The organism is Clostridium frigoris (genome assembly GCF_018861865.1).
GTDB classification, from domain to species: Bacteria; Bacillota; Clostridia; order Clostridiales; family Clostridiaceae; genus Clostridium_AD; species Clostridium_AD frigoris.
Map to the genome: position 1 here is coordinate 57,672 of NZ_JAHLDV010000002.1, position 164,988 is coordinate 222,659.

General features: G+C 30.7%; 139 protein-coding genes, 1 pseudogene and 2 riboswitches (1 of these 142 cut by a window edge). Of the genes and pseudogenes, 112 read left to right on the forward strand and 28 right to left on the reverse strand.

Going from position 1 to position 164,988, the window contains the following annotated elements; genetic code table 11:
* The 4 genes from KPL37_RS01270 to KPL37_RS01285 form a co-directional block, all read left to right on the forward strand.
* A protein-coding gene (locus tag KPL37_RS01270; protein WP_216145424.1) for a VgrG-related protein crosses the window boundary here: on the forward strand, positions 1–605 show its 3' portion. It extends 313 nt beyond the left edge of the window; only the last 605 of its 918 coding nucleotides appear in the window; its start codon lies beyond the left edge, outside the window; its stop codon occupies positions 603–605.
* Between the two features lie 273 nt (positions 606–878).
* Complete coding sequence (locus KPL37_RS01275) at positions 879–3,977, forward strand: insulinase family protein (RefSeq protein WP_216145427.1); 3,099 nt, start codon at positions 879–881, stop codon at positions 3,975–3,977.
* 92 nt (positions 3,978–4,069) lie between these two features.
* A complete protein-coding gene (locus KPL37_RS01280; RefSeq protein ID WP_216145429.1) occupies positions 4,070–7,321 on the forward strand; it encodes a DEAD/DEAH box helicase in 3,252 nt (1,083 codons plus the stop codon).
* A gap of 58 nt (positions 7,322–7,379) precedes the next feature.
* Entirely contained in the window at positions 7,380–7,826 is a 447-nt protein-coding gene (locus KPL37_RS01285) for a DUF2383 domain-containing protein (protein ID WP_216145430.1), read from the forward strand.
* A 143-nt stretch (positions 7,827–7,969) separates the two neighbouring features.
* On the opposite strand, the gene KPL37_RS01290 is transcribed toward KPL37_RS01285, so the two are convergent.
* The gene (locus KPL37_RS01290) at positions 7,970–8,701 is read right to left on the reverse strand and encodes a tetratricopeptide repeat protein (protein WP_216145432.1); all 732 of its coding nucleotides are present in this window, start codon (positions 8,699–8,701) and stop codon (positions 7,970–7,972) included.
* Positions 8,702–9,000: 299 nt separating this feature from the next.
* On the opposite strand from KPL37_RS01290, the gene KPL37_RS01295 reads away from it, so the two are divergent.
* The 3 genes from KPL37_RS01295 (at position 9,001) to KPL37_RS01305 (ending at position 12,433) form a co-directional block, all read left to right on the forward strand.
* On the forward strand, positions 9,001–10,167 hold the full coding sequence (locus tag KPL37_RS01295) for an ABC transporter permease (RefSeq protein WP_216145434.1): 1,167 nt from the start codon (positions 9,001–9,003) through the stop codon (positions 10,165–10,167).
* Positions 10,160–10,858, forward strand: coding sequence for an ABC transporter ATP-binding protein (locus tag KPL37_RS01300; RefSeq protein ID WP_216145436.1), 699 nt, complete (start codon positions 10,160–10,162; stop codon positions 10,856–10,858). The genes KPL37_RS01295 and KPL37_RS01300 overlap by 8 nt, the downstream gene beginning before the upstream one ends.
* 468 nt (positions 10,859–11,326) lie before the next feature.
* Positions 11,327–12,433 (forward strand): DEAD/DEAH box helicase, encoded by a 1,107-nt coding sequence (locus tag KPL37_RS01305; RefSeq protein WP_216145437.1) that lies wholly within the window; start codon positions 11,327–11,329, stop codon positions 12,431–12,433.
* Positions 12,434–12,506: 73 nt separating this feature from the next.
* On the opposite strand, the gene KPL37_RS01310 is transcribed toward KPL37_RS01305, so the two are convergent.
* Positions 12,507–13,751 carry an HlyC/CorC family transporter gene (locus KPL37_RS01310; protein WP_216145438.1) on the reverse strand — a complete coding sequence of 415 codons (1,245 nt, stop codon included), beginning with the start codon at positions 13,749–13,751 and terminating at the stop codon, positions 12,507–12,509.
* Positions 13,752–14,078: 327 nt separating this feature from the next.
* On the opposite strand from KPL37_RS01310, the gene KPL37_RS01315 reads away from it, so the two are divergent.
* From KPL37_RS01315 to KPL37_RS01325, 3 genes are all read left to right on the forward strand, one after another.
* The gene (locus tag KPL37_RS01315) at positions 14,079–14,987 is read left to right on the forward strand and encodes a DUF2156 domain-containing protein (RefSeq protein WP_216145607.1); all 909 of its coding nucleotides are present in this window, start codon (positions 14,079–14,081) and stop codon (positions 14,985–14,987) included.
* Between the two features lie 96 nt (positions 14,988–15,083).
* Positions 15,084–15,653: a GNAT family N-acetyltransferase gene (locus KPL37_RS01320; RefSeq protein ID WP_216145439.1), complete on the forward strand. Its 570-nt coding sequence runs from the start codon at positions 15,084–15,086 to the stop codon at positions 15,651–15,653.
* Positions 15,654–16,032: 379 nt separating this feature from the next.
* On the forward strand, positions 16,033–17,376 hold the full coding sequence (locus KPL37_RS01325) for a GH1 family beta-glucosidase (RefSeq protein ID WP_216145440.1): 1,344 nt from the start codon (positions 16,033–16,035) through the stop codon (positions 17,374–17,376).
* Positions 17,377–17,418: 42 nt separating this feature from the next.
* Here KPL37_RS01325 and KPL37_RS01330 read toward each other — a convergent pair whose 3' ends face one another.
* Positions 17,419–17,586, reverse strand: a complete 168-nt coding sequence (locus tag KPL37_RS01330) for a hypothetical protein (protein ID WP_216145442.1) — start codon at positions 17,584–17,586, stop codon at positions 17,419–17,421.
* 177 nt (positions 17,587–17,763) lie between these two features.
* Between KPL37_RS01330 and KPL37_RS01335 the strand changes: the two genes are divergently transcribed.
* Both KPL37_RS01335 and KPL37_RS01340 read left to right on the forward strand, forming a co-directional pair.
* Positions 17,764–18,168, forward strand: coding sequence for a mannose/fructose/sorbose PTS transporter subunit IIA (locus KPL37_RS01335; protein WP_216145443.1), 405 nt, complete (start codon positions 17,764–17,766; stop codon positions 18,166–18,168).
* Between the two features lie 113 nt (positions 18,169–18,281).
* Positions 18,282–19,724, forward strand: a complete 1,443-nt coding sequence (locus KPL37_RS01340) for an MDR family MFS transporter (RefSeq protein ID WP_216145444.1) — start codon at positions 18,282–18,284, stop codon at positions 19,722–19,724.
* Between the two features lie 47 nt (positions 19,725–19,771).
* On the opposite strand, the gene KPL37_RS01345 is transcribed toward KPL37_RS01340, so the two are convergent.
* The gene (locus KPL37_RS01345; protein ID WP_216145445.1) at positions 19,772–20,872 is read right to left on the reverse strand and encodes an AI-2E family transporter; all 1,101 of its coding nucleotides are present in this window, start codon (positions 20,870–20,872) and stop codon (positions 19,772–19,774) included.
* A gap of 547 nt (positions 20,873–21,419) precedes the next feature.
* Here KPL37_RS01345 and KPL37_RS01350 point away from each other — a divergent pair.
* Positions 21,420–22,034: a 50S ribosomal protein L25 gene (locus tag KPL37_RS01350; protein WP_216145446.1), complete on the forward strand. Its 615-nt coding sequence runs from the start codon at positions 21,420–21,422 to the stop codon at positions 22,032–22,034.
* A 126-nt stretch (positions 22,035–22,160) separates the two neighbouring features.
* Positions 22,161–22,454, forward strand: coding sequence for a hypothetical protein (locus KPL37_RS01355; RefSeq protein WP_216145447.1), 294 nt, complete (start codon positions 22,161–22,163; stop codon positions 22,452–22,454).
* Between the two features lie 108 nt (positions 22,455–22,562).
* On the opposite strand, the gene KPL37_RS01360 is transcribed toward KPL37_RS01355, so the two are convergent.
* Positions 22,563–22,979 (reverse strand): hypothetical protein, encoded by a 417-nt coding sequence (locus KPL37_RS01360; RefSeq protein ID WP_246578084.1) that lies wholly within the window; start codon positions 22,977–22,979, stop codon positions 22,563–22,565.
* A gap of 452 nt (positions 22,980–23,431) precedes the next feature.
* Between KPL37_RS01360 and glpK the strand changes: the two genes are divergently transcribed.
* The 8 genes from glpK to KPL37_RS01400 all read left to right on the forward strand — a co-directional run bounded on the left by glpK (position 23,432) and on the right by KPL37_RS01400 (position 32,060).
* The gene (gene glpK, locus KPL37_RS01365; RefSeq protein WP_216145448.1) at positions 23,432–24,922 is read left to right on the forward strand and encodes a glycerol kinase GlpK; all 1,491 of its coding nucleotides are present in this window, start codon (positions 23,432–23,434) and stop codon (positions 24,920–24,922) included.
* Positions 24,923–25,112: 190 nt separating this feature from the next.
* A riboswitch (TPP riboswitch) is annotated at positions 25,113–25,223 on the forward strand.
* Positions 25,224–25,364: 141 nt separating this feature from the next.
* Entirely contained in the window at positions 25,365–25,868 is a 504-nt protein-coding gene (gene thiW / locus KPL37_RS01370; protein ID WP_216145449.1) for an energy coupling factor transporter S component ThiW, read from the forward strand.
* Positions 25,869–25,885: 17 nt separating this feature from the next.
* A complete protein-coding gene (gene thiD / locus KPL37_RS01375; protein ID WP_216145450.1) occupies positions 25,886–26,710 on the forward strand; it encodes a bifunctional hydroxymethylpyrimidine kinase/phosphomethylpyrimidine kinase in 825 nt (274 codons plus the stop codon).
* Complete coding sequence (cytX, locus tag KPL37_RS01380; protein ID WP_216145451.1) at positions 26,703–27,917, forward strand: putative hydroxymethylpyrimidine transporter CytX; 1,215 nt, start codon at positions 26,703–26,705, stop codon at positions 27,915–27,917. Before thiD ends, cytX begins: the two co-directional genes overlap by 8 nt.
* The gene (gene thiM, locus KPL37_RS01385) at positions 27,896–28,732 is read left to right on the forward strand and encodes a hydroxyethylthiazole kinase (RefSeq protein WP_216145452.1); all 837 of its coding nucleotides are present in this window, start codon (positions 27,896–27,898) and stop codon (positions 28,730–28,732) included. Before cytX ends, thiM begins: the two co-directional genes overlap by 22 nt.
* A complete protein-coding gene (thiE, locus tag KPL37_RS01390) occupies positions 28,722–29,345 on the forward strand; it encodes a thiamine phosphate synthase (RefSeq protein WP_216145453.1) in 624 nt (207 codons plus the stop codon). Before thiM ends, thiE begins: the two co-directional genes overlap by 11 nt.
* A gap of 164 nt (positions 29,346–29,509) precedes the next feature.
* A complete protein-coding gene (locus tag KPL37_RS01395) occupies positions 29,510–30,733 on the forward strand; it encodes a 6-phosphofructokinase (protein ID WP_216145454.1) in 1,224 nt (407 codons plus the stop codon).
* A complete protein-coding gene (locus KPL37_RS01400; RefSeq protein ID WP_216145455.1) occupies positions 30,726–32,060 on the forward strand; it encodes an SH3 domain-containing protein in 1,335 nt (444 codons plus the stop codon). Before KPL37_RS01395 ends, KPL37_RS01400 begins: the two co-directional genes overlap by 8 nt.
* Before the next feature lie 34 nt (positions 32,061–32,094).
* Here KPL37_RS01400 and KPL37_RS01405 read toward each other — a convergent pair whose 3' ends face one another.
* Positions 32,095–33,312, reverse strand: a complete 1,218-nt coding sequence (locus tag KPL37_RS01405) for an alanyl-tRNA editing protein (RefSeq protein ID WP_216145456.1) — start codon at positions 33,310–33,312, stop codon at positions 32,095–32,097.
* Between the two features lie 290 nt (positions 33,313–33,602).
* Here KPL37_RS01405 and KPL37_RS01410 point away from each other — a divergent pair, with 290 nt between their 5' ends.
* From KPL37_RS01410 to KPL37_RS01430, 5 genes are all read left to right on the forward strand, one after another.
* Positions 33,603–34,820 carry an NAD(P)/FAD-dependent oxidoreductase gene (locus KPL37_RS01410; RefSeq protein ID WP_216145457.1) on the forward strand — a complete coding sequence of 406 codons (1,218 nt, stop codon included), beginning with the start codon at positions 33,603–33,605 and terminating at the stop codon, positions 34,818–34,820.
* A gap of 222 nt (positions 34,821–35,042) precedes the next feature.
* Positions 35,043–35,471 carry a bis(5'-nucleosyl)-tetraphosphatase gene (locus KPL37_RS01415; protein WP_216145458.1) on the forward strand — a complete coding sequence of 143 codons (429 nt, stop codon included), beginning with the start codon at positions 35,043–35,045 and terminating at the stop codon, positions 35,469–35,471.
* Between the two features lie 174 nt (positions 35,472–35,645).
* Positions 35,646–37,568 (forward strand): PrkA family serine protein kinase, encoded by a 1,923-nt coding sequence (locus KPL37_RS01420; protein WP_216145459.1) that lies wholly within the window; start codon positions 35,646–35,648, stop codon positions 37,566–37,568.
* Positions 37,569–37,572: 4 nt separating this feature from the next.
* Positions 37,573–38,745 (forward strand): sporulation protein YhbH, encoded by a 1,173-nt coding sequence (gene yhbH, locus KPL37_RS01425; RefSeq protein WP_216145460.1) that lies wholly within the window; start codon positions 37,573–37,575, stop codon positions 38,743–38,745.
* Between the two features lies 1 nt (position 38,746).
* Complete coding sequence (locus KPL37_RS01430) at positions 38,747–40,120, forward strand: SpoVR family protein (RefSeq protein ID WP_216145461.1); 1,374 nt, start codon at positions 38,747–38,749, stop codon at positions 40,118–40,120.
* Positions 40,121–40,171: 51 nt separating this feature from the next.
* Here the strand turns inward: KPL37_RS01430 and KPL37_RS01435 are convergent, their stop codons facing one another.
* The 3 genes from KPL37_RS01435 to KPL37_RS01445 form a co-directional block, all read right to left on the reverse strand.
* Positions 40,172–41,065 carry a glycine betaine ABC transporter substrate-binding protein gene (locus KPL37_RS01435; RefSeq protein ID WP_216145462.1) on the reverse strand — a complete coding sequence of 298 codons (894 nt, stop codon included), beginning with the start codon at positions 41,063–41,065 and terminating at the stop codon, positions 40,172–40,174.
* A gap of 65 nt (positions 41,066–41,130) precedes the next feature.
* Positions 41,131–41,973: an ABC transporter permease gene (locus KPL37_RS01440; protein ID WP_216145463.1), complete on the reverse strand. Its 843-nt coding sequence runs from the start codon at positions 41,971–41,973 to the stop codon at positions 41,131–41,133.
* A complete protein-coding gene (locus tag KPL37_RS01445; RefSeq protein ID WP_216145464.1) occupies positions 41,942–43,159 on the reverse strand; it encodes a quaternary amine ABC transporter ATP-binding protein in 1,218 nt (405 codons plus the stop codon). Before KPL37_RS01445 ends, KPL37_RS01440 begins: the two co-directional genes overlap by 32 nt.
* A gap of 472 nt (positions 43,160–43,631) precedes the next feature.
* On the opposite strand from KPL37_RS01445, the gene KPL37_RS01450 reads away from it, so the two are divergent.
* From KPL37_RS01450 to KPL37_RS01585, 28 genes are all read left to right on the forward strand, one after another.
* Positions 43,632–44,642, forward strand: a complete 1,011-nt coding sequence (locus tag KPL37_RS01450; RefSeq protein ID WP_216145465.1) for a CPBP family intramembrane glutamic endopeptidase — start codon at positions 43,632–43,634, stop codon at positions 44,640–44,642.
* A gap of 24 nt (positions 44,643–44,666) precedes the next feature.
* The gene (add, locus tag KPL37_RS01455; protein WP_216145466.1) at positions 44,667–45,659 is read left to right on the forward strand and encodes an adenosine deaminase; all 993 of its coding nucleotides are present in this window, start codon (positions 44,667–44,669) and stop codon (positions 45,657–45,659) included.
* Between the two features lie 155 nt (positions 45,660–45,814).
* Positions 45,815–46,387, forward strand: coding sequence for a rhomboid family intramembrane serine protease (locus tag KPL37_RS01460; RefSeq protein ID WP_216145467.1), 573 nt, complete (start codon positions 45,815–45,817; stop codon positions 46,385–46,387).
* A gap of 308 nt (positions 46,388–46,695) precedes the next feature.
* Positions 46,696–47,688, forward strand: a complete 993-nt coding sequence (locus KPL37_RS01465; protein ID WP_216145468.1) for an NADH:flavin oxidoreductase — start codon at positions 46,696–46,698, stop codon at positions 47,686–47,688.
* A 253-nt stretch (positions 47,689–47,941) separates the two neighbouring features.
* The gene (locus tag KPL37_RS01470) at positions 47,942–48,244 is read left to right on the forward strand and encodes a hypothetical protein (RefSeq protein ID WP_071612078.1); all 303 of its coding nucleotides are present in this window, start codon (positions 47,942–47,944) and stop codon (positions 48,242–48,244) included.
* 200 nt (positions 48,245–48,444) lie between these two features.
* A complete protein-coding gene (gene clpB / locus KPL37_RS01475) occupies positions 48,445–51,057 on the forward strand; it encodes an ATP-dependent chaperone ClpB (RefSeq protein ID WP_216145470.1) in 2,613 nt (870 codons plus the stop codon).
* Positions 51,058–51,318: 261 nt separating this feature from the next.
* Positions 51,319–51,873 carry a biotin transporter BioY gene (locus KPL37_RS01480; protein ID WP_216145472.1) on the forward strand — a complete coding sequence of 185 codons (555 nt, stop codon included), beginning with the start codon at positions 51,319–51,321 and terminating at the stop codon, positions 51,871–51,873.
* 25 nt (positions 51,874–51,898) lie between these two features.
* Positions 51,899–52,882: a biotin synthase BioB gene (bioB, locus tag KPL37_RS01485; RefSeq protein WP_216145473.1), complete on the forward strand. Its 984-nt coding sequence runs from the start codon at positions 51,899–51,901 to the stop codon at positions 52,880–52,882.
* Positions 52,875–53,600: a dethiobiotin synthase gene (bioD, locus tag KPL37_RS01490; RefSeq protein ID WP_216145474.1), complete on the forward strand. Its 726-nt coding sequence runs from the start codon at positions 52,875–52,877 to the stop codon at positions 53,598–53,600. Before bioB ends, bioD begins: the two co-directional genes overlap by 8 nt.
* A gap of 21 nt (positions 53,601–53,621) precedes the next feature.
* Complete coding sequence (bioA, locus tag KPL37_RS01495) at positions 53,622–54,983, forward strand: adenosylmethionine--8-amino-7-oxononanoate transaminase (protein ID WP_216145475.1); 1,362 nt, start codon at positions 53,622–53,624, stop codon at positions 54,981–54,983.
* A 184-nt stretch (positions 54,984–55,167) separates the two neighbouring features.
* Positions 55,168–55,995, forward strand: coding sequence for a Cof-type HAD-IIB family hydrolase (locus KPL37_RS01500; protein WP_216145476.1), 828 nt, complete (start codon positions 55,168–55,170; stop codon positions 55,993–55,995).
* Between the two features lie 171 nt (positions 55,996–56,166).
* A complete protein-coding gene (locus tag KPL37_RS01505) occupies positions 56,167–57,015 on the forward strand; it encodes a MurR/RpiR family transcriptional regulator (protein ID WP_216145477.1) in 849 nt (282 codons plus the stop codon).
* Positions 57,016–57,199: 184 nt separating this feature from the next.
* A complete protein-coding gene (gntK, locus tag KPL37_RS01510) occupies positions 57,200–58,723 on the forward strand; it encodes a gluconokinase (protein ID WP_216145478.1) in 1,524 nt (507 codons plus the stop codon).
* Positions 58,724–58,738: 15 nt separating this feature from the next.
* Positions 58,739–60,058, forward strand: coding sequence for a gluconate transporter (gene gntT / locus KPL37_RS01515; protein ID WP_216145480.1), 1,320 nt, complete (start codon positions 58,739–58,741; stop codon positions 60,056–60,058).
* Positions 60,059–60,122: 64 nt separating this feature from the next.
* The gene (gndA, locus tag KPL37_RS01520) at positions 60,123–61,544 is read left to right on the forward strand and encodes an NADP-dependent phosphogluconate dehydrogenase (protein WP_216145482.1); all 1,422 of its coding nucleotides are present in this window, start codon (positions 60,123–60,125) and stop codon (positions 61,542–61,544) included.
* Positions 61,545–61,682: 138 nt separating this feature from the next.
* A complete protein-coding gene (gene gndA, locus KPL37_RS01525; protein ID WP_216145483.1) occupies positions 61,683–63,098 on the forward strand; it encodes an NADP-dependent phosphogluconate dehydrogenase in 1,416 nt (471 codons plus the stop codon).
* Positions 63,099–63,310: 212 nt separating this feature from the next.
* Entirely contained in the window at positions 63,311–64,651 is a 1,341-nt protein-coding gene (locus KPL37_RS01530; RefSeq protein ID WP_216145484.1) for an ABC transporter substrate-binding protein, read from the forward strand.
* A 100-nt stretch (positions 64,652–64,751) separates the two neighbouring features.
* On the forward strand, positions 64,752–65,663 hold the full coding sequence (locus KPL37_RS01535; protein WP_216145485.1) for a carbohydrate ABC transporter permease: 912 nt from the start codon (positions 64,752–64,754) through the stop codon (positions 65,661–65,663).
* Positions 65,660–66,478 carry a carbohydrate ABC transporter permease gene (locus tag KPL37_RS01540; RefSeq protein ID WP_216145486.1) on the forward strand — a complete coding sequence of 273 codons (819 nt, stop codon included), beginning with the start codon at positions 65,660–65,662 and terminating at the stop codon, positions 66,476–66,478. The genes KPL37_RS01535 and KPL37_RS01540 overlap by 4 nt, the downstream gene beginning before the upstream one ends.
* A gap of 69 nt (positions 66,479–66,547) precedes the next feature.
* Positions 66,548–69,730, forward strand: coding sequence for a cellobiose phosphorylase (locus KPL37_RS01545; RefSeq protein ID WP_216145487.1), 3,183 nt, complete (start codon positions 66,548–66,550; stop codon positions 69,728–69,730).
* Positions 69,731–69,789: 59 nt separating this feature from the next.
* Positions 69,790–72,531, forward strand: a complete 2,742-nt coding sequence (locus KPL37_RS01550) for a GH36-type glycosyl hydrolase domain-containing protein (protein WP_216145488.1) — start codon at positions 69,790–69,792, stop codon at positions 72,529–72,531.
* 20 nt (positions 72,532–72,551) lie between these two features.
* On the forward strand, positions 72,552–72,965 hold the full coding sequence (locus KPL37_RS01555) for a cupin domain-containing protein (protein WP_246578085.1): 414 nt from the start codon (positions 72,552–72,554) through the stop codon (positions 72,963–72,965).
* A gap of 197 nt (positions 72,966–73,162) precedes the next feature.
* A complete protein-coding gene (locus tag KPL37_RS01560; protein WP_216145489.1) occupies positions 73,163–77,920 on the forward strand; it encodes an Ig-like domain-containing protein in 4,758 nt (1,585 codons plus the stop codon).
* A 380-nt stretch (positions 77,921–78,300) separates the two neighbouring features.
* Positions 78,301–79,896 (forward strand): extracellular solute-binding protein, encoded by a 1,596-nt coding sequence (locus KPL37_RS01565; RefSeq protein ID WP_216145491.1) that lies wholly within the window; start codon positions 78,301–78,303, stop codon positions 79,894–79,896.
* 24 nt (positions 79,897–79,920) lie between these two features.
* Positions 79,921–81,558, forward strand: a complete 1,638-nt coding sequence (locus KPL37_RS01570; RefSeq protein WP_216145493.1) for a sensor histidine kinase — start codon at positions 79,921–79,923, stop codon at positions 81,556–81,558.
* Positions 81,559–81,777, forward strand: a complete 219-nt coding sequence (locus KPL37_RS01575) for a sensor histidine kinase (RefSeq protein ID WP_216145495.1) — start codon at positions 81,559–81,561, stop codon at positions 81,775–81,777.
* Positions 81,778–81,792: 15 nt separating this feature from the next.
* A complete protein-coding gene (locus KPL37_RS01580) occupies positions 81,793–83,232 on the forward strand; it encodes a response regulator transcription factor (protein WP_216145497.1) in 1,440 nt (479 codons plus the stop codon).
* Positions 83,233–83,293: 61 nt separating this feature from the next.
* Complete coding sequence (locus tag KPL37_RS01585) at positions 83,294–84,637, forward strand: glycoside hydrolase family 30 protein (protein ID WP_216145499.1); 1,344 nt, start codon at positions 83,294–83,296, stop codon at positions 84,635–84,637.
* A 3-nt stretch (positions 84,638–84,640) separates the two neighbouring features.
* Here the strand turns inward: KPL37_RS01585 and KPL37_RS01590 are convergent, their stop codons facing one another.
* Complete coding sequence (locus KPL37_RS01590) at positions 84,641–85,411, reverse strand: ABC transporter permease (RefSeq protein WP_216145500.1); 771 nt, start codon at positions 85,409–85,411, stop codon at positions 84,641–84,643.
* A 2-nt stretch (positions 85,412–85,413) separates the two neighbouring features.
* The gene (locus KPL37_RS01595) at positions 85,414–86,043 is read right to left on the reverse strand and encodes an ABC transporter ATP-binding protein (protein WP_216145501.1); all 630 of its coding nucleotides are present in this window, start codon (positions 86,041–86,043) and stop codon (positions 85,414–85,416) included.
* 301 nt (positions 86,044–86,344) lie between these two features.
* Here KPL37_RS01595 and KPL37_RS01600 point away from each other — a divergent pair, with 301 nt between their 5' ends.
* The 21 genes from KPL37_RS01600 to KPL37_RS01690 all read left to right on the forward strand — a co-directional run bounded on the left by KPL37_RS01600 (position 86,345) and on the right by KPL37_RS01690 (position 106,484).
* Positions 86,345–87,451: an alanine racemase gene (locus KPL37_RS01600; protein ID WP_216145502.1), complete on the forward strand. Its 1,107-nt coding sequence runs from the start codon at positions 86,345–86,347 to the stop codon at positions 87,449–87,451.
* A gap of 113 nt (positions 87,452–87,564) precedes the next feature.
* On the forward strand, positions 87,565–87,690 hold the full coding sequence (locus KPL37_RS20020; RefSeq protein WP_281418610.1) for a hypothetical protein: 126 nt from the start codon (positions 87,565–87,567) through the stop codon (positions 87,688–87,690).
* A 59-nt stretch (positions 87,691–87,749) separates the two neighbouring features.
* The gene (locus KPL37_RS01605) at positions 87,750–88,118 is read left to right on the forward strand and encodes a zinc ribbon domain-containing protein (RefSeq protein ID WP_216145503.1); all 369 of its coding nucleotides are present in this window, start codon (positions 87,750–87,752) and stop codon (positions 88,116–88,118) included.
* 4 nt (positions 88,119–88,122) lie between these two features.
* Positions 88,123–88,842, forward strand: a complete 720-nt coding sequence (locus tag KPL37_RS01610) for a protein kinase family protein (RefSeq protein WP_216145504.1) — start codon at positions 88,123–88,125, stop codon at positions 88,840–88,842.
* 96 nt (positions 88,843–88,938) lie between these two features.
* Complete coding sequence (locus KPL37_RS01615; RefSeq protein WP_246578086.1) at positions 88,939–89,349, forward strand: hypothetical protein; 411 nt, start codon at positions 88,939–88,941, stop codon at positions 89,347–89,349.
* A 53-nt stretch (positions 89,350–89,402) separates the two neighbouring features.
* Positions 89,403–90,569 carry an AI-2E family transporter gene (locus KPL37_RS01620; protein ID WP_216145505.1) on the forward strand — a complete coding sequence of 389 codons (1,167 nt, stop codon included), beginning with the start codon at positions 89,403–89,405 and terminating at the stop codon, positions 90,567–90,569.
* Between the two features lie 149 nt (positions 90,570–90,718).
* Positions 90,719–91,471 carry an NYN domain-containing protein gene (locus tag KPL37_RS01625; RefSeq protein WP_216145507.1) on the forward strand — a complete coding sequence of 251 codons (753 nt, stop codon included), beginning with the start codon at positions 90,719–90,721 and terminating at the stop codon, positions 91,469–91,471.
* 405 nt (positions 91,472–91,876) lie between these two features.
* Positions 91,877–92,005 (forward strand): hypothetical protein, encoded by a 129-nt coding sequence (locus KPL37_RS20025; RefSeq protein ID WP_281418611.1) that lies wholly within the window; start codon positions 91,877–91,879, stop codon positions 92,003–92,005.
* Positions 92,006–92,036: 31 nt separating this feature from the next.
* The gene (gene ygiD / locus KPL37_RS01630; RefSeq protein WP_216145509.1) at positions 92,037–92,813 is read left to right on the forward strand and encodes a 4,5-DOPA-extradiol-dioxygenase; all 777 of its coding nucleotides are present in this window, start codon (positions 92,037–92,039) and stop codon (positions 92,811–92,813) included.
* A 238-nt stretch (positions 92,814–93,051) separates the two neighbouring features.
* Entirely contained in the window at positions 93,052–93,939 is an 888-nt protein-coding gene (locus tag KPL37_RS01635; RefSeq protein WP_216145511.1) for a cation diffusion facilitator family transporter, read from the forward strand.
* A gap of 26 nt (positions 93,940–93,965) precedes the next feature.
* A complete protein-coding gene (locus KPL37_RS01640; RefSeq protein WP_216145513.1) occupies positions 93,966–94,253 on the forward strand; it encodes a DUF3793 family protein in 288 nt (95 codons plus the stop codon).
* Positions 94,254–94,408: 155 nt separating this feature from the next.
* A complete protein-coding gene (locus tag KPL37_RS01645; protein ID WP_246578087.1) occupies positions 94,409–95,731 on the forward strand; it encodes an aspartate kinase in 1,323 nt (440 codons plus the stop codon).
* 31 nt (positions 95,732–95,762) lie between these two features.
* A complete protein-coding gene (locus KPL37_RS01650) occupies positions 95,763–97,052 on the forward strand; it encodes a homoserine dehydrogenase (protein WP_216145515.1) in 1,290 nt (429 codons plus the stop codon).
* A 67-nt stretch (positions 97,053–97,119) separates the two neighbouring features.
* Positions 97,120–98,286 (forward strand): M20 family metallopeptidase, encoded by a 1,167-nt coding sequence (locus tag KPL37_RS01655; protein ID WP_216145517.1) that lies wholly within the window; start codon positions 97,120–97,122, stop codon positions 98,284–98,286.
* Positions 98,287–98,443: 157 nt separating this feature from the next.
* A complete protein-coding gene (locus KPL37_RS01660) occupies positions 98,444–101,239 on the forward strand; it encodes a sigma-54-dependent transcriptional regulator (protein ID WP_216145519.1) in 2,796 nt (931 codons plus the stop codon).
* A 375-nt stretch (positions 101,240–101,614) separates the two neighbouring features.
* Positions 101,615–102,088, forward strand: coding sequence for a mannose/fructose/sorbose PTS transporter subunit IIB (locus tag KPL37_RS01665; RefSeq protein ID WP_216145521.1), 474 nt, complete (start codon positions 101,615–101,617; stop codon positions 102,086–102,088).
* Positions 102,089–102,242: 154 nt separating this feature from the next.
* Positions 102,243–103,220 (forward strand): mannose/fructose/sorbose PTS transporter subunit IIA, encoded by a 978-nt coding sequence (locus KPL37_RS01670; protein WP_216145523.1) that lies wholly within the window; start codon positions 102,243–102,245, stop codon positions 103,218–103,220.
* 36 nt (positions 103,221–103,256) lie between these two features.
* Positions 103,257–104,063 (forward strand): PTS mannose/fructose/sorbose transporter subunit IIC, encoded by an 807-nt coding sequence (locus KPL37_RS01675; protein ID WP_216145524.1) that lies wholly within the window; start codon positions 103,257–103,259, stop codon positions 104,061–104,063.
* A 19-nt stretch (positions 104,064–104,082) separates the two neighbouring features.
* Entirely contained in the window at positions 104,083–104,994 is a 912-nt protein-coding gene (locus KPL37_RS01680) for a PTS system mannose/fructose/sorbose family transporter subunit IID (protein ID WP_216145525.1), read from the forward strand.
* 342 nt (positions 104,995–105,336) lie between these two features.
* Positions 105,337–105,711: a DUF956 family protein gene (locus KPL37_RS01685; RefSeq protein WP_216145526.1), complete on the forward strand. Its 375-nt coding sequence runs from the start codon at positions 105,337–105,339 to the stop codon at positions 105,709–105,711.
* Positions 105,712–105,986: 275 nt separating this feature from the next.
* Positions 105,987–106,484 carry a hypothetical protein gene (locus tag KPL37_RS01690; protein WP_216145527.1) on the forward strand — a complete coding sequence of 166 codons (498 nt, stop codon included), beginning with the start codon at positions 105,987–105,989 and terminating at the stop codon, positions 106,482–106,484.
* A gap of 56 nt (positions 106,485–106,540) precedes the next feature.
* Here KPL37_RS01690 and KPL37_RS01695 read toward each other — a convergent pair whose 3' ends face one another.
* Positions 106,541–108,898 (reverse strand): homocysteine S-methyltransferase family protein, encoded by a 2,358-nt coding sequence (locus KPL37_RS01695; protein WP_425514017.1) that lies wholly within the window; start codon positions 108,896–108,898, stop codon positions 106,541–106,543.
* Positions 108,899–108,902: 4 nt separating this feature from the next.
* Entirely contained in the window at positions 108,903–109,565 is a 663-nt protein-coding gene (locus tag KPL37_RS01700; protein WP_216145528.1) for a vitamin B12 dependent-methionine synthase activation domain-containing protein, read from the reverse strand.
* A 147-nt stretch (positions 109,566–109,712) separates the two neighbouring features.
* A riboswitch (SAM riboswitch) is annotated at positions 109,713–109,821 on the forward strand.
* A 144-nt stretch (positions 109,822–109,965) separates the two neighbouring features.
* Between KPL37_RS01700 and KPL37_RS01705 the strand changes: the two genes are divergently transcribed.
* The 3 genes from KPL37_RS01705 (at position 109,966) to KPL37_RS01715 (ending at position 114,115) form a co-directional block, all read left to right on the forward strand.
* Positions 109,966–111,183, forward strand: a complete 1,218-nt coding sequence (locus KPL37_RS01705; RefSeq protein WP_216145529.1) for a cofactor-independent phosphoglycerate mutase — start codon at positions 109,966–109,968, stop codon at positions 111,181–111,183.
* Between the two features lie 62 nt (positions 111,184–111,245).
* A complete protein-coding gene (gene thrC, locus KPL37_RS01710) occupies positions 111,246–112,736 on the forward strand; it encodes a threonine synthase (protein WP_216145530.1) in 1,491 nt (496 codons plus the stop codon).
* 89 nt (positions 112,737–112,825) lie between these two features.
* Positions 112,826–114,115, forward strand: coding sequence for a homoserine dehydrogenase (locus KPL37_RS01715; protein ID WP_216145532.1), 1,290 nt, complete (start codon positions 112,826–112,828; stop codon positions 114,113–114,115).
* A gap of 80 nt (positions 114,116–114,195) precedes the next feature.
* On the opposite strand, the gene KPL37_RS01720 is transcribed toward KPL37_RS01715, so the two are convergent.
* From KPL37_RS01720 to KPL37_RS01735, 4 genes are all read right to left on the reverse strand, one after another.
* Positions 114,196–115,224, reverse strand: coding sequence for a glycosyltransferase family 2 protein (locus KPL37_RS01720; RefSeq protein WP_216145534.1), 1,029 nt, complete (start codon positions 115,222–115,224; stop codon positions 114,196–114,198).
* 232 nt (positions 115,225–115,456) lie between these two features.
* A complete protein-coding gene (locus tag KPL37_RS01725) occupies positions 115,457–116,644 on the reverse strand; it encodes a collagen-like domain-containing protein (protein WP_216145535.1) in 1,188 nt (395 codons plus the stop codon).
* Positions 116,645–116,870: 226 nt separating this feature from the next.
* The gene (locus KPL37_RS01730; RefSeq protein ID WP_216145536.1) at positions 116,871–117,956 is read right to left on the reverse strand and encodes a tetratricopeptide repeat-containing glycosyltransferase; all 1,086 of its coding nucleotides are present in this window, start codon (positions 117,954–117,956) and stop codon (positions 116,871–116,873) included.
* 293 nt (positions 117,957–118,249) lie between these two features.
* Positions 118,250–118,489 (reverse strand): FlxA-like family protein, encoded by a 240-nt coding sequence (locus KPL37_RS01735; RefSeq protein WP_216145537.1) that lies wholly within the window; start codon positions 118,487–118,489, stop codon positions 118,250–118,252.
* A 176-nt stretch (positions 118,490–118,665) separates the two neighbouring features.
* Here KPL37_RS01735 and KPL37_RS01740 point away from each other — a divergent pair, with 176 nt between their 5' ends.
* Positions 118,666–119,400, forward strand: a complete 735-nt coding sequence (locus KPL37_RS01740; protein ID WP_216145538.1) for a response regulator transcription factor — start codon at positions 118,666–118,668, stop codon at positions 119,398–119,400.
* Positions 119,366–120,802 carry a sensor histidine kinase gene (locus KPL37_RS01745; RefSeq protein WP_216145539.1) on the forward strand — a complete coding sequence of 479 codons (1,437 nt, stop codon included), beginning with the start codon at positions 119,366–119,368 and terminating at the stop codon, positions 120,800–120,802. Before KPL37_RS01740 ends, KPL37_RS01745 begins: the two co-directional genes overlap by 35 nt.
* Before the next feature lie 106 nt (positions 120,803–120,908).
* Here KPL37_RS01745 and KPL37_RS01750 read toward each other — a convergent pair whose 3' ends face one another.
* The 5 genes and pseudogenes from KPL37_RS01750 to KPL37_RS01770 form a co-directional block, all read right to left on the reverse strand.
* The gene (locus KPL37_RS01750; protein ID WP_216145541.1) at positions 120,909–122,054 is read right to left on the reverse strand and encodes a hypothetical protein; all 1,146 of its coding nucleotides are present in this window, start codon (positions 122,052–122,054) and stop codon (positions 120,909–120,911) included.
* On the reverse strand, positions 122,030–122,338 hold the full coding sequence (locus KPL37_RS01755) for a hypothetical protein (protein WP_216145543.1): 309 nt from the start codon (positions 122,336–122,338) through the stop codon (positions 122,030–122,032). The genes KPL37_RS01750 and KPL37_RS01755 overlap by 25 nt, the downstream gene beginning before the upstream one ends.
* 107 nt (positions 122,339–122,445) lie before the next feature.
* Positions 122,446–124,556 (reverse strand): annotated as a pseudogene (locus KPL37_RS01760) (glycosyltransferase family 39 protein).
* 251 nt (positions 124,557–124,807) lie between these two features.
* The gene (locus KPL37_RS01765; protein ID WP_216145545.1) at positions 124,808–126,199 is read right to left on the reverse strand and encodes a sensor histidine kinase; all 1,392 of its coding nucleotides are present in this window, start codon (positions 126,197–126,199) and stop codon (positions 124,808–124,810) included.
* Positions 126,196–126,882 (reverse strand): response regulator transcription factor, encoded by a 687-nt coding sequence (locus tag KPL37_RS01770; protein WP_216145547.1) that lies wholly within the window; start codon positions 126,880–126,882, stop codon positions 126,196–126,198. The genes KPL37_RS01765 and KPL37_RS01770 overlap by 4 nt, the downstream gene beginning before the upstream one ends.
* A 325-nt stretch (positions 126,883–127,207) precedes the next feature.
* Here KPL37_RS01770 and KPL37_RS01775 point away from each other — a divergent pair, with 325 nt between their 5' ends.
* The 11 genes from KPL37_RS01775 (at position 127,208) to KPL37_RS01825 (ending at position 135,556) form a co-directional block, all read left to right on the forward strand.
* Positions 127,208–127,645 carry an SseB family protein gene (locus KPL37_RS01775; protein ID WP_216145549.1) on the forward strand — a complete coding sequence of 146 codons (438 nt, stop codon included), beginning with the start codon at positions 127,208–127,210 and terminating at the stop codon, positions 127,643–127,645.
* 27 nt (positions 127,646–127,672) lie between these two features.
* On the forward strand, positions 127,673–128,356 hold the full coding sequence (pnuC, locus tag KPL37_RS01780; protein WP_216145551.1) for a nicotinamide riboside transporter PnuC: 684 nt from the start codon (positions 127,673–127,675) through the stop codon (positions 128,354–128,356).
* Positions 128,353–129,363: an AAA family ATPase gene (locus KPL37_RS01785; protein ID WP_216145553.1), complete on the forward strand. Its 1,011-nt coding sequence runs from the start codon at positions 128,353–128,355 to the stop codon at positions 129,361–129,363. Before pnuC ends, KPL37_RS01785 begins: the two co-directional genes overlap by 4 nt.
* 211 nt (positions 129,364–129,574) lie before the next feature.
* Positions 129,575–130,180, forward strand: coding sequence for a DedA family protein (locus KPL37_RS01790; RefSeq protein WP_216145555.1), 606 nt, complete (start codon positions 129,575–129,577; stop codon positions 130,178–130,180).
* Between the two features lie 47 nt (positions 130,181–130,227).
* The gene (locus KPL37_RS01795; RefSeq protein WP_216145557.1) at positions 130,228–131,499 is read left to right on the forward strand and encodes a dicarboxylate/amino acid:cation symporter; all 1,272 of its coding nucleotides are present in this window, start codon (positions 130,228–130,230) and stop codon (positions 131,497–131,499) included.
* A 134-nt stretch (positions 131,500–131,633) separates the two neighbouring features.
* Positions 131,634–132,281 carry a DNA-3-methyladenine glycosylase gene (locus KPL37_RS01800; RefSeq protein ID WP_216145620.1) on the forward strand — a complete coding sequence of 216 codons (648 nt, stop codon included), beginning with the start codon at positions 131,634–131,636 and terminating at the stop codon, positions 132,279–132,281.
* Between the two features lie 5 nt (positions 132,282–132,286).
* Complete coding sequence (locus tag KPL37_RS01805; protein ID WP_216145559.1) at positions 132,287–132,598, forward strand: hypothetical protein; 312 nt, start codon at positions 132,287–132,289, stop codon at positions 132,596–132,598.
* Between the two features lie 78 nt (positions 132,599–132,676).
* On the forward strand, positions 132,677–133,549 hold the full coding sequence (locus KPL37_RS01810; RefSeq protein ID WP_343216207.1) for a LysR substrate-binding domain-containing protein: 873 nt from the start codon (positions 132,677–132,679) through the stop codon (positions 133,547–133,549).
* 190 nt (positions 133,550–133,739) lie between these two features.
* Positions 133,740–134,561 carry a DAPG hydrolase family protein gene (locus tag KPL37_RS01815; RefSeq protein WP_216145563.1) on the forward strand — a complete coding sequence of 274 codons (822 nt, stop codon included), beginning with the start codon at positions 133,740–133,742 and terminating at the stop codon, positions 134,559–134,561.
* 57 nt (positions 134,562–134,618) lie between these two features.
* On the forward strand, positions 134,619–135,290 hold the full coding sequence (locus KPL37_RS01820) for an oxidoreductase (protein WP_216145565.1): 672 nt from the start codon (positions 134,619–134,621) through the stop codon (positions 135,288–135,290).
* Entirely contained in the window at positions 135,287–135,556 is a 270-nt protein-coding gene (locus tag KPL37_RS01825) for a hypothetical protein (RefSeq protein ID WP_216145567.1), read from the forward strand. Before KPL37_RS01820 ends, KPL37_RS01825 begins: the two co-directional genes overlap by 4 nt.
* Before the next feature lie 100 nt (positions 135,557–135,656).
* Here the strand turns inward: KPL37_RS01825 and rbr are convergent, their stop codons facing one another.
* A complete protein-coding gene (rbr, locus tag KPL37_RS01830) occupies positions 135,657–136,244 on the reverse strand; it encodes a rubrerythrin (protein WP_216145569.1) in 588 nt (195 codons plus the stop codon).
* A gap of 375 nt (positions 136,245–136,619) precedes the next feature.
* Between rbr and KPL37_RS01835 the strand changes: the two genes are divergently transcribed.
* From KPL37_RS01835 to KPL37_RS01845, 3 genes are all read left to right on the forward strand, one after another.
* Positions 136,620–137,078 (forward strand): PH domain-containing protein, encoded by a 459-nt coding sequence (locus KPL37_RS01835; protein ID WP_216145571.1) that lies wholly within the window; start codon positions 136,620–136,622, stop codon positions 137,076–137,078.
* Entirely contained in the window at positions 137,075–138,511 is a 1,437-nt protein-coding gene (locus KPL37_RS01840; protein ID WP_216145573.1) for a PH domain-containing protein, read from the forward strand. Before KPL37_RS01835 ends, KPL37_RS01840 begins: the two co-directional genes overlap by 4 nt.
* Positions 138,512–138,660: 149 nt before the next feature.
* On the forward strand, positions 138,661–140,043 hold the full coding sequence (locus KPL37_RS01845) for a L,D-transpeptidase family protein (RefSeq protein ID WP_216145575.1): 1,383 nt from the start codon (positions 138,661–138,663) through the stop codon (positions 140,041–140,043).
* Between the two features lie 89 nt (positions 140,044–140,132).
* On the opposite strand, the gene KPL37_RS01850 is transcribed toward KPL37_RS01845, so the two are convergent.
* On the reverse strand, positions 140,133–140,645 hold the full coding sequence (locus tag KPL37_RS01850) for a hypothetical protein (RefSeq protein ID WP_216145576.1): 513 nt from the start codon (positions 140,643–140,645) through the stop codon (positions 140,133–140,135).
* A gap of 318 nt (positions 140,646–140,963) precedes the next feature.
* On the opposite strand from KPL37_RS01850, the gene KPL37_RS01855 reads away from it, so the two are divergent.
* The 9 genes from KPL37_RS01855 to glpQ all read left to right on the forward strand — a co-directional run bounded on the left by KPL37_RS01855 (position 140,964) and on the right by glpQ (position 152,765).
* On the forward strand, positions 140,964–141,743 hold the full coding sequence (locus KPL37_RS01855) for a CsxC family protein (RefSeq protein ID WP_216145577.1): 780 nt from the start codon (positions 140,964–140,966) through the stop codon (positions 141,741–141,743).
* Positions 141,744–141,913: 170 nt separating this feature from the next.
* Positions 141,914–143,143, forward strand: a complete 1,230-nt coding sequence (locus KPL37_RS01860; protein WP_216145578.1) for a DUF7852 domain-containing protein — start codon at positions 141,914–141,916, stop codon at positions 143,141–143,143.
* 420 nt (positions 143,144–143,563) lie between these two features.
* Entirely contained in the window at positions 143,564–146,026 is a 2,463-nt protein-coding gene (locus tag KPL37_RS01865; protein ID WP_216145579.1) for a sodium-translocating pyrophosphatase, read from the forward strand.
* Positions 146,027–146,119: 93 nt separating this feature from the next.
* Positions 146,120–146,800 carry a response regulator transcription factor gene (locus KPL37_RS01870; protein ID WP_216145580.1) on the forward strand — a complete coding sequence of 227 codons (681 nt, stop codon included), beginning with the start codon at positions 146,120–146,122 and terminating at the stop codon, positions 146,798–146,800.
* 1 nt (position 146,801) lies between these two features.
* Positions 146,802–148,214 carry a sensor histidine kinase gene (locus KPL37_RS01875; RefSeq protein ID WP_216145581.1) on the forward strand — a complete coding sequence of 471 codons (1,413 nt, stop codon included), beginning with the start codon at positions 146,802–146,804 and terminating at the stop codon, positions 148,212–148,214.
* 81 nt (positions 148,215–148,295) lie between these two features.
* The gene (locus KPL37_RS01880; RefSeq protein ID WP_216145582.1) at positions 148,296–149,111 is read left to right on the forward strand and encodes a DUF3919 family protein; all 816 of its coding nucleotides are present in this window, start codon (positions 148,296–148,298) and stop codon (positions 149,109–149,111) included.
* 26 nt (positions 149,112–149,137) lie between these two features.
* Positions 149,138–150,172, forward strand: coding sequence for an ABC transporter substrate-binding protein (locus KPL37_RS01885; RefSeq protein WP_216145584.1), 1,035 nt, complete (start codon positions 149,138–149,140; stop codon positions 150,170–150,172).
* Positions 150,173–150,241: 69 nt separating this feature from the next.
* Positions 150,242–151,591 (forward strand): MFS transporter, encoded by a 1,350-nt coding sequence (gene pgtP, locus KPL37_RS01890; protein ID WP_216145587.1) that lies wholly within the window; start codon positions 150,242–150,244, stop codon positions 151,589–151,591.
* A gap of 97 nt (positions 151,592–151,688) precedes the next feature.
* On the forward strand, positions 151,689–152,765 hold the full coding sequence (gene glpQ, locus KPL37_RS01895) for a glycerophosphodiester phosphodiesterase (protein ID WP_216145589.1): 1,077 nt from the start codon (positions 151,689–151,691) through the stop codon (positions 152,763–152,765).
* An 87-nt stretch (positions 152,766–152,852) separates the two neighbouring features.
* On the opposite strand, the gene KPL37_RS01900 is transcribed toward glpQ, so the two are convergent.
* Positions 152,853–153,428, reverse strand: a complete 576-nt coding sequence (locus tag KPL37_RS01900) for a C40 family peptidase (protein ID WP_216145591.1) — start codon at positions 153,426–153,428, stop codon at positions 152,853–152,855.
* Positions 153,429–153,622: 194 nt separating this feature from the next.
* Complete coding sequence (locus tag KPL37_RS01905; protein ID WP_216145592.1) at positions 153,623–156,352, reverse strand: peptidoglycan D,D-transpeptidase FtsI family protein; 2,730 nt, start codon at positions 156,350–156,352, stop codon at positions 153,623–153,625.
* Between the two features lie 437 nt (positions 156,353–156,789).
* On the opposite strand from KPL37_RS01905, the gene pknB reads away from it, so the two are divergent.
* From pknB to KPL37_RS01920, 3 genes are all read left to right on the forward strand, one after another.
* Positions 156,790–158,274, forward strand: a complete 1,485-nt coding sequence (gene pknB, locus KPL37_RS01910; RefSeq protein ID WP_216145593.1) for a Stk1 family PASTA domain-containing Ser/Thr kinase — start codon at positions 156,790–156,792, stop codon at positions 158,272–158,274.
* 252 nt (positions 158,275–158,526) lie between these two features.
* Positions 158,527–159,219, forward strand: a complete 693-nt coding sequence (locus KPL37_RS01915; protein ID WP_216145594.1) for a YjbE family putative metal transport protein — start codon at positions 158,527–158,529, stop codon at positions 159,217–159,219.
* 120 nt (positions 159,220–159,339) lie between these two features.
* Positions 159,340–159,717, forward strand: a complete 378-nt coding sequence (locus KPL37_RS01920) for an HIT family protein (protein WP_216145595.1) — start codon at positions 159,340–159,342, stop codon at positions 159,715–159,717.
* A gap of 20 nt (positions 159,718–159,737) precedes the next feature.
* Here KPL37_RS01920 and KPL37_RS01925 read toward each other — a convergent pair whose 3' ends face one another.
* Positions 159,738–160,286, reverse strand: coding sequence for a TetR/AcrR family transcriptional regulator (locus KPL37_RS01925; protein ID WP_216145596.1), 549 nt, complete (start codon positions 160,284–160,286; stop codon positions 159,738–159,740).
* Positions 160,287–160,297: 11 nt separating this feature from the next.
* Positions 160,298–161,419 carry an MFS transporter gene (locus tag KPL37_RS01930; protein WP_216145597.1) on the reverse strand — a complete coding sequence of 374 codons (1,122 nt, stop codon included), beginning with the start codon at positions 161,417–161,419 and terminating at the stop codon, positions 160,298–160,300.
* A 371-nt stretch (positions 161,420–161,790) separates the two neighbouring features.
* Here KPL37_RS01930 and KPL37_RS01935 point away from each other — a divergent pair, with 371 nt between their 5' ends.
* From KPL37_RS01935 to KPL37_RS01955, 5 genes are all read left to right on the forward strand, one after another.
* Entirely contained in the window at positions 161,791–162,303 is a 513-nt protein-coding gene (locus KPL37_RS01935) for a ferritin family protein (RefSeq protein WP_216145599.1), read from the forward strand.
* Between the two features lie 188 nt (positions 162,304–162,491).
* A complete protein-coding gene (locus tag KPL37_RS01940; protein WP_216145601.1) occupies positions 162,492–162,668 on the forward strand; it encodes a hypothetical protein in 177 nt (58 codons plus the stop codon).
* Between the two features lie 196 nt (positions 162,669–162,864).
* Positions 162,865–163,179 carry a hypothetical protein gene (locus tag KPL37_RS01945; RefSeq protein ID WP_216145603.1) on the forward strand — a complete coding sequence of 105 codons (315 nt, stop codon included), beginning with the start codon at positions 162,865–162,867 and terminating at the stop codon, positions 163,177–163,179.
* Between the two features lie 197 nt (positions 163,180–163,376).
* The gene (locus KPL37_RS19635) at positions 163,377–164,006 is read left to right on the forward strand and encodes a hypothetical protein (RefSeq protein WP_246578089.1); all 630 of its coding nucleotides are present in this window, start codon (positions 163,377–163,379) and stop codon (positions 164,004–164,006) included.
* A gap of 117 nt (positions 164,007–164,123) precedes the next feature.
* The gene (locus KPL37_RS01955; RefSeq protein WP_216145605.1) at positions 164,124–164,765 is read left to right on the forward strand and encodes an HAD family hydrolase; all 642 of its coding nucleotides are present in this window, start codon (positions 164,124–164,126) and stop codon (positions 164,763–164,765) included.
* Positions 164,766–164,988: the final 223 nt, after the last annotated feature.

Sequence of the window (164,988 nt, forward strand, 5' to 3'; positions counted from 1 at the left end):
ATGAATTAGGGCTTACCGCGGCTAAATATGAATCTAATCTTAACCCAGCAGCAATAAGTAATACATTGGGAGATTATGGTGGAAAATCTTATGGAGCATGGCAATTTTCATCCAAGACTGGTTCTCTAGATTCATTTATAAATTCAATTCAAACAAAAGATAAACAAATTTATAAAAGGTTAACAGAGGCTAAAGCTAAAGATGGTAATAAATTTGGAGAAAATTTTGATGCAGCGTGGACAAGTATTGCGTTATTTAATAAAGATAAATTTTTAAAATTACAGCAAAATAGCATAAAAGGGAATTATTACGATGTAGTAGCAACAGATTTAAGGCAAAAGTATGGATTTGATATAAACAATAAAAGTGACGCTTTAAAAGAAAGCTTATTATCTACAGTAGTTCAACATGGTGTTTCTGGTGCGTTATCAGTGTTCTCAAAACTTAATTTGAAGAATAATGATAAGCATATTATAAATGATTTATATAATGAACGTCAAAAGGTTGATGTTTATTTTAGAGATAGTTCACAAGCTGTAAAACAAAGTGTATATAATAGGTTTACAAAAGAAAAGCAGGATATGATAAGTATGTTAAATGTTTAATTCACAAAATCATATATGTAAGCTTTGAGAAAGTAAAATATAAGGAAATCTAGTAGATGTAAGATCTACTGGATTTTTTTTATTTTATAAAAAATAGTAAATAAAAGAAATATAAAAATTATAGAAAAGTAAATTTAAGAAAAAATCTTTAAATATCAATAATATAGTATATATACTAATTATTGTATTGAATATAAAAATACAAATAAAACATACTATTTATAACATTAAAAAATAATAATTTTCTTAATTTTATATTTGAGGGGGAAACAAATGAAAAAATTTACCAAAAAAATATTTATATTGCTTGCAACAGCATTATTTATTAATATATTCGGTTATTTTATACCATATGTAAAAAACGCATATGGAGCACAAATTATACAAGATACTAAATCATTGCAGTTAAAGCATAGCAATAATAAGCTTATGATTAGTGATAAGAGAGAAATCAAAGTTGGTGATAATATATCAGGGTTTATTCTTGAATCTAAACAATGGCTTTCTGATATACAGTCTACATCTATGATATTTAAGCATAATAAAAGTGGAGCAAAATTAATTTATTTACAAAATGATGATGAAAATAAGGTATTCTCGATAAGCTTTAGAACACCAGTTAATGATAATTCTGGTGTTAATCATATTATTGAACATTCAGTTTTATGTGGATCAAAAGATTATCCTGTTAAAGATCCATTTTTAATTATGACTAAGCAATCACTAAATACATTTTTAAATGCTTTTACAGGTCCTGATTTTACAATGTATCCGGTAGCTAGTAAGAATGAAAAAGATTTTAACAATTTAATGAGTGTATATCTAGATGCAGTATTTTGTCCTAATATATCTAAGGATCCTAAAATACTTAAACAAGAAGGTTGGCATTATGAGGTTAATAGTAAAACTGGAGAACTGAATTATAATGGAGTTGTATATAACGAGATGAAAGGTAGCTATTCTTCACCACAAGTAATACTTTCAAATACTATTAATCAATCACTTTTTAGTGATAACTCGTATAAATTCGAATCCGGTGGTAATCCAGATAACATACCTGAGTTAACTTATGAAAAATTTATAAATACTTATAAAAAATATTATGTTCCATCAAACAGTTCTATATATTTATATGGGAAATTGGATATTTATCATTCACTAAAATTTATGAATGATAAATATCTTAGTAAATCAAATAGAGTAAATGTAGATAGTAAAATAAAGTTACAAACTAAATATGAAAAAAAGGTTGAAAAAACTGCAGTATATCCAGTAGCTAAGACTGCAAGTACATTAAATATGACTTATTTATCATCTAATTATATGATTGATAAAGTTCCGACTGCTGAAGATATTTTAGGGTTTCAAATACTACAAGAAATACTTTTAAATACTAAATCATCACCTCTTAGGAAAACCTTGCACAATAGTGGTATTGGAGCAAATGTATATGCAAGTTTCAATCCATCAACAATGCAACCAACTTTCAGTGTAATTGCCACTAATGCAAATGAGACGCAAAAACAACAATTTAAAAAGCTTGTGGATGATGCATTAAAGCAAGTAGTGAAAGATGGGTTTGATAAAGAAACTGTAAATTCTGTATTAACTGCTTTAGAATTAAGTTTGCGCACTCAAAATTCAGATGCAAATAGAGGAATGAATTACATGTTGGTAGCGCTTAATTCTTGGAATTATGATATTAATCCAACAGAATATTTGGAAATTACACCTTCCCTAAAAAAAATAAAATCTAAATTATCTGATAAGTATTTTGAAAAACTAGTACAAAAATACTTATTAGATAATGAACATAATTCCTTGGTTGTCTTAAAGCCATCAAATGGATTAAATGAAGTCAAAGAAGAATTGTTAAAGAAAAAGTTAGCAGCATACAGAAAATCATTATCACAAACCCAATTGACTACAATTAAAAAAGATACAGAGGGATTAAAAAAGTGGCAGGGGTCAGTGGATACAAAAGAAAATTTATTAAAAGTACCAACTCTTACCCGTAATGATATAAAACTAAAAGAAGAAGAAATTCCAACAATAGAAAAAATGGAACAAGGCACAAAAGTATTAATGCACCCAATGTTTACAAATGGTATAACTTATTATAATTTATATTTTGATAGCTCAAACGTGCCTCAAAGTAAGGTGTTATATTTAAAATTACTTGCTAGTATTTTAGGAAATGTTAATACGCAAAAATATAATCCAATGCAAATATCGAATAGAATGATGAAGTATACCGGTGGAATGGTTTTTAATTCAACCGCAGTTAAGAGTAATACTACTAGTGATGGATATGCTCCCAAAATGAGTATTTGCGCAAACTCTCTTAATAGTACAGTTCCAGAAGCGTTGGATCTAATAGGCGAGATAATGAATCATAGTGTATTTAATGATAAGCTCCGCATGAAAGCTTTAATAAAAACATTAAGAGTAAATTATGAATCCATGTTTGTTAATCAAGGAAACACTCTGGCAATAAATCGTACATTATCTTATTTATCCAGTAGTGGTAAGTATAAAGATTTGAATATTATTCCGTATTACGATTTTATTTGTGATTTAGATGATAACTATGAATCACGGTTTGATGAAATGACAACAAATTTAAGTGATGTTAGTAATATTGTATTTAATAAGAAAGGGTTAGTCGTAAGTTACACAGGAGACGAAGTAAATTATGAAAAATTTATTTATGATTTTAATAAATTTAAAGAAACAATTAACGATAAAAAATTTACTAAGAAAATTTATGAATTTGATTTTTCAAGTAAAAATGAGGCCTTTATAATTCCATCTCAAGTTCAATATGTGGTAAAGGCTGGAAATTTTAAAAAATCAGGTTACAATTATAATGGACATATGAAAGTTCTTGAAAAGATTTTGAATAGTGATTATTTATGGAAGGAACTTAGAGTAAAAGGTGGTGCTTATGGTGGTTCCATGAGTTTTACGAAAGATGAGGTATTGTTTTATTCTTATCGTGACCCCAATTTAAAGGAAACATTAGATACCTTTGATGGGGTAGTAAAGTTCTTAAAAAATTTTAGTGCAGATGATAAGGAAATGACTAATTATATAATAGGAACTATAGGAAGTATGGATTATTTGAAAGGACCTTATGTTAAGGGCATATTAGGTGATAATATGTATTTCTCAGGCACTACGCAAAAGGATATTCAAAAGATACGTGATGAGGTTTTAGAAACGTCGGCCAGTGACATAAGAGAATTAGCTGGTCTTCTAGATGCAGTAATAAAACAAAATTTGCATTGCGTTGTAGGAAGTGAAACTAAAATAAATAATAACAAAAACTTATTTGATAAAATTATAGTGCCTATTAAAAAATCTAAGTAGTCCTTTAGAAAAGAACATATAATGAAGGTTTTATGTTCTTTTCGAATTTATGGTATAATTAGAGGATTATAAAATTTATTTAGGGAGAAAATATGTTGAATGAGGATATGATATTACAAATATTTAATGAAGGAATAAGTGGTAATAATGGATCAAAAGGTCAAAGGGTCCTTAATAATGATTTAGTTTCTTCTTTTGATATTACAAACGAAGATAAACTAATAAGTGTAGATGGCAATGTAATTTCAGAGAAGCTTTTTAATGAATATCATACAAAAATTGAAATTGATGCAGACAGAAGAGGTGTTTTTTCTACCTTTTGTAGCTGTGCTGATTTTGAAAATAATGAGTTTAAAAAAGAAAATTATTGTTGTAAACATTTAGTTGCAACATTTTATAAAGCATTGGAAGATTTGGCGAGCCACCCTCTTTTAAAAGAAGATGATGTAGTAAAACCAATTACATTTAAAAATAAAAGCAATATATTATCTATGCTTTTAGGTGATGAAAAACAAAAGGATGAGACTAAAATAGAAGTTTATATAAATAAAAATCAGTGGACCAGCGACCTTACAGCTGAATTTAAGATTGGTTTAAGTTCTATGACTTCAAGTAATCTTTATGTTTTAAAGGATATTAATCACTTTATATTAGCATGTTACAATAATATTCCTATTAGTTATAGTAAAAATTTTACCTTTAATGTGAAAAATCAAAAATTGAGTACAAAAGATAAAAGGCTTATTGATTTTATTGAAATGTTAAAAACAATAGAGAGAGAACAAAGAAATAGTCAAAGAAGTGAAGATCGATATGTAGATGGCAAAATTATAAAAATACCTCAATATTTAGCAAGAGAGTTTTTTGAAATTATAACTAAGCATAGGGTTTATTTAAATGATGGTTTTTTTTATAGACCTGTGGATACAGAAATTTTATATGAATCTCCACCACTTGATTTTGACTTGAAATTGATTAAAGATACTTATGTCCTAAAGTCGTCAAGTGGAATGCCAATGTCTTTAGGATCTAAAAATGATGTTTTCTTGTATGGAAGTAATATATATCTTCCAGATTATGAATTCTGTTATAAAATAAATCCATACCTACAAATATTTAATGAGGCAAAGGTTGTAACTATGGAAAGCCTTGAGGAGGAAACTATATTAAGACGGTTAATTCCAAATCTAAATTTTTTATCACCGAGTGTTGTTTTGTCAAAAGCTATTAAGGATAAAATAATAATGGCCAAATGTGAAATTAGTTTTTATTTTGATCAAGTAGGGAAAGATATTACTCTAACTCTAAGGGTTAAGTATGGAACATTTGAGTTTAATATTTTTGAGGATTGTGATGAAAAAATTATATATAGAGACTCTAAAAAAGAGGCTCAGGTGATAGGAGTTTTAAAGACTTTAGGTTTTGCAGAGATAAAGAATATATTTTATTTTTTAAGAGGAGAAGATTACATATTTAAATTTTTTAAAAGTGATATAGGGGGACTTCAAGAAATAGGAGAAGTATATTATTCTCAAAATTTTAAAGGTATAAAATCCTTAGGGACCAAAGGAATTAGTGGGAATATTAAAAGTGGAAAATATAATTATTTTGAAATGGATTTTAAAATAGGGGACATTGAGCCAAAAGAAACTACTCACATTTTGCGCGCATTTAGAAATAATATCAAATATTATAAACTCAAAAGTGGTGAGTACCTTGATTTAGAGGAATTAGAGCTTAATAAATTTCTAAAGCTTTTAGATGTAATAACTCCACCTAATAGCTTGGATAATCATATTGAAATATCAAAAGGTAAGGGCGTTTTTCTAGATAGTTATTTAGAAGATAATAATATTAGATATATAAAAGGTAAAAAAGAACTAGAGGAAGTACACAACAAACTTAAGAATATTAAAAAATTGAATTTCAAAGAGCCGGAAGATCTAAAAGGTACATTAAGAAAATATCAAAAAATTGGATACAATTGGTTTAAAACATTAGATTATTTAGGTTTTGGTGGAATACTCGGAGATGAAATGGGGCTTGGTAAGACTATTCAAGCAATTACTTTTATATTATCAAACAAGGAAAGTAAGAGCTTAATTGTAGCACCTACCTCCCTTATATACAATTGGATTAGTGAGTTTGAAAAGTTTGCACCTACATTAAAGGTGGCAGCAATTAGTGGGCCTAAGGATGAACGAGTAGAGGTAATAAAAAACATAGAAAAATTTGATGTACTTATAACTACATATAATTTATTGAAAAGGGATTTAAAAAACTACGAGCTATTACAGTTCGATTATTGCATAATAGATGAAGCCCAAAATATTAAGAATCCACATTCTCAAAATGCAATAGCAATTAAGGAGATAGTAGCAAAGACAAAATTTGCATTATCAGGTACACCAATAGAAAATTCAGTTATGGATTTATGGTCTATATTTGATTTTATAATGCCAGGATACTTATACGATGAAAAAATGTTTAGTGTAAGATACCATAAGAAACTTAAGGCAAACCCAGAGGTGCTAGAGGACTTAAATAGGCTTATAAAACCGTTTATTTTAAGAAGACGAAAAAAAGACGTTTTGAAGGAATTACCTGATAAAATAGAAAAGACATTAATGGTTAATTTGGAAGATCAGCAGAAAAAAGTTTATAAGACCTATGCAAATTATGCAATGGAACTTATTAAAAACAAGGTAAAAAATGACGAGTTTAAGAATAGTAAAATAGAGATACTCTCGTATATTACAAAGTTAAGACAATTATGTTTAGATCCTGCTGTATTATTAAATGATTATACAGGTGGTAGCGCAAAGATAGAAGCTCTTGTTGAACATCTTCACAAATGCGAGGATGAGCAGCATAAAGTACTCGTTTTTTCGCAATTCACATCTGTACTTAAAAATATACAAAAGAGGCTTAAAGCAGAGGAGATTACCTTTTGCTATTTGGATGGTTCTGTGCCGTCTAAGAAGAGAATGGATTTGGTAGAAACATTTAATGAGGGAGAAGATTCTGTATTCTTAATAAGTTTAAAAGCTGGAGGAACTGGCCTAAATTTAACTTCAGCAGATGTAGTAATCCATTTCGATCCTTGGTGGAACCCAGCTGTGGAAGAACAAGCTACTGATAGGGCACATAGAATAGGGCAGAAAAATGTGGTGAGTGTTATAAAGATTATAGCCAAAGGGACAATTGAGGAAAAGATTCTACTACTTCAAGAAGAAAAGAAAAAACTCATATCAGAGCTTATGGGAGATGAAATGGCTAGTGGCAAAGGATTTAAAACGCTAAGTGATGATGAAATATATGGCTTATTTGAGATGAAGGAATGATTACAAATATATTGTATAATGAAATAAACTAATGCTCACAATAAACTGAGGTGAGATTATGGTTATAAATAATGATACAAAAGAAATGAATAAGTTTTTAAAGGGAATTCATATGGGTGGTGCTACTTTTAAAGATTATCTGGATAAAGCTAAGGATCCAGAGCTTAAAAAGGAGTTAGTTCAAATTATAGAATCATTTAAAAGACATGAAGAGGCAATTACTAATAGAATAGAAAAGATGGGTGGTAATGCAACAGATACTCTCGGAATAATTGGTACTATGGCAGAGTTTGTTGAAAAAATTAAGCTCGCACCAGTAAATAGTGATGTAGAAGTTTGTAAACACGTAGAGGCTGCAATGAAAATGGGAATTAAGCAGGGTAATAAGTTTATAGAGCAGAATAAGGATTTAGATATTAGCTTAATGAGCGAGGTAAAAGCTATTGTATCCGATTATGATATCCATTTAAGAAAAGTACAAGATTCAATGAGCATATGTAAATAGCAAATTTCTCCTACTTATTAAGTAGGAGAAATTTGTTATTTAACGACATTTCAGAAGGCAAGTCACCCATTTCTATAAGCGAGAGTTACATACCCTAATAAATAAAAAACTTCAGTGGGTGTATAAATCCCCTTCTGAAGTCGTTAATGTTGCAGCTCCGAAGGAGATGATTTAATTCCCAAATACATATTTTTCAATACATTGTAATGACATTTATACCATTCATTTTTAGGTTCTAATTCGTAGGCTTTTTCTGCAAAGAATAAAGCACTAACGCTATTTTTCATAACCACGCATACTTCAGAAGCTCCGAAATAGGCAACGCTTTTAGTGTTATCAAGTTCTATAGCGCAAATATACAGTTCAAGAGCCTCTTTTTTATTGGATAGAGAAAGCAGCACACTAGCTTTACCACATAATGCATTGTAAAAATTAGGGCATAGCTTAAGACAAAAATTAAAGCAGTCTAATGCCTTTTCAAAATCATTGAGAATAGCTAAGAACTCTCCTTTTTTTAAATAGATGAGAGCATTTTGATTATCGTCTTCAAGAAGTTTTTCACAATAGTAAACGCATTTATCAAAGTTTCCTGTTAAATCGTTTATATCAATTAACTTCCAGTAAGCGTTTGGGTCACTCGGAAATAATCTAAGATATTCTTTTATACATTTTTCAGCCTCATCAACCTCGTATATTTCTATAAGAGCCTGGGTTTTTACAAAATAAGAATCTGGAAATTCATTATCTAATAAAATTGCTTTATTAAAATTTTTAAAGGCCTTTTTAATCTCTCCATCATTAAAAAGACATTTGCCTTTTTCTATATATTGTTTAACTAAAGTTTCATCACTTATTAATTTAATAATATTTTTCATTAACATGCTCCTCTCGAGTGTAATATCACATTATAATTATTGACACAAAAAAAAATGGTATACATATGACTGCTATTTTATAATGAAGTTTATTTACAAAATAGAAAATAGAAAATATATAGTATTATGTAATTATGATTATCATATAACTGAAAATATTATGTGGTTAAATATATTATAAAATTTTATTAATTAACATGTTAAATTTAAAAAAAACAATATAAAATGTAGTTTTATAATTATATTGATAATAAAGTATAAAATTTATAATTTGAAAATTCAAAAGAGGAGAAAAGAAAATGAACTTATCATTTAAAATTGCTGTACGATTTTTAAAGTCTAGTAAAGGACAAACATTTCTAATAATTATAGGTATAGCTATTGGTGTTTCAGTGCAAATTTTTATAGGTTCACTTATACAAGGACTTCAAAAAAGTCTAATAGATAAAACTATAGGAAATTCTTCTCAAATAACTATATCATCTAATAAAGATGACAAAACAATAGAAAATTGGGAACAAAAAATAACGAAAGTAAAAGAGACGGATAGTAGGATAGAAAGGGTATCACCTGCTGCTGATTCACCTGCATTTATCAAATATAGTGATAAAACTGATCCAATAATTATAAGAGGTTTGAATCTAGCGAATAATAAGGAATTGTATAATATAAAATCTAAAATATATAAGGGTAATATTCCAAAGAATCCATATGAAGTAATAATAGGAAAGAACTTACAAGAGAATTTAAATTTAAAACTAAAAGACAAAATTTATTTAGTTACTCCAAATGGAAAAAGTAAGGAGGCTATAGTAACTGGGTTTTATGATTTGAAAGTAGCAAATATAAATAAATCATGGGTTATAACAAGCTTTAAAACTTCACAGGATATATTTGGTTTTGAAAATAAGATAACTTCTATAGAAATGCAGTTGAATTCAAAAGATGTTTTTAAGGCAGATGAAATTGCAACAAAAATAGAAGCAAAATTGTCTGATAAAAATATAAAAGTTGAAAATTGGAAAGACCAAAATGAAGAATTACTTGGCGGACTTAATGGGCAAAGTGTCTCTAGTTTAATGATACAGGTATTTGTACTTATTTCTGTAACTCTTGGAATAGCAAGTGTGCTTGCAGTAACGGTTGTTCAGAAATCTAAACAAATTGGAATTCTTAAAGCTATAGGCATAAAAGATAGAGATGCTAGTAAAATTTTCTTGTATGAAGGTATTTTACTAGGAGTAGCTGGGGCGATACTCGGAATAACACTTGGAATAACGCTTATGGTAGGTTTTACGAGGTTTGCATTGAATCCTGATGGAACACCAATAATAGCACTTTATTTAGACTATAAATTTATTGCAATATCAGGGGTGATAGCAGTGCTTTCGGCATCTATAGCTGCGTTTATACCAGCAAGAAACTCATCAAAATTAGAACCAATTGAGGTGATTAAGAATGGCTAATATTATTACATTAAAAAATGTAAACAAAATTTATGGAGCTGCTGTTAAGACTCAAGTTTTGTTTGATGCAAACTTAAGTTTTGAAGAAGGGTCTTTTAATTCAATTATAGGACAATCAGGAAGTGGCAAAACTACTTTATTAAATATTATAGGAACATTAGATAAACCGACTAGCGGAGAGGTTTATATAAATAACCAAAGAACTGATAGCATGAATAAAAATGCTTTAGCTGCGCTCCGAAATAAAACTATGGGATTTATATTTCAATTTCATTATTTGTTACCAGAATTTACTGCCATAGAGAATGTGCTTATCCCATATATGATGAATAATCCAAAGCCACCAAAAGAAATTATAGAAAGAGCTAAGGAACTTATGAATATGGTAGGAATTTATAAAGTGAAGGATAATTTGGCATCTAATATGTCTGGAGGACAACAGCAAAGAACTGCTATTGCTAGAGCTTTAATTAATAACCCTAAGATAATACTTGCAGATGAACCTACTGGGAACTTAGATTCGGAGGGAACAGAGAATGTTTACAATATACTAAGGGATATTAACAAGAAACTTAATACTACATTTGTAATTATTACACATGACCAAAGGATAGCTGAAAAAACTGATAGAATAATTGAAATCAAAGATGGAAAAATTAATACGGATACCAATATTGAAAATAAATTTTAAAACTTATTTTATTATATAAAATGATAGTTAAAAATTCGTAGTATATTCAAAAAAATTAGCGATTTGTCTTAAATTCAGTTTTTCATCTTAAAATCCATTTTTATTTACTTTATTGCTTCGTTCATATTGGACAGGCCAATTAATAGCATCTCCTAATTGATTAACGGCTGAAAATGTCCAATAAGGATTTCTTGAAAGTTATCTTCCTAAATATACCAAGTCGTACCTTTTATTGTTTAATATTTCTTCTGCCATTAAAGGTGAAGTGATAAGCCCGCCGTCTATAGATTATTTGTACATAAGTATAGCATTATGTATAAAATAGTAAAGTATGCATTTTACTATTAAAACATTGTAAATATAAAATGTTTTTTTATAATCCTTTTTATTATAATTAATGTCTGTTATAATTAATTGGTTTATATAAAAAAACAATAAAATAATTTTGAAATAGAAAGGTAAATAAAAATGATAAAGTTTAAAAAATTAGGGCTTAATGATGATATTTTAAGTATGATTAAAATTCAAGGAATAACTGAGCCAACACCAGTTCAAGAAAAAAGTATACCATTAATAAAGGCTGGCAGGGATGTTATAGCAGAGGCACAAACAGGTACTGGAAAGACACTTGCATTTTTACTACCAATGTTTGATAATATGTCAGAAGATATTGATACAATTCAAGGATTGATAGTGACACCTACAAGGGAACTTGCTATTCAGATTACTGAGGAAGCAAAGAAGATCGACGGAATTAAAAAGTTAAATATTTTAGCTGCTTATGGTGGTAAGGATATTGGTGCACAACTGAAAAAACTAAAAGGAAATATTCATCTTGTAATTGCAACGCCAGGAAGACTACTAGACCATCTTAGGCGTGGTACGATAAAACTTGATAAACTTAAGACTGTAGTACTAGATGAGGCAGACCAAATGCTTCTTATGGGATTTAAAAATGACATTGAGAATATTTTAATGGCGACGCCTAAAAATAGGCAGACTTTATGTTTCTCAGCAACTATGAGCTCAGCTGTGAAAAAAATGGCGTATAAGTATATGAATGACCCTATAGAAGTAATTATTAAAAAAGAAGAAGCGACGCTTAAGAATATTAAGCAATTTTTAATAGAGACTACAGATAGAAAAAAACAAGAAGATTTATGTAAGGTAATAGATGAGGACAATCCATTTATGGCTATTATATTTTGTAGAACGAAAAGAAGAGTTGATGATCTAGAAGTAGCTCTTTATAAAAAAGGGTATAATTGCAAAAAACTACATTCTGATATAACACAAGCAAAGAGAGAAAAAATAATGAGAGACTTTAAAAAATGTGATATTCAGTATTTGATTGCGACAGATGTTGCTGCTAGGGGCCTTGATATAAATGGAGTAGATCATGTGTATAATTATGATATGCCAGAAACTGCTGAGAGTTATATACATCGTATTGGAAGAACTGGGCGAGCTGGTGAGGATGGATATACATATTTATTTTCAGCACCAAAGGACAAATTCCTTTTAGATGCAATAGAAAAGAAATTGAAAAGTCCAATTCCAAGAAAAATATTGTAGTGAATGATTAAATAGTAGATAGTATAGTAGAACACCTAAAGTTAAAGTGAATAATTAACTTTAGGTGTTCTATTTAAGTTATAACTTTTAATTTTATTATACGATTTTTATTTATATCTTGCACAATAAATTTTGTATCATTATAATTTATTGTTTCACCTGTTTTTGGAAGCCGACCAAGTAAACCTGTAACAAAGCCTCCAATGGAGTCAAAATCATCTGATTCAATGTTTAATCCTATCATCTCATTAACCATACTTATTTTAGTATCACCAGCTACAATAAATTCATCTTCTTTGATAACTTGTATTTGGTCTATATCATCGTCGTATTCATCGTCTATATCTCCAACAATTTCTTCTACTAAATCTTCAAATGTAACAATTCCAGCAGTACCGCCATATTCGTCGAGGATAATTGATATAGGAACTCGTTTTAAACGCATATCTGCAAATAAATCGGCGGTACTTTTAAATTCGTATGTAAAGTAGGGACTTCGCATATGTTTTTCTATTTTAAATTCATCCTTTCCATTTTCAAAGAAAATCAAATCTTTAATATATAAAACTCCAATAATATTATCAACAGTATCTTCATATATTGGAAGTCTTGAAAACTGTTCTTGCCGAAAAATATTTATAAGTTCCGCGTAAGTCGAATTTGAGTTAGCTACAATCATATCGGTTCTTGGAGTCATAACATCCTTTGCTTGTGAATCTCTAAAATCAAATACATTATAAATCATTTGTTTTTCTTCGCCTTCAAGAACTCCTTCTTCATGACTTACACTAACCATAGTTTTTAATTCTTCTTCAGTAATAAAAGGTCTTCTTTTATTAACTTCACCACCAAGGACTTTTATTATTGAATCTGTAATATAAATTAGTACTGTGACAAGTGGATTTAAAATGAAAGTAATTACGCTTAATGGGTTAGCAATTTTTAAAGCAATTTTTTCAGAGTTTTGTGCGGCTAATGATTTTGGTGTTATTTCTGCAAAAATTAATACAAGAATTGTCATTGTAATAGTTGCAATAGCAACTCCCGAGTCTTTAAAATATGTAATTGCGAGAGAGGTTGCTAGCGCAGAAGCTCCAATATTAGCTATGTTATTTCCTACTAAAATACCACCTAAAAGTTTACTCGGATTTTCAAGTAGTTTATTAATTATGTTAGCACCTTTTATTTTTGATTCTACCATATTCCTCAATCTTATTTTACTTAAGGTCATTAATGCAGTTTCAGAAGCAGAGAAAAAGGCTGAACATAATAATAAAATTACTAAACATATAATTTGGAATGTACCATCGGGGACCATAATATAGTTCACGCTCCTTAAGAATTAACATAAGAAAATTATATCATAAAATTAAAGAAAATAAAAATTTTTATGTTTTATATGTATCAATATGGTATCATATCGTTATACTATATAATAACGTAATAATTGTAAGAAAAATAAGTAATCATATTTTAAAATATGGTTAATATAAATATATATAGGTAATTAAAACAGAAGGTATCCTTTTGGGAACTAAAGTTCTTAAAAGTATCTACTTGCAAAAAATGAGTTTACAGTCTAAAATAATATAAGAATAGACAAAGATGATGACATTTATGGTTTACACTAAGTGGAAAGGTTGAGATTATGATTTTTAAAAGACTTACGATTGAAGATAAGGAAATATTTGAAAAGTATATTTATCCATATAAATTTTTGAGTTGTGAATATTCTTTTACAACTTTATATATATGGAGAGAGGCTTGTGATATTTGTTTTACTATTTATAAAGATTCTTTAATAATAAAGAAAATGGATTTTGAGGGAAGATACTATTTTATGCAACCTTTGGGATATAACAAGGAAAAGCTTAAAGAGTTAATAGATGCATTAATTGATTATAAAAAAGAAAATAATATGGAATTTGTATTTAAAGATATTGATGAAGAGTTTATGGAAGAGATAAAAAATATATATGGTGATGCCAAGGGTATCTGTATTAAAGAGGATAGAGATAACTTTGATTATTTATATGAAGCTGAAAAACTTATAAAACTTTCTGGTAAGAAACTTCATGGTAAAAAGAACCATTATAATTCATTTATAAAGAATTATAATTATGAAGTTAAAGACATTAAGGATGCACAGGTAATAAAAGATGTCGTGGTTGCTGCAGAAAAATGGTATGAGCTAAATAATAAGGATCGTATGCTTAATTTTGAACTTCAGGGAATAAAAGATATCCTTGCGAATATGGAAATTGTAAACACTAAGGGTATAGCTGTTTATGTAGATGATAAAATAGTAGCTTTTAGTTTAGGGGAAAAATTGAATGATGATTTAGCAGTAATTCATATAGAAAAAGCAGATACTACTTATAGTGGTGTGTATAGCTTTATTAACAAGGCATTTGTTGATAGAAGTTTTAATGATGTTAAAATAATTAATAGAGAACAAGACCTTGGAATAGAAGGTCTTAGAAAATCTAAATTATCATATCATCCATTTAAATTAGAGAAAAAATATATTCTTAGTTATAGTAATGTATTATAGTTAAAATAGAGTACTTTAATAAGTGATTAAAAAACTAGACTAGCGATCAGCTAGTCTAGTTTTTTGAAAAGTCATGTGGTTATATATAAAATAAAAATGAGGAAAGGTGAAATAATGAAGAATCTTTTGATTGGGGAAAAAGTAAATCTTACGTCTATAAATGAAGGAGACATGCCGGAAATTCAAAAATGGCACAATGATGTATCATTCATGCGTAATTATGATATAGTAAGTGCAACTCCTAAAAATATTGAAGATATACTCGAGACAATTAATGATATAAGTAAGTGCAATACAGCTTATATTTTTGCTGTTAAAATACTTGAGTCGCAAAAAATAATTGGAGTAACGGGATTTGAAAATATTTCTTGGAACAATGGTACTTCTTTAATATACATAGGACTTGGTGAGAGTGAAAATAGGGGACAGGGGTATGGAAAGGAAGCTCTTAAATTAACTATAGAATTTGGGTTTGAGGAGCTGAATTTTCATCGAATATATCTTACTGTGCTTGAATATAATGAACCCGCAATAAAACTATATGAGAAATTAGGATTTAAAAGAGAAGGGGTCTATAGAGAATTTATTCATAGAGATGGTAAAAGGTATGATATGTATTTATATGGGTTACTAAGACCTGAATGGGAAGAAATCTCAAATAAATAATAAATATAATATATAAATAGAGAGGATAAATTAAATTATTTTATCTAGTACATTTCCTATAAACTAAAAATCTTATATACAGAAGAATAAAAGAAATATATTTTATAGCTCAAACTAAAAGTTTGGGTTATGTTTTTTTTAACTTTTATCGTAAAGTTATAGAAAAATTGTAAAAAAACTTAATAGGTGCCTAAAACAAATGGAGTTGTAAATTCAGACTTACCAGAGTTCTTTGAGCCACTGGATAAAAACATAGATGCTAAATTAAAAGGTTATAATTATGCTTAATAGTTATAAATTAAAACTAAAGAAACTACAGGTATGGTAATATGATAAAATGATGTTAAAATATATAAATATTAGCATAGGAGGCATTAAAATGAATAAGTTCAAGGATGATTTTATATTTGGAACGGCTACAGCATCATACCAAATAGAAGGAGGAGCGAGTGATGGTGGAAGAATGCCATCGATTTGGGATACTTTTTCAAAAAAAGAAGAGAACGTTTTTATGGGGCATACTGGTGATATAGCTTGTGATCATTATCATAGAAGTAAAGAAGATGTGAAAATTTTAGATGAAATAGGCGTAGATTCCTATAGATTTTCTATTTCTTGGTCTAGAATATTTCCGTATAAGGATAAGTTTAACCCAGAGGGCATAAAATTTTATAAAAATTTAATTAAGGAATTAAAAGATAAAAAAATCACTCCGGCTGTTACCTTATATCATTGGGATTTGCCACAATGGGCTCAGGATTTAGGGGGATGGGAAAATAGGGAGTGCATATATTGGTTTAAGGATTATTGTACAAAGGTGTTTAAAGAATTTGGACAGGATGTGTCTATGTGGATAACACATAATGAACCTTTTTGTGCATCTATACTTGGAAATTATTTAGGAATACATGCACCAGGAAATAAAGACTTAAAAAAGGCATTAATAGTAGCTCACCATTTATTAGTATCTCATGGTATTGTAGTAAGGGAATTTAGAAAGTTTAAATTAGAAAATAGTAGTATAGGAATCACTTTAAATTTATCACCAACGTATGCAGTGTCAAATAAGCAGGAAGATGTAATGGCTGCAAAAATTAGTGATGGATATACTAATAGATGGTTTTTAGATCCATTGCTTAAAGGACATTATCCAAAAGACATGGTTGATCTATATGAAAAAGAGGTAGGAGTACTAGATTTTATTGTTGATGGAGATTTAAATATTATAGCTACTGATATGGACTTTTTAGGAATAAATTATTACACTAGAAGTATAGTACAATATGATGAACATTCGCAGTTGAAATTTGGAGGAGTAGATGGTGAAAAAGAAAAAACTGCAATGGGATGGGAGAATAGCCCAGAGTCAATGCGTGACTTACTTACAAGAATTAAGGAAGAATATACAAAACTTCCATTGTATATTACTGAAAATGGTGCTGCTTATGATGATGTAGTTACAGAAGATAATAAGGTTCATGATATAGATAGAATAAACTTTATTAAAGCACATATTCAAGTTATGCAAGAATTTATTAAGGAAGGTGGAAACCTAAAAGGGTATTATTTATGGTCTTTCATGGATAATTTTGAATGGGCATATGGATATTCAAAACGTTTTGGAATGGTATACGTAAATTATAATACGCAAGAAAGAATAATGAAAGATAGTGCAATTTGGTATAAAAACTTTATCAAGGTTCGTAGTTTAGAAGTTGATTAATAATAATTAAGGCAGATATACCTGCCTTGATTATTATTAAGATTATTTTTTATATTTTGTTTCTTCCTGAGGAATATTGTTATTAATATTGACCATGTTAGGTATAATAGGTATGTTTATCAAACTGCTGTTTATAGGAAAATTCGAAAAATTATTATTATCTAATTTATTGTATAATTTCTCTTTGTTTTTAGAATTTTTTTTATTCATAAGTACCCACCTTTCAAATTAAAAACTATATTTAACATACGTTACACATAGTTTACCCATTTTAGTATAAAATATAAACATATAATTTATTGAAGTGTAAATTAAAATACTATATATATTTTGACATATAAATACATATAAATAAAGTATTGAATACTTGAGTTGGGGGGCTAATTGATGATAGCTACAATACTCGGAACCCATGGTAAGTTTTCCGAAGAAATATTAAAATCAACAGAAATGATTTTAGAAAAGCAAGAAAACGTTGCTACAATAACTTACTTGCCAGGAGAAGGAGCAAATGATTTGATGAAAAAATATGAGGATGCAATAAAGTCTTTGCAGTGCGAAGCAGGTGTTCTTTTTATGGTAGATTTGTTTGGTGGTAGCCCTTTCAATGCAGCTAGTAGGATAGCAGCAAAAGAAGAAAATATGCATATTATAACTGGAATAAATCTTCCTATGTTACTTGCGGTGTTTTCAGCTAGAGAAGATTCAACTGTAGATGAACTTGCTCGAATAGCAATAAGTACTGGTCAGACGGGAATAAAATCGTTAAAAGAAATTTTGAAAAATATATAAGATGTCGTAATTTGTATACAAATGTTTATGTATTGATGGTAAAATGGTATTTGTCCTTTATTTTAGATTAAATATTGAGGATAATTATCATAATAAGGGAAGTGACACAAGTAATGAAATCTAAAAATAGAGGTATAGTAATTGCGCTAATGGTGGCAATGTTTCTTGCAGCTGTGGAGGGTACAGTTGTAACTACAGCAATACCCACTATAGTTAAAGATTTAAATGGATTTGAACTTATAAGTTGGGTTTTTTCAGCATATTTATTGACATCTGCAATTTCTACACCTATATACGGAAAGTTATCTGATTTATATGGAAGAAAAAATATTCTATCAATTGGAATTACAATTTTTATAGTCGGAAGCTGTCTTTGTGGTATATCAGAAAGTATGTATCAACTTATAGCATATCGTGCAGTTCAAGGACTGGGGGCGGGAGCGATATTTACTGTTACTTATACTATAGTGGGTGATATTTTTACTGCTAAAGAAAGCACGAAAGTTCAAGGTTGGATAAGTACAGTATGGGGAATAGCAAGTTTAGCTGGACCTTTTTTAGGAGGATTTCTAATAGAAAATATTTCTTGGAACTGGATTTTTTTTATAAACGTACCTTTTGGGATAATATCTATAGTACTTTTGCAAAAGAACTTAAGTGAAACTGTTGAAAGGAAGAAACATAAAATAGATTATGTAGGTACATTACTATTTTCCTTAGCAATTATAACATTTTTACTGGGTAGTTTAACTGGTAGTAAAATAAATACTTTAATTTCAATAGTTGTTACAATTGTTTTATTAATTTTATTCTATTATGTAGAAAAAAAAGCGCAGGAACCTATTATACCATTTGATATTTTTACAAAAACCAGCAATATAGTAAATGCTATAAGCTTTTTAGCATCAGGTATTTTAATAGGTGCTGATGTTTATATGCCTTTATATATGCAAAACGTTTTGGGGTTTGGACCAACAATTTCTGGAATATCTATGGCACCGATGTCTATTGCATGGCTTTTATCGTCATTTGTTTTGACTAAAGCTATTCCTAAATATGGTAAAAAAATGGTAATTGGAATAGCTAATCTTATTTTACTTATTAGTTGCCTATTTTTATCTACTTTAAGTATTGAATCTCCATTACTATTAGTTGTAATTTATGGATTTATAATGGGATTTGGTTTTGGAGGAGCATTTACAACATTAACAATAGTGGTACAAGAGTCTGTAGGATATAATAAAAGGGGGGCAGCGACAGCAGTAAATGCTCTAGTGCGAACCCTTGGACAAACTATTGCAGTAAGTATTTTTGGAATCATATTAAACGGGTGTATAGTTAAATATTTTAATAATATAGGCATAAGTGGCATACAGCCAAACAATTTATATTCTACTGCAATTTCGAGTAATATTGTAAGTAAGCTTCAAGTAAAGTTATCTTTAAATTCAGGGCTTCATGAGGTATTTATAGCATTTATTATAATTGCAATAGTGTCACTTGTACTTTCTTTTACATTTGATTCAAAATTAAAAAATAATGCATGTAAGCAATAAGTTAACTAATTGATATTTGTGAAGTGTTTTGCTTCACAAGTGTATTATTAAGTTTGCTTGTTTTTAGTTTGTTTATTCATGAAATTCTCTAGTAGAGTCATAATTAATGCCATAGCAGGAACGCCAAGTAACATTCCTATAATTCCAAATAACCCTCCTCCAAGTACTATTCCAAGGATTATAAGTAGAGGACTAAGCCCGACTTTATCACCAATAATTTTTGGAGAAATGAACCAGCCATCGATATTACTAAGAGTAACAATAAATAATACTATTTCTACAGATTTAATTGGATTAAAGAATATTGTTATTATAACAGCAGGAGCCATTCCTATAATATTTCCAAAGTATGGAATCATATTTGTTATTGCAATTACTAAGCTAAAAGGTAAAGCATAAGGTATATCTAATATAATAAATCCGATAAATGTTATAATTCCAAAAACAATAGAGTCAATTATTTTACCAACGAAATACTTTTTAAATATGGTATTAACTATGTTTAAAAAATCAATTATAGTAATGGCAATGTGTTCACTTGAAATAGAATAAATAAATTTTTCAAGATATAAAATAATAGATTCTTTATCTATTAAAAAATAAACGGATATTACTATACCGGACATTAATTTCATAAATAAAGAACTTAAACCCATTAAGTTATCAAGAACAAGCTGTAAACCTGGGGCAAAATATTTGGATATATCATTATTAAAGGTATTAAGGTATTTATTTAAATAGGAGGTAATATCAAATTTGTTTAATAACTCATTTTGAGATATAAAAGTAGCAGATAATTTATATGATTTATCTGCAAATTTAGGGATATTATTAAATAAATCTACAGCACTGTTAATAATATTAGGGGCAAGTAGAGTTGTTATTAAAATTATAATGCCTACAAAAAGTGTATAAATTATACTTATACTATAAATCCTTTTTATTTTCGTTTTTTTCTCAAGGAAAACCATAAGTGGATTAAGTAAATAAGCTATAACGAATCCCCAGATGAAATAACTCATTAATGAAAAAATCTTATGGAGTATAGAACCCACGTTTTCAATATTATTTACTATTCTGTAAATAAGAAAAGTAATTATAATGATGGGAACAAACTCTATATAAGGTATTTTTTTATATTTTATCACTGTAATTCCTCCAATCAACATTTATATGTATAAGTATAACAGTATATAACAATCATATGGATATATTATGTATTTTAGCAACTTAAATTAAGAAATTAACTTATTTAATTATATCATTCTTAAAAAACTTTAATTATATCCATTTTTAATTGATTTAGTAAGAAAATTAGTTTATAATAATACTGAAAAACATAGAAGAGTCAAGGACAACTTCTGTTGCTAATATATGATATAATGTGCTATAATATAATTATGTTTTAATTACTAATGTTACCTTTTGGGTAGTGATGCTGGTTTTTTTTTATTTATTTGTATAAATGATATGTACAATATAAAAATTCAACAAATGTATTTACGAAGGCAGCAGAGTATTTATGTTGTCTTTTAATGTTTACAATTACATATATTAAATTTTTAGGTACTGTTAGTTAAATAAATCACGTCATTTTAAAGTTTAACACAAATATTATTGTAAATTATTATTGGTAACATATGTATATAAAATAATAAACAGAAAGGCTTTATAAGCCAAGAGGAGCGAATTATTATGGAACAGGTTATTTTGAATGCACTTGAAAGAACTGCAAGCAATAAAAGATTTAATGAAGAAGGTTTTATTGCAGGAGTAATGTATGGTGATGGTACTACAGATGCAACTTCTGTAAAATTTGAATTAGTACCATTAAGAAAAATTCTTGGAAAACATGGTTCTAATGCAAAGGTAGTAGTTAAATACGGAGAAGAAGAAAAAACTGGATTTATAAAAGAAATCCAAAGACATCCAGTAACTGCTAAAATCACACACATAGACGTGCAACTTGTATCTAAAGATCATGAAATTAAATTACAATTGCCTATTGCTTATAAGGGTGAAGAGAATTTAAGCTCACAACGTCTTCAATTACAAATTCAAAAACCAGAAATAGATGTTTTTGGTAAGATGGCTATAATGCCAGATGCATTAAGTATTGATGTATCACAAATGGTACTTGGAGAGTCAATTACAATAAAGAATTTTGATTTAAATAAAGAAATAAAAGTTACTGATAAAGAAGATGAAGTTTACGCATCTATAACACAAATGAAGGAAGAGGTTGAAGAAGTTGAGGAAGTAGTTGCAACTCCTGAAGCAGCTGCTGCTGAACCAGAAGTTAAGGCATAATAAAATAGAAATTATTCAATAATAAAAGGATGAACCATAAAAGTTCATCCTTTTATGTTGTTTTGGATAAATTCAGGTCCAAAACAAAAAAAGTTTTAAGCGCAGTTATAGGTAGGAGGCAAAAGAATGGCAAATATATTGAGATATTCAAAAAAACAATTAGATAGAACACTAAAAGAGTTCGGAAAAAAAGAAAATATAGGAACTAATGACACAGCTGAGTGGGTAAGACTAATTAATGATTTTATATATGAATTTGAACTTAAATCTGAAGTTCATGAAGAAGATAAACTTTCTATAACGACAAATAAGGAAGAGCAAATTGTTATAGAAAAAATGATGTATGCACTAGAAGGTACAAAAACTTCTTTGACTTATATTTTCGATGGTAATGTTACTTATATAGAAGAAGAAAATTAGTTAAGATAATATAGTAAGGGAAGCCAAAATTAATTTGACTCCCCCAAAAAAGGTGTTAGTACATATTTATTTTAAACATAGTTAAATAAGTAACAAATAAATATGATATTATTTACTAGTTCCTTTATTTGAAACTGATTGAGCATTTAGTTTTTTTGTTTCTTCTAAAATAGAGTCACTAGTTCTACTAGACATATTAGACATGTCAGCATTTGAATAACCACTAGTACCTTTATTAGAAACTGATTGGGCATTCAGTTTTTTTGTTTCGTCTATAGAAGCTTCGCTGGTACTACTAGACATATTATAAACGTCTGACATATTAGACATACCTGACATATTAGAATTTGATGCATTGCTATTTCCTTTATTTGAAGCTGATTGATTATTTAATTGTATTGTCTCTTGTAAATTGGCATCATTAGTACTGTTAGTCATACCAGCATTTGATGTAGCGTTTGAACCTCCGTTTGTAGCTGATTGATTATTTAATTTTTTTGTTTCTTCTAAACTATACTTATCCATAAAAATCTCCTTTCAAAATAAAAATTACACTGTGCATATTCAGTGCATTATATAGGATACCCACTTTTTTATAAAATATAGATGAAATTATTAATAAACCTTATGTTTTTTTTCTATCTCATAAAATGTTACTAATATATTAAAATAAATTATTAGAAATATTAATTAATATTAAAAAAAATACTGTTATATTTCTAATTATACAATATGTTGCATTAATGGACGTATCATTTATAAAAACAAAGAAAAATTGTGAATTTTTTATCTAATATTGCAAAAACTATAATAATAAGTTATACTTTAATTAATGATATATGATATATGATATATGATATTTGGCAGAGATAATGAGCCGCGTTATTATAAAGTATTATGCTTTATTTTGGCGTTTTTTTTGTGTATTAATTTGTAAACGGTTCAATAAGACTAATTAAAAAGGGAGTTTTGCTAATATGGCTAAATATATAATGGCACTTGATCAAGGAACAACAAGTTCAAGATGTATTCTATTCAATGAAAAGGGGCTTATTGTAACGTCAGCCCAAAAGGAATTTACTCAGATATTTCCAAAAGCAGCGTGGGTAGAACATGATCCAATGGAAATATGGTCAAGTCAGATTAGTGTTGTAACTGAGGCAATGGCTAAGGTTAATGCTAGTCATTTAGACATAGCAGCAATAGGTATTACTAATCAAAGAGAAACTACTGTAGTTTGGGATAAAAGGACAGGCGTTCCAGTATATAATGCAATTGTATGGCAATGTAGAAGGACAGCGGAGTATTGTGATGAATTAACGGAAAAAGGCTTTGATAAAGTAGTTAGAGCTAAAACTGGATTAATTTTAGATGCGTATTTTTCTGGAACAAAAATAAAATGGATATTAGATAATGTAGAAGGTGCTAGAGCTAAAGCCGAGGCAGGAAATTTATTATTTGGGAACATTGATACATGGCTAATTTGGAATTTAACTGGAGGAAAAACATACGTAACAGACTATTCAAATGCATCAAGAACAATGCTCTTTAACATCCATGAACTTAAATGGGATGATGAATTACTTGAAACATTAAATATACCAAAATCAATGCTTCCAGAAGTTAAACCATCAAGTTGTGTTTATGGACATACGGATAGTTCATTGTTTGGTGGAGAAATTCCTATAGCAGGAGCTGCTGGAGACCAACAAGCAGCACTGTTTGGACAAACCTGTTATAATTCGGGAACAGCTAAAAACACATATGGTACTGGATGTTTTATGCTTATGAATACGGGAGAGAAAGCAATTGAATCTAAACAAGGATTACTTACTACTATTGCTTGGGGAATAGATGGAAAAGTAGAGTATGCACTTGAAGGTAGCGTATTTATAGCAGGAGCAGCTATACAATGGTTAAGAGATGAACTTCAAATGATTGATAATGCTGCTGATTGCGAAGAATACGCAATGTCCGTAGATGATACAAATGGAGTATATGTAGTCCCAGCTTTTGTTGGACTTGGGGCACCGTATTGGGATCCTTATGCAAGAGGAACAATTGTAGGACTTACAAGAGGATCAAAAAAGGCACATTTAATAAGAGCAACTCTTGAAGCTCTTGCATACCAAACACATGATGTACTAAAAGCAATGCAACAAGATTCTGGAATTAAACTTACTGAACTTAAGGTAGATGGAGGAGCTTGTAACAACAATTTCTTAATGCAGTTTCAATCAGATATTTTAAATGTTCAAGTAGACAGACCAGAAGTAACTGAAACTACAGCACTTGGCGCTGCTTACCTTGCTGGTCTTGCAGTAGGATATTGGAAGAGTAAAGAAGAGGTAGCAAAGCATTGGGCGATATCAAGAAGTTTTAAACCTAGTATGACAGAGCAGCATAGAAAAGAACTACTTCATGGATGGCATATTGCTGTTAAGAGATCAGGAATAAGACTTGAGTAGAAATAAGATATATAGATAAGATTTTGTATTGAGCTATTTTATAATAGCTCTTTTTTTAGTGTGAAAATATTCTGTTGGTGATTTATGGTTTAATGATAATAAATTGAATATGGCAGGCTAGCAATTTAATAAACGGATTGTTTATAATTACTTGTTATGTTATTATTAGATATATTAAATAAAAAAGAATAACCGAGCACAGGGGAGTTGGATATGCCAACTGAGAACAAGAATCGAAATTCTTTGACCCTATGACCTGAACTGGATAATGCCAGCGTAGGAAGTTGTTTATTGGTGTATTATATATGAATTATTATATATCACGTTAATTTAACACGAATCCTTTGGATTTGTGTTTTTTTGGTTATGCATCACACTATTTACGCTAGTTTATTTAGGGCTTATTCCTTTTTAATTATATAAGAGAAGGAAGTGTCAATGCATGAAGACTAAAAAGTTAACTATTTCATCACTTTTAATAGCTATCGGCGTAATAGCCGGTAATATCATATTTATACCGGTGGGAGTAGCAAAATGCTTTCCGGTGCAGGCTACAATTAATGTTATATCAGCTGTATTATTAGGTCCTGGATATGGCGTAGCAATAGCCTTTTGTATATCTTTACTAAGAAATATTTTAGGAACAGGTTCGCTTTTGGCATTTCCTGGGAGCATGATCGGAGTGCTTTTAGCTGGAATATTATACAAGAAAACTAAAATGAATCTGATCGCAGTAGTCGGAGAGATATTTGGAACAGGAATCATTGGAGGATTATTAGCATTTCCTATTGCGAGTATTATAATGGGAAAAAAAGTGGGTGCATTATTCTTTGTAGCACCATTTTTAATAAGTACTATTGGAGGAAGTCTAATTGCATTTTTTATTCTTAGAGTAATAGATTTAAAAAAGTTTGTTAATTTAAATAAAGAAGTTAAAAAAGGATAAAGTAGGAGGAAAATAACATGAAAAAAGTTTTAACTATAGCAGGCTCTGACAGTTGTGGAGGGGCAGGTATTCAGGCGGATATAAAAAGCTTAAGCGCAAATGGTGTATATGCAATGAGCGTCATTACTGCCATAACGGCGCAGAATACAATGGGCGTTTTTGAAGTTAGGGACCTAGACGCAGAAATTATTAAGGTGCAAATTGATGCTATTTTCACAGATATAATTGTAGATGCAGTTAAAATTGGTATGGTGTCTAAAATTTCTACAATTGATGCAATAAGTGAAAAATTAGAATTATACAAGCCTAAAAACATAGTACTTGATCCTGTAATGATATCAAAAAGTGGTTATTCACTGCTAAAGCCTGAGTCAAAATCGGCTTTGATTAAAAAACTTATACCTCTAGCATCCCTTATTACACCGAATGTACCAGAAGCTGAAGAAATACTTCGAGAGGTGAATTTAGAGTTTCCAGACATAGAAACTATAGAAGATATGGAAACAGCAGTGAAAGAAATGTATAAGCTAGGATGCAAAAATATACTTCTAAAAGGTGGACATATGAAGGGAGAGGCAGTTGATGTATTTTACGATGGAGAGGAAATTACGCACTTTACGTCTGAGAGAATAAATACAAAAAATACTCATGGCACGGGATGCACTTTATCATCTGCTATTGCTGCAAATTTGGCACTTGGTTTTAGCATGAAGGAATCAATAAAAAAATCAAAACAATATATAACAACTGCTATAGAACACTCTTTGGATATTGGACATGGAGTTGGACCTACAAATCATTTCTATGAATTATATAAAAAAGCGGGCATGGCTAATGATTAAGGATAAGGATAAATTAGGATTCTGGACCTTTGTATTTTTGTGGTTTGGGGCTGCGGTATCTATTGCTGAAATAATGACAGGAGGGTTAATTGCACCCTTAGGATTTAAAATAGGACTAATAGTAATACTGCTAGGCCACTTGATTGGAACTGGAATATTAGTACTGGGTGGTATTATCGGAACTAGGGAAAAAGTGCCAGCAATGACTTCAACTAATATTTCTTTTGGAGTATATAGTACTTATTTATTTTCAATTTTAAATATACTTCAGCTAATAGGTTGGACTGCAATCATGATTAAGGTAGCGGCGAGTTCTGTAAATTTAATATCACAAAGCTTATGGAACTTTAATAATGTTTTAGTATATATAGTTCTTATAGGTGTACTTACAATATTGTGGCTCTATTTTGGAAATGCAGGTATGAAAAAATTAAATATTACAGCTGTATCGTTACTTTTTATACTTACATTGGTGCTCGGATCAATAATATTTAAAGATAAAACACTTCTAACAAAAGCTGCTACTGGTGGAATTTCTTTTGGGGGAGCATTAGAACTTAGTATAGTTATGCCCCTTTCATGGTTACCATTAATTGCAGATTATACTAGATTTGCAAAGAGTGAAAAGGGAGGAGCCTGTGGAAGCTTTATAGGGTATTTCCTTGGAAGCTCATGGATGTTTATTATAGGACTTGGAGCGGCTATAGTTTCAAAGAATTCAGATCCATCAGTTATGATGCTTGCAGCTAATTTAGGGATAGCGGCTCTTGGAATAGTAGTGTTATCCACAGTAACTACTACATTCTTAGATGTGTACTCTGCAGGAGTTTCATTTCTAAATATAGTGCCAAAACTTGGTGAAAAAAAGATTGGTATTATTATGACTGTTATTGGAACGCTTATGGCAATTATAATTCCTATGGAAAACTATGAAAATTTTTTATATGCTATAGGGTCAGTATTTGCATCATTATTTGCTATTTTAATAACTGATTATTTTATAATAAAGAAAAATACAAAAGTGCATTCTAATATACTTGTAAACTGGGGAGCAATTTTTGTGTGGATTATAGGAATAATACTTTATTATTGGTTTATAAAACTTGATTTAGTACTAGGAGCTACAATGCCTGATATGGTTATTACAGGATTTATATATTTAATAAGCTGGAGGATGATGTCAAAATGGAAATTAACAACAAAATAATTAAATTATTAGATGATTTAAGAGAAAAGACCCCACTGGTTCACCAGATAACAAATAATGTTACTATAAATGATTGTGCAAATATAACACTCGCTATAGGTGGTTCACCAGTTATGGCAGAGGATATTCATGAAGTTCGCGAGATGGTATCTCTTGCGTCTTCGCTTGTTTTAAATATTGGGATACTAACTACTGGTTCAATAGAGGCTATGATAGCGGCAGGAAAAAAAGCAAATGAATTAAATATACCAGTTATATTAGATCCTGTGGGAGTAGGAGCGACAAGCTATAGAAATGAAAGTTGTAAAAAAATTATGAGTGAAGTAAAACTTGCAGTAATAAGAGGAAATTTATCCGAAATAAAATCAATATATGGTATAGATACTGTAACAAGAGGTGTAGATGCATCAGAGAGTTTTGTGGCTGGAAGTAATGAATTTACAAAGGCAAAAGCAATGGCAAGAAATTTTGCTGATAAATTTAATACAGTTGTAGCTATAACAGGCGAGGTGGACATTATAACAGATGGAAAAACTCTTTATGCTACATCAAATGGTCATAAAATGATGTCCAGAGTTACAGGTACTGGTTGTATGTGCACTGCAGTTATTGGTTGTTATTTAGGAGCAGGAGATAATAATTTAATAGCGGCTCTTGCAGGAGTTGTTTCAATGGGCATAGCTGGAGAAACAGCCTACGAAAGATTAGATAAAAAAATTGAGGGTTCAGGAACATTTAGAGTGAAAATGATAGACGCTATGTATAATTTATGCGATATAGAAATAAATAAAAGGAGTGAAATAAATGAAGAATAAAATTAATTACAGTATTTATCTTCTTACAGATAGAGAGATGCTTGTGGATACTGATATATATACTGCAGTGGAGGAGTCTATAAAAGGTGGAACTACATTGGTTCAACTTAGAGAAAAAGACATAAGCACTTTAGAATTTTATAATATTGCATCCAAGGTTAAAGCAGTTACTGACAAATATAATGTACCACTCATTATAAATGATAGAATAGACATAGCTTTGTCTATAGATGCTGCAGGGGTTCATCTGGGTCAAAGCGATATGCCGGCTAGCATTGCGAGGGGCATAATAGGAAATGATAAGATAGTTGGAATTTCTATATCAACGATTGAGGAAGCGCGAGAGGCAGAAAAAGAAGGTGCAGATTATGTAGGCGTTGGTGCAATGTTTCCTACAACTACTAAAGATGATGCAAGTGCGGTTTCAGTGCCATGCTTAAAAGAAATTAAAGATAATATTTCCATTCCTGTAGTTGCTATTGGTGGAATTACACATAAAAATGTTGATTTATTAAAGGGAGCAAATATTGATGGAATCGCTGTAATTTCAGATATCCTTGCAAAAAAATGTATAAAAGAGGCAACAGAGAAATTAGTAGCAGCAATGAAATAAAAATAGTTAAAATCAAGTAAAAACAAAATATATGAATCCTAATATGATTAATAATCTATTAGGATTTTATATTGTGTCTTTATATATAATTAATGTAATAAAATACAAAGATACTATAATATATATATTATAACAAGTATAAATTATAAGTGGGAGGTAGAAATATGATAATTGAAGGTAAAGTTTTAATTGCACAAGGGGGAGGACCAACTGCTGTTATTAACCAATCTTTAGTTGGTGCGGTACTCGAAGCAAGAAAATTTGCGCAGGTGACAAAAGTCTATGGTGCTATAAATGGAGTAAACGGGATAGTTAATGAAAATTTTCATGATCTTAGCCGTGAGACAACACATAACCTAGAACAGGTAGCTATGACTCCATCATCAGCACTTTTATCTACAAGAGATAAGCCAGATGAAGAATACTGTAAGGAAATATTTAAGGTGCTTAAAGCTCATGAAATAAGATACTTCTTTTATATTGGAGGGAATGATTCATCAGATGCAGTTAGAATAGTAAATCAGCAAGCTATAATTTCAAATTATGAACTTCGAGCAATTCATATACCAAAAACTATAGACAATGATCTCATGATTAATGATCATACTCCTGGTTATGGATCTGCAGCTAAATACATTACCAATGCATTTATTGGAGCTAATCTTGACAATAGAGCGTTACCAGGAATTTATATAGGGGTAGTAATGGGACGACATGCAGGTTTTTTAACGGCCGCTGCAGCCCTTGCTAAAAAGTACGAAGATGACGGACCACATTTAATATATGTACCTGAAAGAGTTTTTAAAATAGAACAATTTCTAATTGATGTTAAAAATGTTTATGATAAATATGGAAGATGTGTAATAGCTGTTTCAGAAGGAATTCAAGATGAAAAAGGAGTACCAATAATTGCAAGTCTTATGGAGAGAGTAGAAAAAGATGCTCATGGAAATATACAACTTTCAGGAACGGGGGCATTAGGTGACCTATTAGGTAAGTACATTAAAAACCATCTAAATATTAAAAGAGTTAGATCCGATACATTTGGATATCCTCAAAGGTGTTTTATGGGATGTGTCTCAGATGTAGATAGAAACGAAGCTCGCGAAGTCGGCGAAAAAGCTGCACAGTATGCACTTTGGGATAATGTTGGTGGTTCAATTACTATTCATAGAACAGGTCATTATTCAGTAGATTATAGACTTACTCCACTGGACCTCGTGGCAGGCAAGACGAAAGTAATGCCGGATAATTTTATTAATAGTGCATGCAATAATGTAACTGAAGCATTTATAAACTATGCTAGGCCATTATTAGGATCAGAAATGCATTATGCACACAGACTTCGTGCATCTAAAGTACCAAAAATTCTAAATAAAAATGAGTAAGGTATATAGTCTATTTTATTCAAGTATTCCAGGTTTAAAGGAAGAAATGCTTTATCCAAAATATTGGATGAAATATGATAATATGGCGTGCGTTATTATGAAAAAACAGGACATCGAAATATATAATAGGAGTAATGTGATAGCAAATGGACCCATAGTGGATTTAGAAAATTACAAAGAATGTTTTAGTAGACAAGAACTAATAGATAAGATAAACATCGTTAGTATTTTACCAAAACATGAAATGTTCAATGAGGATGAGTTGTTATTAGATTCTAAATATTATAAAGAGTTAGTGGATAATTGCAACATTTGTGGAATAAAAAATATTAACAGTATTACATATGGGATTACTGTTAGAAAGACTATGATGAGAACATTTCCGACTTATGATAGGGCATTTAAAAATGGTGATAATTATGAGTTTGACAGATTTCAAGAGACTGCTGTATATCCAGTTGAAGCCCTTGTCATTATTTTTGAAAGTAAGGATTCTGAATGGTATTTAGCTCAGATGTATAATTATTTAGCCTGGATACCTAAAAAAGATATAGCCATAATTAAAAAAGAAGAACTTTTTAATTATCTTAATACAAAAGATTTTATAGTAACTATAGGGAAAAGGGTATTTACAAGTTATAATCCATTAAATAATCAATTATCTGAAGTCAAACTTGATATGGGTATTAGGATACCACTTGCTAATATTGATGAGATAAAAGCAGATGTTTATGGTCAGAATGCTACAGGTAATTACGTGGTTAAATTTCCGACAAGAAGTAATAGTGGTAAAGTGAAATTTAAATTAGCATTAATTGCAAGAAACGAAGAGATATCAGTAGGGTATTTACCATATACTAGAGAAAATATTATAGTTAATGCTTTTAAATTCTTAGGTGAAAGATACGGATGGGGAGGTATGTTTAACTCAAGAGATTGTACAAGTTTTATAATGGATATATATAGAAGTATGAATATAAAACTACCTAGAAATGCAGAGCAGCAAGGTAAACTTTGCGTAGGCAATTTCTATGAAATAAATGAAAGTATGACAGTAGGGGAGAGAAAAAAGATACTTGATAAATTAAAACCTGGGGTGGGGGTATATATGGATGGACATGGAATGATATATCTAGGCAAAGAAAATGGAAAACATTACATTATTCATAATTTCTCAGGTTTTTATAAAGAGGTCAGTGGTGGAAGTCTAAAATATTATAAAGTGCGTGAAGTAATGGTTTCACCACTATGCATTGGATTATCAGCGGATGGTAAAACCTATATTGAAGGATTATATGGAGCTAGAGACTTTGTTATCAAGGACTAGCTCTAAATAATCTACTTGCAATACAAATTAATGTCTAATTTTTTGGTCTAGAGAGTATACTTTCTTTAATTTTACTTAAGGCATAGTCAAGCGCCGAATCTAAATTATTATTATTTTTTCCACCACCTTGCGCAGAAAATTCACTTCCACCACCCTTACCATCGATAAGAGTTATTGCATCCTTTAAAAGAGAATCCATTCTTACAATTTTTAAATCTTTTGAACACATGAACAATAGGTTTGCTTTATCTTGGAATTTTACCCCAAATAAAATTATAACTTTGGGCGAGGATACTAATTTTGTTGCTAACATGGTAGCATATTTAAGGTCCGTTTTATCATAAATGAATTTAAGTATCCTAACATCATCTATTTTTTCAGCTTCTTTTAACATGTTTTGAACTTCATATGTAGCAACCGCTGCCTTTAATGCCCTCTTTTCTGTAAGAGCCTTATTAAGTTCACTAGAAAGCTGTTCTACTTCTGATATAAGTGTATCATTATTGCAGGATAAAAGTTTAGACATTTTTTCAATGGCTTCGAATTTTAAAATATAATTAGAAACTGCTCTTTGCCCACATATAAATTCAATTCTTATGCCAGTTTTATATTTCTCAAATTTTATGACTTTAATTAATTGAACTTCAATAGTGGAATTCGGATATATATCTTGGGATGGAAAAACATCAATATCAGCGATTTTCACAACCCTAACTTTTTCACCAGGCTTTACTGGAATCTTCTTTAGTGATGATTTTTTTAGTTCTGAGTTTGTAAACTGTAGAGTCTCTATTTTAATATTTTCATTAACTATATCGTTAGCCTTTTTTTCGCAATGTCTAATTTCAAGGGCGTCAATAGCTTTATCAAGATCAATAGTTGAAGAAGTTAAACCAAGGTGAAAACCAATAGTAGTTAGGTTAAATAAATCATAAATACATGAGGAAAGTATATGCTGACCTAAATGTTGCTTCATATAATCATATCGTAAATTAAAGTTGATCTTACATTTGACCTTATGAATTTTTAAAGGTCTCACTTCTAATACATGATATATTTTATTGTTTTCTTCGTATACACAGGTGACTAAAGATCCATCTATATGTCCTGTATCGCTCGGCTGCCCGGCACCTTTTGGGTAGAAATATGTTCTATTTAATTCTACGTGATATTTGGTTTCTTTTTCGATTATATCTATTATTTCGGCTGTAAATTCTTTTTTATATTGGTCTTCATAGTATAACTTTTCCAAATTATAACATCTCCTTTTGTCAACTATCTAACATGGCTATGGTAATATAAAATACAAATAAGATTCACCTTGTATTTTATATTTTTCCTCATTTTAATGTATATTGTAACATAAAAAAAATATGGTATGCAAAATAACAAATAGGTTACTTAAATATTAATGTTTATTATATGCATATAGGAATATCAATTAAGAAACACTATGTTTAAAGTTAATAAGTTGATTGTATTATTAGATTAAAGCGAATTTGGATAAAATATAAAAAAATATAATTAGTTAGGTGGTATACGATGAATTTACAATATGTACAAGGGGAACCTATATTCACAAAAACAAACAAAGTACCAAAACAGTATGACTATTTAACAGAAAATATAGAAACTGATGTGATAATAGTAGGAGGTGGAGTTACCGGAAGTATTTTAGGATATTACTTTTCAAAAGCAAATATTAAAAGTGTTATACTCGAGAAAAATAGAATAGGATATTGTAGTACAGGACTGACAACATCATTACTTCAGTATGAATTAGATGATAAGTTGAATGATTTAATGGAAGCTACAACACAAATAGATGTAATAAGGTCTTATGAATTGGGAATAAAAGCTTTAAATGAGATCGATAATATTATGAATGAATATGGGAATAGATGTGATTATAGAAAAAAAGACACATTACTATATACTTCTAAAAAATTAGAAATTAATGAGATTTATGAAGAATATAGAGTTAGAAAAGAAAATGGATTTGATGTAGAATTCATTGATGAGACTAATAATCCCTTTGGCTTTGATTTGAAAGCTGGAGTATATTCTAACAATGGTGGAGCACAATTTGATCCATATAAGTATACTCATGAGCTTATAGATATAAGCATTAAAAAAGGAGTTAGAGTTTATGAGAACACAGAGGTTACATCTGTAAATTACGAAAATAGTGAGGTTCTTATTGATACTACTTATGGTTATAAAGTAAAGGGAAAAATAGTTATAGTAGCTACTGGGTATAATACAGGATTATTTAGCAAAAGAAACTTTGGAACTAAAACTACTACTTTTAATTTGGCAACAAAACCTGTTAGCGACTTTTCAGGTTGGTACAAAAGGGCACTTGTTCGTGATAATAATTTACCCTATAATTATTATAGAACTACTGAGGATAATAGAATAATTATAGGTGGGGAAGATATAAGTTTTGTACCAGATATATTTAATGAAAAGGCTGCAAAAGAAAAATATGATTTATTAGAGCAAAGGTTAAAATTTATGTTTAAGGACATTAAAAATATAGAAGCAGAATATAAATATTGTGGTGCGTTTGCATCCACAAAAGATAATTTGGGTTTTATAGGCAAAGACCCAGATAATAATAAGTTGTGGTATTGCCTGGGGTATGGTGCGAATGGAATATTATTTTCAATGCTTGGCGGAATGATGCTTAGTGATCTATATTTAGGGAAATGCAATGAAGATTTAAGGCTATTTAAAGTTGATAGATTTGATAATTAAAAAATGCAAGCTCATATTTGTAGTGAGCTTGTGTTTTTTTGATTAAGAATTATATAAAAAGATAATTAACAATAAATACATGCAAAGTGGTGGATTTGAGTAATAAATCATACAATATACCGTATAATTTTAGAGAAATATCTTATATTTAAAGGTGTCATCTACTATTATGATAATTATTAAGTATAAGGTTTATTTTAATTAAGGGGTGTGGGTAATAGTATGAAGTTTGAAAAATCATGTGGGGTTGTAATTTATAGAGAGATTGGAAAGAATATAGAGTTTTTAAGCGTTAGCGCTATAAATGACGGACATTGGGGATTTCCAAAAGGGCATGTTGAAAAAGATGAAAGTGAGCAGTTAACAGCAATAAGAGAAGTTAATGAGGAGGTTGGACTTGAGGTTATTTTAATAAATGGGTTTAAAGTGTCCGTGGAATATTTAATAAAAAATGAGAAAATAAAAGAAGATATTATAAAACATGTTGTATTTTTCTTAGCTAAGGTTGAGAATCAGTCTATTAATATTCAACTAGATGAAATAAAAGATTATAAATGGCAAAGTTATCTAAACACATATCAAACATTAACTTATAAAACGAGCAAGGATGTTTTAAAGCGAGCGTTTGAATTTATTAATGTTTCTAAATAATTGGGTAAGGCCTAGTATTATATAAAGATACTACTATAGAGTATACAAATGAAATAAGTATACTTTATAGTGGTATTTTAAAATTTTCATAAGTTTTTATTTTTAATCATTTTAGTGTGATGCTCTTGCATATATTTAATATTATTAAAATAATTTTACCTAAGGAGGTATTAGATGGATTTTAAAAATATAATAGAAAATGATAGAGGGAATAAGGCCAAGAGTAAATTTGAGGGAACTTTTTTAGAATATTTAGATATTATTAAAGCAGATCCTGATAAGGCTAAGTTATCCCATAAGAGGATGTATGACACAATAATAAAAGGTGGATATGAAACCTTAAAACCTGAAGAAAACCCAAGAATAAGAAAAATATATGGTAATGATGTTATAAAAAGGTATGAATTTTTTAAAGATGACTTTTTTGGAATTGATAAAGTATTAATGAAACTCGTTAGTTATTTTTATTCTGCATCCATGAAGGGAGAGGAATCTAGACAAGTATTGTATTTAGCAGGACCGGTAGGAGCTGGGAAGTCATCACTTGTGGAAGCTTTGAAGAACGCTTTTGAAAACACAGAACCTGTATATGTCCTAAAGGGATGCCCTATGAATGAGGAACCACTACATTTAATACCAAAACATCTACGAGGCAAAATTGGAGAAATGCTCGATGTGAAAATTGAAGGGGATCTTTGCCCAGCATGCAAATATAAATTAATCCATGAATACAATGGAGAATATGAAAAATTTCCTGTTACAACTACATCATTTTCAATAAGATCAAGAAAAGGTATAGGTGTTGTACCTCCAGTAGATCCTAATAATCAAGATACTTCAATTTTAACAGGCTCAGTTGATATATCCAAAATGGATTTGTACTCAGAAGATGACCCAAGGGTTTTTTCTCTTAATGGAGCATTTAATGTTGGTAATAGGGGAATGGTTGAATTTATAGAAGTATTTAAAAATGATGTTGAGTATCTTCATACTATAATAACTGCAACTCAAGAAAAATCAATACCATCACCAGGAAAGGGATCTATGATTTACTTTGATGGTATAATAATTGCCCATTCTAATGAAGCGGAGTGGAATAGATTTAAGTCTGATCATACAAATGAAGCTATTTTAGATAGAATTGTAAAGGTGGAGGTTCCTTATTGCCTTGAGCTAAATGAAGAAATTAAAATTTATGAAAAGATACTTAAGAAGAGTAATTTTAAGCCACATATAGCTCCACATACAATTGAAATTGCTGCAATGTTCGCATTGCTCTCAAGGTTTAAGCCATCCAATAAGGTAGATCCTATAACTAAGCTTAAGATATATAATGGTGAAGAAATAGTAGAAAATGGAACTACACAGAAAATAGATATTAGTGAATTAAGAGAAGAAGCAGGACTCGATGAAGGTATGCATGGAATCTCTACAAGATTTATAGTAAAGGCCATTGATAATGCTATTTCGGATTCGGATTCAGATTGCATAAATCCGTTAAGTATTATGGAAAGCATAATTAAGTCTGTAAGGGAAATGGATATTGCTGAAGATGAGAAGAAGAAGTATATGGGCTTCATTCAGGATAGTATTAGAAAAGAATATAATAAGATTTTGGAGAAAGAAGTAACTAAGGCCTTTATTCATAGTTATAAGGAACAAGCCGAAAGCTTGTTTGATAATTATATAGATAATGCAGAAGCGTTTGTGAATAAGTCAAAATTAAAGGATAAAGCTACTGGCGAGGAACTTCAAGCGGATGAGTCATTTATGAGGTCAATAGAAGAACAGATTGGAATATCTGAGAGTTCATCTAAGGGTTTTAGAAGTGATGTAACTTCATATATGTTTTATGTGGTTAGAAATGGTGGAAAAATTAAATATGAGTCATATGAGCCTTTAAAGGAAGCAATAGAGAAGAAACTAACAAGTTCTGTAAAAGAATTATCAAGAATTATAACTAGGTCTAGAGTTCGGGATAAGGATCAAGATGAAAAATATAACGTAATGGTTGAGCAAATGAAGGCTAACGGTTATTGTGACCATTGTTGTGATGTAATACTAAAATACGCAGCTAATAATTTATGGAAGGATTAGAATCATGGCAATATTTAGAGACTATAATGTAACTCCCATAGAGCACGATAGAGCTTCAGAAGACAGAAGAAGGCATCGTCAGCTTGTTGAAAAATCTATTAAAGAGAATCTGGGAGATATATTGTCAGAAGAGAGTATTATTGGGCAAAGTAAGGATAAAAAAATTAAGATTCCAATAAAAGGATTGAAAGAATATGAATTTATTTTTGGTAAAAATAAGGGGGGAGTTGCAAGCGGTGACGGCACGGAAAAAAGAGATCAAGTCATAGGAAAAGAAAAAGCACAAGGGGAAGGAAACGGAGGAGCGAAAGCTGGGGATAAAGAAGGGGAAGATATCTATGAAACTGAGATAACACTTGAAGATGCACTAAATTATCTCTTAGAGGATTTAGAACTTCCTGAGATGGATAAGAAGAAATTTTCTGAAATTCTAACGGAGAATGGTCTAAAAAGAGCAGGGTATCAAAAACATGGTATTAATCCACGACTTGCTAAAAAAAGAACAGTAGCCGAGAAAATTAAAAGGCAGCAGGCGAAGAATAAAGCTTTAATAGAAGAATCTAAGGGTGATGAAATTGAAAGATTGCCCTTCAAGAATGATGATTTAAGATATCATAGAGTTAAGAAAGTTTTAAAGAGAGAATCAAACGCAGTTATTTTATGTGTGATGGATGTATCAGGATCAATGGATACTACAAAAAAATATTTAGCACGCTCATTCTTTTTTATACTATCTCAATTTATTCAATCCAAATACTCAAATGTAGAGGTTAGTTTTATTGCACATACAACGGTTGCCAAGGAGGTAAATGAAGTTGATTTTTTTCATAAAGTTGAATCAGGGGGTACGTATATTTCTAGTGGACTAAATAAAGCTTTAGAAATAATTGATAAAAGATATAATCCTGATAATTGGAATGTGTATGTTTTTTACGTAAGTGATGGAGATAATTGGGAAGAAGACAATGAGAAAGCCATAAAGGCTGCAAAAGAAATTTGTGAGGTAAGTAATTTATTTGGTTATGCAGAGCTTATGAATAGCTATTACTCTGCTTCTATGAAAGATGTTTTTTCAAAGGGTATAACTAATGAAAACTTTCTATCAGTCGAAATAAAGCAAAAACAGGACTTATGGGAAGGGCTTAAATATATGTTAAAAAAAGATGGGGTGAGGTGATATGAGCTTTGATTATACCTTAAAAGATTTAGAAGAGTGGAATGAAAAAATTGAGGGGTTAGTAAAACAAACAAAACTTAATTACTATCCTCAAGAATTCGAAATGATTGGATATAAAGATATGTTAGCTTACGAATCCTATTTTGGGATGCCTTCAAGTTATCCTCATTGGAGCTTTGGTAAATCATATGAAAAAAATAGTACAACATATAAATATAATTTAAGCGGGTTACCATATGAGATGGTTATAAATTCTGATCCTTGTTTAGCATATTTAATGAAGGAAAATACACTTTTATTACAGATATTAACTATAGCTCATGTTTATGGACATAATGATTTCTTTAAAAATAATAGGCTTTTTAAGGAAGGGACCAGAGCTGCATCTACTGTTGAAATGTTTAAGTTTCATGCAGATACGGTAAGAAGTTTTATAAATGATCCAAGTATAGGATATGAAAAGGTAGAGAGAATATTGGATGCAGCTCATGCCATAAAGTTTCAGACAAATAGGGTTATTGGGGCAAAGAGAATAACTGATGAAGTTTTAAAGCAAAGAATTTTGGAGAATTATAAAAGGGACAATAAAGTTCATAACAATTTAGATGCTTATGTAAAATTAGAATTTCCAGAGATAAATAAAATACCATTAGAACCAGAGGATGATCTTTTATATTTTATAATAAAATATGGTGATATAGAGGAATGGGAAAAAAGTTTACTAGAAATTGTACGGAAAGAAACTTCATACTTTATTCCTCAAATAGAAACAAAAATAATGAATGAAGGATGGGCTAGTTTTTGGCATTATAATTTAGTAAAGCAGCTTAAATTACCAGATGGACTTCATTTAGAATTTATTAAACGTCATAACGATGTTATTGCTCCAGGGCAAGGATCTATAAACCCATATTTTATAGGTTTTAAGATATTTGAAGATATTTTAAAAAGATATGGAATGGATAAAATATTTGAAGTTAGGGCGATAGAGAGAGATGAATCTTTTTTAAGAAAATATTTAACAAAGGAATTATGTGAAGAACTTAATTTATTTGAATATGCTGCAACTAATGGGAAGTATGTAGTTAAAGAAGTTGCTGATGATAATGGTTTTAAAAGCATTAGAAATACTCTAGCTAGTTCTTGTGGAGCAGGAAGTATACCAGTTATTAGAGTAGCGGAAATGTCTCAAAAGGACAAAACACTAATACTGGAGCATGTTTATGATGGAAGGGAATTAAATTCAGCCTATGCGGAAGCTACATTAAGGTATATATATGAGTTATGGGGTCACACTGTAACATTAAAAACAAAACGGGTAGGAAATCAGATTAGACTTATATGTGATGCTGGTAACATTATTGTGAAAATGTAATAGAACCCTCTGTAAAGCATAAGCTTTACAGAGGGTTCTACTATTTAAAATTTATTTAGCTAAATCTTCTATAGAATCAATATTCATGTACTTAGGAACAACTAGGCCTACTTTAGCTCCTTGTAGGTTTGGTCCTAAATTTTCTACTTTATCTTTGTAGTCTGATATATATTTAGCGTGTGTTGCTGGTAACCAAGCTGAAACAATAGCGTCTGCGTCTCCACTAGCTACTGCAGCCCACATTGGTCCTGCATCTACTTGTGTAAGTTTAACTTTGTATCCCATATCTTCTAGTACTAATCCAATTACGTTAGTAGAAGCAATTTCACTATCCCAAGCAACATAAGCAAGATTAATTGTTTTACCATCTACTTTTTTTGCGCCTTTTGTCCATTTGCTTACTTTATCTTTATTGTCAGTAATCCATTGTTTTGCAACTTCCTTTACATCTCCACCATCATTAATTTTAAGCATAACAGCTTCCATGTCTGTAGAAGTCCAAGCAAATTGATCTAATATTTTATAAGCATTAGGCTCTTTTTCTTTTACGCCTTTGTGTATAACTGTATCTATATGTTCAGCTCCACCGAAAACTCCCTTAGGGTCTTTTAGGTATTTTAAGTCATACTTACCAAACATCCAGTGAGGAGACCAACCAGTAACTATTATTGGTTCTTTATTTTTATAGGCATCTGCTAGTGCTTGTGTCATAGCAGCACCTGAACTAGCTTGAACAGTATATTTTAATTTATAGTCTTTAACAGCTTGCTCTGCAAGTTTCATTTCGCCAGCACCAGCATCTATGCCTGTAATTTTGTAATTCATTTTCTCACCAATAGATGTATCAGCAGTCTTTGTTTCAGTCTTATTACCACAGCCGACAAATGTTAGGGCTGCAATACTCAAGGCCACCACGCTAAGTTTTTTCCAATTGTTTTTAATCATATTTTTATTTCCCCCTTTTAATTTAGATATATTAATTAAAAATAATTCTAATAGATTTTAAACCTTTATGAATCTTTTCTTGTATTTAGTGATTGAGTAATACGATCGAGTATCATAGCCAATATAACAATAGCAAGACCTGAAGCAAATCCTTGCCCAGCTTCATTTCTTGTGACAGCTCTAAAAACTTCAACACCTAAGCCGTCAGCACCGATCATAGAAGCTATAACAACCATAGATAGTGATAACATAATTGTTTGGTTAACTCCTGCCATAATTGTATTTTTTGCAAGAGGTAATTGAACTTTAAATAATTTTTGGGTAGGTGTCGCACCGAAGGCATTTGCTGCCTCTATTAGTTCTTCTGACACTTCACGAATACCAAGATTAGTTAACCTTACAACTGGAGGCATTGCAAATATAACAGAAGCAATAATTCCAGGTACCATTCCTATTCCAAAGAAAGAAACAGCAGGTATTAAATAGACAAATGCAGGCATAGTCTGCATAAAATCTAATATAGGCGTTATTACATTTTGAGCCGTTTTATTTTTCGACATCCAAATTCCGAGAGGAATACCTATTATAATCGATATTGAACTAGCTGTTAAAATCAATGAAAGCGTAAGCATTGTGTCTTCCCAAAATCCAAGATTTTGTATTAATAATAACCCTAATAAAGCAAATATAGCTAATCCGAATTTTTTTCTAGTTATAAATATAATTAATGCTACGATAATTAAAATAAAAACTAATGGCGGGATAGCTATCAGTCCATCACTTATGCCAGTTACAAGTCCGTTTAATCCATCTTTAATTGGTTCAAAAAACCACTGAGCATTATCTCTAAGCCATTCTACAAGAATATCACACCATTTAATTATTGGTATTTGTGGTATCTGTGTCATCTGAATTCACCTCATTTCCTGCAAGAGCTGCAAGTACTGCACCTCGAACTATAATTCCTTTTAATATTTTATCTTCAACAACCGCTACTGGTACAGGAGAATTGTGAATTACCTCAAACAAATCATTTAATGATAAATCTGGACGAACCACAGGAACATCTGTAATCATAACATCATAAATATCTTTATTCCCATTTTTTACGGCTTCAGATGCAGCATCAGCAGTCACAACGCCAAGGAATTCTTTGTTTTTGTTAATAACATAAATGCTTGAAATTCCAACCTGTCTCATACGTTGAAGTGCTACTCGTGGACCATGTTTTTCTATATCGATAGTCTCTGGGCGTTTCATAACATGCTGCGCAGAAAAAACCTTAGATCTATCTACATCTTCAACGAATTTCCTAACGTATTCATCAGCAGGATTTGTCATAATTTCTTCCGGAGTACCAATCTGCACTATTATTCCATCTTTCATAATTGCAATTTTGTCTCCTATTTTAAGTGCTTCATCTAAGTCATGTGTTATAAATAGAATTGTTTTTTTCATAGATGCCTGTAGATCTATAAGTTGGTCTTGCATTTCTTTACGAATGAGTGGATCCAATGCTGAAAAAGCTTCATCCATAAGTAGAACATCTGGATTATTAGCAAGAGCTCTTGCAAGGCCCACTCTTTGCTTCATCCCTCCTGATAATTGACTAGGATATTGATCCTCATAACCTACTAGTCCTACCAATTCAAGTGATTCAAGCGCTTTTTTCTTGATTTCATCTTTGTTCATTCCTTGTATTTCTAATCCAAATCCAGCATTCTCCCATACAGTTCGATGAGGAAACAAACCAAAGCCTTGGAATACCATGCTTAATTTTTTTCTTCTGGTCTGCCTTAATTTGTTTTTATCCATTTTTGCTAAATCTTCACCATCTATTAATACACTACCGGCATTTGGTTCGATTAGTCGATTAATTAATCTTACAAGAGTAGATTTTCCACTTCCTGATAATCCCATAATTACAAAAATTTCACCAGCATGTACTTCAAAAGATGCTCTATTTACACCTACAGTCATTCCTGTTTCTTTTAAGATATCTGGTTTTATTTTTCCCTCTTCTAAGAGCTTTATTCCTTGTTTAGGGTTTTTACCAAAAATCTTAGTCAATCCCTTAACTTCAATTTTTAACATTTATCCACCTCTTTTAGTATTTAATCTAGGTCTTAATTGTAACAAAATTAATTAAGAAATTCAAATTTACGACAAGTATTGACAGTGAAGGATTTAAACCTTGCGACTATTTACTCCAGATAACCTTATTTAACTAAAGATTTATGTTGTTTATTGCTAGTATCTTATTATTGTTATTAAATCCTATGAATTATTCGAATATAAAAATTTATAATTTAGGTTGTCATATTCTATAATAACCACTTTTCATGATAATTATTATTAAGAAAAGTACAAAATGGTATTTTAAAAATTTAACCATTATATTAGATAGAAATTATATTAAAAGAAACATGAAATATTTGATTATTATAGGTGATTAGCTTATGATATATATTGAATTAATAACATTACATGTAAGTATGTATTTAAAGAAAAATATACCGAAAAAAGAGCTAATATGATGAAAATTTTATATTTTAAGGAGAATATTATGAAAAACAAAAAAATACTATTAGCTAATAGCTTATTATTATTGGCATTATTGTTATTTATCCTAGTTCCATATTGGACGATTAAAATATTTGAATTAGCAAGACCAATAAATGGCAATGTTTCTTTGCTGCTTTCAGGTAGTGCTAGTGTTATAGCACTTGGTGGAATTGCTTTATTATATTGCATTATTACTAAAAGAAAGTTTAAAAATGTAATGGTAATAAAGAAAATATCTACAAAACAAGTTTACCTAACTATATTTGTATCGTTTGGTACTTACATTTTTGCTATGGGGATTAACTCTATAAGTATGAAGTTATTTCCAGTTGCAATAAAAGATAGTACGCAAATATCAAATCTATTAAGTAGTAGTACAACGTTACTTGGATTATTAGTTGTAGTTTTGCTTCCAGCATTTTTTGAAGAAATATTTTTTAGAGGGATTTTTTTAGATGCTTATGAGGGGGTAAATAAAAAAATAAAATATTTTATAATAACAGCAGTATTTGCAGCTTTTCATGGAAATGTAATGCAAATCATTTACGTGATGTTTTTAGGAATTGTTTTATTAATGGTTAGGGAGTATACAGGATCAATCGTTGGAAGTATGACACTTCATGCAGCAAATAATGCAATATCATTTATTTTAAGTAAGGTATTAATGAATTATATGAACACCGGGCTTGAAAGTAGTGTTTCAAAATCAGCACAGCAAGCTAATGTTAGCTACGTAGCAGTGTTACTTCAAGCATCAATATTCTTTCTACTTGGGGGTGCTATACTATACAAAAATTTAAGAAAACTTAAAGAATATAAAGACGCAGATATTAGAGCTAAAGGAATAGAGCTGGGAGAAACTAATGATTCTTTAAAATACGTAGCACGAGATGAAGAATATATGGTAATATGTGGAGAAACAAATAGTGGAAAAGTTGCAGGTTTAACAAAATATATACCATTGGTTATATACTTTGTTTCTATGGCTCAGTTGGTTTTAAGAAAATATTAAGCTGATATGAAAAGGAGATAATATATGAAATATAAAGATTTACCAAAAATTGACTTGCATTGCCATTTAGATGGTAGTGTTAGACCGGAAACGATAATTGATATAGCTTTGATCGAGGGTATAAAAATTCCTTATTATGATGTTTGTAATATAACAAAAGAATTGACGGCCCCTGAGGAATGCAAGTCTCTTGATGAATATTTAAAAATGTTCGTAATTCCAAACTTAGTAATGCAGTCAAAAGAAAGTTTAAGAAGAATTACATTTGAACTTCTTGAAGACTGTGCTAAAGAAAATGTAAAATATATTGAAGTAAGATTTGCACCATTACTTCATGTAAATAATGGCTTAACTGTAAGCGAGGTAATAGAGAGCGTAATCTTTGGAATTAAAGATGCAGAAGAAAGATATGATATAAAAGGAAATGTAATACTTTGTTGCATGCGATTTATGTCAAAAGATAAAGCAGTTGAAGTTGTGGAGGCAGGAGCAAAGTATATATTTAAAGGTGTAGTTGCTATAGACTTATGTGGAGCTGAAGATGAGGGGTTTTGCAAAAAGTTCATAGAACCTATAGCACTTGCTAGAAAATATGGGTATAGAGTAACTATCCATGCAGGTGAAACAGGAATAGGTGAAAATGTAATCGAAGCAGTAGAACTTTTGGGGGCAGAAAGAATTGGCCATGGCGTATTTATTAAAGACTGTATTGAGGCTTACAATATTGTAAAAGATAAAAAAATAACTCTTGAAATGTGTATAACAAGTAATATTCAAACTAAGGCAGTTGATGTGATAAAGAGCCACCCAATTTACAATTTTTATAATGACGGAATAAAAATAACAGTAAATACTGACAATAGAACTGTGTCAAACACAAATATGACAAAGGAATGCAAAATTTTATTTGATGAATTTAACATTACTTTCGATGATTATAAACAAATATACTTTAATAGTGTAAATGCAGCTTTTGTTAATTTAGAAACAAAGAAAGTGTTAAGAAGTTATATTTAACGACATCTCAGAAGGAAAATCTCACATTTATATAAGTGGGAGTTAATTACCTTAGCAGAAGTAAAGTTTAAGTTGGAATATAAATATCCTTCTTAAGTCGTTAATGCATCTCATAAGGGGATGATTTAAGTATGAATTAAAATGGAGGATAAAAAATGTTTGGGAAACTAAAGAAAATACAGTATAATTCACCTGTTATTTTGACTTTTACGGGATTAGCACTTGTAAGCTATCTATTAAGCTATTTAACAAATGGAACGCTTAATAGAGTAATATTTTCAAATTACAGAACTTCTTTTTTGGACCCAATGCAATATATAAGATTATTTTCTTATATATTGGGTCATGCTAATTGGGACCATTTTTCAGGTAATTTTATTATAATCTTGATAATAGGACCAATGCTAGAAGAAAAGTATGGTTCAAAAGTTTTAGTGCAGTTAATACTCGTAACAGCTTTAGTTACAGGTCTAATAAATACAATCTTCTCAAATGATGCACTTTTAGGGGCGAGTGGTATTGTCTATATGTTTATTATTTTAAGTTCATTTACAAATGCGAAAAAAGGGAAAATCCCATTAACTTTAATTATTGTGTTTTTCGTATTCATTGGTAGGGAGATTTTTGTAGGAGCTTTTTCTCAGGATAATATATCTCAATTTGCACATATTATCGGTGGAATATGTGGAGCACTATTTGCGTGGTGGGTAAATACTATCTCCAACTAAAGTCGTTAATATTACAGCTGTATTAACTTTTGTTTCAGCAATATCATTAATGTTTTCTCATATGATTTCATAATTAATCATAAAAAATTGAACTTTATATTATAATTATGATAAACTAATTTATATAATCCCTGTAGTAACTTAAATATAAGTATCTATAGGGAGTATATATTTTTTTGCTGTTATAAGGGACATTCAAGTAAATAACAAGGCAGTATAGAATTTAAGAGTTATAAAGGTTATACTATAGTTAAATACAATTTAATAATAAAAAATAATAAAATAATTAACTATATGGAGGTAATTAAATGTCTTTTTTGCTTAAACCTTTGGAAAATTGTAAATTAACTTTAAATAATAGATTGGTTATGCCACCAATGGCTACGTCAAAATCAGAGCAGAATGGTATGGTAAGCAAAGATATATTAGATTATTATGATGAAAAATCAAAGGGTGGATATATCTCACTTATTATTATAGAACACAGTTTTATTACACTCGCTGGAAAGGCTAGTGAAAGACAACTTTCTATCGCAGAGGATACTACCATTGAAGGGTTAAAAGCATTATCTAGTATTATTCATAAAAACGGATCTAAAACAGTAATGCAAATTAACCATGGTGGAAGTGCAACAAGCAAAGAAATTACAGGGCTTAATCCAGTAGGTCCATCGGCTATTATAAATCCAAATTCAAGTAGTGTACCAGAGGAACTTTCAATAAATGAAATTAAAAACATTATTTTAGAATTTAAAAATGCTGCAAGGCGTGTTAAAGAAGCTGGATTTGATGGTGTAGAGATTCATTCTGCTCATGGTTATCTTCTAAATCAGTTCTTTTCCCCTTTAACTAACAAGAGAAACGACGAATATGGTGGAGATTTACTTTCTAGAATTAAAATACATTTAGATATTATTAAAGCTGTACGCGATGTTGTTGGGGAGGATTTTCCGGTTCTTCTAAGGCTTGGTGCTAGCGATAATATGGAGGGTGGTATTACAATTGAAGATAGTAAAATTGCAGCAGTAGCTTTTGAGAAGGCGGGTGTAGACATTCTTGATATTTCTGGAGGCTTTTGCAGGTTTATTATTCCAGGTAACATTAGCCAAGGTTATTTTTCACCGTTAACCAAGGCCATAAAAGAAGTTGTGTCTATTCCAGTTTTACTTGCTGGTGGAATTACAAAGGTCGCGGCGGCTGAAAGTCTTTTGTCTTCTAGAAAAGCTGACCTTATTGGCGTAGCTAGGGCTATATATAAAGATTCTAAGTGGGCAGAAAAGGCAATAAAAAGTTTCAAATAAGAATATTCAAATAAACTATTATCTAATGGTAAACTATAAATCTTCACATGTTGAAGGAAAGCACAGTTTTTTTATAAATTGTGCTTTTTATTTATTTTTGTAAACAATTTAGTATCTCGTGTATAAATAACAGTTATTTAAGCTAAAATATGGTATAATATAAGGTGAATAGAAATCGTGCATGGTTGGATAAAATAAACGAGGAACTTTTATTTATATGTTTCCTGGATGCTTAAGAAGGAAGGAAAATAAGATGATAATGCTTCAGAAAATATATAAACTTTGTGAATGCTTTGAAAAACAAGATAGAAAAACAGGTATTATGAAATTAATAAATAAGGGCTACAGTGAAAGTACCTCAATTAAATATTATAATATATGGCGAAGGCATTATATGGATTCCAATAGTAAAGATCTTATGGTTTCAGGTATTTATATAGAAACGCGCAGAGAAAGAAAACTTTTAGAAGAGTGTACATTTTTGGAACGTCAAAGGTATCTTGAAGCATTAAGTAAAGAGCAACTTATAAAAATAACACAAGCAGTGCTTAAATAATATAAAAGATTATCTATGAAGTAATAGAAAATTAAAACTATAACAGATTCTTAAAATAGACAAAGATATAGTCACTATAATAACTTGAAGCATCGACACAGGAGATGATTAAGTTATTATAGTGATTAATTATACCTTGAAATATTGCGGAAAAAATCTATAATATGGTAATAGTTTAATAAAAAGGGAGGATTACATACATGGATGTAGAAAAATTAACCGTAAAGGTTCAACAATCATTAAATGAGGCTCAATCATTAGCTGTAAAAAATAATCATCAACAGGTAGATACGGTGCATTTATTTGCAGCACTTATAGCTCAAGAGGATGGACTTATTCCTAATATATTTAGCAAAATGGGAGTGGATATAACTAGTCTAAATATGGATATTAAAAATGAACTCTCAAGGATGCCAAAAGTTACAGGTAGTGGTGCTGATAGTGGCTCTGTATATGCCACAAGAAGACTTGATGAGGTTTTTGTTCGTGCTGAAGATGAAGCTAAAAAATTTAAAGATTCATTTATAAGTGTTGAACATGTGATGCTTGGACTTATGGATGTAAAAACTAAAGAGATAGCAGATATATTAAAAAAATTCAATATAACTAAAGATGCATTTTTAAGTGTGCTCTCTAGCGTCCGTGGAAATCAAAGAGTAGATACTGTGGATCCAGAAGGTACTTATGAGGCATTAGTCAAATATGGATCAAATCTTGTGGAGCAAGCTAAAAAACATAAATTAGATCCAGTAATTGGACGTGATGAGGAAATTAGGAGAGTTATAAGAATACTTTCTAGAAGAACTAAAAATAATCCAGTACTTATAGGAGAACCAGGAGTTGGTAAAACTGCTATAGTTGAGGGTCTTGCACAAAGAATTGTAAAGGGAGATGTACCGGAAGGTCTTAAGAATAAAATAATATTTTCTTTAGACATGGGAGCACTTATTGCTGGTGCTAAATTTAAAGGTGAGTTTGAGGAAAGACTTAAAGCAGTTCTTAAAGAAGTAGAAACTAGTGAAGGTAAAATAATTTTATTTATAGATGAAATTCACAACATTGTTGGAGCAGGTAAATCAGAGGGTTCTATGGATGCTGGAAATATGATTAAACCACTTCTTGCAAGAGGAAGTCTTCATTGCATTGGAGCAACTACTTTTGATGAATATAGAAAGTATTTAGAAAAAGATAAAGCTTTAGAGAGAAGATTTCAACCAGTAACTATTGACGAACCAACAGTTGAAGATTCTGTGTCAATACTTAGAGGCCTTAAAGAAAAATTTGAAATATACCACGGCATAAGGATTCATGATTCTGCGATTGTTGCAGCAGCAAAATTATCAGATAGATATATAACGGCAAGATTTCTACCGGATAAGGCAATAGATCTTATAGATGAAGCTTGTTCAATGATAAGAACTGATATTGATAGTATGCCAACTGAAATGGACATGATTAAACGTAAGGTATTTCAATTAGAAATTGAGAAAAAGGCATTATCTAAAGAAAATGATGATGCTTCAAAGAAAAGGCTTATAGCACTTGAGAAAGAGTTAAGTAATTTAAAAGATAAAGATAATCAAATGACAGCAAAATATGAAAAAGAAAAATCTAAGATAGTTGAAATCAGAAATTTAAAAGCAGAGCTAGATGTTGCAAGAGGCGATATAGAAAAATCTGAAAGAGAGTATGATTTAAATAAAGTAGCAGAACTTAAATACGGAGTAATTCCAAAGTTAGAGGCCAAGATAAAAGAGAAAGAAGCAGACATTCATCAAAATAATGAAACTGCTATGCTTAAAGAAGAGGTAACAGAAAAGGAAATAGCACAGATAGTATCAAAGTGGACGGGTATACCTGTAACAAATCTTGAAGAAGGTGAAAGAGAAAAGCTTTTAAGGCTTGAAGACGATTTAACAAAAAGAGTAATTGGTCAAAATGAAGCTGTAACTGCGGTTTCAAATGCAGTAATAAGGGCAAGAGCAGGCCTCAAAGATCCTAAAAGACCTATTGGTTCATTTATATTTCTTGGACCTACTGGTGTGGGGAAAACTCAGCTTGCTAAAACACTAGCCGAAATTTTATTTGAGAGTAGTGATAATATAATAAGAATAGATATGTCAGAGTATATGGAGAAATACTCGGTGTCAAGACTTATAGGCGCTCCACCAGGCTATGTAGGTTACGAGGAGGGTGGCCAGCTTACAGAAGCTGTTAGACGTAAACCTTATAGTGTAGTATTGTTTGATGAAATAGAAAAAGCTCATGAAGATGTGTTTAATATATTTTTACAGATATTAGATGATGGACGATTAACTGACAATCAGGGCAAGATAGTTAATTTTAAAAACTGTATAATAATAATGACTTCAAATATTGGAAGTAACTATCTCTTAGAAAATAAAGAAAGTGGCGGTATTGAGAAGAGCATTCGGGATAAGGTTATGAGTGAACTTAAGTCTAAATTTAAACCGGAATTTCTAAATAGGTTGGATGATATTATATTATTTAAGCCTTTAGAAACAAAGGAAATAGAAGGAATAGTTGATATATTCCTTGCTGATATTCAAAATAGGCTTAAGGATAAGAATATATTAATGAAAGTTACTACAGCTGCTAAAAAACTTATGGCAGATGAAGGATATGATCCAGTTTATGGAGCACGTCCACTAAAGAGATATATTGAAAATGTTTTGGAAACAGCTATTTCAAAAAAGATTATTAAGGGAGACATAAATGATGGTTCTATCATTGGTGTAGATGTTAAAGATGATCAAATTGTTATAGAAAAAATAAGTAACGCTATAAAATAGTATTTAACTTAATGTAAGCTGAGAAAAGGATGTCTAAAGTGGCATTCTTTTTTTTGTATAAGCAAAATAATTTATAGGGTTGGATATCTAGTATTGTAAAGAAAAAGGTAATGAGGTTTGGTGAATTTTAAAATAAGTTATAAATAAATATTAAATTATCAAATAGCTTTTAATTGTAAACTAAATTATTAAAATAGTTTACAATTAAAAGCTATTGCTTTATTATATAGTATATACCAATTGTATTGAGGAGGAGTATTCATGAAAAACACTAGAAACTTAATTTTAGTAGCTATGTTTGCGGCTTTAACAGCAATTGGAGCGTTTATTAAGGTGCCAATACCATATGTACCTTTTACTCTTCAATATCTGTTTTGTGCTTTGGCTGGCCTAATTTTAGGCTCTAAATTCGGCGCATTATCACAAATAGTTTATGTGGCTATTGGACTTTCTGGTGTACCTGTATTTACTGAAGGAGGAGGTATAAGCTACATTTTTAAACCTACATTTGGATATCTTATTGGTTTCATAGTTGCTGCTTATGTCATAGGTAAAGTAAGAGAGAATGTATTAAAATTAACTTTTATTAAAACTATATTTACTTTGATTTTTGGTTTGTTTTTTATATATTTATTTGGAGTGGTATATCTATATATTAGTTATAATTTATACCTTGGAAAAGATATTTCTTTCTATTTTGCATTTTTTTATGGCTTTGTGGTTTGTATAACTGGAGATTTGGTACTAACAGTATTTGCAGCATATATTTCAATAAAACTATTACCTGTATTAAGAAAAAATGGATACATTAAATAAAAAAGCAAGAAGAGAGGGGTAAGACATGAAAAAATTTATAAAGAGCATAGAGAAAAAGATTTTAGAAGGGAAAGTTATAACCTGTGATGAGGCAATGAAATTAGGTAAAATAAAAGGTGAAGAGGATATATTAGAGTTATGCAAGTGTGCTAATAAAGTGCGTCAGTTTTATTGTGGCGTCGAAGTAGATCTTTGTACCATTATGAATGCAAGATCTGGGAGATGCACTGAGGATTGCAAATTCTGTGCACAATCTGCTCATTATAAAACAAATGTAGAAGAGTATGGTTTAGTTTCAAAAGAGTCTGCTTTAAAGCTTGCAAGAGAAAATGAAAAAGAGGGAGTAAATAGATTTTCTTTAGTGACAAGTGGAAGAGGTGTAAGTGGAAGTGATTTTGAAAATATTTTAAATATATATGAGGATTTAAATAAGGAAATGAACGTTGATCTCTGTGCATCCCTTGGGATACTTGGATATGAACAGTTACTTAGGTTAAGAGAAAAGGGGATAACAATGTATCATCATAACTTAGAAACAAGTAGAGGGTATTACAAAAATATATGTACAACTCACAGCTTTGATGAGCGAATAAATACTATAAATGCAGCAAAAAAGGCTGGAATGGTTATTTGCTCAGGAGGAATTATTGGTCTTGGGGAAAGCATGGAAGACAGAATTAATTTAGCTTTCGAGTTAAGAAATCTAGGTGTAAAATCTATTCCCGTTAATGTATTAAATCCAGTTAAGGGAACGCCACTAGAAAATGCAGAAAGTTTAAGCCAGGAGGAAATACTAAAAACTATTGCAATTATAAGATTTATAAACCCAAAAGCTTTAATAAGACTTGCTGGAGGAAGAAATCGTATTGATGAATTTGGGAAAAATTGTTTTAATGCAGGTGCCAATGCTACGATTACAGGAAATTACCTCACAACATCAGGTAATAAAATAAAAGATGATAAGAAAATGGTAAGTGATTTAAATTTGGAGGTTAGAAAAAATGGCTAAGGGAGTATTTATAGTTGGAACAGATACTGATGTTGGTAAATCTGTTGTAACGGCAGGGCTTATACATGTTCTGCGAAGTAATGGATATAATGCTACCTATTTTAAGGCAGCACTTAGTGGGGCTATTGAAGTAGGGAATGAACTTATTCCTGGTGACACTAAGCTTGCTTTTGAAGTAAGTAATTTGGAAGAAATTTATGAAAATATAACGCCTTATGTTTATAAGAATGCAGTATCCCCTCATCTTGCAGCAAAACTTGAGAATAAGCCTATTCAAATAGACATAATAAAAGAAAAATACGAATATTTAAAGGGTAAATATGATTATATAATTGCCGAAGGTAGTGGAGGAATAGTGTGTCCATTGATAGATGATGAAAGAGGAGTATATACCCTGGAGAATCTTATTAAAGATTTAAATATGAGTGTTATTATTGTGGCAAGAGCTGGGGTAGGAACAATTAACCATACAGTACTTACTGTAAAATATATAGAAGCCCTAGGGATTAATATCAAAGGTATTATAATTAATAATTACATAGAAAATCTCGCATGCAATGACAATATTCAAATGATAGAAAAGCTTACTAAAGTGCCTATTATAGGAAAGTTTAAACATATTGAAAATTTAAAGGACAATATGGTACAAGCTATAAGGTCATATGTGGAAAAGGATTTAAGTGTTCACACTATAGAAGAATGTTTGGATCAATTATAAAAAGAAGGGTGAGGTAAACGTATGAATAGTTATGTAGAAAAGGATTTGAAATATATATGGCATCCTTGTTCACAAATGAAAGATTATGAGGAGCTTAACCCAATAGTTATTGAAAAAGGTGAAGGGGTTTGGCTTTATGATATTGATGGAAATAGATATTTAGATTGTATATCATCTTGGTGGACGAATACTCTAGGACATAGTAATAAGAGGATTAATGAGGCTATAAAAAAACAGATAGACAGCCTTGAACATGTTATATTTGCTAATTTCTCGAATAAACCTGCTATAGAACTGGCGGAAAAGCTTGTAAATATTACACCAGAAAAGCTTACAAAAGTGTTTTTCTCAGATAATGGATCATCAGCTGTAGAAATAGCTTTAAAGATGAGTTTTCATTATAACATGCAAAAGGGAAATACTAAAAAGAAAAGGTTCGTAGCCTTAAGTGATGCTTATCATGGAGAAACTTTAGGTGCTTTATCAGTTTGTGATATAGATGAATTTAACGAAGTATATAAACCTCTCCTTTTAGATACCTTCAGAGTAGAAGGGCCTGATTGTTATAGGTGTAAACATGGTTATAATAGAGAGAGTTGTAATGCAGAGTGCTTTGAGGATATGAAAAAGTGTTTAACCGAAAATCATGAGGATATAAGCGCAGTAATAGTTGAACCAATGGTACAAGGGGCAGCAGGTATGAAGATTTATTCACCGATATATTTAAAGAAACTTCGGGAACTTTGTGATAAATATGAAGTGCACCTTATTGCAGATGAGATTGCAATGGGCTTTGGTAGAACTGGAAAAATGTTTGCTTGCAATCATGCTAAAATAAGTCCAGACTTTATGTGCCTTTCCAAAGGAATCTCTGCTGGCTATATGACTATGTCGGTAGTTATGACTACTGATGAAATATATGATGAATTCTATGGGGACTATAAAGAAAGAAGAGCATTTATACATAGCCATACTTATTCGGGGAATGCTATGGGGTGCGCCATAGCAATAGAAAACCTAAAAATATTTGAAGAAGACAATATCATAAAAAATAATATAGAAAAAGGTGAGCTTATAAGAAAACTCACATTAGAAAAGGCAAAAGGGTTAAAGCATGTAGGTGAAGTGAGAAGTATAGGTATGATTACAGCTATAGAAATAGTAAAAGATAAGGAGACAAAGGAAAGTTATCCATTTGAAATGAGAGTAGGGTATGAAATTTACAAGGGTGCTCTTAAGAAGGGTTTAGTGCTTAGACCTATAGGAAATGTACTCTATTTTATTCCTCCATATATTATTAATGAAGAGGAGATAGAATTCATGGTAAATACTTGCTTTGAAAGTATAGAAGATTATTTCCATAGAGAAGAGAAGATTGTATAAGAGATAGTTACAAAAGTTAAAACTTATTTACACATATTTTAGGTCTCTTTTAGATTTTGTTAAGAAGAAGTTGGAGCATCAAAAATTTAATCTTGAAATAAATGATATAATGGTAGATAATTAGATATAATATGATTTTTTATATCATTTAAATAATAGCAAGTTATTAAAGGAGAAAGAATATATGATTAAACATAAGTGGTGTGTGTGTGATATGGATGGAACATTATTAAATTCAGATAATGCTATTTCAAAGGATAATGAAGTAGCTCTAAAAAAACTTCAGAAAATGGGGGTAGAAGTAATTATTGCATCTGGAAGACTGGATCTTATGGTAAAGACTTATATAAAGCAGCTAAATTTAAAAGGACCTGTTATATCTTGTAATGGAGGTCTCGTTAGAAATATTCAAACAGGTGAAGTTATCTATTCTAAGGTAATGGATAAAACCTCTGTAAAAGAGGTTACAACTTACTGTAATAATAATGAAATAGAGTTTATTATCTACACTGCTGATTTAGTGTATTCTACTAAAAACAATCGGGTAGGAAAAAGATATGCGGACCGTAATAAGTTTTTATTGAAAGATGAACAGATACCTATAAAATATATAGATGATAAAGTAATGGCGAATATTAATGATATAGATGCTTTTAAAGTTTTGTTAGTTTGTGAAAAACATGAGGACATTATAGTACTACAAGAACATTTTTCAAAATATGATAATCTTACAGTAGTAAGTTCTGCAGCAGGCCTTTTAGATATTATGGCATCAGATATTTCTAAAGGTAAAGCTTTAGAAATATTGGCAAAAAAACTAAATGTAGATTTAAATGAAATTATAGTTTTTGGAGATAATTATAATGACATCGAAATGTTTAAATGTGCTGGGATGCCAATAGCTATGGAAAATGCTGTGGAGGATGTAAAACTTCAGGCAAAATATATAACGAAATCTAATAATGAATCTGGAATAGCTTATGCGATAAACAACTACATATTAAAAGAATAAATCAAGATAATAATGATTAATAAAAATACATTGTACTTTTTAAGTACAATGTATTTTTGTTTCTGTAGTTTAATATTATATGGTATATTATAGTATAATAGAAGGTGAAAAGTATTTTGTGAAATTATAGCTTATATAAAATAAAGTAAAAATTTGTTAGGTGGTAATGTAATGAATGATACAGGTGGTATTGAAAGATTAAGAAATATATATTCAGAACTTAAAGGAGCAGAAAAAAGAGTTGGAGAGTACATACTTAAAAATCCTGAGGATATTATCCACTCATCTATAACTGAACTTGCTGAAAATTGTAAATGTGGTGATGCCACAGTATCTAGACTTAGTAAGAAATTGGGGTTTAAAGGATATCAAGATTTAAAAATAAGAATAGCTAGTGAAATTGTAAAACCTATAGTAAATATACATGAAGAAATAAAAGAGAATGATGATAGTTTGGTCCTAATGCAAAAGATATTTAATTCCACAATAAGTTCTCTTAATGAAACATTAAGAATAAATGACAGTAAGGAGCTTGACAAAGCTATAGGGTATATTCATAATTCAAAAAGAATAGCCTTCTTTGGAATGGGTGGATCTGCAGCAATTGCTCTTGATGCATATCATAAATTCATGAGAACCGGTAAATACTGTATATTTCATGATGATTCACATTTTCAAGCCATGGTAAGCTCTATGTATGATGAAAATGATTGCATAATAGCTATCTCCAATACTGGTAGTAATAAGGAATTAGTTGAGAATCTTAAAATAGGGAAGGAAAAAGGAGTGAAAATTATATCTGTAACTTCTAATTATAAATCACCTATATCTAAGGTGTCAGATGTAGTTTTAGTATCTTATGGGAAGGAAAATCTATCAAGAAGTGAGGCAATGGAGTCGAGGATTAGTGCTTTATCACTTATAGATTGCATGTTTGTAGGTACTTGTTTAAAAGACAAAGATAATTATTATAAGGTTTTGGGAGAAATAAGAGATGCAATAGCAATCAAAAGATATTGAAAAAACTTTCATACACTCTATTAGAGTGTATTTTTTTATTGCTACATGAAAATTATTTTCAAAAGAAGCTTGCTTAAAACTTTACAGAGTAATATAATGATAAATAGGAAATAAGTTTCATAAAACATTGATTGTATGAACAATATATATATAAATGAAAATAAATTTATTAAAGGGGAAAATTATGAAATACTTAATTGGACTAGATATCGGAACAAGTAGTACAAAAGCTATTGCATTTGATTTGCTTGGAAATATAATTTCTAAAAGTAATATAGGTTATCCTATTTTAAATCCTAAACCATCATGGAGTGAACAAAATCCCGATGAGATGCTAGTGGCAGTTATTAATTCAATTAGAACTGTAATAGATGAAAACGATAACAAGGGAAATGAACTTCTTGGTGTGAGTTTTAGTGCTGCAATGCATGGTATTATTGCTGTAAATGAAAAAGGTGAGAAATTAACCGATTGTATTATTTGGGCAGATACTAGAAGCACACAGGTTTCAGAGTCTATAAAAAACAGTGAAATTGGTCATGAGATTTATATGAGAACAGGTACACCGATACATCCCATGTCACCATTATGTAAAATTACTTGGATGAGGGATAACATGAAGGAAGTATTTAAAAATACAAGTAAGTTTATTTCAATAAAGGAATATGTTTTCTTTAAGCTATTTGGAAAATATGTTGTGGATTATTCCATTGCATCTGCTACCGGTTTGTTTGATATCTATGACCTTGCGTGGAACAAAAATTCTCTAGAAGTTGCAGGTATAAATAAGGATAAGTTATCATTGCCAGTACCTCCAACGCAAATATTTAAAGGAATGAATAAAAAATATGCAGAGTTAATGGGCATTGATGTAGATACTGCTTTTGTAATTGGAGCAAGTGATGGTTGCCTTGCTAACCTTGGTGCAAATGCTATAAAACCTGGGGATGCTGCAGTTACAATTGGAACTAGTGGCGCTATAAGAATAATAGCTGAAAAACCTAAAAACGATGAAAGTGAAAGAATTTTTAGTTATATTCTTACTGAGGATCATTTTGTTCTTGGAGGGCCAGTTAACAATGGAGGAATTATCTTTAGATGGTTTAGGGATAACTTTTCACAAATAGAACGTGCTACGGCTGAGTCTTTAGGAATAGACACTTATGAACTCTTAACAAAGGAGGCGTCGAAAGTTCCAGCAGGAGCAAATGGCTTGATATTTTTGCCTTACTTGCTTGGCGAAAGAGCACCACACTGGGATGCAAATTCGAAAGGTGTTTTCTTTGGAATAAATATCACACATAAGAGAGAGCACTTCCTAAGAGCACTTTTGGAAGGAGTGATTTTTGGAGTTTATAGTGTTGGAAAAGCTTTAGAGGAGACAACTGGTAATATCGATACAATTTATGCAACTGGAGGGTTTGTTAGATCTGAGCTTTGGGTTCAAATGTTATCAGATGTATTTAATAAAAAGGTTGTAGTTGCAGAAAGTTATGAAAGCTCTTGTTTAGGGGCTGTAGTTATTGGTATGAAGGCGATTGGACTTATAAATAACATTGAAGAAGTAGAAAAGTTAGTTCCTATTGCTCAAACATTTACACCTAATATAAAAAATCATGAAGTTTACATGAAAACTTTTGAAATATACGAAAGATTATATTTGAAATTAAAAGATGAGTTTGTAAGTATTGGTTTATTACAAAAATAAAAGGGGGACTTTATTATGCCATTATTAATTGTTGCTTTGGGAGTTGTGTTATTATTAATTCTAATGATAGCTTTTAAATTAAATGGTTTCTTGTCATTAATTCTTGTAGCACTTGCAGTAGGTATTTTGGAAGGAATGCCACTTCCAAGTGTTGTAACTTCTATTACAAAAGGTGTTGGTGGGACACTCGGGACATTAGCATTAGTTCTTGGTTTTGGTGCTATGCTTGGTAAACTTATGGCGGATAGTGGTGGAGCTCAAAGAATAGCTCTTACTTTAATCAATAAGTTTGGAAAAAAACATATACAATTAGCAGTTATTATAACTGGGTTTATTGTTGGTATTGCTTTATTTTATGAAATAGGTTTTGTACTTTTGCTTCCATTAGTATTTTCTATTGCAGCAGCTGCTGATATTCCACTTTTATATATAGGTGTTCCAATGGCAGCAGCTTTATCTGCAACCCATGGATTTTTACCACCACATCCAGGTCCTACAGCTATAGCTGCTATCTATAAAGCAGATTTAGGCAAAACTTTAATTTATGGTATTGTTTGTGCTATTCCAGCAGTAATTTTTGCGGGTCCTGTACTTACAAAATTCTTAAAGCATATGGAGCATGATATACCAAAGGGCTTATACAATCCTAAAATATTTACTGATAAAGAAATGCCTAGCTTTGGAATAAGTGTGTTTACGGCTTTAGTACCAGTAATACTTATGGCAGCAAGAGCCATTGCTACTATTAATTTACCAAAAACTTCGCCTATTTTAAATTATACTAACTTTTTAGGTGATCCAGTAATAGCATTACTTATAGCTGTACTCTTAGCCATATTTACATTTGGACTCAATCAGGGCAAAAAGATGCCTGAAGTTATGAAAACTGTAACTGAATCTATAGCCGCAATTGCAATGATATTATTAATAATCGGTGGTGGCGGAGCGTTTAAACAGGTTTTAGTGGATAGTGGAGTTGCAGATTATGTTGCTCAAATTATGAAAGGATCAGCCATTTCACCATTAGTACTCGCATGGTCAATAGCAGCAATACTTAGAATAGCATTAGGCTCTGCAACGGTAGCTGGACTTACAGCAGCAGGTATAGTTGGACCATTAGTAATAGCGACAGGTGCTAGTCCAGAACTTATGGTACTTGCAACAGGAGCTGGAAGTTTAATATTTTCACATGTTAATGACCCAGGATTCTGGATGTTTAAAGAATATTTCAATTTATCAATACCAGAAACGTTAAAATCTTGGTCAGTTCTCGAAACAATAATTTCTGTGGTTGGCTTAATCATGGTTTTATTATTAAACACAATAGTACATTAAAATTTTATGCAGGGGGAGGCTTTATTCCTCTGTATAAGTCTTTTTAAAAGGAGGAATTTACATAATGAATAAACAGCAATTTGGAGTTATAGGAATAGGCGTAATGGGTAAAAATCTTGCAATAAATGTTGAAAGCAGAGGATTATCTGTCTCTGTATATGACCTAAGTAAAATAGTTACGGATGAGGTATTAATACAGGTAAAAGGAAAAAACATTTATGGAACATATTCTATAGAGGAATTCGTAAATTCATTAGAAACTCCAAGAAAAATATTGATTATGATTAAAGCGGGAAAACCTATTGATGAAACTATACAAAGATTAATACCATATATTTCAAAAGGAGATATAATAATTGATGGTGGTAATTCTTTTTTTAAGGACACAATACGTAGAAATAAAGAACTTCAAAATTTAGGCTTTAATTTTATAGGAATAGGAGTTTCAGGTGGAGAAGAAGGTGCATTAAAAGGTCCAGCAATTATGCCTGGAGGAGATATCAATGCTTATAAATTAGTACAGCCAATTCTAACAGCTATATCAGCAAAAGTGGATGGTGAACCTTGCTGCACTTATATTGGACCAAATGGTGCAGGACATTATGTAAAAATGGTGCATAATGGAATAGAATATGGTGATATGCAGCTTATTTGTGAAGCTTATGCACTTCTAAAACAAGTTGCAGGTCTTTCTAATGATCAGATTCATGATGTTTTTATGAAATGGAACAAAGGAGAGCTTAATAGCTACCTAATAGAAATAACTAGTGAAATATTTGCACAAAAGGATAATGAGTCTTCAAAATATATGGTTGATATTATTTTGGATAAAGCAAAGCAAAAAGGAACGGGAAAATGGACTAGTCAAAGTGCTCTTGATTTAGCGGTGCCTATACCTACAATAACGGAGTCTGTTTTTGCACGATGCATGTCTGCAATAAAAGATGAACGAATCGTTGCAAGTAATGTGCTTGAAGGACCAAGGGCAGAGTTTAAAGGAGATATAAATGAGTTTATAGAAGCTGTAAGACGTACTCTTTATACAAGTAAAATATGTTCATATGCACAAGGATTTGCTCTTATGAGAGCTGCATCAGTTCAGTATAATTGGAATTTACAATATGGAAAGATTGCTAAAATATTTAGAGGCGGATGTATTATTCGCGCACAATTTCTAAATAAAATAAATGATGCTTATGAAAAGAATGTTGATCTTAAGAATTTAATGCTAGATTCGTATTTTAAAGATATCATACACAGTTATCAAATGGATATGCGCTTCATTATATCCACGGCTGTAAATTTAGGAATTCCGCTTCCATCAATTTCAAGTGCATTAACATACTATGATAGTTATAGAAGTGAAAATTTACCAGCTAATCTGCTTCAAGCTCAGAGAGATTACTTTGGTGCACATACTTTTGAGAGGGTAGATAAGGAAGGAACATTCCATCATGAATGGGTAAAAGAAATTAAGGAAAATTAGTAAATATTAAAACCTGTAGTTCGTATTTCATGGCTGCAGGTTTATTTTATATATTCAACTGAATAACATATGACATATATTAGTATAATATATAATATGATTCGAGAAGAGTAATTTTTTAATAAGGAGGATTTTTAAATGAAAAAACAACAATTTGGAGTTTTAGGTATAGCTGTAATGGGCAAAAACCTGGCATTAAATGTTGAGAGCAGAGGAATTTCTGTCTGCGTATATTCAAGGAATAGAAATACAATAGATGAATTTTTAGTAGAGGCAAAAGGTAAAAATATAAAGGGTGCATATTCTATTGAGGAATTTGTAAATTCTTTAGAAACACCAAGAAAAATATTAATTATGATTAAAGCAGGATTACCTGTTGATGAAACTATAGATAAATTAATACCATATATATCAAAGGGTGATATATTAATTGATGGTGGTAATTCTTTTTTTATGGATACAATACGTAGAAGCAAAAGATTAGAAGAGTTAGGTTTTAAATTTATTGGAACTGGAGTTTCAGGGGGAGAAGAGGGAGCTTTAAAAGGACCAGCAATTATGCCTGGCGGAGAACTTGATGCTTATAAAATAGTAGAACCTATCTTCGAGGCTATATCTGCAAAAGTAGATGGCGAGCCTTGCTGTACTTATATTGGAACCAATGGAGCAGGACATTATGTGAAAATGGTTCATAACGGAATAGAATACGGGGATATGCAACTTATTTGTGAGGCTTACGCACTTTTAAAAGAGGTTGCAGGGTTAACAAACATTGAAATACATGATGTTTTTAAGCAGTGGAATAAAGGGGAGCTTAATAGTTACCTAATAGAAATAACTAGTGACATATTTGCCCAAAAAGATAATGATACAGGGGAGTTTATGGTTGATATTATTTTAGATAAAGCAGGCCAAAAGGGAACGGGAAAATGGACCAGTCAAAGTGCTCTAGATCTTGCAGTTCCTATACCTACAATAACAGAAGCTGTTTTTGCACGATGTATGTCATCATTAAAAGATGAAAGAATCTATGCAAGTAGTGTTTTAAAAGGACCAGATGTTAAATTTAAAGGAGATGTATTAGAGTTTATAGAAGCTATAAGGAGAGCCCTTTATACAAGTAAAATATGTTCATATGCGCAAGGATTTGCACTTATGAGGGCTGCATCAAAAGAGTATGATTGGGATCTTAAATACGGAAAAATAGCTAAAATATTTAGAGGTGGTTGTATAATTCGTGCACAATTCCTTAACAAGATAAATGAAGCATATGAAAATGATGAAAACCTTAAGAATTTAATGTTAGATTCATATTTTAACAATATCATTAATAGTTATCAAAAGGACCTGCGTTATGTAATATCAACAGCAGTAAATTTGGGAGTACCAGTACCATCATTTTCAAGTGCACTAACATACTATGACAGTTATAGAAGTGAAAATTTGCCAGCAAACTTGCTTCAGGCGCAGAGAGATTATTTTGGGGCACATACATTTGAAAGATTAGATAAGGAAGGAATATTTCATCACGAATGGGTAAATGATACAAATTAAATATAATAAATAACAAACCTGTAGTTTATATTTTAAACTGCAGGTTTGTTTTTTAATGTCTATGATTTCCGAAAAAAACACACCTAATCTGAATTTTACTATCTTATGAAAACGGTTTTAATGGTATAAAATAAAAATATAAAGGGGAAACATTATTATATTTAATAATCTTTATTTAACAGAAAATATCAAAAATATCAAGGGGGAAAAAAATGAAAAAAAATAATTTGAAAATGCTTTGTATGTTAACTTTAACAACAGTTTTGGCAACTTCTGTATTAGCTGGTTGTGGATCAAAAGCTTCAACAGCTACAACATCTACAACGGATAATACTAAGCCTGTGACTTTAAAGCTTATTACATGGACAAACCCTGCAACGGTTAATGCAATTAAGGTTTTAAATGATAATTTCACTAAAAAATATCCAAACATTAAAGTTAAGATAGATTCAGTAGACTCAGCAACCTATCCAAATCTTGTGCAAACAAGAATTGCAGCAAGTGATGCTGATATAATTGCGCAACAACAGTTTGTTGCTAATCCAGTTTATACAAAGGGATTAGATAAGCCTCCTTTCCAGCAATATGTGGAAAATGGAGATTTTCTTGATTTAAGTAATGAAGCATTTATTAAAAATTACGATCAAAATGCAATTAAAGATTCTTCATCATTTAATGGTAAGGTTTATGCAATTCCTGTATCGAAAGTTTCATATAATGGTGTATTTTACAATAAAACTATTTTTGAACAAAACAAGCTTAAAGTTCCTCAGACTTGGGATGAATTTATGAGCATATGTAAGACTTTGCAGGATAAAGGCATTGCTCCACTTACAGCGGGTGGAAAAGATGGCTGGCCAATAGGTGCTATTGCAGCTAATGCTGTAGTAAGTACGGCTATTTCAGACCCTACTTCATATATGAAGGGACTTTGGGCTGGAAATAAGAAACTTAATGATGCTGAGTCACTAGTTATTTTTGATAGATTAGCTCAACTTTCTTCATATTATGAAAAAGGTGTTATGGGTGTTGATTATGCCTCAGTTCCAGGAAGATTTGCTGCTGGGAAAGCTGCAATGCTTACAGACGGAGCTTGGCAGGCACCTCAAATTGCTAAGGCTGATCCTAACTTAAAATTTGGTTATTTTCCAATGCCATCAACTAGCAAGGGTAGCGATGTAGCACAGTTAAAAGGGAAGTATGACACATTGTTTGCGGCTAGTGGAAAATCAAAAAATAAAGATGCTGAATTAAAATGGTTAGCATTTATGTCAGAGAAAGAAAATTATACAACATTTATAAATGCAATTGCAATGGAACCTACGATGACAGGAGTTACTTCTAATGATGCATTCCTTAAATCACTTGCACCAATGAGTAAGGACTTTCAATTAGATTTCGAATTAGTTTATAGAGCACCAAAGGGTATGGGTAAATTTGGTGGATTCCAACCAACACAGTTAAAGACTTTAGGTGGAACTGTTAGTTCATCTAAGGCACTTGCAGATTTAGCACAAAAGGATTGGGATACAGCTGTAAAAGTTGCAAAATAGTTAGTATATTTTAAATTAATGTTTATTTCTGTGCCGAATTACTTGGTACAGAAATTTACTCATTACAATACTCTATTAAAGTTAAAAAGGATGGTGGAATATGCATTCGACAAATACTACATTTAAGAAGCGTGCTATATACCTCGGTATATTGCCAGGGATTTTGATATATTTAATTTTGAACGTTGGCCCATCACTAGCATCATTTGGTTTTTCCTTTACAAATATGTCTGGTCTTGTTGGTGCACCTTGGAAATTTGTGGGATTAGCAAATTACAAGGAGTACTTCTTTATTCAAAATTATCGTGACTATATAGATGTAATTAAAAGGACTTTAGTTTATGCAGGAGTAACAACTATTCTCCAAAATGCAATAGCTCTTTTTGTAGCTATAATACTTAATAGTAAATTTATTAAAGGTAGAAGTTTATTTAGAGCAATTATATTTATGCCTGTAGTTTTAGGAGTTATGGTTACATCATTAAGCTGGACATTGGTCTTTAATACAGATGGTCCCGCTACTAAATTTCTTGCTCTTTTGGGAACAAGTTCAAATTTCTTTGGAGATCGTATATCCGCATTTCCTCTAGTTATATTTTGTCAAATATGGATGTTTATGGGGTGGTCTATGGTTATTTTCCTAGCTGGGCTACAAAGTATTCCTGCGGATTTATATGAAGCCGGTGAAATTGATGGAACGTCATCATGGCAAGCATTTAAAAGTATAACACTACCTTTACTTTGGCCTTCAGTTACGGTTAATGTTTTGATGTCAATAATAGGTGCTTTATCGTCCTTCCAGATAATATTACTTACTACTGGTGGGATAAACGATACATCAACTTTGGCAATGAATGTTTATGCTAATGCCTTTGGAATAGGAAAACAAGCTACAATTGTAGGTCTAAGGCAAGGGTATGCATCAGCAATGGGTATGATACTATTTGCTATAATATTAGTATTTATTTTAATTTTCCAATATTTATTGAAGAAGAAGGAGATTGAAATATGAAAAAAAGTTTTGCTGTAAAATTTGGAATATACGTAATTATTGCATTCCTAGTAGTTTTATATTTATTTCCATTGTTCTATGTTTTTAATACATCATTAAAAACAGAACCAGAATTCATTAAGAGCACTATGTCTGTTGCTAATTCACTACATTTTAAAAATTATGTGGATGCATGGAACCAAGCTAACTTTGGGGGCTATGTCCTTAATAGTTTATTTTATATGATTATTTGTACATTATTATCTCTTCTTTTAGCTATTTTCATTGCTTTTCCAATAGCTAGAAATTATTTAAAATATGGAGGCGTAATATATGGTGCTTTCCTAATAGGTATGTTTTTGCCTGATGGAACAATTCCTCAATTTAGAATGCTACTATCCCTTGGATTATATAATACTCGGTTAGGATATATGCTAGGCTTTATAGGTGGCGGCGGAGTAACTTTATTTATGTTTGTATCTTATATAAAGGGTATTCCCAAAGAGTTAGATGAGGCTGCTGCAATTGATGGGTGTGGATATTTTAGATATATATTTACAATCCTTATACCACTTATGAAACCAGCCATATCCTCTATGGCTATTTTGCAAGCATTAAATGTTTGGAATGATATAATCAGAGCTGTAATCTATCTTTCAGATGACACTATCTTACCAATGACTAGAGGACTATATACATTTACCGGATCATTTAATAATACATGGACTTTGCAAATGGCAGCGCTTATTATAGTAGCAGCGCCAATTGTAATATTATATATATTCCTACAGAAATACATTATTGACGGAACACTTTCAGGTGGTGTAAAAGGCTAGTTATTAAAGTATAAAAATCAAATAGTTATTTAATTGCTATATTATTAATTAGAAAGTCAGGTGAAATTAATGAAAGTTAAATACAACTTTAATGATAAAAACGAGTTTGTAATTGAGGGATATGATAAAGCAAAGACGTTTGCAAGCTTTTTACCAGGTATTGCAGGAATTGGGGGTATTCCAATGTGGTCTTATTATGCTAACCGTGGGCAGTGTATGGGAAGCTTTGGAGTTAAAGATAAGAACAATACAATAATGGAATTTTTCCCTGCAAACATGATGTATAAGAACATTGAACTTCAAGGGTTTAGAACTTTCATAAAAATTAATGAAGAAGTACATGAGATCTTCTCTTCAATATCTAGAGATAAAGTTATAAGGCGAATGATAATTGAGAAAAACATATTAAGAATTGAGGAAGTGAATGAAACACTAAAACTAAAAATTACTATTACTTACTTTACAATGCCTAATGAAAGCTTTGCAGCTATTGTAAGAAAAGTTGAAATTGAAAGCCTTGATGGTAATTTAAAGGAGATAGAAATACTTGATGGATTAACTCAAATTATTCCTTATGGAGTTAGTAATAGCAGTTATCAGGAGATGTCTAATCTGTTTAGGGCATGGTTTGATGTATATAACCTTGAAAATAATATTGCGTATTATAAGGTAAGAGCTTCAACTAGTGATTCTTATGAGGTGGAAGAGGTAAATAAGGGTAATTTCTACTTATCTTTTTCGTCAGAAAGTAATGGTCTTATTTCTCCAATAATAGATATGGACACTATATTTGGAAGTAATACAGCGTTTACTTATCCAGAGGAATGGAATTGTTCATCTAAAGAGATGATTTCACGCAAGCAGGTTGCTAAAAATAAGGTTTCAGGAGGCTTTACAGCTATAAGTTCAAAGCTTGAAACTAAAGTTACTATTGTTACATTAATTGGGCACATATCAAGCCCTGAGCTAATAAATGCAAGAATAGAAGATTTTACATTAGAATATATTGAAGATAAAGAAAAAGAAGCTAGAGAACTTATAGATAAATTGCTATCTGATACAAATACAAAAACCTCAAATCATAAGTTCGATAAATATATTGACCAATGTTATCTTGATAATATTCTTAGAGGAGGATACCCACTAATATATAAAGCCGGGAATAAAAATCATGTTTATCATGTTTTTTCAAGAAAGCATGGTGATATGGAAAGGGAATACAACTTCTTTTCCTTGGAACCTGCATACTATTCTCAGGGAAATGGAAACTTCAGAGATGTTAATCAAAATCGTAGAAATGATGTGCTTTTTAACCCAGAAGTAAGAGATTTTAATATAAAACAGTTTATGAGCCTTATCCAGCTGGACGGGTATAATCCACTCTCAGTAAAGGGATCCACCTTCACCTTGAGTAAAGAAGCTCTTAATGAAGTCATGGATTTAGTTAAAACTGAGAAAGAAGGAATTACAAAAATACTTGAAGGTGATTTTACTCCGGGAATGCTTATAAACTATGTTGTTAATAATAAAGTTTCTTTAAAGGTTAATAAAGAAGAGTTGCTCATAAAAGTTCTTGGAAATTCAAAGCAAAATTATGAAGCAGAGCTGGCAGAGGGCTACTGGGTAGATCATTTTACATATAATATTGATTTAGTGGAGAGCTACCTTCAGATATATCCAGATAAACTTGAAAGTTTTGTTTTTTTAGATAATACTTATCGCTTTTTTGATAGTTCAGTAAGAGTTCTTGCAAGAATGGATAAATATGTACTTAATAATGGAAAAGTTCGTCAGTATGGATCAGTTATAGAGGATAAAGAAAAATGTCACAAGTTGAATATAAACGATAAGGACACTAACTGGTTAAAAACAGAAAATGGGTTAGGCAAGATATATGAAACCAATCTGTATGTTAAACTTGTTGCTTTAGCTCTTATAAAGTTTGTATCTTTAGACCCACTCGGCATGGGGATCGAGATGGAGGCAAATAAGCCTGGTTGGAATGATGCTATGAATGGACTTCCTGGCCTTTTTGGCTCAGGTCTTAGTGAAACATCAGAACTTAAGAGAATTGTTGAGTTAATCATAAAAATTTCAAAAGAATTTAGTAAAGAAATAATGCTTCCTGAGGAAATCACTGAACTTCTAAGACGCAGTGAAGAAGTACTTGATAAGTACATTATGGGAGATTTAACTGATTTTAAGTATTGGGACAAGACCTCCACTCTAAGAGAAATATTCCGTGATAAAATCCATTACGGAATAAGTGGTAAAGAAGAAAAGTATTCAACAAAGGCAATTCTAGGGGTTTTTAAAAAATTTAATTTGAAATTAGATAATGGTTTAGACAAAGCTTTAAAGTACGGAGAGGGTATATATCCAACCTACTTTACTTATGAGGCAAAAGAGTATGAAGTAATTGAAGGAAAGAAAAATCCTATAAATGGCTATGAGAATGTAAGAGTAACTGAGTTTAAATGTAATCTACTTCCCCTATTTTTAGAGGGGCCCGCTCGTGCTTTAAAAGTGATTAAGGATGTTAATAAAGCAAAGTCTCTTTATGATGCTATAAAGCAAAGTGAAATATATGACAATAAACTTAAGATGTATAAGACTTCAGTACCACTTAATGATATTACAAATGAGACAGGAAGAGTAAGAGCCTTTACTCCAGGGTGGCTTGAAAGAGAATCGATTTTCATGCATATGGAATACAAGTATCTTTTGGCACTTCTAAGGTCAGGATTATACGATGAGTACTATGAAGATATACAAACAGCATTTCCTCCCTTTATGAACGCTGAGGTGTACGGGAGAAATATTCTTGAAAATTCATCTTTTATAGCAAGCTCTGTGAATCCAGATGAAGAAGTTCATGGTCGTGGGTATGTTGCAAGACTAAGCGGATCAACAGCTGAAATGTTAAGTATGTGGTTTATCATGATGGCTGGTAAACAAGTATTTACTTATGAAAATAATGAATTAAAACTTACATTTAATCCAATATTGCCAGGGTGGCTCTTCAATGAAGAAAGCGTAGTACAATTTAGGTTTCTTTCAAAAGTAGACGTAACCTACCATAATCCTAAAAAAATAAATACTTATGGAGAGAATGGCGCAAAAATTTATAAAATTAGTCTTACCACTATAAAAGAAGAAGTTATTGAAATAAACGGATGTATAATTGATGGGATACATGCAAAAGCGGTAAGAGAAGGAAAAGTTAAATCAGTAGATTTATTTATGAGGTAGATAAGATAAATATAAAATTACGAGTTTATTATATAAATAAGTTAAAGAGAGGTATTTATATGAAAGAAAACAGCAAAACGGTTGCATGGAATTTTAAGGGGGAAAAGGGTGAGTTTTTCTTAAATAATCCGCATAAAACCACTGGATTATATTTTCCACTAGCTAATGAAGGGGGAATGATGAGTTCAATAACACCTTTATTAGGTGGAGACATAAAAACTTCTCAAAATACTTTTTTAATGACACCAGTATCAGTTGGAGACTTACATAATTCAAAGAGCTCCAGAAACTTTTGGTTGAATATTGATAATAGTATTATATGGTCTGCCACAGGGAATTCTTTGAATCAAAATATTTTATGTTTTGAAGAAGAAAGTGAAGAAAGTGTAAAAATGGAAGCTGGTTTTCTTTGGCAGAAAATAATAAGAGAAAATAGTAAGTTTGGAATTAGGTCGGAAATAACAAATTTTGTACCAGTTAATGATGACAAGGTTGAGTTAATGAGAGTAACAATAAAAAATATCAAATCTGAGGAGATGAAAATCACCCCTACTGCAGCAGTTCCTATTTATGGGCGTTCGGCAGATAATATAAGAGATCACAGGCATGTTACATCACTCCTTAATAAAATATCTACAAATAAATTTGGAGTTTTAGTAAAACCAACTTTTTCTTTTGATGAGAGGGGACATAAACTAAATTCAATTTGTTATTCAGTTCAAGCTGTAGAAGACAATGGGAAATATCCTATAGGCTTTTTTCCAATAGAAGAAGATTTTATTGGTGAAGGCGGAAGTTTAGATTGGCCTGAAGCAGTAGTGAAAAATACAACTAATTATTGTAAAGAAAATAAAAATATAGACGGATATGAGGCTATTGGTGCTATAAGATTTGAGGATATTGTTTTAAAACCTGGAGAAAGTAAATCCTATATAGTAATACTTGGAATTAGTGATAATTCATCTTCAGTTGAAGAATATATTCATACCTATGGGAGTATTTTAAAGTTTGAAGAAGAATTTGAAAAAAATAAAAAATATTGGGAGAAAAAATTATCCAGTGTGAGTTTTAAATCTTCAGATAAAAATTTTGATTTATGGATGAAATGGGTTGAATTTCAACCAATGATGAGAAGAATATATGGGTGTTCATTTTTACCACATCATGATTACGGAAGAGGCGGTAGAGGCTGGAGAGACTTGTGGCAGGATTGCCTGGCATTGTTACTACTTAATCCTAAGAAAGTTAGAGAGCTCTTATTAAATAATTATGGCGGAGTAAGGTTTGATGGAAGTAATGCAACAATAATTGGAAATGAGTCTGGTGAATTTATAGCGGATAGAAATAATATTCCTAGAACATGGATGGATCATGGCGCATGGCCCTATTTTACCACAAAGCTATATTTGGACCTAAGTGGAGATTTGGACTTCTTGCTACAAGAGCAAGTATATTTTAAGGATAAACAATGTAGTCGTTCAAGGGAAGTTGATAGTAAGTGGAGCCCGGACGATGGAAGTAATCAAAAGGATGCAGGTGGTAGGATTTATAAAGGAACCATCCTTGAACATATTTTATTAGAACAAGTAACGGCATTTTATAATGTAGGAGAGCACAATAATATGAGACTAGAAGGTGCTGATTGGAATGACGGCTTTGATATGGCAGGAGAGAAAGGTGAGAGTGTAACTTTTACAGCATTTTATGGAAGTAACCTTATGGATCTAAGCAAATTATTATTAAGTATTAAGGAAAAATTAGGAATTGAAGAGTTAGAAATTGCAAAAGAAATAATGGTATTAATAGATTCTATTTCAGGAAAAATAGATTATGATTCTGTGAAGGATAAAAATAGTTTACTAGAAAATTATTTTAAGCTTTGTATTCATGATATATCTGGAAAAAAGGTTAAAATTGATATTGTGGAACTCTCAAAGGATTTAGAAAGAAAAGCAATTTGGATAACAAATCATATTAGAAAAAATGAATGGATAAAAAATTCAGAGGGTTTTGAGTGGTTTAATGGTTACTATGATAATGCTTCAAAAGCTTTAGAAGGAGATTTTCCATCTGGGGTAAGGATGACTTTAACTGGACAAGTATTTCCTATAATGGGTGGGATAGCTGACGACGAGGAAGTTGAAAAAATAATTTTAGCTACCAATAAATACTTAAGGGATGAAAAAGTTGGAGGAGTTAGATTAAATACCAACTTCAATGAAGTTAAATTAAACATGGGTAGATGTTTTGGTTTTGCCTTTGGACATAAAGAAAATGGTGCAATGTTTAGCCACATGACTATAATGTATATCAATGCATTGTATAAAAGAGGATTTGTAAAAGAAGGGTATGAAATATTAGATACTATTTTCAAACATTGTTGTGATTTTGAAAAAAGTAGAATTTTCCCTGGTATTCCCGAGTACATTAATGAAAGAGGGAGGGGCATGTATCAATATCTTACCGGTGCTGCAAGTTGGCTTTTAATTACCATGTTAAATGAAGTGTATGGAGTAAAAGGTTTACTAGGTGACTTAATGATTCAGCCTAAATTAGTTAAAGATCAATTTGATAACAAATCTGCTTGTTCAGCTTTTACAATTTTTAGAGATAAAAAACTAAATGTTGAATATATAAATGAAGATAAATTAGAATACGGTGAATATAAAATTAGCAGTGCTACTTTAGATGGAGAAACTTTAGAATTAAATCTAGTTAATAAATCTCTAGTTATAGACAAAAAAGTTATTGATGAACTCACGATTAATGTTAAACATCAATTAGTTATAAAACTTAAGTAAAAACAAAAGGAGCTATTAATTTGATAATAGATAAAAGGTTAATTGAAATTAAAGAGTACCAAGGGGACGGCTACAAGCCTCTAATTGACTTTGAAACTTGGAGAGTAGCAGTACTTAAGTATTGTGATGAATTATTGCCTGCAAAGATAAGTAAATTACAAAAACATGAAGAGTCTGATGAGGTTTTTGTACTGCTTCAAGGTAGTTGTACACTTTTCATTGCGGATGGGAAAGAGGATTTAGGTACAATTTATCAACAACATATGGAACTTTTAAAGCTATATAATATAAAAAAATCAACATGGCACTCCCATACTTTAAGTAAAGATGCCGTAGTTTTAATTGTGGAAAATGTTAATACATGCTTAATAAATTCTCCTGAAATTGTTTTAAATGAAATTGAAAAAAAGATGATTACCCATGTTAATTATTAAAACATGGGTAATCATCTTTTTTATAATGTATTTCTATGGGTAAAATGATAAGGAGTGCTACACTTCCGAAATAAAACCACCTAATCAGAATTTTATTATCTTATGTAAACGATTTAAATGGTATAAAATGAAAATATAATTAGAAAGAGTTTTAGCGGAGATTTATAAAATTTGAATAAAGAACGAGGGGGAGAAAAATGAAAAAAACTAATACAAAGATTTTTTCAATATGTTTAGCTGCCACCATGGTAGGTACAAGTAATAATTTTGCAACAAGAACTTTAGCAGTTGAAACAACACAACCAACAGTGCAAAGCATTTCGCATAAGGTAACAAAAAAAGTTCCAGGTGTATCAGTAAAAAAAATAAGCTTAGATAAGAAAATAGATTTACAAGTAGGTACAGGGGCAACGAAGACTACTCAACAATTAGTAGCAACAATAACTCCAACAAATGCTACAAATAAAAATGCGACATGGACATCAAGTAATACAAAAGTTGCTAAAGTAAGTGCAACTGGATTAGTAACAGCTGTAAAAGCTGGGAGTGCTAAAATTACAGTAATATCAGCAGATGGACATAAGAAAGCAAAATGTAAGGTTACAGTAAAAACCGTTAATGCTACCATTATACCAGTAATAGGGGTGACCTTAGATAAGACAACTGTTTCACATTTACCAATAGGAACAGGAGCAACGAAGATAACTCAACAATTAGTAGCAACAATAAGCCCAACAAATGCAACTAATAAAAATGTAACATGGACATCAAGTGACACTAGTGTTGCTACAGTGAGTGCAACAGGACTCGTAACAGCTGTAAAAACTGGGAGTGCAACAATTACGGCAACATCAGAAGATGGAGCAAAGCTAGCAACAAGTGGAATTATAGTAACAGCGTTTACTGCTGGTAGTTCGGATCAAATTGATTCACTATGGACTCAAAAGTGGAATGATGAATTTAGTGGCACAAATGGTACAACTATTGATGCAAGTAAGTGGATGTTTGATATTGGTAAAGGTCCTAATGGTGATGGTTGGGGAAATAAAGAACTAGAAACTTATACGAACTCTACAGATAATGTATACCAACAAGATGGTAATCTTGTGATAGCTGCTAATAAAGATGCAACAGGTAATATAACTTCTGGTAGAATTAAAACCAAAGGAAGTTTGGATATGAAATACGGGAGAGTTGACGTAAGAGCTAAGCTTCCAACCGGAACTGGGTATTGGCCTGCTATCTGGATGTTACCTTCTGATAATGTTTATGGTATTTGGGCTTCCTCTGGAGAAATGGACATTATGGAAAACAAAGGAAGTTTACCTAATGAAGTATACGGTACTCTTCACTATGGAGCTGCTTGGCCTAATAACAAATATACAGGTAAAACATATAACTTTCCAAGTGGAACAGATGTAACTAGTTTCCATACTTATTCCATGGAATGGGAGCCAGGGGAAGTAAGATGGTATGTTGATGGACATCTTTATCAGACACAAAACAACTGGAGTACAACTGATACCAATGGTGAAAAAGTTGCCTTCCCTGCGCCTTTTGATCAAAACTTTCATCTTATACTAAACCTTGCTTATGGTGGAAATTTTGATGGTGGTAAAGGAGATAAATCTAATATACCAGGTAAAATGGAAGTAGATTATGTTCGTGCTTATGATCTTACTGGGAGACCATACAAAACGCCGGTTGAACCTAGTGCACCTATTCAAAATGCTGATGCTTCAAAAGAACCACTTTATGATGGAAATCGTATTTATAATGGTATATTTGATAAAGGAAGCATTGATCGTATGGCATATTGGAATTTCAATGTAGCAGGAGCAACAGCAACAGCAAGCGTCTCAGAAGCTACAAGAGAATTGTTTGTTGACGTTAGTAATGGAGGAACAGATAGAGGCGCAATTACTCTAGAGCAAAAGGGAATTCAATTGACGCAAAAAAGTATTTATGAATTAAAATTTAAGGCTAGAGCAAAGGCAGCAAGAACAATTAAAGTAGGTGTGTTAAGTAAAGATGGTACTGTAAGTTATAATGATGAGCAGACAATAAACTTAACAACAGAAATGGAAGAAAAAACATTTAGCTTTACAATGGATGATGCTACGGATCTTGAATCACAGATAGTTTTTGAACTTGGTGGAGACAACAATGGAGTGTACATTGATGATGTATCCTTGATTCCAACATATGAGTTTATAGATTATTCAGTAATTGATTGTTATCCACTTAAAAATGGAGATTTTTCGAAAGGGTTAGATTTATGGACTCCATATCCTAACATAGGAGATGGAGGAGTCTCAACAATTACATCAGCAAATGGTGAAGCTAAAATTTCGGTAACTGCACCTGGACCAAATCCTTATTCTGTAATGTTAAATCAAGAAGGACTTAAATTTACAAAGGGTGTTGAATATTTATTAGCCTTTGATGTAAAATCAAGTGCGGCTAGAAATATTACAGCAACAATTGATAATGCAGATTATGATCAATATTTAAGCAAAACAGTCCAAGCTGGAACGGAATTTACTCATTATGAATATACTTTGAAGCTAAGTAAGGATGATACAGTTAATTTAAAATTCCTTCTAGGTAATGTGGATGCTGAGGTACCAACCTCTGCACATGATATAATCATTGATAACGTAAAGCTTGAAGCAAAAAATGCTCCTTTTAAAAATCCACCTACATTAGCACCAAGTGAAACAAATAATAAGCTTACTCAGCCAATAGATGTTAGCTTTAGTGATGATGCAGCATGGACAGATGCAATAACATCTGTAAAAATTAATGATACAGTTGTAGCAGCGAATAAATATACAGTATCAGCAGGTAAAATTGCTTTTGCAACTGAAAACTTTGCAACTGCTAACGATTATAATATTGTGGTTGTAGCAGATGGGTATGCAAATGCTACTTGTGTGCAAAATATAAAAGCTAATAATGATTTAATAATTAATAATGGTACATTTGATACAAATGTAGCAGGATGGGAGAATTATATAGCAGATGGTTCAGATGCTGTTATAACTTCAGTTGATGAAAAAATGAAAGTTAATTTACCTGGTTATGCCGGTTGGGAAAAATGGTCAACAATGATATTCCAAAACACAATAAAATTAGAAGCAGGAAAGAAATATGTACTAAGTTTTGATGCTAGTTCAACAGTATCAAGAGAAGCCTGGTTGGAAATGACTAATTTGGAAAACAAAACTTTAGCATTAACACCTACAAATAAAACCTTCACATATGAATTTACTGCAGGTGCTACAATTACTGATGGATCATTAAAGTTTCTTTTAGGAACAGAACATCTTGATGGATCATTATTTGCTGAAAATCAAAGTGTTAGCATAGATAATGTTTCAATTATAGAAAAAACAGTGACACCAATAGTAACAACAGCAACAACAGTGGCAGCAGGAATAACAAGTGTAGTTGCACCTTCAGGGACTGCAACAAGCTTAACACTACCAACAGTTCCAGCGGGCTATACAATAGCAATAAAATCATCAAATAATACAGATGTTATAGCAACAAATGCAGCAATAACATCACCAGATGCTGCTACAACAGTAGCATTGGTATTTACAGTAACAAAGACAGCAGATGGTACAACGGCAGATACAACAAGTATAAATGTTGTAGTACCATTACCAGGCGAAACACCAATTAGTGGTGAGGTAGTTGCTGTATCTCAGACTGATACAACGGTATTAAATGCTGAAAGTGCTTTTAATATAGTAAATGGTAGTTTAGTAGATAATGATGCAACTGAAACAGGTAAATCATTACAAACAAATGTAACAGCACCAATGACATTTGATTTTAATGTTAATGTTGCAGCTTCAGGTAAATACGCAGTTACTTTTAGAGAGAATTCTACTCCAGCTGGTTGTAATCTTTTCTTATTTTCAAATGGGATAACTAAGTTTAATGCTGCAGGACCAGGGGCAGTAAACGCTACAGATTACACCGATGTAACTAGAGAAATTGAATTGAAGGCAGGAGAGCAAATAATCTCTATATCTGGTGTGCCAGGTAGTGCAAGTATGCTAAAAATAAAATCAATCACATTAAAACCTATAGAAATTTACACTGCACCTGTTATTGTTGGTGACTTAACAGCTATTTCGTCAAATGCACCAACAAAATTAGAGGCAGAAAATGCAATAAATATAAAGAATGCAACTGTTGCTCTTAATGACACAGTTGAAGGTGGATCATCATTAAAAGCTACAGCAAATATAAGTTTTGATTTTAATGTTGATGTTGCAGTGGCAGGTCAATATCAAATAACTTACAGGACAAATTGTAATCCAGATGGTCTTGACCTTTTCTTGAAGAGTAATGGCTTGTTACTTAGACAAGCAGCAGCACCATCAGGCGGCACATGGGGTAACACTACTATGACGGTTTCATTAGATGCAGGACCACAAGTTTTAAGCATAAATGGGATAACAGGTGCAGGTAGTATTATTCAAATGAACAATATTATATTAACACCAACTGGTGGAGGTTCAACTGGAGCTTCAACTAGTATTTCAAATACTGCACCAACAGTATTAGAAGCAGAAAGTGCTACTAACGTTACAAATGCAACAGTTGTAGCTAATGATACTACCATAGGTGGTTCATCATTAAAAAGTACACTAGCAGGGAATCCAATGACCTTTGATTTTAATGTAAATGTTGCAACCGCAGGTCAATATACAATGACGTATAGAACCGCAACTATTGGACCATCTGGTGTTTATATGGAATTATCAAAGGGTGGGGTATTAATTAAGGGTACAGGAGTTGGACCAAGTGTAGACTTTACTGACACAACAGTAGCGGTTACATTAGAAGCAGGAGCACAAGTCTTAAAAGTATTTGGGGCACCTGGTGAATCTACTATTCTTAAGGTTAATAAAGTTACAATAGCTCCAATTCAATAGCAAGTATAAATTAATAGTTTTTTAGCATAAGTAACATTTATACTAAAAATGAATTAACTTAGTAAAGAAATAGGATAAAGACAGTTATAAAGTGACTGTCTTTATCTTTTTTTAAAATTTAAACAGAATTTTGTTATATTATGTAATCAATAAAAACATATATTGTATAATATAATATAATATAGTATAATATATTATATTAGAAAACGATAACATGAAATATAATTAATTGATTAAAGCATTATTTGATACAACAAATGTTATAGTATTGGTAGTAAATAATTCTTATAAATTAAAAATAATGGTAATAAATACTTTAATAATAAATGAAGTTATAAATAAATAAAAATAAAAAAATAAAGATAGGTGAATCAATAAATATGGGAAAAAGCAGAATACTCAGCATTGCATTAACTTTAGTTATTGGTACATCACTGTTTGCTGGATGTGGTAGCATTAAAACTACTGAAGTTAAAAAAGTTATAGATAAAGCACCGATTACTTTAGATTGGTATATCAACTTTAACTGGTTTGCAGGCAAATGGGGTGAAGATTTAACTTCACAATATGTTACTAAAAAAACAGGAGTAAATTTGAACATCCAAGTTCCATCATGTGATGCAAGCCAAAAGCTTAATACGATGATGGCTTCTGGAAAATTACCAGATATTATTACGTTAAGTTGGGATGAAGATGAAACTAAGAAGCTTATAGAAGGAGGGTTTGTAGAACCCCTTGATAAGCTCGCTAAAGATTATGACCCGTACTTTTTTAAAGTGGCAGATGCAGGAAAAGTTTCTTGGTATACTCAGCCCGATGGACATTTTTATGGATATCCTAACGCATCATCGTCTCCAAAAGATTTTGCTAAATATAAGGATGTAAAACCATCAAATCAAACATTTTTAGTCAGAAAAGATATTTATGAGGCAATAGGGAAACCATCTATGAGAACTCCAGAAGGGTTTTTAAAAGCATTAAAAATGGCTAAAGAAAAATACCCAAGTGTTAATGGACAACCATTAATTCCGCTTGGATTAAATGAATTTACAAATTCAGGGAATGCATCACTTGAAGAATATTTACAAAATTTTTTAGCAATTCCATGTGAAAAGGATGGTAAGCTATACGATAGAACATCAGACCCAGAATATCTGAAATGGTTAAAAACATTCAGAGTTGAAAATTCAGAAGGGTTACTTTCAAAAGATATATTTATAGATAAGAGACCACAAATAGAAGAAGAAATCACTCAAGGAAGATATTTTGCAATGCTTTATCAAAGGAGTGATATGGCAGCTCAAGAAAAAGCATTATACAATAAAGACAAGAATTCTGTATATGTAGCTGTAGATGGACCTGCAAATACTAAGGGAGATGCTCCTAAACTTGCTGGAGATGGTATTTCAGGATGGACAGTTACTATGATATCAAAAACATGTAAAGATAAGGCAAGAGCTATAAAATTCTTAACTTATTTAATTAGCGAAGAAGGACAAAAGGATTTATATCTTGGCCAAAAGGGTGTAACTTATGATTCATTTGATGGTAAAGAAAAGTTTAAACCTGAAGTGTTAACAATGCTAAATGTAGATAGAAGTGCTTTTGATAAGAAATATGGTGCATCAGTTAAATTTTGGATGATGATGGACACTAATATGATGCTTAAATGGGCGCCTAAATCTGTAGAACCAACAAAACAAATGGAAGATTGGACAAAAGGAAAGACATTTAACTATTCACAATTTGACAATATTGATCCTCAAGATGACTCAATTGAAGGTGTTATTTTAACTAAAATTTCATATTTATGGGGAACTACACTTCCTAAACTTTTAATGGCTAAATCTGATTCTGAGTTTGATACTATATTTAGTGATTTTATAACTAAGAGAAGCAATGTAGGGTTCGACCGGTTAGTATTATTCCAACAAAAAAATCTTGATGAAAATGAGAGAAAACTAGACATTAAATAATAGTATAAATAAGAGGTGTTTATTATGATTTATAATAGAATATCTTCAAAATTAAAGTGGGGTATTGGCAAAAAGCTTATAATAGCAAATATAATAATAATTGCTATTCCGTTAATGGTAATTTCATCTTTTGGATTCAAAAGCTTAAGAAATAAATTAGAAAATGGGAAATTACAAGAAAATGGATATATATTGGATGAGGAGAAATTAAATATTGAACATAATATTGAAGCTATGGGTATTACTGCACAACTTGTGGTTTCTAATAAAAATCTAATGAATTTTATTGATACTAATAAACAAGTGTCTAATGAAGTATATATTAAATATAGCTTGGATATATTTAATGATATTAAAAGTTTAAAGTCAAATAATCCCGCAATAAATAGAATAAAATTTTATATTAAACAAAACAAATACATACCTGAGATTTATCCTTACATATATCATGAAGATAATATTAAAAATAAAAAAAATATTAATGGAACAATTAATAATAAAGGAAAAGATTTTTGGGTAGTAAATAATATTGAGGATACAGATAGTAGTTTATTTAAAAACTATTATAATGTAGTTTCTTTATATAGGTCTATAAATATTCCCTCTGACAATCGTTTAGGAATTATAGAAGTAAACATGGAAACTAAGGATTTCTTTAGTAAGGTTTTTAATAATTCAAAAATTGATGAATATCAATTTATAGCAATAGATAAAAATGGAACAGTGATATCTAATGATGGATACCTAAAAAATCATAATATCTCAAATGAATATATTAAGAAAAAATTTAAGGAAAATAAAAACGATAATGGAAAAGGTGGCTTTATAATCAATGATCGGAAAGAAAGCTTAATGGTTTCATATGTATACATTGATTCTATCCATAGTTATGTTTTAAAAGTAGATTCTTTTGAAACTGTATTAAAATATATTTCTATGAATAAAAATATATTTGTATTTGGAACATTAGTATTGCTAACTTTATTGTCCATTGTAATATACTTTATTACTTCATATATTCTAAAGGATTTAAGAAATATAACTAAAGAATTAAAGAAAATGAGAAAAGGAAATTTTAATATTGATTTGCCAATTGTAACAAACGATGAAGTTGGAGAATTAGCTTATCATTTCACTGAATTATCAAATAAGATAAATGAGCTTGTCTCAGATATAATAGAAAAAGAAACAGTGGCAAAGGAAGCAGAATTGAGAGCGCTTCAGAACCAGATAGATTCCCATTTTTTATACAATGTACTTGAAAACATAAAAATGATGGCAGAGATAGAAGAAAAATATGATATATCAGATGCTATTACTGCGCTTGGGAATATGATGCGATATAATATGAAATGGGATAGCCAACTTGTAAATTTTAAAGATGAAATTGATTATATTAAAGATTATATTTCACTTATAAATATTCGTTTTAATAATAGAATTCAGTTAATTTTAGATATAAATGATGAGGTGCTTTCATTTAAAATTCTAAAAATGTCACTTCAACCAATAGTAGAAAATTGTATTAAACATGGACTAAAAAATAAAATATCTGAAGAAAATTCTATTGGGAAAATTTATATAAGCACATATTTAGATGTAGACAAAATTAGATGTGAAATTTTTGATGATGGTGTAGGTATGACAAATGATAAACTTTAAATGCTGAGAAACAACTTTAGAATCCCAGAAATAAATATTGAAGAACATTTAAAAAGTAATAATATTGAAAAATATACTTTGAAAAGAACTCAGGGAATTGGTCTGAAAAATGTTTATGAAAGAATTAGATTATTTTTAGGAAATGAATATAAAATAACTATTTATAGTAAAGAAGGAGAATATACAAAGGTAATATTAAAATTACCCATTATAAGATGATTGGGGGAATGGGTTTTGACGAAAATATTGATTGCAGATGATGAGGAACTTATAAGAAAAGGACTTAAGGCAATGATTAAAAGATATAAAGAAGATTTTTATGATATTTATTTATGTTCAAATGGTAATCAAGCAAATGAAATATTAGATAATGAAAATATAGATATACTAATTACGGATATAAGAATGCCAGAAGTAGATGGAATTGAGCTTATAAATCATCTAAAGAATTTTCATAAAGAAACGGCAATCATTATTTTAAGTGGATATGATGATTTTAGATATGCGAAAGAAGCAATTCGGTGTGGTGCAAAGGAATACCTACTAAAGCCAGTTAATAGAGAAAAACTATATTTATGCATCGAGGATATTGAAAAAGATATTAGTAAAAGGGATGAATATGTGCGGGGTTATTATTCAAATCTTTTTAACTGCCTACTGCAAACTGAAACTTTATCCGTGGAAACACTAAGTATAATAGAAAAGAAAACCAATATGCAAATATTTAATGATTATTATATCGGTATTTACAACATTACCATTTTAGATAAATCATCATTTGTTAAAGAGTTGGATAAGAATAAATATGGTAAAATTGTGTATCTGTTTAATGCACAAGGTTGGCTTGTAGTAATAGCACAAGAAATTGATTTTCTTGTAAATTTTATCGGGAATAATGAAAAATCTAATTATGTAGTAGGCATAAGTAAAAATCAGACATCTATTCAAACAATAAAAGAGGCTTACATTCAAGCAAATAAAGCGTTTGAACATAGAATTTTATCCTCTAAAACAATTATTCGTTATGAACTTGTTGAAAAAAGAAATAAAAAATTTACCATTGATATAAATAAGATTAATTCAATAATAAACATGATAAGTTCAGGAAGAATAGATGATATATCTAAAAGAATAGATGAATTATTTAGTGAAAATTACATTAATCAATTAAATGTGGATTATTTTATGGAATTAAGTAAAATATTAAAAACAAAAATTATTGAAATTGATGATACTTTCAAAATTCACAATATCAACTGGTATTCCAATATATATGAATACATTAGCCATTTAAAGGAATGTATATTTATTGTAGATCATCGGTTAGCAAGTATGGATAATAATTCTACTAATTCAGCCGTAAAAAAAGGTGTAGAATACATAAATGAAAATTATAACAAAGACATTAATCTAACTATTATTTCAAATGAAGTTAATTTGAATTATACATATTTTTGTGAGCTTTTCAAAACATACACAGGTGACACCTTTGTTAATTATTTAAAAAAATTAAGAGTTGAAAAAGCAATAGAATTATTACTTAATAATCCTAATTATAAAATTTATGAAATTGCGAGTATGGTAGGATATAAGGATGCAAAGCAGTTTACAAAGATATTTAGAAAAATAACAGGTATATCACCAATAGAGTATAAAACAAAATATGCTATCTGATGTTTTTAAATCTTTAATGTAAGTAATATCTAACAATAAATATTATAGGGGTGGCTTAATTATGCATTTAGTAAAGGTAATACAAACATCAAAAACAACGGGTGATAGGTTAAAAGAAAAACAACCTTTAGTACTTGGCGTGCAAAGTACAAAGAATGTAAAATTGACAGTAAATGTTGATAAAACCTTCCAAAGTATAATTGGTTTCGGTGGTGCATTTACAGAAGCAGCAGCATATACACTAGCAAGAATGGACCTAGAAAAAAGAAAAGAGATAGTAAAAAAATATTTTGATCCTGTAGAAGGACTAGGATACAACTTGGGAAGAGTTCACATTCATAGCTGTGATTTTGCACTTGGCAATTATACCTATGTTGAAGAAAATGATACAGAGTTAAAAACATTTGATATATCGCATGAAAAAAAATGGTTATTTCCGTTTATAAATGAAGCAATGAAAGCTAGAAATGGTAAAATATCGCTATTAGCGTCGCCATGGAGCCCACCAGCTTGGATGAAAACTAATGGTGAGATGAATAATGGAGGGCAGCTTATTCCTAAATATAGAAAGACTTGGGCACAGTATTATGCTAAATATATTAAAGCCATGAGAAAAGAAGGCTTTGACATATTTGCAATAACAGTACAAAATGAGCCTGCAGCAGTTCAAAAATGGGATTCTTGTATTTATTCATCGGAGGAAGAAGGAAGTTTTGTTCGTGACTATCTAGGCCCAGTATTAAAAAAAGAAGGATTATCAAATGTTAAGATATATATTTGGGATCATAATAGAGACATTATAGTAGAAAGGGTAAAGGGTGTTTTAGAAGATCCAGAAACTGCAAAATATATATATGGAGTAGCAAATCATTGGTATGCATCTGAAAAATTTGAAAATCTATCTAAAGTTCATGAAATGTACCCAGATAAACACATTTTATTTAGTGAAGGTTGCCAGGAAGAGGGATTACATCTAGGTTCTTGGCTTACGGGAGAAAGATATGCTAGAAATATGATTGGCGACTTCAATAATTGGCAGGAAGGATGGCTTGATTGGAATTTAATTTTAGATGAAACTGGTGGACCCAATCATGTAGGAAACTACTGTGATGCGCCTATTGTTGCTGATACAAAAACAGGAGAGATTCACTATAACAGTTCATATTATTATATAGGTCATTTTAGCAAATATGTTAAACCAGGAGCTAAAAGGGTTGAGGTTAGATTGCAGGGTATTACAACAATTGAAAATGTAGCATTTATTAATGAAAATGGCTCCATAGCTTTAATCGTTATGAATGAAACGGATAAGGATGAAAGTTTCCAAATAGAGATAAAGGGTGAGTATGTTAACTATATTCTAAATGCACACTCCATAGCAACTTTTTTGTTTAATGATATATAAGTTTTATAAAAATTGTTTCCTATTATTGTATAAAGATTTATAACCTAAGTTTAATGATAGAAAAACGGTTGTACAAACAGAACAACAAATTGCAATCATAATGGCTATTTGATACATAATTGCTGTAGTAGGCAATGTACCAGAGAGCATTTGTCCAGTCATCATTCCTGGTAAAAAGATTATACCCATTCCAAGCATTGAGTTTATAGTAGGAATTAATGCAGTTTCGAAAGCATTATTGGCAAATGGCTTCAATATATTTTTTGGTTCCACGCCTAAATTTAGCAAAGTATTAATTTTATTTTTTTCTTTGCTTATACTATCCATGAAGGTTTTTATAGCAATATTTACTCCAGTCATAGCGTTACCAATAATCATACCAGCAAGTGGTATAGTGTATTGGGGGTTAAATATGGATTTACCAACAACTACGGTTATAAAGAAGATTAGAACAAAAAGTCCAGAGAACGTTAAAGAAATCCCAATTGCAATTTTAAAATTATTGTTTAAGTCTTTTCTACTTGTAATTACTCGATGTATAGAAAATGTTATCATAATTATTAAAAAAATAACAGTAAATAAGGGATTTGGATTACTAAAGACATATTGAAGTATGTAACCAACAATTATAAGCTGAATCGTCATTCTTAAACTTGCAACTAAAAGAAGTTTTGTTTGAGTAACTTTTGATTTTTTCATAATTAAAAGTACTATAATTAATAGTAGATAAATAAGTAGAAAATGGGAAATACTTAGTTTTACAATGCCTTCCATATTTAAATCTCCTTGATTATTTTAATTTTATTTTCACAGAATTCGTCAACAATATTTTTATTGTGGCTTACAATTACAATTTCAATATTTTTAGTCTTGCAGAAATTTAATATGTTTTTCATTACCCTATGCCCAGTTATTTCATCTAAAGCTGATGTTGGTTCATCTAGTAATATAACTTTTGGACATAATGATAAAAAGATTGATATATAAACTCTTTGACGTTCTCCACCAGAAAGGGTAGACGCAGGTTGGTTAAGAGAAACATTTACGCAGCAAAGTTGAGTTATATAATTTATGTAATCACTGCTTGGCATAGCTTTTTGTCTTAATGAATAAAAAGTTTCGAAGTTTTTAATTACGCTCTCATTAAAAAGAAAAGGTTCTTGAGAAACTAGGCTTACTTCGCGACGTAAATTAATGGGGTCATATGTTTTAATTGAAAGCCCTTTATATAATAACTTACCAGAATCTCCATTAATAGATTGGTTTAGTAATTTTAAAAAGGTACTTTTGCCAGAGCCACTCTCTCCAACAATAAAATTAATTTTACCTTTCTTAATTTTTATATCATTGTAAGTTAGATTGGTATTGTATATAAGGTTACTCGCCTCAAATAATAGTTCATTCATTATAATTCCTTCTTTATTCGTATTTGGCCTTTATTTCTTTTATATTTATTCTCTTCCAGTCTATTATATCATTTTATGTAAAGAGTATAAATTACTATATATTGGTGTTAGTCTTCTAAAGTGTAGATAATGTAATTTAAGCCTTATAGCATGCAATGGATTAAATAAACATATAGTGATATTAGATCATTAGAATACGATAAAAGGTTAATTTTAGAATTTTATTTAAATTATTTTTATTATGGGTTATAATGTGAAAAAAGAAAGCAAAATATATAGATTTTTTTAAGGGAGAACGGTTATGAATCAAAAGACTTATTCAGATATTAAATATCCAATGCTTGAGATAAATCTAAAAAAAGTTTATGAAAATGTAAGGAAAATTGTAGAGATGTGTAATCAAAGGGGTATAAGTATTGCTGGAGTAGTTAAAGGTTTTAATGCAATACCTGAGGTGTCTTTGCAGTTTGTCCATGCAGGGTGCCAATATATAGCAAGTTCAAGAATGGATCAAATAATTAAACTAAAGGAATATGGGTTAAATAAGCCTTTTATGATGCTTAGAATTCCGATGTTTAGTGAAATAAAGGAGATAGTTAAATTTGCTCATATTAGTTTAAATTCTGAAATGGAAACATTGAATATGATCCAAAAGGAATGTGAATCCCAAGGAAAAAATCATAAGGTAATTCTAATGCTTGACCTTGGCGATTTAAGAGAAGGTGTATTTGATAAAGCTGAATTTATTAATTTAGCAATTCATGTAGAAAACCATCTTAGAAATGTTGAATTGTATGGGGTAGGAACAAATCTAGGTTGTTATGGGGCTATAGTTCCAACAATTGAGAATTTACGAAGGCTTTGTAACATTGCTGAAATAATTGAAAGTAAAATAAATAGAAAACTTGATATAATTTCAGGAGGGGCTACAAGTTCGTTACCATTAATAATAGATGGTAAAATGCCAAAGAGAATAAATAACTTAAGAGTAGGTGAAGGGATATTATTAGCAGAGGATTTAGAAAAATTTTGGGGCTATGATATGAAACATATGCATAAGGATACATTTATATTAAAGGCACAGATTGTTGAAATAAAAAATAAACCTACACATCCTATTGGGAAAGTATTTATTGATGCTTTCGGTCGTAAACCAACATATGAGGATAATGGTATAAGGAAAAGAGCACTGCTTGCAGTGGGAAAACAGGATTTTGGATTACATGATAAATTAATTCCACAAAAACAGGGCGTTAAAATTATAGGAAGTAGTTCTGATCACTTAATTGTAGATATTGAAGATTGTGATATAGAACCTAAATTAGGAGATATACTTGGATTTTTAATGTACTATCCACCAATGATGTATTTAACTGAAAATTCTAGTATACCAAAGATTTTCATATAAAGATCTTATGGAAAGTAAATGCTATATATATTGACATGAAACCGTATATATGGGTAGACATATAGGATCAACAACTGAATATAATCCTTCTTGATGATAATTTTTCAACCATTGTGGATACAATAAAAGATGGTAGAAGAATTTATGAAAATATAAGAAAAGCAGTTGGATATGTGTTCACTATTCATAGTCCTATTGCATTTGCAGCACTACTACACAAAATTACCTTGGAAAATTAAATAGGTTACGATTGTTTAATATATTAATTAAAATAAAACCAAAAAAGGGGTATGAAAATATGAGTTCTTCATCAAGTTCATCTAACGGTAATCATTATAGAAGAGGAAATAATGGAAGTAATCACTATCAGAAAAAAGGGTTTTTAGGAAACTTATTTAACATGAGTGGTTCGAGAAGTGGATCTAATCGCAACTATAATAACAATAATAACTATGAAAATAGGGATTTGCCTATTAATAATCAACCTATACAGAATCAAAATATTATAATTTGTAAGAAGTGTAATGCTCAAATACCAACTGGCTCAAAATTTTGTTTAGAATGTGGAGAAAAGGTTAACAATGTATTGTTTTGTAAGGAATGTGGGGAGAAACTACCTGCAAATGCAAAATTTTGTCTTAAATGTGGAAAAGGAATAAACGAGTAGAAGTATGTGGCCATTTAACCGCAAAATATATTTTGGGAAGCAAGTTGGGGAATATATCATTGAAAAACCAATTGGTGAAGGAAGATATGGAGTATGTTTTCTTGCAAAAACAGATACTTACCATAAGGTCGTTATTAAAAAATTTAAAAACAGAATTTTTAAAAGAAAGATAGATAGTAATGTGTATGAAGCGGTTATACTATCAAAACTTAGCGATAATGGAATACCAGAGTTATTAGGAGTTATAAATCAAAAGGGTTGTTATGCATTTGTTTTGGAATTTAAAAATGGATTCACTGTAGAGGATCTTCTTTTTAAATATAAGTACAAATTTACTAATAAAGAATTTTTTAATATAGGGGTTAAGCTGATTAAACTTATAAAATATATTCATGAAAATGGTGTAGTTCATAGGGATATAAGAATACCAAATGTTATGATAGATAAAGGAGAAGTATATCTTATTGACTTTGGTTTGGCGAGATGGGCAGATAACAATAAATATCCTTATGATTTAGATTTTTCTTATTTAGGTGAGTTTTTACTGTATTTACTTTACTCTTCATTTGAAACAAAAGAAAAACATAAAAAATTACCATGGTATAAAGAATTAAATTTAACCGATAAGCAAAACTTGTTTTTAAAGAAATTGTTAGGACTTGAGCAAGTTTATGAAAATGTTGAGGATATTAAAATCGATTTTATAAAAGTATTTGGAGTTTAAACTAGTATTATAATATTTTCAATAAAGTATTTATTGCTTAAGTTATTAATAAAAAAGACGAAATATTAAGAGGTTACAAAGGGGGGGAGTTATATTATGCAAACAAGAGCTTTGTTTGAACTTTTAGGTTGGGTGACAGTTATATGTTTTGGTATAGCAATTTTAAATTATTTCGTTAAGGTTATTAATAAGAGATATATTAGTAAACTTGGAAAAGAAAAAAAGCAAATGATTGATCTATATAGAAAATTAATGAAATTAATTATTAAATATCATAAGTTGGCAGGTACAATAGCAATATTTACTGTATTGACTCATTTTATCATTGCTTTTTCATCAGGTAGAATTAGTATAACTGGAATAGTTGCAGCATCATTTATGGTCATCATATTCTTTTTAGGTGTCTATGGTGCATTTATAAATAAAAATCGTAAAGGAATGTGGCTTAAAGTTCATCGCACTATGGCATTTGTTTTATTATTAGCTGTAGTTATTCATATTATATAAATATTATTCATATATCATAGTATTAAAAAATAATTACTAAGGAGAATATAAATTTGAAAGACAAGTTAGATAAAAGATATCTTAAGTGTGTATTGTATGTTGCCCTAGGTGCAACCCTAATATTTATAAGTTATAATGTAGTCTTTAATTTTAAAACATTACTTACTAATGCCATTGGTATAATAAGGGCTATTGTTTCAATTATATCGCCACTTATTGTTGGTTGTATAATTGCGTATCTACTATTTCCGTTATCAAAGATTATAAATGCTTTTTTAGTTAAGTCTCTAAAACTTAAATATAAGCCATATTTGATAAGCATTTTGCTAACATATCTAGTAGTGATTTTATTAGTTGTTATACTTATTTATAGTATATATGCAATGATTGGTGGACAAATTAGTAGCAATCAAACATTATCGGTTATGTTTGCAACTATTGCTGATTATATAAAACGATATAATGAATTTTTTGATTATATTAATAGAAAAATTACCCAGAGTGGTCTTTCACTTGATATAAAAGGCTATTTATCTCAAGCTATAACGCAAGTATATTCTTATTTATCGGTTTCAATAAATAGCATAATTATGCTATTTGCAGGTATAGGTAATATCCTTGTAAATAGTTTTATTGGTTTATTCATTTCTTTTTATTTATTAAAAGACCATAATTTTTTTAAGAAGCTTTATATAAATTCCATGGGACTTATAATGAGGGAAAGAAAGTTTAATAGTCTTAATAAAACTATATTTGAAATTAATGATATTATATCTAGCTTTATAAGAGGGCAACTGCTTGATGGCTTAATAGTTGGATTAATTAGTAGTATTGGACTGTCCATTATAGGACTTGATTTTGCTTTTCTTATAGGGTTAACTGCAGGTATTGCTAATATTATACCTTATGTAGGTCCACTAATTGGTTGTATTCCAGCCATTATTATTGGTCTTCTTAGTCCAAATCCAATTATGGCTTTATGGGCAGTTCTTCTACTACTTGCAGTTCAGCAACTTGATAGCGCTGTTATATCACCAAAGGTTGTAGGAGACAGTATGGGACTTCATCCAATATTCGTAATTATGGCAATAACCATAGGGGGTTCAATAGCAGGCATAATTGGAATGCTTTTATCTGTGCCTATTGCTGGTATAATAAAATTATTCTTAATAAAGATTATATCAAAACGCACAGGGGATGGTAGCACTCCATATAATTAGAGGCTAAAGCACTAATATCCTATTTTTATAAATAAAGAAGGAATATTTAGAATATTGTAGAATGTTATATTATAATGTGTTATTTTTAATGAGTTGATTAATAGATTTATTTTATAATAAGTAAACGGATTAACGTGAAGGAGAAAAAAATGGAAAAAGACAAGAAAATTGCAGTTTTGATTGATGCTGATAATGTATCTGATAAATATATAAAGTATATAATTGATGAAATTTCAAATCATGGAACGCCTACGTATAAAAGAATATATGGGGATTGGACTAAACCTCAATTAGCTTCATGGAAAAATGTATTACTTAATTATTCTATAAGCCCAATACAACAATATAGTTATACTACAGGTAAAAATTCAACAGATGCAGCACTTATAATAGATGCTATGGATATACTCTATTCAAATAATGTTGATGGATTTTGTATAGTATCTAGTGATAGTGATTTTACTAAACTAGCAGCTAGGCTTCGGGAAGCTGGGATGTATGTTATTGGTATGGGAGAAAAAAAGACCCCAACACCGTTCATATCTGCTTGTGAAAAGTTTAAGTATCTTGAAGTATTAGCATCTATGGCACCAAAACATACTGAGGTTCCTAGTACTAAGGGAACACAAGCTCAAGAAGAATCTAAGGGTGGTATGATAAGCTCAATTAAATTAGTAGAGGCTATTAAAACTATTATAACTGAGATTTCAGATGAAGATGGTTGGGCGTTTTTAGGAGAACTAGGTAGTACACTTAATAAGAGATATCCAGATTTTGATACTAGAAATTATGGTTATACAAAACTTACACCGTTTGTTGCATCTTTAAATATTTTTGAGATTAGGTCAACAAAAACTAGCAATCCAAGTATAAGTCTTAAATATATTAGAAACAAAGAGTAATATAGTATTATGTAACCCTAAAATAGGTTTTTATTGACAAGTACAGATATTTTTAATATAATTAAATTGTTAAAAGGGAGTAGTTATAACAATAAAGTCAACATACTGGTGCATATAACACCTGGCTTTATGACCTTAAAGGTAACGAGACTTTTAGCATAATTCTTTTGAATTATGCTAAGGGTCTCTTTTTTTATTTTACAAATAGCGGGAGGATTTTATGAAAGCATTTAAAGAAGGAGTTAAACAAACACTTGAGAGATTAGGGACAAACCCACAAGAGTGACTAACGCAGGGCCAGGTAAAAATTAATGCAGAAAAATACGGTGTAAATGAATTCTATTACAGATTATTATTACACAATTTGGTGGAGAATTTTTCAAAACAACGCCACTTAATTTTTAAATGTGGATAAAGATAGGCTGTCTTGTATTTTCAGTAATAGTTGCTTCAGAAATATTTAAAGCTATATTAAGAACTTTTACAAAAGAGAAGATTATTAATGTGGCAGATACATATAATAGAGCTAGTTAGAAAGTTGAAATTTAATAGGGGGTAATTGATAATGAATAAAAAAATGCCAGTATTATTTATTGGGCACGGAAGTCCTATGAATGCAGTATTAAATAATGAATATACAGAGGCTATACGTCAATCAACTCAAAATATACCTAGGCCAGAAGCAATTTTAGTAATCTCTGCTCATTGGGAGACGGAAGGTACATTTATTACATCATCAGATTCGCCTGAGCAAATCTATGATTTTTATGGTTTTCCAGATGAACTATATAATCTTAAATATAATCCTACTGGATCAAAAAAATATGCACAGATGGTAGCTAGGGAACTTAAAGATTCGTATGTGATGCTAACAGAGAAGTGGGGATTGGATCATGGTGCTTGGTCAGTACTATCGCATATGTATCCTAAGGCGGGTATACCAGTATTTCAAATGAGTCTGAATAAATTAGGAGATGAACAGTATCATTATGATCTTGGTAGAAAACTTTCTAAACTTCGTGAAAAAGGAATTTTAATAATAGGAAGTGGAGATATTGTGCATAATTTAAGAGTAATGGACTATGATATGAATGCAACTCCATTTGAATGGGCGTCTGAATTTGATAATTATATTTGTGATGCTATTGTAAATAGAAAGCATGATAATATTATAAATTATCAAAAAACGGGAAAAAGTTTCAAACTAGCTGTACCTACAAAGGAACACTATTTACCATTACTCTATATAGCTGGAATACAGGATGAAGAAGATGAAGTTAAGTTTATATATAAGGGTATACAACATAGGTCTATGTCTATGACAAGTATAAAAATAGGATAAAAGCAAGGGGAAAAATACAAATAACTTGTTTGGTAACCATTCTTTTAAATAAGGTGGTTATTTTTTTATATTATTATAGAATAAAGTTTATAATTAGGAAGATTTATGATATAATGTAAGTTGAATTATTTTTAGGTAATTAACCTCTTGTAAATATTTAAAATCGTAAATATACGGCTAAATAGACAACAATAATATCAGATTTTTGTAATAGTATATAAATCTAGGAGTGGAAAATATGGAAGAAAAATATAATAATTTAAAAATTGCAGAACGAGGTGCTCGTATAAGTATTCTTGCTTATATAGCACTCGCCGCACTAAAGCTCGGAATTGGATATTTATCTAATTCAAAGGGTCTAGCAGCAGATGGACTAAACAACACAACGGATATAGTTTCTTCACTAGCTGTATTAATTGGATTGAAAATATCCAGAAAACCTGCTGATGATGATCATCTTTATGGCCATTTTAGAGCGGAAACTATGGCATCACTTATTGCCTCCTTAATTATGATAGCGGTAGGTCTGAATGTTTTATATAATGCGGTCAACTCTATTATCTTTTTTAAAGCCCAGGTACCAGACTTAAAGGCAGCTTTGGTTGGTATTGTTTGTGCTGTAGCAATATATTTTGTCTACCGTTATAATAAAAAAATTGCCATTCAAATAAATAGTTCAGGACTTATGGCTGCAGCTAAAGATAATCTTTCAGATGCCTGGGTTGGTATAGGTACATCTGTAGGCATTATTGCTTCTCAATTTGGATTGCCTTGGGTAGATCCATTGGCTGCAGTTTTAGTTGGCATATTAATTGTAAAGACTGGTTGGGATATTTTTAGGGAGGCAACACTTAACTTAACAGATGGTTTCGATAAGAAACAATTAGATAATATAACTGAATGCATAAATGAGGTTTCAAGAGTTAGAAAGGTTAAGGACGTCAGGGCTCGAGTTAATGGAAATAATATTTTTCTTGATATAATAGTAGTAGTTAGTGCAGAATTAAGTGTAGTTGAAGGTCACAATATCACGGAAGAAATTGAAGGAAAATTGAGAATCGAACTTAATATTACTGAAGCAGTGGTACATGTAGAACCAGAAATTAAATTAGCTAAAATGGTGTAGAATAAAATCTACACCATTTTTATACAATGTTTAAAATTATAGGGAAAAGATTTCATAAAATGTGTCCTCATCATATTGGAATATTTTGGGTATATATGTTGGAGGATGTAGTATCTTTTGTTGACTGTCCAAATGAGAAATGTAAAATCAATGATAAAAGGTATGAAACTAACAGAATTACTAAAAGAAGCTCAATAAATTGGTTAAGTTGGTATCCAGTAAATATATATAATGTTATAATCAAACAAATGAAAACAGAATATTTCGCCAAAAGGTGTAAAAATTATGTGACATTATGCAAAAAACGAGTATAATTAATTCAATACTAATTTACAATGGTAATATAGTTATAAAATAAGTTCAAGTATGGTATAAGCTAATGGACTTTTTTATAAAAGGTAATATAGGGTTGCCTTCTATAAGTTGTAATTCATAACTTTTTAAATTAAGACAGTAGGGGGTAAAAATTATGCAAGTTAAAGTTTCAAAATTTGGTGGGAGTTCACTATGTGATAGCAAACAATTTAAAAAAGTAAAAGACATTGTTTTATCAGATGATATGAGGTGTTATATCGTACCCTCAGCTCCAGGCAAGAGAAGTAAAAGTGATTATAAAATTACAGATCTTTTGTATTTATGTCACCAACATGTGGAAAAATCGCTTCCATTTGATGAATTATTCAAATTAATTGAAGAAAGATATATTAGTTTGTGTAGTGAATTAAAACTTTCAATTAATATGTTAGAATATTTAAGAGTCCTTAAGAAAAAAATAACTGATGGTGCTTCGGAAGATTTTGTTGCAAGCAGGGGAGAATATTTAAATGCTTTAATGCTTGCTGAGTATTTGGGGTATGAATTTGTTGATGCTGCTGAGATTATTGTTTTTACAAAAAGTGGACGATTAGATGAAAAAGCAACATACGCTGCTATAAATATTAGATTATCAAAAGTTAAGAAAGCTGTAATACCAGGATTTTATGGTGCTTCTTATGATGGAAAAATAAGAACCTTTTCAAGAGGAGGTTCTGATATTACCGGGGCAATAATTGCTAAGGGTGTGGGAGCAGCTGTTTATGAAAACTGGACTGATGTGTCAGGGTTCTTAATGGCGGATCCGAGAATTGTTAATAATCCTAAACCTATTAAAGAGGTAACATATAAAGAACTTAGGGAATTATCATATATGGGTGCACATGTTTTTCATGAAGAAGCAGTTTTCCCTGTTAAGAATGAGGGAATTCCGATAAATATAAAAAACACTAATAAGCCAGAAGAAAAGGGAACATTTATTTTAAATGATAAAATAGAAGCGAAATCTGGTAATATTACAGGGATAGCAGGAAAAAAAGATTTTACAGTAATTAATATAGAGAAGACGCTTATGGACAAAGATATAGGATACTGTAGAAGGGTTCTCACGGTTCTTGAAAGTAATGGTGTAGCATTTGAGCATATGCCATCAGGTATAGATTCAATTTCATTAGTAATTGATGATTCTGAACTAGAAAATAAAACTGATAAAATATTAGAAGAAATTGAAAAACAATGTAATCCAGATTCTTTAATAGTACATCCTAATATGGCATTAATAGCTGTTGTTGGAGAAGGAATGATAAAAACCAGGGGGATATCTGCCAGAGTATTTAGTGCATTAGCAAAAGGTAATATAAACATAAGAATGATAAATCAAGGTTCGAGTGAGCTTAGCATAATTGTTGGCGTAGAAAACGAAGATTTTGAAAGTGCAATAAAGTCAGTGTATAAGGCATTCGAAAATAAAAGTATTTAATGGAAAAATTATATTGAAGGAGGAAATTAATATGGAAAAGGTAAAAATAGCAATTTTAGGCTTTGGAAATGTTGGAACAGGAGTATGGAAGATATTACAAGAAAACCGGAAAGAAATAATGAAACGTTCAAACTATGACATCGAGGTAGCTAAAATACTGGTAAATGACATAAGTAAAAAGAGAGAAATCGAACTGCCTAAGGGCGTTTTAACAAATAGTATTGATGATATTATTAATGACGATAGTATAAAAATTGTAGTTGAGCTTATTGGTGGAAGAGATGAAGCCAAGGAATATATGATAAGGGCTATGAAAGCTCAAAAACATATTGTAACCGCAAATAAATTAGTTATTGCAAACTGGGGCGAAGAGTTATTTAAGATAGCGGAAGAAGAAAACATTCTGTTTTATTATGAGGCAAGCGTGGCTGGTGGAATACCAATAATACGAGAGATTAATGAGAGTCTTACAGCTAATAGAATTGAACAGATAATTGGAATTATAAATGGAACAACTAATTATATATTAAGTAAAATGACAATTGATGGTATTAGTTTTGAAGAGGCATTAAAAGAGGCTCAAGAAAAGGGGTATGCAGAGGCAGATCCAACATCTGACGTTGATGGTTTTGATGCTGTATATAAGCTTGCTATAATGGCCTCACTAGCGTTTGGAACTAAGGTTGATCATGATTGTATTTATAGGGAAGGTATAAGAAATATAAGTGCTGTAGATATAGAATATGCGCAAAAGTTTGGTTATACAATAAAACTTTTAGCAATAGCAAAGGAAGATAATAATAAGTTAGAGCTTAGAGTACATCCAACATTAATACCATCTAACCACCCAATGGCAAATGTAAATGATGCATTTAATGCAATTCTAATAAAAGGAAATGCAGTTGGCGAACTAATGTTGTATGGAAAAGGAGCAGGAGATTTGCCAACTGGGAGTGCTGTTGTAGGTGATATAATATCTATACTTCGAAATAATGTTAAGCCTTCTGATTTAAAGGCTATAAGTGGTGAGGAAGATTTTAAAGAAGTAAAAAACTCGGATGAAAATGAATCAGAATTTTATATAAGGCTTAACGTTAAAGATAGGGCAGGAGTTTTAGGGGATACGGCAAAAATATTTGGAAAAAATAATGTTAGCATCACATCCCTTACTCAAGATGTGGTTCATAAAGAATATGTATTATTAGCATTTATTACACATAAAAGTTCAGAAAAAAATATAAGAGAGTCACTTAAGAAAATAGAAGAGCTGGAAAATGTTAATGAAATAGAAAGTATAATAAGAATAGAATCATTTAATTAAATTTCATAAGATGAACAAAAACAACTAACAATTTGTTAGTTGTTTTTGTAAAAAGGAGTATAAATAAATGAAAGACCAAATTATTAAGCAAGTTCAAAATATAAAAGAAAAACTGTGGGAAATAAATGATTACATTTATTATAATCCAGAACTTGGTAATGAAGAATTTAAGGCTATGGAAAAATTAACTTCTCTACTATCTGAATATTCTTTTGAAATTGAAAAGGGAATAGCTAATAGAAAAACAGCATTTAAAGCAGTATATAACAGTAATAGAAAGGGTCCGACTATTGCTTTTTTATGTGAATATGATGCACTGCCAGAAATAGGACATGGGTGTGGGCATGATATGATTGGTACAATTAGTATTGGCGCAGCAATTGGGTTAAGGAAGGTACTAAGAGAAGTAGGCGGCATAATAGAGGTTTATGGAACCCCTGCTGAGGAAACAAATGGTGCGAAAAGTGATATGGTAGAGCAAGGAGTATTTGATAATGTTGATGTTGCTATGATGATGCACCCATATGGAAAAACATGTAGAAGTGGTCCAGCACTCGCAATGGAGGCACTAAAGTTTGAATTTACTGGAAAGTCTAGTCATGCATCAAGTTCGCCTGAAGAAGGAATTAATGCTTTGGATGCCGTTATATTAATGTTTAATGGCGTAAATGCTATAAGGCAACATGTAACGTCTGATGTACGGATACATGGGATTATAAGTGAAGGGGGCATCGCTGCAAACATAGTACCAGGTAGAGCAGTTGCAAAATTTTATGTAAGAGCTCTTAAGAAAAGTTACTTGAGGGAAGTAATTCAAAAGGTAAAAAATATTGCTAGTGGAGCGGCACTTATGACTGGGTCAAGTCTTGAAGTTAGTTTATATGAATCTCCATTTGATGATATGAACACAAATGAAAACCTGTCTGATACATTTAATGATAATTTGAGAAACCTTGGTATAACAGATATTAACCCATCAGAGAATATTGGATCTTTAGATATGGGGAATGTAAGTTATGTTGTTCCTTCAATTCATCCACTACTTGGGATAGGTAACCCAAACTTAAATTTACATACGGAGGAAATGGCTAAAGCGACAATAACTGATAAGGCTCATAATGCCTTAATTATAGGGGCTACTGCACTTGCCCTTACAGGATATGATGTTATTACGAATAGTGAATTACTTTCTAAGATAAAAGAAGAGTTTGTCCAAAGTACAACAGAGCTATAGACAAATTTATACTAATAATTTAAAGTGATACTTTTTAGCATTGAAATTAAAAAATTGATGCTAAGAAGCTTTTTTTTATATTTAAAACTTGAATATTTATTTTAATACAGTATAATAAAGGAAGTGTATAAGTGTATTAATCTTTGGGGGTGGTAATTTGAAGAGAAGCGAAAAAATCTATGAGTATATTTCTGAAAAAACGAAGAAATTTAATTGGGAAAACTTAGAGGAAAAAATCGGTTTTAGCGCATCTGAAATATCTCAGGGTTTAGATATTTTAAGAAATAACGTAAGTATGGAATTAAATGAATTACTTAGGCAAGATAGAATAATAAAAATAAAATCTAGACCTGTGTTATACGTTGATAATGTTTGTTTAGAAAGAATTTTAAATGAAAAGCTTCCAGTTGGACCAATAGAAGTAAAAAATTTAAATGAGTTATTGCTTAAAAAAAATGAAATTAGCCAGGAAGAATGTCCTTTTGATAAATTAATTGGGGCACAAACTAGTCTTAAAAATCAAATCGAACAGGCAAAAGCTGCAATACTTTATCCTCCAAATGGTTTACACACATTAATTGTTGGTCAAACAGGAGTGGGTAAAACCTTGTTTGCAAATATGATGTACAAACAGGCAAAGTATTCAAAAAAATTGGATGAAAAATCACCATTTATAGTATTTAATTGTGCTGATTATTATAACAATCCTCAACTTTTAATCTCACATCTTTTTGGACATATTAAAGGGGCATACACTGGTGCTGATAGCGAAAAAGCCGGAATTGTTGAAAAAGCAGATACCGGTATATTATTTCTAGATGAAATACATAGATTACCACCAGAAGGACAGGAAATGTTGTTTTATTTTATGGATACCGGTATGTTTAATAGATTAGGTGAGACAGAGAGAAACAGAAAATCATGTGTTTTAATAATTGGAGCCACTACGGAGGATCCAAACTCGTCACTACTAAAGACATTTGTAAGAAGAATACCAATAATTATAACTATCCCTAACTTTGATAAAAGGACAGCCAGTGATAAAGTTGATTTTATCAAATTTTTACTAGCCAATGAGGCACATAGAGTAAATAAAGTAATAAAAATTGAAGATGAGGCAGTAAAGGCAATTATTGGAAGTACATCTTATGGGAATATTGGTCAGATGAAATCAAATATTCAACTTATTTGTGCTAAGGGTTTTTTAAATAGTATCAATAATAAGGATTTTATAGAAATAGACTTTAATTCGTTACCTTCAGATATTAAAAGTGGATTATTTTATCTAAGTGGCAAACGTAAAGAAATGGAAGAAATATCTGGCTATTTAGAGTCGCAACTAATAGTTACTCCAGAAGGTCACAGTGTATTAATTGAAAAAGATCCTTATGATCCACCTTTTAATTTATACAAAATAATAGAAGATAAGGCAGCAATTTTAAAAAAAGGAGGTGCAGATGAGGAGTATATAAACAATTTTATTACAACTGATATTAATGTTCATATTAAATCCTTTTATAACAAGGTTAAAAATGATGAGGATGGTAGAAGTAAAATATTAAAAATAGTAGATGAAGATATTCTTGAATTTTCAGAAGAAATAATGGACATGATTGAAAAAAAGCTTGATAAAACACTAACTGATAGATTTTTATATGCGTTAAGTCTACATTTAAGTTCATTTTTAAACAGATTAAGTAATCATCAAAATCTTAAGTATAAAAATATAGAAGGTATAATAGATGATAAACGTACAGAATACAATATTGCAGTAGATGTAAAGGGAATGGTTGAAAAAAAATATAATGTGGTTGTTCCAAAGATTGAAGTTATATATCTTACATTGTTAATCAGTTCTATTACGGAGGAACAAACAAATCAGCATGTAGCAATAATTGTAGCTGCACATGGAAGCAGCACAGCAAGTAGTATGGTTAATGTGGCAAAGCAGCTTCTGGGGGAAGGTGTAATTGAAGCAATAGATATGCCACTCGAAGTTAGTCCTACTAAAACTTTAGATGAAGTTATTGAGAAGGTTAGGGAAATAGATATGGGTAAGGGTGTTCTATTACTTGTGGATATGGGTTCACTTGTTAATTTTGAGTCTATAATAATGGAAAAAACAGATATAAAGGTTAGGACACTAGATATGGTTACCACCTCATTGGTATTAGAAGCCATAAGGAAAGCAACTATTTTAGATATGAGTTTAGATGCCTTATATAATTCTTTAAGGCAATTTAGAGGGTATTCAAAGATTGCGGAAGAAGAGAAAGTTATTAATGAAGATGATGCAAATAAGAAAAAGGCAATAATAACAATATGTTCCACAGGTGAGGGGACTGCAGTAAAGCTAAAAGGACTTGTTCAAAACATTGTTAGAAGCACAGATGAAAAAGAAATTGAAATTTTACCAATAAGCATAAAAGACATAAAAAGGGAAATGATAAAGATAAAAAACAATTATAATATTATAGCTTCTGTTGGTATAATAAACCCTAAAATTGAAGCTCCATTTATCTCCCTTGAAGAGTTAATTAGTGGTAATGGTGAAAATATTTTAATGAGTATAATACAGAAAAAAAGCTTTAAAATTGAAAAAGGCCATGAAAATATAGTAGTTAAGGATCTATGCGAAGACAGTTTAAATCAATTTTTAACTTATTTAAACCCTTCTAAAATAATAAGTGTATTGTATCAATTTGTGAATATTTTAGAAGAAAACACAGAAATAAGCTTTAACAATGCAACAAAAATAAGAATAATGGTGCATGTAGGTTGTGCACTAGAGAGAATGATAATAAAGGATGGGTTAAAGTACAAGAGGGAAAAAGCTAAGCTAAATTCACACTTGGTAGAGATTATTATAGAAGCAAATAAAGTATTTAAAGACGCAATAAATATAAGTTTAACAGAAGATGAAATATTATTTTTAGCAGAAATGATAGAATAGAAGATAATATGCTGATACACTTCTCTTTTAACACACTTTTTTATCAACGGAAAATTAAAGTTAGTATTAAAACTATAGAAGAAGTGTATTAATATAAAGGAATTAAAAAAAATTTAAAAAAAATGGCTATTTTAAAAGATTTAACGACATTTCAGAAGGAAAGTTTCCCACTTCTTCAAGGGCGGAGTTAACTGCCTTATCAAGAACAAAACTTCAGTGGTAGTATAAATCTCCTTCTGAAGTCGTTGATATTGCAGCTCCGCAGGAGATGATTTAACACAAATATAAAAAACAATACACTATTTTGGCACGACAATTGCTATATTTAATAGTATGACAACTTAGGTGAAATTGCTGATGAGGGGATGATTTATAATGAATATAGTGCTTGCAAGAATTGATGACAGATTAATACATGGTCAAGTAGCAACAATTTGGTCAAAAGACACAAAGTGTCAAAGAATTATTGTATGCAATGATGATGTAAAAAAGGACTTAATTAGAAAGACACTTTTGGAGCAAGCTACACCTCCAGGAATTAAATCAAGTGTTGTAGGAATTGATGAGGCAATAAGAGCTTATAATATTCCGAAATACAAAGATGATAGAGTGCTATTTCTATTCACTAATCCAACTGATGTTGTAAGAATGGTTGAAGGTGGAGTAGCCATAAAGAGTGTAAATATTGGTGGTATGTCATTTAAAGTAGGAAAGAAACAAATAACTAGTGTAGTATCAGTTGATGAAACAGATATTGAAGCTTTCAAAAAATTAAATGAAAAAGGAATTGAACTGGAAATAAGAAAAATTTCTTCAGATTCAAAAGTAGATTTAATGTCAAAATTATAGATTTTATGGGTTTTATTTGTAATCGTTACGATTGCTTGTGATGAGCTCCAAATAAAATTGTTAAAATAATCATAATTATTAATTTTGGTTACAGGTTTTTTTAAACTTTTATATAAATTTTACTGTAACAAATAAAAAATAGGAGGTATAAAAGATGGTTGGAATAATTCTTGCTAGTCACGGAGAATTTGCTAAAGGCATCTTGCAATCTGGTGCAATGATTTTCGGAGAACAAGAAAACGTACAAGCTGTTACGTTGATGCCTAGTGAAGGCCCTGATGATCTTAAAGCAAAAATGAAAGACGCAATCGCATCCTTTGATAACCAAGATCAAGTTTTAATACTAGTTGATCTTTGGGGCGGTACACCATTCAACCAAGCGAATAGTCTATTTGAAGAACACAAAGACAAATGGGCGATCGTAGCTGGTATGAATCTACCAATGGTTATTGAAGCTTATGCTTCACGTTCTTCAATGGAATCCGCACAGGAAATTGCGGCTTATATCTTAAAACCAGCTAAAGAAGGAGTTAAAGTTAAGCCTGAAGAATTAGAACCAGAAGAGGTTGGTAAATCTTCGCAAGTGAACGCAGGGATTTCTAATGCAGGTGCACCTGGTTCATTCGAATATGTTTTAGCTCGTATTGATTCTCGTTTACTTCATGGGCAAATAGCGACTGCTTGGTCAAAAGATGTGCTACCTACACGAATTATTGTCGTGTCAGATTCAGTAGCCAAAGATGAGCTTCGTAGCAAATTGATAACACAAGCTGCTCCTCCGGGTGTTAAAGCTCATGTTGTTCCAATTAAACAAATGATTAAGCTTGCAAAAAATGATAAATCTTTTGGCGGACAACGTGCATTGCTTCTTTTTGAAAATCCACAAGATGTACTTCGCGCAGTAGAAGGTGGAGTACCACTTAAGACAATTAATATTGGCTCTATGGCTCACGCTATAGGTAAAGTTCAACCAAACAAAGTGCTTGCTTTCAATCAAAACGATATTGATACCTTCAATAAGCTTAAAAAAGCTGGACTTACTTTTGATGTTCGTAAAGTTCCAAATGATTCAAAAGGAAATATGGACGAAATACTTAAAAAAGCACAAGCGGAATTAAATAAATTAAAATAATCTAACTACTTAAATGAAAAAGGGGGATTAATAATCATGGATATAAATATAATCCAAATGATATTAGTCGTTATCGTGGCATTTCTGGCTGGTATGGAAGGTATCTTGGATCAATTTCAATTCCACCAACCAGTAATTGCTTGTACGTTAATCGGCTTAGTTACAGGTAACTTATTACCATGCCTAATATTAGGTGGTACTCTTCAAATGATTGCTTTAGGTTGGGCAAACATAGGTGCTGCTGTAGCACCCGATGCAGCGCTTGCATCTGTTGCATCTGCAATTATTCTAGTTCTTGGTGGCCAAGGCACAGCAGGAGTTGGTTCAGCTATTGCTATTGCTGTTCCTCTAGCAGTTGCAGGTCTATTATTAACAATTATTTGTCGTACCATTGCTACAGCGTTTGTACATTTCATGGATGCTGCTGCTGAACAAGGAGATTTCAGAAAAGTTGAAATGTGGCATATCATTGCTATTTGTATGCAGGGTATACGTATTGCAATTCCAGCAGCTTTGATTTTAGCAGTTGGCGCTGGTCCAATTCGTTCAATACTTGAAGCTATGCCTACTTGGTTAACAGGTGGACTCGCAATCGGTGGTGGAATGGTCGTAGCTGTTGGTTATGCAATGGTAATCAACATGATGGCTACAAAAGAAGTATGGCCATTCTTTGCAATTGGTTTTGTATTAGCAACTATTTCACAAATTACGCTTATCGGACTAGGTACAATCGGTGTATGTGTGGCTCTTATTTACTTAAAGCTTACTAAACAAGGTGGCTCAGGTAATGGTGGAAACTCAAATACTGGTGATCCATTAGGCGATATTATAGACACTTACTAAGAAGGGAGAGGACACGAAAATGGCAAATAAATTAAAATTAACAAAAAAAGATCGTATTTCTGTTTGGTGGCGTTCAACTTTCCTTCAAGGTTCTTGGAACTACGAAAGAATGCAAAACGGTGGCTGGGCATACGCATTGATTCCCGCAATTAAAAAATTATATAAGACTAAAGAAGATCGTGCAGCTGCACTCAAACGTCACTTGGAGTTCTTTAACACTCACCCGTATGTAGCTTCACCAGTAATTGGTGTAACATTAGCCTTAGAAGAAGATCGTGCAAATGGTCTGCCAATAGATGACATAACTATTCAAGGTGTTAAAGTTGGTATGATGGGACCTTTAGCGGGTGTAGGTGATCCAGTTTTCTGGTTTACTGTTAGGCCAATTTTAGGGGCATTAGCTGGTTCTCTTGCTATGGCTGGTAACATCCTTGGACCAATTATATTTTTCTTAGCTTGGAATTTCATCCGTATGTCATTTACGTGGTATACACAAGAGTTTGGTTACAAAGCAGGTTCTAAAATTACCGATGATGTATCAGGTAATTTACTACAAGATGTTACAAAAGGAGCATCCATCCTTGGTATGTTCATTTTGGGATCTTTAGTTAACAGATGGGTAACCGTTGTATTTACACCTGTAGTATCAACCGTTAAGTTAGCTAAGGGTGCCTTCATTGTTTGGGACAAACTTCCTGCTGGAGCAGAAGGTATTAAACAAGCACTTTTGCAACAAGGAAGTGGTTTGTCATTAACTTCTGATAAAGTTACGACATTACAAAATAACTTGGATTCTTTGATTCCTGGAATTGCAGGATTAGGATTGACATTACTTTGTATGTGGTTGCTTAAGAAGAAAGTATCTCCAATTACAATTATTTTTGGGTTGTTCGCAGTGGGTATTGTTTTCCACTTAATCGGCTTAATGTAATATTTTTACTCAACCTGGGCTTTTGGCCTGGGTTTTTTTATTACTTTCTATGTTAATATTGCAGCGACCCAGGAGATGATTTAATTTTATGTATAGTAAAGCTGTTTTGACGGTTGTGCCTTGTTGCACTTGATTAGTTCATCTTAAGAATGTATATTATATACTAGAGTCAAGTAGTACAATGATTTATTAATTTAGCAGAGGCAGTGCAGTTTATGCCTTGAGGGTATTGTAAATATTTTAGAGGTAATAAAAAATGTTACTAAGTTTTAAAAGATAGCTGTTAATTAATAGAAACAAATAAAAACAAATTTATGTATAAATAGAAAAGAGGTAGATCGTATGGTTCAATCACTCAATACAAAGGTGGATCTAGTAATTGATGCAACAGCTTTAACAGGATTTACAGATTATGGTAAAATTATGATTGGTGACAAAGGTTTTGAGTTTTATAATTCTCGTGATTCTCGAAAATTTGTTCAAATTCCTTGGGAAGAGGTTGACAAGGTCATTGCGTCCGTAATGCTAAAAGGAAAGTGGATTCCGCGATATGCCATCAAAACGAAGCAAAATGTTACCTATATTTTTTCTTCTAAAGATCCCAAAAAAGTGCTTCGTGCTATTCGAAAATATATTGATCCAAGTCATATGGTTAATTCGTTAAGTTTTTTCGATGTTATAAAGCGAGCTATGAAATCGAGATTTAAGAAGAGTTGATCAACTAAAGTCTCCTCATTCTATAAGCAACTGGTTTGTTTTTGAGGTGATTTTGATAAAATAACATACCATTTAACATGTTAATTAATACTATAATTAGCATGTTATTTTTTATTAATTATTGAATAACTATTTCTATATAATATTAAAAATGAATAATCATATATTAATATCAATATATATCAAAGCAATAAATTGTATTTAAAAAATATAGAAATATGTTATAATTTATGTTGTATTTTGAAAAAGAAATAGATTTTTCGGAGGGAATATTAATGGAACCTAGAATAAAAATAATTCTTATTATGAGTATTATTGCTTTTTTAATGATGTCCAGAAAATTATATACAGTAAGCCAACATGGAAAACTTATTATAAACATAAGCAAAAATAGACGTTGGGCCATTCTTAGTGCCATTCTTTGGGCTGTGATGATTATCCCATGGGGTATATTAGGGTATCTTCACTATATGGAAAACACTTATGATAATATTTTATTGGATATATTTTGGATTGAAATCTCAATTTTTAATATAATAAGGGGTTCACATAGTTCAGAAATAAGAGAAAATGGGATATATGGCTCTGGAAAATTTTACAAATGGTCTAAAGTTAAAAGTTATAGTTGGATATTACCAACTGTTATTCAATTTGAAGTCAATACATTTTTCAAAATTGATTACAGTTTTGAATTTACCATAAAAGAAGAATTAAAATCAAAAGTAAATGAAACAGTACAAAAATATTGCAAAATAAAAATAAGCAGAAGATAGTGTTAAACCTTCTGCTTATTTAGAGTCACGCAGGAAAAGCTTCATAGGTACTGCCATCATTCACATTTGAATAATTTTCTGGCAAACTTTACAGTTTGAGTAGCATCTTTTGCATAATAATCTGCACCAATCATTTTTGCATACTCTTCATTTAAAACTGCGCCTCCAACAAGAACAGTACAATCCAAATTATTGTCTCTAATTGCCTTTATCGTTTCACCCATGCTTCTGACAGTGGTGGTCATAAGTGCACTTAAACCAACTAATTTAATATTACCACTACGTACTGCTTCAACAACTACATCCTCGTGTACATCTTTTCCAAGATCTATTACATCAAATCCATAATTTTCGAGTAGAATTTTAACTATATTTTTACCTATATCATGAATGTCACCCCGAACTGTTGCAAGAACGATTGTGCCTTTACTAATTTTTTTATCAGTACTTGCCATCATTCTTTCTTTAATTATCTCGAAAGATTTTTTTACTGTTTCTGCAGACTGTAATAATTGGGGAAGAAATATTTCTCCACTTTCATATTTTTGACCTACAATATCAAGAGAGGGGATTAAGTAGGTATTTACAACTTCCATTTCGGTCATAGTTTTTAAAAGCTCTTTTGTTATTTTTGAAGCTTCTTCCTTCATACCATCAATAATAATGCTCTTTAAATCTTTATTTGTAGTAATTTCTTTATTTGTCTGTTTTCCCTCAAAAGTTGAGTAAACATCTATATATTTTTTTGACGCAATATCATTATTCCATAAAACATTAAAGGCATTAATTGTGGATATCATATCCTCAGATAGAGGATTAAGTATTGGAGCATCAAGTCCAGAAGTTAATGCAGCGGCAAGGAATGTTCTATTTAATATTCTTCTATTAGGCAAACCAAAGGATACATTACTTACCCCAAGAGTAGTTTTAACTCCTAGTGTGCTTTTAACAAGCTGCAGTGCCCGAATAGTTTCTTTAACCTCACTTTGCTGAGCGGAGGCAGTTAAAACAAGACAATCTATTATAATATCTGATTTATCTATTCCGTATTCTGCTGCCCTTTTAACAATTTTTTGAGCTACTTTAAGTCTACCTTCAGCTGTTGAGGGAATGCCAGCCTCATCAATGGTGAGGCCTATTACACAAGCACCATATTTTTTAACTATTGGAAATACTGATTCCATTGTTTCATCTTTACCATTAACAGAATTTATTAGAGGTTTGCCATTATAAATTCGAACTGCTGCTTCAATTACATCAGGCCTAACACTATCAATTTGAAGGGGAAGATTAACAACACTTTGTAGTTCTTTAATGACTTCAACCATAACTGCAAGTTCGTCAATTTCAGGAAGTCCCACATTAACATCTAGTATATCTGCTCCGGCATCTCTTTGATTTATGCCTTCTTTAAGTATATAGTCTAGATTGTTATTTTTTAATGCCTCTTTAAGCTTTTTTTTGCCGGTAGGATTTATTCTCTCACCAATAACTCTTATATCTTCTCCAAGTACTACTGTTAAAGAAGGTGAACTAACTGCTGTAAATTTTTTAATATCACGGTTTACAGGCTTTAATTTTTTTAACATTTCATATATGTCTTTTATGTGCTCACATGTAGTTCCACAGCAACCACCGAATATTGTAACACCCATCTCTGCCATGATTTTTGCGTACTGTGCAAATTCATGTGCATTAACATCATAAAATGCTTCTCCATCTTTAAGTTTAGGAAGACCAGCATTAGGTTGAACTATAACTGGAATGCTTGAGTACTTAAGTATTTCTGTAATTATTGGAAGCATTTCATTTGGTCCTAAAGAACAATTTACCCCAAGAGCATCTACTCCAAGGCTTTGAATTACATTAACCATAGTTAGTGGGTCTGTGCCTGTTAAAGTTCGTCCATTATCCTGATAAGACATTGTACATATAACTGGCAGACTACTATTTTCCTTTGCTGCAAGAATAGCGGCCTTTGCCTCATAAACATCTGACATTGTTTCAATAAGTATTATATCTGCGCCTTCTCTTGTACCAATTATTATTTGCTCTGCAAAAGTGTCATATGCATCATTAAAAGATAAAGTTCCAAGTGGCTCCATTAATTGACCTATGGGTCCAATATCAAGTGCAACAAGTTTAGTTTTTGCAGCACCTCTTGCTATCCTTACAGCACTTCCAACAATATCTTCCACACTATACAATGTAGTTTTTAATTTATATCTATTTGCGCCAAATGTGTTAGTGGTTATGACATCACTGCCTACACCTAAGTATTCTAAATGTATTTTTTCTATGATTTCTGGGTGTAAGATGTTATAACTCTCAGGTAATTCACCCCTTTTAATTCCATATTTTTGGAGCATTGTTCCCATAGCACCATCAAATAATAAAAAATCATTAAAATTTATTTTTTTATTCACAACAACCACCGTCCTTTCTGAATTCACAACCTATATTTTTACAATCAGCACATCCACTATGCTTTTTTACATTTTTAGTCTTACTAAGTCCTATAAGTGCGGTTACAGATTTCCTAGGAAGCATTATACTATTTTCAGTAATAGATAGCCCTATCTTTTTATATGCATCTAATACATTTAGTATCTCGGCTCCATTATCAATTGCGAAGTCTCCATAACCGGGGCTATATCTAGTTGTAATATAGAGATTCTCTTTTAATGCATTTCCCATAATTTCATCTTGAAGTTCATCACATACATTCTCTATAGCGGTGCTTGCACAGGCATCCATAATTACGCCCTTTGTGATATCAAATCTTGAGTAGTAAGCTAGTTTGCTGTCAACAGCAGCTCCCAGAGTTGCCGCCATAACGATGCATTTATCGCAGCTTATTAGAAGATCTTTTATATCTTTATCTTTTAAAACTAAAGTGCTTCCTAATAGAAAAAGTTTATCATTTTTTCTTTCAATATCAAAAATTTCATATACTGAACTAGATTTGCTTATATCAATTATTTCTTGAACGCATTTATCAATTAAATCTGTCATACTTTTATCTATTTTTTGGTTTTTATATCCCAAATATCTTAAAACTTCGTTTTTATCGATTTCCATAGTAGCCTCCACTTAGTTTTATACTAGAATAAGGTATAAATACAATAATTGCAAATATAATATTTATTAATTACATTTAATAGGCCTATGTTTGCATTGACATTTATATCTATATGAGTTACAATAAAAAACAATAATTTAATAAATTTCTTATTTAGAGAGGTGGAGGGACTGGCCCTATGAAACCCGACAACCGACATTTATTTTTGATGTAACGGTGTCAATTCCTGCAGAACATAGTTCTGAATAATAAGAAATCAGTTTTTTACCTATAGTAATATAAAAAACTGCTTTCTTACTTGAAGGCAGTTTTTTTAATAGAAATAAAAATAAAAAAAATTATTAGAAAATTTGAATAATTAAAAAGATTTATACAATAATTAATCAAAGGAGTGTTAATATGAAATATATCGTAGTACTCTGTGATGGAATGGCAGATTACCAAATTAAGGAGTTAGACAACAAAACACCTCTTCAATATGCGAGTACCCCTGCTATGGATTATATGGCAAAGCATGGTTTGCAGGGTTTGGTTAAAACTGTTCCTAAGGGGATGCCCGCAGGAAGCGATACAGCAAATATGACTGTTTTTGGATATGATACAGCTGTGTATTATAGTGGCCGTTCACCTTTCGAGGCAGCAAGTATGGGAGTGGAAATGTTAGATACAGATGTTACCTTTAGATGTAATTTGGTAACAGTGTCAGAAGACGAGCCATACGAGGAAAAGATTATGATTGATCATAGCTCAGATGAAATTACAACGGAGGAGTCAACGGAGTTATTAAAAGCAGTAAGTGAGCATTTAAGCACTGAGGCTATAAAGTTTTATCCAGGGATTAGTTATAGGCACCTAATGATATGGGACAAGGGTCCTTACGAATGGACACTTACACCACCTCATGATATTCTAGGCCAAAAGGTAAAAGGTTATATGCCCAAAGGCATAGGTAGCGATATAATAGAAGCAATGACAAAGAAAAGCAGTAAATTTTTATCAAACCATGAAATAAATAAAAAGAGAATAGCAAGAGGTCTTAAACCAGCTAATTCAATATGGATTTGGGGAGAAGGAAAGAAACCACTCCTATCTAGCTTTTATAAAAAATATAATCTAAAAGGTTCAGTGATTTCTGCAGTTGATTTAGTAAAAGGAATTGGAATGTGTGCAGGAATGGATATTATTGAGGTAGAAGGTGCCACTGGAAATATTCATACTAATTTTAAAGGTAAAGCAAAAGCTGCTGTTGAGGAATTGAAAAAGGGAAATGATTTTGTTTATGTTCATATTGAGGCTCCGGATGAATGTGGTCATAGATGTGAAATAGAAAATAAATATAAAGCTATAGAGCTTATAGATAAACAGATAGTACAGGTTATTAAAGATGAGATGGAGAAGTTAGGCGAAGATTATAGAATGATAATACTTCCAGATCATCCAACCCCTTTATCTCTTAGGACACATACAAGTGATCCTGTACCATTTTTAATATACCAAAGTAATGATGAAAAAGAAGATGGAAATGACACTTATAATGAATTTACGGCGAAAGAAACAGGTTTGTATTTTCCAGAAGGATATAAGTTAATGGATTATTTTATAAAAGGCGAAAAATAAGAGCAACTAATATAAAAATTATAAATGTAATTACTAAAAGATAAAATAGGAGGAATAATATTATGGAGCAAATATATTATAAGAGTACTCGTGGGAATGAAAAATTAGTAAAATCAGCAGAAGCTATAGCAAGAGGACTTGGCGAAGATGGTGGACTTTTTGTACCAACATCAATTCCTAAACTTACTGCATCTCTTGAAGAATTAAAAGGAATGGATTATAAACAATTAGCATTTACTATAATGAGGGAATTTTTAACAGATTATGATGAAAAAGATTTATTAGAGTCAATTGATAAGGCATATGATGAAAAATTCGATACACCAGTTATTGCGCCACTAGCAAAACATGGAGAAAATTATTTTCTAGAATTATATCATGGACCAACTCTAGCATTTAAGGATATGGCTTTATCAATCTTACCTTATTTATTAAAAAATGCAGTAAAGAAATTAAACATAAATAAAGAAATGGTTATTCTTACTGCAACATCTGGTGATACAGGTAAAGCCGCACTTGAGGGCTTTGCAAATGTGGAGGGAACAAAGATAATAGTATTTTTCCCACAAGAGGGTGTTAGCGAGATTCAAAAAAGGCAGATGTTAACGCAAACGGGGGATAATACATTTGTTATAGGAATTGAAGGAAATTTTGACGATGCTCAAAATGGAGTTAAGCAGATGCTTACAGATGATAGTCTTCTTAAAAGATTAGAAGCTAATAATAAGATGTTCTCATCAGCAAATTCAATAAATATCGGAAGGTTAATACCTCAAGTTGTCTATTATTTTTATGCATATACTCAGCTTTGCAACAAGGGAGAGATAAATGTAGGGGAAGAGATAAATTTCTGCGTTCCTACTGGAAACTTTGGAAATATATTAGCAGGATATTATGCAAAAAAGATGGGTCTTCCAATTAAAAAGTTAATTTGTGCTTCAAATGAAAATAAAGTTTTATATGATTTTATAAATACAGGTACATATGATAGGGTACGTGATTTTGTAATTACAATGTCTCCTTCAATGGATATATTAATTTCAAGTAACCTTGAAAGACTTTTATATGCTATTAGTGGGGAAAATACAACGAAGATAAAAGACCTTATGGACAAGCTTAAAAAAGATGGTAAATATGAAATAGACGATAATATGAAAAAAGAGTTAAAGGACTTTTTCGGAGGATATGCAAGCGAAGAGGATACTGCGAATGCAATAACTGCAGTTTATAAAACTACTAATTATGTGATTGACACTCATACTGCAGTTTCTTATGCAGTTTATAAAAAGTATTTAGAAGAAACAAAAGATACAACAAAAACGGTTATTGTGTCTACTGCAAGTCCATATAAATTTACACCAGATGTTATGAAATCAATAGATGCAAAATACACAGGTTTAAATGATTTTAAATTAATAAAGGAACTTAATAAATTAACAAAAGAGGATATTCCAGTGGGTATTAAGGATTTAGAAACAAGACCTATACTTCACAAAATCGTCTGTGAAAAGAATGAAATGCAAATACAAATTGAAAAGATTCTTAATATTTAATGACTTTTTAGAACAAAATTTTTGATATTATAATAAATCAAAAGTTATTAAGTGTGCTTTATACAAGGGTTTAGGAAAGGAGAATTCAAATGGAAAAGGTCAAAATAGCGATTTTAGGTTTTGGTAATGTAGGTACAGGCGTATGGAAAATATTGAATGAGAATAAAAAAGAAATTATGAAACGTTCAAATTATGAAATAGAGGTTGCCAAAATACTTGTAAAAGACATAAATAAAAGCAGAAATATTGAAATAGCTCCTGGAATATTAACAGATAATATTGATGATATTATTAACGATGAGAGTATAAAGATAGTTGTTGAACTTATTGGTGGAAGTAGTGAGGCTAAGGATTATATGATACGTGCAATGAGAGCTAAAAAACATATTGTAACTGCTAATAAATTAGTAATTGCAAACTGGGGTAAGGAATTATTTAAAATAGCTGACGCAGAAAATGTATTATTTTATTATGAGGCAAGTGTAGCTGGTGGAATTCCAATAATACGTGAAATTAATGAGAGTCTTACAGCAAATAGGATTGAGCAAATAATCGGAATTATAAATGGGACAACTAATTATATATTAAGTAAAATGACTATAGATGGAAGTAGTTTTAATGAGGCATTAAAAGAGGCCCAAGAAAAGGGCTATGCTGAAGCTGACCCAACATCTGATGTTGATGGCTATGATGCCGTATATAAACTTGCGATAATGTCTTCATTAGCCTTTGGGACTGAAGTGAATCATGATTGTGTTTATAGAGAAGGAATAAGAAACATAAGTGCAGTTGACATAGAATACGCTAAAAAATTTGGCTATACTATAAAACTTTTAGCAATAGCAAAGGAGAAAGATAACAAGTTAGAGTTAAGAGTACATCCAACACTAGTTCCGTCGTCTCATCCTATGGCAAATGTAAATGATGCTTATAATGCAATTATGATAAAAGGGAATGCAGTTGGAGAGTTAATGCTGTACGGAAAAGGAGCAGGAGATCTTCCAACAGGAAGTGCAGTTGTGGGAGATATAATATCAATACTTAGAAATAATGTAAAACCAGCTGATACAATGGGAGAAGTTGGAGTAGTTGAGTTTAAAGAAGTGAAAAAAGCTCAGGAAAATGAATCTGAATTCTATATAAGACTTGATTTTAAGGATAAAGCAGGGGTTCTAGGAGATACAGCAAATATATTTGGAGAAAACAATGTTAGTATTGTATCAATTACTCAAGATGTAGAGCGTGGTGATCATTCCTCGCTTGCATTTATAACACATATAAGTGCAGAAAAGAACATCAGAAATTCACTTAATAAAATAATACAATTAGATAACGTAAACAATGTGGAAAGTATAATAAGAATAGAATCATTTAATTAGATTTTATTTTGAGTAAAATAAATCCTCCTACAAATGATATATACATCATTTGTAGGAGGATTTTGAAATGGGAGGTCTAATTAATTACTTACTGCCTCGCCTTTTGAAGTGATTTTTAGATCGTATATTTCAGGAGATCTATTTCCTTTAAAAGTTACACTGTTTTTAAGTTCATTATAGCTTACAGTATTTTCGACTATATATAAAGGTCTGTTTTTGCTTTCATCGGAAATTCTTCCAATATATTGACCCATTATAGCCATAAAGCAGAACATTAGTCCAAACATCATTAATGAAATTGAAAGAATTAAGCCTAAGTTTAATATAGCGCCTTTATTAATCATCGAGGTTATTATAGTAATAATTAATAAAACAGTACCTATTAGGCCAGTAAATGCTCCAAAGTAGCCAGCAAATACTAATGGTTTATAAGAAAAAGAAGTTATTCCGTCAAAAGCTAATGTAAACATTTTTTTGAGAGAATATTTTGTTTCGCCAGCAAATCTTTCTTTACGAACAAATTCTACAAATGTTTGTTTAAACCCGAGCCAACTAACTAGGCCTCTTATATATCTGTTCTTTTCTGGCAATGAGTTCAGAGCATCACATACTTTTCTGTCGATAAGTCTAAAATCACCAGTATCAACTGGTATATCTATACTTGTCATGCTTTTTAACAATCTATAGTAGACAGTAGATGTGAATTTTTTGAAAAAAGTTTCGCCAACTCTTTTGACTCTTTTACCATATACGACATCGTAACCTTCCTTCCATTTTGCAATCATGTCTATCATAGCTTCAGGAGGATCTTGAAGATCGGCATCTATTACAATAACAGCATCACCTATTGACTGATTCATTCCAGCAGTTATGGCAGCTTGATGTCCAAAATTTCTTGAAAAATTTATAAGCTTTATATTTTTATCTGCTCTACATATATTTTCTGTTTTATTTCTTGTCGCATCGTGGCTTCCATCATTTACAAATATAATTTCATATTTTTCGTTTGTACTATCCATAACAGATTTTAATCTTTTGTAACTCTCGTCTATAACTAGTTCTTCATTATATAAAGGCACTACTACTGAATAAATAATTCTATTACTCATTACTATCATTCCCTCCGAATTAATTTTTTTAATCAACTTTAAATGTTTCTCTATAATTAAAATTATAAGGGGAAATTGTAGCATCAGTATCAAATCAATATGTGAACTTTATGTGATATTCCTATATAAGCATTGTTTATTATTAAACAAAAAGGCTGCCTATAACAGGCAACCTTTTAAGGTAATGAAATTATTTTATAATTTGTTATTTTTGAAACTAAATTAAACTTTATTAAGCAGTTCTTAGAATAGATACTGTTCCAATAGACCCTACTAAACCTGCAAGTACTATACTAATAGGACCATTTGAATTGTTAACAAATCTCAAATTATCTCCTGCTGTTGCAGCATAAATTACATTAGAACCAGTTACTGTTGGATTTGTTACTGTAATTGATATACCAGCAATAAATGTTGAAGGTAATTTTTCTAGATCGATTTCTATAGCAGTGGTTAAAGGATTTGGAGTAACAGCCATCTTCCAGTCGATTGTATAAATGCCTGTTGTATTAACTGTAAATACACCTGTTGCTGAATTATAACTTAAATCTGGACCTACTATATTTACAGAATCATAAATAATAGTGCTTCCAACTGGAATAGATATTTTATTTGTTGTTATAACACCATTTAAATACGAATTAAAACTTGGACCAGTAGGGCCGGTAGCTCCAGTAGGGCCAGCAGGACCAGCAGGACCAGTAGGACCAGTAGCTCCAGCAGCGCCATTGGCACCAGCGGGACCAGTAGGACCAGTAGCTCCAGCAGCGCCATTAGCACCAGCGGGGCCAGTAGCTCCAGTAGGACCGGTAGCTCCAAAAGCACCATTAGCACCACCAGCGCCAGTCGGACCAGCGGGACCAGTAGCTCCATTTGCACCATTAGTACCAGCAGGACCAGTTGGACCAGTAGGACCAGCAGGTCCGGTAGCACCATTAGCACCATTAGCGCCAGCAGGGCCAGTAGGACCAGCAGGACCAGTAGCTCCATTGGCACCATTAGCACCAGCGGGGCCAGTAGGACCAGCGGGACCAGTAGCTCCATTGGTGCCATTAGCACCAGCAGGGCCAGTAGGACCAGTAGGACCAGCAGGTCCGGTAGCGCCATTAGTACCATTAGTTCCAGCAGGGCCAGTCGGGCCAGTAGGACCAGTTACACCATTTTGACCAGTAGGACCAGTTGGGCCAGTAGGACCAGTTGGGCCAGTAGGACCAGTTTCTCCAGCAGGTCCAGTTGATCCAGTTGGGCCAGTTCGTCCAGTAGGACCAGTAGGACCAGTAGGACCAGTAGGACCAGTAGGTCCTACTATACATTTTGGATGACAAGGATCATGTTTTTTACAAGGATCGTGTTTGTCTTCACAATCGTGATTTTGGGAAGTGAAATAGTCATAAGATTCATCTGATTTATTTTTACTCAATATTAGACACCTTCCTCATTGATAATACTTTATTTATTTAAAATATTTTATTTTCTTTTATTAAAATGCTTGTACTCTTTTATAGGAAGCTTGTACTTTCCATACATAGTATGCTGATACTTTATTTTTGTGTTAAACAGATATAGTAAGAATTTAATCAATTTAAAAAAATATAGATTAAAATACAATCTATATTTCTAAACTATGAAAAATGAAATAAATAAGTTTATAAGCTATCTAAATATATTTTATGATTATTCAATAATCTTTCATCATTAGGTGAAAGATTAATCGCAAGCTGCGAAAATTCTGTTGCTTTATCTAGCATGTTTAAATGGTAACAGCCTAAAGCGGCCAAATCATAAGGTGTATAGTCCCAAGCATTTGCATCGTTAGCAAAGTCAAATGATTTCTCTTTGATTTTTAATGCTTCAGTTGCATAATAATAAACACTAGACCAATCTTCCTCTTTGTATGCTAGTAAAGATAGATCTATATAGGGTTCTCTTGATAAAATAGATTCACTTATCGCTTTATGAAACCATTTTTTAGCATTTAAAATTTCACCCTTTTCAGAATATGATTTTCCAATAAATCTCATGGAAGAGGATCTTTCATCTTCCCAAGTTGAGGTCGGTAGTGATAAATACTCTTTTAAGGTTAAAATGCAATCATCCCAGTTATTAGCAAACATATATTCGCGGCCAAGATAATACAAATTTCTACTACTGTTAGGGTTTTCTTCCACCGCCAATTTTAGTAATGGAAGATTTAAACTTCTATTTTTGCTAATGTCAGGATAATGATTGTAAACTAGTCCCTTAATATATACTTGAGTTTCTTCACCCTCTCCTATATATTCTAAAATTTCATGTGTTGGATATATCCATTTATAACCATGCCTTGAGTGGATTCTTGACCAGGTATATTGAACTGCTGGTGTACCATCAGTATTAATGCTCCAATTATATAGATATGATCCTCTTGTGGTTTCTTTTGTCCATGCATTTTCTAAATGCTCTCTCCAGCCATCCTCAATTACATCATCAAGATCTGAGGAAACACATATATCCATATATTCTGGAATGAATTTTAAACATTCATTTCTTGAGTAATCAAATCGAAATGGAGTAACATTTATAGAATAAACAACAGCACCTCTTTCTTTTAGCTTATTAATTGTATCATCGGTAGAACCTGTATCTACAACTATAACAACATCAGCGTTACTAACATGATCCATAAAGCGGTCAACGAACTGTTCTTCATTTTTACATATTGCATATACGCAAACTTTATATTTACCATTCATGTAAAAGCCTCCTAATAAACAAGTATTTATGACACATTACATTATATGGTCAAAAATAATTATGGGTTACATAGAATAGTTCATAGTAGAATAATCATTATGAATTATGATTATTCTCAAAAAGAAAAAACAAACAATAAATTATTGATTGTTCTTTATTTTTGAGAATATGCTTATTAAGCATAAACATCAAGAATATTATTGCTAGTAGATTTAGTGGATTTTGTTGAAGTGCTTTTCAAAAGGTCTAGACTACTATTGCTAGTTTTCGATGATTGCTCCGTACTTGATGTTTAATCTGTTTTTACAGATTGCTTTTGAGTGATTTGAGCTTGAACTTGTTGTATTTTAGCTTCTATCACGGAAGTTTTAGCTGCTTTTGTTTTTGCATCATCCTTACTTGAACTTTCTGCACTCAATTGTGAATTAAGAGACGTTAGTTGTGATTTGAGTGAACTTACATCACTGCTACTACTGCTTGTAGTACCTGTACTGCTTGTTGTTGCAGTTGATGAAACTAATGAAATACTCATATTTACCCTCCTTTACTGTGCTCTGCATTTATTTACCTATTACTATTATCGTATCATTACATGCTTTAGTATAGTCAAATACTGTGGCAATACTGTGGCAAATATAAATGAAAATTAATTTAAAATAACATTCTTGTATACATATGGTAAAATATAAATTGAGGTGAACTAAATTCATGAATAAAAAGCTGATATATATTGCTGATGATGAAATAAATATTTGTAATATTATAAAATCATTTCTTGTTAAAGCTGGGTTTGAAGTAGAAATATTTAAGGATGGGCGTGCCATTCTTGAAGCCTTCAATGCGAGGCAGGCGGACATGCTTATAATAGATATCATGATGCCTGAAATAGACGGTTATTCTCTTTGCTTGCAAATAAGACCTATTAGCTCTGTACCAATAATAATTGTATCTGCAAAAGATACAGAGCCTGATAAGATAGTAGGACTTACTTTAGGTTGTGATGATTATCTTACTAAACCTTTTAGCCCACTTGAACTTATTGCTAGGGTTAACAGCATTTTTAGAAGAATAAAATTGGATACAAATCATAGTATAGGAAATAAAATTACTAAAATTTATGATGTTACAATAAATCTTGATACTAAACAAGCGGAGGTTAAAGATAAGGCAATAGGTTTTACAGGAATGGAGTTATCTTTGTTTTATTATCTCGTAAATAATAAAAATAGAGCAATTAGTCGTAGTGAATTACTAGATAAAGTTTGGGGTTTTGAAAATGAGGTTGAGACTCGTGCCACTGATGATATGATAAAAAGAATAAGAAAAAAGTTAATAGATGCTGGATCAATTCTTAAAATAGATACAATATGGGGATTTGGGTTTACCATAAAAGATAAGGAAGGTTGTTATGAAGAGGAACACAATAAAATGGAAAATATTTAAATATAATATTATTGTAATTGTTATGTTAATTACATTAACTACTATAATATTTAATGTGGCTGTCCGAGTGTATTTTAAAAAAGATATATTGAGACAGTTAAATAAAATTGCATCAGGTACCGAGAATACTGCACTTGAGCATGGACCAGATTTTTTTCCAGGACCTGAGCGGATGCCCCCTCCAAAGTCACAAAATGATAATGACCTTTTTAAATATTATTCAATGATTGATGATTCGTTAAAGGAACCTATAAGTGTATTGAATGCGAATGTTATTTTGCTTGATAAAAACAAAAATAGAATTACACCATACAAAGAAAAATCATCTGATATTTCGAAGGACCTTATGAGTCGATTTACAAATGAGGTTAATAAATCTAAAACTTTTAGTACTGAAAAATATTTAAATCTTAATTTATCGGGTACTAAGTACATAGCAATAATAAAACCTGTATTTAATAAAAATTCTTTTGGACTTGGTTGGATAATCATATATTCAAGCCTTGAGAAGATAAATCAATTACAACTTGGAATTAACTTAATTCTTTTTATTATTCTTCTCTTTTCAGCACTTCTAATTGGAATACTTTCTTCGCGTTTATCAAAGAAGATATCAGATCCTTTTTCTTTGCTTAATGAGTATATAAGTAATATTGCAGAGAAAAATTTTGGAAGTATTGTTGAAATGCCTATATATGATGAATTAAAAGAATTTGTAGTTAATATAAATATTATGTCAGAAAAACTTGAAGTCTATGATAAAGCTCAAAAAACTTTTTTGCAAAATGCATCACATGAATTTAGAAACCCACTTATGTCAATTCAAAGTTATGCTGAAGGGATAATGTATGATGTTGTGGATAAGAAAATCGCTGCTGATGTTATTATTAATGAAAGTAAACGTATGACACATTTGGTAGAAGATTTATTATATTTATCTCGCCTTGATGCGATAGAAGAACATTACCATAGTGATGAACTAAGCATTAGTAAATTAATAAATAGTTGTATTGAACGAATGGAGGTAATTGCAAATAAAAATAATATAGTGATTGCGAGTAATGGCTTAAAGGAAGGCATCATGGTTATGGGTGATGAGGATAAATTATCTCGTGCAGTTGCTAATATAATTAGCAACTGCATAAGATATGCAAAGAGAACTGTAACTGTCACACTAAAAGTAGTAAATAAGAAGATTGAGATCACAATAGGTGATGATGGCCCTGGAATTGATAATAATGAACTCCCTAATATATTTGAAAGATTTTACAAAGGCAAGAAGGGGAATTTTGGATTAGGATTATCTATTAGTAAAAATATAGTAGAAAGGCACAATGGTAAAATTACTGCTAGGAATTCAGAATTAGGAGCATTGTTCGTAATTGAATTAACAATTTTATAATTTATAATAAATTATAATATTGGAGAAGTTTAGTAAAATATATTTTAATATAAAAATACGCATAATGTAGTATATATATTGATACTACATTATGCGTATTTTATTTTTAATAGCTTTTCTCATTAAGTAAATGAATTCTAAATGAGTAAATTAAGTCGATTATAACTATAAATAATACTATAGAGGAATCTAATATATAACTAGTTGATGTATGGTACAAAAATGGGAAATAACATACTAATGAAACAAAAGGTATTATTATAGCAATATAAAATTTCTTTGGAAAAGAAAAGGCATATAGTAGCGAAATTATGTCTGCCATAAAGAAATATCTCTCATGCATTCTTGGTAACAAAAATGGAATAATTATAGAAAACAATAAGGCTAATTCTATAACATTATCATATTTAATAATTTTTATATATTTAATACTTACATAAAATATGATAAAAACAACCACAAGAGTAAAAGCAATTCCAATATTACCTATGAGAGTTGTATTGCTAAAGAGCTTATTAGTAAACCATTGATATATTGATGGTGCATTAGAAGTTAAAGATGTATACTCGCTGGACTGATTAACATAAATGAGTAAAATATCTTTTAAGGGTCTACCCACAATTAAACTAGGTATGCTTAGAACCAAATAGGATATAGGTAAAAGAAGCAAATGATATATTTTAATCCTATTCTTAATTAATAAGATACCAAACAATGGTAGTAAAAATATTGCTTGTAGTTTAAAGGATAGTGCAACTCCATAAAATATTAATGATGTGATTGGTTTTTCACGTAATATATAATAGATAGAACCAATAACAAAGGAGGTAAATATTATATCACATTGAGCCCATACAGACCCGTTAAATATAACTGTAGGAATGAAGAGTAGAAGTCCAAAAGCCAGATAGTTAGCATTTTCATTTTTATATTTAATATTAACAATTTTAATAACGAAAAAAGCAGCCATTATTTCAAAAACAAAAGTTATCATTTTTACATAGAACAACTTATTTATACCTGTATATGTTCCTAGTGTTAATAAGTAAAAATAGGGCGGGGTGTAATCACCTAATGAATTTTTTAAGGCACTAAAGCCACCACCCGTTTTTATAGTATCAAACCAGCGGCTTACAAAGGAAGTATAGTCTCCACTTGTAAATGGCAAGCCATGAATTCTAACAATTAATGCAAGCCAGACAATACATGTTAATATAATAGACTTTTTTAATAATTCTTTATTCTTATCCATAAATATCCTCCTGAGCTTAGTTTTTTATTTCTTGGAACCTCCACTTGGAGGATTTTCGTTAGGTTTAGTACCACTTTTATTCTTAAAATCACCTTGAGGTCTTGTACCACTTTTTTGTCCAAATTACCTTGTTGCATTTTACCATTTCCACCTTGAGGGAAACTATGGCTAATTGTTGCATGGCTTGTGGTATATTTGTATGCATATACAAAGGTTCCCATCATGCCTGAAAGAATTATTATAAGTGCTAGGACTAAGATTGATAAATTCTTTTTTATTTTCATTGATGTACCCTCATCTTTCTTGCTCCTTTAAATTTTTTAGTAAAAGCAGATTCTATATGTTTTCATACAGAATCTGCTTTTTAAAATAAGGTTAATTATCATTAATATTATTTTGTAGTATCAGCACCTTTTAAATCATATAATGCTTCAGAACTTTGACCACCCATTTGATGCGATTTTGAATTAGTAGTAGCAGTTGCTGTTTTAGTAGTTGTATTATATTTCCATTTACTCTCGGCAACTAGTGTGCCGGCTTTTTTAGCCCATGTCATAATATCGCTAGTTGAGCCACCACCGCCACCTTGGCCTCCAACCATTACATATCTAACTTCTCCACTTTTAACTAGTGCTTTAAACTGAGCGAGTGTTATTGCTTTATCAGTTCCAAAGAAGCCCCAAGTCATTACAGATTCTCCGGTTTTAATGATTATATCTGATGCAATACCGCTTGTTGATGAAGTTACAAGGATATATTTCGCTGTGCCTTGATTAGCTTGTAAGAATGTTATTAACTTTGTATTATCAGAAGTTTCTGAGTCTCCCATCCTGAATCTGACGTTTTAGAAAGTATACTTAGTCCTGCAGATGGCATTGATCCTGATCCGGCTGTAAACAAAACAGTTCCAGACCATACAGTAGGTGTTATTAGAAGTCCTATTAAAGCAGTGGCTACTAACATCTTTGAAAGTTTCAAATTATTATTCTTCTTGATCTTAAGGATAATAAGTATTATTGAAGAAACAAAACATAAAATAGATAGGGATATCATTAAAATCTTAGTAATACTAGAAGTACTGTAGAAGTAAGATAAAACAAATAACTGAGCTACTCCATCTACAATAAGTGTTATTGGTAAGATCCAAGATTTCCATCCGCCTTCAATGTAAAGATCCCACATAGAAACAATTCCGATTCCAGCCAGTGCTGCAATTGGTGCTGCAAGCATAGTTAAGTAATAGGGATGAAATAAACCTGTTGTGAAACTGAAATATATAAATGAAGGTATTAACCACATTGACCATAATAGTAAATCTAATTTTCTTTTATTATTAAAAGCAGGTTTGAATTTTTCTTTTAATGATGCTGCAAGTATCCCGAGAATTGCAATAGGGAATAACCATATTATTTGATCAGACAGACCGGTTGTAACAAACAATCTTGTAACGCTAGAAACCGATTGACCACCATTATTGCTACCGCCGCCTTGTCCGCCACCTTGTTTGCCACCTGTTGGCATTTCACCACCACTTGGCATTCCACTAGGTCTAGTGCTTGATGGTGGAGGACCACTTTGAGCGTTTGCATTAATAGAAGCACTTGAACTGCTAGAGTTAGCTTCAGAAGAACTCGGAGGGGTGCTTGTATTGCTTCCTTTAGTGAGTCCACCTTGAGTTTTAGCGTTGCCACCACCGCTCTTAGTAGTACTGCTTCCAATTCCAAGTCTTTCAAGTCCATTATGCCCAATTATAAGCTCTAGTTCTGAGTTGTTTGTACTACTTCCCACGTAAGGTCTGTTTGCTGCAGGTATTAAATCCACAACTATAGCCCATGAGAACGAAACAACAAGTAGAACAAGAGTTCCACAGATAAGATGAATTATTCTCTTTTTAAGAGAAATGCTACTTGATAAAAGGTAAACTAAGTATATAGCTGGAATAACCATATAAGATTGAAGCATTTTTATGTTAAAACCAATACCTACAATAACTAAACATATTATGAGATATTTGAATTTCCCTTTTTCAGCTGCTATAGAAATAAACCAGCATGCGATTAGAAGGGTTAAAACAAGTAAGTTATCGCAAGTATTATTTCTACTTACTGCAACAAATATTGGGGTTGTTGCAAGAAATAATGCTGAGAGAAGACCGGCTGTACTTCCAAAAGATCTCTTAACAATTTTGTATATTACATAAACTGAGATTACTCCTGCAAGAGCCTGTGGAAGAAGAATACTCCACCCACTATATCCAAAGATTTTAGCAGAAATAGCTTGAAGCCAAAAACCTAAAGGAGGTTTATCAATGGTCACAAAGCTTGCAGGGTCAAAAGATACGAAAAAGAAATTTTTCAAACTCATAGTCATGCTTTTTACACCGGCAGCATAGTACAGATTAGAATATCCCTCTATGCTTAGATTAGCAAAATTTAAGATTGCAGATAATATTAATATTAATGACAATAAAAATTTTTCTTTAGAAAGTTTTAATCTTTTCATTTAATTTGCTCCTTTTTAGAATGGCTTGACCATAAAAATAGGCCTTCCAATAATTAGTCTTAGTATATATTTATTATCCCCCTATTTTATTTTAAATAAGATTGTATATAATTTATAAGTGAATTACTTATTTCTCTATAAATAAGATTATAATCATAAATTGTAGTAGTAGTATCAAATAATTATGTGAGCTTTATGTGATTATAAAGTACATAATAAAAGCAATCAACATTTCTGCTGATTGCTCCTGTTTATAGAGGATATCTAATTGAAAAACTAACACCGACATCTCTGTTTGTAACTTCTATTTCTCCGTTATAGTAATTTACAATCTTTTTGCAAATGGCAAGACCAAGACCAAATTTACCCGTTTTATCTTTATAGAAATTATCAAAAATGTGAGACAGATGTTCCTGAGGTATATGTGGACCATCATTATAGATTTCAACAACTGCAAAATTGCCTTCTTTTTTTAAGGTTACGCTAATTTTCTCCTTAGCATATCGAAGACTATTATCTAATATGTTTTCAATGGATACCTGGACTTTATCTGCATTTCCACTAATAATAGCTTCTCCTATATTTAAATCCCATTGTATATTACTATTAACTATTTCAAATCTATTTGTAATATGGTAAAGTAAGCGATGCATATTAATTTCAATATTTTCAAAGTTATTCTCTAAAACATAATCAAGAGTATTTAAATATAACATTTGTTTAACTTTCTTTTCTAGCCTTAGAGATTCATCCCTTATTATTTCAGCATTTTTCTCCACTGATTCCACATACACACCATCAATTATAGCCTCAGCATGACTCATAATCACCATAATTGGTGTTTTTAAATCGTGGGATATGCTTTGTAGAAACAGTTTCTCTTCTTCATCTCCACGTTTTAATTCTTTTCTCATCATATTCATAGAGATTGCTAGTCTTCCAATTTCATCTTCATTTTTAATTTTAATAGGTTCTTCCCAATCTTTATGGGATATTCTAACAGTATAATTTTCTAGTTCTTTAAGTGGTTTTGAAATGTAGTTTGCAACCAGTTTAGCACAAAGAAAACCAATAGCTATAAATAAGACACCTATTCCAAGCACCATGTAAAGTAGGCTACTATCTTGTTTTTCAGGCACATAGCTTATTAAATATGATGTTCCAGATGTACCATATTTAATTGAACTTATAAAGAAAATAAATTTATTATTATTGTATGATTCTTTAATTAGTTTTTCAGAAAGTTTGCCTGGTGTAATGTAACTTGCCATCCATATCCTAATATTATTTTCATTAGTTCTAAAACCAGAGTTAACATTACCAGGAGAAACAGGGGGCATTCCGTGAGCTTTATTTACATTCATAATTTCAGCTATATTATCTTTACCAACACTTACAATGTAATAATCACTATCTTTAAGATTTTTTATTCCGTCATATCTATTAGGTTGGGTAAAATTATTAGCTTTCAATAAATAGGCATGTGACACTTTTAAATCTTGAGTTATAGCTTTTTCAGTTATACTTCTAAAAGCGACAAGGTAAAAAATTGAAATACTAAAAATTATTATAAGTATTATTGCTGTAAAGGTTGTCCATATTCTCATAGTTAGTGATTTAAATTTATAATTAAATTTTTTCATGATTTGTACACCAATTTATAGCCATAGCCATATACTGTTTCTATTGTGAACTTATCTATTTTTTTTCTAAGGCGCCTTATAACATCATCAACAACTCTATCCGAACCAAAATAATCATCACCCCATACAGTATCCAATATCTGTTCTCTAGATACTAAATTATTTTTATTTTCAATAAAATAATATAGTAGTTCAAATTCTTTTTTAGTTAAAATGACCTCTTCGTTACCTATAAAAACTGTTCTTTGTTTCTTGCTAATACGGTATCCACCCATGTTTAAGTCATCATTAATTATTGTAACATCTGTATTTTTGGCACCAGAAATTCTCTCTAAAAGCTTATTAGTTCTAATAATAAGCTCCCTAGGCAAAAATGGTTTTGACAAATAATCATCGCTACCAAGCTCAAGTCCAACCACACGATCAAGTTCTTCATTTCTTGCAGACATAAAAATAACAGGAGTGTTTTTATTATGAGCTTTAACAGCCTTAATGATTTCATAACCATCAATATCGGGGAGCATTATGTCTAGTATCCAAAGATCAGGCATATCTTCAATTCTTGCAATAGCTGCATTACCAGTGGAAAAAGTAGTTACGTCGTAACCTTCACGTTCTAAGTATTTTTCAAGCAAAAGATTTAAACTTATTTCATCTTCAACAAGATATATTTTTTTTGCCAATTAAATCACCTCACGAATTTTTAATCACTAAGTCATATAATTTATAAAAAAAGTTAAATATGTACCATATAATACCTTATATTTTATATTCTATCATATAATTCTCAAAACATTTCTATTTATTTATGTAAAGATTATGTGTTTTATGAAGAAAGTATCGAATAACTAGCAAACCACTTTATAAATTGAATAAGGCACGTTAAAATTATATGGAATAGAATATGGTAAAAAATAGAAGAAAAAAGCTGTTTCATGATTAGATATGTTAATATATAGGGTTACAGAGTATAATAGAGATTATTCGGTTAATAGGAGGATGAGTTTTATGATAAATGTAAATAAGCCAGTAACTAATCCAGAGTTAGTTGAGAGTATGAATAAATTTATAAATGAGAAAAGTGCAGATAACGAACTTAATCTCATTGAGAAAATAAATCAATCTCATTTAATGACACCTGTAATAATAAGTGGTGATGTAGAAAATGGGTTAATTCCAGAAGGAACAACAGTTAGTTTTAAAACTATAACGAATACAGATAATGAATCTTATATCGTTACATTTACAGATGAAGATGAATTATATAAATGGTCAAAGGATAAAGAGCAAACACTAGCATATACATATGATGATTTGAATGGTATTGTTTTAGAAAATATAAATGAGATAAAGGGATTTGTAATAAATCCATATGGTCAAATATTTATTATTACACCAGAGGTAATGCAGTACTTTTCTAAAAGAAAATCTGAGATAGTTTTATAAGAAGACACTAAAATTATGAGGGTGAATATGAAAATTAAGAACTGGAATTTATATGAAATTGTTTGGTTATTGTTTTTTTCAATGATCGCAATTATATTAACAATTATATGGAAGGATACTTTGTTTGGATTCTCTGTATTTATAACAGGAGTGTTGTGTGTAATTCTTGCAGCAAAGGGTAGTTTATGGACATATATTTTTGGCATGTACAATACTTTTGGGTATGCCTACTTAGCTTTTAACAATGGCTTGTTTGGTGAGATGGGTTTAAATCTTTTGTTTTTTGCACCAATGAATATTGTTGGATTTATAATGTGGAGAAAATGTATGAGTGGAAGTATTGTAGAAATGAAAGGCTTACAGAAAAAGGATAAAGTGTTGACAGCTATAATTTGTATTCTAGGTAGTTTTGCACTAGGGCTTGCTTTGTCATTTATCAATGGTCAAAATACTCCATATATAGATGCGATAACAGATATATTGTCAATTGTAGCAACATTTTTAATGGTATGGAGATTTAAGGAACAGTGGTTATTATATATTGTATTAAATATTTTCACTATAGTTATGTGGACTATTAGAACAGTAAATGGAAGTCCTGATGGAGTAATGATGATTGTAATGTGGAGTGCATATCTTGTAAATGCGATTTATGGTTATTATAATTGGAATAAAGGCGCAACCAAAGCTAAGGAGATAAGTTTATTATGAAAAAAATTGGATTAACACTTGGTAAATTTGCACCTTTGCATGTAGGTCACCAATTTATGATTGAGACTGCTTTAAAGGAAATGGACGAACTAATTATACTTATCTATGACACAAAAGTTACAAAGATACCTCTAAGTGTAAGGGCAGGTTGGATAAAAGAATTATATCCAAGTGTAACTGTTATTGAAGGATGGGATGGCCCTGAGGGATATTCCAATGATAGGTCTTATGAAATCTTAGAGGAGCAATATATCTTACGTATGCTTGACGGGAGGGCTGTAACTCATTTTTATTCTAGTGAATTTTATGGTAAACATGTAAGTAAAGCGCTTCTTGCAGTAGATAGAAGAATAGATGAGCCTCGTTTAAGTGTACCTATTTCTGGGACAATGATAAGAGAAAACCCCTTTAAATATCGAGAGTATTTAAGCGATGTTGTCTACAAAGATTTAATTACAAAAATAGTCTTTGTAGGTGCAATGTCGACTGGTAAGTCAACGATAACAGAAGCTTTAGCAAAAAAATATAAAACCACATATGCAAGTGAATATGGGAGAGATTATTGGACAAACCATCAAGTAGATAGACGTATAAGTTTTGATTCATTTGATGAAATTGCTATAGGTCATATTAAACGTGAAGATGAAGCTATACAAAAGGCGAATAAGTGTTTTTTTGTAGATACTAATGCAATAACTACTTATATGTATGCGCTTGATTATCATGGCACTGCTCCAAAATGCCTTACCCAGATTGCACTAGAAAATTCAAAGAGATATGACATATTTTTTCTATGTGATGATGATATTCCTTATGATGATACTTGGGATAGAAGTGGTGATCAAAAGCGTAAGGTGTTCCATCAGCAAATCATTTCTGATTTACATGAACGTAGAATACCATATATTGTACTTCGTGGTAGTTTGGAGGAACGGTTAAAAATAGTTGACAAAGTTCTTGCTGAATTCCAAAAATATAATAATTATTTTGGGGAAAATAAATTATGAAAAAAGATTTGACTGGTTTTGATCCAAGATTAAATAATAGCATAGTAGAAGTTGGTTGTGATGTTAAAAATATATAGGATTAATTTATATTACCTTATAAAAACACATAAAAAAAATATCATATTGACACTTCATTGACATTACAGACAGCCATAATATAAAATAAAAAGGTAGATTAGAAAATAAGTTTTTGAATTTAAGGGAGGAAAATATGGTAGAAAGTTTAATTAACATGGTAATTTTAGTTATGGATAAAGTGGGGTATTTGGGGGTTTTTGTATTTATGGCTCTTGAAAGCGCATGTATTCCAATACCTAGTGAGGCTATACTTCCATTTGGAGGTTATTTAAGCTATACAGGAAGGCTGAGCATAATTCCAACAATAATTCTAGGAACGCTTGGAGGAACATTTGGTTCAATCTTAGCTTATTATTTAGGAAAATTAGGTGGAAGACCTTTAGTTGAGAAATATGCATCTTTTTTGCATTTGTCAAAATCAAGTTTAGATAAAAGTGATCTATACTTTAAAAAATATGGAGAGAAAATTGTATTTTATTCAAGGTTACTTCCTATCGTAAGAACTTTTATTTCACTTCCAGCTGGCATAAGCAATATGGACTTTAAAAAGTTCACAGTGTATACTTTTTTTGGTTCATTAATTTGGAGTGCTTTACTTGGGTTTACTGGTTATTACATGGGTGAGAAGTGGGTTATTATTAGACCGTGGTTCCATTATGCAGATATTCTTGTGGTAATAGTAATAGTAGGACTTATAGGATACAAATTAATTACAATAAAAAAAGTGAAAAAATCATAAATTAAAGATTATAATATAGACTGAAATTTAATATGAAGGAGCTACAAATGGAGAAGTTATTCAAAAGCTATAAATCAACCATTATCCTTTTAGGTTCGATTATACTTGGAGGTATTATAGGAATCGTAATGGGCCCGAAATCTTCAGTATTAGAACCTTTTGGAAAACTTTTTATAAATCTAATGTTTATGATTTTGGTCCCATTAGTATTTTTCAGTGTTGCCTCTGCTATGGCAAATATAAGTGGAATGAAAAGACTAGGTAAAATTATGGGAAGTATTATGTTGGTATTTTTATCTACAGCACTTATTGCAGCTATTATTGGCACGGTAGGAGCACTTATTATGAAGCCAACTAATAATCTACATATAGATATGTTTAAAAGTTTAATGAAGAGCGCTGTAGGAACTCAACCTAACGAAAAAGTTTCATTTTTAAATCAACTTGTGAATACATTTACTGTTTCTGATTTTGTAGATTTACTCTCAAGAAAGAATATGCTACAACTTGTTATATTTTCAATTATTTTTGGTATTTCAGTTTCTCTTTCAGGAGAAAAAGCCAAACCTTTCGCTAATTTACTTGAGGCTGGTTCGGTTACAATGATGAAAGTAGTTAAAATTATTATGTATTACGCCCCTATTGGTCTTGGTTGTTATTTTGCTTCAATGGTTGGACAACTTGGCGGTCAAATTCTAAATGGATATTTAAAAATATTTGTATTATATTTAATCCTCTCTGTAATTTATTATTTTGGTTTTTTCAGTCTATATGCATTTGTTGCAGCTGGGAAAAATGGTGTAAAAATATTTTGGAAAAATGCTGTTACACCTTCAGTAACAGCTTTAGCAACTTGTTCAAGTGCTGCTTGTATACCAGCAAACTTAGAAACTGTAAAGAAAATTGGTGTACCATATGATATAGCAGAAACAGTAATTCCACTTGGTGCAAACATGCATAAGGATGGATCTGTATTTGGTGGTGTTATGAAAATTACACTTCTACTAGGCTTGTTTGGTAAGGAAATGAATAGTGTTAGTTCAATACTTGGTATTATAGGTGTTTCACTTCTAGTAGGGGCGGTTATGGGTGCTATTCCTAGTGGTGGAATGATAGGCGAAATGCTAATATTAAGTGTATATGGGTTACCACCAGAAGTTCTTCCAATTATTGCAGTTGTTAGTGTAATTATAGATGCGCCAGCAACACTACTTAATTCTACTGGGAACACAGTATGTTCTATGCTTGTTACTAGACTAGTGGAGGGTAAGAACTGGTTGAAACATGATGAAAAAGTTGCTAGCAAAACGAGTGTGTAATTAAGAGATTGGATCATATTATATAATTCTTATAAATATGAAGCAGGAGCTCTAAATGGTATATAATTCCATAAGTGAACTCTCTTTTTTGATAGTAAATGTTACGGTAGAATATTTTTTAGGAGGGGTTTGTTATAAAACTTACTAGAGAATTTTATGCTAGAGACACCTTGCAGGTTGCGAGGGAACTTTTAGGGAAAATACTTGTACATAAAATTAATGGGGTAAAATTGAGTGGAAAGATAGTTGAAACAGAAGCATATATTGGATCAATTGATAAGGCATGCCATGCTTATGGAGGAAAACATACACCCAGAGTTGAAACTTTATATGGAATACCTGGTATAGTATATGTATACTTTATTTATGGAATGTATCATTGTTTTAATGTAATAACGAAGGAAGAAGGGTTTCCTGAAGGGGTTTTAATAAGAGCAATTCAGCCAATAGATGGGCTTAATGAAATGGCAAATTTGAGATTTAATAAAGAGTATAATGAATTAACAAAAGCTCAAATCAAAAATTTAACAACAGGTCCCTCTAAGTTATGCATAGCTATGAATATAAATAAAGAGAATAATGAGCAAGATTTGTGTACAAGTGGATTATATATTGAAGAGTCAGTGGATAAAGAAAAAATTGAAATTATAGAAGCTAAGAGAATTGGTATTAATTATGCAGAGGAAGCAGCAGAATTTTTATGGCGATTTTATATAAAAGACAATATTTTTGTATCTGTTAAGGAGAGAGTTTTACGTTATAATAAGAGTGAAGGGAAGTGATAGAAATGAGTTTTTTATTTAATGACAAAGAAGATAAAAGTGGAGTAGAAAAAATTAAGTTTGGTAATAAACTTAATAAAAATAGAGTGGTTACAAGGGAAGTAACTTTAAAAATATTAAATACAGCAATCATATACAATGACGAGGAAGATTATTATGATACATTAGCTACGTGTGCTAATGAGAACAATATAATAGAGACTATTAGTATAGAAGGGTTTGAAATACATGAAAATGTTGTAGAGCTTAAAGGTGCATATATTGACTATGAACAAGATTCAGATATAAACTCTACAGGAACAATATATTATTTATAATTTAATATAAATTTGAATAATAATATATAACAAGGATGGTGAGTTATTATAAGTTACAAAAGAATAACTTTACTTCAAATTGATTATTTTTTTGCTATAGCAAAATACCTTAACTTTACAGAAGCTGCAAAGTCTTTATATGTTTCACAACCTTCTTTGAGTAAGCAAACTGCTATTTTAGAAAGTGAGATAGGTGTTCAACTTTTTTATAGAACAAAACGAGATGTCCGCTTAACACCGGCTGGTGTTGTTCTTTTTAAGGAATTAAGTGGTATATCTGAACGCATTGAAAGAGCTATAGAAAAATCAAGAAAACCTGATTTGGGTGAAAAGGGCACTATTACTATTGGTTGTTTAGAGGCTATGGATACAAGTATATTTCTACCTATAGTTGTAAAAAAATTCAAAGAAAAACATTCTAGTGTTAATGTTGTTTTTGAGAGGCATACTTTTAAAATGCTAAGAGAAAAACTTATTAATGGGACGTTAGACATAATATTTACACTTTCTTTTGAGATTGATGATTCTCTTGGATTACTCTGGGAAAATGTATATAAACAAAATAGCAGTATTGTAATGGAAGCATCAAATCCTTTAGCTCATAAAAAAAATTTAGTATTTGAAGATTTTAAAGATGAAAATTTTATTGTGATTTCAAGACATGAAACACCTAACGGATTTGATGGAGTAATAAGTCTATGTAGGAAACATGGGTTTACTCCTAAAATTGTAAAGGAGCTTCCAAATGTAGAATCATTACTTTTATGTGTAGAGTCAGGACTTGGAATATCATTAGTTGATAGTAACATCAGAATGCATAATAACGATAATTTTAAATTTTTTAAATTGAAAGATGATTTTATAAGTGTAGTTATGGCTTGGCAAAAGGAAAATATGAATCCGGTAGTTACATTATTTACTAATGATGTTTTGAATGAAGTAAAAATATAAAAAATTATTAACATAAGAAAAGTATGGCGAAGGCTATGCTTTTCTTATGTTTTGAGGACATCATATGTATTAGGTATAACATAAAAGAATAAGAGTAATTCTAAATGGGTATTTTCGTATCATGATATCATTTGTTAAAATATAAACAAGATACTTTAATTGAGTAATATTTTATAAGGGGTGAAAGTTTATGAAAGATTTAAAGACAGAATTAACATTCGAGGAACAAAAGAAAACGTATTCAAAATATTTTTATAAACCACTTGCTATTCCAAATCCGGAATTAATAGATATTCTTAAACTAGGACCAATGGATCCAGCGAAGGTCTTAATGCCAGAAAACATAAATGAACTTCTTGATTCACCATATCATGAGATTGAAACTGGTTATTGCGTTCTCCCAAATGGAACTGCATATGTTGCTGTTAACAATAAGTTTCCAGGAGTAACTGTTGCAATGATAAATTGGTGGTTTGCATGGCATGCACTTGAGGACATGAGGTACATGCTCTGGTTTAGAAAGGGGCATTATGGGGTATCGATTAGCGATGAAGATAGAGCAATAATACTTGATCCAGAAACTAAAATGCTCCAAAAGTTTCAAGGGCGTACACACTATGTTATAGAAGATGCTGGTGGTGGTCCTGAGGATATACAGATTTCATTTTTAACTCCTGAAGAATTAGGTTTTGATATGGATAGATTTAAATCACCTGCTGTAGGTACAGTAATTGGCGCAAATGGAATTTCTAGCAGGCGGGCTGGTGGACCTAAATCGCCAGCTATAATGACTCACTTTGTTCGAGAAATTTCAGGAGGAGTAGAGTTTCGTTCAAGGTTCTGGTTAGGTTACCATATGGTAGATAAAAAACCTGTTAAAATAATTCCAGATGGAATGCAAATTCCTATTCAAGTAGCCATGGATCTAGCTTTTCATAATGTTCAAGAGTTTAGTAATTTAGCATCTATTCTGCCAAGTCTATATGAAGAAATGGAAGGAAAAATATTTTGATGCGAAGGTAATTATCAACATCAGAGATGATGATTAACAAAAAAAGGAGTGCTATATATGAATAAATACAAACATGTATTTTCGCCAATTACAATAAAAGGAGTAGAATTTAAGAATAGAATTGAAGTAGCACCAATGGTTCCTTGTATGGCTACTCCAGAAGGCTGGGTAACAAAAGAATTAATTGAATTCTACAGACCCTTTGCAAAAGGCGGTGCAGCTATTGTTACAGTTGGAGATTCTGCAGTAAACTGGACTCATGCAATGGATCATGAGGGACAGCTTAATTTAGGTGATGATAACGTTAAAATGGGATTAGATGATTTAGCAGATGAAGTACAAAGGTATGGTGCATTAATTTCTGTTGAGTTAAATCATGGTGGTCGTTTTGCGAACTCCATGAATTTGGCAAGTAAAGGTCTAAAACCAGTAAGTTCAACTCCAAAGCCAGCAGAAATTGATGAATTCTTTTCAAAGCTTCAAGGAAGGACCCCAGCAGAAGTTGAAGAAATGAGTATTCCGTTAATTAATAAAACTATTCAGGATTATGCAGATGCAGCGGGAAGATGTAAGGACAGTGGATTTAAAATGGTAATGATTCATGGAGCACATGGTATGCTACCAGGTCAATTTTTATCGCCATATGTAAATAAACGTGTTGATAGATATGGTGGAAATTTTGAAAATAGAGCGCGGTTTTGCATAGAATTATTAGAGGCAGTACTATGAAACATCATATTAAAGTAGTTACCAATACAAAATTAGAAGAAATTACTGAAAAAGGGATTAAAACAATTAATTCTAAATTCCAGTGGAAAGAATATGAAGCAGATACTGTTGTATTAGCTTTGGGAATGAGAGCACGTAAGGATAAAATTGAAGAATTAAGGCATTTAATACCAGAAACTGAAGTCTATATAATTGGAGATGGGCATCAAATTGGGAATGTGTACTCGGCAGTTCATGTAGGGTTTGATACGGCGGTAGAAATTTAGAAAAAGGTTTTACTACTTAGTAAAAGTTTCACTATGTGGTGAAAATAAATAGCCCTCAGATTAACTTAGTTAATTTGGGGGCTCTATTTAATCTAATATCTTATTTAAGATTTTCAGTTAACACCTGAAAATATCCCTCTGGATGTTTGCAGACTGGACATATTTTTGGAGCATCTGTTCCTTCGTAAATATAACCACATTTGTTACATATCCACTTAACTGGTGTATCTCTATGATATATTGTATTGGTTTCTAAACTAGTTAATAGTGCCCTAAATCTTTCATCATGATGTATTTCTACTTCGGCTACTTTTCTAAATGCAAGAGCAATCTCTGTAAAACCTTCTTTCTCTGCAGTTTTTGCAAAGCTAGGGTAAATTTCTGTCCACTCTTCATTTTCTCCATTTGCTGCCGACAATAAATTTGCTCTGGTGTCACCAAGTCCAACAGGGTAACCTGCATTAATTTCTACTGATTCACCATTTAACTCTTGATTTAAAAAATTAAAAAACCTTTTAGCATGAGCTAACTCGTTGCCCGCTGTTTCTGTAAATATATTATATATTTGTATGTACCCTTCTTTTTTTGCAATGGATGCATAGTATGTATATCTAGTTCTAGCTTGTGATTCTCCGGCAAAACCGCGCATAAGATTTTCCGCAGTATCGGTTCCCTTTAATAGTTTCATGAAATACCTCCTTGTTTTTCTCGGTCGAGAAAATAGTTATATTAAATAGTATTGCCCCAATAACATATTTTATTTTCATAAAATGAGATTTCTTTTATTTATTATTCCCCTTAAGCGTATGTGTCGCAAAGGTCGGATGTTGTAGAATCAAATCTTTTAGAAGAAAAAATAACTTTAATAGTGTATGAAATTCAGAAATTCAAGTAAATGTAAAAGTTAACGTCAAAAAAACTGGGAGAGGTAACCACTAAATTTAAGGCTAACAGGAGGAGAAATTCTTGTGTTAGTCTTTTAGTTAATATTGCCACTATATAACTAAATAGGGTACAATAGATACTAGAGAATTAATAAGTAATTGATTTTAGGGGGGGTATTATGAAAAAAATTTCACCGTTTGCACAAAAAATGTGGACAATTGATGGATTAATTATCGCAGGTGTATTTTTAATAATTGCAGTGGTTTTAAATATATTTTTAGGGTTTGATTCAGTATGGAAATATATGTTAATATCTATTTTATATGGAGTAGCAATTATAATGTTAATAAATTCATTATTTATGCCAAAATATAAGTTTGAAAAATTTTGTTATGATATGGACGAAGAAAAGATTATCTTAAAATATGGTGTGTTTAATGAAATAAACGTAATTATTCCAATGAGCAGAGTTCAGTATGTAGATACAGAGCAAGGAATAATATTAAAAAAATATAAGTTAATAAATTTAACGGTGCATACTGCTGGAGGAGCTTATAAAATTCCATATTTAGAAAATGAGATAGGAAATGCACTACAGCTAAGGATTACAAAAACTGTTCAGGAGAGAAGTATATGAGAGAACTAAAACACCAACATAAATTTATAATATTTTCTGAATTATTTCAATTTATAAAAAACAGTATAGTTCCACTCATTATATTTTTAATATCCATAGGATCTAAAATCCCTCCAAAGTATGGTGGAGATTATACTGAAGGTATAGTGATAATTGCTTTTTTTGTTATAGTTAGCGCTTTAGCTATATTTAAATGGAAGAGAAATGTATATAATGTCCAGGAGGATGGCATGTACATGAAATACGGCATTTTTGAAATCCATGAGAGAACAGTTCCTTTTTCACAAGTACATACTGCAGATATATCGTCCTCATTAATTCAGCGCTTGTTTAACGTCTGTAAGCTTGAAATTGATACTGCTGGGGGAGATGCAAAGTCTGAAATATCTATTTTTTTATCTAAGCAGGAAGCGCTAAGAATAAAAAGTATTATATTTAAGGTTGAAAAAAATGAAAACCAGGATGAAATTATAGAAGAAAAAAACATAAAAAAGCTCACTTCTTCTTTAAAAGACTTATTTGTGATGGCGACGTTTTCTACCCGTATTTTAGCCGGATTTTTTATAATTCTTGCCTTTTATTCTAAGATAGATGATATACTACCAAAGAAATTTAAGGAAAAAGCTCAAGGATATACTGATAATATAATAAAGGGAGTTAAGGGTGTTAACATAATCAAATACGTAGTAACACTAATCATTATTATGTTGTTTGTTTCCTGGGTTATATCTATTGGTTTAACTATAATAAAATATTATAAATTTACAGTTATACGTGAAGACGATAATATTAAACTATCATATGGATTATTTAATAAAAAAGAAGTAACTATCCCGTTGAAACGAATTCAAAGCCTAATAATAGTTGAAGGAGTTATTAAAAAGCCATTAGGGTACTTTTCATTAAATGTTGAAACCATAGGTTATGGAAAAGATAAGGGTGAGAGCACTATGATTTGTCCTATTGCTAAAAAAATAGTCCTTGATAAGTTTTTTGTGGATATTTTACCTGAAATGAATATAACTTATAACCTAGAGAAGTCTCCTAGAAAAGCTTTAAAGGGATTTATTGTATTTAGATTAGTACCTGAGTTAATAGTAATGTTCTTAGTAGGATATTTTGCACCTTATGGGTATTACATATTTTTATTACTACCTATTTTAATAATCTTACACTATATAAGATTTAGTGATAATGGGCTGTATTGTGGTGATGAATTTATTGTCATGAGATATAGAAAACTTGCAAGGGAAACGGTTATAATACAAAAGGAATGTATTCAGTCAATTGAAAAAACACAAAATTTATTTCAAAAGAACAAAGCTATTGCTAAATGTAGAGTGACAATAGCAGGAGACATCTTGGGTAGTTCTTATACGGTTGGATATATGAATGAAGACTTTATAAAAGAGCATGTTGAAGTTAGAAAATAATAGAGCTATGGTAAAAATATATATAAAATGACTTATATATTGTAAAATTACTGTTCATGTACATATTTTTACCTTTAATGCCTTAATTGTATACATCCAAGTGGAAAAGAATTATAATATAATGAAATGCTTAATAAAGGAGGTGCTCCATGACAATGCAAACAATAATACGAAAAAAACCTATGAAAATTAGTTTAATTACTTTACCTATTTTAATCGTTATATATTTGGCTATATCAATGTATTTTAGCAATCATTTTTATTATGGGTCTGTAATTAATGGCATTAATGCTTCTTATAAAACCGTAGAGCAAGTTGATAAAGAAATGTTAACGAAATCTAAAACATATACATTGGATTTGAAGGAACGAAACGGTGTAAATGAACAGATTAAGGCTACAGACATTGCGTTTAAATATAGAGGGAAGGATAAAATTCAAGCTTTAAAAGAAGGCCAGAATCCATTTATGTGGATTTTTGCAATTTTCAATCTAAAAGCTTCTGAAATAGATGGCGTAGTTACCTATGATGATAAATTATTAAAAGAACAGTTTGATAAGCTTGCTGTTTCTGATAGCAAAAAAACAATTGAGCCTCAAAATGCTAGCTTTAAATATTCGGATAATGGTTATGTTATTTTAAAGGAAGTCAAAGGAAATAAAGTAAATAGTAAGCAGTTGTATGCAAATGTAGTAAATGCAATTATTAAGGGAGAAACAACAATAGATTTGGAGAAAAAAAATTATTATGTAAATCCAAAATATACTTCAACTTCGCAAAAGGTTAAAGATACTAAAACCTTACTTAATAAATATATATCTTCAAAAATTACGTATTCATTTGCTGGAGGTGAAGAAGTTTTAAAAGGCGCTATAATAAATAACTGGCTTGGGGTTAACAAAAATCTGGAAATAACATTTGATGAAGAAAAAATGGAAAATTATATTAAAGAAATTGACGATAATTATAATACATTTGGTAATCAAAGAAATTTCGCTACGTCTCTCGGGACAATAGTAAAGGTAAGTGGAGGCGATTATGGTTGGTTGGTTGACCGTACAAGAGAAGTCAAAGATCTAATTGTGGATATAAAAGGTGGACAAACTATAACAAAAGAGCCACATTATATACAAACGGCTGCATCCCATGATACTAATGATATTGGAAATACATATGTGGAACTTAATTTAACAAAACAGCATTTATGGTTTTATAAGAATGGTTCTCTTATTGTGCAAGGAGATGTTGTTACTGGTGATGTAAGTAAAAACTATGCAACACCGGCAGGTGTTTATGTACTACAATATAAGGAAAAAAACGCAACATTAAAGGGTGAGGGCTATAGTACGCCAGTAGATGTGTTTATGCCATTTAATGGAGGGATTGGTATTCATGATGCGATTTGGAGAACTAAGTTTGGTGGAAAGATATATTTGACAAATGGTTCTCATGGTTGTGTAAATTCACCGCCTATTTTGGCAAAGACGATATATGAAAATATCGATGCTAAGACCCCTGTTGTTTGTTATTAGCCGTAATTTAATAAAGGAGATTCATTCTTAAAATTAAAAGTACAGAGTTGTAATTAAACCCTGTACTTTTAATTTTTTTATTCATATATTTATGAACATGACCACTTTGAGTAAGTAGAAGAAGGCTGGATACTACAAGGATTTTCATCTAATTCAGATAATTTCTTTTGATCCTCATGTTTCGTTTCAAAATCGCACTTATCTTTAGCAGTAGATTTATCCTCATGTTCCGTTTCAAAATCGCACTTATCTTTAGCAGTAGATTTATCCTCATGTTCCGTTTCAAAATCGCACTTTTCTTTAGCAGTAGGTTTATCCTCATGTTTCGTCTCAAAATCGCACTTATTTTTAGAAGTAGGTTTCTCCTCATATTTCGTCTCAAAATCGCACTTATTTTTAGAAGTAGGTTTCTCCTCATATTTCGTTTCAAAATCGCACTTGTTTTTAGAAGTAGGTTTCTCCTCATGCTTCTTTTCAAAATCGCACTTATCTTTAGTAGTAGGTTTATCATCCTGTTTTATTTCGTAATCACACTGGTCTTCACAATAACTTTTAGCGTCACACCAGTCTTCCGGATGATAAGTTGTTTCAATATTAGACATAACATCGCTCCTTAAATTTATTTAATATATAATATGTAACTTAATAAAAATTGATACCAACACGGTTTTGATTAAATTTCGTAATCAAAACCGGTAACGACTGCTTTATTTTTTACATATCAAGTAAAAAATAAAACTACTCACCCTTGTGATAATTGTGGAGAAATTATTAGTTCTAAAACGTTGCCTTTAGAGTCAAAGTATTACAAATACAACAAGTTAACATTCTATATTTAATGATATTTAAAGTAACGCTTATTGTATTTTCCACATAGTATGTAGAAGGTCATAAGACCTCAATAAAAGGAGGAATTACCTTTGGAAAAAAGTCAAATTGTACACCCTTGCGATAATTGTGGTAAAATTATTAGTTCACAAACATTACCTTTAAGTAGTGGAACTACTATTACACCAGTTGGTATTAGAGGCCCTTTAGTAGCTAAAATTCCTGTAGTAATAGGCGAAAGAGAGATTCAAATAGATGTTGAAACAGTGTTTAAATTAAACGAACCATTTTTTGAAATAAAAAGAATAAAGAAGAATGTTTATTTAACTCAATGTAAATTATTACCTAGATCTGGCATAATTGCTTCAGATGGTACGCTCATATCAGGAAAATTATTTATAAGTGGATTCGTAAGAAAAAATATAGAATACGCAACTGCTGATTGTGTAGAAAAAGAAATTGTAAGTGGTAGAATTGCTCATACAACAATAGATGTACCATTTACAGCTGTAACAGAAGTTGTATATACAGTGCCACCAGTAGTTAACGTTCGTGGAGTTCAAAAAGAAATAGATTTATTAAGTAGTTGCGGATGTAATGACTGTACGGGAACTATCATGGGCAAATCAGGATGTGAACAATATCTTGAAGATAATATAACATTTACTGAAAATCCATACTGCGAATTAGAAGGAGTAAGGATTTTTGAAGACGATATTAATACGGATCCTTTATACCATAAAACTAATTCGAAAATTCAGCTTTATAATAAAGTAATAGAAAAAATGGTTGTATATATAAGAATCAAAGTATTACAATTACAACAGGTAAACATTCCTATTGTTCACCATTGCGATGATGACGAAGAGTAAAGATCCTTTATAGAAACTTAAAAATAACCGTTTTTCTAAAAAAATACTATTCTTTAGAAAAGCGGTTATTTAAATACATAAGGCATCTGAAATAAAATAACTGACCAGTATACTAGTTTACTCCACTTTATTTCATATACAAAACTCTTACAATAAAGGAGAATTCTTCAATGAAACCAGAATATAACCGGGATAAATTGAAACTGATAAAGTTGCTTGCTATTTTGAATATGTTACAACAACCAAATTGTATTATAAATATTAATAAAACATCCAAGAAAAACACAACAAAGGTTAAAATAAAAAATAAAAAATTGAATAATCAAGAATTGAATAATCAAGAAGTAATTATTGAAGATGATTCAGGATTAACATTACCTATAGAGCAAATAACTATTAATGATGATTCAAAATTAATACTTCCTATTTGTGATAAATTAAGTATGGCAAAATTTCTTATTATTTTAAAAAATGTACAACAATCATATTATAATGAAAAGATCAATAGAATATTTCAAAACAGCTCAATAGATATTAAGCATGAAAATACTGTAACACCAAATAAGTTAATCTTGATTAGAAATTCAAAAGATAAATTGAATACAAAATACATAATGACCACACAAGAAGCAATTATTAAAGATGATATGGAATGTATAAATAAAAAAGAGGAAAGTAATATTAATAACAATGATATTTATACAATTCATAAAAATATAAATACTGATTACTGTGAAAGTTTAACATCGACACTACCAATTATAATAGCTGAAAAAAATATAGATATTCCTATTGAATCAACATTTAGATTAAAAAATGCTGCATTAGATATAAAAAACATAAAAAAGGATATATACTTAACTAGTAGTAAATTACTACCTATGTACGAAAAAGATGATATTCTTCCCTCATTGAATGGAAAACTTTTTTTAGAGGGTTTTGTTAGAAATAAATTAGATTTTTCTGTAGCAAAAGGTGTTTATGATGGCATAATTAATCTAGATACTGAATGTGTTATAATTTATATCCCATTTAAATGTACTACTTTAATTAACTGTAAGGTTCCACCAGTTTTCTCAAAGGGAAAAGGTCTAGATTATATACCCATTTATATCTCATCAGATTGTTTAAACATTAATAATGATTTTAATCAATATTTAAGCGAAAAAGATAATCAATGTAGTGAATATGTCAATTGCGATACTAAACCTATAAATTGTAAAATAGAAGAAGTGAAAATTTATGAAACCCATACCCTAGTTGATAGGAAATCTTTTAATGAAAAATTCCCTTTAGAAATGAATTTCCATACTATTAAAGAGAGCATAGTACTAAATCTTTCATTAACATTGATTCAAAAACAAGATATAGTAATTAATTATAGGAAAAATTCTAAATAACAATATGTAAAATGATAGTGAGCTCACATCTTATGGTAAGTTGTGGGCTATTTGACGTTTATAAATTTATATTTTTTTAATGATAAAATATGTTTGTAAACTGAAAAATAAGCTGTAGTGTACTATCCTTTCAAAATATAATATTTACTAGAATTAAGGATGTACTTTTTTTGAGGTTTATGGAATAGTATATAATGGGAATTGTTTTTATTTGCATTTATTATAATAACTTCCAATTTATGAAAGGAGGATAATTATTCAATAAAAGTTAAAATAAAGTTGAATATTATCATTTAAAATGGTAATATAAATATGTATTATCCTAAATTCTTCATTAAATTATATTAGTTTATGAATGTAACTTATTCAATGTGGAACTTAGGTACCACTTAATTTATAATTTTATAGGAGGTAGTGTTTATGAATACTAACAAGTCTAACAAAATTGTAAAGGTTTCAATTCTAGGTAGTGTAATTTTAGCTTCATTATCACCAGTTATAGCATATGCAGATGAATCGAATCTAAAGATTCCAGAGTTATCATCTAGTCAAAATGGAACACTTATGGTGGGACTCGTGATTTGCCTGCTAGGTATGGCATTTGGTTTTTATCAATTTTTAAGGGTAAAGAAAATTAGAGCACATAAATCAATGCTTGATGTTTCAGCTATAATTTTTGAAACATGTAAAACCTACTTAATTCAACAAGGAAAATTTATTGCAATTTTATTTCTTCTTATAGGTAGTATTATTGCATTTTACTTTGGTTACTTGCAAGGAACTAGTTTTGGTGGAGTATTATTAGTACTTGGCTGGACTATTGTTGGTATACTTGGGTCTTATGGTGTTGCTTGGTATGGAATAAGAATGAATACGTTTGCAAACAGTAGGATGGCATTTGCTTCATTAAGGAGAAAACCTTTAAATCTTGTAAATATACCTCTTGATGCAGGTATGAGCATTGGAGTACTTTTAATTTGCGTTGAGCTCTTTATGATGTTAATAATATTAATTTTTGTTCCACGTAGTCTTGCAGGTGCAAGCTTTATAGGATTCGCAATTGGTGAGTCATTAGGTGCAAGTGCTCTACGTATTGCTGGTGGTATTTTTACAAAAATTGCTGACATTGGATCAGATCTTATGAAAATTGCTTTTAAAATTAAAGAAGATGATCCTAGAAATCCAGGAGTTATTGCGGACTGTACTGGAGACAATGCAGGAGATAGTGTTGGTCCTACTGCAGATGGATTTGAGACTTATGGAGTAACAGGAGTTGCTTTAATCTCATTTATTGTTCTTGCTGTTGGTATGTCATTTCCAGAGGCAGATAGATTAATTCTTCAGTCTACTCTTCTTACATGGATATTTACAATGCGTATATTGATGGTTATTACATCGATTGCTGCATTTTATATAAACAGAGCATATAGTGAAATGAAATATAGTAATAAGGATGATTTTGATTTTGAACAACCACTAACAAATCTTGTTTGGATTTCATCAATATTATCAATAATTGTTATTTTCATAGTTAGTTACTTAATTCTTGGACCTGGTACTCAGGTTGCATTAACTGCAAATTCAAATAGTCTTTGGTATGTGCTAGCTATAATAATTAGTTGTGGTACATTGGGAGGAGCACTTATTCCTGAGGTTACTAAAATATTCACTAGTGGTAAATCAAAACATGTACAAGAAGTTGTTACAGCATCTAGAGAAGGTGGAGCTTCATTAAATATTCTTTCAGGACTTGTTGCTGGTAACTTCAGTGCTTTCTGGCAGGGAATGGTATTCGTTATCTTAATGTTTATAGCATATCTTGCAAGTACACTTGGCTTAAAAGATATAATGATATACCCTTCGGTTTTTGCTTTTGGTTTAGTTGCTTTTGGATTACTAAGCATGGGACCCGTTACTATTGCAGTAGATAGTTATGGACCTGTAACTGATAATGCACAATCAATTTATGAACTATCACTTATTGAAACTATTCCTAATATTTCGAAAGAAATAGAAAGAGATTTTGGTTTCAAACCAGATTTTGAAAAAGCAAAATACTACCTTGAAGCTAATGATGGTGCAGGAAATACATTCAAAGCAACTGCAAAACCTGTACTTATTGGTACAGCTGTTGTTGGAGCCACTACAATGATTTTTTCACTTATTTTAGTTATTCAAGATGTATTAAAAGTTAAACCTGAAACTATTCTTAATTTACTTAACCCTTACACTTTATTTGGATTTATGTGTGGTGGTGCGATAATCTATTGGTTTACAGGTGCATCTACTCAGGCAGTTTCTACAGGTGCCTATAGGGCAGTAGAATTTATTAAGAAAAATATAGAATTGGACGAAGATGCAGATCAAAGGGCATCTACAGAGAAATCTAAGGAAGTTGTTAAAATTTGTACTCAATATGCACAGAAGGGAATGTTTAACATATTCGTTGCAATATTCTCATTTGCACTAGCATTTGCATTTTTCTCAGCTCCTAGAGGTAATAACACTGAACCAGTAGCATTCTTCGTTGCATACCTTATATCTATAGCAGTTTTTGGTTTATATCAAGCTATATTTATGGCAAATGCAGGTGGATGTTGGGATAATGCTAAAAAGGTTGTTGAAGTTGATTTAGATGAAAAAGGGACTCCACTTCATGATGCTTGTGTTATTGGCGATACAGTTGGAGATCCTTTTAAAGATACTTCATCAGTAGCATTAAATCCAATAATCAAATTTACAACATTATTTGGAATGCTTGCTATGGAAATTGCTATATCAGAAAGATTCAGAGCTGTAGCTCCATACATTGGAGCAGTGTTCTTTGCAATCGCGATTATATTTGTATGGCGTTCATTCTATAGAATGAGAATTAAAAACTAAAGTTAATTTAATTAATAGAGGACCAGATTTTATTTTGAATCTGATCCTCTGTGTTTTGTATTTTTTATTAGATATAATAAGGAGCGGTTTAAGATGAGAATTTTACTTATAGATGACGAAGAAAGCATTTTAAATTTAGTACGTATGAACCTAGTACTAGAAGGTTTTGAGGTAATAACTAGTGCTACTGGTAATAATGGAATCAAGGCTTTTCAAGACGAAAACCCAGACCTAGTGTTACTTGATTTAATGTTACCTGATCTAGATGGATATGAAGTTATGAAAATAATGCAAAAGATTAATAAAAAAATTCCGATTATTCTTCTTACTGCAAAAGGACAACTCAATGATAAACTACTAGGGTTACAGTTAGGGGCAGATGATTATATTACAAAACCCTTTGATAGCAGGGAAATTATACTGCGAATACGTGCAATTTCAAGGCGGATAAATCAATCGAAGCTCCTTAATGAAAATTCAGAAAACAAAATAGAAAAAGGCTTCATCATGCTACTAAAAGCAGAAAGAAAGATTTTTATAGATTCTATCGAAGTAAAATTTACTTTTCGTGAATTTGAAACTTTAAACCTTTTATTGCAAAATATTAATAAGGTCTTTACTAGAACTGAGTTACTAAAAAAACTTTGGGGTTATGATTATGAGGGTAACACAAGGGCGGTTGATATTCATATAGAACGAATTCGTAAAAAACTAACAATACATGGAAATGCTATTCAAACTATTTATGGTGCTGGATATAGATTAGAGGTATGAAATGAAAATTGGAATAAAAAATAAAATCGTAATTATGAATATAGCTGTGTTACTTCCGGTTTTACTTATTGTTTGCTCCATTACCATTGGTAATCTTTATAAAAATATAATAAATAGTTCTATTACAATGTTAAAACAAGAAAGTTACAACAGCCAATTAAATATCATTACATATTTAGATAACGAAGAAAACATAGGTTTGCCAGAACTTCTTAAGAATATGAGCCCCTTTATTGCTAAAAATTTGTCTGATCATTATAAATTCAGAATTCAATTATATAACAAGGATGGACTAGTGGGGGATTCTGAAAAGTACCCTATAATTTTAGAAAATAAAGATGTTACTTATGCACTTTCAGGAACTAAGTCCTATATTATGAAAAAGATTGAAAGCAAACAATATATTTTATTTTCTAGTCCGCTTTATTTTGAAGGAGAAACTATTGGTTGCTTTCGGTATATTTATCCCCTAGATAAAGAAATAGGCTTAGTTAAAAATACAAGTGTAACCATGATTTTGGTAGGCATATTAGCACTTTTTCTTTCTATTCTTTTAAGCAATGCATTTTCTAGAAAAATTGTAAGCCCAATTGTATCCTTAAAAAAAGCCTCCCAGAAGGTTGCAAATGGAGATTTTACAAATATTATAGAAATTGATACCACGGATGAGATTAAGGATTTAGCAGATTCTTTTAATCTTATGTCGACTAATATAAGTAACTCTATTTTAAAATTAAAAGATGAAAAAGCAAATCAAAAAAGATTTTTAGATAACGTTACCCATGAATTAAAAACCCCTATAACTTCAATCATTGGATATGCAGATTTACTTCCTAGAGTAAAGACCGAGAAAGATAAAACACAATGTCTTGATTATATTCAAAAGGGGGGGAATCGTCTGATTTGCCTTGTAGAAGAATTGTTAAACCTATCTAAGTTAAATAAAGAAGATTTTCAAATGGAAGTTGCGCAAACAAACCTTAAAGTTGTAATAGAGGAAAGCTTGTTAATTTTAAGACCAAGATTAGATAAATACAATATTTTTATAGAGCCACTTTTATTTGATTATTTGATTTGGATAGATAAACAAAAGACGGAACAAGTATTTTTAAATATATTTGACAATGCAATTAAATATAGTGATTGTACTTCCATTGTTATAAAAATGTTCTCAAAGCCTGGATCTTTAATTGTTTCTATAACAGACAATGGTGAGGGAATACCAAAGGAACATCTGAAAAAGGTTTTTGAACCTTTTTATACTGCAAATAAAAGACTTCAAAATCAATACGGTGGTATGGGTCTTGGACTTGCAATTTGCAAGGAAATTATGAAAAAGCAACAAGGAGATATTTTTATAAGTAGTGACAAGGGAACAAAGGTGGAATTGTTTTTTAAATTGTTACAAAGCTGATGCAATCTTGATGCAATTTTGAAAACGTTTTTTGCTATGATAAGGAGGAAGAGAAAAATAAATATTTTAAAAAAACACAAAATGTTATTTATTGGTTATTTTGTTTTTATGTTATTACTAGGAATCATAATATTTTGGCAATATGAAAAAAATTATGATCATATAGTACTTATTCAAGATAGAGAACAAGTTTTAAAAGCTGTAAGTACCTCTACACCTGTAAAGTTAGAAGTGTATAGTAAATATTGGGGAAAAATTGTTATTGCTCAGAGTAATGTTATTCGAAGTATATGGGATATTATAGACGAAATGTCTAAGAGTAGTCCTTTGCAAGAAAGTCAAAATGCATATACGAATGATGAAATAAGTGGTACTGTTTTTTATCTGAATGGTAAAAAATCTACTTTTACTTTAGGAAGTTACTTAAAAATAGGTACTATTATTTATGGAAAGGCTAAAAATAAGCCTTATGTAGATCAGCTTAAAAATCATTTGGATGAAATTTTATGCTCTGCGCAAAATCTAAGCAATCTTATTAATGAACGAAATAAAGTTACCGTAGTAGATAGTAATAATAATATACAAAAATGTGGTCGTGATGATAAAACATTTATTCGTAATAAAATATTAAAATGTTCTAAAATTAAGGATAATGCCTCCCTAGAAGAAGCGATCAATACAAAGGGAAAAGTGCTATACCACATAAAAACCTATTTAGAAAAAGAAAGTAATTCTATTCCAAATACAAAAGATACTTTCTATGCAATTATAAATATTGATGTATATGAAAATGGGTATATTGTTATTCAAGATTTTAGTAATGAAGTAGTAAATGCAATTTATATGAAAGGAAATTTAGTAGAGATTTGTAAAAACATCAGTAAAACCGGTATTTAATTTTTATATGTTCTGGAGGTACCTTAATGAAAACTTACAAATTTACTATATTTATTATTCTCTTGTTTTGCTCAACATTGTTAACTGCATGTAATAAAAACCAAAGTGCCTACCCTAATTTGCAAGGCCAAAAACTTTTGGTTTACGTAGCCTTTCATGAAGATGAGGCTAAACCTTTACTAGAAGGCTTCAAAGAAAAAACTGGTTGTGAGTATTCACTTTTGAGGTTTCCTACAGGGGAAGCTTTAGCCCGGGCAATGGAGGAAAAAACAACCCCTAAAGCAGATGTCTTTTTAGGAGGCACAGTAGATGCTCATGAGTACATGAAAAAAGAAGGCATAATTGAAAAATATATTTCTAAAAATTCCAGTTCTATTCCTGAAAGATATAAAGACAAAGATGGGTATTGGACAGGACTTTATATAGAAGCATTATCTATTGGTATCAATAAAGAACGATGGGACGCCGAGTTTAAATCAAAGGGAATAAAGCAGCCAGAAAGCTTTCAAGATTTGTTAAATCCTGCGTTTAAAGGTGAAATTATTATTCCTAACCCAAAAACCTCAGGTACAGGCTATACTTTTGTATCTTATCTTGTACAATCGATGGGAAAGGAAAAAGCCTTAGAATATCTGGGTAAACTCAACCATAATGTAGCACAAGTTACTACAAATGGTCTTACGCCAGCAGAAAAGGTAGGTATTGGTGAATATTTAATTGCTGTTAATTTTATAAATCAACAGCTTATCGTTAAAAAGTCTGGATTTAATATACAATCTAAAATCCCTAAAGATGTTGGATGGACACTTTGTGCAGTTTCTAAGATTAAAAATGGACCAAACTCTAAGGCTGCAAATGCTTTTATAGATTATTGTTTAACGGCGCAAGCTGGTAATGCTCTGAAAAATTTTTCTATGGCTATGTCTACAAGAGAAGATGTGCCCTTGCCGGAGGGAGGACAAAATTTAAGTAATCTTCTAGGGAGTGATAAATATGATTTTAAAAAAGCAGGTATTGATAAAGAAGAAATGTTAGATGCTCTTGAAAGGATTAAACCGTAAATTTATATATTTATATATAGATTAATATGTTTAAATAAAATAATCTAAAATGAAAGGTCGATGAAATGAATGGGGAATTTATTTAATTTTTTAAAACCCGCTCCAGCTATTGAAAGGTTGCCAAAAGAAAAAATTGATCCAGTTTACAAAAAGTTTCGGTTACAAGTATTTATAAGCATTTATATTGGTTATATGGGTTACTACTTTGTTAGAAGTAATTTTTCACTAGCTAAAATGTACTTAATTCATGAAGGATTTACAAAAACGCAACTTGGATTTGTTGCCTCTGCGCTAGGACTTGCTTATGGCATTAGTAAATTTGTTATGGGTAATGTATCAGATAGATCGAATGCGAAGTATTTTCTAGGCATCGGTTTAATTTTGTCTGGTATTACAAATCTATTTTTCCCACTTACAACAAGTCTTACAGTAATGTTTATGTTAATGCTTATAAATGGATGGGTTCAAGGTATGGGGTGGCCACCATGTGGGAGAATCATGACTCATTGGTTCTCAGATAAAGAGCGTGGCGTAAAAATGTCTATTTGGAATACCGCACATAATGTGGGTGGTGGATTTATAGCTGTAATTGCGCTTCTTGGTGTTCAAATATTTGGAAGTTGGAAAGGAATTTTTTATTTACCAGCTATTATTGCAATTGTAATTGGAACACTTTATATGATTTTTGCAAGAGATACACCTCAATCTGTAGGTCTTCCTCCTATTGAAGAATATAAAAATGATTACCCTGCTGTAAAAGTAAAAGACAGAGAAAAGGAAATGACTGCAAAAGAAATACTGTTTAAATATGTATTTAACAATAAATATTTATGGTATATCGCTCTAGCAAACGGATTTGTATATATGGTGAGATATGGCATTATTAATTGGGCTCCACTATACCTACAAGAAGTAAAAGGTTTTAATGTTAAAGAGTCAGCAATCGCATTTTCTTTATTTGAATATGCTGCAATTCCGGGTACTATACTTATAGGATGGATAAGTGATAAGGTATTCCACGGTCGTCGTGCACCAGTAGGTGTAGCTTGCATGGTAGGTGTTACGGCTGGTGTTTTCATTTATTGGCAATCTTCAAGCATTTTAGCAATAAACATTACTTTAGCTTGCATAGGTGCTTTAATATATGGACCTGTAATGCTTATTGGAGTAAGTGCATTAGATCTAGTTCCTAAAAAAGCTGCTGGAACTGCTGCTGGATTTACAGGGCTCTTCGGGTATGTTATTGGGCAAGTTTCGGCTGAAATTGTAATGGGAATGGTTGTAGATAAATACAATTGGGATGGAGGATTCAGGCTTCTTATGGTTTCTGCTGTACTTGCTATTATATTTCTATCACTTACTTGGAACGTACATGATAGATCAAAACCAGAATCTGAAGATATTCCGTCAGTAAGTTAAAGAAATATTTATATCAAAAAATGTTAGTATTTAAAGTATAACAACTTAGTAAGTATTATATCAAAAGAAAAAATAGATTATATAAGGAGTCTATAATATGAAAAACAAAAAAAAGATAATTGAGATAGCGTGCACACTTGTATGTACACTAGCCCTAACCGTAGGATCAACTGTAGGATATGGAGAAAGTACTGTTTTAGCTGCTTCAACAAAAAATAACAAAATAGTTATTGGACATAGAGGTGCCTGTGGATACTTACCTGAACATACTTTAGAGTCATACTCTTTAGCTTATGGGTTAGGTGCAGATTATATAGAGTCTGATGTTTGTTTAACAAAAGATGGTGTTCCAGTAATAATGCATGATATTACAATAGATACTACAACAGATGTAGCAAAAATTTATCCAAATAGAAAACGTGTTGATGGACATTATTATGTGATTGATTTTACACTAAGTGAAATTAAAACGCTTAGTGTACATGAACGTACACAAGAAGGTTCTACTACGGATGTTGTTTTTCCAGGTAGATTTCCTCTAAGTAGTGCTCATTTTGAAGTTCCAACGTTAGAAGAATATATACAACTTATACAAGGGTTGAATAAAAGTACAGGTAAAGATGTAGGAATTTACCCTGAATTGAAACAACCTAAATTTCATACAGATAATGGACAGGATATTGGAACTGTCGTATTAAAAGTTCTTAGAAAGTATGGGTATGATACGCCTGAATCCAAATGTTATTTACAATGTTTTGATCCAAGTTACTTAATAAAAGTTAGAACAAAAATGGGTGCAAAAGTGAAGATAATTCAGTTGATTAGTGTAGAAGCAGATTGCCCAGGAGCTAATTATGAAAAAATGATGACAGATGAAGGACTAGCAAAAGTAGCTACTTATGCAAATGGTATTGGGCCTTGGTGTGACCAAATACTAGATGAAGATGGGAATAAAGGTAAATTACCAGTTACTAATCCTAATTTAGTAAAAGATGCGCATAAACACAATCTTGTTGTTCATCCATATACATTTAGAAAAGATGATCTTCCTAAATATGTAACTAGTGTAGATCAGTTAATGAAAAGATTTTATTTTAAAGAAGATGTAGATGGTATATTCACTGATTTTCCTGATCATGCAGTAAAGGTATTACCAAATAATCACAAAAAATAATTCAATGTTAAAATGAAAAATATTCTTTATAAGCCTCCTATAGTATAGGTGGCTTATAATTGTGGTGCGCCCAGGATATTAAAATACTTATTTTAATATCCTCTTACCTATAACAAAGTTTTCTTTGTAATATCCCGTTAATTCAGAGATTTTTATAACATCGCCGGATTTTGGAGAATGAATAAACCTATTGTTGCCAATATATATTCCAACGTGAGATACCTGGTAGGGTAGCTCTGGGTTTGTTTTAAAAAAGACCAGATCTCCATTCTTAAGGTCATTTATATTAATAGAAATACCTTCATCTATCTGTTCCATAGTTGTTCTAGGTAAATCTATACCGAAATGTTTATAGATATATGCTACAAAACCAGAACAATCGAATCCACCACCAATATATTTTCCAGAGCTATCCGATATTGCAGGTGTTGTGCCACCCCATAAGTAATGCATCCCTAGAAAAGTATCAGAATAAGCTTTTAAATCATTCCCATTTATTAATGAAATGTATTGTTGCCCGTTTGCTATATACTTAGTTTTATTTAAGGGCGTTTTAGAATTTGAGAAAATAGTAAAAACCATATATGTTACGGATACTAATATAAGAATTAAAGTTAAATGCCAAGATTTTATTGAATTTCGTTTATAATAAGAGCTTTTCATATAATCTCCAAGCCTCCATTATTTTAAATTATCCTATAGTAAGTTATTGTAGTATCTCTAACAATATACTAAATATAAATAGTTCCCAGATGTTTATTAATTATTTATTAGTGTTCAATACTATTAAACTTAATAAAAAAACGGCAATAGAGAATATATAAATTCTCTATTGCCGTTTTATTTAAATGAATAAGCTAATTAATCTTTTTTAATTTTATGTCATAATGATTTTGATACTGCTTCATTCGAGGATCGTTTTTAAAATAACTCTCGTACATACCTCTAGCAACTTTTGCGGCATCAGAACCATAACCACCATCAAATATAACTACAGATATTGCAATTTTAGGATTGTCAGCAGGTGCATAACCTACATACCAAGCATAATCGCCTCTACCAATTTTATTTTGTATTTCCGAGGTTGTGAACTGAGCTGTACCTGTTTTACCACCTGTAGGTATAGGAAAATCACCAAGTGCTGCATATGCAGTACCATCGGTACCACCACCAGCACCTGTAACGCCATTCATGCCTTGCATAACTAGAGCTCTAGTTTCAGTACTCATACCAACTTTATCTATTACTACAGGTTTCGTTTGGGATATTAACTTTCCATTAGAATCTTTTATATTATCAACTAAATGAACTTTATATCTTGTCCCACCATTGGCAAGGGTTGCTATATAATTTGCCATCTGGAGTGGAGTGAAGTTGTCCATGCCTTGGCCGATAGATGCAATAAACATATTGTATGGTAAACTCAAAGAACCATGACCTGTTTGTACTGAAAGATAGTATATATCAGTTACGATTGTATTTATATCAGTAGCCGTAAATTTTTGATTTTTATACGCAGGGTCGGCAGCTATTAATTGCTTAAATAACCCCACATAATTACTCTTAGAGAAAGTTCCGTTCTTTACAGAATCCCTTATATAATTTTTAATTTGTGTTTTAATTTCTGAAAGTTTTTTTCCATCAGAAACAATACTAGTATCTCTATCTCTATCATATAAATCTATTGGTGGAAATTTTACTTTTGAACTAGAAATACCATCAGTTAAATTTTGCTCAATACTCAAAAGATATTGTGAGGCTGATAAGTTTTTTTGTGACACTGTATTATATACTTGCCCAAAATTCTCACTTATTTCTATTCCTGTACCTGGACTCGTTGCATTAGGATTAGCTCCTAGGCCAAACATCCATGCATATTTAGCTAAAATATCATCACCAAATTGTTCTCTTAGTTTCTGACCTACATTCATAAAAAATGGGTTACTAGATTTTCTTATTGCACTTACTACATTTACAATGCCATTTCGTCCATCTGATGTAAAAGGATTCCAATTTGGACCTCCTATTTTATTTTCACCACCCATATCATACCCGCCTTCATCATCGTAAGTTGAATTAGCATCTATAACTCCAGCTTCAAGCCCTGCAATTGCTGTCATTGGTTTAAATGTAGAACCTGAAGGAATAAGTGACATAGTTGCATAGTTATACAAGTATTTTGGATAATAATCAAACTTATCCTTTCGAATGGTTGTATTTCCCTTTATACTTTTGTCTATTGGAAACATATAATCAGTTAAAGACGATAGCCCATCAGCTTTTGCCATCTTTTCATAATCTGGATTGAAATATTTTTGTGATTGAGCTTCAGTTAAACCTTGGGTTGTAGAAAAATCATTTGGATTATAACCTGGTAGACTTACAAGTGCTAGCACTCCACCAGTATTAATATCTATGGCAACCGCTGCACCCCTTGTAGCATTTGATACGTCTAAACCACCATAAGTTCCTTTATCTTGTATTGTCTTCATTTCACTATTCAAAGTGGTTTCGGTGGCGTATTGTAAATTTGCATCTATTGTAAGTTGAACGTTTTTTCCTGGAACAGCTTTTTTATTATGAGCGGTATTTTTAATTATTGCTACAGAATCATCATTTATATCTTTTTCTCCATTGACGCCTTTAAGGTTACTTTCCATTGCAGCTTCAATTCCAGTAGTACCAACATAGTCTACACTTGTATCATAACCCTTTGCAGCGTACTTCGCTTTGTCAGCAGAGTTTATTTTGCTTATATATCCTAGAACTGATGAAGCAAGTTGGCCGTATGGATATTCTCTCATAGGCTGATTTTCTACTTTAAAACCTTTTAAGTCTGAGAGACTTTGCTCAAATATAAGTGAAGTATCTTTCTTTATATTAGTTGCTACATTAATTGATTTATTAGCAGAATAAAAGTTCATTTTGATGCTGTCTTTTATAATTAAATATCTCCTTAGTACATCCGGAGTTGCCTTTATATTCAAACTTGAAAGGCCATTTTTTATATCATAGGTAACAAGAAGTTTATTATATATTTGTTCTGGAGTTAGCTTTAAAAGTTCATTATTAAGAGCAGTTTTTTCAGAGGTAGTTAACTCTTCTTCCTTTTTACCTTCAAATTTTGATTTTAATATACTATCTTGAATGTTTCTATCTTTTAAAAATCTTAGAAGCATGGCTTGTTTTACTTTAGAGTCACTTGAAGTAAATTCAAATCTATATGGATTAATCTTTAATGGAAAACTGTCTGTCTGAACTTCTTTATTAGCATCTAAAATTTTAAATACTTTTTGTAATATTGCAAATAGTTGGGTATTATCCTTACCAGTATCAGTTGTACTTGTATATGTAAGGTTATAACCTAGTGCTTCAGTCGCAAGTTTTATCCCACTTTTATCTGTTATTAGTCCTCTTGGTGCCGCAACGGTTACAAGTTTTGCAGAATTAATAGTTTCAGCCTCTGCTTTGTAATATTCGCCTTTGAAAACTTGTAAATAATATAATTTTGAACCTATTGTTAAGAACATAGCTAGCATAATTATAGAAAGAATATTATACCTATTAAATTTCTTCTTTTTTTTCATTTCATCACCATTTTAACTTTCATTTTTTTTGCATAATAAAATTATCAGTACTTGTCAGCATTCTTAAAAAACAATTTAAATGGTGACTTTGTAAAGCCTTGCAATTCATATGTATTTTAAATATACGTCTAGATGTAAGCTTTGTCAATTACATTTATATATAAATAGCCCAGCAACTGCGCTAGGCTATCTTTGAATTCGTAGTTTGCATACATTATACTTTAAATTATTAATTATTTATTTAAGTGTGTATTATATACCTTATGTTTATTATACATGACTCGACAAAACAAATCCATATGTTAGTAGTATATATAGTTGTTTATATTGTTAAATATAGTAGCTTACGAATATAACACATATTTTGATCCATTTATTTTCCATAAGCTATGATATAATGTATATGTTAATATTCTTCGTAGGAGGAAAAAACATATATGATAGGGACATTTCTTTTAAATAGATATGAGGTATTAGAAAACATTGGCGAGGGTGGCATGGGAACTGTTTATAAAGCAAAGTGCCATGTGCTAAATAGATTTGTAGCTGTAAAGATATTAAAGAAAGAGTTAAGTAATGATGAGGAATTTATTTCAAGGTTTAAAAGAGAAGCTACTTCAATTGCAAAATTATCACACCCAAACATAGTAAATGTTTATGATGTTTGCGAAGATAATGATGTTAACTTTATAGTTATGGAATATGTTGATGGAAAAACATTAAAGCAAATAATAAAGAAAAATGGAAGATTTACATCCAAGAAGACTTTAGATATAGTTTTTCAAATATCAAAAGCTCTTTCGTGTGTACATGAGAGCGGAGTAATTCATCGTGACATAAAGCCAGATAATATTATGATAACCAAGGATAAAATGGTTAAAGTCATGGATTTTGGAATAGCTAAAGTTGCGGATGCAAGAACTGTAACCAATTCTAATAAGGTAATGGGAACCGCACATTATCTTTCCCCAGAACAAGCAAAAGGGAGTTTTCTTGACTTGCGATCAGATATATATTCATTAGGCATTGTAATGTATGAAATGGTGACAGGAAAGGTACCTTATAATGCGCAAAGTGCTATTACCATAGCTATGATGCATATTCAGGGAAATATTACTGCGCCAAAGGAGATTATTGCAGATATACCTGAAAATATAAATCAGGTGATTTTAAGAGCTATGCAAAAGGAACCTATTAAAAGATACCAAACGGCGAGCGAAATGTCAGAAGTTATAGGTGCGATTAGAAATAATCCTAATTATAAAGTAGTAGTAAACAGTGAACTTGAGGGTGCTACTAAAATTATGGATGCTGTAGTAGCTTCTAATATAAGAGATGATTTCACAACGGTTATGAGTAAAGATGCAATTTTGGAAGAAACACTTTTGGATAATTCAGTGGCTGAGGAAACGATATTAAAAAAAGAAAGTGAAGCAATACCTCTAAAGAAGAATAGTAAAAAAAGAAAGGTTATGCTAATTATAGCATCAATTATTTTTTTAGTTATTGTTTTAGCTTTAGGAAAATCCATTTTAAATGCAAAGGATTCAAGTGTAAAAACTCCAGTTGTCAAAAATACTGTTCCAAAAGTAGCTGCAAAATTGCCAGTAATTGAAAAAAAAATTGTGACCTCACTTATTGGTAAAAATCAAGATAATGCAAGAAAGGCAGCAGTTAATGATGGTTTTTTGCTTGGTAACATAACAAATAATTATAGTAATAGTGTTGCTAAGGGGTTAGTTATTAGTCAATCACCTGGGGTGAATACAGATTATGAGAAAGGTGGTAAAATAAGTATAGTTATAAGTCAAGGTAAAAAGATAGTTCAAGCTATACAGCCACAAACAAAGGTGGGAAAAAACATAAAAAAACCTAAACAGATACATGAAAAGAATTCTAAAAATAAGCATTCAAAAAAATAAATGGAATTCTATAGTGATATATTTAGTTAAAAAATAATAAAGTTAATAAGTAAATATATTAGAAAGACATACAGTTATGCTAGTGAGATGAAAGGCATGTACTTAAAATTATTATAATATGATATAATATAATAATTAAGGTACTTAAATATTATTTTAATATAAAAATCGTTATTAAAGTTTGTCTTAATTAATAAATTTAATGCCAAAAGAAAGAAAGAAAGAAAGAAGGAGATACAAACGGGAACTTTAATGGTTTTTATCATAGGAGTACTACAAATTACTATACTTGATTTAACATTATCTGGTGATAACATTGGGGTTATAGCACTAGCAACCAAGAACTTATCGCCTAAATTTGCAAAGAAAGCTAGTTTTATAGGAATAGCAGGAGCAATAGGATTAAGAGTATTATTTGCATGTATTATTACTCAAATAATGGCTATACAGTGGTTACCGATTAAGTTAGTTGGTGGAATTGTTTTAGTAAAAATTACATGGGACTTTATTAAGCCTGAATCTAAGGAAGTAGAGTGTAATGTAAAAAAAGCAGATAGATTTTGGGGAGCTGTAGCTGTAATTATTATTGCAGACATTAGTATGAGTCTTGATAATGTAATTGCAATAGCAAGTACAGCAGATGGCAATGTTTTATTAATTGTTATCGGTATTTTAATAAACATACCAATAATTTTTTACGGAAGTCAATTTGTTGCAAACTTAATGAATGATCACCCAATTGTTATATTTATAGGGGGTGCAATATTAGCTCACACTTCATTTAAAATGATACTCGAGGATAATATAACAATAAAATATTTAGGACTTTCAAATACAGTTTCAGTGATAATCCCATGGGTTTTTGCTATTGGTGTATTGTTGTATGGATACTTAGCGATAAAAAGGTCAGAAAAAGGAAAAACAGCGTTAGGACACAATACATAAGAGAGAATATTTATAAAAAACTGTACTTAATAGTACAGTTTTTTTGTTATAATAAAATTAATACTGAGATGAAATATAGAGATTATAGTGATAACATAATATTAAAAGGAGAGGATAATAATGTCAAAATGTATATTTTGCAATATCAATGAATCTGAAATAATAGTAGAAAATAGGTATGCAGTTGCAATACTCGATCATTTCCCAGTAAATAACGGCCATTGCCTAATAATAACAAAAAGGCATTTTGCTAACTTTTTTGAGGCAACTGAGGAAGAGATTAAAGCAATATATAAATTAATGCATGAGGTGAAACAGATGTTTGATATTCAATACGAACCAGCTGGATATAATATAGGTATTAATGTAGGAACATATGCGGGGCAAACTATAAACCACTTACATGTGCATTTTATTCCTAGATATATAGGTGATGTGGATAATCCAAGAGGTGGGGTAAGAAATCTAAAAGAGGCTTTGGTTGAGTATGATGGATAGAAATTGATGAGAAATAAATATTACTTCAAAATTCCATGAAGTAATATTGTAATCATCTCATTCATCGCATCTTTCATTGTCATGTTATTTTTGCTTAAGAATTTGTAATCTAGAAATGTGTTACTGACACTTTCTAAGATGGAACTAATAAGCTTTAGATTAATATCATTCCTTAAAAACCCTGATTCCATAGAGTCTTTTAATGTAGTTTCTATGAGCTTTAATTTAAAGTCTTTTAAATCTTGGATTTTATTCCATTCGTCATAATAAAACTTATGTGCTTCATCTAGTATATTAATGGGAAGTTTATATTTATGATAAGAAAAAATTATTGAATTCAATTTATCTTCTAAGGAACCATCTTTATTTATAGCCTCAATAGAATAATTTTTATCACTTTCTATTATTTCTTTGAAATATTCCAATATAATATCATCTTTACTTTTAAAATGTTTATATATAGTTTTTTTACTCATTTTAAGTTCTAAAGCAATTTCATCCATAGTAAATTTTCTTAACCCATGTGTCTGTATCTTTTGGGCGGCAATTTTCATTATTATTTCCTTCATTTTATACCTCGCTATCCTAATTTTACTTTCCTTAAAGAGTTCTTTTTAGTTTTTTTTACAGTAAATAGGCCTATTATACATATTACTATTATTAAAAATAGAGCACTGCTTTTGTGATTACTCCATAAGATACCTGTGATAACCGAACCTACAAAAGATCCAACATATTGAAAACTATTTATTATTCCATTTGCCGCTCCTCTATAGCTATTTTCTGCAATATCATTAGCTGCAGAAGGTATTACCGTAGCTAGTAAAATATATCTTGTCATAAATAATATGCTGCCTATCAATATAAAGTAAAATGATTGGGTTTTAAAATAAAAACATATACCTATAGCACTTAAAATGAATGCTAGCATAATTAAGTTTGAACTGTAACCTTTTTCAACAAATATAATAGATTTTCTCATAAATATTATAGCTATAATTACGGCAGGCATAAAAATTTTCCACATGCCACTAGTGCCAGTGATTTTTTCAAGATATATGGGAACTATATAAAATACAGATACCATTATATAATTATTTAAAAATCCTGCTAAATTAAGTCCTAAAAATTCTTTGCTTCTTAATAAAACTTTTATGCCTTCACCTATCTTAATTTGATTTTCAGGTATTGCACAAGAACTCTCATCATGAGTTTCTTTTAAGAAAAACAATATAATAATCCATACTAAGGAAATTAAGAGTGCACATACAAGAAACATTTGTCTTACAGATATATAGTTATTAATCAAAGGCCCTAAAGCAAAGGCTGATGCTGCAAAAAAACCAACAATCATTCCTAAAATACTTAAAGCACGAGGGCCTTTTTTATTATCAACACTACAAATAAGCCAGGAATAGCCAGATGCAAGGATAGCTCCACTCCCTTGCAAAGCTCTAGCGAAAATAAGCATATATATACTTTTAGCAAGAAAGGCAATAACTAGCCCTATTATTACTTGCAAAAGTCCTATTAAAATTACACGTTTATTTCCAATTTTATCACTCCATATGCCAAAAGGGATTTGAAAGATAGCTTGTGTTAGTCCAAAAATACCAAGGGCTACCCCAGCTAAAGTAGCATTACTATAGCTTAAAGTTCTACTGTAGGTTGAAATAAATGGCATAACTATAGTCATTGCCATTTGTCTAATTCCTAAAGCTAAACTTATTGTAATTAAAAAAACAATTCATTTCGGGTAAATATTTTATCGTTCATATTAATACATCACCTTTCAACTTGGAAACTATAAAAACCAAATTAGTTTCTTGTTGAAAGTATATTTCTTATTTGCGATATTGTCAACATAAGTTAATTATGGGTAATATTAAATTGAGTTTTAATATAAACTATTATAATAAAATACTATGGAAAAATAATTTATAAAATTTAATGAACTTGATGTTAATATCTTTATTTTATGAATATATTAGTAACACAATCAAACGCTTAGGAATAATATATAGTGCTTGCTAATTTTAGTATTAGTTAAATAATAAATTTTGGAGGTATAAAATGAGTTACACCAATAAAGAGGGTCAACCACAAGGTATTGCGAAAATTGATACTAATAAGCTAAGGGAAATATTGATAGCTGAAATTATTGCAATAAATGGTTATGCAAAGCATATTGCAAATTCAAATATGATAGAAATAAATGCAGTTTGGAACCATATATTAAAAGATGAAAAAAAACATTATGGTATGATTCTTACACTACTTCGTAAGTATGACCCTTGTGAATATAAGGGGTATTTAGACCATAAAGACGATAAATCAGAAAAGGTATCACCTATGCAAATATATAAAGCAAATTTCGATAAACAAATTATACTAAATGACATAAGAGAAGATATAAAAGGTGAATTTGAAGCCGTAATTCTCTACGAACATCAAATAGATACCATTCCATATCATGATATCAGGCGTACATTATATTCAATAATTAATGATGAGAAGGAACATGCTGAGCATTTGACCCAAATTTTATTGAAATATGATGAGGATGACTATGACGATCTTGAATAAAGCTATGATAAAACAACATCCGCTAATCAATACTTTAATTAATAAATCCCAAGGCTAAAGTTAAGTAAAAGTTAAATATATTTTAAGATTATAAGTATATGTGTAAACGTTTAAAGGGTTTTGCATATATTTATAGAATATTATCATTAGCCTATTATTTTAAATAACTTAATAAGGAGATAATGTAAATGGATAATAATATAAAAGCAAATAAAACGATAAAGGCTACATTAAAGAAATTAGAGTCAAGTGTAAGTGAGTATGAGCATTATGATGGAAAAATAAATAGGGATCCTGTAGAAAAGAAAACAGGGGTTGTCGTATATGATTATAGAGATATATTAAAAACAATGGAAAATAATTAAAAGTAATTAAAAGTAATAATAAAACAATGGGACATAAAATACATTAAAGAATTATTGTAAAGCTTCCACTTAATAATATATTAGTAATATAACTAACCATTAAAGAATAGTATATAATAGTTGTTAATTTTACTGTTATTTAAATAATTAATGCTTTAGTTAGAAAATATAATTAAAAGTAGGAGGGGTAGCAGGTATGAGTTTATTTAAAAACATAGTGAATAATGTTGTAGAAGATATTGAGTTCGTGGAAATCACAGATGAAGATAGAAATATTATAAGACAAGCGAGGTTTATAATATTAGATACGACAATTATATATAACGAGGAAGAAGATTTTTATTATACATTGGCTACATGCATTAATGAAAAAAAAGAAATAGAAACAATAAGTATAGAAGGGTTTGGTATACATGAAAATGTAATAGAGTTTAAGGGAGCATATATTGATTATGAGGAGTATGAAGAAAATTCAAAAATAAATTATACAGGAACAATATATCATTTGTAAAACTTAAAATATATTACAACATATAGGAAATGTAATGGATTGATATTTAATGTAATCCACTATATTTTTTTTGTTTTTTAGGGCCTATTTTTGAACAAGTATAACGTTATACATTTATAATATTGTTTTTTATGGTAAACTTTACATTAGATGAAAATAGATACAAAAATTAAGGTAATATTATTGGGGGATAAAATATGAAGGTATTAAAATCAAAAAGTTTTATTTTAGGTTTATCACTTATCTTGGTACTATTAAATGGGTGTGGATCACAGGAGACTACTAAGAAACCTGTAATTTATTTGTATCCTACATCCCAGCAAACGGTTAGTGTAAAACTTGCGTATAAAGGTAAACTTACTTGCACTTATCCAGAATATAAAGATGGATGGAAAGTAAAAGCTGATCCGGATGGGACATTAACTAATATTTCGGATAACAAAGAATATTCATATTTGTATTGGGAAGGAGTTTCTGATAATAAGTGGGACATGTCTAAGGGGTTTGTAGTAAAGGGGAATGAAACTGAAAAATTTCTTCAGCAAAAGCTCAAATACTTAGGATTAACACCAAAAGAATATAATGAATTTATAGTGTACTGGCTTCCTATTATGAAAGAGAATAAATATAATTTGATAACATTTGCTGGAAAAGAATATGCTAGTTTAGCTAAGCTTAATATAACTCCAAAGCCAGACTCTATGTTAAGAATAATGATGGTTTTTAAACCCTTAAGTAAATCTATAGATGTAAAAAAGCAAGAGCTAAAACCATTTATAAGAAAAGGATTTACTGTTGTTGAATGGGGTGGAACTGAGATAAAGTAATATTTAATATTGTACTTTTTTAGAAGGAGATTAAATTATAATCCCAAGGGTGTATGAACAATTAGAAGAAAAAAAAGAGCATCGGTTAGAATTAAAATAAAAAGCGAGGAGATATAAATGAGAAAATTTGGACATGCTATTTTTGATATGGATGGAACCATGATGGATTCTATGCAAGCATGGAAAAATCTTGGAAGAGATTATTTGATAGGAAAGGGAATTAAAGCACCAGAAAATTTAAATGAAATCATAAATGCTATGTCCATGACAGAATCTGCAAATTATTTTAGAGGGGAATTTGGAATCAGAGATAATGTGTTGAAGATTATTTCCGACATTAATGAAATTATTGAAGATATGTATATGTATGAAATACCATTAAAACCGTATGCTAATGAATATCTTTTAAAACTTAAAAGGGAGGGTGTAATTATGTGTGTGGTTACAGCTGCCCCTTTACAACTAGCAAAGGCAGCACTAAAACGTCTTGAAGTGTTAAAATATTTTTCTTTTGTGGTATGTTGTGATGAGGTTGGAGTTGGCAAAAGTGAACCGGATAGTTATTATCTTGCGACAAAGAAAATGGGAGCGGATATATCAGATGTTGTGGTTTATGAGGATGCCGACTATGCAATGAAAACAGCAAAGGATGCTGGCTTTTATACCATTGGAGTATATAATGAAGGAGCAGGCAAATCGAAAGAAGAAATGCAACTACTTTGTGACAGATATATAGACTCTTTTGAATGTTTGTTGTAGCAAACAGGAATAATGGATGGTGGCACTAAGATGAAGAAAGTACTAAAATCAGTATTCTAAGTTACAATTGGAAAATGTAAACACCAACCAAAATACATGTTACATTTTGGTTGGGCCTGTAAATAATTTTGTGTAAACAGAATAAAATGTACTCTTTCTTGGCAATAATTGAGATAAGTAATTATCAAAGATTGTAAGGAGGAGTATTTTTATGTCCAACATT

Bases quoted from the DNA above. Each gene is read 5' to 3' on its own strand.
- clpB (WP_216145470.1), top strand. From the start codon at position 48,445: ATGGATGTAGAAAAATTAACCGTAAAGGTTCAACAATCATTAAATGAG.
- KPL37_RS01305 (WP_216145437.1), top strand. From the start codon at position 11,327: ATGATAAAGTTTAAAAAATTAGGGCTTAATGATGATATTTTAAGTATG.
- KPL37_RS01795 (WP_216145557.1), top strand. From the start codon at position 130,228: ATGGAGAAGTTATTCAAAAGCTATAAATCAACCATTATCCTTTTAGGT.
- KPL37_RS01900 (WP_216145591.1), bottom strand. From the start codon at position 153,428: ATGAAAAGCTCTTATTATAAACGAAATTCAATAAAATCTTGGCATTTA.
- KPL37_RS01920 (WP_216145595.1), top strand. From the start codon at position 159,340: ATGTCAAAATGTATATTTTGCAATATCAATGAATCTGAAATAATAGTA.
- thiE (WP_216145453.1), top strand. From the start codon at position 28,722: ATGAAGAATAAAATTAATTACAGTATTTATCTTCTTACAGATAGAGAG.
- KPL37_RS01285 (WP_216145430.1), top strand. From the start codon at position 7,380: ATGGTTATAAATAATGATACAAAAGAAATGAATAAGTTTTTAAAGGGA.
- glpK (WP_216145448.1), top strand. From the start codon at position 23,432: ATGGCTAAATATATAATGGCACTTGATCAAGGAACAACAAGTTCAAGA.
- cytX (WP_216145451.1), top strand. From the start codon at position 26,703: ATGATTAAGGATAAGGATAAATTAGGATTCTGGACCTTTGTATTTTTG.
- KPL37_RS01590 (WP_216145500.1), bottom strand. From the start codon at position 85,411: ATGGAAGGCATTGTAAAACTAAGTATTTCCCATTTTCTACTTATTTAT.
- KPL37_RS01745 (WP_216145539.1), top strand. From the start codon at position 119,366: ATGAAGAGGAACACAATAAAATGGAAAATATTTAAATATAATATTATT.
- KPL37_RS01325 (WP_216145440.1), top strand. From the start codon at position 16,033: ATGAATAAGTTCAAGGATGATTTTATATTTGGAACGGCTACAGCATCA.
- thiM (WP_216145452.1), top strand. From the start codon at position 27,896: ATGGAAATTAACAACAAAATAATTAAATTATTAGATGATTTAAGAGAA.
- KPL37_RS01575 (WP_216145495.1), top strand. From the start codon at position 81,559: ATGCTGAGAAACAACTTTAGAATCCCAGAAATAAATATTGAAGAACAT.
- KPL37_RS01460 (WP_216145467.1), top strand. From the start codon at position 45,815: ATGTTTGGGAAACTAAAGAAAATACAGTATAATTCACCTGTTATTTTG.
- thrC (WP_216145530.1), top strand. From the start codon at position 111,246: ATGGAGCAAATATATTATAAGAGTACTCGTGGGAATGAAAAATTAGTA.
- KPL37_RS01335 (WP_216145443.1), top strand. From the start codon at position 17,764: ATGATAGCTACAATACTCGGAACCCATGGTAAGTTTTCCGAAGAAATA.
- KPL37_RS01275 (WP_216145427.1), top strand. From the start codon at position 879: ATGAAAAAATTTACCAAAAAAATATTTATATTGCTTGCAACAGCATTA.
- KPL37_RS01870 (WP_216145580.1), top strand. From the start codon at position 146,120: ATGAGAATTTTACTTATAGATGACGAAGAAAGCATTTTAAATTTAGTA.
- KPL37_RS01850 (WP_216145576.1), bottom strand. From the start codon at position 140,645: ATGTCTAATATTGAAACAACTTATCATCCGGAAGACTGGTGTGACGCT.
- KPL37_RS01775 (WP_216145549.1), top strand. From the start codon at position 127,208: ATGATAAATGTAAATAAGCCAGTAACTAATCCAGAGTTAGTTGAGAGT.
- KPL37_RS01750 (WP_216145541.1), bottom strand. From the start codon at position 122,054: ATGGATAAGAATAAAGAATTATTAAAAAAGTCTATTATATTAACATGT.
- KPL37_RS01820 (WP_216145565.1), top strand. From the start codon at position 134,619: ATGAATAAATACAAACATGTATTTTCGCCAATTACAATAAAAGGAGTA.
- yhbH (WP_216145460.1), top strand. From the start codon at position 37,573: ATGGCAATATTTAGAGACTATAATGTAACTCCCATAGAGCACGATAGA.
- KPL37_RS01410 (WP_216145457.1), top strand. From the start codon at position 33,603: ATGAATTTACAATATGTACAAGGGGAACCTATATTCACAAAAACAAAC.
- KPL37_RS01705 (WP_216145529.1), top strand. From the start codon at position 109,966: ATGAAATATATCGTAGTACTCTGTGATGGAATGGCAGATTACCAAATT.
- KPL37_RS01685 (WP_216145526.1), top strand. From the start codon at position 105,337: ATGGTTCAATCACTCAATACAAAGGTGGATCTAGTAATTGATGCAACA.
- KPL37_RS01300 (WP_216145436.1), top strand. From the start codon at position 10,160: ATGGCTAATATTATTACATTAAAAAATGTAAACAAAATTTATGGAGCT.
- KPL37_RS01435 (WP_216145462.1), bottom strand. From the start codon at position 41,065: ATGATTAAAAACAATTGGAAAAAACTTAGCGTGGTGGCCTTGAGTATT.
- KPL37_RS01815 (WP_216145563.1), top strand. From the start codon at position 133,740: ATGAAAGATTTAAAGACAGAATTAACATTCGAGGAACAAAAGAAAACG.
- KPL37_RS01625 (WP_216145507.1), top strand. From the start codon at position 90,719: ATGGAAAAAGACAAGAAAATTGCAGTTTTGATTGATGCTGATAATGTA.
- thiD (WP_216145450.1), top strand. From the start codon at position 25,886: ATGAAAAAAGTTTTAACTATAGCAGGCTCTGACAGTTGTGGAGGGGCA.
- gndA (WP_216145482.1), top strand. From the start codon at position 60,123: ATGAATAAACAGCAATTTGGAGTTATAGGAATAGGCGTAATGGGTAAA.
- KPL37_RS01840 (WP_216145573.1), top strand. From the start codon at position 137,075: ATGAGAGAACTAAAACACCAACATAAATTTATAATATTTTCTGAATTA.
- KPL37_RS01930 (WP_216145597.1), bottom strand. From the start codon at position 161,419: ATGGCAATGACTATAGTTATGCCATTTATTTCAACCTACAGTAGAACT.
- KPL37_RS01470 (WP_071612078.1), top strand. From the start codon at position 47,942: ATGATAATGCTTCAGAAAATATATAAACTTTGTGAATGCTTTGAAAAA.
- KPL37_RS01600 (WP_216145502.1), top strand. From the start codon at position 86,345: ATGAATCAAAAGACTTATTCAGATATTAAATATCCAATGCTTGAGATA.
- KPL37_RS01880 (WP_216145582.1), top strand. From the start codon at position 148,296: ATGTTATTTATTGGTTATTTTGTTTTTATGTTATTACTAGGAATCATA.
- KPL37_RS01945 (WP_216145603.1), top strand. From the start codon at position 162,865: ATGAGTTTATTTAAAAACATAGTGAATAATGTTGTAGAAGATATTGAG.
- KPL37_RS01560 (WP_216145489.1), top strand. From the start codon at position 73,163: ATGAAAAAAACTAATACAAAGATTTTTTCAATATGTTTAGCTGCCACC.
- KPL37_RS01530 (WP_216145484.1), top strand. From the start codon at position 63,311: ATGAAAAAAAATAATTTGAAAATGCTTTGTATGTTAACTTTAACAACA.
- thiW (WP_216145449.1), top strand. From the start codon at position 25,365: ATGAAGACTAAAAAGTTAACTATTTCATCACTTTTAATAGCTATCGGC.
- KPL37_RS01790 (WP_216145555.1), top strand. From the start codon at position 129,575: ATGGTAGAAAGTTTAATTAACATGGTAATTTTAGTTATGGATAAAGTG.
- KPL37_RS01415 (WP_216145458.1), top strand. From the start codon at position 35,043: ATGAAGTTTGAAAAATCATGTGGGGTTGTAATTTATAGAGAGATTGGA.
- KPL37_RS01585 (WP_216145499.1), top strand. From the start codon at position 83,294: ATGCATTTAGTAAAGGTAATACAAACATCAAAAACAACGGGTGATAGG.
- KPL37_RS01925 (WP_216145596.1), bottom strand. From the start codon at position 160,286: ATGAAGGAAATAATAATGAAAATTGCCGCCCAAAAGATACAGACACAT.
- KPL37_RS01280 (WP_216145429.1), top strand. From the start codon at position 4,070: ATGTTGAATGAGGATATGATATTACAAATATTTAATGAAGGAATAAGT.
- KPL37_RS01545 (WP_216145487.1), top strand. From the start codon at position 66,548: ATGAAAGTTAAATACAACTTTAATGATAAAAACGAGTTTGTAATTGAG.
- KPL37_RS01715 (WP_216145532.1), top strand. From the start codon at position 112,826: ATGGAAAAGGTCAAAATAGCGATTTTAGGTTTTGGTAATGTAGGTACA.
- KPL37_RS01605 (WP_216145503.1), top strand. From the start codon at position 87,750: ATGAGTTCTTCATCAAGTTCATCTAACGGTAATCATTATAGAAGAGGA.
- KPL37_RS01480 (WP_216145472.1), top strand. From the start codon at position 51,319: ATGAAAAACACTAGAAACTTAATTTTAGTAGCTATGTTTGCGGCTTTA.
- KPL37_RS01915 (WP_216145594.1), top strand. From the start codon at position 158,527: ATGGTTTTTATCATAGGAGTACTACAAATTACTATACTTGATTTAACA.
- KPL37_RS01395 (WP_216145454.1), top strand. From the start codon at position 29,510: ATGATAATTGAAGGTAAAGTTTTAATTGCACAAGGGGGAGGACCAACT.
- KPL37_RS01730 (WP_216145536.1), bottom strand. From the start codon at position 117,956: ATGAATGGTAAATATAAAGTTTGCGTATATGCAATATGTAAAAATGAA.
- KPL37_RS01355 (WP_216145447.1), top strand. From the start codon at position 22,161: ATGGCAAATATATTGAGATATTCAAAAAAACAATTAGATAGAACACTA.
- KPL37_RS01690 (WP_216145527.1), top strand. From the start codon at position 105,987: ATGGAACCTAGAATAAAAATAATTCTTATTATGAGTATTATTGCTTTT.
- add (WP_216145466.1), top strand. From the start codon at position 44,667: ATGAAATATAAAGATTTACCAAAAATTGACTTGCATTGCCATTTAGAT.
- KPL37_RS01295 (WP_216145434.1), top strand. From the start codon at position 9,001: ATGAACTTATCATTTAAAATTGCTGTACGATTTTTAAAGTCTAGTAAA.
- KPL37_RS01670 (WP_216145523.1), top strand. From the start codon at position 102,243: ATGGTTGGAATAATTCTTGCTAGTCACGGAGAATTTGCTAAAGGCATC.
- KPL37_RS01755 (WP_216145543.1), bottom strand. From the start codon at position 122,338: ATGAAAATAAAAAAGAATTTATCAATCTTAGTCCTAGCACTTATAATA.
- KPL37_RS01290 (WP_216145432.1), bottom strand. From the start codon at position 8,701: ATGAAAAATATTATTAAATTAATAAGTGATGAAACTTTAGTTAAACAA.
- KPL37_RS01665 (WP_216145521.1), top strand. From the start codon at position 101,615: ATGAATATAGTGCTTGCAAGAATTGATGACAGATTAATACATGGTCAA.
- ygiD (WP_216145509.1), top strand. From the start codon at position 92,037: ATGAATAAAAAAATGCCAGTATTATTTATTGGGCACGGAAGTCCTATG.
- KPL37_RS01675 (WP_216145524.1), top strand. From the start codon at position 103,257: ATGGATATAAATATAATCCAAATGATATTAGTCGTTATCGTGGCATTT.
- KPL37_RS01610 (WP_216145504.1), top strand. From the start codon at position 88,123: ATGTGGCCATTTAACCGCAAAATATATTTTGGGAAGCAAGTTGGGGAA.
- KPL37_RS01640 (WP_216145513.1), top strand. From the start codon at position 93,966: ATGTTTAAAATTATAGGGAAAAGATTTCATAAAATGTGTCCTCATCAT.
- KPL37_RS01645 (WP_246578087.1), top strand. From the start codon at position 94,409: ATGCAAGTTAAAGTTTCAAAATTTGGTGGGAGTTCACTATGTGATAGC.
- gntK (WP_216145478.1), top strand. From the start codon at position 57,200: ATGAAATACTTAATTGGACTAGATATCGGAACAAGTAGTACAAAAGCT.
- KPL37_RS01765 (WP_216145545.1), bottom strand. From the start codon at position 126,199: ATGAAAAAATTTAATTATAAATTTAAATCACTAACTATGAGAATATGG.
- KPL37_RS01615 (WP_246578086.1), top strand. From the start codon at position 88,939: ATGCAAACAAGAGCTTTGTTTGAACTTTTAGGTTGGGTGACAGTTATA.
- KPL37_RS01500 (WP_216145476.1), top strand. From the start codon at position 55,168: ATGATTAAACATAAGTGGTGTGTGTGTGATATGGATGGAACATTATTA.
- KPL37_RS01505 (WP_216145477.1), top strand. From the start codon at position 56,167: ATGAATGATACAGGTGGTATTGAAAGATTAAGAAATATATATTCAGAA.
- KPL37_RS01360 (WP_246578084.1), bottom strand. From the start codon at position 22,979: ATGGATAAGTATAGTTTAGAAGAAACAAAAAAATTAAATAATCAATCA.
- gndA (WP_216145483.1), top strand. From the start codon at position 61,683: ATGAAAAAACAACAATTTGGAGTTTTAGGTATAGCTGTAATGGGCAAA.
- KPL37_RS01940 (WP_216145601.1), top strand. From the start codon at position 162,492: ATGGATAATAATATAAAAGCAAATAAAACGATAAAGGCTACATTAAAG.
- KPL37_RS19635 (WP_246578089.1), top strand. From the start codon at position 163,377: ATGAAGGTATTAAAATCAAAAAGTTTTATTTTAGGTTTATCACTTATC.
- KPL37_RS01440 (WP_216145463.1), bottom strand. From the start codon at position 41,973: ATGACACAGATACCACAAATACCAATAATTAAATGGTGTGATATTCTT.
- KPL37_RS01680 (WP_216145525.1), top strand. From the start codon at position 104,083: ATGGCAAATAAATTAAAATTAACAAAAAAAGATCGTATTTCTGTTTGG.
- bioD (WP_216145474.1), top strand. From the start codon at position 52,875: ATGGCTAAGGGAGTATTTATAGTTGGAACAGATACTGATGTTGGTAAA.
- gntT (WP_216145480.1), top strand. From the start codon at position 58,739: ATGCCATTATTAATTGTTGCTTTGGGAGTTGTGTTATTATTAATTCTA.
- KPL37_RS01805 (WP_216145559.1), top strand. From the start codon at position 132,287: ATGAGTTTTTTATTTAATGACAAAGAAGATAAAAGTGGAGTAGAAAAA.
- KPL37_RS01430 (WP_216145461.1), top strand. From the start codon at position 38,747: ATGAGCTTTGATTATACCTTAAAAGATTTAGAAGAGTGGAATGAAAAA.
- KPL37_RS01860 (WP_216145578.1), top strand. From the start codon at position 141,914: ATGAAACCAGAATATAACCGGGATAAATTGAAACTGATAAAGTTGCTT.
- KPL37_RS01450 (WP_216145465.1), top strand. From the start codon at position 43,632: ATGAAAAACAAAAAAATACTATTAGCTAATAGCTTATTATTATTGGCA.
- pgtP (WP_216145587.1), top strand. From the start codon at position 150,242: ATGGGGAATTTATTTAATTTTTTAAAACCCGCTCCAGCTATTGAAAGG.
- KPL37_RS01935 (WP_216145599.1), top strand. From the start codon at position 161,791: ATGAGTTACACCAATAAAGAGGGTCAACCACAAGGTATTGCGAAAATT.
- KPL37_RS01785 (WP_216145553.1), top strand. From the start codon at position 128,353: ATGAAAAAAATTGGATTAACACTTGGTAAATTTGCACCTTTGCATGTA.
- KPL37_RS01740 (WP_216145538.1), top strand. From the start codon at position 118,666: ATGAATAAAAAGCTGATATATATTGCTGATGATGAAATAAATATTTGT.
- KPL37_RS01540 (WP_216145486.1), top strand. From the start codon at position 65,660: ATGAAAAAAAGTTTTGCTGTAAAATTTGGAATATACGTAATTATTGCA.
- KPL37_RS01320 (WP_216145439.1), top strand. From the start codon at position 15,084: ATGAGGAAAGGTGAAATAATGAAGAATCTTTTGATTGGGGAAAAAGTA.
- KPL37_RS01565 (WP_216145491.1), top strand. From the start codon at position 78,301: ATGGGAAAAAGCAGAATACTCAGCATTGCATTAACTTTAGTTATTGGT.
- KPL37_RS01650 (WP_216145515.1), top strand. From the start codon at position 95,763: ATGGAAAAGGTAAAAATAGCAATTTTAGGCTTTGGAAATGTTGGAACA.
- KPL37_RS01595 (WP_216145501.1), bottom strand. From the start codon at position 86,043: ATGAATGAACTATTATTTGAGGCGAGTAACCTTATATACAATACCAAT.
- KPL37_RS01955 (WP_216145605.1), top strand. From the start codon at position 164,124: ATGAGAAAATTTGGACATGCTATTTTTGATATGGATGGAACCATGATG.
- KPL37_RS01420 (WP_216145459.1), top strand. From the start codon at position 35,646: ATGGATTTTAAAAATATAATAGAAAATGATAGAGGGAATAAGGCCAAG.
- KPL37_RS01885 (WP_216145584.1), top strand. From the start codon at position 149,138: ATGAAAACTTACAAATTTACTATATTTATTATTCTCTTGTTTTGCTCA.
- KPL37_RS01875 (WP_216145581.1), top strand. From the start codon at position 146,802: ATGAAAATTGGAATAAAAAATAAAATCGTAATTATGAATATAGCTGTG.
- bioA (WP_216145475.1), top strand. From the start codon at position 53,622: ATGAATAGTTATGTAGAAAAGGATTTGAAATATATATGGCATCCTTGT.
- KPL37_RS01535 (WP_216145485.1), top strand. From the start codon at position 64,752: ATGCATTCGACAAATACTACATTTAAGAAGCGTGCTATATACCTCGGT.
- KPL37_RS01835 (WP_216145571.1), top strand. From the start codon at position 136,620: ATGAAAAAAATTTCACCGTTTGCACAAAAAATGTGGACAATTGATGGA.
- bioB (WP_216145473.1), top strand. From the start codon at position 51,899: ATGAAAAAATTTATAAAGAGCATAGAGAAAAAGATTTTAGAAGGGAAA.
- KPL37_RS01400 (WP_216145455.1), top strand. From the start codon at position 30,726: ATGAGTAAGGTATATAGTCTATTTTATTCAAGTATTCCAGGTTTAAAG.
- KPL37_RS01825 (WP_216145567.1), top strand. From the start codon at position 135,287: ATGAAACATCATATTAAAGTAGTTACCAATACAAAATTAGAAGAAATT.
- KPL37_RS01340 (WP_216145444.1), top strand. From the start codon at position 18,282: ATGAAATCTAAAAATAGAGGTATAGTAATTGCGCTAATGGTGGCAATG.
- KPL37_RS01445 (WP_216145464.1), bottom strand. From the start codon at position 43,159: ATGTTAAAAATTGAAGTTAAGGGATTGACTAAGATTTTTGGTAAAAAC.
- KPL37_RS01700 (WP_216145528.1), bottom strand. From the start codon at position 109,565: ATGGAAATCGATAAAAACGAAGTTTTAAGATATTTGGGATATAAAAAC.
- KPL37_RS20025 (WP_281418611.1), top strand. From the start codon at position 91,877: ATGTGGATAAAGATAGGCTGTCTTGTATTTTCAGTAATAGTTGCTTCA.
- KPL37_RS01735 (WP_216145537.1), bottom strand. From the start codon at position 118,489: ATGAGTATTTCATTAGTTTCATCAACTGCAACAACAAGCAGTACAGGT.
- KPL37_RS01865 (WP_216145579.1), top strand. From the start codon at position 143,564: ATGAATACTAACAAGTCTAACAAAATTGTAAAGGTTTCAATTCTAGGT.
- KPL37_RS01310 (WP_216145438.1), bottom strand. From the start codon at position 13,751: ATGGTCCCCGATGGTACATTCCAAATTATATGTTTAGTAATTTTATTA.
- KPL37_RS01330 (WP_216145442.1), bottom strand. From the start codon at position 17,586: ATGAATAAAAAAAATTCTAAAAACAAAGAGAAATTATACAATAAATTA.
- KPL37_RS01570 (WP_216145493.1), top strand. From the start codon at position 79,921: ATGATTTATAATAGAATATCTTCAAAATTAAAGTGGGGTATTGGCAAA.
- glpQ (WP_216145589.1), top strand. From the start codon at position 151,689: ATGAAAAACAAAAAAAAGATAATTGAGATAGCGTGCACACTTGTATGT.
- KPL37_RS01845 (WP_216145575.1), top strand. From the start codon at position 138,661: ATGACAATGCAAACAATAATACGAAAAAAACCTATGAAAATTAGTTTA.
- rbr (WP_216145569.1), bottom strand. From the start codon at position 136,244: ATGAAACTATTAAAGGGAACCGATACTGCGGAAAATCTTATGCGCGGT.
- pknB (WP_216145593.1), top strand. From the start codon at position 156,790: ATGATAGGGACATTTCTTTTAAATAGATATGAGGTATTAGAAAACATT.
- KPL37_RS01465 (WP_216145468.1), top strand. From the start codon at position 46,696: ATGTCTTTTTTGCTTAAACCTTTGGAAAATTGTAAATTAACTTTAAAT.
- KPL37_RS01350 (WP_216145446.1), top strand. From the start codon at position 21,420: ATGGAACAGGTTATTTTGAATGCACTTGAAAGAACTGCAAGCAATAAA.
- KPL37_RS01635 (WP_216145511.1), top strand. From the start codon at position 93,052: ATGGAAGAAAAATATAATAATTTAAAAATTGCAGAACGAGGTGCTCGT.
- KPL37_RS01720 (WP_216145534.1), bottom strand. From the start codon at position 115,224: ATGAGTAATAGAATTATTTATTCAGTAGTAGTGCCTTTATATAATGAA.
- KPL37_RS01550 (WP_216145488.1), top strand. From the start codon at position 69,790: ATGAAAGAAAACAGCAAAACGGTTGCATGGAATTTTAAGGGGGAAAAG.
- pnuC (WP_216145551.1), top strand. From the start codon at position 127,673: ATGAAAATTAAGAACTGGAATTTATATGAAATTGTTTGGTTATTGTTT.
- KPL37_RS01905 (WP_216145592.1), bottom strand. From the start codon at position 156,352: ATGAAAAAAAAGAAGAAATTTAATAGGTATAATATTCTTTCTATAATT.
- KPL37_RS01655 (WP_216145517.1), top strand. From the start codon at position 97,120: ATGAAAGACCAAATTATTAAGCAAGTTCAAAATATAAAAGAAAAACTG.